Annotated in this window: 184 protein-coding genes, 5 tRNA genes and 1 other RNA gene (1 of these 190 only partly in view); 38 read left to right on the top strand and 152 right to left on the bottom strand. The window is 53.7% G+C overall.

What is annotated here, in order from left to right; genetic code table 11:
• The 5 genes from NST04_RS12195 to NST04_RS12175 form a co-directional block, all read right to left on the bottom strand.
• On the bottom strand, positions 1-702 hold the 5' portion of the coding sequence (locus NST04_RS12195; RefSeq protein WP_341184444.1) for a cysteine desulfurase family protein. 450 nt of this gene lie to the left of the window's left edge; the window shows 702 of its 1,152 coding nt (coding positions 1-702); the start codon lies at positions 700-702; its stop codon lies beyond the left edge, outside the window.
• 114 nt (positions 703-816) lie between these two features.
• Positions 817-1,527, bottom strand: coding sequence for a lytic transglycosylase domain-containing protein (locus NST04_RS12190; RefSeq protein ID WP_341184443.1), 711 nt, complete (start codon positions 1,525-1,527; stop codon positions 817-819).
• 155 nt (positions 1,528-1,682) lie between these two features.
• The gene (locus NST04_RS12185) at positions 1,683-2,093 is read right to left on the bottom strand and encodes a hypothetical protein (RefSeq protein ID WP_341184442.1); all 411 of its coding nucleotides are present in this window, start codon (positions 2,091-2,093) and stop codon (positions 1,683-1,685) included.
• Positions 2,094-2,106: 13 nt separating this feature from the next.
• Positions 2,107-2,322, bottom strand: a complete 216-nt coding sequence (locus NST04_RS12180; RefSeq protein ID WP_341184441.1) for a DUF1540 domain-containing protein — start codon at positions 2,320-2,322, stop codon at positions 2,107-2,109.
• A 151-nt stretch (positions 2,323-2,473) separates the two neighbouring features.
• The gene (locus tag NST04_RS12175; RefSeq protein WP_036724316.1) at positions 2,474-2,971 is read right to left on the bottom strand and encodes a YpuI family protein; all 498 of its coding nucleotides are present in this window, start codon (positions 2,969-2,971) and stop codon (positions 2,474-2,476) included.
• Between the two features lie 284 nt (positions 2,972-3,255).
• Between NST04_RS12175 and NST04_RS12170 the strand changes: the two genes are divergently transcribed.
• Positions 3,256-5,127, top strand: coding sequence for a S8 family peptidase (locus tag NST04_RS12170; RefSeq protein WP_341184440.1), 1,872 nt, complete (start codon positions 3,256-3,258; stop codon positions 5,125-5,127).
• A 17-nt stretch (positions 5,128-5,144) separates the two neighbouring features.
• Here NST04_RS12170 and pdxR read toward each other — a convergent pair whose 3' ends face one another.
• Complete coding sequence (gene pdxR / locus NST04_RS12165) at positions 5,145-6,578, bottom strand: MocR-like pyridoxine biosynthesis transcription factor PdxR (protein ID WP_341184439.1); 1,434 nt, start codon at positions 6,576-6,578, stop codon at positions 5,145-5,147.
• A gap of 96 nt (positions 6,579-6,674) precedes the next feature.
• On the opposite strand from pdxR, the gene NST04_RS12160 reads away from it, so the two are divergent.
• Positions 6,675-7,889, top strand: coding sequence for an aminotransferase-like domain-containing protein (locus NST04_RS12160; RefSeq protein WP_341184438.1), 1,215 nt, complete (start codon positions 6,675-6,677; stop codon positions 7,887-7,889).
• Positions 7,890-8,414: 525 nt separating this feature from the next.
• Here the strand turns inward: NST04_RS12160 and rnpB are convergent.
• The 25 genes from rnpB to NST04_RS12035 form a co-directional block, all read right to left on the bottom strand.
• Positions 8,415-8,830: RNase P RNA component class A (gene rnpB / locus NST04_RS12155), an RNA gene on the bottom strand.
• A gap of 63 nt (positions 8,831-8,893) precedes the next feature.
• Positions 8,894-10,009 (bottom strand): Nif3-like dinuclear metal center hexameric protein, encoded by a 1,116-nt coding sequence (locus tag NST04_RS12150; protein ID WP_341184437.1) that lies wholly within the window; start codon positions 10,007-10,009, stop codon positions 8,894-8,896.
• The gene (locus NST04_RS12145) at positions 9,985-10,764 is read right to left on the bottom strand and encodes a tRNA (adenine(22)-N(1))-methyltransferase (protein WP_341184436.1); all 780 of its coding nucleotides are present in this window, start codon (positions 10,762-10,764) and stop codon (positions 9,985-9,987) included. Before NST04_RS12145 ends, NST04_RS12150 begins: the two co-directional genes overlap by 25 nt.
• A complete protein-coding gene (locus tag NST04_RS12140; RefSeq protein ID WP_341184435.1) occupies positions 10,761-11,585 on the bottom strand; it encodes a hypothetical protein in 825 nt (274 codons plus the stop codon). Before NST04_RS12140 ends, NST04_RS12145 begins: the two co-directional genes overlap by 4 nt.
• 144 nt (positions 11,586-11,729) lie before the next feature.
• Positions 11,730-12,863 (bottom strand): RNA polymerase sigma factor RpoD, encoded by a 1,134-nt coding sequence (gene rpoD, locus NST04_RS12135; protein WP_036690273.1) that lies wholly within the window; start codon positions 12,861-12,863, stop codon positions 11,730-11,732.
• Between the two features lie 40 nt (positions 12,864-12,903).
• On the bottom strand, positions 12,904-14,739 hold the full coding sequence (dnaG, locus tag NST04_RS12130) for a DNA primase (RefSeq protein ID WP_341184434.1): 1,836 nt from the start codon (positions 14,737-14,739) through the stop codon (positions 12,904-12,906).
• Positions 14,740-14,763: 24 nt separating this feature from the next.
• Positions 14,764-15,213, bottom strand: a complete 450-nt coding sequence (locus NST04_RS12125) for a YaiI/YqxD family protein (RefSeq protein ID WP_340757645.1) — start codon at positions 15,211-15,213, stop codon at positions 14,764-14,766.
• A 207-nt stretch (positions 15,214-15,420) separates the two neighbouring features.
• Positions 15,421-17,502, bottom strand: a complete 2,082-nt coding sequence (gene glyS, locus NST04_RS12120) for a glycine--tRNA ligase subunit beta (protein WP_341184433.1) — start codon at positions 17,500-17,502, stop codon at positions 15,421-15,423.
• Entirely contained in the window at positions 17,495-18,382 is an 888-nt protein-coding gene (glyQ, locus tag NST04_RS12115) for a glycine--tRNA ligase subunit alpha (RefSeq protein WP_341184432.1), read from the bottom strand. The genes glyS and glyQ overlap by 8 nt, the downstream gene beginning before the upstream one ends.
• Positions 18,383-18,829: 447 nt before the next feature.
• The gene (recO, locus tag NST04_RS12110; RefSeq protein ID WP_341184431.1) at positions 18,830-19,585 is read right to left on the bottom strand and encodes a DNA repair protein RecO; all 756 of its coding nucleotides are present in this window, start codon (positions 19,583-19,585) and stop codon (positions 18,830-18,832) included.
• A 36-nt stretch (positions 19,586-19,621) separates the two neighbouring features.
• On the bottom strand, positions 19,622-19,765 hold the full coding sequence (locus NST04_RS12105) for a YqzL family protein (protein WP_076075837.1): 144 nt from the start codon (positions 19,763-19,765) through the stop codon (positions 19,622-19,624).
• 110 nt (positions 19,766-19,875) lie between these two features.
• Positions 19,876-20,766, bottom strand: a complete 891-nt coding sequence (gene era / locus NST04_RS12100) for a GTPase Era (RefSeq protein ID WP_036690285.1) — start codon at positions 20,764-20,766, stop codon at positions 19,876-19,878.
• Between the two features lie 869 nt (positions 20,767-21,635).
• Positions 21,636-22,055, bottom strand: a complete 420-nt coding sequence (locus tag NST04_RS12095; RefSeq protein WP_340993992.1) for a cytidine deaminase — start codon at positions 22,053-22,055, stop codon at positions 21,636-21,638.
• Between the two features lie 76 nt (positions 22,056-22,131).
• The gene (locus NST04_RS12090) at positions 22,132-22,527 is read right to left on the bottom strand and encodes a diacylglycerol kinase family protein (RefSeq protein ID WP_341184430.1); all 396 of its coding nucleotides are present in this window, start codon (positions 22,525-22,527) and stop codon (positions 22,132-22,134) included.
• On the bottom strand, positions 22,527-23,027 hold the full coding sequence (gene ybeY, locus NST04_RS12085; RefSeq protein WP_341184429.1) for an rRNA maturation RNase YbeY: 501 nt from the start codon (positions 23,025-23,027) through the stop codon (positions 22,527-22,529). Before ybeY ends, NST04_RS12090 begins: the two co-directional genes overlap by 1 nt.
• Positions 22,999-25,278 (bottom strand): HD family phosphohydrolase, encoded by a 2,280-nt coding sequence (locus NST04_RS12080; RefSeq protein WP_341184428.1) that lies wholly within the window; start codon positions 25,276-25,278, stop codon positions 22,999-23,001. The genes ybeY and NST04_RS12080 overlap by 29 nt, the downstream gene beginning before the upstream one ends.
• 17 nt (positions 25,279-25,295) lie before the next feature.
• Positions 25,296-26,267 (bottom strand): PhoH family protein, encoded by a 972-nt coding sequence (locus tag NST04_RS12075; protein ID WP_341017476.1) that lies wholly within the window; start codon positions 26,265-26,267, stop codon positions 25,296-25,298.
• A 15-nt stretch (positions 26,268-26,282) separates the two neighbouring features.
• Positions 26,283-27,464, bottom strand: a complete 1,182-nt coding sequence (gene yqfD / locus NST04_RS12070; RefSeq protein ID WP_341184427.1) for a sporulation protein YqfD — start codon at positions 27,462-27,464, stop codon at positions 26,283-26,285.
• Complete coding sequence (gene yqfC, locus NST04_RS12065) at positions 27,461-27,754, bottom strand: sporulation protein YqfC (RefSeq protein ID WP_209872075.1); 294 nt, start codon at positions 27,752-27,754, stop codon at positions 27,461-27,463. Before yqfC ends, yqfD begins: the two co-directional genes overlap by 4 nt.
• A gap of 180 nt (positions 27,755-27,934) precedes the next feature.
• Positions 27,935-28,531, bottom strand: a complete 597-nt coding sequence (locus NST04_RS12060) for a hypothetical protein (protein WP_341184426.1) — start codon at positions 28,529-28,531, stop codon at positions 27,935-27,937.
• A 16-nt stretch (positions 28,532-28,547) separates the two neighbouring features.
• Positions 28,548-29,549 (bottom strand): flotillin-like protein FloA, encoded by a 1,002-nt coding sequence (gene floA / locus NST04_RS12055; protein WP_209872081.1) that lies wholly within the window; start codon positions 29,547-29,549, stop codon positions 28,548-28,550.
• A gap of 36 nt (positions 29,550-29,585) precedes the next feature.
• Complete coding sequence (locus NST04_RS12050) at positions 29,586-30,923, bottom strand: NfeD family protein (protein ID WP_445667915.1); 1,338 nt, start codon at positions 30,921-30,923, stop codon at positions 29,586-29,588.
• 201 nt (positions 30,924-31,124) lie between these two features.
• The gene (locus tag NST04_RS12045; protein ID WP_036724349.1) at positions 31,125-31,568 is read right to left on the bottom strand and encodes a GatB/YqeY domain-containing protein; all 444 of its coding nucleotides are present in this window, start codon (positions 31,566-31,568) and stop codon (positions 31,125-31,127) included.
• A gap of 15 nt (positions 31,569-31,583) precedes the next feature.
• The gene (gene rpsU / locus NST04_RS12040) at positions 31,584-31,757 is read right to left on the bottom strand and encodes a 30S ribosomal protein S21 (protein ID WP_005547957.1); all 174 of its coding nucleotides are present in this window, start codon (positions 31,755-31,757) and stop codon (positions 31,584-31,586) included.
• A 141-nt stretch (positions 31,758-31,898) separates the two neighbouring features.
• The gene (locus NST04_RS12035; protein WP_341184424.1) at positions 31,899-32,258 is read right to left on the bottom strand and encodes a histidine triad nucleotide-binding protein; all 360 of its coding nucleotides are present in this window, start codon (positions 32,256-32,258) and stop codon (positions 31,899-31,901) included.
• A gap of 85 nt (positions 32,259-32,343) precedes the next feature.
• Between NST04_RS12035 and NST04_RS12030 the strand changes: the two genes are divergently transcribed.
• Positions 32,344-32,496 (top strand): hypothetical protein, encoded by a 153-nt coding sequence (locus tag NST04_RS12030; protein WP_341184423.1) that lies wholly within the window; start codon positions 32,344-32,346, stop codon positions 32,494-32,496.
• Positions 32,497-32,913: 417 nt separating this feature from the next.
• Here NST04_RS12030 and NST04_RS12025 read toward each other — a convergent pair whose 3' ends face one another.
• Entirely contained in the window at positions 32,914-36,600 is a 3,687-nt protein-coding gene (locus NST04_RS12025) for an AAA family ATPase (protein WP_341184422.1), read from the bottom strand.
• Between the two features lies 1 nt (position 36,601).
• Positions 36,602-37,783, bottom strand: coding sequence for an exonuclease SbcCD subunit D (locus NST04_RS12020; protein WP_341184421.1), 1,182 nt, complete (start codon positions 37,781-37,783; stop codon positions 36,602-36,604).
• Between the two features lie 553 nt (positions 37,784-38,336).
• Here NST04_RS12020 and NST04_RS12015 point away from each other — a divergent pair.
• On the top strand, positions 38,337-39,743 hold the full coding sequence (locus tag NST04_RS12015) for a transposase (RefSeq protein WP_341182742.1): 1,407 nt from the start codon (positions 38,337-38,339) through the stop codon (positions 39,741-39,743).
• Between the two features lie 209 nt (positions 39,744-39,952).
• On the opposite strand, the gene NST04_RS12010 is transcribed toward NST04_RS12015, so the two are convergent.
• The 3 genes from NST04_RS12010 to NST04_RS12000 form a co-directional block, all read right to left on the bottom strand.
• Positions 39,953-44,140: a UvrD-helicase domain-containing protein gene (locus NST04_RS12010; protein ID WP_341184420.1), complete on the bottom strand. Its 4,188-nt coding sequence runs from the start codon at positions 44,138-44,140 to the stop codon at positions 39,953-39,955.
• Positions 44,137-47,697 carry a helicase-exonuclease AddAB subunit AddB gene (gene addB, locus NST04_RS12005; RefSeq protein WP_341184419.1) on the bottom strand — a complete coding sequence of 1,187 codons (3,561 nt, stop codon included), beginning with the start codon at positions 47,695-47,697 and terminating at the stop codon, positions 44,137-44,139. Before addB ends, NST04_RS12010 begins: the two co-directional genes overlap by 4 nt.
• 402 nt (positions 47,698-48,099) lie before the next feature.
• Complete coding sequence (locus NST04_RS12000; RefSeq protein WP_341184418.1) at positions 48,100-49,503, bottom strand: class I SAM-dependent rRNA methyltransferase; 1,404 nt, start codon at positions 49,501-49,503, stop codon at positions 48,100-48,102.
• Between the two features lie 100 nt (positions 49,504-49,603).
• On the opposite strand from NST04_RS12000, the gene NST04_RS11995 reads away from it, so the two are divergent.
• Entirely contained in the window at positions 49,604-50,587 is a 984-nt protein-coding gene (locus NST04_RS11995; protein ID WP_341184417.1) for a Na/Pi cotransporter family protein, read from the top strand.
• A gap of 154 nt (positions 50,588-50,741) precedes the next feature.
• Positions 50,742-51,119 carry a SpoIIAA family protein gene (locus tag NST04_RS11990; protein WP_341184416.1) on the top strand — a complete coding sequence of 126 codons (378 nt, stop codon included), beginning with the start codon at positions 50,742-50,744 and terminating at the stop codon, positions 51,117-51,119.
• A 108-nt stretch (positions 51,120-51,227) separates the two neighbouring features.
• Here NST04_RS11990 and NST04_RS11985 read toward each other — a convergent pair whose 3' ends face one another.
• From NST04_RS11985 to NST04_RS11920, 14 genes are all read right to left on the bottom strand, one after another.
• Entirely contained in the window at positions 51,228-51,422 is a 195-nt protein-coding gene (locus NST04_RS11985; RefSeq protein WP_341184415.1) for a hypothetical protein, read from the bottom strand.
• Positions 51,423-51,463: 41 nt separating this feature from the next.
• The gene (locus tag NST04_RS11980) at positions 51,464-51,742 is read right to left on the bottom strand and encodes a hypothetical protein (protein ID WP_341184414.1); all 279 of its coding nucleotides are present in this window, start codon (positions 51,740-51,742) and stop codon (positions 51,464-51,466) included.
• 74 nt (positions 51,743-51,816) lie between these two features.
• Positions 51,817-54,024 carry an Ig-like domain-containing protein gene (locus tag NST04_RS11975; RefSeq protein WP_341184413.1) on the bottom strand — a complete coding sequence of 736 codons (2,208 nt, stop codon included), beginning with the start codon at positions 54,022-54,024 and terminating at the stop codon, positions 51,817-51,819.
• Between the two features lie 327 nt (positions 54,025-54,351).
• Complete coding sequence (mtaB, locus tag NST04_RS11970) at positions 54,352-55,686, bottom strand: tRNA (N(6)-L-threonylcarbamoyladenosine(37)-C(2))-methylthiotransferase MtaB (protein ID WP_341184412.1); 1,335 nt, start codon at positions 55,684-55,686, stop codon at positions 54,352-54,354.
• 3 nt (positions 55,687-55,689) lie between these two features.
• On the bottom strand, positions 55,690-56,454 hold the full coding sequence (locus NST04_RS11965; protein WP_341184411.1) for an RsmE family RNA methyltransferase: 765 nt from the start codon (positions 56,452-56,454) through the stop codon (positions 55,690-55,692).
• A gap of 163 nt (positions 56,455-56,617) precedes the next feature.
• Positions 56,618-57,301, bottom strand: a complete 684-nt coding sequence (locus NST04_RS11960; protein ID WP_341184410.1) for a site-2 protease family protein — start codon at positions 57,299-57,301, stop codon at positions 56,618-56,620.
• A gap of 2 nt (positions 57,302-57,303) precedes the next feature.
• The gene (gene prmA, locus NST04_RS11955; RefSeq protein ID WP_341184409.1) at positions 57,304-58,362 is read right to left on the bottom strand and encodes a 50S ribosomal protein L11 methyltransferase; all 1,059 of its coding nucleotides are present in this window, start codon (positions 58,360-58,362) and stop codon (positions 57,304-57,306) included.
• A 161-nt stretch (positions 58,363-58,523) separates the two neighbouring features.
• Positions 58,524-59,105 (bottom strand): DNA-3-methyladenine glycosylase I, encoded by a 582-nt coding sequence (locus NST04_RS11950; protein WP_341184408.1) that lies wholly within the window; start codon positions 59,103-59,105, stop codon positions 58,524-58,526.
• A gap of 111 nt (positions 59,106-59,216) precedes the next feature.
• A complete protein-coding gene (locus tag NST04_RS11945; RefSeq protein WP_341184407.1) occupies positions 59,217-60,878 on the bottom strand; it encodes a DUF4179 domain-containing protein in 1,662 nt (553 codons plus the stop codon).
• Positions 60,838-61,335, bottom strand: coding sequence for an RNA polymerase sigma factor (locus tag NST04_RS11940; RefSeq protein WP_445667914.1), 498 nt, complete (start codon positions 61,333-61,335; stop codon positions 60,838-60,840). Before NST04_RS11940 ends, NST04_RS11945 begins: the two co-directional genes overlap by 41 nt.
• Positions 61,336-61,809: 474 nt before the next feature.
• Entirely contained in the window at positions 61,810-62,721 is a 912-nt protein-coding gene (locus NST04_RS11935) for a methyl-accepting chemotaxis protein (protein WP_341184405.1), read from the bottom strand.
• A 112-nt stretch (positions 62,722-62,833) separates the two neighbouring features.
• Positions 62,834-63,193: a hypothetical protein gene (locus tag NST04_RS11930; protein ID WP_341184404.1), complete on the bottom strand. Its 360-nt coding sequence runs from the start codon at positions 63,191-63,193 to the stop codon at positions 62,834-62,836.
• 122 nt (positions 63,194-63,315) lie between these two features.
• The gene (locus tag NST04_RS11925) at positions 63,316-63,453 is read right to left on the bottom strand and encodes a YfhD family protein (RefSeq protein WP_445667885.1); all 138 of its coding nucleotides are present in this window, start codon (positions 63,451-63,453) and stop codon (positions 63,316-63,318) included.
• Between the two features lie 85 nt (positions 63,454-63,538).
• Positions 63,539-63,898, bottom strand: a complete 360-nt coding sequence (locus NST04_RS11920; RefSeq protein WP_076154203.1) for a hypothetical protein — start codon at positions 63,896-63,898, stop codon at positions 63,539-63,541.
• Between the two features lie 572 nt (positions 63,899-64,470).
• On the opposite strand from NST04_RS11920, the gene NST04_RS11915 reads away from it, so the two are divergent.
• Positions 64,471-68,541 (top strand): S8 family serine peptidase, encoded by a 4,071-nt coding sequence (locus NST04_RS11915; RefSeq protein ID WP_341184403.1) that lies wholly within the window; start codon positions 64,471-64,473, stop codon positions 68,539-68,541.
• A gap of 434 nt (positions 68,542-68,975) precedes the next feature.
• Positions 68,976-69,284: a hypothetical protein gene (locus NST04_RS11910; protein WP_341184402.1), complete on the top strand. Its 309-nt coding sequence runs from the start codon at positions 68,976-68,978 to the stop codon at positions 69,282-69,284.
• Position 69,285: 1 nt separating this feature from the next.
• Here the strand turns inward: NST04_RS11910 and NST04_RS11905 are convergent, their stop codons facing one another.
• The 11 genes from NST04_RS11905 to gpr all read right to left on the bottom strand — a co-directional run bounded on the left by NST04_RS11905 (position 69,286) and on the right by gpr (position 82,001).
• Positions 69,286-69,693 carry a hypothetical protein gene (locus NST04_RS11905; RefSeq protein WP_341184401.1) on the bottom strand — a complete coding sequence of 136 codons (408 nt, stop codon included), beginning with the start codon at positions 69,691-69,693 and terminating at the stop codon, positions 69,286-69,288.
• A 95-nt stretch (positions 69,694-69,788) separates the two neighbouring features.
• Positions 69,789-70,916 (bottom strand): molecular chaperone DnaJ, encoded by a 1,128-nt coding sequence (gene dnaJ / locus NST04_RS11900; RefSeq protein ID WP_341150572.1) that lies wholly within the window; start codon positions 70,914-70,916, stop codon positions 69,789-69,791.
• A 118-nt stretch (positions 70,917-71,034) separates the two neighbouring features.
• On the bottom strand, positions 71,035-72,882 hold the full coding sequence (gene dnaK / locus NST04_RS11895; protein WP_036732232.1) for a molecular chaperone DnaK: 1,848 nt from the start codon (positions 72,880-72,882) through the stop codon (positions 71,035-71,037).
• Between the two features lie 73 nt (positions 72,883-72,955).
• Positions 72,956-73,519, bottom strand: coding sequence for a nucleotide exchange factor GrpE (gene grpE / locus NST04_RS11890; protein WP_445667913.1), 564 nt, complete (start codon positions 73,517-73,519; stop codon positions 72,956-72,958).
• Between the two features lie 82 nt (positions 73,520-73,601).
• Positions 73,602-74,633 carry a heat-inducible transcriptional repressor HrcA gene (gene hrcA / locus NST04_RS11885; protein WP_340994015.1) on the bottom strand — a complete coding sequence of 344 codons (1,032 nt, stop codon included), beginning with the start codon at positions 74,631-74,633 and terminating at the stop codon, positions 73,602-73,604.
• Positions 74,634-74,922: 289 nt separating this feature from the next.
• Entirely contained in the window at positions 74,923-75,378 is a 456-nt protein-coding gene (locus NST04_RS11880; RefSeq protein ID WP_341184400.1) for an N-acetyltransferase, read from the bottom strand.
• A 128-nt stretch (positions 75,379-75,506) separates the two neighbouring features.
• On the bottom strand, positions 75,507-76,691 hold the full coding sequence (gene hemW / locus NST04_RS11875; RefSeq protein WP_341184399.1) for a radical SAM family heme chaperone HemW: 1,185 nt from the start codon (positions 76,689-76,691) through the stop codon (positions 75,507-75,509).
• Between the two features lie 143 nt (positions 76,692-76,834).
• Positions 76,835-78,646, bottom strand: coding sequence for a translation elongation factor 4 (gene lepA / locus NST04_RS11870; protein ID WP_341184398.1), 1,812 nt, complete (start codon positions 78,644-78,646; stop codon positions 76,835-76,837).
• 224 nt (positions 78,647-78,870) lie between these two features.
• The gene (locus tag NST04_RS11865; RefSeq protein ID WP_341184397.1) at positions 78,871-79,386 is read right to left on the bottom strand and encodes a hypothetical protein; all 516 of its coding nucleotides are present in this window, start codon (positions 79,384-79,386) and stop codon (positions 78,871-78,873) included.
• Between the two features lie 29 nt (positions 79,387-79,415).
• On the bottom strand, positions 79,416-80,795 hold the full coding sequence (locus NST04_RS11860) for a stage II sporulation protein P (protein ID WP_341184396.1): 1,380 nt from the start codon (positions 80,793-80,795) through the stop codon (positions 79,416-79,418).
• Positions 80,796-80,990: 195 nt separating this feature from the next.
• A complete protein-coding gene (gpr, locus tag NST04_RS11855) occupies positions 80,991-82,001 on the bottom strand; it encodes a GPR endopeptidase (RefSeq protein WP_341184395.1) in 1,011 nt (336 codons plus the stop codon).
• 179 nt (positions 82,002-82,180) lie between these two features.
• Here gpr and rpsT point away from each other — a divergent pair, with 179 nt between their 5' ends.
• Complete coding sequence (gene rpsT, locus NST04_RS11850) at positions 82,181-82,453, top strand: 30S ribosomal protein S20 (RefSeq protein ID WP_341017430.1); 273 nt, start codon at positions 82,181-82,183, stop codon at positions 82,451-82,453.
• Positions 82,454-82,635: 182 nt separating this feature from the next.
• Here rpsT and holA read toward each other — a convergent pair whose 3' ends face one another.
• From holA to NST04_RS11825, 5 genes are all read right to left on the bottom strand, one after another.
• On the bottom strand, positions 82,636-83,655 hold the full coding sequence (gene holA / locus NST04_RS11845) for a DNA polymerase III subunit delta (RefSeq protein WP_341184394.1): 1,020 nt from the start codon (positions 83,653-83,655) through the stop codon (positions 82,636-82,638).
• 296 nt (positions 83,656-83,951) lie between these two features.
• Entirely contained in the window at positions 83,952-85,208 is a 1,257-nt protein-coding gene (locus tag NST04_RS11840; protein WP_341184393.1) for an anti-sigma factor family protein, read from the bottom strand.
• Entirely contained in the window at positions 85,205-85,756 is a 552-nt protein-coding gene (locus NST04_RS11835; protein ID WP_036690462.1) for an RNA polymerase sigma factor, read from the bottom strand. Before NST04_RS11835 ends, NST04_RS11840 begins: the two co-directional genes overlap by 4 nt.
• 117 nt (positions 85,757-85,873) lie before the next feature.
• Complete coding sequence (locus NST04_RS11830) at positions 85,874-86,131, bottom strand: hypothetical protein (RefSeq protein ID WP_341184392.1); 258 nt, start codon at positions 86,129-86,131, stop codon at positions 85,874-85,876.
• 212 nt (positions 86,132-86,343) lie between these two features.
• Positions 86,344-86,985, bottom strand: coding sequence for a bifunctional 2-keto-4-hydroxyglutarate aldolase/2-keto-3-deoxy-6-phosphogluconate aldolase (locus NST04_RS11825; RefSeq protein WP_340752221.1), 642 nt, complete (start codon positions 86,983-86,985; stop codon positions 86,344-86,346).
• Between the two features lie 410 nt (positions 86,986-87,395).
• Here NST04_RS11825 and NST04_RS11820 point away from each other — a divergent pair, with 410 nt between their 5' ends.
• Positions 87,396-88,355 carry a sugar kinase gene (locus tag NST04_RS11820; protein ID WP_341184391.1) on the top strand — a complete coding sequence of 320 codons (960 nt, stop codon included), beginning with the start codon at positions 87,396-87,398 and terminating at the stop codon, positions 88,353-88,355.
• A gap of 127 nt (positions 88,356-88,482) precedes the next feature.
• On the opposite strand, the gene NST04_RS11815 is transcribed toward NST04_RS11820, so the two are convergent.
• From NST04_RS11815 to NST04_RS11770, 10 genes are all read right to left on the bottom strand, one after another.
• Positions 88,483-90,399: a carbohydrate-binding protein gene (locus NST04_RS11815; protein ID WP_341184390.1), complete on the bottom strand. Its 1,917-nt coding sequence runs from the start codon at positions 90,397-90,399 to the stop codon at positions 88,483-88,485.
• Positions 90,400-90,571: 172 nt separating this feature from the next.
• On the bottom strand, positions 90,572-91,582 hold the full coding sequence (locus tag NST04_RS11810; RefSeq protein ID WP_341184389.1) for a glycoside hydrolase family 130 protein: 1,011 nt from the start codon (positions 91,580-91,582) through the stop codon (positions 90,572-90,574).
• Positions 91,583-91,638: 56 nt separating this feature from the next.
• Positions 91,639-92,475: a carbohydrate ABC transporter permease gene (locus tag NST04_RS11805; RefSeq protein WP_341184388.1), complete on the bottom strand. Its 837-nt coding sequence runs from the start codon at positions 92,473-92,475 to the stop codon at positions 91,639-91,641.
• A 14-nt stretch (positions 92,476-92,489) separates the two neighbouring features.
• The gene (locus tag NST04_RS11800; RefSeq protein ID WP_341184387.1) at positions 92,490-93,392 is read right to left on the bottom strand and encodes a carbohydrate ABC transporter permease; all 903 of its coding nucleotides are present in this window, start codon (positions 93,390-93,392) and stop codon (positions 92,490-92,492) included.
• Between the two features lie 107 nt (positions 93,393-93,499).
• Complete coding sequence (locus NST04_RS11795; RefSeq protein ID WP_341184386.1) at positions 93,500-94,888, bottom strand: ABC transporter substrate-binding protein; 1,389 nt, start codon at positions 94,886-94,888, stop codon at positions 93,500-93,502.
• 171 nt (positions 94,889-95,059) lie between these two features.
• Positions 95,060-96,679 carry a response regulator gene (locus NST04_RS11790; RefSeq protein ID WP_341184385.1) on the bottom strand — a complete coding sequence of 540 codons (1,620 nt, stop codon included), beginning with the start codon at positions 96,677-96,679 and terminating at the stop codon, positions 95,060-95,062.
• Positions 96,680-96,682: 3 nt separating this feature from the next.
• Positions 96,683-98,491, bottom strand: a complete 1,809-nt coding sequence (locus NST04_RS11785; RefSeq protein WP_341184384.1) for a cache domain-containing sensor histidine kinase — start codon at positions 98,489-98,491, stop codon at positions 96,683-96,685.
• A 265-nt stretch (positions 98,492-98,756) separates the two neighbouring features.
• The gene (locus NST04_RS11780) at positions 98,757-99,782 is read right to left on the bottom strand and encodes a LacI family DNA-binding transcriptional regulator (protein WP_341184383.1); all 1,026 of its coding nucleotides are present in this window, start codon (positions 99,780-99,782) and stop codon (positions 98,757-98,759) included.
• A gap of 136 nt (positions 99,783-99,918) precedes the next feature.
• On the bottom strand, positions 99,919-101,070 hold the full coding sequence (locus NST04_RS11775; RefSeq protein ID WP_341184382.1) for a hypothetical protein: 1,152 nt from the start codon (positions 101,068-101,070) through the stop codon (positions 99,919-99,921).
• Positions 101,067-101,603: an RNA polymerase sigma factor gene (locus tag NST04_RS11770; protein WP_341150561.1), complete on the bottom strand. Its 537-nt coding sequence runs from the start codon at positions 101,601-101,603 to the stop codon at positions 101,067-101,069. Before NST04_RS11770 ends, NST04_RS11775 begins: the two co-directional genes overlap by 4 nt.
• A gap of 523 nt (positions 101,604-102,126) precedes the next feature.
• Here NST04_RS11770 and nrdI point away from each other — a divergent pair.
• From nrdI to NST04_RS11750, 4 genes are all read left to right on the top strand, one after another.
• Entirely contained in the window at positions 102,127-102,486 is a 360-nt protein-coding gene (nrdI, locus tag NST04_RS11765; protein WP_036732265.1) for a class Ib ribonucleoside-diphosphate reductase assembly flavoprotein NrdI, read from the top strand.
• The gene (nrdE, locus tag NST04_RS11760; protein ID WP_341184381.1) at positions 102,473-104,557 is read left to right on the top strand and encodes a class 1b ribonucleoside-diphosphate reductase subunit alpha; all 2,085 of its coding nucleotides are present in this window, start codon (positions 102,473-102,475) and stop codon (positions 104,555-104,557) included. Before nrdI ends, nrdE begins: the two co-directional genes overlap by 14 nt.
• 36 nt (positions 104,558-104,593) lie before the next feature.
• A complete protein-coding gene (gene nrdF / locus NST04_RS11755; RefSeq protein ID WP_341184380.1) occupies positions 104,594-105,553 on the top strand; it encodes a class 1b ribonucleoside-diphosphate reductase subunit beta in 960 nt (319 codons plus the stop codon).
• 818 nt (positions 105,554-106,371) lie between these two features.
• Positions 106,372-107,151 (top strand): alpha/beta fold hydrolase, encoded by a 780-nt coding sequence (locus NST04_RS11750; protein WP_341184379.1) that lies wholly within the window; start codon positions 106,372-106,374, stop codon positions 107,149-107,151.
• Between the two features lie 34 nt (positions 107,152-107,185).
• Here the strand turns inward: NST04_RS11750 and NST04_RS11745 are convergent, their stop codons facing one another.
• The 7 genes from NST04_RS11745 to NST04_RS11715 form a co-directional block, all read right to left on the bottom strand.
• Positions 107,186-107,947 (bottom strand): ABC transporter permease, encoded by a 762-nt coding sequence (locus NST04_RS11745; protein WP_341185226.1) that lies wholly within the window; start codon positions 107,945-107,947, stop codon positions 107,186-107,188.
• A complete protein-coding gene (locus NST04_RS11740; protein ID WP_341184378.1) occupies positions 107,940-108,866 on the bottom strand; it encodes an ABC transporter ATP-binding protein in 927 nt (308 codons plus the stop codon). Before NST04_RS11740 ends, NST04_RS11745 begins: the two co-directional genes overlap by 8 nt.
• Before the next feature lie 80 nt (positions 108,867-108,946).
• A complete protein-coding gene (locus tag NST04_RS11735; protein ID WP_341184377.1) occupies positions 108,947-109,654 on the bottom strand; it encodes a response regulator transcription factor in 708 nt (235 codons plus the stop codon).
• Positions 109,632-110,582 carry a sensor histidine kinase gene (locus NST04_RS11730; RefSeq protein ID WP_341184376.1) on the bottom strand — a complete coding sequence of 317 codons (951 nt, stop codon included), beginning with the start codon at positions 110,580-110,582 and terminating at the stop codon, positions 109,632-109,634. The genes NST04_RS11735 and NST04_RS11730 overlap by 23 nt, the downstream gene beginning before the upstream one ends.
• 29 nt (positions 110,583-110,611) lie before the next feature.
• The gene (locus NST04_RS11725; RefSeq protein ID WP_341184375.1) at positions 110,612-113,389 is read right to left on the bottom strand and encodes a ComEC/Rec2 family competence protein; all 2,778 of its coding nucleotides are present in this window, start codon (positions 113,387-113,389) and stop codon (positions 110,612-110,614) included.
• A gap of 153 nt (positions 113,390-113,542) precedes the next feature.
• A complete protein-coding gene (locus tag NST04_RS11720) occupies positions 113,543-114,061 on the bottom strand; it encodes a deoxycytidylate deaminase (protein WP_340752204.1) in 519 nt (172 codons plus the stop codon).
• A gap of 559 nt (positions 114,062-114,620) precedes the next feature.
• Entirely contained in the window at positions 114,621-115,247 is a 627-nt protein-coding gene (locus NST04_RS11715; protein WP_341184374.1) for a ComEA family DNA-binding protein, read from the bottom strand.
• Between the two features lie 138 nt (positions 115,248-115,385).
• Between NST04_RS11715 and comER the strand changes: the two genes are divergently transcribed.
• Entirely contained in the window at positions 115,386-116,237 is an 852-nt protein-coding gene (comER, locus tag NST04_RS11710) for a late competence protein ComER (RefSeq protein WP_341184373.1), read from the top strand.
• A gap of 139 nt (positions 116,238-116,376) precedes the next feature.
• Here the strand turns inward: comER and leuS are convergent, their stop codons facing one another.
• Positions 116,377-118,806 carry a leucine--tRNA ligase gene (gene leuS, locus NST04_RS11705; RefSeq protein WP_341184372.1) on the bottom strand — a complete coding sequence of 810 codons (2,430 nt, stop codon included), beginning with the start codon at positions 118,804-118,806 and terminating at the stop codon, positions 116,377-116,379.
• 1,206 nt (positions 118,807-120,012) lie between these two features.
• Positions 120,013-121,080, bottom strand: coding sequence for an AI-2E family transporter (locus NST04_RS11700; protein ID WP_341184371.1), 1,068 nt, complete (start codon positions 121,078-121,080; stop codon positions 120,013-120,015).
• 228 nt (positions 121,081-121,308) lie between these two features.
• On the opposite strand from NST04_RS11700, the gene bglS reads away from it, so the two are divergent.
• The gene (gene bglS / locus NST04_RS11695; RefSeq protein ID WP_445667912.1) at positions 121,309-121,998 is read left to right on the top strand and encodes a beta-glucanase; all 690 of its coding nucleotides are present in this window, start codon (positions 121,309-121,311) and stop codon (positions 121,996-121,998) included.
• A gap of 275 nt (positions 121,999-122,273) precedes the next feature.
• Here bglS and NST04_RS11690 read toward each other — a convergent pair whose 3' ends face one another.
• Positions 122,274-123,854 (bottom strand): extracellular solute-binding protein, encoded by a 1,581-nt coding sequence (locus tag NST04_RS11690; RefSeq protein ID WP_341184369.1) that lies wholly within the window; start codon positions 123,852-123,854, stop codon positions 122,274-122,276.
• Positions 123,855-123,938: 84 nt separating this feature from the next.
• Between NST04_RS11690 and NST04_RS11685 the strand changes: the two genes are divergently transcribed.
• Complete coding sequence (locus NST04_RS11685) at positions 123,939-125,687, top strand: sensor histidine kinase (RefSeq protein WP_341184368.1); 1,749 nt, start codon at positions 123,939-123,941, stop codon at positions 125,685-125,687.
• The gene (locus NST04_RS11680) at positions 125,665-127,272 is read left to right on the top strand and encodes a response regulator (protein WP_341184367.1); all 1,608 of its coding nucleotides are present in this window, start codon (positions 125,665-125,667) and stop codon (positions 127,270-127,272) included. The genes NST04_RS11685 and NST04_RS11680 overlap by 23 nt, the downstream gene beginning before the upstream one ends.
• Before the next feature lie 9 nt (positions 127,273-127,281).
• Here the strand turns inward: NST04_RS11680 and NST04_RS11675 are convergent, their stop codons facing one another.
• The 6 genes from NST04_RS11675 to NST04_RS11650 form a co-directional block, all read right to left on the bottom strand.
• Positions 127,282-130,251: a GH36-type glycosyl hydrolase domain-containing protein gene (locus tag NST04_RS11675; protein WP_341184366.1), complete on the bottom strand. Its 2,970-nt coding sequence runs from the start codon at positions 130,249-130,251 to the stop codon at positions 127,282-127,284.
• 209 nt (positions 130,252-130,460) lie between these two features.
• Positions 130,461-135,011: a carbohydrate binding domain-containing protein gene (locus tag NST04_RS11670; protein ID WP_341184365.1), complete on the bottom strand. Its 4,551-nt coding sequence runs from the start codon at positions 135,009-135,011 to the stop codon at positions 130,461-130,463.
• Positions 135,012-135,359: 348 nt separating this feature from the next.
• Positions 135,360-135,569, bottom strand: a complete 210-nt coding sequence (locus NST04_RS11665; RefSeq protein WP_036690502.1) for a hypothetical protein — start codon at positions 135,567-135,569, stop codon at positions 135,360-135,362.
• A 14-nt stretch (positions 135,570-135,583) separates the two neighbouring features.
• Positions 135,584-136,105: a PRC-barrel domain-containing protein gene (locus NST04_RS11660; protein WP_341026451.1), complete on the bottom strand. Its 522-nt coding sequence runs from the start codon at positions 136,103-136,105 to the stop codon at positions 135,584-135,586.
• A gap of 88 nt (positions 136,106-136,193) precedes the next feature.
• Positions 136,194-137,345, bottom strand: coding sequence for a cysteine desulfurase family protein (locus tag NST04_RS11655; RefSeq protein ID WP_341184364.1), 1,152 nt, complete (start codon positions 137,343-137,345; stop codon positions 136,194-136,196).
• Positions 137,346-137,476: 131 nt separating this feature from the next.
• Positions 137,477-137,947 carry a DUF523 domain-containing protein gene (locus tag NST04_RS11650; RefSeq protein ID WP_341184363.1) on the bottom strand — a complete coding sequence of 157 codons (471 nt, stop codon included), beginning with the start codon at positions 137,945-137,947 and terminating at the stop codon, positions 137,477-137,479.
• Positions 137,948-138,049: 102 nt separating this feature from the next.
• Here NST04_RS11650 and NST04_RS11645 point away from each other — a divergent pair, with 102 nt between their 5' ends.
• The 3 genes from NST04_RS11645 to NST04_RS11635 all read left to right on the top strand — a co-directional run bounded on the left by NST04_RS11645 (position 138,050) and on the right by NST04_RS11635 (position 141,254).
• Positions 138,050-138,748 carry an SOS response-associated peptidase gene (locus tag NST04_RS11645; RefSeq protein WP_341184362.1) on the top strand — a complete coding sequence of 233 codons (699 nt, stop codon included), beginning with the start codon at positions 138,050-138,052 and terminating at the stop codon, positions 138,746-138,748.
• A 112-nt stretch (positions 138,749-138,860) separates the two neighbouring features.
• A complete protein-coding gene (locus NST04_RS11640; RefSeq protein ID WP_341184361.1) occupies positions 138,861-140,675 on the top strand; it encodes an alpha-glycosidase in 1,815 nt (604 codons plus the stop codon).
• 147 nt (positions 140,676-140,822) lie between these two features.
• Positions 140,823-141,254, top strand: coding sequence for a GNAT family N-acetyltransferase (locus NST04_RS11635; protein WP_341184360.1), 432 nt, complete (start codon positions 140,823-140,825; stop codon positions 141,252-141,254).
• On the opposite strand, the gene NST04_RS11630 is transcribed toward NST04_RS11635, so the two are convergent.
• From NST04_RS11630 to NST04_RS11620, 3 genes are read right to left on the bottom strand one after another with little or no spacing between them, the layout of a single operon-like run.
• On the bottom strand, positions 141,233-141,715 hold the full coding sequence (locus NST04_RS11630; RefSeq protein ID WP_341184359.1) for a hypothetical protein: 483 nt from the start codon (positions 141,713-141,715) through the stop codon (positions 141,233-141,235). The genes NST04_RS11635 and NST04_RS11630 overlap by 22 nt on opposite strands.
• A complete protein-coding gene (locus NST04_RS11625; protein ID WP_341184358.1) occupies positions 141,712-142,971 on the bottom strand; it encodes a DNA polymerase IV in 1,260 nt (419 codons plus the stop codon). The genes NST04_RS11630 and NST04_RS11625 overlap by 4 nt, the downstream gene beginning before the upstream one ends.
• Positions 142,964-143,161 (bottom strand): hypothetical protein, encoded by a 198-nt coding sequence (locus tag NST04_RS11620; protein ID WP_340827527.1) that lies wholly within the window; start codon positions 143,159-143,161, stop codon positions 142,964-142,966. The genes NST04_RS11625 and NST04_RS11620 overlap by 8 nt, the downstream gene beginning before the upstream one ends.
• A 295-nt stretch (positions 143,162-143,456) precedes the next feature.
• Between NST04_RS11620 and NST04_RS11615 the strand changes: the two genes are divergently transcribed.
• Positions 143,457-143,837: a hypothetical protein gene (locus NST04_RS11615; RefSeq protein ID WP_341184357.1), complete on the top strand. Its 381-nt coding sequence runs from the start codon at positions 143,457-143,459 to the stop codon at positions 143,835-143,837.
• A gap of 578 nt (positions 143,838-144,415) precedes the next feature.
• The gene (locus NST04_RS11610) at positions 144,416-144,838 is read left to right on the top strand and encodes a DUF3221 domain-containing protein (protein ID WP_341184356.1); all 423 of its coding nucleotides are present in this window, start codon (positions 144,416-144,418) and stop codon (positions 144,836-144,838) included.
• A gap of 131 nt (positions 144,839-144,969) precedes the next feature.
• On the opposite strand, the gene NST04_RS11605 is transcribed toward NST04_RS11610, so the two are convergent.
• Entirely contained in the window at positions 144,970-145,377 is a 408-nt protein-coding gene (locus NST04_RS11605) for a hypothetical protein (protein ID WP_341184355.1), read from the bottom strand.
• A 235-nt stretch (positions 145,378-145,612) separates the two neighbouring features.
• On the opposite strand from NST04_RS11605, the gene NST04_RS11600 reads away from it, so the two are divergent.
• A complete protein-coding gene (locus NST04_RS11600; RefSeq protein ID WP_341184354.1) occupies positions 145,613-146,614 on the top strand; it encodes a VanZ family protein in 1,002 nt (333 codons plus the stop codon).
• Between the two features lie 85 nt (positions 146,615-146,699).
• On the opposite strand, the gene NST04_RS11595 is transcribed toward NST04_RS11600, so the two are convergent.
• From NST04_RS11595 to cymR, 7 genes are all read right to left on the bottom strand, one after another.
• Positions 146,700-147,188 carry a DUF4358 domain-containing protein gene (locus tag NST04_RS11595; protein WP_341184353.1) on the bottom strand — a complete coding sequence of 163 codons (489 nt, stop codon included), beginning with the start codon at positions 147,186-147,188 and terminating at the stop codon, positions 146,700-146,702.
• 22 nt (positions 147,189-147,210) lie between these two features.
• Positions 147,211-148,359, bottom strand: coding sequence for a DHHW family protein (locus NST04_RS11590; protein WP_341184352.1), 1,149 nt, complete (start codon positions 148,357-148,359; stop codon positions 147,211-147,213).
• Positions 148,360-148,396: 37 nt separating this feature from the next.
• Complete coding sequence (locus NST04_RS11585) at positions 148,397-149,803, bottom strand: MBOAT family O-acyltransferase (RefSeq protein WP_341184351.1); 1,407 nt, start codon at positions 149,801-149,803, stop codon at positions 148,397-148,399.
• Between the two features lie 35 nt (positions 149,804-149,838).
• A complete protein-coding gene (locus NST04_RS11580; RefSeq protein ID WP_341184350.1) occupies positions 149,839-150,525 on the bottom strand; it encodes a GDSL-type esterase/lipase family protein in 687 nt (228 codons plus the stop codon).
• A 149-nt stretch (positions 150,526-150,674) separates the two neighbouring features.
• Positions 150,675-152,492 (bottom strand): sensor histidine kinase, encoded by a 1,818-nt coding sequence (locus NST04_RS11575; protein ID WP_341184349.1) that lies wholly within the window; start codon positions 152,490-152,492, stop codon positions 150,675-150,677.
• Entirely contained in the window at positions 152,489-153,166 is a 678-nt protein-coding gene (locus tag NST04_RS11570) for a response regulator transcription factor (protein WP_341184348.1), read from the bottom strand. The genes NST04_RS11575 and NST04_RS11570 overlap by 4 nt, the downstream gene beginning before the upstream one ends.
• A 587-nt stretch (positions 153,167-153,753) precedes the next feature.
• Positions 153,754-154,173 carry a cysteine metabolism transcriptional regulator CymR gene (gene cymR / locus NST04_RS11565; RefSeq protein ID WP_173128615.1) on the bottom strand — a complete coding sequence of 140 codons (420 nt, stop codon included), beginning with the start codon at positions 154,171-154,173 and terminating at the stop codon, positions 153,754-153,756.
• 321 nt (positions 154,174-154,494) lie between these two features.
• On the opposite strand from cymR, the gene mnmA reads away from it, so the two are divergent.
• Positions 154,495-155,616 carry a tRNA 2-thiouridine(34) synthase MnmA gene (gene mnmA, locus NST04_RS11560; RefSeq protein WP_341184347.1) on the top strand — a complete coding sequence of 374 codons (1,122 nt, stop codon included), beginning with the start codon at positions 154,495-154,497 and terminating at the stop codon, positions 155,614-155,616.
• A 371-nt stretch (positions 155,617-155,987) separates the two neighbouring features.
• Here mnmA and NST04_RS11555 read toward each other — a convergent pair whose 3' ends face one another.
• From NST04_RS11555 to NST04_RS11540, 4 genes are all read right to left on the bottom strand, one after another.
• Positions 155,988-158,894, bottom strand: a complete 2,907-nt coding sequence (locus NST04_RS11555; RefSeq protein ID WP_341185225.1) for a glycoside hydrolase family 48 protein — start codon at positions 158,892-158,894, stop codon at positions 155,988-155,990.
• 36 nt (positions 158,895-158,930) lie between these two features.
• On the bottom strand, positions 158,931-161,666 hold the full coding sequence (locus tag NST04_RS11550) for a glycoside hydrolase family 9 protein (RefSeq protein WP_341184346.1): 2,736 nt from the start codon (positions 161,664-161,666) through the stop codon (positions 158,931-158,933).
• An 884-nt stretch (positions 161,667-162,550) separates the two neighbouring features.
• Entirely contained in the window at positions 162,551-163,855 is a 1,305-nt protein-coding gene (locus NST04_RS11545) for a replication-associated recombination protein A (protein WP_341184345.1), read from the bottom strand.
• Between the two features lie 178 nt (positions 163,856-164,033).
• Positions 164,034-164,324 carry a CD3324 family protein gene (locus tag NST04_RS11540; RefSeq protein ID WP_036690524.1) on the bottom strand — a complete coding sequence of 97 codons (291 nt, stop codon included), beginning with the start codon at positions 164,322-164,324 and terminating at the stop codon, positions 164,034-164,036.
• Between the two features lie 608 nt (positions 164,325-164,932).
• Between NST04_RS11540 and NST04_RS11535 the strand changes: the two genes are divergently transcribed.
• Positions 164,933-166,948, top strand: a complete 2,016-nt coding sequence (locus NST04_RS11535) for a methyl-accepting chemotaxis protein (protein WP_341184344.1) — start codon at positions 164,933-164,935, stop codon at positions 166,946-166,948.
• A 420-nt stretch (positions 166,949-167,368) separates the two neighbouring features.
• Here NST04_RS11535 and NST04_RS11530 read toward each other — a convergent pair whose 3' ends face one another.
• From NST04_RS11530 to NST04_RS11485, 10 genes are all read right to left on the bottom strand, one after another.
• A complete protein-coding gene (locus tag NST04_RS11530; protein ID WP_341184343.1) occupies positions 167,369-169,657 on the bottom strand; it encodes a HelD family protein in 2,289 nt (762 codons plus the stop codon).
• 190 nt (positions 169,658-169,847) lie between these two features.
• Positions 169,848-171,149 (bottom strand): NCS2 family permease, encoded by a 1,302-nt coding sequence (locus NST04_RS11525; protein WP_341184342.1) that lies wholly within the window; start codon positions 171,147-171,149, stop codon positions 169,848-169,850.
• A gap of 193 nt (positions 171,150-171,342) precedes the next feature.
• Entirely contained in the window at positions 171,343-172,101 is a 759-nt protein-coding gene (locus tag NST04_RS11520) for a tRNA threonylcarbamoyladenosine dehydratase (RefSeq protein ID WP_341184341.1), read from the bottom strand.
• A gap of 76 nt (positions 172,102-172,177) precedes the next feature.
• A complete protein-coding gene (aspS, locus tag NST04_RS11515) occupies positions 172,178-173,956 on the bottom strand; it encodes an aspartate--tRNA ligase (protein WP_341184340.1) in 1,779 nt (592 codons plus the stop codon).
• 51 nt (positions 173,957-174,007) lie between these two features.
• On the bottom strand, positions 174,008-175,267 hold the full coding sequence (gene hisS / locus NST04_RS11510) for a histidine--tRNA ligase (RefSeq protein ID WP_341184339.1): 1,260 nt from the start codon (positions 175,265-175,267) through the stop codon (positions 174,008-174,010).
• Positions 175,268-176,303: 1,036 nt separating this feature from the next.
• A complete protein-coding gene (locus NST04_RS11505) occupies positions 176,304-176,765 on the bottom strand; it encodes a hypothetical protein (RefSeq protein WP_341184338.1) in 462 nt (153 codons plus the stop codon).
• Positions 176,766-176,824: 59 nt separating this feature from the next.
• The gene (locus NST04_RS11500) at positions 176,825-177,331 is read right to left on the bottom strand and encodes a type 1 glutamine amidotransferase domain-containing protein (protein WP_341184337.1); all 507 of its coding nucleotides are present in this window, start codon (positions 177,329-177,331) and stop codon (positions 176,825-176,827) included.
• A gap of 158 nt (positions 177,332-177,489) precedes the next feature.
• Positions 177,490-177,645, bottom strand: a complete 156-nt coding sequence (locus tag NST04_RS11495; RefSeq protein ID WP_156949513.1) for a hypothetical protein — start codon at positions 177,643-177,645, stop codon at positions 177,490-177,492.
• Positions 177,646-177,906: 261 nt separating this feature from the next.
• Positions 177,907-178,350, bottom strand: a complete 444-nt coding sequence (dtd, locus tag NST04_RS11490) for a D-aminoacyl-tRNA deacylase (protein WP_341184336.1) — start codon at positions 178,348-178,350, stop codon at positions 177,907-177,909.
• 29 nt (positions 178,351-178,379) lie between these two features.
• The gene (locus NST04_RS11485; protein ID WP_341184335.1) at positions 178,380-180,560 is read right to left on the bottom strand and encodes a RelA/SpoT family protein; all 2,181 of its coding nucleotides are present in this window, start codon (positions 180,558-180,560) and stop codon (positions 178,380-178,382) included.
• Between the two features lie 312 nt (positions 180,561-180,872).
• Between NST04_RS11485 and uraA the strand changes: the two genes are divergently transcribed.
• A complete protein-coding gene (gene uraA, locus NST04_RS11480; RefSeq protein WP_341184334.1) occupies positions 180,873-182,183 on the top strand; it encodes a uracil permease in 1,311 nt (436 codons plus the stop codon).
• Between the two features lie 117 nt (positions 182,184-182,300).
• Here the strand turns inward: uraA and NST04_RS11475 are convergent, their stop codons facing one another.
• From NST04_RS11475 to NST04_RS11450, 6 genes are all read right to left on the bottom strand, one after another.
• On the bottom strand, positions 182,301-182,819 hold the full coding sequence (locus tag NST04_RS11475) for an adenine phosphoribosyltransferase (protein ID WP_341185224.1): 519 nt from the start codon (positions 182,817-182,819) through the stop codon (positions 182,301-182,303).
• A gap of 29 nt (positions 182,820-182,848) precedes the next feature.
• Positions 182,849-185,263, bottom strand: a complete 2,415-nt coding sequence (recJ, locus tag NST04_RS11470) for a single-stranded-DNA-specific exonuclease RecJ (protein WP_341184333.1) — start codon at positions 185,261-185,263, stop codon at positions 182,849-182,851.
• 29 nt (positions 185,264-185,292) lie between these two features.
• Positions 185,293-186,258: a cation diffusion facilitator family transporter gene (locus tag NST04_RS11465; RefSeq protein ID WP_341184332.1), complete on the bottom strand. Its 966-nt coding sequence runs from the start codon at positions 186,256-186,258 to the stop codon at positions 185,293-185,295.
• Positions 186,259-186,379: 121 nt separating this feature from the next.
• Complete coding sequence (secF, locus tag NST04_RS11460) at positions 186,380-187,276, bottom strand: protein translocase subunit SecF (protein WP_036690539.1); 897 nt, start codon at positions 187,274-187,276, stop codon at positions 186,380-186,382.
• Positions 187,266-188,519: a protein translocase subunit SecD gene (gene secD, locus NST04_RS11455; protein ID WP_341184331.1), complete on the bottom strand. Its 1,254-nt coding sequence runs from the start codon at positions 188,517-188,519 to the stop codon at positions 187,266-187,268. The genes secF and secD overlap by 11 nt, the downstream gene beginning before the upstream one ends.
• 233 nt (positions 188,520-188,752) lie before the next feature.
• Entirely contained in the window at positions 188,753-189,004 is a 252-nt protein-coding gene (locus NST04_RS11450; RefSeq protein ID WP_036690543.1) for a post-transcriptional regulator, read from the bottom strand.
• Between the two features lie 214 nt (positions 189,005-189,218).
• Here NST04_RS11450 and spoVB point away from each other — a divergent pair, with 214 nt between their 5' ends.
• Positions 189,219-190,820 (top strand): stage V sporulation protein B, encoded by a 1,602-nt coding sequence (gene spoVB / locus NST04_RS11445; RefSeq protein WP_341184330.1) that lies wholly within the window; start codon positions 189,219-189,221, stop codon positions 190,818-190,820.
• Here spoVB and NST04_RS11440 read toward each other — a convergent pair.
• A complete protein-coding gene (locus NST04_RS11440; protein ID WP_341184329.1) occupies positions 190,817-191,626 on the bottom strand; it encodes a DUF421 domain-containing protein in 810 nt (269 codons plus the stop codon). The genes spoVB and NST04_RS11440 overlap by 4 nt on opposite strands.
• A gap of 198 nt (positions 191,627-191,824) precedes the next feature.
• Here NST04_RS11440 and NST04_RS11435 point away from each other — a divergent pair, with 198 nt between their 5' ends.
• Together NST04_RS11435 and NST04_RS11430 are read left to right on the top strand one after the other, a co-directional pair.
• Entirely contained in the window at positions 191,825-192,217 is a 393-nt protein-coding gene (locus tag NST04_RS11435) for a TIGR04086 family membrane protein (protein ID WP_341184328.1), read from the top strand.
• A gap of 114 nt (positions 192,218-192,331) precedes the next feature.
• A complete protein-coding gene (locus NST04_RS11430) occupies positions 192,332-193,156 on the top strand; it encodes a phosphatase PAP2 family protein (RefSeq protein WP_341184327.1) in 825 nt (274 codons plus the stop codon).
• Between the two features lie 191 nt (positions 193,157-193,347).
• Here NST04_RS11430 and yajC read toward each other — a convergent pair whose 3' ends face one another.
• The 9 genes from yajC to NST04_RS11385 form a co-directional block, all read right to left on the bottom strand.
• Positions 193,348-193,662 (bottom strand): preprotein translocase subunit YajC, encoded by a 315-nt coding sequence (yajC, locus tag NST04_RS11425; RefSeq protein ID WP_036732365.1) that lies wholly within the window; start codon positions 193,660-193,662, stop codon positions 193,348-193,350.
• Between the two features lie 45 nt (positions 193,663-193,707).
• Positions 193,708-194,844, bottom strand: a complete 1,137-nt coding sequence (gene tgt, locus NST04_RS11420) for a tRNA guanosine(34) transglycosylase Tgt (RefSeq protein ID WP_341017307.1) — start codon at positions 194,842-194,844, stop codon at positions 193,708-193,710.
• A 21-nt stretch (positions 194,845-194,865) separates the two neighbouring features.
• Complete coding sequence (gene queA / locus NST04_RS11415) at positions 194,866-195,894, bottom strand: tRNA preQ1(34) S-adenosylmethionine ribosyltransferase-isomerase QueA (RefSeq protein WP_341184326.1); 1,029 nt, start codon at positions 195,892-195,894, stop codon at positions 194,866-194,868.
• Positions 195,895-195,911: 17 nt separating this feature from the next.
• A complete protein-coding gene (locus tag NST04_RS11410; RefSeq protein WP_341184325.1) occupies positions 195,912-198,014 on the bottom strand; it encodes a SpoIID/LytB domain-containing protein in 2,103 nt (700 codons plus the stop codon).
• Between the two features lie 176 nt (positions 198,015-198,190).
• Positions 198,191-199,198: a Holliday junction branch migration DNA helicase RuvB gene (gene ruvB, locus NST04_RS11405; RefSeq protein WP_036732369.1), complete on the bottom strand. Its 1,008-nt coding sequence runs from the start codon at positions 199,196-199,198 to the stop codon at positions 198,191-198,193.
• Between the two features lie 31 nt (positions 199,199-199,229).
• Positions 199,230-199,853 (bottom strand): Holliday junction branch migration protein RuvA, encoded by a 624-nt coding sequence (ruvA, locus tag NST04_RS11400; protein ID WP_341184324.1) that lies wholly within the window; start codon positions 199,851-199,853, stop codon positions 199,230-199,232.
• Entirely contained in the window at positions 199,850-200,353 is a 504-nt protein-coding gene (gene ruvC, locus NST04_RS11395) for a crossover junction endodeoxyribonuclease RuvC (RefSeq protein WP_036690559.1), read from the bottom strand. The genes ruvA and ruvC overlap by 4 nt, the downstream gene beginning before the upstream one ends.
• A gap of 468 nt (positions 200,354-200,821) precedes the next feature.
• Positions 200,822-201,568: a BofC C-terminal domain-containing protein gene (locus tag NST04_RS11390; protein ID WP_341184323.1), complete on the bottom strand. Its 747-nt coding sequence runs from the start codon at positions 201,566-201,568 to the stop codon at positions 200,822-200,824.
• A gap of 88 nt (positions 201,569-201,656) precedes the next feature.
• Positions 201,657-202,826 (bottom strand): serpin family protein, encoded by a 1,170-nt coding sequence (locus tag NST04_RS11385; protein WP_341184322.1) that lies wholly within the window; start codon positions 202,824-202,826, stop codon positions 201,657-201,659.
• 265 nt (positions 202,827-203,091) lie between these two features.
• Between NST04_RS11385 and fabV the strand changes: the two genes are divergently transcribed.
• Positions 203,092-204,282, top strand: coding sequence for an enoyl-ACP reductase FabV (gene fabV / locus NST04_RS11380; RefSeq protein WP_341184321.1), 1,191 nt, complete (start codon positions 203,092-203,094; stop codon positions 204,280-204,282).
• A gap of 177 nt (positions 204,283-204,459) precedes the next feature.
• On the opposite strand, the gene NST04_RS11375 is transcribed toward fabV, so the two are convergent.
• The 3 genes from NST04_RS11375 to NST04_RS11365 form a co-directional block, all read right to left on the bottom strand.
• Positions 204,460-205,170, bottom strand: coding sequence for an ABC transporter permease (locus tag NST04_RS11375; RefSeq protein ID WP_341184320.1), 711 nt, complete (start codon positions 205,168-205,170; stop codon positions 204,460-204,462).
• Positions 205,167-206,012 (bottom strand): ABC transporter ATP-binding protein, encoded by an 846-nt coding sequence (locus NST04_RS11370; protein WP_036690565.1) that lies wholly within the window; start codon positions 206,010-206,012, stop codon positions 205,167-205,169. The genes NST04_RS11375 and NST04_RS11370 overlap by 4 nt, the downstream gene beginning before the upstream one ends.
• A 105-nt stretch (positions 206,013-206,117) precedes the next feature.
• Entirely contained in the window at positions 206,118-207,053 is a 936-nt protein-coding gene (locus NST04_RS11365) for a LytTR family transcriptional regulator DNA-binding domain-containing protein (RefSeq protein WP_341184319.1), read from the bottom strand.
• Between the two features lie 111 nt (positions 207,054-207,164).
• Here NST04_RS11365 and NST04_RS11360 point away from each other — a divergent pair, with 111 nt between their 5' ends.
• The 3 genes from NST04_RS11360 (at position 207,165) to NST04_RS11350 (ending at position 209,967) form a co-directional block, all read left to right on the top strand.
• Entirely contained in the window at positions 207,165-207,623 is a 459-nt protein-coding gene (locus tag NST04_RS11360) for a hypothetical protein (protein ID WP_341184318.1), read from the top strand.
• 110 nt (positions 207,624-207,733) lie between these two features.
• Complete coding sequence (locus NST04_RS11355; RefSeq protein ID WP_445667911.1) at positions 207,734-208,888, top strand: glycoside hydrolase family 88 protein; 1,155 nt, start codon at positions 207,734-207,736, stop codon at positions 208,886-208,888.
• A gap of 113 nt (positions 208,889-209,001) precedes the next feature.
• Positions 209,002-209,967, top strand: coding sequence for an MBL fold metallo-hydrolase (locus tag NST04_RS11350; protein WP_341184316.1), 966 nt, complete (start codon positions 209,002-209,004; stop codon positions 209,965-209,967).
• 86 nt (positions 209,968-210,053) lie between these two features.
• Here NST04_RS11350 and NST04_RS11345 read toward each other — a convergent pair whose 3' ends face one another.
• From NST04_RS11345 to NST04_RS11305, 9 genes are all read right to left on the bottom strand, one after another.
• Positions 210,054-210,872, bottom strand: a complete 819-nt coding sequence (locus NST04_RS11345) for a class I SAM-dependent methyltransferase (RefSeq protein ID WP_341184315.1) — start codon at positions 210,870-210,872, stop codon at positions 210,054-210,056.
• 270 nt (positions 210,873-211,142) lie between these two features.
• On the bottom strand, positions 211,143-211,772 hold the full coding sequence (locus tag NST04_RS11340) for an HXXEE domain-containing protein (protein ID WP_341184314.1): 630 nt from the start codon (positions 211,770-211,772) through the stop codon (positions 211,143-211,145).
• A gap of 23 nt (positions 211,773-211,795) precedes the next feature.
• On the bottom strand, positions 211,796-212,377 hold the full coding sequence (locus tag NST04_RS11335; RefSeq protein ID WP_341184313.1) for a TetR/AcrR family transcriptional regulator: 582 nt from the start codon (positions 212,375-212,377) through the stop codon (positions 211,796-211,798).
• A gap of 228 nt (positions 212,378-212,605) precedes the next feature.
• Positions 212,606-216,373: an Ig-like domain-containing protein gene (locus NST04_RS11330; protein ID WP_341184312.1), complete on the bottom strand. Its 3,768-nt coding sequence runs from the start codon at positions 216,371-216,373 to the stop codon at positions 212,606-212,608.
• 136 nt (positions 216,374-216,509) lie between these two features.
• Positions 216,510-218,060: an ABC transporter substrate-binding protein gene (locus tag NST04_RS11325; RefSeq protein WP_341184311.1), complete on the bottom strand. Its 1,551-nt coding sequence runs from the start codon at positions 218,058-218,060 to the stop codon at positions 216,510-216,512.
• Positions 218,061-218,098: 38 nt separating this feature from the next.
• Positions 218,099-218,983, bottom strand: a complete 885-nt coding sequence (locus NST04_RS11320; RefSeq protein WP_341184310.1) for a carbohydrate ABC transporter permease — start codon at positions 218,981-218,983, stop codon at positions 218,099-218,101.
• Between the two features lie 15 nt (positions 218,984-218,998).
• The gene (locus tag NST04_RS11315) at positions 218,999-219,985 is read right to left on the bottom strand and encodes an ABC transporter permease (RefSeq protein ID WP_341150513.1); all 987 of its coding nucleotides are present in this window, start codon (positions 219,983-219,985) and stop codon (positions 218,999-219,001) included.
• A 270-nt stretch (positions 219,986-220,255) separates the two neighbouring features.
• On the bottom strand, positions 220,256-222,565 hold the full coding sequence (locus NST04_RS11310; protein ID WP_341184309.1) for a helix-turn-helix domain-containing protein: 2,310 nt from the start codon (positions 222,563-222,565) through the stop codon (positions 220,256-220,258).
• Positions 222,566-222,598: 33 nt separating this feature from the next.
• Entirely contained in the window at positions 222,599-223,345 is a 747-nt protein-coding gene (locus NST04_RS11305; protein ID WP_341184308.1) for an SGNH/GDSL hydrolase family protein, read from the bottom strand.
• A 134-nt stretch (positions 223,346-223,479) separates the two neighbouring features.
• Between NST04_RS11305 and NST04_RS11300 the strand changes: the two genes are divergently transcribed.
• On the top strand, positions 223,480-224,346 hold the full coding sequence (locus tag NST04_RS11300) for an AraC family transcriptional regulator (RefSeq protein ID WP_341184307.1): 867 nt from the start codon (positions 223,480-223,482) through the stop codon (positions 224,344-224,346).
• Positions 224,347-224,365: 19 nt separating this feature from the next.
• On the opposite strand, the gene NST04_RS11295 is transcribed toward NST04_RS11300, so the two are convergent.
• Positions 224,366-225,277 (bottom strand): AraC family transcriptional regulator, encoded by a 912-nt coding sequence (locus NST04_RS11295; protein ID WP_341184306.1) that lies wholly within the window; start codon positions 225,275-225,277, stop codon positions 224,366-224,368.
• 136 nt (positions 225,278-225,413) lie between these two features.
• Between NST04_RS11295 and NST04_RS11290 the strand changes: the two genes are divergently transcribed.
• A complete protein-coding gene (locus tag NST04_RS11290; protein ID WP_341184305.1) occupies positions 225,414-227,405 on the top strand; it encodes an alpha-amylase family protein in 1,992 nt (663 codons plus the stop codon).
• Positions 227,406-227,470: 65 nt separating this feature from the next.
• On the top strand, positions 227,471-227,893 hold the full coding sequence (locus NST04_RS11285; RefSeq protein ID WP_341184304.1) for a VOC family protein: 423 nt from the start codon (positions 227,471-227,473) through the stop codon (positions 227,891-227,893).
• 17 nt (positions 227,894-227,910) lie between these two features.
• On the opposite strand, the gene NST04_RS11280 is transcribed toward NST04_RS11285, so the two are convergent.
• Entirely contained in the window at positions 227,911-228,885 is a 975-nt protein-coding gene (locus NST04_RS11280) for a LysR family transcriptional regulator (RefSeq protein WP_341184303.1), read from the bottom strand.
• Between the two features lie 51 nt (positions 228,886-228,936).
• On the opposite strand from NST04_RS11280, the gene NST04_RS11275 reads away from it, so the two are divergent.
• Positions 228,937-229,884: an NAD(P)-dependent oxidoreductase gene (locus NST04_RS11275; protein WP_341184302.1), complete on the top strand. Its 948-nt coding sequence runs from the start codon at positions 228,937-228,939 to the stop codon at positions 229,882-229,884.
• Between the two features lie 71 nt (positions 229,885-229,955).
• Here the strand turns inward: NST04_RS11275 and NST04_RS11270 are convergent.
• The 5 genes from NST04_RS11270 to NST04_RS11250 form a co-directional block, all read right to left on the bottom strand.
• A tRNA-Leu gene (locus tag NST04_RS11270) sits at positions 229,956-230,034 on the bottom strand.
• Between the two features lie 187 nt (positions 230,035-230,221).
• Positions 230,222-230,298, bottom strand: a tRNA-Arg gene (locus NST04_RS11265).
• Between the two features lie 6 nt (positions 230,299-230,304).
• Positions 230,305-230,379, bottom strand: a tRNA-Gly gene (locus NST04_RS11260).
• A gap of 63 nt (positions 230,380-230,442) precedes the next feature.
• A tRNA-Asp gene (locus NST04_RS11255) sits at positions 230,443-230,520 on the bottom strand.
• Between the two features lie 76 nt (positions 230,521-230,596).
• A tRNA-Met gene (locus tag NST04_RS11250) sits at positions 230,597-230,670 on the bottom strand.
• Positions 230,671-230,686 lie beyond the last annotated feature (16 nt).

Below are 230,686 nucleotides of genomic sequence, written 5' to 3'. Positions count from 1 at the left end.
GCGCTTGCCCTGTTCCTGGGACCCGCCAGTCAACAAGGGAAACAGCGTAACTCCTTCTCTGACATAAAGAATGCCCGTCCCGCGCGGACCGCGTAATTTATGTGCGGACAGGCTGTACAGATCAGCCTGCCAGGCCTTCAGTTCGACCTCAAGCTTACCGTAGCCCTGCACGCCATCTACATGAAACAGGGTCCGGCGGTTCACCGCCTTGACCTGTTGTCCGATCTCACGCAGCGGCTGCACCGTGCCGATCTCATTATTCACGTGCATCACACTGACCAGCACGGTATCCGGCCGGACCGCAGCAGCAATCTGCGAGGGTTCAACTACTCCCTGAGAGTCAGGGGCTACGAAGGTAACCTCCCAGCCCAGCTTTTGCAGCTGAAGACAGCTCTCGTAGACCGAAGGGTGCTCCAGCTCCGTGGTCACAATATGCCGCCCTCTGCTCTGATACTGCAGCGCAGCCCCTTTGACCGCCAGATTGTTGCTCTCGGTAGCACCCGAGGTGAATATAATTTCCTGCGGCAGCACATCAAGCGCAGCTGCGCATACTTCGCGCGCACGCTTGATCAGCTTGTCCGCCTCTTCTCCCGCCCGGTGCAGGGAAGAGGGGTTGGCGAAGTGCTTCCTCATCACCTGCTCCAGCGTCTGCACTACCTCCTCATAGGGAGGGGCAGCAGCGGCATAATCCCAATACAGCATATATCGGCGTTCTCCTTTGTGGATTAGAATTCATAACTGCTTATATGTTGCAAAAAGGATCAAACGGCCTGACCCGCAAAAGAAGCAGGGTGCAGATTCCGTTTGATCCTTATATTATACCGCGAATTGGGCGCGGGCGCGTTCTATTTTGGCAATGTAGGCCTGAGTCTCCTTCGGAAGCTCTGAAAGGTTCGCCATAAGCTCAGCATCGCTGCTGACTCCAAGCTTGTTCACCCTGCCCGGTCCGGCATTATAGGCGGCCAGCGCCATCTTCTCCTGTCCGTCATACCGCTTAAGCTGGTACGAGAGGTATCGGACACCGCCGTCAATGCTCTGAGCAGGATCGAAGGGATCGGAGACACCCAGTCCGTTAGCCGTTCCGTCCATTAGCTGCATCAGTCCTTTGGCACCGGCAGAAGATACAACATTCGGATTGAAGGAGGATTCCGTATCAATAACCGCCTTGATCAGATCAACCGGAACGCCATATTTCGCGCTCGCAGTCTGAATCAGCTGTTCATAATCTGTCGGCACGGTCTGCGTTATTTCCCCGGAAATGCCGCTATTGGACTCGGCTGCTTCCCCAAGCTGCTGCCACAGCAGATTCTCCACCGAAGAGTTACCTGCAAGAGCAACATATGTGCTTTTATTGCTGCTGTCAGTGGCTTGAGAGGTCCCCGCCGCCTGCTGAAGCATCGCGGTGAACGCTGCCGCCGAGGAACCGGTCACTCTGGGGTTCGCTTTGGTATCCTCACGCTTCATGCTTGAGCTTCTTAAGTCTACCCATTTCAACTGACCGCTTGGTGCAGCGGCATTGATTGACATGCATTCATTCCCTCTTTCACACGAAGTCTTATATTTGAACTTTACTATTTATTCACAGCGATTACTATATGCCTAAGCGAAAAAACAGACCTCAGACCTGCATAGTTAGGTCTGAAAGCCTGTTTTGGAAATCGGATGTGCAGATTCAGCCGGCTCTAACGGGCAAAAGGAATTAAGACAAAATAGCTTAAAGTGGATACAATCCCCAGCCCCATCGACCAGGCCCCGGCTGATTTTTGTCCTCTGGCATACGCATAATACCCCAGAACAGCGGCAATCGGCCCCAATATAATGGACCAGACGAATAAGGACACGACACCGAAGCCCAGGCCGATGTAGCCAATGCTCCGGTTCTCTCCCTCTCTTACGCCGCCCGTCGTCCGCTCAGCTTCGCCGCTCCGTTCCATAGTGCTCTGAAGCTGCGACGGGAGCGGACTGAGCTCGGCGGCATACTCCTCATTGTGGCTTCTGTCCCGGCGGGGGTAATCGACTCTGCTGCGCGGGCGCAGGATAACCTTTCTGCGGGCGGAACGGTCCACTTTGGGTTCATCATTCGGATTATCCATAAGGGCCTCCTTCTCAAGCGTTCGGCTTGAACGTCAGACAACAGGTTGCGGACGAGGTTCCGGCATGATCATGATGATTACCCGCCGTCAGCTCCTCTGCGTATTCCTCCATGTAACGGCTGCCTGCATGCTGATCGATCTCAATGACAATTTCCTCGGCACGGCACAGGTTCTGTTCTCCCCAATAATGACAGTTGCTCACACTACATTTCACAAGCGGTTTTGTCATAATGATCACCTCGTCATGTATTATGCCCGCTCGGGAAATCAGCTATGCGGCTGACTGCTGCTCACCTGAAAACAAAAAAGACCGCCCCAGCAGCCATATCGGCAGTTGGGACAGCCTTTTACAAAAATAAGGTTATAGACCGGACAATGGATTACACCTGATTCTGCATCCGCTTCTCCGTCAAATAATCATTCTCATAATAAGTCAGATCATCACGCAGTTCCTCATAGACCTTGGTGATCTCCATAATGATATCGCGTGCCGGACGGACAGGCTTCTTGCGGAAACGGATCGCATCCTGACCGGTATAGGCATAACGTCCATCCTCCGAATAACTCTCATTCTTAGGATAGAAGAAGTTATTAACTCCGAGATGATATACATTATATAGCGCTTTTTGCGCGAAAGGTTCATCAAAGGTAGCGCGGCGCAGTGCAAGCCCAAGCTTCTCATAAGACATTTCCGAGAACACCAGCAGATGCCGGAGATCGGACAAGAACCCCCGATAGAAATGCAGCGTTTCTTCATCCTCTTCGGTAACAAGCTGCGGCAGTGCATGCTCGTTCAGGAACAGTTCCATTTTGTCGATAACGGATTTAAGCTTCTCTCTCGTCGATTCACACAACTTCTGCACACTTACTGCTGACATGGCGGTTGCTCCCCCTTATTGTTCCTTGCATTAGTAGTTGTTAATGACACTTAGACATTGTAGCTGTACTCTCTTGATAGTATCACAAAATCTCTTAAGCCTCCACCGTACGGATACCGGAGAAAAATCCTGCTTCTGAAAAGAATAGTGCAAGCCCCGGAAGGCGCTTTCTTTTTGATATTAACATAAAACCAAGGACGGCGGTAGCCTTTTCGTAAGATGCATAAAACAGGCTCTTGCTCCGAACCCTAACCGGTATATGAAACCAAGAAGGAGCGGAAATCATGTCACGTAAAAATTTAACCGTCGCCGGTATAGTCACTGCTGCGCTGACCGTACTGCTGCTCACCTTCGCCCTGCGGCCGGAAGGCAGCGGCGGTACCCTTCGGCAAGCGTCTGTGCCTAATCCCTCTGAGGAAAAAGTAATCAAGAAAACCACCCTCGTGCAGGATGTAACGGCCACTGACAAGCTGAACCGCGTCGATGTAAACAGACATCTGAGCACCCTGCTGGCCGATATGCATCACGCTTCGCCTGAAGCTATCTCAGCATATGCCGCGAGCCTTCAGCAGGGACACGGGCATATTACCATGCTGATGATGGTTGATTTCAACACCCGTAAGACAACCACCTTCAAATCTTCTCTGCCGGAAGGAACCGACCAGGAGAATAAGCAGCTGCTTCATTATCTGAACACTGCCAAAGCTGCGATCAAAGGCCACCAGTCCTATGAATCCCCCTCGTTCATCATCGGCGACAAAAAGTATTATTTCGTAGCCCAGCGTAACCGGGAGGGTCAACTGGCTGTCATCGCCCTGATTAACCAGAAGATTCTGGACCGCGTTGCACTGCATCAGCTCAAGAATCTGCGGCTCATTCCGTACCCGAAGGAAGGCAAGTACCGGATAGAATCCGTCCACGCCGATACCTTGAAGGACATTACGGTCAAGACTGGACATGACAATGAGAACGCCAGCCATTACTATGAGAATGAGATTGTTGTCCGCTTCCCGAATGGTCATCCCACGGCGGCACAGCTTCAGACCATCGCCGCCGATATCCGCTGCAAGGAGCCGCGCAAGCTGGGGTATGCTTATATTTTCCGGTCGGAGCAGATGAGTTACTCCCAGCTCAAGACTTACTTCGCCAAAAAGTGGCATCCGCTGTACGCAGAGCCTCACTATATGTACTTAACCAATGATACGGTAAGTGAAAATACGGGAGCTAATGTGATTACCCCTAACGACCTGCTCTTCTCAACTTACCAGTGGAATCTGCCGGCGATTGAAACCCCGCAGGGCTGGAATCTGTCAAAGGGCAGCAAGGAGATCGTAATCGCCGTTGTGGATACCGGTGTTCAAGCGAACCACCCGGATCTGAAAGGGCAGCTGCTTAAGGGCTACAATGCGATTACCAGCGGCAGCACGCCGGACGACGATGTCGGACATGGCACCCATGTGGCCGGTATCATCGGAGCGTTAACCAATAATGAGGAAGGGGTCGCCGGCATTAGCTGGTATAACAAGATCCTTCCGGTAAAAGCGCTGGATAATTCCGGGGCGGGCACCACCTATTCGGTGGCCGAAGGCATTATCTGGGCGGCAGATCAGGGGGCTAAGGTGATTAATCTCAGCCTGGGCAACTATGCCGACTCGCAGTTCCTGCATGATGCGATTAAGTACGCCTATGACCGGGATGTGGTGATTGTCTCCGCATCTGGCAATGACAATACAGAGCGGCCGGGATATCCCGCAGCCTACGAAGAGGTGATTGCAGTCGCCGCAACGAATGCGGCGGGAGAGCGTGCTTCCTTCTCCAATTATGGGGACTACATCGATGTAACTGCACCCGGAGAGAGCATTGCCAGCACCTATCCCGATAATCAGTATGCGGCGTTATCCGGCACCTCGATGGCCAGTCCCCATGTAGCGGCGCTGGCCGGACTGGTGCGCTCCTTGAACCCTGCGCTGACGAACAAGGAAGTGGCTGCACTCTTGACCTCTAATGCCATCGATCTGGGCACCGCCGGCCATGATAAGTATTACGGCTGGGGCCAGGTGGATATCTACCGAACCCTGCAGGCGGCAGGAGGAGGCCAGGTTCCGCTCCAGCTGTTCCCGCAGCAGGTCGGCAAACAGCTCGATTCTATACAATAAGCTGCTGCCGTTAGCTGTTAAGAGCGCAGATGCCGTTCCAGCAGCAGCAGGAACTGGCGGAGTCCGCGCTCCATCCCCTCCAGCGTCAGCTGCGAATAGCTTAAGCGGATATGCCTGGAGGGTGTATCCCCGGCATAGCAGACATCACCCGGCAGGAAGGAGATCCCTTCCTGCTCGGCCAGAGCGTGCAGCTCCTCAATCGCGGGGGATTCCGGCAGCTGCAGCCACAGATTCAGCCCGCCCCCCGGCAGCTGCCAGGTTACCCCGGCCGGAGCATACTGCTTCAGCAGCCTCGCCGCCGCCTCCTGGCGGACACGCAGCGCGGACCGCAGCTTCGCTGCGTACTCGTCATATTGGCGCCCGATGAAGGGCAGTACAGCCCGCTGGGTCAGCAGCGGACTGCCCAAATCACTGGCTGACTTGGCGGCGATCAGCCGGGAGAGAATATTGCCCTCAGCAGCAACACAGGCGATCCGGCAGCCGGGGGCGAGGACTTTGCTGAAGCTCTTCATATAGACTACATGCCCGGCGGTATCCAGCGATTTAATGGACGCCGGGGGCGGCTGATGGAAGTACAGGTCACTGAACGGATCATCCTCCACAATGAGACAGCGGTAACTGCGGGCAAGCTCCAGCAGTCGCTGTCTTCTTGGCATGCTCATGGTGACCCCGCTCGGATTCTGAAAGGTCGGATTCGTATAGATGAGCTTAGGCGGCCTCCGGTCACACATCGCTGTAAGCTGGTCCACCCGCATGCCGTCCCCGTCCATCGGAACGAAGATCATCTCAGCCCCCCGCCCGGCAAAAACATCAATCGCCCCCGTATAGCTGGGCGCCTCCAGATACACCGTATCCCCCGGCCCAACAAAGGTCCGGGCGACCAGATCGATCCCCTGCTGCGCACCGCTTGTGATCATCAAATCACCGGCGCCCAGCTGGATTCCGCGGCTCTGCAGGTGCCTGCGCATCACCTCGCGCAGCTCCGGGTCTCCCTGAAAATTACCATAAGTGGCCATTAGCTCAGGCTGGTCCTTCACCAGTGCAGCCATGGTCGTGCCAATCGGCCCAAGCGGGAGCAGACTGCTGTGAATGGAGGCCAGATGAAAGGGATATTCTACCTCAGAATAATCGAAGTTACGCCAGAGCTGGGCCCGTGGCAGATAGTCATCATATCCGTCCTGCCACCCCGCTTCTGCGTCTTGCCTGCTCCGGTCCCGTTCTGCCACATAGCAGCCCTTGCCCTGCCTGCACAGAATATGTCCGCGCAGCTCCAGGTCAGCGTAAGCCTTGCTTACCGTTACCTGGCTAACCTTCAAGGAGGAGGACAGCCCTCTGACAGACGGCAGCCGCGAACCCGGCTGGAGCAGCCCCGAGGTGATCCGCTGCGCGATCGTCTCACTGATCTGCCGGGGCAGCGGTTTGTCGCCGCTGCGGAGTAAATCAATATGCATGGCCCGTCTCCTCCCAACTGTTATATTTACCGCTTTACTGTTATACCGCTATACCGTTATGATACTACAAAATTCAGAATAGCAGGGAGCATGAATATGAAGATCAACTATGCGGATATGACGAACCACCTGGGGTCCTCCGCAGTCCGCGATATCCTTAAAATCACACAGGGTAAGGACATCATCTCGCTTGCCGGCGGGCTGCCTGCCGAAGAGCTGTTTCCGGCAGAAGCGATCCGGGAAGCTTACAGCCGCGTTCTGAGCGGCGACAGCTCTGCGCTGCAATATGGACTGACAGAAGGCTATCTTCCGCTCCGTGAACAGCTTGCCGCCAGACTGGGGCAACAGGGCATCCCTGTCTCCACAGAGGAAATGATCCTCACTACCGGCTCCCAGCAGGCCATAGATCTGCTATGCAGAATTCTGCTTGATCCGGGAGACACCGTACTTGTAGAGGCACCGACCTATCTGGCCGCCTTGCAGGTACTGGGCTCTTACCGTGCAGACATCCAGGTTGTAAAGAGCGATGAGGAAGGGCTGCTGCCGGAGCATCTCGAAGAGCAGCTTCAAATGCACCGCCCTAAGCTGTTATACGCCGTTCCCACCTTCAACAATCCTTCAGGCGCAACCTGGAGCACGGCACGCCGTGAACAAGTGGTTGCGCTATGCCGGAAATACGGCGTGCTGATACTGGAGGATAATCCTTATGGAGAGATAAGGTTCGATGAATCCCCGGAGGCCTATCCTAAGGCCCTCGCAGCCATAGACAGGAATCTGGGCGGGGATACCTGCGTGGTCTATACAGGTACATTCTCCAAGATCGTAGCTCCGGGACTGCGGACAGGCTGGATCATTGGCCCTGCGGAGCTGGTCAAGACGATTGCCAGAGCCAAGCAAGCCGCCGATTTGCACTCCAGCACTATCGATCAGCGCGCCCTGCATGAGCTGCTGCTGTCCTTCGATCTTGAAGCCCATATCCGGCAGGTCTCCCGGGAATACAACTCACGGATGAAGCTGCTCTCGGCAGAGCTGGCTTTGCAGAGCTGGCAGGACACCTCCTTCCTGGAGCCGCGCGGCGGCATGTTCCTGTGGCTGAGCCTGCCGGCCCGGATTCATACCGCCGAGCTGCTGCCGCTTGCCGTGGAGCAGGGGGTTGCCTTCGTTCCCGGCGAGGTCTTCTATTCGGAGCAGCCCATGAAGAACACGATGCGCCTGAATTTCACTCATACCCGGCCGGAGCTGTTGCCGCTTGCGGTGCAACGCTTGACCACCGCGCTGTCCCGTTATGAGGAGCGCATGCTGCGTCTTTAAGGGAATCTGCTTAAGAAACATGGGAACATGGGAACATCGGCTCTGGCGGCGTCTGCGAAATGGCTTTTTCGCAGAGTCGTCTTGTACAGGTCCTCCACTTTCAAAGCCCTCATTCGTAACGATATGAACGATATGTGGACTCAGAAGACCCTATTTTGCTAAAAGGTCTTCTTTTCTGCTCGTTGCGGACTGAGGGGCCGCTATGGGGCCAGTGGGAACGCAAAATGAAGCAAAACTTGGTTGTTAAGGGCCACTGAGTCGCATCGCTTACAAAATAGGCTCATTGTCCGAATTAATGGCTTTTGAGTCCGCGAGTGAAGAGGCTGAAGTATGATATTTACTGAATTCCGTTGTATATAATGAATGACCCGCGCGTACTTCTCCTACTCATGGCTCTCCTTCGCACTTAACATGGGGTCTAGAACTTCTTAATAACAAAAAGGCGGCCCCCATCAGGAGGCCGCTAACTCAATGTCTGTATGTGTAATAATTAATTACTGCACTGTGCTTGTTTAAGTTGTCAGTTAGGAAAGTTTGCCGTAAGCCGGGTTCTGTGCTCGTTGTGGTTCAGACGGGAACTACCCTCCCACCATAAGCGACAATCATCTATCTAGGCCATACATTACTGCACAGCTCCAGCGACCAACCTAGACGCGCCTCAGGCGAAGGCTGCGGCTTCCGTGAAGAAGACGCTGCGTCTCATTAGGTCTTGCTCCAGATGGGGTTTACCAGGAACGAAGTCACCAGCGTTCCTCGGGGTCTCTTACACCTCGGTTCCATCCTTGCCTGTGCCGCCCGAAAGCGGCCATCGGCGGTCCATTTCTGTGGCACTATCCTTCAGCTCGCGCCGACTGGACGTTATCCAGCACCCTGCCTTGTGGAGCCCGGACTTTCCTCCCGCATACGCTCTCACGCATACCGGCGATTGTCTGTCAAACTTTCCGAAACAACATTGTATATTATACAGATATGCCGCCTAGTGCACAAGTGTAAATAATGACGGCTTACAGGAATGTAAAAGGCTCGGTATCAGGCTGCGAGGCATGCACTGCCGTACCGTACTTATGCTCCGTCAGCTTGCCGGCCAGAAACTCCGCTACCTTCACCTTCATGATCTTCTCCGCATTATGGCCCGGATCGATTAAGGCGATTCCCGCGAGGTGCGCATCTTGTGCGGTATGGTAATCGATATCGCCGGTCACCAGCACATCCGCTCCCTTGAAGATAGCGCTGCTGTAATACTTGGCACCGGACCCGCCCATGACTGCCGCCTTGCGGATAGGACGGTTCAGATCTCCAACCACACGCACGCTCTTCACATCCAATCCGTGTTTGACCGTCTCGATGAACTCACCAAGCGTCGCCGGCTCCTTCAGCTTCCCTACTCTTCCGAGTCCAAGGCTGCGTCCCTTAAGGTCCATGGAGTAGAGGTCATAAGCCACCTCTTCATATGGGTGAGCCTTCAGCATGGCCTGTACCACCTTGTTACGGATCGTATGCGGTACAATGGTCTCGATGCGGACCTCCTCAGCCCGCTCCAGCTTGCCTGGCGTGCCGAGATACGGGTCCGTGCCCTCCTGCGGAATGAAGGTGCCATAGCCTTCGATATTGAAGCTGCAATGGCTGTAATTGCCGATCCAGCCCGCTCCGGCGTTCAGGATGGCATCCAGCACCTTCTGGTGATGATCCTTCGGTACGAATACAACCAGCTTGGACAGCTGCTCAGTATGAATATCCTTAATCGGCGCACCGTTCTCAATACCCAGTGCCTCGGCCATCCAGTCATTCATTCCGCCTTCGGCCACATCCAGATTCGTATGGCTGATGTACACGGCAATGTCGTTTTTGATCAGCTTCTCATATAAGCGGCCCGCCGGGGTATCCGTCAGAATCCCTTTGATCGGCCGGAAAATCACCGCATGATGGGCAATGATCAGATTACAGCCCTTCGCAACCGCTTCATCCACAATGCTCTCATTGACATCCAGCGCCACCAGCACCCCGGTGATTTCCTTCTGGAGACTGCCGATCTGAAGACCAACATTATCCCATTCCTCTGCCAAATGCTTCGGGGCAAGCTGCTCCATATATCCAATTACGGTCTGTCCTTTAGCAAACATTCCAGCACCTCCGCAATCCGTTTAATCTGAAGCTTGATTCTGCTGCGCTTCTCCTCAGCCGCCTCCAGCTCCGAACGTGCGAGCGAGGCCAGGATGCTCTCCAGCTTGGAGATTTCACCCTGCCATTTGGCAGCGAAGACTTCATTCGGCGCTTGCAGCAGCAGCGGTCCCATCTCCAGCAGCAGCGCCTGATCAAGGGCCATCTTCCCTCCGGCAAGCAGACGTTCGCTGTACAGCTCTTTATTCGTCCCCGCCGCTTCAGCACCCTCAGGGACAGCGGTCAGGATCTCATAGATTTTGCCGTCTTCCTCCAAAATATGCTCCGAGACCAGCACCCAGCTGTTAGCCAGCAGCCAGCGGCGCAGAATATCCTCGCCTACATTGGGCTGTAGCGCGAGCGTCTTCACCCCAGCCAGCTTGCCTAGCTTCTGCCCTCGTTCCAGAATCGCTGCGATCAGCGACCCGCCCATCCCGGCAATGGTAATGCAGTCTGCTTCCCCCGGCTCCAGCACCTCCAGCCCGTCTCCGCGCCGTACAGCGATCTTTGCACCGAGTCCTGCTTCCGCAACGCCGCGAAGCGCCGCTTCATAGGGTCCCGGATTGACTTCTCCGGCAATAGCCGAAGGCACACGGCCGCTCTTCACAGCGGCAACAGGCAGCAGGGCATGATCTGAGCCGATATCGGCAAGTCTGCTGCCCGCAGGGACCTGCTCCAGCAGCAGCTGAAGCCGGTCTGATAATTTTACATTGTTCATGAGGCCACCCACGTTATCCATTTTTTTCTGAAGAGGAACAGCAGCGCAAGGCCCACTGCAATCTTCAGTATTAATACAAGCGAGGTCCATTCCGGGAATCCCGCTCTGAGCCATAGCGCGTCTACCTCCGGCATCAGCCAGAGGGCAGCGCCCGCCCCCAGGTACACTCCTGAGACCCCGCTAACCTTGTGATACATCAACCAGCTCATCCAGATCATAAGCACACACAGCGGAAGCCAGAGCAGCTCCAGCTCCAGCAGAGAGGCATCCGGCCGGACATGTCCGAAGAATCCTGCATAGAGCAGAGCCCAGAAGGCATATCCGCAGAAATGGAGCAGCCCGATACGCAGAAAAAAACCAAGCACACACCACAGCAGACCGCAAGCTGCAATCAGCAGCGGTGTCCAAAAATCAGGATCCAGCTTATGCAGCTCAATCAGCCACAGTCCGAATCCCAGCGTTAAGATGCTGCCGATTCCCGCCAGCATCAGACTGATTGTCTTATTGCGGTTCAGGTAAATCGCTGAATATCCATAACAAATAATTAGGACGCTGAGCGCTGTAGCAAGTTGCAAAGGCCAGGGAAAAACGCTAAAATAAAGACTAATCAAGAAAATCAAGGAAATAATTCCAAAACCAAACAGCCAAATTTTGATGCTTCCCTGCTGGAGATTCCGTAACGATACCGGATTGCTGTCCTCCACCTCTGCCTGATCATCATACAGGTTGGTCAGGAAGTCACAGTATTGCTCCGGCAGAAGCTTGCTTCTTCTCCAGTATTGGATTTCTCTTAATATAGTATCACGTTTCTCCAGGTTCAACCGGCATCCCTCTTTTCAGAACTTGCCTTGCCTTCACTTTCATTACAACCTCCCGCACATGGCGGGGCTCCAGCATTGGTGAATCCCCTTGACAACATAATAGGACCTCCTGCCACCGTGCAGCAGAAGGTCCAGTTGTAAGGTCTATTCGAGGAAATCCTTCAGCCGCTTACTGCGGCTGGGGTGACGCAGCTTACGAAGCGCTTTGGCTTCGATCTGGCGAATCCGCTCGCGGGTTACGCCGAACACCTTGCCCACTTCCTCAAGGGTTCTCGTCCGTCCGTCATCCAGTCCGAAGCGCAGGCGGAGCACATTCTCTTCACGCTCAGTCAGCGTGTCCAGCACATCCTCCAGCTGTTCCTTCAGCAGCTCATATGCCGCTGCATCGGCAGGCGCCAGCGCCTCCTGGTCCTCAATGAAATCTCCCAGATGCGAATCATCTTCCTCACCGATCGGTGTCTCCAGCGATACCGGCTCCTGGGCAATCTTCATAATCTCTCTAACCTTCTCAACGGTAAGCTCCATCTCCGCAGCAATCTCTTCCGGCGACGGCTCGCGTCCCAGTTCCTGCAAGAGTTGGCGGGAGACCCGGATCAGCTTGTTGATGGTTTCAACCATATGCACCGGAATACGGATCGTACGCGCCTGGTCGGCAATCGCACGCGTAATCGCCTGACGAATCCACCAGGTGGCATAGGTACTGAACTTGAAGCCTTTGTTATGGTCAAACTTCTCAACCGCCTTGATCAGACCCATATTGCCTTCCTGAATCAGATCCAGGAACAGCATCCCGCGGCCGACATAACGCTTGGCGATACTGACCACGAGCCGCAGGTTCGCTTCTGCCAGTCTCCGCTTCGCTTCCTCATCACCATTCTTGATGCGCATCGCCAGTTCCACTTCATCGTCAGCCGATAACAGCGGCACGCGGCCGATTTCCTTCAAGTACATCCGGACGGGGTCGTTGATCTTGATCCCCGGAGGCAGCGACAGATCATCGTCGAAGCTGAAGTCGTCACCTTCTTTGTCCTCATTGTCTTCGCTTGGACGGAGGCTGTTCACCTCTTCATCATTTTCATTAACAACCTCGATCCCCAGATCGCTCAGCTGCTCGTAGAATTCCTCCATCTGCTCGGGGTCCTGATCAAATGGCGACAATTTCTCCATGATATCTTTGTAATTAAGTGATGATCTTTTCTTCCCGTGATCAATAAGCTGATCCTTAACCTGATCCAGAGTAAATTCCGCTTCCAGTTCAGTGTGCTGATCGTTCGCCATAATTCGACTCCCTCCTCCCTAGGTACATCCTGTCAACAGCTCATTGTCTCTCTAGGGCTAAAATTTCACTTGCTATTTGTGCTGCACGCAAAAAGTCACCGGATTTCTCCGCCTGAATCATCTCTTCACGCCTATGTTCAATTTTGCGCTGCAGAGGATACTTCCGCACTTCACGAATACAATCGTCCAGAACCTGGGTACTCCAGTCTGGAGGGGTATCCATCATGGAGATCGCCGTTGCGGTCTTCTCCAGACGGTCGTCCTGAAGCGATGATAGAAACCGGCTGATGCCGGGTGGTTTGCCTTGCGCATAATAAGCATATAGATAAGCGGCGATTGCCGCATGATCATCAATATTGAACTCTTCCCCGAGCCGTTCACCCACATAGGCCGCTGCTTCCGGGTCTTGAATCATTAAGGATAACAGCCGCCGTTCCGCAACATGGTAAGCAGGCAGCAATGTAGGTGTCTGCACTTGCCCTTTTTTATGCCTACCATTATTCCACCTATTATCGTTATTATCCCCTTCGGGATTGTTTTTTTGCATGGAGGCCCGAAGTAAATTGCAATCCTGCTTCAGACTGTCGTAGGACAGCTCAAGCTCGGAGGCGATTTCCCGCAGGTACACCTCCCGCTCCGTTGAAGAATGGAGTCCGGCGATTATCTCCAGAGCCTCCTTGACATAGGCAATTTTGCCGTCTTCCTCTAGGAGTATATGGTTTTTTTTCAGATATATAAGCTTAAATTTGATGGATGACACGGCAGAGTCAATCACTTGTTCCCTGAATCTGTCCCCGCCATGCCGGGAGATGAATTCATCCGGGTCGAGGCCGCTTGGAAGCAGTGCTACCTTGACCCGCAGACCGCTGGCTTCCAGGACAGGAATGGCCTTAAGGGCGGCAGCTTGTCCAGCCTTGTCTCCATCATAGGCAAGCACAATCTCATCTCCAAGGCTCTTCATCAAGCCCACGTGACCCTCAGTAAGCGAGGTTCCCATCGTGGCTACCCCGTTCTGCACACCTGCCTCCCAAGCCGAAATGACATCACCGTATCCCTCGAACAGGACGATTTGCCGCGTTTTGCGGATGGATGCTTTGGACTGGTGGAGATTGTACAGAATGCGGCTTTTGTTGAATAACCGGCTCTCCGGAGAGTTAAGGTACTTCGGCTGTCCCTCCCCGAGAATGCGTCCGGCGAAGGCAATCGTCTTACCCATGCGGTTCGCAATCGGAAAAATAACCCGGCCGCGGAAACGGTCCAGATATCCTTTGCCTTCCCCTCTGGCAGACAACAGTCCGCCCTTCTCCATCTCGGCGAGATCGAAGCTGCGCTTCTCCAGAAACTGCAGCAGCGTATCCCAGCGGTCCGGCGCGTAGCCGATCTGGAACTGGTCAATCATTTTGTCGCTGAACCCCCGGGTTCTTAAGTAATCCATAGCGGCAGTGCCGTATTCCGTGTTCTTCAGCAAAAAATGATAAAACTTCGCCGATAATTCATACGCCTGAATCAGCCGGTCCCGCTCTGGATCGGGGGCAGCCAGCGCCCCGCCTCTCCCCTCAGGAACAGGGATATCACTCTCTTCCGCCATGATTCTGACTGCTTCGGGGAAGGATAATCCTTCGATTTCCATCCTGAATTTGATGGCATTTCCGCCCATACCGCAGCCAAAACAATGAAAGACTCCCCGGTCAGGGGTAACAGTGAAGGAAGGGGACTTCTCCGAATGGAACGGGCAGAGGCCCCATAAATATTTACCCTGCTTGGACAAATGGACAACCTTGCTGACTGTATCGACAATATCATGCCGCGCCAGCACGTTCTCGATAACCTCTTCGGGAATAGGACCATGTCCGCTAGCCACTTCAACCACCTTCATCTCTTAACAGTTAAATATAATTCGCTATAGCTGGACATTCTCCTGCAAAATTGTTAAAAGTTTTGTCAGTTTATGTTGAAAAAGATTTTTTTCCTCTGCGGTAATCGCTTTGGGACCCTTGGAATAGTGACCGCGCCTGCGTTCAACCGCCTTGGCATGCCTGCTCTCCAGCATAAAATCCATGGTAGAATTCTCATATTCCTGGCCCCGGTTCGAAAGTGCAAGGCAGCGTTTGCCCAGCGCCAGCGCCGCCAGTCCATAATCCTGCGTAATTACGACATCTCCTGCAGAAATATGATTGGCGATATAGAGGTCGGCACTGTCAGCCCCGCGGTCCACCTGAACCACCGTAACGCCTTCTTCCGCCCGCAGCACATGATCATAGGAAGAGACCATCAGCACCGGAAGCCCGAACCTGCGCGCCACGGTAATAATTTCCTGCTTAACCGGACAAGCATCACCGTCCACAACAATCTTCCTTAGCCGGGAAGTTACCAAGCTTAGCCTCACCAAATTCCTGTGTAATATATATTACGCGCTAACCGTTCAAAAATCCTTCTTTGGTAAAGCATAAATACGGAACGAATGTCAACTTACGCATTGGCACCGTTCCGTATATTTATACCCTAAACCCTCGATCTATACCATAAAATCGTAAACATTACTTAAAACCTTCCTAAATTACCACACCAGCTTGCCGAAATCAGCAAACAATTTAGAATCCGCATGAATGCCGGCCAGCAGGGCCAGACGGTTCGAGCGGACGCCTTCGTCTTCGGCCATAACCATAACCGAATCGAAGAATCCGGTAACGGCTGCTTCAAGTCCCGACAGAATCTGCAGGGCTTCAGCGGCATGTCTGGAAGCAAGAGCTGCGAGGTAAGGCTCATGAATACTCTGCCAGGTCGAGTACAGCTTCTGTTCCGCTTCTTCCTTAAGCAGGGCAGGGTCAGTAACTGCACCTTCCGGAGCTTTAGCGGCCAGATTGCTGACACGGGTCAGTGAATCCACGGTGATTTTGAAATCAGCCTGATCGGTTACAGCATTCATCAAAGCCAGACTTCTGCTTACTACATCAACGATATCATCGAATCCCGCCGCAAGCGCTGCATCCACAACATCATAGCGTACATCATTGTCGGCTAACAGGCGTTTGACGCGCAGACCGAAGAACTCATACAGGGTTATACGCAGTTCAGGGGTGAAATGTTTCTCTGCACGGGAACTTCCATGGACTTCCAGAGCCGCTGCAAAAATCTCCTGCAGGCTCAGGCTCAGCTGATGCTCCAGCACAATCTGGACAATCCCTGCCGCCTGACGGCGCAGAGCATACGGGTCCTGGGAGCCGGTTGGAATAATTCCGATGGAGAAGCAGCCGACAATTGTATCGATTTTATCAGCAAGGCTGACTACAAGACCTGCCTGTGTAGAAGGTACGGCATCTCCGGCGAAGCGCGGCTGATAATGCTCGAAGACCGCTTTGGACACCTGCTCTGCTTCCCCAGCCTTGCGGGCATAATCCTCACCCATTGTGCCTTGCAGCTCAGGGAACTCACCCACCATTTGGGTCACCAGATCGAATTTGCAAATATCCGCTGTACGGCTCACTTCTGCAGCAGCCTCAGAAGACAGCTCAAGCTTCACAGCCAAACGGTCAGCGATGGCACGGATGCGGCGCACTTTATCACCTACACTGCCCAGCTCTTCATGGTAGACGATATTCTCCAGCTTGGCCAGTGCATCGTTAATCTGCAGCTTCTGGTCTTCTTCATAAAAGAATTTGGCATCCGACAAGCGGGCGCGCAGCACCTTCTCGTTCCCCTTGGCGATGACATCCAGCGATACCGCATTCCCGTTACGTACCGTTACGAAGAACGGCAACAGCTTGCCGTCTTCACCGAACACCGGGAAGTAACGCTGATGCTCTCGCATCGAGGTGATCAGCACTTCCTGCGGAATATTCAGGAAGGCCGGATCAAAGGTACCGAACAGTACAGTCGGCGTCTCTACCAGGAACAGCACTTCTTCCAGCAGATCCTCCTTGATCGCAATCTTCCAGTTCTTCTCTTCCGCAAGCTTATGAATACCGATTAGAATCAGCTCTTCCCGCTCCTTCACATCCACCAGCACATGCTGGCTGCGCAGAGCTTCAACGTATGCAGCAGGCTCAGCGATCACAGCTTCTTCCCCAAGGAAACGGTGGCCGCGGCTCACATTGCCCGCTTTGACTCCGGTAATCGTAAGGTCAATGATCTCTTGGCCGAAGAGAGCCACCATCCAGCGGATCGGACGGACGAACTTGAAATCATAAGCGCCCCAGCGCATATTTTTCGGGAAGGTCATGCTGCTGACAATGCCCTGCAGGCCTTCGGAAAGAAGTGAGGCTGTCTCAATGCCGGTGCTGCTCTTGGTCACATAGATGTATTCCACGCCTGCCAGTTCCTTGAACGTGAACTGCTCCGGTGAAGCACCCTGACTGCGGGCAAAGCCCAGTGCCGCCTTGCTCCATTCGCCGCTGGCATCCAGCGCAATTTTGCGTGACGGACCTTTGACCTCTTCGCTTACATCCTCTTGCCGTTCAGCGGCATCCTTCACGAGTACGGCAAGGCGGCGCGGTGTTGCATATGCGCTAACGCCCTGATGACTGATCCTTGAGGCCTCCAGCCATTTCGCCGTTCTGTCCTTCAGTTGCTCCATCGCCGCCCGGATAAAGCGTGCAGGGATTTCCTCCAGACCGATCTCGAACAGAATATCCTTAGACATGGTCAGCACCTTCTTTCTTCAGCAGCGGGAAGCCCAGCTTCTCGCGTTCCTCCAGATATGTCGCCGCTACGGTGCGGGCCAAATTACGTACTCTCGTGATGAAGCCTGTGCGTTCCGTTACGCTGATTGCGCCGCGCGCATCCAGAAGGTTGAAGGTATGCGAGCATTTCAGCACATAATCATACGCCGGGAAAACCAAATGATTCTCCATCGCCCGCCGTGCTTCCTCTTCGTAGGTGTTAAACAAGGTGAACAGCATTTTGACATCCGAGACTTCAAAGGTGTAAGTGGAATGCTCAACCTCCGGCTGATGGAATACATCTCCGTATGTCATGCCGTCTACCCACTCCAGATCAAAGACATTTTCCTTATCCTGAATATAGGAAGCCAGACGCTCCATCCCGTAAGTAATCTCCACCGCTACCGGACTTGCTTCAAGTCCGCCAACCTGCTGGAAGTACGTGAACTGGGTAATTTCCATACCGTCCAGCCACACTTCCCAGCCGAGACCCGCACAGCCCAGTGACGGATTCTCCCAGTTGTCTTCGACAAACCGCACATCATGCAGCAGGGGATCTACGCCAAGCGCCTTCAAGCTGTCCAGGTACAGCTCCTGAATATTGTCCGGGGACGGCTTGATGATCACCTGGAACTGGTGATGCTGATACAGGCGGTTCGGGTTCTCCCCGTAACGGCCGTCGGACGGACGGCGTGAAGGCTCCACATAAGCAACCTTCCACGGCTCCGGACCCAGGGAACGCAAAAAAGTCATAGGGTTCATCGTGCCCGCCCCTTTTTCCGTATCATACGGCTGGACGAGAATACAGTTCTGGGCGGCCCAGAATTGCTGCAGGGTCAGAATCATCTGCTGAAAGTTCATAACTACCGGCTCCTTCGCTATACAAGTGTGGTACTGCCTCTTGCTTATGACTGGCTCTTGCTGCTGTGCGATGGAGGCGGCACCAGCTTCTATGTACTTGCAGTCTGTGATGGAAAAAGAATCTCCCGCACAGCCACAAGCCAAAAAGCTCCCGCCCCCATGCCTGATGAACAGACATAGGGACGAGAGCTCAAATCTATTCTCCCGCGGTTCCACCCTACTTGATTACGCAAAAATCACGAAATCCACTTTTCATGCTGCCGCTTCTGTGCTCCCGGGTGCCCTGTTCATGAACGTCGTCCCGCCAGGCTTCCACTACCCCCGGCTCGCTGCTGCGACAATACCGCCCACTACTTCCCCGATCTACGCACTCTCTCCAGTTCTGGAGCAAACACGGCAAACTTATAAAAGAAACTGAACTTATAGTAACGGATAATTTGCGATTCGTCAAATATTGTATTTATCGAGCTGGTCCAGGAAGCTCTGCGACTTCAGTCGCAGCCCCAGCTGCATATCCATGAATCCCCGCATGATGGCCTTCAGCTCCGCACGGGTCTCCGGCTTCACATCGACATTTCCCAGCCTGGTCAGATCCAGCGCCGCGAAGATCCGCAGCAGCTTCAAGGCACGCGGGGAAATCTCCATGGCCGGCGGATCGTTATGCCGGCAGCTGCGGCAGAGAACTCCCCCCAGACGGGGACTGATTCTGAGCTCCTCATCCGGCTTGTACTTGCCGCAGACGATACAGGAATCGAGCTGAGGCCCGTAACCGGCAGCCTGCAGCACCTTCATTTCAAATACATTATTGATAATGCCGGGCTCTTTGTCTTCCTCCAGTGCATTCAGACAGGCGGTCAGCTGGCGGTACCAGAAGCTGCCTGTCTCTTCATCATGCAGTACCCGGTCGAGCAGCTCGCAGGCATAGGATGCATACGCCGCCTTGACCAGATCCTCCCGCAGCGGATGATGGGACTTCGTGATCTCTCCGGCATTGAGTGTTCCCAGTCCGCCATTATTGCGGAAGAACACGAACTCACCGGTTGTGAACAGCTGGATCAGGGCAGCATGACGGCTTTTGACCTTCTTGGCGCCCCGCACCAGAACCCCTACTTTACCCGCGTTCTCGGTGCAAAGCGTAATAATGGCGTTCCCTTCACCGTAGTCCATGCTGCGGATGACGATCCCTTCCACCCTGTATAGCATGCCTCTTCCCCCAACCACTCGGCAAGCAACCAGTCCTTATTGTGCTTCTTCATCGATGGCCATCTCTTCCTCCGCCGGCAGCGGTCCGCTGCCCTCGGGCGAATCCCCAGCTTCCCTGTACAGCAAATACGCATCGAGATCTCCAGTCATTGCAAAATACTTCCACGAAAAATTCCGCATTCGTATTCATCCTTTCTTCGGAAACACGATGTCTCTTCAGATGTAGGATGTGCGATGCCCCAGGATCTATCCGTGCAATTCCTGCCAAGTAGAGGCGGCGTGAGAGGTAATCATTCTTTATGGAAGCCCAAATCCCGCAGGACGCGGTCCTGGTTACGCCAGTCTTTTTTCACCTTCACCCATAATTCCAGAAAAATCTTCGAGCCCAGCAGATTCTCAATATCCGTCCGCGCACGGCGTCCGACTTCCTTCAGCAGCGCCCCCTGCTTACCAATAATAATCCCCTTCTGGGAATCGCGCTCAACAAAAATAACTGCAGAAATATGCACAACCCCATTTGGCTCCACACTCATATCCTCAATCGCCACTGCGATGGAATGCGGTACTTCTTCACGGGTCAGATGTAGAATCTTCTCGCGGATCAGCTCCGCGCAGACGAACTGCTCGGGGTGATCGGTAATCTGGTCGTCCGGGTAATACTGCGGGCCTTCCGGCAGATATTTCTGCACCTGCTCCAGCAGTGTGTTAACGTTATTACCCATCTTGGCTGAGATCGGTACGATCTCGGCGAACGTGTGCAGCTTGTTATACTCCGTAATCATCGGCAGCAGCGCTTCCGGTTCAATCTTGTCAATCTTGTTCATGACCAGAATGACCGGAGTCTTAATGCTGCCAAGCTGTTCCGCGATAAAACGGTCCCCGCCGCCCATTCCTTCAGACGCATCCACCAGGAACAACACCGCTTCCACTTCATGCAGCGTGCTCATCGCGGTCTGATTCATGTAATCGCCGAGCTTGGACTGTCTTTTATGGATACCCGGGGTGTCCAGGAATACAATCTGTGAGTTATTCGCCGTATAGACCCCGTGAATCTTGTTACGGGTGGTCTGCGGCTTGTCCGACATAATGGCAATCTTCTGGCCGATTACCTGGTTCATGAGTGTTGATTTACCTACGTTTGGTCTGCCGATAATGGCGACAAACCCTGATTTGAATTTCATATAATCTTCCTTCCTGACTACGTGGTTAATATCGTCCATGGCGTTTTAGATGAATCTAGTTCAAACTTAATATCAATTCAAAAGCCTTCACTCTTAAAGCTTTTCGATCCCCCTAAATCCCCCTTCGCCAAGGGGGACCCCAAGGGCCCCGGCCCTCTGGACACCCGGAACTGGCGTGGGCACAGCGGTTGGCGCGGGAAGAAACTTTGAAAGGGGGATCGCTTTTCGTTCCCTGCGGGAACCCGCTTAACTGCGGCTCGCAAAAAGAGACTGGTTACTTTAACAACTAACTAATGCCTTAATTGTATTTTGTACACTTATTCGGCTCCAAAACAGCGATGATTAGAGTTTAGTTGTAATTCATACATCTATTTTCCTCATTAAAGTCACTTTCGGCGATATCCGATGAATTTAGTTGTACATTTTACACGTAAATCAACTTTTAGCGGAAATAGTGGAAAGTTAGTTCTACAATATACAGTTACTCTGGAGCATGAGCGCTTACCGTTCCCTGCGGGAACACGTTTGACTGCGGGGCGGTTGGTTGGTTAGATACAAGGCCCATACGCTTCCTGCACACGCACACGCACACGCACACGCACACGCACACGCACACGCACACGCACACGCACACGACTAATTGTATTTTGTACAGCAGAATTAGCAAATCCAAGGTTTTTTAACGGTTCTATTGTATTTTGTACAGCAGATTTGCTGCAAACACGCCATAAACAGGTTATTTTCCATTTTCAATTGCATGAAATACAACAGAACCTTGTGTTGGACCAATTTTGGCTCATTCTATTGTACATTGTACAACAGAATGCCCAACAGCAATATGTTGCAGTCCACAAACTAACCTATTGCTATCACTCCGCACTCTGCCCCTGCGCCAGATCCGCCGGACCGAAAGCGCCGGGGAGCAGGTCACGCACAGTAGTCTCCACAATGTCACCCTTCAGGTTGCCGAGGATGACCGGCATATCGGGGCCGCACAGCTCGACCATCACCTGGCGGCAGACGCCGCAAGGCGATACGGGGCCATCCGTGTCCGCTACCACTGCGATGGCTTTAAAGGTACCGGGCTTATGACCGTCCGCAATGGCGCGGAACATGGCCGTCCGTTCGCCGCAGTTGGTGGGACCGTAAGCAGCATTCTCGATGTTGCAGCCGTGGTGGACCTTGCCGTCCTGATCCAGCAGCGCTGCCCCAACCCCGAAGCGGGAATAGGGTATATATGCATTGGCTCTTGCCTTGATCGCTTCCTGAAGAAGTAACGCAGAATCCATAGTTGTCCTCCTAATTAAAGATGACGGAGCGCGCAAAGCGGGTCCGCCTCTTACACCAGCTAAAGTTGTAAACTGATTATGACATAAGACCTGTGATCCAGTCCATCACGGGATGATAAAAAACATAGATTCCGGCAATCACGGCAAACACCGCCGTAAGCAGCACGGCTCCTGCGGCGGTATCTTTGGCCTTCTTAGCCAAGGGGTGAATCTCAGGCGAAACCAGATCAATCGTTGCTTCAATCGCCGTGTTCAGCAGTTCGGCTGTCAGCACCAGCGTAATGGCCAGCAGCAGTAGCATCCAGCTTGACAAAGGAAGCCTGAACACAGCGGCGGCAATCACTACGAGAACAGCAAGGCCGCTATGCACCTTCATGTTCAGCTCCGATTTGAAGGTTGCTGCAATGCCGTGCGCTGCGAAGCGAAAGGAATGCCAGAATTTTTTGTGGCCCACCGCCGTATTCTTGACCATTAGCGTGTCAACCCGACCTGAGCCAGAGCCTTCTCCTGCTTGGACATCATTTCCGCCTCCGCCTCCGGCTCCTGATGATCATAGCCCAGCAAATGCAGGAACCCGTGGACGAACAGGAAGCCCAGCTCCCGCTCCAGCGAATGGCCGTATTCCTCAGCCTGCTCCTGCGCCCGGGTAACCGAGATGATAATATCCCCAAGCACATTCGGCACTTCTTCCAGCTCTTCGTCTTCCTCTGCTAAGTCATATTTAATCTCCAGCTCGTCTTCTCCGGCCTCATTCATCGCGAAGGAGAGCACATCTGTCGGACGGTCAATACCGCGATATTCCAGATTCAGCTCGTGAATGCGTTCGTTATTGACGAAGGTCAGATCCACTTCCCCTGAGTCAATCCCTTCTGCTTCCCCCGCCGCCCGAAGAAGCCGCTCCAGCAGCTCAATCAGATCGCCGTTAATTTCATGTTCATCCTGTTCATTGTTCCAAACGACGCTCAGGCTCATTTTTGATGGCCCCTTCCTCTTTTTTGGGCTTGCGCACATCCTCGGGGTATTCAATCCGGGAATGGAAAATACCCATTACTGTCTCTTTCAGTGTCCGCGAAATAATATCCAGCTCCTTGAGCGTCAGATCGCATTCATCGAACTGATGGTCATCCAGCCGGCTTTTGATAATTTTCTCAATCATGGTCTCCACCTGCACCACGGTTGGCTTGCGGAGCGAACGGACGGCGGCCTCCACACTGTCGGCGATCCCGACGACTGCGGATTCCTTCGACTGCGCCTTCGGGCCGGGATAACGGAAATCCTCCTCCGTGAAGTCCGGCTCTACACCCTTATCCTCTGCAAGCTTCAATGCCTTATGATAAAAATAATGCAGGAACGTCGTGCCGTGATGCTGCTCCGCTATATCGCGGATCGGCTTCGGCAGCTTGTATTCCTTCTGCATCTCCACCCCGTCCCGGGCGTGGGCCACAATGATCGACTTGCTCAGCTTCGGCTCAATCGAGTCATGCGGATTCTCCATATTGTTCTGGTTCTCTATGAAATAGAACGGGCGCTTCGTCTTGCCGATGTCATGATAATACGAGCCTACCCGGCACAGCAAGCCGTCCGCACCAATCGCTTCGGCCGCAGCCTCGGACAGATTGCCTACCATTACGCTGTGGTGATAAGTCCCCGGCGTCTCAGTAAGCAGCTTGCGCAGCAGCGGATGGTTCGGGTTAGACAGTTCAACGAGCTTCAGTGCCGACAGAATACCGAACGTTACCTCGAAGAACGGCATCAGGCCAATGACCAGCACTGCGGTAAGCAGACCCCCGGCAAAGGAAAAGCCCAGAGCGTATAACGTATTCGTCTCATTCCATACGCCTCCGCTTAGCATAGTCAGTATGGCTACGGTCAAGCAGCCGAGCAGAGACACCATAATACCGCCCTTCAGCAGCGTTGAGCGCTGTCCGGCACGGTGGGTCGAGAAGATGGCAACATAACTTACGATTAGGGCAAAGAAGCCGAAGGTGAAATCAAATATCGTATTCTGCTGAACATTCAGCAGGATACTGGCCAGAATGCTGAACAGAATGGAACAGAAATAAGCTAAAGTCATGTCCAGCAGCATGGAAATCAGCATCGCGCCAAGAGCCACAGGTGCCAGATAGCCGATATATGTCCGCACATCGGTCTGCAGGAAGGCCGTCAGCTTCATCATAACAATCGTAATGATAAAGACCAGTACCAGCATAAGCAGCTGGGAGTTATTGTATTTGAAGCCTGAGGCTCCGCCATTGTAGCGGATGAAGGTCATCAGGCCAAAGGACAACAGTGCAGAGAGCAGCAGCAGGCCGAGCTGCGGCCAGTAATTAATCTCTTTGCTGAGCAGCCCGTTCTCATCCAGCAGCTTGTACAGCTCAGGGGTAATCTCCTGATTCTTGGCGACCAGCACATCCCCTTGCTCGATGAACACATCCGGCGTATTCTGACGGGCCTGCACCTTCGCTTCCTTGGTCGCATCCTCGTCATAGAATTTGTTGGCGGTGATCACCAGCCGCACCAGCTCCTGCACCACCTCGCGGGCGGTCCGCTGCCCCAGCGAACTGACGCTGACCTGCTCGGCCACCTTGGCGCGCGCGCTCTGGGCGTCGGTAATCTGGTCATTCATCAGCTTGGTGACAATATCACGGGCCACCGGCTTCATTTCGATGATATCCTGCTGAGTCAGGCGCGGGATCTTGATATAGGTCTCTTCCGGAATGACGTAGGCCTGATCCTTGATGACGGACTGCATTTCATCCAGCAGATGCTCGGAGTAAGTCCCGGCCTTCTGGCTGGCCGCCACAAAATTAAGAATAAAATCATTCGCCCGCCGCGGAATCTCTTCCCGGTAAATCTCTGTCTTCTCACTCTGTGAAATCGTATCATCCTGATTCAACCCGCCGATCCGGTCCAGCAGCAGAGTTACTAGATTCTCCGCCCGGATAGGAATAATGGCATAACGGTTGGTCACATTCTCTGCAGCAGTCTCCTGGGCCTTGAGCTTGGCGTTGGTGTCCAGGATTTGCTTGGGAGCTGTAATCTCCTTGGCACTGCGGGTTCCCTCTTTGATATCATACCTTTTGGGCAGCAGATCAGAGGACAGGCTGAGGTAGAAAACAACGGCCAGTAACAGGAAAAGAGTATAGCGCGTCACCGCGCTATACTTCCATCCGCTGCTGCTATATACAAATCCGCTTAATTTCGATGGTTGCTTTGAGGCCATGAAGACAATCCCCTTTTTTATTGGAGGTTTTCGGCAGAGCGGTCATAGGCAACGATAATTTTCTGTACAAGGGAATGACGGACAACGTCCTGCTCAGCGAAGTAGACAAAGCCAAGCTCCTCGATACCGGAAAGAATCGTTTTGGCTTCGATCAGCCCTGACTTCTTGCCGCGCGGCAAATCGATCTGGGTCACATCGCCCGTGATGACCATCTTGGAGCCGAAGCCCAGACGGGTGAGGAACATTTTCATTTGTTCGGGCGTGGTATTCTGCGCTTCATCAAGGATGATAAAAGCATCCTCCAGCGTACGTCCGCGCATATAGGCAAGCGGTGCAATCTCGATCAGCCCGCGCTCCAGCGCCTTCGCCACCTGATCAGGCCCCATAACGTCGTACAAGGCGTCGTAGAGCGGCCGCAGATACGGATCTACCTTCTCTTGCAAATCTCCCGGGAGGAAGCCCAGGTTCTCCCCGGCCTCTACAGCCGGGCGCGTAAGCACGATCCGTTTGACCGAGCCTTCCTTCAGCGCCGTCACCGCGAGGACCACAGCCAGATAAGTCTTGCCTGTGCCCGCCGGGCCGATGCCGAAGACGATATCACGCTTTTTGATGGTGCTCACATAATGCTTCTGGCCAATCGTCTTAACACGGATCGGTTTGCCGCGGAAGGTGGTTGTAATCTCGCCCTTGAACAGGTCCAGCAGCTGGTCGGCACGGAAATCCTTCGCCAGCTCCACGGCATACTGCACATCGCGTTCGCTCAATATATAACCCCCGCGTACGAGTGACAGCAGCACGTTGAAGAGCTGGCCCAGCATGTCCACTTCCCGCTCCGTACCGCGAATTGTAATTTCGGCCTCGCGTGAGTTAATAACTGCCGGAATTTCTTTCTCAATGATTTTCAGGAATCCGTCCTGCGGGCCGAACAGGGATTGCGCTTCTCCCGCATTGTGCAAAGATATTTGAATGCTTGTAGTCTGTTCTGACAAGTAGCCTCATTCTCCTCAATTGTTTACTATCGGAAGTTCTTCCGCGATTCTCTCTTCCACCTCAAACAGCACTTTCATATAAACTTTACCATTCTCTTTCTTCTCATGCAAAATTTTTTGACTTTTGATGACGCTATCAGCGCCGTAACGCGCGAAAATATCGCTCTTGGCCCGCGTTAGTCCTTCCGCTCTGGCTGCCTCTGGAGTAAGCGCTTCAGCGGTAGCTTTGATCTCCAGCTCCTTCTCGGTCATCAGGCCCAGCGGCAGCTGAAAAGAGCGCCACGACAGCATGTCGGGCTCTGAAAGCGTACGGGACTTTGCAAACCCGGAGTCCCCGTAGCCCCACAGCTGAATCGCCCATTTGCCGAGAACAAGATAGGTGCGGTCCTTGCGTTCTCCTGTATACGCACTGCCCGTTCTTTTGAGCGGTACCTCCAGATTATATTCATGCCATACAAGGCCTTTAACCATGCCTTTGGCGACTACAAACTCAGTATTCTCCTCGTCACCCAGCGCTCCGGAGATGAGGATGTCCCCTTTTTTGACCCGCGAATTCCGGCTGACCACCGGTCTGCCCTGCTCCGCATAGATTTCGGTCACCACCGCATCGGTCCGGCTGATGAGATGGCGCTGGCTGAGCAGCGGTTTATGATCCGGGCGGTCGGCTTCAACTACCTGGATGGTAATGCTCGTCCCGGTCCGGTGGAACCCGGCCCATGTCAAGCCCGGAACCAGGGTGGTCAGCTCCCGTGACAGCTCGTCCGACTCCTGCATGCGCCAAATCCACTGAAACGGATAGACGCCCTCCTTGCGTGCGGCTTCCAGAATGTCCTCGGTCGGAATACGGGTATTCCCTTCCACCTTGACGCTCCAGATCATTGAGGAGAGCAGCAGCAGGCCTACACCGAAGATCAGCATCCCTGCGGCAAAAAACTTCCGTCTCCACAAGCGCGCGAGGCGAAACGGAAGTCCGTGCCTGGCTGTAACACGCATGCGGCAGCCTGTCTTTTTGAGGAGCGGGCGGAGCCGGAAAAAGTCATCCAGCAGCAGATTCAAATAAGCGCCGTCCCCGGCAGGCCTCACATCCCAGATGATGATGCCCGCTCCGGTTACAGCATTAATGAACTTCTCCACCTGCGGTCCGCTCACATGCAGTGTAACGAACCCCCGCAGTGATGACAGAGGCGGTTCTTTCATGGATTCTCCCCACTTTCCTTATATCTGATTTCACCGATTACTCCAATGACGGCAAGCTCCTGGCCCAGAATGTTGCGGATGACCAGTCCTTCGCCGGAAATCTCCAGCACTCCTTGGGTTAATGCCAGCCTGAGCTGCTCCGAAGAAAAATGCAGCACGCCGCGGTGGTTCTCAATATACAGCTCCTTATTGCCGATCAGGGTGATCCGGGGCATCTCCTGCAGCACATCCTGCGGAAGATCCAATATCCCGTTTGTCCATCCCCGCAGCCTACGGCCGATACGGGTCATAAGTAGACGCTCCCCCTTCCTGCCTTCTGTACACCTTATGCGGCAGGGCGGCCGTTTATGAGAAGAACTCACATGCGGTCTCCTGGTACAACAGCAAAAAAGCCTGAATCCTTTCCCGCTAAGGAATAGATCCAGGCTTATGTGCAGCATACATGTTGATTAAGAAGCGAAGGCAATATCTTAACGCCGCGTGGAATGCGGCTGGCGGGCACGGGGCGGACCCAGCACCTCCGCCCACACCAGACCGCTGCGCAGCGTGTCAGGGTCGCCTGTGAGCGGATGGCTGGCGAATGCCGGTGAGGTTGCGCCAATGCCCTCTCCGCCTGCCTCAGAGCCCGCAGACGGGACGGCAGCGGCCATACCGTCGAAGGCAGCCTGCAGCGCCTCCAGCTCCCGCTGCATGCGTGCTGTGCGGGCCTCCACGCTATCCAGGTCAGCGGCCTGCTCCAGAGACACCCCTTCGCCGGTCTCATCACCGGCAGCCGGCTGCTCAGCCTCAGCCCAGGCTGGCGAAGACGGGACCTCCTGTACATCCGGCTGCGGGGCAGGCCGGTCTGTGTCTGCCCTTGTCCCGGCAGGCGCCGGGAAGCCGCTTCCCTGCTGCTCCGCACGCCCGGCCTTCCGGCGGCGGGGCAGCGTATTACCGATGTCCCCTCCGCCGCCGCCAAAGGTAGGCATTCCCCCGCGCGGAGCCTGTTTGTCTTTGCCCTTCTTTTTGTTCAGATTGGTGAGGATCGCTATAGCCGCAAGCACCAGGAAATAGATCACGCCGCTCATGGGAGCTCACATCCCTTTATTTGTGGGGCGGACGGCTGCTGTCGTCCCCATCGTTTAGTTTGCCGAGGGAGCCGCGCATCTGCGTATCTGCCTCGATATTTTTCAGATTCATATAATCCATCACGCCAAGCTTGCCGGAGCGCAGGGCTTCGGCCATCGCCAAGGGAACCTGGGATTCAGATTCAACGACCAGCGCCTTCATCTCGACCACGCGGGCTTTCATCTCCTGCTCATGGGCTACCGCCATCGCCCGGCGTTCTTCAGCCTTCGCCTGGGCGATGCGCTTATCCGCTTCTGCCTGCTCAGTCTGCAGGTACGCACCAATGTTCTTGCCTACATCCACATCCGCAATATCAATGGACAGAATTTCAAAGGCCGTCCCTGAGTCCAGACCCTTGGATAAAACAGTGCGGGAGATGGAATCCGGATTCTCCAGCACATCCTTATGCGAGTTACTGGAGCCGACTGTGGTTACAATCCCCTCGCCGACACGGGCAATAATCGTCTCTTCGCCCGCACCGCCGACCAGCCGGTCGATATTGGCCCGCACCGTTACCCGTGCTTTGACCTTAACTTCAATCCCGTTCTTGGCCACAGCCGCAACAATCGGCGTCTCTATGACACGCGGGTTAACGCTCATCTGAACCGCCAGCAGCACGTCGCGTCCGGCCAGATCGATGGCGGCGGCACGTGTGAATTCCAGCGGAATATCCGCTCTCTGGGCGGCAATCAGCGCGTTCACTACCCGGTCTACATTCCCTCCGGCCAGATAATGGCTCTCCAGCTGATTGATATTCAGCCCCAGCCCGGCCTTGGTCGCCTTAATCAGCGGATTGACAATCCGGCTCGGTGTTACCCGGCGCAGACGCATCGCTACCAGCGTGATAATGCTGATTTTGACCCCGGAGGCCCATGCAGATACCCACAGCATTACCGGGAAGAAGCTGAAGAAGACGCTTAGTACAATAATCACGGCTACCGCGATCAGCAAAAAAGTAATCATAGATGCTTCTAACATACGCTTACCAACCTCCTATATTTAGATAGACAACAATTATTTCGCAGCTTCCTTCACGACCACGCGGCCGCCCTCAACCTTCACCACGGATACGGCAGTCTGCGCCTCGATGAACCCGCCTTCTGTGACCACATCTATCCGTTCACCGTCAAAGGTGGCGGTTCCAGCCGGACGCAGCGGGGTTACGCTCATGCCGGAGGCTCCGATCAGACGCAGCTTCTCCGGGACAGGAACAAACCCTTTGTCTCTGGTAAGGCTATCCTGAAGGATGAACCGGTTCCAGATCCCGCGCTCCTTGAAGACTACGGCTACAAACACAATGACCACAGCCGCCGCCGAAAAAGCAATGCCAAGGCTGAACAGCGCATGTGTAAAGCTGTAAGCAGCCCTCACAACACCCGCCACCAGACTGATCGACCCGAGTATCCCCAGAATACCGAAGCTCGGCACAAACAGCTCCAGAATCAGCATCACCAGTCCCAGAATGAACAGGAGCAGCGTCTCCGCTCCAGCGAATCCGGCCACATAGTTACCGAAGAAGTAAAGGGCAAACGCCAGCGTACCGACAATTCCGGGCACCCCAAAGCCGGGCACCAGCAGCTCGATGAACACACCGGCGATACCCACGAAGAGCAGGATTGTCATGACCACCGGATGGGTCAGAAATTGAGACATTTTCTCCGCACCGGTATGCTCAATGCGAAAAATGTCGTCTGTTGAGTAGCCCAGCCAGGTAATCGCCTCCTGCTCCGTTCCTGCAATCCGGTCGGCGTAACCGGCCTGAAGTGCCTCATTGCTGCTCAGAGCGATAATCTCGCCCGCCTGCTTGTTCACACCCAGCTCCGGGCGGTTAACTACCAGATGAACATCCATCATGCCGGCAGCCACTTCAGGATCACGCCCGTTCAGCGAGGCAGCTCCGATCATTTTGGATTTCCAGTACGAAATCATCTTGGCGTCTTCCACGCTCTTCCCGTTCATGTCCACCAGCGAAGCAGCCCCGATCATGCTGCCCGGCTTCATGATAATGGCGTCCGCGTTCAGCGCGATATAGCTGCCTGCCGATGCGGCGTTGCCTTTGATATAGGCCACTACCGGGATCTTGCTGTCTCTGACCAGGGTGCCGATTCGTTCGGCGGAATCCACCCGTCCTCCAGGCGTATCGATCTCCAGAACAATCAGAACTGCGCCGTAATTCGCCGCTTCTTGAAAGCCCCGTTCCAAAAAGCTCTGCAGACCCCGCTGAATCTCCTGGTACACCGGAATAATGAACACGGGTCCGCTGACCACTGTACCCGAAGCCGCTCCCGGTGCGCGAACCGCTTCATTATCCGCCTGAACGGTCCCCGCCACCGGCAGGAACAGAAGAACCATTAAGGCCGCGATACAGGAAAATATGATGGTGCGTAACTTCTTCAAGCCTGCGCCCCCCTTTTGTCCATGAACCATTTGCATTCTCAACTTATCATTGTATGTAAGCCTGCATATAATTCTTAGTATACCTTATACGCAGGTCTATCCAAAAAGCTCCACATAATGAAAAACACCCCTTATAAAAGGGGTGCTAGCGTTATATTATTGCAGAAATTGCTGAACCGCCTGGTTCACAAGTTTACCATCGGCGCGACCTTTGACCTTAGGCATCAGTGCGCTCATCACCTTACCCATTTCACTTTTCGAAGAAGCACCGGTTTCCTGGATGGTCTGTTGTACAATTACTTTAATTTCTTCTTCGGTAAGCTGCTCGGGAAGATATTTAATGATAATCTCGATTTCTGCCTTAGTACTCGCGGCAAGCTCATCGCGACCCGCTGCTTCAAATTCTTGGAGGGCATCTTTGCGCTGTTTGATCTCACGACTAAGGATATCAAGCACTTCGTTGTCGTCTAATGTTCTCTTCAAATCTATTTCAAGATACTTTATTGTAGAACGAACCATTCGAATGGTGGAGAGTGTGAACTTGTCCTTACTCTTCATCGCTTGCTTCATATCTTCGTTTAATCGTTCGCTAAGATTCATGCGTGGGTAATCCTCCTAAAACTTTCTCTTACGAGCAGCCTCAGACTTCTTCTTGCGCTTTACGCTTGGCTTCTCATAATGCTTGCGTTTCTTCACCTCAGCCAAGACACCATCCTTAGCAATGGAACGTTTAAAGCGACGAAGTGCAGCATCAATTGTCTCGTTTTTGCGAACTTTCGTTTCAGACACCAGTTTTCCCTCCCTCCGACCAGACCGTCCAAGAGCATAACAACACGGTTCATCACCTTTCATTATAGGTCAAAGCTAAATAAGGTGTCAACCTTCGCGTTATTCTTTTTTCAGCCAGGCTGTATATAGTTGGATTGCTTCTTAGGCATGAGAACTGGAGTTCCCGGTAAGGGCACCAAGCTTGGCTCCGCCCAGCAGATGAAAATGCAGATGCGGCACTGCCATCCCGCTGTCCGGGCCGCAATTGTTAATCAGCCGGTAGCCGGTACCGGCAATTCCGAGCTCTGCGGCAAGCTGCTGTGCTACGGCATGAATCTCGCCAATCAGCGGCAGATCCTCAGTTGTAACCTCATTCATGGAAGCGATGTATTTCTTCGGGATAATCAGCACATGCACAGGGGCGGCAGGCTCAATATCGTGGAACGCCAGAATCCGCTCATTCTCGAACACTTTTTTGGACGGGATTACACCTTCGATTATTTTGCTGAATACAGTTTCCATACCACGCTTCCTCCCAAAAAATTTGTAATGCAGAAGCTTGCATCCGGCACTTTCCGCAGCACAAGCTGAGATAATAGACACGAACATGACTCTTATTCGTGCAACGGCCACCCGCCACTCACAGGCGATGATCCGTTATCGTTCAATCCAGCTTGAGCTCTGCGGGACGCACACGCCTGAAGATCTTCGGGCTTCCGGCCTGATCGGCTTCGCGACAAATTTCAATTTATGGAACTAATCATACAGGATGTTGAGCAATTACGAAAGGCGGAAGGCTATATTCGGTGAAATCAGATGTTGGGGGCGGCTTATGCTGGGATTGTGAGGGAAAGTGGGCGGGAAGCGATGTTATTAAGGAAATGGAGGGGGAGTAACAAGGAGCGTGAGATTAGGGAATAGGGAGAGTAGACTGTATTATAACAGATAACAGATCAGGTATGACCGCTGCTAACTTTGCGTGTGGACCCAAAAAAAAGACAAAAAAAAGGAAACACCCTTCACAGCTCATATGAGCTGCTTCGGCGGCGGACGTATGAGAAGGAGTAGATTCCCTGTCATACGTCCGCCGAGGTGTTTCAAATAATGTCGGCTTAGCTGTATTATAACAGGGGGTTGGAGGTGTATCTGTGATTCTCATCACAACCAACCCCGTCTTTCACATTTTTTCCAAAAGAATGGTTGAACCCCCGCCGCCCTGCTCTGCAGGAACCACAATCAGCTTGCGCGGCAGCCGGGCCCGAAGCTCGGGAACATGGCTGATGATGCCCACGGACAACTGGTCATTATGCAGTCTCTCCAGTGAAGTGATGACGGTGTCGAGCAGATCCGGGTCCAGCGTACCAAAGCCCTCATCCAGGAAAAAGAATTGCAGCGGATATTGTCCGCGCAGTTGAATCTGGGCTGACAGGGCAAGCGCCAGCGACAGGGAGGTCAGGAAGGTCTCTCCCCCGGATAACGTGGACACCGGACGTCTTACGCCGCCGTTCCCGTCATCCCGGATGACGAAGCCGCCGCCTGAATCCACCTCCAGCGCATAACGCTGCTTACTTAGGAACCGTAGACGCTGTGACGCAGCCTGGCACACCTGCATCAGCTGTTCTTCAGCAATATACTCCACAAAAGCATTGCCGCGCAGCACGGTCTGCAGCTTGGATAGACGCTCCTGCATCGCGGCATGTCCAGCCCGCTTGTCCTCCAGCTCTACCCAGCGGATATGGCGCTGCTGCAGATCCTCCAGATCCCGCTCTGCCCGCGCACGGGCCTGAAGCGAGGCTTCATCCTCCTCTTTGCACCTCAGCAGCGCGTCCTGGCTCTCCTGCCATTCTTCACTGCTGAGCACAGCTCCAGCCAGCTTCTCCTCAATACTCCGCAGCTGCAGCAGGCACTCCGCCTCCTCTTCGCGGTAGGACTTCACACGTTCAGCGGCCTGTGCCCGTTCTCCAGTCTCCAGAGATGAGGCTTCCACCTCTGCGGCCGAAGCAAACGGCGAAGACTGCAGACTCTCCTCCCACTGGGCGGCAGCGGCGGTATAATGCTCTTGCGCCGATTCTGCCGCCTGGCGGGCTACCGCAGCTTCGCGGGTCTGCTGCTGCGCCTTATCCGCTGCCCGGCGGTGTTCCTGCCGGCTGCGTTCCAGCGCAGTCTGCAGCTCCAGCAGCCTGCGTTCACAGGCGGCCAGCAGCTCCCTGGCAGGCTGGCCGCCGGTCCCTTCGCGCAGGCGCTGCTCTTTATCGCGGGCAAGTGCCTCCTTGCCTTCAAGCTGCGCATCCCACTGCGCCAGCTCCTTATCCAATCCGGCCAGTTGCTCGTTCAGCGTCTGCACAGCGAGGTTTTTCTCGTCCAGGAACTTGACGCTGATCTCCAGCCGGCTGCGAATCTCTTCAGCGCGTTCATCCTTGCCGAGCATCTCCTGATACGTTCTCTCCGCTTCCTCCGGGGCAAGCTCCGGGAAGAGACGGCTCCATTCTTCCCTTAGCTTGCCGGCTGAAGCAGCCAGCTCCTCTGCCTTGGCAGACAGCCCCTGCAGCCAGGTCTTCTCTGCTTCAGCACCCGCTGCCTCCTTGTGATACACCTGCTCCAGCTCCTGCAGGGAACGCTGCCAGTCCGAAGCCGCACGGCGCAGCTCTGCAGAGCGGCTTTTGAGTGCGGCCAGCTGATCATTCAAGGCAGACAACCGGCCATCCAGCACGGATAAGGCTTGTTCATCCGGAAGCTGCCCGGTTGCCTGGGAGCCGGTAGACTGCGGGGTGCTTACCGAATCAGGTTCGGCGTGGAAGCCGGAACTATTAGGAGTGTCTGATGCTGTATAAGAGCCGGAACTGCTTGAGCGCTTGGTAGCCTCAATAGACTCCGGAGTGTCTAAGGAACCGAAAGCGGTGTGGGACTCGGAATTGCTGAGAGTGACAGGTCCGGCATCCGAGCCGGAACTGCTTGAGCGCTTGGGTGCGGGTGCGGCGTGGAACGAAATGCTTGCCGTCTTGTCCGCAGCCGGCTCTGCCCCGGCGGCGCCAGCGGCGGACTGGTGCAGCGCCTCTTCAGATGCGCCTCCCGCTAGCCCAGCGAGCCACGAGCTGTCCTGCTCCAGCAGGCTGCGCAGCAGATGGCGCGTCTCCAGCGCCTGACGGGCCTGAGCGCGGACATGGCGGAGCCTATTGTCCAGCTCCTCAGAGTCCCCCTGCTCCTGCTGAAGCGCAGGGGAGGGGTGATGCTCGCTGCCGCATACCGGGCAGGGAACCCCTTCCTGGAGTTCACCGGCGAGCGCCTGTGAGAGCCGGTGAACCTCCTGCTCCTTCAGCGCAGCCTCCAGCGCGCTGATGTGCGCCTCCAGGCGGCCGGCAGCGTCTCCCGCTGCCCCTTCGGCCGTCCGCAGCTCTTCCTGGTGCAGGGCGGCGGCGGCCAGCAGCTCCCCGCGCCCGGCATCCAGCGCCTGCCGCCGGGACCCGGCGGCGGCCAGCCGCGCTTCCGCTGCCGCGAGCACCGCCGCGCGGCCCTGGCGCTCACGTTCTGCCGATTCCCGCTGGGCCTCGGCAGAACGCAGTCCCTGCAGTCTCTGCATGGCTTCCTGCAGAGACTGCCGCTCCTGGGAGCGGACCGCCAGCGGCTGCAGGCTCTGCTGCAGCTCGTGCTGTTTCTTTTGGCCGCGGGCCAAAAGCTCACGCTCCCGGGCCAGGCTCTCCCGTCCGGCGGCTAAGGACCGGGCGGCTTCCCCGCGGCGCGCCTGCAGCGCCGCCCGCTCGCTGTGCAGCGTGCTGAGCTCGGCCTCCAGCTCCAGCGCGCGCCGGTAGCGGCCCTCCTCCTCGCGGAGGGCCGGCTCGCCTGCGGACAGCGCGGCCTGGGCCGCTGCTTCCGCTTCCGCCCCGGCCGCCGCCTCCTGCACGGCGGCGGCGGCCAAGGCCTCAAGGCCCCCGGCGCGCTGCGCCCGGGCCTTCCAGGCCTCCTCCGCGCTGCGCCAAGCCTTTAGCGCGGGCAATCTGCGCTCGGCCTCGTCCGCCTTGCCGAGCTTCTGCTCCAGGAGGAGGATCTGCTCCTCCTGGGCCAGCAGACCCTGCCGCTGCGACTCGCGGCGGGTCCGTTCCTCCTGCAGCTCGCGGATGCGGACGAAGCGCTCGGCGCGCTCCGCAGCCTCCGTGAGACGCTTACGGCAGTCCGCCGCATGACGGATCGCCTCCTGCACACGGACGGCGGCCGCTTCCACATCTGCCTTGCCCGCGCTGCCCAGCCCCTGCTGCTCGGCTTCCAGAGCGCGCAGCGCCGCCTCGTTCTCCTTGACGCGGCGGCTCAGCTTCAGTGCCAGCCCGTCGCCGTACTGTTCCAGATGGAACAGACGCTGGAGCATCTGCCTGCGGTCCACGCCACGCAGCGACAGGAACTCGGCGAATTTGCCCTGCGGCAGCACAACAGCCCGGGTGAAATCGTCCATCTTCAGCCCGATGTGCTCTTCGACACAGCGCGTAACCTCGGCCAGCTTGTCAGCCATCACAAGATCGCCGTCCGCCTTGACCTCAATGAACCGGCTGATCGTATTGCTGACCGACTGCTCCCCGGTGCGTTTGAACTTCCGTTCCACGCGGTAGCGCCGCGCCCCGGAAGAGGAGTTCAGCTCGAAGGTGAAGGCCACGCTGAGCTGGTCCTCGGAATGGTTCATAATTCCCTGGGTTCCGTTCACGGCGCGCTCCACTTTGCCGTACATCGCCAGTGTAATCGCGTCCAGCAGACTGGATTTACCGCTGCCCGTCGGACCGAAGATCCCGAACAGCCCCGTCTCGGTCAGACTGGCAAAATCAATTTCCTGCTCCGCCCGGTAACTCTGCAGCCCGGATAATTTCAACAATATCGGCTTCAAATCAGTTCTCCTCCCCTTCCGCAGCTTCATGCCGCTCTTCTTCAGCCAGCTCCAGGAAAAGTGCGATCAGACTGTCATCCGGCTCCGCACCGCCGGTCTGGCGCTGATAGAACCTGCGGAACAGCTCCTGTACCGGCATGCGGGAGCGGGACATCTCTTCCAGCTCCTGCTCCATCTGCGGATAGATTGGCCGGATATGGACAATGCCTTCCCGTGACTTGCGCAGCCGCTGGATATCATTCATAGACATGGCCTCGGTTAGCCGCAGCTCCAGATCAATAAATGCCCCGGCGTCCCTGCCCTCATCCAGCCAGCCGTAGACCTCCTGCAATCCGCCTGTGGACTTCCAGTTCACCAGCGGCCGCCCGCAGGAAAGATAAATCTCCTCGAACACCGGCTCCCCGCCCGGTGCGACATCAATCATGGCCACCGACTTGGCCTGACCGGCTTCGGAGAAGCTGTAAGCCAGCGGGGAGCCGCTGTAGCGGATCATCCCGTCGCCTTTGACCCGCTGGGCGCGGTGAAGATGCCCAAGTGCCGTATATTGCGCGCCGCAAGAGAGTGCCGATGGATCAACGGTATAGGCGCCGCCGACCTGAATTGGCCGTTCGGAGTCGCTCTCCACGCCGCCCAGGACATAGATATGGCTCATTGCCAGGTTAACGGTCTCCGGGGTGAACTCGCGTCCAAGCAGATTCATCAGCCGCCCGACCCGGGCGCTGTAAGCCAGCCGCAGCTCAGCCTCTCCGCTGTCTCCGGCAAGCAGCTCGCCCAGCCGGGCTTCGGAGGGGTAAGGGAGCGCAGCGATTTTGGCAACCTCGCCAGTTCTGGCAGCATGCACCGTGACCGGTTCCGAAGTCGGCATTCCGACGAGCGTAATCCCCTGTCTGCGGACAAGCGGAGACACGGAAGCTACGCGCTCCGGCTGGTCGTGATTGCCCGAGATAACCACCAGCGGACGGCCGCCTGCCGTCAGTCTGGCCGCCGCGTCATAGAACAGTTGCTCCGCCGCAGCCGGAGGATTCACCGAATCGTAGACATCCCCCGCCATCAGAATCAGATCCGCCCCGGAGGAATCGGCAATCTCTACCAGCTCATCCACGAACTGCTCCTGCTCCTTCTGCCGGCTCCGGCCCTCCAGTGTCCGGCCCAGATGCCAGTCGCCCGTATGCAATATGCGCATTTCCGCCCTCTTTTCCCCGCCTGTCTGCGGCAATCATATATAAAAAGAACTTAAGATTTGAACTCAAAGCATGACCGTCTCTGAGGTGTACCTTTGGACTTCCATACGCTGTTGTCTCCTGATTTCGTTGATCTTTCCTTCTGTTCGAGGTTGAATTAGGTTGAATTAGGTTAACGGCGGCTGCACCTCGTCATCGGCCAATTAATCCTGCACGAAATACAACCTTCCTGCGCTAAGTAGCGTTCTTATACTGGAATTGTTGCAAGAATGGCAGCATTCCCCCTGCTTCAGGCCGATGTACAGAGCTATTCTTGTCTTTCATACAGCAATCCGATCCAACACGCAGCAATGTCTACACTCAAGCTGTAATAAGGAGACAATTTCATAATTCAAAACCCTTGCTATATCTGGTTTTTTTGAGCATAGAAAAAGGAGTACCTCCCCAAATTCTCGAAGTTATAGGCGACGAAACCAACACCCGAGAAGAAAAGAGGTAATCCCTATCTATTCTATTCGACAAGAAGAACTGTTTTCCTTTGAGGAATTGCTCCAGATGGCTCCGGAAGATAAATACAGCCAAATCTTTGAACACTTACATTTAGCTCCAGTTCTATTCGCACTGGGGAAAAAGAGCCATCGCGGACGGCCTGAAAAATTAAACGTACCTGCCATGATCTACTCGCTGCTGATTGCTAAAATGGAGAACATCGAGTTTGTCTCTGCCTTGGTCCGGCGATTGAATCATAGCAACGAATTTCGAGTCCAGTGCCGGTTTACGGGCTCGGACAACATTCCCAGCCAGGCCTCCTATTCTCGTTTGATTCATGCGCTGGAGCAAACGGGAATGCTGGAACAACTGCAGGATCGCCTAGTCACATCTGCCCTAGAAGAAGGGTTTGTGAGCGGCACCCATCTTGCTGTGGATTCCTCCATGGTCGAGGCGTGGGATTGCCAATTTAGCGAATCGGCCTCCAAGCGTCGTGCGGCTCGCCGGGAGCAAAAGAAAGGTGAAGCTCCGGTGGCTGAACAACTTCAGCTCGAACATTCCGAGCCTGAGCCGAAGACGGTGAACAAGCCGCTGAAGAAACCCAGGTATAGCAAGCCTGGTCGTCCGTCCCCGGCGGAAAAGGAACGTCGGCGCGAGGAAATGGAAGCTTATGAACAAAGTCTCGGACCGTTCCAGAAAACCATTGAAGCGATGTTGCCCTACACGTACGATGAACTGCTGACCGCGTTGCCCCGGCATGCTGCGCGTTGTGACAAGAAAAATACGAAGGGCCGAATGACCAGCTATTACGGGTTCAAGGCGAATCTGCTGGTCGACACGGACAGCCAGTATATCCTAAGCGGCCTCTGGAGTTCAGCCCATCCGAATGACCAGCGTATGGCGGTCGTCCTTCTCAAAGGCCTGCTCCTGAAGTTTCCCATGCTAAAGGTCAAGCATATCTTGGGCGACAAGGGCTACGACTGCGCGGCAATCTACCAGTTGATTCATTCGCTCGGCGCCTATCCTGCGATTTCTCTGATTCACCACAAAGACCCGCCTGCGGGAATGAATCTGGATTACACGCCGGTGTGCGCTCAAGGGCATGCGTACCGTTACGACAGTTTTGAGGCCAAATATGAGACCCTGAAGTACACCCGGCCTAGTGAATGCCAAGGCTGTGCGCTGTCCGGTACCTCTTGCCAAAAAGTGTTTAAAATTCGCATCCAAACGGATTTGCGTTTGCATACCTATCCCGCCAGAGGCAGCGAAAGTTTTACCACGCTATACAACAAGCGGACGGCCGTGGAGCGTGTATTTGCCTATCTCAAAGAGTATTTCGGGTTGAAACGCACACGCCACCGCGGTGTCCGGGCAAGTGTCGATTTCCAGCTCAGTACGCTCGCGTACAATTTGAGCAAGTTTGCGTTAGACAAGTTGAACCAACAGTTGAAAGACTCCCAGCAAGTAGCCTGATTTTTTAAAAATTGATTTTAGATTTTGGCCAAATCTTGCTATTTAGCAAACTGAATTATGAAATTGACTCATAAGTGCAACATTTCGCATCATTCTGAGGGAGAACGACTTCGCTCAGCCAACGATCGCCAGACCGCAAGCATATAATTTGTCTCAATTACCGCTCAGCACCTATCTCCACCGCAGCAAACGCAACCCTTCCCCACTACTCACAACCTAACAGCATGTCCGCCGTCGAAAAAGTACAGCCATACCTCGCTGACCGGCTCGCCCAAAATATCCAGCAGTGCCTTACTGTACAGCTCCAGCTGGAAACGGTATTTGTCCGTCAGCTGTGCAAGCCCGTCCCCGTGCGGAGGGATATGATCTGTTTTGTAATCCAGCAGAATCAGCCGTCCCTCTTCCCGGAACAGGCAGTCGATCACCCCTTGAATCAGTACTGTCTCCGCAAAATCACCGCCGCCCGGCCCATCCGCAAGTCCGGCAGCCGCTTCATCCAGATAATCAAGTCCCCGGTAGGCTTCACCAGCTGGCATCGTGTAGCTGAAGGGCTGCTCTCTGGTCTTCCAGGCAGAATGGAAGAGTCTGTGGCCCAGCTCACTCCGGCAGAACTGCTCAACTTCCTCCAGTACCACCGCATCCGCCTGTTCCCTGCTAAGGATAGCAAGCCTTTCAAGACGCGTAAGCGTGGCCTCCAGCACAGACCGGTCTACCGGCTCATCCAGCGGAATATGCTGCATCACTGTATGGTAGGCCGTTCCGCGCTCGGCAGGGGTAAGTCCCCGCTGCTCCATGAATTTCGGCCGCTGGAGATGCAGGCTGTCCCTATACCCGCGTTCGTTCCGTTCGTCCGGTCCGCCCGGGAGCTTCCGCTCCTCCAGCTGGTCGTACGACGGCTGCTCCTGCATCGACAATAACCCCTTGAGCTCGGTGACCGAGGTCTTAGCAGGGATGCTTGACGCTGCCGCATACCGGTAAGTCCAGCCCAGTCTCTCCGCAATCTGCGCAGCGGCCGGGGTCTCAGGTGTTGACACCGTCTTCCCCCTGCGGAGCGCCTCCAGAATTACCCGGCGTTGTTCGTTCTTGTCCTGATCACCATCCCCGGCAAGAAAAGCGCCCGGGCTAAGCTCCGCTGCACCAGTCACCGTAATGCTCCAGTTCGACTCATCGCCATGCAGCACAGTGGATACCGGCCCCTCACTGCCTGCCAGCTTGCGCAGAATAGCAGCGGCAGGGTGGCGGATCAGCGCCGGTCCCACCCAGTCCAGATAGCTGCGGCCCCGGGCCAGCAGGTGATCCGCCAGCAGCAGTTCCTCGCGGCCCTGCATCGCTGCCCAGCCCGAAGCCGTGCGCGGCAGATCTCTAACCGTGCCGACCAAAATCATTTTGTCGCGCGGACGGGTCAGTCCGACATAGAGCACGCGCATCTCCTCAGCGAGCAGCTCCAGCCGCGATCGGCGGTTAATCGCCAGATAGGGCAGCGTCGGGTAGCTGACCCGGGTCTCCCGCTCCACGAAGCGCGGCCCGAAGCCAAGCTCCTTGTGCATCAGGAACGGAGAATGCAGGTCCTGACGGTTGAACATTTTGGCCATGCCTGCCAGGAAGACAACAGGAAACTCCAGACCCTTGGACTTGTGGATCGTCATAATTCTGACGCCCCCGGCCTCCTCGCTGCTTCCTCCGGCAACCCCCAGATCGCCGCCGTTCTCCCTCAGCCGTGAGATGAACACCAGAAAGCGGAACAGTCCTCTGGCCGAGGTCTCGTTCTCGAATTGAACAGCCCGGTCATACAGCGCCTTCAGGTTGTTCTGGCGCTGAAAGCCTCCAGGAAGCCCCCCGACCCACTCCAGATACCCGCTCTCACGGTAGATCCTCCAGATCAGCTCGCTTAAGCTTCCTTGCCGGGCCGCATTTCTCCAGTTCTCCAGCCTGTCCAGGAAGGACTTAAGCTTACGCTGCAGCGTAAGCGGAATATCCCGCAGCGCCGCCGAAGCATCAGTTCCGTCAGTTATACCTTCCTGTACACCCTCATTTCCTGACGATGGCGTAAGCTCTGACGCGGCGGCTGTCTCTCCAGCTGTGTCACCGGTACCGGCATCCTGCCCCGCCAGCAGCGCGGCCTCCCAGAACAGATCCGGCGGATTGTCCCGCAGTGCCTCCCCTGCTTCAGAAGCCGCAACCAACGCATCGTAGAACATCCCTCTGCTGCACAGCCGCACCTTCGCCAGCTCCTCCTCCCGGAGATTCACCACCGGGGAGCGCAGTACTCCGGCTAGAGGAATGTCCTGACGGGGATTATCGACAATCTGCAGCAGGGAGAGGGCAATCTCCACCTCCGTAGCCTGAAAATACCCCTTGTTCTGGTCACCGTACGCCGGAATACCTTCACCCCGCAGCTCCTCAATCATCAGCGGCGTCCATACCCGGGCCGAACGCAGCAGAATAACAATGTCGCCGTAGACTACGGGACGCATGATCCGCAGTGCTTTATCATAGATCAGCAGCGGCTCACCGCCGGTCATTCCCGTCATCTGCGAGATGCGCCGGGCAATAGCCCGTGCTTCCAGCTGCGCAGTCTCACTCTCGGCAGCCTCCAGCTCCAGAAGAGGCAGCTCATCGCCCTCTGCTGCTTCGTCCGCCGGCCCCGGGGCAGAGCCCCCCTTGTCGATCAGCAGCAGCTCCGGCGCAAAATAAGTATCCGGCCCTTTCTCTGCGGCTTCCGGGAAATTCGCTCCGTATACCAGCTCTGCCCGCTCGTCATAACTGATCTCCGCGACATTGCTGTCCATGATCTGCCGGAAGACCATATTCACCGCATTCACCACTTCCAGCCTGCTGCGGAAATTGCGGGCCAGATCGATGACCAGGCCATCTTCCTGTTTCTCCTGTCCCGGATCAGTCCCCGCCGCCCGGCCCTCTGCCTCACCGGCATGCAGGTCGCTGCCCGCACTGTCTCTGTGGGACAGCTCATTACTGAACCTGCGGTATTTATCCAGGAACAGTCCCGGCTCCGCCAGCCGGAACCTGTATATACTCTGCTTCATATCCCCGACCATGAAGCGGTTACCGGGGGCTTCCCGGGAGATCAGCCGGACAATCTCCTCCTGTACGCTGTTGGTATCCTGATATTCATCCAGCAGCACTTCGTCAAACTGGCTGCGGTACTCTATCGCCGCATCCGACGGGAACGAATGCCCCGGCTGCGAGTCCGGATGGCGCAGAATCTGCAGGCAGTAGTGCTCCAGATCGCTGAAATCCACCAGCCCGCGGCCTGCCTTCTCCAGACGGTAGCGTTCACCGAACGCGATTACGGTTTCTGCCAGCTCCTGCATCAGCGGAGCCGCCGTATGTAGTTCACCCAGGAAGGATTCCGCCGGACGGCCGAACAGGGATTTTTGCAGCTCGAGCAGGCTCTTCTTCACCTGATCCCGGATCGCCTTCACGCTCTCCTGAAGCAGAGGGTCCGTAGCATCCTTCTTGCAGGGCTTCAGCTTCCCGAAGGAGATCTCCATGAAGATATCATATAATCCGGCCCAGGGCTGCGATTCTACCGCATCCAGCAGACCCTGCGCCATCTCCAGATCGGCTGCAAGATTCTCCGCATAAGGCGCCGGACCGGCGGGCTGAAGCGCGATCTCACGCCCCTGCTCCAGCTGGCTGATCGCCCCCTTCAGTGTAAGCCGGGCTTCGGCAAGAATGCTCTGCACCCAAGGCGTATGGCTCAGAGCCTCAGCATCCGGCAGCGCAAAGTCGGCTGCGGTATCCCGCAGCCACTGCGCAGGCCAGGGATGGCTGCGCGCAAAATCATGCAGCCGCTGGATCAGCGAATGCACCGCATCATCGCTCCGTTCACCGCTGAACCAGTCTGCGAGCTGCACGAACAGGGTATCTTCCCCGTCCCCGGCAACCTCGCCGTATTTCTCCTCCAGCAGCTCTTCCAGCAGCTCCTGGCGCATCATCTCCGCTTCATGCTCATTCAGGATACGGAAGCCGGGATCAATCGGAATCATCTGGTAATACCGGCGGATTACTTCAAGGCAGAAGGAATGCAGCGTGGTAATGGAGGCTCTGCCCAAGAGAGCAAGCTGGCGGCGCAGGTATTCATTCCCGCCTTCACTGTCCTCCGCAAGCTTACGCTCCAGCGCTTCCCGGATACGCTGGCGCATCTCGGAGGCGGCTGCCTTGGTGAAGGTTGCCACCAGCAGCCGGTCCACGCTGAAGCCTGCTTCCTCATTGCTAATCTTGCGGATAATCCGCTCGACGAGAACCGCCGTTTTGCCGGAACCGGCTGCCGCCGCCACGAGAATATCGCTGCCGCTCTCGGCAATGGCGCGCCACTGGTCGTCACTCCACAGACTGCCTTCCGGCTTCGTTTCGGGTACAGGTCTTGTGCTCACAGCTTCTCTCCTCCTTTGCGGGACAGCATATCCCAGATTACTTCTTTGCCCGGCTTACTTAGAATGTTATAACTATTGCCCTCCACCGCTTCATCGAACTGGCAGACGGGACGGAAGGAGCAGAAGGTACAGGCTGTTTCCTGCTGGATGCGGTAAGGCTGTATCGCCACATCCCCCTCCGTAATGCTGGTCCCGATCTCCGAGATCGTGCTGCGCACCGAGGACCGCAGCTGCCCCCACTGCTCTGGGGTAGCTACAGATGCGCTGCTGTAGAAGCTGCCGTCACTCTTCAGCGCTACCGGAACAATAGAGGAATACCCTTTGTCGAGTGTGGTATCCATCAGCGAGACCACCTCGCGGTCAGCGGTCAGCAGGCCCTTCATCTTGAAGCGCTTCATCAGCTCCTGCTCCGCCTGCTCCCGGTTCATTCCGTTGGCTGAGGTCAGGAGCGGGTCATGAACGTGGAAATAGAGCGCTCCGGCAGGCAGTGCTGCCTGGCCGAGCCATTGCTCGGAATAGGTCAGCAGCACATCAAGGTAAGTTAACATCTGCAGCGACAATCCATAGTAGACCTCATGCAGCTTGAGGTCCTTCTGGCTTGATTTGTAATCGATAACCCGCAGCAGAATCCCCTGCTCCCCTTCAGCCTTATCCACCCGGTCAATCCGCCCGACCACCTCCATGACACAGCCGTTCGGCAGTGTAATTCTCAGCGGAGGCAGCTCCTGTCCGGGACCGAAATCCAGCTCCAGCCCAACCGGCTCGAAGCTCCCGCGCCGCGAATGCTCCCCGAGGATGACCGAAGCGCGGCCGACAATATTCTTCAGCTTGCGCGAGATATAACCGTAGCGCTTGCTGCTCATCAGAATCTCTCCCTGTAACAGCGGAGACAGCTTGTCTACGGTCTTCCCCGCCTCCGTGCGGCATTCCTCCGCAGTCATGCTGCCCCAGCTGCGGCCTTGCTCCTGCAGCCGCTTCGCCATCTCACTGAGGGCCGCATGGAAGAGCTGCCCGATATCCGGAGCCTGGAGCTTGTAGAGCTGGCGCTCCTTCAGCCTCAGCCCGTAGGAAGCGAAATGAGAGAAGGAGCAGGCAACGAACCGCTCCATCCGTGACACGCTGCCGCGCAGCGTGGAGCCGCCATACAAGCGCAGACTGGTCTCCTTCTTCAGCCGTATGCCTTCATTACGGTAGAACAGCGAGCCGAGCAGCCGCTCCAGCTTCAGCTTCATAGACAGATCCGCATGGCGGTATTCCGCTGCCTGTTCACCTGCTGGCTTGTCTGCGCCCTGCTCCGCCGCAAACCAGTTATAGACCTCCCACCACATGCCGGGGATCTCTGCACCTTGACGCCACTGGCGGAGCTGAAGCAGCAGCATGCGGAGTGTCTGCTCAGGATGGCCGATGAAGTCCATATGGACAGCGTCGTCATCATTACCGCTCGGCGGGAAGCCGGAGAGGAAGTGTTCATCTAACTGCTGCGGGAACATTCCCTGCAGCTGGCGGATAACCTCCGAGGGCAGCAGCGCCTTCCCCTCATCATCAGCTGCAGCATAGCTGATCCACAGCTTCCTGCTGGCTGCCGTAAGCGCATTGTAGATCAGGAAACGTTCATCCAGCAGCTTCCGGGATGAGCCAGGCGCAAGCTCCATACCGGACTTCTCCAGCAGGAGGCGTTCCCCTTCGGACAGAATGCCGTCTTCCTTGAACTGCGCCGGAACCACTCCTTCATTGAAACCGAGCAGGAAGGCGTACTTCACTCCCGACACCCGGGTACGGTCCATCGTACCTACCAGCACCTGGTCAAGTGCGGGCGGGACGAGCCCCATCTTAAGCTCTGCCAGCCCGGTCTCCAGCACCCCGGCGAACAGGCTGAATTCTATCCGTTCTTTGCCCATCATTTCGGCAATCTGGTCCAGCAGACCCAGAACAGCGCCCCAGAGCTGGCTATGCTCCCGTGCGGCTTCCGGACGGCCCTGCTTCAGAGACTCCGCTCCCATCCCTTCAAGCTTACGTGCCGCTTCCGTATCCTCCAGCAGCAGATATACCGCCCGGCATAGCTCCAGGCCGCTGCGGCTGGCTTTGATTCTCTGCTCAAACGCCTGCAGCGGTTCGGTGACCGCCTTCCGGCAGGCCTCCATCCTTGCCAGCATCGCTTCATCAACAGCTTCACTGCCCTCCAGCGAGAGGCGGGGAATCCCCTTCCAGGATCGCCCGTCCGTCCAGCGGTAGCCGTGAATTCCGCAAGCCAGCACGTAGTTCTCCAGCTCATCCATATGAGCGCGGGTAATGCTTCCGTCCAGCGGCAGCAGCAGCTCTGTCTTCACGCAGCGGAACACATCCTCATAACGCCAGCGGCGGCGGACGACATCCAGGGCAGAGCGGATGAATTCCACCAGCGGATGATGCAGCTCACTAAGCTTCTGGTCCAGGAAGAACGGAACGCCGAAGTCCTGAAATAACGGGGCGATCAACGGCTCATAATCGGCCATATTGCGCATGAATACCGCCATTTCCCCATATTTGGCTCCCGATTCTCTGGCCAGGGCCTGCATCTCGCGCAGCACGCCCTCCACCTCGGTGCGGCGTGAAGCCGCAGCCCGGATGCTGATGGCTTCCTTCACCTGTTCAGCCGGTCCTGTCCAGGGATGCCGGCGCTGTAAACCGCGCTCCAGATGTGCGAGAACGGGAGCGTCCTTGAACCTTGGCAGGACGGGCGGAGCCAGCAGCTCATCCCACACGGTAAGTCCCATCTCCTCTGCTAACCCCCGCAGCTTAATATAAGTAACCGCCGCCGGATGGAACAGCTCCAGTTCATGCGGGGCAGCGCCCGGCGGATAGATCCGGTCCAGTGTAAGCGCAATGTTCATGGTGTCAGCATACTGCATCAGCTCACGTAGGACGATGAATTCCTGGTTGCTGAAGCCGTGGAAGCCGTCCACCCAGATCTCAGCGCCGCGGATATAGGCAGAGTCCGCGATATGCTCAGACAGTTCGGCCAGCCTGTCCTCTTCATCGATATAGAGCTGTGACATCTCCTGGTCCAGCTCGCTGAAGACGAGATGCAGATCATCCAGCTTCCCGGCCAGTATAGGGCTGCCCAGTGTGGCATCCCGCATTCTGCCGATCTGCTCCTCCAGGTCTCCGGCTCCAAGACAGCAGCGCTTAAGCTCCGTGTGCAGACTGCTGAGCCGCTCCACAAATCCCGGCCGGTCCGAGGAAGCGCCGAACAGCTTCAGCTCCTCCTTGCGCTTGCTGATAATCTTGTAGATCAGCATTTTCTTGCCTTCTTCACTGATGGGCAGACTCGCGCTCCCTCCGGTCTCCTGCTTCACCCGGTAGGCAAGACGCGAGAAGCTGAGCGTCTGGGCGCGCAGACTTCCCTTCACACCGCCCGCCGCCAGTAGTCCCCGTTCCGCTCCGAACGATCCCTGCTCGGGAACAAGTATAATGATCGGGGCCCCCAGCGGCTCTGCCTTCAGCCTTGCGGATACCCGCTCCCATATTGTAGTTGTCTTGCCGCTGCCCGAGCGGCCGATGATGAAGTTAACCGTCATTTCAGCAGACTCCTTCCGTTGAATTCTGGCACTCTATGCGACACCAGAATCTATGAAAACTCTCGTCTCAATAGTATAGCATACCTCCACCGCACGCTCCAGAACGTACGTTTGCCATTGTTTGCAAAACACACTAAGTGAAAACCGCTTTGCAGTCCTTTTAAAAGACGGTACCGTTTCGTCGAGAAATAGAAGGATAATGTATGGTGTGAAACCTATACGCTTATATTTAAATAAAAGACTCTCCCGTAGCCGCGCAAACGGCGGACGGAAAAGTCTGATTAAACTCATGTAAATTAGTTTCAATGCTAACAGATAGTTGTAGAATACATCAAAAAGAGCCTCTATAAAAGAGACTCTTCCCGCAAAACCGGCTGCCCCGCCGGGTCTGGCACTTCTGTTCTATTTACTGCGCACCTCAAAGATGGCGAACTTCAGATAATGCCCCTCGTCCACGCCGAGAATCTGCGGATGATCCTTGCCTGCGGCCCGCCATTCGATCAGTCTCAGCACCTTGCCGGCATCCTTGGCCGCTTCCGTGATCGTATCGAGGAACAGCTGCGGCTGCATGTGGTACGAACAGCTGGCCGTGACCAGATATCCGCCGTCATTCACCAGCTTCATGCCCTGCAGATTGATGTCCTTGTACCCGCGTACGGCACCTGCCACTGCGCTTTTGGTCTTGGCAAAAGCAGGCGGGTCCAGAATCACGACATCCCACGTGCGTCCTCCCCCGGCGGTCATCGGCTTCGCGGTATCCGCCTTGGCAGCCGGTTTGCTTCCGGTTTTCCCTTCTGCCGCTGCGCCGCCCGTAGCGCGCTCGGTGCGTTCCTCCTGACCCTTGACCTGATTGCGCAGGAAGGCAAATGCATCATCTACCACGAATTCCACCCGGTCACTGAACCCGTTGATCTCCACATTGGCCTTCGCGCTCTCGATGGCATGCGCAGACACATCCAGGCAGGTTACCTTCTTAGCGCCGTATTTGCAGGCATGCAGTGTGAAGCTTCCCGTATGCGCAAAGCATTCCAGCACAGTTGCACCATCCCAATATGGGAAGGTAACAGGCTTGCCGCTTTTGTTGACCGGCAGCGTCTGTAGTGACCCATCCTCGATTTCTACATTCTGCAGTGTAATTCCGCTGCGCCCGCCCCAGCCCTTCATCAGCGGAGCAATCGATGCTCTATTCTCCCGCTGATCGAAGAAATAGCCGGTCTTCTGCCCCTCTTCAATATCGACGATGACCTTCAGCCCGTTCTCACTTACGGTAATGTGGCGCGGGCATTCGCCGTAGAGCACACCCGTAGTCTGTTCCAGTCCCTCCAGCTCCCGTACACTGACATCGCTGCGCTCATAGATGCCGCGCGGCGCCATCACCTGCACCAGTGCCTCCACTATCTCGGAGCGGCGCTGATCCATAGCCAGTGTCAGCAGCTGCACCACAAGGACTTCACCGAAGCGGTCAATGATCAGCCCGGGCAGAAAATCCGCTTCCCCGTAGACCAGACGATAAGCGTCCGCCCCCGGCAGGAAGCGTTCCCTGTGCCGCAGACAGTCCGCGAACCGTTCTACAAAAAACGCCGTGTCCATCGCCGCCAGCTTGTGCTGCGACAGAATTCTCACCCGGATCTGTGAAGCCTGATTATAATACCCGGTAGCCAAGTACCTCCCCTGATGGGTCAGAACATCCACCAGTCCGCCTGCCTGCGGCTCTCCGTCTACAGATGCTACTTCACTGGCGAAGACCCATGGGTGGCCCTGCTCCAGTCTTTTTTTACGGTTGCGTTCCAGAATTACTGATGCCAATACCTTCAACTCCCTATTCTTGTTGCCAGATTAATATACATGTCCTATGCCTGGCGTTCATATATTGGTACAACCCCCGTTCAAAAAGGAGCCTGTCCTTATGATCCGTGAACTGTTATTCCCTGTCCTCTATGGTCTTGTCATATTCCTCGCCGGCATGAAGGTGATGGAAGCCTCGCTGTCGCGGCTGGCCGGTCCGCTGCTGAAGCGCAGCCTGCACAAGGCTACCTCCACACCGGCCAAAGGCCTGATCGTCAGCGCCCTGCTGTCGGCGCTGCTGCAGAGCAGCACCGCAGTAACGGTGCTGACCATCGGCATGGTCAATGCCGGGCTGCTGACCTATGCCCGCACGCTTGGCATTATTCTCGGCAGCAACATCGGCACCTGCCTGACAACGGAGCTGATCAGCCTGCAGATCAGCACGCTGGCCGCGCCGCTGCTGATCGCGGCGCTCTGCCTGTGGGCCGCCGCCGTGATGGCCGGCGAGCTGGCCCCCCAGTCCCGGCGGCTGCTTGATCTCTGCCGCCGGATCTCGGGACCGCTGCAGTTCATCTGCCTCGCGGTCACCGGCTTCGCGCTCGTCCTGTGGGGCATCGCGGTCATGCAGTCCATCGGCCCCGCCCTGGAAGGCAGCGCCCTGTTCCGCTGGTTTCTCGGGCATGCCGCAACCAGCGCACTCTGGGGGCTGGCCGCCGGGGCTGTGCTGACGGCGATGGTGCACAGCAGCGCCGCAGTTATTGGCATGGCGATGGGCCTCGCCGCCAGCGGCGTGATGCCCCCTGCGCTTGGCATCGCCATCGTCCTCGGCGCGAATATCGGCACCTGCGTCACTGCCGTCATTGCCGCCATCGGCAGTACGCCTTCCGGCGTATTCGTCGCCTGGTCGCATGTGGCGCTGAATATCGGCGGCGCCCTGCTCTTCCTGCCCTTCATCCAGCCGCTGCAATCCCTGTCCGCCTGGATCGGCGGCGGACCTGCCGCCCAGCTCGCCCACGCCCAGACCATTTTCAACGTCATCTGCTCGCTGGGAGTACTCCCGTTATGCTATCTGCCCGTCTGGTCCCGGCTGGAGCAGCGGCTGTAGCCCTGAGCCTTCCAAGAATCGTAATCGCAGTCCTCATTATACTTCAAATCCGCCGGACAGTACTAATTCAAAGCTTAATTACGCAAGAAATTTCCCCTCATTGATTTTGCAAGATTAATAAGCATAATTGAAACTAAGGGAGATGATTCCAAAGTTGAGTAATCAGAATATCAGTACAACAGTTTCAGGGGATTTAATCGTTACCCATCTAATTGGCAGGATTACAACAGATGATGTTAATGAATGGTTTTATGGGTTCGAGCATGCTTGCCAGCAATTCATTTCCACGAATCGGAAATACAAATTGTTGGTGGATCGAAAGGGATACACACCAGATCACTTTTCTGTCCAAAAAGCATGGAAAGATATGTTCTTTAACGAAACCTTATTGAATCACAGCAAGGCTATTGCATTTCTCCTTGAAGAAGGAGAGATCATGAATCATTTACAACAAACCAACACCAAAAAATCCGTAGAATTTTTTGATGATTATGAGCAAGCATTGATTTGGTTAAAGGAGTATCCAATATAAAATATTAAAAATTTCCAATTCATTGTGATTCGGCGATCTGTAATAGAAATTGCATCTTTAAATGAGAAGCTAAAAAAGACCTAGGGCACCATCGCCCCAGGTCTATATTTACATCAGCTTCTTAATCTTATCCAGCGGCAATTCAACAGCCTTAGAGACCACTTCGGGAGAAAATCCATTGAGCAGCAACTTACGGATGAGCTCCGCCTGACCTTCTGCTTTTCCTTCTGCTTTGCCTTCCTCAATACCTTCGGCTTTGCCCTCTTCATATCCCCAACGCTTCCAGGCTGGCATCAATTCCATGATAGCTTCTCCCTCCTCCGGGTAATGATCAAATAATTCTCTTAGAATCTCCTCATCCTGTGCCGGTCCGGCTTGAAATACAAATCCACCACTGACATAATCAGCGCCAGCCGTCCCTGATCCAATCGCGTCCTGAGCTTGATGAACATACGCAGGAACTCCCGCCGTACATCTCTCGCTTCTCTTGTAGTATACCCCGTCTTCGCTAATAACGCAGCAGCCACTGCATTGTATGAGTCGATGAAGCGCCGCCAGTTCTGCTTACGCAGCTCCACCTTAAGGAACTGGAAGCGCAGAATGGAATGCTCGGGAATAGACAAAAAACCCGCACACCGTCCACATGGACGAATGTACAGGTCTTTTGGTGGCCGCTCAAACCGCCGGCAGCACTACACTATTTCACAGTAACATATACCGTAACTGTCTTGGTTCCCAGTTTTCCTTTAATAGATGCGCTCCCCTTGCTCACTGCTGTAATCATCCCAGTAGCATTGACCTGGGCGACAGCAGGTTTGGAGCTGGTCCAGACCATGCTTCCTGTAACAACCGCAGTGCGGCCGGTATCATACAGCGCGGTTACTACTACGTTTTTGCCTGCTCCCGGTGCAAGATTCAGCCGGTTCTCACTGACCGTTAGCTTCATTAGCTTAGGAACAACTGTAATCTTAACCGTCGCCTGAATGCCCTGGTAGGAACCGGTCAGGGTTGTAGTTCCCTCAGCCAGTGCTTTGACCGAAGTCCCGTTAATGGTGGCCACAGCAGGGTTCGAGGATTGCCAGTTCATTGCACTCGAGAAGTTGGCAGATTTACCATTAGAAAAGTATCCAGTCGCCTTAATGGACTTGGAGGCCTTAATGTTCATTTCCAGCGTTGCCGGGTCCACCACCAGCTTCACGACCTTCTGTGCAATCGTCACCGGAACACTGATAGTCTTATTGGAATAAGTCCCCTTCAGGGTTGCCGTACCTTTGACCAATCCCTTGATAGTCTTCGCTGTGCTTGTCTGCTTAAGAACAGCATTGCTGCCGCTCAACTCCCACTTAATGCTTCCTGATACGTCCAGCTCGTCGCCATTCTCCAGTACAGCCTGAACAGCAGGCAGCGGCAGTTCTTCGCCCATGACTACGCCCAGCGCTTCATCAGGCCCGATTAGGACCAGAACTTTGTTCTGAACTGTTACATTAAACTGAACTGTCTTGGACCGGATGGCTGTAGCGGAAGCGGAGGTCACTTCACCAGTCTTAAGCTTCCCGGTCAGGATTGCTGTACCTGCCTTGCCGCCGACAAACTTCCCGTCCTTGATGGACACAATCTCTTCATTCGCAGAGGTCCACTCCATCTCATCGCTGATGTCGAGCTTGGTTCCGTCATACTTAGTTCCGTTCACCTTCGGCAGACTGACCGCATCCGCCGTGTATATTTCCTGCTCTGTCTTCTCCAGGCCCAGCTCAGTCAGCGTCGGATAGACGGTGATCTTGAAGCTTTTGCTGATTCCCAGATAGCTGGCCTTAATGATTGAGGTTCCTACTGTTTTACCCGTAACAGTGGCATAAGCATTGCCTGCATCTGCCGTATTGGCAATTACAGTAGCATTCATCAGGTTGTCCGAGGTCCAGACTGCGGACGCTGTTTCGTTCGAGGTTGAATTGATAGCATTACGCATTTCTGCGGTTACATTCAGACTCTCCCCCAGGAAAAGCGACTGGTCGCCGGAAGGCTTCAGCACAAGCGCTTCATAAGGCGCACGCACATAGACATCCACCGACTGGGTGACACCCAGATAGCTTGCGGTGATGACCGTTTTACCCACGCCAAGGATGGTAATCTCGCCGTCTTTAACAGTAGCTACGCTCTCGCTGGAGCTGCTCCATTCTACCTCATTGCCCAGGGTGATCTCCTGACTTGCCGAAGTAGCTTTGGTCTTGGCGGTCAGCTTGACCGGATTGTCCCCGACCAGCATTTCCATTTCCTTAACGATGGTGTCGTTCTTATCTTTCAGTACAATAGCGGCATAAGGAAGCTCTACTACCGCTTTGATCGTTTCGGTTAATCCTTTGTACTTGGCGGTAATAGTAGCCTTACCTTCACCGACCAGTGTAATCTTGCCCGCAGCAATAGTCAGCACGCCCGTATTCGAGCTGCTCCATTCTGCATCCTTGGTGACATCCTTCTCTGCAGTGGCCGAAGTTCCGCCGATGGCGGTCGCCGTAACAGACAGCAACTCATCTTTGTCGCCTAATTTATAGCTGCCCTCTGTGCTGCGGGTCAATTTCAGTTCCTTGAAGGAGTGAGTGACCGATACCTCTACAGAGGCTATGGCATTATTGTAGGTTGCTGTGATCATCGCCGTTCCAGCACTTACCGGTCTAAGCTGGCCGTTGAGTACTGTAACTACTTCAGTCTTGGAAGAAGTCCAGGTCGCGGCTGCCGTTACATCCCGTTTGGATGCGGAGCCTTCTACATTGGCATATACCTTAAGCTGCTTCGGTGACTGGCCCACGGTAAGCTCAACCTTGGCTGCGCTGTCGAATTCAATAGAGATAGTGTCTCCAGCAGCGGCAAAGACGTTTACCGGAAAAGCGGCTACAACGAGCAGTATCATAATGAGGAGCGTTTTTGTCATTTTCCTGTACACGGTCATCTGTTCTCTCCTTAGACGGTCTGATTATCGGTGGACTTTTTTCCCACTCTCTTCCACTATATCGACAAATCCGGCCCAAGTCTTTACCCCATTTTCCGTATTTCACAAATCCCGGGCAAATTCAGGTCTTTGTAACTATATAAAATGTACCTGTCAAAATTCCCCTCCGCCACTTTTCCCAATATGTTTTTTCAAGTCCAATTTAAATAGATAATTACGGCATAACGAAAAACAGGATGTCTTCCTGCCGTAGAAGGCACAGAAGACATCCTGTAGCGGTCTATCTGATCAGGTGGCCGGAACTGCCCGGCTCACACTAACAAGCTCGCCGCGGCATTCATTCACGCCGGCTTCGGTTACCTTCACCTGGCACAGCTCGCCCTGCAGCGAATCGTCGCCGTCAAACAGCACCTGGAGATAGTTGTCGCTGAAGCCGTGCTGTACGCTGCGTCCCGCTGAACCCTTGGCGGCCCGCTCCGGAATGACGGACAAAGTCTGTCCCACGAAGCGCCGGGCATACGCCAGCTGCATCTCTTCGGAGAGATCGATCAGCTCCTGCACACGCGCATTCTTGATCTCCTCATCCACCTGATTCAGCATCCGCGCAGCCGGGGTTCCCGTCCGTTTGGAATACGGGAAGACATGCATCTCCGAATAGTTGACCGCCTTCATGAAGTCATAGCCTGCCCGGAACATCTCGTCCGTCTCGCCCGGGAAGCCGACGATCACGTCAGTTGTGATCCCCACATCCGGCATGGCCTCTCGGATCAGCTGCATTTTGGCAAAATACTCTTCAGTAGTATACTTCCGGCGCATCGCCTTCAGTACCTCGTTATGGCCCGCCTGCAAGGGAATATGCAGATGGCGGCACATCTTGGTGCTGCGGTTCAGCACCTCCAGCAGCTTCTCATCAATCTGGCTCGCTTCAATGGAGCTGATGCGGACACGTTCCAGCCCGTCCACCTTATCCAGCTCCCAGAGCAGGTCGGAGAGGCGGTAGTTCTCCAGATCATCCCCGTACCCGCCGGTATGGATGCCGGTCAGCACGAATTCCTTGTATCCGGCCTCCACCAGCTGATGCGCCTGGGCGACAATCGATTTCGGATCACGGCTGCGCGAGAGCCCGCGCGACCAGGGAATGATGCAGAAGGTGCAGAAGTTGTTGCAGCCGTCCTGAATCTTCATGAATGCCCGCGTGCGGTCGGCGAAGCCGGGCACATCCATCTCCTCGAACACTCGCGTCTTCATAATGTTGCGGACGGCATTCACCGGCTGGCGGGACTCTTGAATGTTCTTCACATGGGTCATGATCTGCTCCCGGTCCTGGTTGCCTATCACCAGATCGACTCCGGGAATATCTAAGATCTCTCCGGGAGAGGTCTGCGCGTAGCAGCCGGTAACGGCTACGATGGCGTCAGGATTGCGGCGCACTGCCCGGCGGATCATCTGCCGGCTTTTTTTGTCGCCCGTATTGGTCACTGTACAGGTGTTAATCAGATAGACATCGGCGGAACCCTCGAAATCTACCTGCTCGTATCCATCATTCTTAAAGAGCTGCCAGATGGCCTCGGTATCATAGAAATTGACTTTGCAGCCCAGTGTATAAAAAGCTACAGATGGCATGGTTTAAGCTCCTCCCATTTCTCCGGATTCATATAAAATGCAGGCGGCGGCGACCATGCCTGCGGTTTCACAGCGCAAAATACGCGGCCCCAGCCCGACAGAAACTGCACCGGCTTCCTCAGCCAGCCGGCATTCCTCCGTACTGAAGCCGCCCTCCGGCCCTACAACGATCATCACTTTGGCCGCAGCCTCCTGCGGAAGCGATGCCAGCCATGGCGCGGCTGCACTGCGGAGCTGGAGACCCTCTTCCTTCTCATAGCAGAAATAGACGGCGTCATAGCTGCTGAAGCTCTGGAGCAGCTGCTTCCAGCTGAGCGGTGAATGCACCTGCGGAACAATATTCCGGTGCGCCTGTTCAGCAGCCTCCTTGCAGATTTTACGCCAGCGCTCTAGCCGCTTACTCTCCTTGCGCTCATCGTACTGCACAATGGTCCGCTCAGAGAGGAACGGCGTGAAGGCTACCGCCCCTATCTCCGTGCATTTCTGAATGACTGTCTCCAGCTTGTCCCCCTTGGGCAGACTCTGGGCGACAGTAATCTGGATGCGCGGCTCATGGGTCATGGCCAGAGGCTCCAGTATGCTCACGGTAACGAGGCCGATCTCTATGTCTGCAATCTCGGCCAGCGCCTCGCGGGACACACCATCGCTGACGATCAGCTTATCCCCGGCCTTGCCGCGCATGACCTTCGCGATATGGCGGGCGTCTTCACCGTCAATGCTAACCTTGTCTTGTCCGAACTGTGCCGGAGTTACGAAATAACGCTGCATCTCTCATCCTCATCCTGTCCGTTATTCAGCGTAAAAGCGGCGTAGTCCCCGTCAAATCAGGTCCCGGCCGCCGCTTCACACGTATCATTCATCTACTTAATAATCACATTATATTCTACAACGTTTGCCATGCACTGAAAAGTCCCTGTCCGAACTGCCGTGCTCAGACCCCGAACATTCTCAGGAACAACCGGATGAAATCCTGGCCGGTCTGGGTCGCCCAATAACTAAGCGGTTCTATCGTATAGGCGCGCAGACCCGGAATGAAGATGATCAGCAGGAAAAGGAAAACCGTCCACTGCTCATACTGCTGCAGTCTTCCCCGGATCGGACGCGGTGCGATATCCTCCACGATCCGGTAACCGTCCAGCGGCGGCAGCGGGATCAGGTTGAACACGAAGAGGAAAAAGTTAAAGTGAATGAACATGCCGAAGAACCAGATCAGCGCCCGGAGCAGCTGCTCGTTCTTGATCGAATCCATCGTACCTGTTCCCAGCAGGATCGCATAGATCAGCGCGCCCAGAATACCCAGCAGCAGATTGCTGATTGGCCCGGCGGCTGAGACGATGACACCCATCAGGCGGGGACGGCTGAAGTTGTCCCGGTTCACCGGAACCGGACGCGCCCAGCCGAAGCCCGCGATCAGCAGCAGGATGATACCGAAAAGATCGAAGTGCACCGCCGGATTCAAGGTCATACGGCCCAGCAGGCGTGCTGTAGGGTCCCCGAACTTATTGGCAAAATAGGCGTGAGCGAATTCATGCACCGTAAACGCAATAACAATCGTAATCAAAAAAAACGGAAGCTGCTGCAAAGGATATACTAAAATTTGATCCAGGGAACCCATCTCTACCTCTTTCCGGCTGTGAACGCCACCCAATCTTCTTCGCGGGTTACTTCTAAAATCTCGAAACCGGAGGACCTAAGCGTCTCCGCGACCAGTCCTTCCTTATCCTTATAAATACCGGAGGTGATATAGATCCCCTCCGGCTGAAGCGCACGATAGACATCGTCCGTGAACAGCACAATAATCTCGGCCAGAATATTCGCCACGACCACCCGGACCGGCAGAGTCACTCCCAGCCCGTCTGCCGCATGGGCAACAACAGAAACGGCCTCTTGGTCAGCCGTATTGCTCGGCCGGGCTGAAGGCCACATCTCTCCGGCTGCGGTATCCGCCGCCCCCTCCCCGCCCAGCAGCGAGAGCAGATCGCTCTCCTTCACAGTGATCGCTGACTCCAAACGGTTCAGCGCCACATTCTCGCGGGCGCTCTCCACGGCAACCGGGTCCAGATCCAGTGCCAGGACGGAGGCCGCGCCGAGCAGCATAGCCCCTACAGCAAGGATGCCGGAGCCTGTTCCTACATCGATGACTTCGTCGCCAGGGGCAATATGCTTCTCAAGCGCGCGCAGGCACAGCGCCGTTGTCGGATGCGTCCCGGTCCCGAAGGCCATGCCGGGGTCGATCTCAATAATTTTTTCATCCGCAGAGGCCGGGGTATATTCTTCCCATGTCGGCTTAATGGTCAGCCGCTCCGAGACGCGCAGCGGCTTGAAGTACTGCTTCCAGGCATGGGCCCAATCCTCCTCATCCACCGTCTTCCAGGAGATCTGTGCCAGCCCGGGGTCGATGCCGAACTCTCTCAGCTCTTCCACCCTTGGCGTCACCTCGGACACAACCGCGTCCATGTCCACCGATTCTGCATAATATCCTTTAATGACCGCTTCCCCTTCGGGGATGTCATTGAGCGGTTCATCGTATAATTCACCGTAACGTGTATCCCGGTTTTTGTTCAGTGTTCCGGATTCTTCAATGGAGACTCCGCCCGCCCCGGCCTCAACCAGCAGATTGGATATCATCTCCTGTGCTTCCTCCGTTGTATGTACCGTCAATTCTTGCCATAGCATGGTAATGAATCCTCCTAAAAGTTTGTAAGCGTTACTTCTCTCGATTCTGCTTCGAACAAACTTACTTCGGAAGCATAGACTTAAGTTTTGCGAGCATAATCTCCCTTGAAGCATGTCTTAGCTAGTATAGCATTTCTTACCCGTTCAGCGCCAAACTGCGTTCAACTCTCTATAGCAGCCGGGGTGCTGCGGCAAAAACAATCCAGCGAATGGTCATCCACCATCCCGGATGCCTGCATAAAAGCGTAACAGATCGTTGAGCCGACAAACTTCATTCCTTTGCGCTTCAGCGCCTTGCTCATCTGATCAGACTCAGGAGTGGTTGCGGGCACCTCGGCTCTATTCTTCCAGTGGTTCACCACCGACTTGCCGCCGACAAAGCTCCACAGATAACCGGCAAAGCCTCCCTCTTCCTCTTGGCAGATCTGCTGGTACACCTGTGCATTGGTAATCACTCCCTTAATCTTCAGACGGTTGCGGACAATCCCCGTATTTTGCATCAGCTCTTCGATTTTGTCCTCCCCATACAGCACGATCTTCTCCGGATCAAAGCCGTCAAAAGCCTCGCGGAAGCCCTCCCGCTTCTTAAGCACCGTATACCAGCTCAGTCCGGCCTGCATCCCCTCCAGCATCAGCAGTTCGAACAGCTTCAAGCCGTCAGTCAGCGGTTTGCCCCATTCTTCATCATGATAAGCTATGTATAGCGGGTCCGTGTTCACCCAATCGCAGCGCTTCAGTTCCACCGTGCCTCTCTCCTCTGCCTTATGATCCTTCGGCTATTCATAAGCCGTATCTACTAACTGTATACGAAAAAAAGAGAAGAACACAAGGTTCTTCCCGTTAAAATAATGTTACTATTGTCCTTGCAGCTGTACCCGTGTCTCTTTGTCCGGTTCATTGGTAGAGTAGAAGAACATGTATATTGAAGCTTCTGTGCCTTTAAAATCCTTGTATACATCCATGCTGTGATTATTTCCGTCTCCACGAAAGCTTACTGTCACTGGTTTACCTAAGATTCGATCTTTACCAGTGCCGATATGAGTCTGATTCACGCCGCCAAAATGGGGATCATCACTCTTCATCTCTACATACAGATCCGCACCCTGCATATAATAGGTCCACTGCACCGGGTAACCGCCGGTTTGCCGGATTAGCGTCTGCTTCTCGCTGGAGATGTTGGTTAATTTCAGTGGTTTCTTGTCATCCTCATGCCGGGTAACCTTATAATTACCTACAAGCGTCATGGGCGTCGTCTTTGTGATCTCAAGATCTACCGGCCGTTCGAAACGCAGTGTTCTCAGATCCTTGTCCTCCGATGTCGAATACCACAATCCGCCTTCCAGCTTCTGCCCGCCTACCTCAAGACTATAATTCACATATGGCAGCTCAGCGAATTTAGCCTTAGTCCGGATGGACACACGGATTTGTGTAGGTGTTACAACCATTTGCTCAATCCGGTTACCGGCGTCTTCCGCTTCCAGTGGCAGATCCAGAACCGTCTTCATCGTGGCGCCTGCCATCTTCTTTTTGCTTAGCTCGAAATCGAATGTCCACGGACCCTCAATATTGCGTTCAAGCTTGGTGTAGCTGAGTTTATATGCCGTCTCTGCCTGAGGGACGTCAACAGGATTGTAATACTGAAGTGAGGTATATTCCCCGTTATCTCCCGGCTTGCCCATGGCACCTGGTTGAGAGTTCTTGACAGGCTCTCCATCTCTGTATGCTATGATTTGAGGGTATGCCAAGCTCTTGGATTCCAGATCATTAAAAATCGCTGCCGTGGACAGCATCAGACGCTCATTCCCTTCTTTAAAGGGCAGAACACTGAAGGACTCCAGTCCATCCCGGTTTACCTGGAAGTTCTGCAGCTCCGGCGAGTCCGTGTCCAGCTTCAGGTCCACCTCTTGTTGGGAATAGGATTGAATTCCTGTTGCGGTCAGGCTCACCTTGACCGTCTCCTGTCCCGGACTCCAGTTCGTCTCAAAATAACCATTGTACCGTTTGTTCTTCTCATCCCACTGCTGGTAGTAGTATTCATTGTCATCGCCGTTCCCTTTTGCATCCTTAAGAGACATTCCGTTCACATTCCACATACCATTGCCCTTATCTCCTCCAACATCGAGACTATAAAGAATTACAGTCCGGTTCTCATCAGAGAGCGCTGTATGCAGTGTCAGGGTTACTCCATCCTTAGTTATCGTTTGGCCCAGCGCCTGACCCAGATTCTTGGACAGTGCAGCCTGTATACCACTTCTATGGTTGAGCAGATTACCCCAGTCGTATTGCACAGCGGCATATACAGGAACAGCCATCAGCACTACGCTGAAGGAGGCTGCGACAGTGATCTTTCGCCAGTTACGATGGCGGACCGGGCTATTTGCTCCCGCACGGCTGCCGCCCTTGGAGGAAGTATATCCGGCCTGCTCCATCCGGCCCCACATTTGCTCGAAATCAGGGTAATTCAGCTCCTGATCTTCATTTAAGCGACGCTTTAACTGCGCTTCGGTTCTGTCCATATTCTTCGTCCTCCTTCGTTATGGGCTGAACGCCCGCTTCTTCCAGAATCTTCTTCATCATACGGAGTCCCTTGTGCTGTCTGGACTTCACGGTCCCCAGCGGGATATCCAGCATCCGGCGGATTTCCTCCAGACTGAAATCATGCATATACCGCAGAGTCAGCACCGCCCTGATCTTCGCCGGGAGCCGGGACATGTACCCGGCCCATTCCAGCTTCGTTTCCTTCTGCTCCACCAGCTTGTCTACCAGCGGCTGCGGATTCTCCCTGAACATATGGAGATGGGCCGTCAGCTTCTGCTGCAGGCTGTTCCTGCGCTTCAGATGGTTCAGGCAGGTGTTGACGGTGATTTTCATAATCCACGCCTTCAGATATTCAATGCCCTGCCGCTCGCTGCGGAAGAGAGTGATGAATACCTCCTGACACAGATCCTCAGCATCGGCAGCATCATGCACCATATAGTAGCAGGTGCGGTATACCTCCTTGTTGTAGGTCTGGAATAATTCCTTGTTATCCACTTGAGCATGCCCTCCTTTCCTGTTCGTTCTGTTTCTTATAACAACTCCGGGCGGCAAAAGGTTCATTTTCAGCATGAATTCTTACTCAAAGCTTGTTCGTCGCTGCGATGAATATTTGGACTTCCGGCCGCTGTTGTCTCCAGATTTCTTGATTTTCTCCGCTGATCGCTGTTGAAATCCGGAGACTGCTAATGCTTCCGATGCTAGCTTTCCTACGGAAAGCTTTTAGGCGGACGCTATCGCTCCTACAGTTCCAAATTTCCCCTCCGCTTCTTTTTGCTTTTCGTTTATTTCTTTAGTGTTTCTTATATGTGTGTAATAAAAAAGCAGCATGTCCACCTGGTGTACACAGGCTACATACTGCTTACGATAAATTGTCCAGGAATAACTGCTCATCTTCAGAACAAGCACGTCTTAGATAATGTTCATAACCTCGCGCGCCTGGTTGTCCAGCTCCTGCGCAGAGCTTGCGATCAGCGTGAATTCATCCAGCGCCACTTGAATCTGCTGCTGGCTGAGCTGCACATTATCCTGCACCTGGTTCAGCCCAATGGATATTCTCCCGACCTCTTCTGTAATGGCCTGGACACTGTCCCGGACTTCGGTAATCTGATCCTGCACCATCGCAGACAGCTTTCTTACCTCTTTGGCCACCACATCGAATCCCCGGCCGAATTCTCCGGCATGTGCAGCCTCAATAGCTGCGTTCAGGGCAAGCAGATGGGTCTGGGAAGCAATATCCCGGATGGTCTGCACTACGCCGCGGATCGCAGCCGCCTGCTTTTGCAGACTTAGCAGGGTTTCGGTATTCTCGCTCGACACCTCGGCAATCCTGTCAATACTCAGCAGCAGCTCCTGACTCCGCTCAATTCCTTTGTCCGCACGCTGATTGAGGCTATCCGCCATTCCCTGCATCAGCTCCACGACATGGCTCATGTTATTCTGTCTCTCCGTAATGTTGGTGGCCACCTTGGATACGCCGATGACATGGGTATCTGTCTCATCGAACACCGGCATATAGGTAGCTTCCAGCCAGACCGAATTCCCCTCTGCGTCCATCCGTTCAATTTTGTCCTGGAAGCTCCGGCCAGCCATTAAATTCTGCCAGAACAACTCATAATCCGGACTGTTCACGAATGAAGGGAAGCACAGCTGGCTGTGCTGCATGCCGTACATATCCTCCGTTTTGTATTTCACCGACCGGGCAAAAATCTCATTGACATAGGCGACACGGCGGTTCAGGTCAAACCGGATCATGGCGAGATTCTTTTCCAAAGCTTTGACTACCAGTTCGTCTGTAACTACTTGGTCTGCTAGATTTTCCATGTTGACTGCTCCCTATACATCTCATTTTTTAACTATTATGCCGGACGATACTCGCTTATTTCACTTTACTCTTATTAACGGCTGTTTCGGCTTTTAAAATGATATGGTTTTTCTAATTCCCTATCTTAATCCCCCATACGCTGTCCTTCCGGTACGCAGCCGCTTCCTGCAGCTCTGGAAGTCTCGTATCCTGCGGATAATGCCGCTCCAGATACTGGACGAAGACCTGGCGCAGGCCGATCTCCTTGTCCAGCTTATTGAATTCATTGGGATGCTTTTCCATTTCGGCGATAGAGGCTTCCCAGCGTCCAAGATCTGCGGCCTCCGACTGCTCTGATTGGACCTTATCAGCGAGCATTCGCAGCTCCTGATAAGCTTGCTTTATTTTGGAGGAATAGACCTGCTTCTGGTTCAAAAAGGTTAACAACGCAACCAGCAACGCCAGCCCCACCCACATTATTACTGTATTCACTTATGTATCCTCCCGGCTTCGCATATCACTCCATTATACACGCCACAACACAAAAATACCCCACTTGCGCAGGGTATCGACAGCAACAATTCGCCTGTTCATCTCTTCTTGACTTTACTGAATTATTCCTTCTTCATAATCTCGTCCAGCTGCCGCTTGTCCGCCTCACGGGAACGGTCCATGGCCTCTATATCATCCTGGTCTGCTTCAGCCGCTGAGAATTCAACATCCTCGGCCTTCGCCTCATAGAGCATTTTCATTTTTTCGGTTTTGGAAAAGATTTTCGAGTTCTCTCTGTCCATAGCTTACCATCAGCCTCCAATGTATTATCTGATTCTCTCAGCTTCAAATCATTCCGCCGGCTTCCTCAATCAGCGACATCGCCTGACCATGGACAGACGCGTCGACAATAACTGTCAGCAAAATATTTCTGCCTGTCGGTCCGCCATCCCCGCCGTGACTCATTCCGCTCCCGCTCGTATGCGCCGCAGCTAATATGCCCGTATGGTCACTGACTGCCGTCATCGAATCCATGCTCGCCAAATTGCCGGTTACCGGATTCACTCCCGGCTCCTGCCTACTCCCCCCAAACCTGCTGAACCGGTCAATCGAAATCTCCTCTGCACGCAGTGCCTGCAGCTTACGCGAGACCCCTTCCGCTTCTTCCGGGGTTTTAAAGTAGGCCAGTATACTTTTTTCAGACATCGGAATTCCCTGCTTTCTGCCTGGTATTCACTCGTTCAAGCTTACTTGGGTATTTTGGATTTTCGGACAGGAATTTATACATTGGGGTTTGCTGTGACTCCAAAGAAAATTCAGACTTCCACCCTCTGTTTTCTACAGTTTTCATAATTCTGAAGCCACACTTCTAAATTTCCAACCCTGTTTTCCGCCCAGAAACCATGTCAGTATTTATGACGAAATTTGTTTTTTTATCTGTTTTCTTGTATTTTTTTGTCTATTAAATTATCTCCACTAGTTTAAAAAGCCTAATTGTGTCAACTAACATTCCACATAAAACGAAAATATTCTCAAAACTCTATAAATTTTGTGTGGATTTTACAAATAACCAGTGGTAAAATCTTCTTAATATTTTTCCTAGTAATCTTGACGGAAATAAACCGGATTAATAGAAAAGGAGAATCCGCTACTGTCGTGAAGCAGGAGAGATGTGAGCCAGAACCAACATCATATTGTGGAGGGGATTACATTTGGAGTGGTCAAAATTACCTCGTAAGCTATCATTACTAACATTATCCTTAGGTGTAGCTGCAAGTATGATTCCGGGCGCGGCCTTCGCCGCCAGCAGCTTGAAGACACCCGTATCAGGCAATCATCTTCCAGCCTTGATTCCAGCAAATCAGCCTTATATTTCTCCACAGATTAACACCAAATCCTCAAATCTTGTCCGGGTTATCGTTCAACTCAGCGGCCAGCCTGCTGCCGTCGGCAAGTATGCCGCCAAACAAGGGATCAGCGCGCTCGCCAGAACAGCGACCGAAGTTGCGGTGAACAGCCAGCAGGCCGATGTGCTGGACCAGGCCGAAACCAAGGGCATTGACCTGTCCGTCAATTACAAATACGACACCGTATTGAACGGCTTCGAGGTCACGGTTCCTGCAGACAAAATTCCTGATCTGGCCAAAATCCCCGGCGTAACTTCCATCTATCCGAACAGCACCTGGTATGCTCTCCCTGATCAGACAGTGACCGAAGTAACTTACAGAAACGACAATGCTCCCCTGAAGCAGATTCATGCGGACTGGGCGGCTGACCAAGGCCTCACCGGAGCCGGACTGAAGGTCGGTGTAATCGACACCGGTGTTGACTATACGCACCCGGATATTGCTGGGGCTTATAAGGGCGGATATGACTCCTTTTACCAGGATAATGATCCCTATGAAGAAGTTCCGCTTACTCCAGAAGAAGATACCGAATATGGTGTAGGCTATGCGGGAACTTACCACGGTACGCATGTAGCTGGCACCATCATTGGTCAGTATGCAGCTAAAGGCGATGTTGCGCAAAAAGGCGTAGCTCCGGGAGCGGAACTGTACGTCTACAAAGTGTTAGGCCGCAATATTGATAAACCCAACACTTCCTCCGGGTCTTCCGCTCAAGTCATTGACGGGATTGAACGTGCGGTGAAGCAGGGCATGGATGTCATCAACCTGTCGCTCGGCTCCGATTCCGAGAAGGATGTCAATTCTCCGGATTCCATCGCGATTAATAATGCTGTACTCTCTGGAGTGACTGCTGTCATTGCGAACGGGAATAACGGAGAAGCAGGTTATTTCTCTATGGGTTCCCCGGCTGCCTCCCAATTGGCCATTTCAGTAGGTTCAGTAACCAGTCCTATTGATGCGTACTCCGGCGAATTCAAGGCAGAAATTGCAAACTCAGTAACTTCTGTTACTTATGATACCTACTTTCCGTTCCATATGATGGCGTATGAGCTGGCAAATGATGATTTCGCCACTATCATTGGTACTAAGCCAGTACGCGTTGTGTATGCTGATCTTGGAGCGAAAGAAGATTACCCTGCCGAAGATATCAGCGGTTCCATCGTGTTGGTATCACGTGGTGAACTGGGCTTTGTAGACAAAATTGCGAATGCTAAAGAGCGTAAAGCTAGAGCAATCGTAATTTTCAACGGAAATGCTCACAAAGTGGATGGTAAGAGCGAAGCTATTCTAGACGAAGACTACGAAGATCGTAGTGACTTCATTGGTGTGAACCTAGGTAATAGTTACCAAAGTATACCTACGTTTGACATCGAAGGCTCCAAAGGACGCCAATTAGCCAGAGCGATTCTGAAAAATGGCGATAATCCAACCTACTTCACTTTTGGGCCAGAATATCACCATGAAATGACAACAGGTGATACAATGAGTACTTTCTCTTCATTAGGACCAAACTTTGACGGTAATCTAAGCATCAAGCCGGACATTGTTGCTCCTGGTGACGGAGTGCTGTCTACGTGGCCAGCTTATGGCAAAGGCCATCCGGAAACAGATTATTCCAAAGCATACAATCGTATTAGTGGTACAAGCATGGCAACACCACATGTGGCAGGCTTAGCGCTGCTAATCAAACAGAAACATAAGGACTATACGCCATTTGACATTCGTGCCGCTCTGGCGAACACGGCAGACCCTGTTTTCTACCAGGGTGATCCTGAAGACTTCTATCTTCAAGGTCCTGGACGCGCTAATGTAGAAAATGCCATCAACACACCGGCACTGCTGCAGGCGATTGAGCCCATCTCCATTCTGGACAAGAACTTTGTCCCTCAGAATGTGATCAACTACAATCCGTCCACAAGCTTTGGCACATTGCTGCCAGGTTCTGAAGATACGAAAGTCCTGCAGTTGAAGAATATGAGTGATAGCACGCTCACCTATTCAGCTTCCGTGGAATGGAATTATGGTGATCCTAAAGTATCTGCGGCTCTCGACAAATCATCGGTAACTGCAGCCGCGAAAGGTGCCTCCACGTTCAACCTGAAGGTTACCGTTGCTGCTGATACCGAGCCACAAATGCTGCAAGGTAATATCGTATTGAAAGCAGACGGCCAGCCAACACTTCACTTGCCATTTGCAATCAATGTAGATAAGACTACCGAACAGCCTAGCTGGGGTACAGGCATTCAGGAAGCTGCACTGAGCCAGCCGATTGTCTACACCAATTCAAGTGCTATTCTGAACTATAAGCTGAAAGCAAAAGATATTAACTACTATGAAGTGAATCTGATTGGCTTGGATGATATCAAGAAAGGCTCCTTCCAGGTATCCACTACAGGATCACCAGATGAATTCTTTGAGCCTGGAAACTATAGCACAGTGATATCATCCACCTATCACCCATATGACCACAATGGTGATCCAATCTTGGATGCTTACGGCAACCCTGCGGTGGCAGGTCTTACAGACGGGGTGTACAAGCTTGAAATTCTTGGAATCACTGCTGAGGACAATACAAAGACACCGATCAAGATTGACTACAACAATGATGAATACTACAGCACCTACACCTCATTCCGCTTTATCACTGTCTCCGACAGTGGAAACAGTGGCGGTGGCGGTGGCGGTGGCGGTGGAGGTACAGTAGTAACGCCGACTCCTGTAGTGGTTCCAGCTCCTGTAAAGTCCCTTGTTGAAGAAGGCGTTCAACAGGTAACGGTAACACCTCTAACTGCATCGAAAGATGGTGTAACAACAGTTACCGTCAGTGACAGCGATCTAAAAGCCGCTCTTGCTAAAGCTTCTACTGTCAAGACAGCCGTTGTTATCTCTCTTATCAGCATCTCAGATAAGTCTGCTGAACTGAGCCTGACTGCTGATCAGGTGAAGTCGCTGGCCGCCATTCAAGCAGGCAGCACCATTATCGTGAATGTTGGCGGATCTGCTGTAGCCTTACCGGTATCCTTGCTTGCAGCTTCCCCTGCGGACCAGAGCTTCAAGCTTGTGATCAAGCAAGAGCAGGATGCAGCCAGCAAGCTGATTGCAGGTACTCCGGGTGCCAAGGTCATCGGAACTCCGGTATCCTATGAAGCTTCATGGACTACAGCTACAGGCAGCACTTACTTGAACGTTCCAACCAACGTTTTCATCAAGCGCACCTTTACTGTACCTGGGAAGATTGAATCGAAGACTGCTGGTGTACTGTTTGAAAAAGATGGACTGGTGACCCCGGTTGCTTCTGTCTTCACACCACAGGCAGATGATACAACCCTTGTGACCGTAAGCCGTCCAGGCTTCTCCGTGTATGCAGCAGTCAGCAAACCGGCAGCAGCCTTCACAGACATCGCTAATTCTAAATCAGCTGTTGCCATCCAGACCTTGGCCGACAAGCTGATTATCCAGGGAACCTCAGCAACAACCTTCGCGCCGCAGAGCAATCTGACCCGCGCTGAGTTCACCGCATTGTTGACCCGAGCACTGGGTCTGCGTACGGATGCTTCTGGTGCCTTCTCGGATGTGAAAGCAACCGACTGGTATGCCAAGGATGTAGCTGCAGCTTCCAAGGCCGGCCTGATTCTAGGTATCGGCAATGGCAAGTTTGCTCCAACCCAGAAGGTAACCCGTCAGGAGCTGGCCGTCATTCTGGACAGAGCAGTGAAACTGACAGGCACTGAACTGAAGGCTGTTGCTAATCCTTCGTTCACAACCTACTCCGACAGCGCTAAGGTAGCCCCTTACGCCAAGGACAGTCTGCAAGCCCTGACCAAAGCCGGCATCTTCGCCAGCGAGTCGGGAATTGCCTTTAATCCAACCGCTCCGGCCACCCGTGAGACAGCAGCCACTGCACTCTATGAATTGCTGAGCAAGAGCGGATTGATTCAGTAGTAGAACCAACTTCTCTAAACGCCAAGTATAGAGAAAGTAAAACTAAATCCCCTTCGCTTCCAAGTCAGGAAGTGGAGGGGATTTAACTTGTTTTGTGTTATCTTAGGGGGATTGTCTATTTCTTTTTTACATACACAATTTCATCAATGCAACTCTCTAAATTTGTCAAGCTCTGTATTAGTTTTTCTCTATTGCATAAGTCTTACCAGACGTAAAGCGATAGGAAAAATGTATTAAACTGTCTTTTTTTGATTCAAAATTTAACATTGTTGGTTTGCAAGAGATTGATACATCTTCAAGATCAAGAATGGATACGTTCTTCATTATTGAAAAGGAACCTCCTTCGATAATTCGAGAACCATTTGCGATTACTTTGATGATTTTAATTGATCCTGATAATTATTATTTTCGGAAGGTAAAGGTGATTAAATAACATGGATAATAAAGTTGTAGCTAGGGTTAGCTGGATTCCAACGGAACAAGGTGGGAAAAAGAGGTTTCCTTTAATAAACTATTCAACAGCTGCACATTTTCATTATGATTTGGCAGATCGGGATTGGAGTGTTGTACTAAATATTATTTCAAACCATGATAACTATGAAACACTCTGTAATATAGAATTTTTGTTTCCTGAGAAGGCACCAGAAAATTTGCTTTTTGTAGGAAGTAAATTTGAACTTTATGAACATAGAAAAGTTGCAGATGGAGATATAATTGAAATCGAAAAAGAAGACTGTAGTTGAACTACTCGTATAACTTCTTAAATTCATCCATAATTTCTTGTAAGTTAGCAAAATCCGAATTATCTATAAGCTCTTGAACTGAAATCTCCTCAGTATTTTGCACCCTCTTGCCAAAAATATCTCTCATTTTTCTTCTCATTTTGCTAAGATAGACAGTGAATTCATTTTTAACTTCTTCCTCCTTAACATAACCAGCCTGTATATCCAGTTGGGTATATATGTGAAATAAGATTTCCACTAATTCTTTCTGTATCCACTTTTCATTATCAAGTAATTCCTGCAATTCACTCATTAATCCAAAAAGCTCGCTGAATGCAGTTTTATTAATAACTTTTTTTCTAAGTGGTACCACTATTTTAATGCTGATAGCTTCAAGTGAAGCAATGATTTCTTCTACTCTTTTATCCATAGCTCCTCCTTAATTCGTTATTAGCAAAAAGCCCCCAATCTCCTCTTCCAGATTGGGGGCTTGCTCTAGTTGCTACACTATATATTCCTTATCCTTCAGTCTCCCCGGAAAGCCTTCTTCACACGGTCGAAGAACGACTGCTCCTGCTCATGCGTGTTCTCTCCGTTATGGGAGGCGAACTGGCGAAGCAGGTCCTTCTGCTCTTCGCTGAGCTTGCTAGGTGTGACTACGATAACACGGACATGCTGGTCACCGACGCCATTGCCGCGAAGATGCGGAACTCCTTTGCCTTTGAGGCGGAAGAAGGTACCAGTCTGGGTGCCTGCCGGGATCTTGAGCTTCACCTTCTCGGTCAGCGTTGGGATCTCAATCTCATCACCCAGAGCCGCCTGAGCGAACGTCAAGGGAACCTCGCACATAATATCGTTGTTCTCGCGCTCGAAGAAATCATGATTCTTCACGCGGATTACAATGTACAGATCTCCGGCCGGGCCGCCGCGTGTGCCGCCTTCGCCTTCACCGGTCATGCGCAGCTGTGCGCCGTCATCGACACCGGCAGGGATACGCACATGGATCTTACGCTGTCTCTTGACCTTGCCCTGGCCTGCACAGGTGGTGCATTTCTCTTTGATGATCTTGCCTGTGCCGCTGCAATGGGAGCAGGGACGGCGGTTACGCATCTGTCCAAGCGGTGTATTCTGTACGAATTCCTGCTGCCCGCTGCCATGGCAGACGGAACAGGTCTCCGGCTTCGTACCCGGCTTGGCTCCGGAGCCAAAGCAGGTATCGCAGGTCTCCGTGCGCGGAATGGTAATATCGGTCTCTTTGCCGAACACCGCTTCCTTGAACTCAATGGTCATTGTATACTGCAAGTCGCCGCCGCGCTGTGGTGCATTCGGATCACGCCGTCCACCGCCGCCGCCGAAGAACATATCGAAGATATCACCAAGACCGCCGAAATCTCCGCCACCGCCGCCAAAGCCGCCGCCCATTCCCTGATTAGGGTCAATATGCCCGTATTGGTCATACCGCGCACGCTGTTGCCCGTCGCTCAAAACGTCATAGGCTTCCTTAACCTCTTTGAACTTGGCCTCAGCATCACTGGCCTTATTCACATCGGGATGGTACTGGCGCGCCAGCTTGCGGTAGGCCTTCTTCACTTCGTCTTCTGAAGCATCTCTCCCGAGGCCCAGAACCTCATAATAATCACGTTTATCTGCCACTGCTTTCACCTCCGTACATCGTCAATTTCCCCTGTATACATGGTAAAAGGAAAGCCAAAACACGGGATGCCCCGGTATTGACCTTCCCTCTCACCACATTAAAACTTATCGTCTAAGGTTACCCTTGATTCTTCTCATCGTCAACCACTTCGTAATCTGCATCTACCACATTATCTTTCTTGGCATTGCCTTCAGAAGCATCCTGACCCGCTTCAGCGCCCTGCTGTTCCTGTGCAGCCTGCTCATACAGCTTCACGGACAACTGCTGTACAATCTCATTCAGCGCCTCTGTAGCGGCAGTAATTTCTTCCAGGTTGTCGGTTTCAAGTGCAGCCTTAACCTTGTCCTTGGCTTCATTAGCTTTGTCGATCTCGGAAGCATCGACCTTGTCGCCCAGATCCTTGATTACTTTATCTGTGGAGTATACGAGCTGGTCAGCACCGTTCTTGGCTTCAACCAGTTCTTTACGCTTGCGGTCTTCCTCAGCGTGCAGCTCGGCATCCTTCATCATCTGTTCCACTTCTGCGTCGCTCAGACCGCTGGAAGAAGTGATGGTGATCTTCTGGCTCTTGTTGGTGCCTTTATCTGTTGCAGAGACATTAACGATACCGTTGGCATCGATGTCGAAGGTAACTTCGATCTGCGGTACGCCGCGCGGTGCCGGTGGAATCTCGTTCAGCATGAAGCGTCCCAGCGTCTTGTTGCCGTTCGCCATCTCGCGTTCACCCTGCAATACGTGGATTTCCACGCTAGGCTGGCTGTCTGCGAAAGTCGAGAAGACCTGCGATTTGCTTGTAGGGATCGTAGTGTTGCGCTCAATCATCTTCGTGAATACGCCGCCTGCAGTTTCAATACCGAGGGACAGCGGAGTTACGTCGAGCAGAACTACGTCTTTTACATCACCAGTCAGTACGCCCGCTTGAACAGCAGCACCCAGGGCTACTACTTCATCCGGGTTAACGCCCTTGTGAGGCTCTTTGCCGGTAAGTTTCTTGATCGCATCCTGTACTGCAGGAATACGGGTAGAGCCGCCGACCAGTACGATTCTGTTCAGGTCCGCAGGCGTCATACCAGCATCCTTCAGCGCTTGACGTGTAGGGCCCAGTGTACGCTCAACCAGACTTGCAGTCAGCTCGTCGAACTTGGCACGGGTCAGGTTGATCTCAAGGTGCTGAGGCACTCCGTCAACCACTGTGATGAACGGAAGCGATACTGTAGTTGTAAGTACGCCGGACAGCTCTTTCTTGGCTTTTTCCGCAGCATCCTTCAGACGTTGAACAGCCGCCTTGTCCTTGCTCAGGTCAATGCCTTGCTCTTTCTTGAATTCTGCTACGAGATAATCCATAACGAGTTGGTCAAAATCATCTCCGCCCAGACGGTTGTCACCGCTGGTAGCCTTTACTTCAAAGAAGCCGTCGCCCAGCTCAAGGATGGATACGTCGAAGGTACCGCCGCCAAGGTCATAGACCAGGATGGTGTGATCTTCGGATTTCTCCAGACCGTAAGCAAGAGCAGCTGCTGTTGGCTCGTTGACGATACGCAGTACTTCAAGGCCGGCGATTTTACCTGCATCCTTGGTAGCCTGACGCTGGCTGTCATTGAAATAAGCAGGAACTGTAATAACCGCCTGAGTTACAGGCTGGCCCAGATAAGCTTCAGCATCGGATTTCAGCTTCTGAAGGATCATAGCCGAGATTTCTTGAGCAGAATAGTCTTTGCCGTCAATGCTTTCTTTGTGGCCTGTACCCATGTGGCGCTTGATCGAAGCGATCGTACGGTCCGGGTTCGTAATAGCCTGGCGTTTCGCCGTTTCACCGACGATGCGCTCGCCGTCTTTCTTGAAGCCTACAACCGATGGGGTTGTACGCGCGCCTTCCGGATTCGGGATAACGACGGCTTCGCCGCCTTCCATAACGGCAACGCAAGAGTTCGTGGTTCCTAAGTCAATACCGATAACTTTACTCACTGTAATGTGCCTCCTCAGAAATAATGTGAAGCCCGGGGCTTCATCCATTTTTATTATCTTATATAGAACAGAACTACATGCTGACTTTGACCATGGCCGGACGAAGAACCTTATCCTTCAGGAGATAGCCCTTCTGGACCTCCTCCGTCACGATGCCTTCCCCGTACTCCTCGCTCTCCACCTGCATGATCGCCTGATGATATTCAGGGTTAAAAGGCTGTCCTACCACTTCCATAGCTGTAAGTCCTTCAGTCTTAAGGACTCCCTCCAGCTGACGGAAAATCATATTCACGCCTTTGATGAAAGCTTCAGCGTCTGCACCTGCTGCAGGAGTCGCCAGTGCGCGTTCAAAGTTATCCATTACCGGAAGCAGCTCGGTTACAAGCTTAGACGTTGCGTACTGCGCCAGCTCTTCCTTTTCTTTCTGGGTCCGGCGGCGGAAGTTATCGAAATCAGCCTGCACACGCAAGGTGCGCGCCTGATGCTCATCTGCCAGCTCCTGCAGCTTTCTGTATTCCTCATTGCCTGAAGCCGCCTCGCCGGCCTCTTCAGCCGTGAATGAGCCGCTATCTGCTGTGGTATCAGCCTCTTCAGCCGCGTGATTCTCATTCATCGAGGGATCATTCTTTTCATTCATTTCATTCATTTCCTGAACCTCTTCCTCTTTCAAGTTGTCTTCACCTCCTTAATATCATTCACGATGGACTAGTATACTCTGTTCACTTATACCAGTGTGCCAGCATCGCTGTCAAATCCCGGGACAAAATCCCCAGAATACCCATTACACGTGCGTACTCCATACGGGTCGGACCCAGGATACCAATGCTCCCCAGCGGCTTGCCGTCCAGCGAATAGGTGGCGGTAATCAGACTGCAGTTGGCAAAAGCCTCATGCTTATTCTCTGTACCGATGCGCACCTGCATTCCTGCTTCGCTGCTGGCCGGGGTGAGCATCTTGAGCAGCGTAGGCGTCTCCTCCAGCAGATCGAGAATCGTCTTGACCTTGTCGACGTCCTTGAACTCCGGCTGGGTCAGCATATTCGTAGCTCCGCTTAAGTAAATCCGCTGATCCTGGTCGCTCTCAAGCGCCTTATCCAGCACCTGCATTAATTCTTCATAATGGGAGATGTGGCGCTGCATTTCTTCGCCCAGCTCGGAATAGAGCTGACTCTTCAGCTTGTAGAGCGGTACATTGACCAGCTTGCTGTTCAGCAGATTCACGACCTTCTCCATCTCGGACACAGATATCTCCGGAGGAAGACTCACGGTTCGGTTCTCTACCTGCCCGGTGCTGGTAACAATAATCGCTACAGCGGTCTTGTCATCGAGCGGGAGCAGCTGGAAATGGCGCAATGAAGTATGAAAAACCTCCGGTCCCAGCAGGATGGAAGTATAATTCGTCATATTAGACAGGATCATTGCCGCATGTTGGATTACCTGCTCTGTAGCATTCAGCTTCTCAGCGAAAAAAGCGCGGATCGTGCCCAGTTCGGCCGTTTCGGCGGAATTCCACGGTACCAGATGATCCACATAGTAGCGGTAGCCCTTATGGGACGGGATTCTCCCTGCCGACGTATGAGGTTGCTCCAGATAACCCAGATCCTCCAGATCGGCCATTTCGTTGCGGATCGTAGCTGGACTGTAGCCCACGTCCCCGCGTTTCGAGATACTGCGCGAGCCCACCGGCTCAGCGGAAGAAATATAGTCATCGACAATAGCATTCAGTATCATTCTCTGGCGTTCAGTTAACATGTCATTCCCTCCTATCCGGCTGTGGCTCCGATTCGTTAGCACTCTAGTGAGATGAGTGCTAACCACTAATACAAAAATACCAAACTGACCTCGGCATTGTCAAGTGAGTTCAGCAACTTGATTACGCCTATTTTAGTTAAAGCAATATAACATCCATACATCCATCAGGCATCATTGTTGTACGTTGTGCTTGTATCTGCAAAAAACCACTGTTACCCAGAAAGCCCAGCTTCCAGGGGGAACAGTGGTTTCTTATTATATAGTTTACCGGGGCTATTGTCCCGCCGGATTAGTCCAGTCTCCTCAGCACGGCGATCTCATCGCAGGCATGCTGCTTCTTGCAGTTCACGCAATCGGTCCAGACCTTCTCAGGGAAAATCTCCTTCTGCACCACATCGAAGCCGTTCTTAAGGAAGAAGTCCACAGCATAGGTCAGGGCCATAATCTTCGGGATTCGCTGGCGTCTGGCTTCTTCCACCAGCTTCTCCAGGATCATTGTGCCTACGCCTTTTCCCTTGCCTGCGTCATTCAGGCCAATCGACCGGACCTCAACAAGGTCGTTTCCGAGCCGGAATAAGGAACCGCAGCCGACAAATTCGCCTCCAATCTCAGCGATCACGAACTGGTCGATCTGGCGGGTCAGTGCTTGCCTTGAACGGGGCAGCATAATCCCCTGCCTGGCATACTCCTCTATCATCAGATACAGCGGCTCTACATCCTCCACCGTAGCATTTCTGCATATCACTTGCTGCTCTCCCGCTGGAGAAGCCTTTTGGAAATGATCCGTTTTGACAAGCACCTTGACTCACCCCTTGTTGTTAATATGAATAAATATACAACACGGTGAATTACAATTCAAGGGGTATTTCAAAATTAAACCTCTGTCAAAGCACCGACAAATTCCCCGAAAACATCGTTGCCAAACAGGATTCCCTGCTTGCTCAGGCGATAGGTGTCCCCAGCCTGCTCCAGCAGCCCGGCCTTCAGCATTTTATGCAGCGGCGTTGCAAAAACAGCCTCCAGCGGTTTTCCGAATTGCGAGCGGAACGCCTGATCCGATATCCCTTCGCGCATCCGCAGGCCGACCATCATGAAATCCTCCATCGCCTCCTGCTCGGAGATCTGGTAGGCGTCCAGACGCGGCAGCCCGCTGAGCGAAGCCTCGTTATACGGGTTCACGCCCTTGATATTCATGTGCCGCTGCCGGCCCACATATCCGTGCGCTCCTGCGCCCAGACCGTAATAATCCTCGTTGCGCCAGTACGTTATATTGTGGCGGCTCTCCATTCCTGGCTTGGCAAAATTACTGATCTCATACTGCGTATACCCTGCGGCCTCCATAGTAGACATCAGCAGCAGATACATTGCCAGCTCATCCTCTTCATCCGGCAGCGGAAGCTTGTTCTTGTTGAACAGCGTGTGGAACAGCGTGTTCTCCTCCACCTTCAGGCTGTAGATGGAATAGTGCGGAAGATCCAGCGCCAGCGCCTTATCGATGCTCTCTCTGAGCATATCCACCGTCTGGTTCGGCAGTCCGAACATCAGATCCAGCGACAGGTTATTAAGGCCGACCGCACGGGCATTCTCCAGACTGCGGTATACATCATTCACATCATGAATCCGGCCGATTCCGCTCAGCAGCTCATTCTGGAATGCCTGCACCCCGAAGCTGACCCGGTTGACCCCGCCATCCTTCATGACTCTGAGCTTGTCGATATCGGTGGTGCCAGGGTTAGCCTCCATTGAGAATTCAATGTGCTCATCCCACTGCGGGAAATGCCTGCGGACGGATTCGAGGAAATAAGCCATCTCATCAGGCTTGAGTACTGTAGGCGTACCCCCGCCGACAAAAATCGTCTTGATCACACCCGGAGGCGTGTGCTGCACCGTCAGCTCCATTTCGCGGTCAAGCGCATGGAGATAGTCCATCACCGGCTGGTCCTTCAGCACGTAAGAATTGAAATCACAATAGAAGCATTTATTGGTGCAGAACGGGATGTGAATATATACGGCCTCAGGGGGACGGCCATGGTGTGCAGTGCTCGTAGCTGTATTCATTAGCTGTCTCCTTTGTTCTATTAATATACAGGCCTGCCACAGTACCTGCTGCTGAAAAGCAAGAAGAAACGGCTGCACCGCCCTGCGTAGGACGGCACCCGTTTCTGCGATAAACCGAAAGCTCCAGGAGAGCTTATATGCTGCTACTCAATCTGAAGCACGGCCATGAACGCTTCCTGCGGCACCTCAACGCTGCCGACCTGCTTCATGCGCTTCTTCCCTTCCTTCTGCTTCTCCAGCAGCTTCCGCTTACGCGAGATATCGCCGCCGTAGCATTTGGCTAATACGTTCTTGCGCATGGCCTTAACGGTCTCGCGCGCAACCACCTTCGTGCCGACGGACGCCTGAATCGGCACCTCGAACATCTGGCGCGGGATAATGCCGCGCAGCTTCTCACAGATGACCCGGCCGCGGTTGTAGGCGCGGTCGCGGTGAACGATGAAGGACAATGCATCGACCTGCTCATTGTTCAGCAGGATATCCATCTTCACGAGATTGGACTGGCGGTAACCGGAGATCTCGTAATCGTAGGATGCATAACCCTTCGTGCCGGATTTCAGCTGGTCGAAGAAGTCGTAGACGATCTCGGACAACGGAATCTCGTACGTAATGGTTACACGGTTGCTGTCCAGATACTCCATGTTGACGAATTCACCGCGTTTGTTCTGGCACAGCTCCATAACGGTACCCACGAAGTCGTTAGGCACGATAATGGCTGCTTTGACATACGGCTCTTCGATGAAGTCAATCGTTCCGATCTCCGGATAATGCGACGGATTGTCGATCTGGATGGTCTCCCCGTTCGTCAGCTTAATGCGGTAAATAACGCTCGGCGCGGTAGTAATCAGCGGCAGATTGAACTCGCGTTCGATCCGCTCTTGAATAATCTCCATATGCAGCAGTCCCAGGAAGCCGCAACGGAAGCCAAAGCCCAGGGCGCTGGAGCTCTCCGGCTCGAAGCTCAAGGAAGCGTCATTCAGCTGCAGCTTCTCCAGCGCTTCACGGAGATCATTATAATCGGAAGTCTCAATCGGATAGAGACCGCAATAGACCATCGGATTAATCCGGCGGTAGCCCGGAAGCGGCTCAGGCGTTGGATTCTTCGCATCCGTCACCGTATCCCCGACACGGGTGTCGCCTACATGCTTGATCCCGGCTACGATGAAGCCGACATCACCGATGTTCAGCTCCGGTACAATGGTCATGCGCGGCATGAAGGCTCCGACCTCGATCACCTCAAAGGTTTTGTCGGTGGCCATCATTTTAATCTTGGAACCGGCACGGATACTGCCGTCCATTACACGGACATAGACGATAACGCCCTTGTACGGGTCATAATGGGAGTCGAAGATCAGCGCCTTGAGCGGGTCTTCCGAGCTGCCTGTCGGCGCCGGAACCTGCTTCACGACCTGCTCCAGAATCTCCTTGATGCCGATGCCTGCCTTGGCGGAAGCCAGCACGGCTTCACTGGCATCCAGCCCGATGACATCTTCAATCTCCTGCTTCACGCGTTCGGCGTCAGCATTCGGAAGATCGATTTTGTTGAGTACCGGAAGAATCTCCAGATTGTTGTCGAGCGCCAGATACACGTTAGCCAGCGTCTGGGCCTCAATTCCCTGCGCCGCATCCACGACCAGCAGTGCGCCTTCACAGGCCGCCAGACTGCGGGATACCTCATAGGTGAAATCGACATGCCCCGGTGTGTCAATCAGATTCAGATAATAATCCTGTCCGTCATCGGCACGGTACGTCAGACGTACGGCCTGCAGCTTGATGGTGATGCCGCGCTCGCGCTCCAGGTCCATTTGATCCAGAACCTGCTCCTGCATTTCACGCGTAGTGAGCGCACCCGTATACTCCAGAATGCGGTCAGCCAGTGTCGATTTGCCATGGTCTATATGTGCAATAATCGAGAAATTGCGAATTTGTTGTTGTCGTTTCTGAACGTCAGTCATTCCTTACCCCCACAGACAGCCTAATGTTAATCCACTTATTATAACAGTACGGGCTCCGCCCATCAATCCCGCCGGCCGCCGGAAAAGAAAGAAACCGCCCAGACCTTCTGCAATCGCAGGCTGACTCTGCAAAAAAACACACAAACGGGTGCGGGCTTCCATCATCCGCAGCCGTTTGTGTCCTCAATCTCATTACAGCCCGGGAGATTCCGGGCACTTCCTGCTCACTCCTCCGAGGAGTCGAAGAGCGAGACCACCCAGCGGATGCCCTTCTGCGAAGCCTGCTGGAGCAGGCCGGCGGTCTTATCCGCCAGCACATCCACTGTAGGCTTCTGCTCCTCCGGGATCAGAATCTGCTCGGGACTGAGCGCAGAGTAGTCCTTCACCTCCTGCTGCGGGAGGCTGCCCGTGCCGCCTGCCGTCTGCGCCTGTGTACCTGCAGCCGGCTGCTGCATCGGCAGCATGGTGTAAGCACCCGTTACCGGATCAATAGTCACGGGTACATATACATAAGCCTGGCCGCCAGGAGCCTTGCTGGCCACCGGAACGTACGCAGTCCCGGCCGTGCCGTTCTGTCCAGCCGGAAGCTGGCTGCCTGCCACACTGCTCCCGGCCGGCTTACTCCAGTCCGGCAGGATACCTGAGACTCCCGAACCACCGCCACCGAACTGCAGTCCGACCAGCAGCCCTACGCCCGCCCATATTCCGACCATTACCAGCTTTTTACCGAACCGTGTCATAGTCTCCGCTCCTTTTCAGCTATTATCCGTCAGGAAGCCCCGCCTGCTGATGTCTCTGCCCCGGTGCCTTCAGACTGCGTACTGCCCTGATCCGGCGCAGCTGCCTTCTCCGCATCCCTGCTGCTCCAGTACACATCAGCAATCGCATCTGCCAGAATGTCCGCCGTACGCTTCAGCTCGTCGGCGCTGTTGTCAATTCCGCCCACCTCAATCAGCACACTGTTCGGGGACAACGTCTGGTTATATTCCCCATTATTCCCGTTTCCGGACGATTTCCCCCATATCCCGCGTGAAATTCCAGGATAATTTTTCTCCAGCAGCTGATGGATTTTATTAGCAAAGGCCTCGTTTTGCTTCCAGTTTTTATTCGCATGCCCCAAAATAAAATACACCTGGGCATAATTTTTCCCGTTAATCACGGCCGTTGTTTTGCCGTGCCGCTGCGAATCGCGGTGGATATCAATCAGCTCACTCATCTGCTGGTTGGAGGCCATGGCCGATTTCACAGTCATACGAGAATATTTATAAGAGAAGTTCCAGTTGTAGCCCGGCACCTCTGTAGCATAGTCCTCCTGGGCATGGACAGTACCGATCCCGCGTTCCTCCAGCCTCTTGGAAATATAAGAGCCTACCAGCATGACATTCTTGGAAGGGACGGCCGAGCTGGGGTTGTCGCTCTGTGCGCCAAGCAGCGGATTATACGCCTCCCGCGGATGGGAATGGTAGACGAGAATACGCTTGACCGAAGTATCTCCAGTGCCGTTCTCGGCATCTCCGCTTCCGGAGTAACCCTCGTCCGGCCCTGCATCAGGCGGGTCCGGAATAGGAGAAGCCTCGGGCTGTACCACGCCTTCCCCCGGATTGTCATGGCCATTATCAGCCTCCGTACCGTTCCCTGAATCTGGAGGGGCTCCAGGGTCACCCCCTGCACCGGGATTTTCCCCGGCGGCCAGCTCATCTCCCCCCGGATGATAATCCGCCGGCGCTCCTGTGCTTCCTCCTGAGCCTTGGCGCAGCAGAAAGGGATCATCGGCAGCGAGTCCAGGCATCTCACGCGAGACCAGACTCTTGGGATCACCAGGATCAACACTGGTAAGCAGCCGGAATACGAAGGAGGTCACCTTGTCTCCGGAGAAAGCTGAAGGTTCCTCGCCCTTCGGCAGATGGGGAACCTCCATGCCCAGCAGCTCCATGAAGAATCCGCTGGAGAGTGAGGCCGCCAGACCTTTCATAGAAGGAATGGGCGAAGAATTCAGCTTTTGCCCGGCCAATCCGCCGGCTCCAAGCAGCATGAATAACACAAGCGAACCTCCGGCCAGCAGCAGCATCGTCCTTCCCAGCGACAGAATATCCATCAGCCGTCCGCGCAGCCGCCCTATATTCCATAGCTGAAACCATTTTCTGTTCATGATTGTTATGTCCTCCTCTAGGCCCTCTGTAATCTCTCATACTCCAAATCTATGAGCGTAGGAGTTATGCTAGAACCACAGAATGAGAGATAGCAGGGAGCATAGATAGAGAAGTGAAGCGGCAACTCATTCAAAAAGCCCGCAACCCGTTCTGCGTTATAGCAGGGCGGTGCGGGCCAGGTGATAAGTGACAGATCAGTGAGTGTAAGCTCCGACATTGCCAGGATCTACCGCTTCATGCAGGGCGGCATTCAAGCCGCTTGCCACAATGTTCGCGATCTCTTCAATGAATTCATCGATCTCTTTGGGGGTAACAATCAGGTCGTGACCCAGCGGCTCAAGCACTTCCTTCACCAATGCAAGACGCTCCTGTTCAGAAATATCGTCAAGGAGACCCATAATCTCTTTGGTATGAGCGCCCCCGTCAGCCATCTGTCCGAAATGGGTCCGCATCATCTCCAGCACGTTGTTGACAATGGTGGAGGCATAGCAGACTGTAGGGACGCCGATGGCAATGCAAGGCACGCCCAGCACCTCCTTGGTCAGCCCTCTGCGTTTGTTCCCGATCCCTGAGCCGGGATGAATGCCGATGTCAGCAATCTGGATAGTGGTATTGATTCTCTCCAGTGAACGGGAGGCCAGCGCATCAATAGCTATAATGACATCCGGGCTGGTGCGGTCCACAATCCCCTGCACAACTTCGCTGGATTCAATCCCCGTCAGGCCGAGGACTCCGGGAGCAATAGCGCTGACATTCCGGTAACCGGGCGAGATCTGGTCGGGCACCAGCTCATAGAACTGGCGGGTAATCAGCGAATTCTCAACGACCAGCGGGCCGAGCGAGTCAGGCGTCACATTCCAGTTGCCCAAGCCCACGATAAGCACCTTGGAATCGCGGTCAATGCCGATTTCATCCAGGAAGTGCTCGAATTCCCGGGCAAACACTGTAGAGACCTTCTGCTGGAGCCCGGTATCCCCGCCGCGCAGCCCAGGCACCTCCAGGGTCACGTAATTGCCGATAGCCCGTCCAATCGCCTGCGAGCCGGCAAGGTCTGCTACAGCAAGTCTCGTGACCTTGATGCCGCCCTCTTCTTCCACTTCCTCATTGACACCCGGGATCGGCGCATTGGCGTGCCGCTCTGCCATTTCCTTCGCTTCTACCGCCAAGTCCGTACGTACCGAATACAGCTGAAGATCCAGTTCCATTCTTAGTTCAGCCTCCTTTTGCATATTGCTGATAGTGTGCGAGAGAAAGCCGCCGTTTATACAAACCGCACTGAGGAATTCTAAAGCTTTTTATCTTGCTTTTTACTACCCTTCATGCTAAACTATTTTAAGTTGTGAATCATTTGTTGATTTCGAATGTCTTTCAGGAGGTGAATGCAATGCCAAATATCAAATCCGCGGTAAAACGCGTCAAGACGATCGAGAAACGCCGTGCACTGAACGCTTCCCAGAAGTCCGCGCTTCGTACAGCTGTGAAAACTGCTGATGTAGCAGTGACTGGTACGGAAGTTGAAGTAGCTCAGGCTGCTTTCCAAGCGGCTTCCAAAAAGCTGGACAAGGCTGTATCTAAAGGCCTGGTTCATAAAAATGCGGCTGCCCGCAAAAAATCCCGCTTGGCTAAGAAATTGAACGCTCTCAAGGCTCAAGCCTAAGCCAAGGGCGACAATCATAACGAGCATTGAAGAACCTGACCGCTATGCTGCATACGGTTAGGTTTTTTTATGCTTGTTAGCTTCACTCATTGAATTCCGCTGTACAATCAAAGAGCCTGCCCGCCCGCGTGTATCACGGGATGGACAGGCTCTTTGATTCGTTCCATGAGATGCCGCTCTATTCAGGCTCCAAGGCGCAGCATGAACATCTCCAGCCCCAGCACCTTATCGACAGCTCCCGTCTTCATCTGATAGTCCAGATCCGCCAGAATACTCAGGATCTGCCGCAGCCGCTGGCTTCCGAACTTATGGGCCTGCTCTCCAGCCAGCTTCACCGCATATGGATGCAGTCCGAGCTGAGAGGCAATCTGTCCCTGCGAATAGCTCAGGGCTGACAAGTCCTTGACCTGAAGGATGATTCTGAACTGCCGGGCAATCAGCGAAGCGATCTTGATCGGCTCCTCCCGCTGCTTCAGCAGCTCATAGAGCGTATTCAGCGCCTTGTCCAGGCGCAGATTCGCAATATCCTCCACCAGCGTGAAGATGTTCTGCTCAGTTCCCCGGTGGACCAGACTCTCCACCGCTGCCGCATCGACCCGCCCGCCTGTACCGGCGAACAGGCACAGCTTGTCCATCTCCGCCGACAGGCCCTGGAGTCCGGTGCCGCTGCTTGCGATCAGAGCCTCAGCCGTCCCCGGCGCAAGTGAGCAGCCGCGTTCGCGGAAGCCCTTTTCCACCCAGCGCAGCAGCTCCTCCGCACCCAGGGGATTGAAGGCCAGTACGGTGCCGGAGGCTTTGATGCTTTTAACGATTTTTTTGCGTTCATCCAGCTTGTCGCCGTTCACCATAAATACAATCACGCTGAATTCGGCAGGGTGCTGCATATATTCGCTCAGCATTTCCACATTATGCTCCAGCTTCGCCTTCTCCTTGCCTGCCGTGAACAGAGCCGCATCCCGCACCAGCAGGAGCTTGCGTTCTACCATGAACGGAACTGTCTCCGCCTCTTCAATGACCGCTTGAACCGGAGTTTCGGAGAGATCGAACGGGATCACCGCGAAATCGCGGTCTTCTTTGGCTATCAGGTGTTCCTCCAGCATGGCCGCGAATTCATTCATCCGGAACTTCTCACTGCCGTACAGCAGGTACAGCGGGGAGACCTTTCCTTGCTTGATGTCTTTGGCCGCCGTTTTGGCATCCATCCTGCCACTTCCTTTTTTATATTCTTGATTGATACATTCGTACATTTTATCAAAAAAACGGCTGAAAACATAGGCATCTTTATCACCGCATTCTGCCCCATGGGCGCAAGCAAAAACGGAGCAACCTCGGCAGCCAGGGCCAAAGTTACTCCGTTTCAGCGGCGCATCTATATAAACGACGGAGGGAGCAGCTCTAGAAACTGTCCCGGCCGCCGGTCATACCGATGATACTCGCAAAGCTTGTAATTCATGTCCTCTTGCCTTAGCATATTCCGCAGGCTAGAAGAAGGTGCCGGTTATTTATCGGACGTTGCCGCGTCCGGGGTGATAGCCGGGCTGGGTACCGATGAAGCAGAAGCCGCCGGAGAAGCGGTTGGCGCTGGAGAGACGGCAGGCGCCTGAGAAGCAGACGGAGCAGGTGTTGCCCCCTCTGCCGGAACCGTATATACATTCGTCGTCTGCGTACCGTCCTCAAGCTGTAGCACATAAGTGAACTGGGTGCCGTCTTCCGACCACACACCGGAGACCCAGTTCCCCTCCAAAGGAAGCGAAGCCAATGTTGTGCGTTGTTGCTCTTCTCCCTCTGCGGTTAAGCTGTAGATTACCACATGCTGGCCAGTCAGCTCAGCCATATGCTGCCCGTCTGGCGAAGTCCACGAGGACTCTGCAAGCATCAGCGACATGGCTGCCTCTGTAGGGGCTGGAGTCGGTGCCGTCCGTACATCCGCCGCAGCCGGATTGTCGTCCACCGCACTCTGTTGTGTCGGTGTACTCGATTTCATGCTCTGGGTATCTGCTGACCCGCTATCCGCTTTCTTGGTGCTCTTGGGGCGGTCCGCCGGAGGCGCAGTAGCGGTGCGCTTGCTGGGCGGAGCTTCGCTTACCGCAGGCTCCGTGCCTGTATCCGAACCGCCGCCAGCTGCGGCCGGCTGATCAGCACCCTCACTGGGAGCAGGCGGTGCAGATTTCAAATTAACGTCCGCAGTTTCACCCGGCGCGGTCTGGTCCGTCTTTCGAAGCTCACTGCTGCCGCCGCTGTTATTCTGTCCATCCGCCTGCGGGGCGTCCGCACTGCTCTCCGTACTCATGCTGGAGTTCGCCGCTCCGCCGCTCATTAACTGGGATGACATATCCATATCTGCACCCGGCAGGCTCTTCGGCATATTGAATACGGCGATGAGCAGAATCACAGCTGCCGCCGCAGCGCCAATGCCTGTCCGCGCTGCCAGTGAAGGACCCTTGGGCTTCTTGCCCCGGTTATTTGAACGGGAGAAGGGAATAACCTTCGGATCTTCCGGCTCCATTACAGCAGGCTCTTCCGGGACACCACGGTCCAGTTGTTCAAGCTGAGGCAGGATAGAGTCAACCAGACTGAAGGGGGGCTTCACATCGGGAAGCTGCTCCAGCTGCTGGGAGAGCAGCGTCAGCCGGTCCAAGACTTCCGCGCAGGAAGGACAATCGTCGATATGACGGAACATTTCAAGCATTTCTTCCTGACTGAGATCATGATCTAAATAGCGGTGCATCCATTCCATCACCTCCGCGCACTTCATCCTGACACACCACCTTTCTGATACTCCTGAAGTCTATTCTGCAGCTGCTGCCGCGCCCGGAACAGGTACGATTTCACCGTGTTCAGAGGCAGATCCAGACAGTCTGCAATCTCGTTGTAAGAAAAATCCTGTAAATAGCGGAGCACGATTACCGTCCGGTGATGCTCCGGAAGCTGGTCGATGGCCTCACGGATATCCTCCGCCAGATAACCCGACATCACTTCGCGCTCTACGTTATGTTTTTTATCCTGAAACACCATTTCGTGTTCATCGATAGAAACGGTAGGCTTCGTTCTCCGGAATTTGTCTATACATATGTTGGTTACTATTCGCTGAACCCATGTTTTGAACTGCGCCTTCTCCTCATAGGAGCCGATCTTGGTGTACACCCGGATCAACGCTTCCTGGGAGGCATCCAGAGCATCCTGTTCATTATGCAGAATGTAGAAGGCCGTCTTATATACATGCCCTTCAATTTCTCGCAATAGGGTGATTAGAGCGTCGCGATCGCCCGCTTGAGCGGCTCTGATGAGTCCCTGCTCCACCACGAAGGTTCCCCCTCTCTATGCAATCTTACTGACGCGCAAGACTGCGAATTTGTTGCAAGCCTGTAATGATTATTTTATAGTCCGCAATCCCTACTAAGCATACAAGGGATGCTGCAATCATTCAAATACTCTTTTTAATGTATATAATGTAGTTGCGCACACCAGAAGCACCGCATAGTTCTCCCTGGAAGCATCATCAAGCACATATACTTCTCCATGCTCAAAAAGTTGCGGATGATTATAGTTACGATACAGCTTATAAAGCGCTCCCGCCGTTACCCTGCAGCCGTGGACTGCGGTCCGGATCTCCACGTAATCGGCTTCTTCCACTACCAGTGTCGGGTACAGCTTGCTGCGAAGATCGTCGCCAGTCATGGCATCACCTTTCAGGTATACTTCTTAATGTCCGCAGGCGCTTAGGGCACTCTGCCTCTATTATAAGTATTGCCCGAAGCAGCAGCAATTCCATCATATAGGCTTATCTACGTTCAACAAAAAAATGCCCTGCCCCTAGAGGCAAGACATTTCTGTTGTACATGTATGACCGGAGGCCCGTTCTGCGCAAACGGCTCACCCTGAATCCAAGTTTACCGGCCTTGAATCTCCTTGAACTTCGCAACATACTGTGCAGCCAGCTCTGTGATCTGGTCATAACGGCCTTCCTTGGCCGGTGCGGTCAGGTTGCCGCCGATGCCGACAGCGATGCAGCCGTTCTTGATCCATTTCTCCATATTGTTCAGATCCACGCCGCCGGTTGGCATAATGTTCACATGCGGCATCGGCCCCTTAACCGCCTTGACATAGTCCGGTCCGAACGCACTGCCCGGGAAGAGCTTCAGCACATCCACGCCCAGCTTCAGGGCTTCCTTCATCTCATTCAGCGTCATGCAGCCCGGCATATAAGGAATGCCGTACAGATTACACATCTTGGCCGTATCCTCTTCAAAAGAAGGACTGACCACAAATTCCGAACCCGCCAGAATAGCAATTCTTGCCGTCAGCGGGTCTAGCACGGTACCGGCACCAATCACGGCGCGGCCCCCGTATTCTTCCACCAAGCGTTTGATCGCTACTTCGGCTCCCGGCGTCGTGAAGGTAACTTCGATATTATTCAGCCCGCCCTCGATACAAGCCACCGACATGGCATAAGCATCATCGGCATTATCCGCACGGATAACGGCTACTACTCCAACAGAGGTGATATTCTGCAATACTTTGATTTTCTTCATGGGGGTTACTTCCTCTCTGGTTATATTCCACTTAAGAATATTTATTTAGATAAACTAATTTATCTATTTTACTAACATCAGGCTTTATCCTTCTAAGAAAATAGTAATAACATTGCCGCCAACAGTCAATATATATTTATTTAGGAAGCGGCAACATTCCTTCAAGAATCGAAGAAAAGCCTTATATATCAAGGACAAACGAATTCACCCGCCTGCTTCCTGTACAAAATAAGACCGCAGAATGAGCATTGCTATATTGTACAAAACCGTTTTATGTGATAATTTCAACTTATATTCTATCCCAAACCATAAACTAGGATCTAATTATACCCCTGCTATGCTTCCGAAGCGAGTTTTGCGAAGAAGAAGCAAGGAGTGTATGCTATCAAAACTTTTAGGAGGAACTATTCATGAATAAACAGCTGGATGCAGTCACCTTCGGGGAGCCGATGGCCATGTTCTACGCCAATGAGGCCGGCCCCCTGCATGAGGTCACTTCCTTCTCCAAGGCGCTGGCAGGTGCGGAGAGCAATGTAGCCACCGGATTATCACGCCTGGAGCATCTGACCGGTTATGTGACCAAGCTCGGCGAAGACAACTTCGGCCAGTTCATCACCTCGGCGCTGAATAAGGAGAAGATCGATACCGCGAGCATCACAACGACCAAGGAATTCTCCACGGGCATGCTGATCAAATCCAAGGTACTGACCGGAGACCCTAAGGTCGAATATTTCCGCAAAAATTCCGCCGCCTCCAAGCTGAGCCTCGCCGACTTTAATGAAGATTATTTCGCTTCCGCAGGCCATCTGCATGTGACCAGCATCTCTTCCGCACTCTCGGCTTCGTGTCACGAGTTCTCGCTGCATGCCATGGAGTTCATGAAGCAGCGCGGCAAGACTGTATCGCTCGATCCGAATCTGCGTCCGACCCTGTGGCCTGACACTGAAACTATGGTTGGTACGATCAACGACCTGGCTACCCGCTGCGACTGGTTCCTGCCCGGACACGGAGAAGGCAAGATCCTCACCGGTCTTGAGACTCCGGAGGAGATTGCCGGGTATTATCTGGAGCGCGGCGTATCCCTTGTAGTGATCAAGCTCGGTCCTGAGGGCGCTTACTACAAGACCTCCACAGGTGAAGAGGGCTATGTGGACGGCTTCAAGGTCGAGCAGGTTGTTGATACGGTCGGTGCCGGAGACGGCTTCGCGGTTGGGGTGATCAGCGCCATGCTGGAGAAGCTCAGCGTAGCGGAAGCCGTGAAGCGCGGCAATGCGATTGGCGCACTCGCCGTGATGTCGCCTGGCGATATGGACGGACTGCCCACCCGCGACGCGCTGGAAGCCTTCATGAGCACGGGCGTTAAGAAATAAACAGGCTCTCCGCAGGGACGTGACTGTAACAGAAACTGCAACTGCAACTGCAAAAAGGTGTCCCGCAAGCCGGTCGGCTTGGGACACCTTTTTGCGGACCATCAGAGATAATCAAACCGCTTCCATTCTATTTGAACTGGAACCAGGTTAAATTTGCAACGGTGGTTGAATCTGACTTCACAAAAGTAACATATACCGTATGGTTTCCTACAGCTGTGCCGGCAGTAAGCGGGATATTCTTGAGGGACCATGTCTGCCATCCGCCTGTGCTTTCTGCTGTCCAAGAACCCAGCATAGTGCCCGTTGGACTGTCCAAGTGGAATTCAATCCTTCCGCCGGAATTAGCGGATGCAACCTTCAGATCAATACTTGTTTTAGCTGTACTGCCGAAGTCAACATTTTTAAATGCGATATAGTCGCCATTACTGCCTCCACCCACATCAATCCCGCCATCAGTGCTTGACTCATAGGAAATAACACCTGAACTAAGGTTATAGCCTTCCGCTTCGAATTTCAATGTGTTGAATTTAGGATCTGCAGCATAGCTGTTCGTATCTGTTATTTTCAAATCTGCCAAATTATTCACCGCAGCTCCACCGACGCGAACATTGTTCAATGTAACTCCGGAGACAGTAGAGGTGTCACTCCAACCCTTCATGATGGAAACTTCACCCAAAGCGCGTAAATTGATATTATTATAGACCACATTTTTGATCGGACCGGTTTTTGCCGAAAGATCAAACCATCTGGAGTGAACACCGGATCTTGGCCAAAAGCCTTCTACATCTATATTGTCAAATACGATGTTTTGTGCCGCTGGAGTTCCATACAGATGACCTACCGCTAGAGCACGCCAGCACCGGTATACAAAAGAGTTTTTAACAACGATGCCATCCTGAAGCTGTTTCACTCCATCTCCAACCTTGAATGCCCCGCATCTGCTCCAGGCCAAAGCATCATCCACAACTACATTGGACTGGTTCTCAGGAGTTCCCGGCCAGTTTGCAGCGATATCCGTAGTGGCTACATCCCAGGTCTTAAAGGAATAGGTGTCATCCTCCGATACGGCTACAGTGTGCTTTATGAGTACATTCTGGCTCTCTTGAATATCGATTGCATCATTTTCATAATCAAGCTCATTGTTGTTGAAGTGCTTGGTATTCTGGAAGGTTACGTTATTAGATCTGGTAACGATTGTAGCCCATCCGCCGCTGTCTCTTAGGGTTATGCCGTCAACCGTGAAGTTGCTGCACTGCAAGGGTACAAGAATATTGTTCAAATAATTGTTTGTATTTCTCATATAATGGCCATTGCCGTCAATCGTTCCCCTGCCGTATATCTTAATATTGTTGGCATTGGTTTCGGTATAGATAAACCAGGTTCCATCCTTATTCAGTGAATTCTTATGGAAATGGGTAGTATAATCGCTTGGATTTCCTGAACCCCGTATAACCGAACCCCCCTCCAGATAAACCGAAACATTGCTTTTTAGAACAATATTTCCGCTCTTGTACACACCAGCTGGAACGTATACGATACCACCGCCTGCTGCGTTAGCAGCATTGATGGCGTTTTGTATGGCAGTTGTAGCCAAAGTGGCACCGGTACTGTCAGCACCGTACTGGGTTTTAACATTGTATATTCCTGTACCGGATGAGGCCGGAACATTGGTTTCAAGCGCATCTGCCGCAATCACCAGATCTTTCAGATTATTGATTTTGACGATAAGATAGGTTGGTGCTGAAAGGGTAAATGTAAGTGTATTTCCGCTCTTGGTTGCAGTGATTCCCAGAGCTTTGGGAGAAATATTATAGGTATTGATGGGCTCGCTTGCTGTTATTGTGATTGTAGTCGTACCTGAAAAAGAGAAATTACAATAATTATAGTTTACAAATACCGCCGAAGTGTCGATTACCGGTATATTGGTAGAGTCTGCTGTTACCGTGTATTGATTGGTCGTGGTATAGACCGACGGTAACGGATAGCTTACAACTGTACCCGCCGCGCTTGCTGTCAAAGGAAAGACTGGTAACAGGTTGGCCATACAAAAAATTAATAATGCACTTAATAATTTGAACCTTTTCAACATCATTAAACACCTCTTTCATATTTTTTTAGCAAACACCAGGTCATCAATGAATCGTGATTTCACCAGTGATGCTTTATTACTCTTTTCATAAAATCGACATCTATCAGCTCTCAGCCAGCTTCCAACCTTATTGATTCCCCGGCTCCAGACAGAGCCTGAGCAGATCGTCCACATGGGCCGTTGCCAGACATTCCACCGTATCCGCAGAGCCGTAATAGATCTTGACCTCGCCGTCATCCTCCAGAATCATCCCGCCCGGGAAAATCACATGATTGCGGAAGCCCCCGCCAATCTCATAGTCTGTCTCCGGTGCCAGCAGCGGTTGCTTACTCATGCCGATCACCTTGCGGGGGTTCTCCAGATCCAGCAGCATAATTCCCGCGGTATAGCGCTTCTTCCAGCTATCCTCCCAGCCGTGCTTGCCTCTGGCCGGGTCCACATCCACCGCATGGAAGGTGGTCAGCCAGCCTTTGTCCGTCCGGACCGGAGGTGCGGCCGGACCGACCTTGTCGTTGGCAAACGGCACCTGTTCAACGGCGAGCAGCAGGCTGGAGTTGCCCCAATGCTTGAGGTCCGGCGACTCGGAGATCCAGGCGTCGAAGCGGTCCCGGCCGCCGCGGCTGTACACCGTGAAGGGACGCTCCAGCCGGACATATTTGCCGCCGATCAGCTCGGGAAACAGCACCATATTGCGCAGGTCCGGTGTAGACAGGCTAAGCACCTCGAAGTGTTCCAGATCATCCGTAACGGCGATCCCGCCGCGGATGCCATGGCGCGTATCCACGGCAAAACACATATAACAGCGGCCGCCGATCACGGTCAGGCGCGGGTCGTAGGCGCGGATAGTCTCTTCGTCATGCATTTTGAACACCGGCTTCGGGCCGGCGGTCCAGTTCAGCCCGTCATCGCTGTAGGCAATGCCGAGATCCGTGGTGTGATGCGGCGCAAGGCTCTGATCGGCCAGTGAGCCGTAATCATTGCGGAAGATCATCACATATTTGCCGTTGAACTTCGTTACACCGGCATTGAATACCAGTGCGGTGGGGTAAGGAACCTTCGCTGCATCCAGCACCGGATTGCCCGGATACCGCCGGATGAACGGGGCGGATTGCAGAATCGCCGGAACGTGTTGAGTCATGGGGTGTACCTCCTTGAATGGTAAATATGGAATATGGGTTGCGCAGGACCGGACCGCTATCCCTTCAGGGAACCGGCCGTCATCTGCATGAAGGATTTGTTGGCGAACAGATAGGCCACGAGAATCGGCAGAATGGACAAGCAGGCGCCCGCCATCATATAGTGGGTCTGGGAAGCGGCTGAAATCCCGTACTTCAGGTTCGCCAGTCCGACAGTCAGCGTCTGCAGCTCCGGCTTTGTCATCGTGAACACGAGCGGCAGCAGATATTCATTCCACGCGCCGCGGAAGGTGAACAGGGCACCTACGCCGAGTCCGGGTCCGAGCAGCGGCAATATGATCCGCCAGAAGGTCCGGCCGGGAGAGCAGCCGTCTATTAGCGCCGCCTCGTCCAGCTCGCGGGGAATCCCCTTCATGAAGCTTGTGAGAATGAAGAAGATCGAAGCATGGGCGGAGATCAGAATCAGGATAACCCCCCACAGGCTGCTGTGCAGATGAAGCTTGACCATCAGATCGAACTGCGGACGCAGCACGACCGCCCCTACAGCTACGAACATGGTGAAGGACTGCATTCCGACATACCATTTTTTGCCTGCAAAATCCATCCGGTCCACCACATAAGCCGCCATGGATGATACCAGCAGCGTGCCGACCACCGCCGCCAGGGAGACAATCAGGCTGTTCAGGGTATACCTGGAGAAATTGGCCTGCGCCCAGGCTTCGGCATAGTTCGAGAAGTGCCAGCTCTCCGGCAGGAAGGTCGCACCCGCAGTAAGCTCGGCATTCGTCTTGAAGGAGCCCAGGATGGTGATCACAACCGGAATCAGGGTGATAAAAGCAAACGACAGCAAAAATATCCACAGGATTGTTTTGCCCAGTATGGTTCTTAGTCTCATAATAGCCTCTCTCCTCAATCGGTCTGATTCATGCGTCTGGATGCGTAGAAATAAACGAGTGATATCATCCCTACAATGACCGCAGACACAAAGGCAACCGCACTGCCGTATCCGAACTCCTGGACCTGGACCGCCGCGCTGCCCCCGCCGACAGGGAAAAATAATTTGTACAAATACAGGAACATGACCTCCGTCTTGCCTACAGGACCGCCTTCGGTCAGAACCATGATGCTCTCGTAGCCCTTCAGGGCTGTAATGATCGCCAGCATAATAACCATCTGCATGACAGGCCCCAGCATCGGCAGGGTGATATAGCGGAACTGCTGGATTTTCCCTGCCCCGTCCAGGGAAGAGGCCTCATACACATCCTCGGGAATATTCTGCAAACCGGCGAGGAAGAGCAGCATGTAATTGCCGACCGCCCCCCAGGCCGCAACCAGAATGACGGTGAGCATGGCATATTTCGGCCCCAGCCAATCCACACCGGAATCCGAGAGGCCCGAGCGGATCAGGAACTGGTTCAGAATCCCGTTATATGAGTTGAAAATCGTGAAGAAGACTACAGCCATTACGGCGGTACTGATGACGGTCGGCATGAAGAAAATCCCCCGCAGCAGCTGTCTGCCCCGCAGCCCCCGGTTCAATATGGCTGCCAGCAGCAGGGCCAGCGGAATAGTGATCAGCAGCTTGCCGCCTGCATAGACAAATGTATTCACCACCGAATCCCAGAACTGGGTGTCCTTCAGGATGCGGCTGAAATTGGCCAATCCGGTAAACCGGGCCGTTCCGAACCCTTTGTAATCATAGAACATATAGCGGAACGCCCAGGCAATCGGGTAAATTCCGAGGACCAACGTGAGCAAGGCACTTGGAAAGATAAAGCTATATGAAAATAAGGCATGTTTCGTTTTGTTCATCTGGTTTCTTCCGGCTCCTCTCCCTTGCGGCCAGAGCAGGGGGGATGGGAAAGCTGCTTCCCCATCCCCCGTTATCCTAGCCTGTATCTCTATCCCTAACCTTCCGTCTATTTGGCGAACTTGCCGCCCAGAGCAGCGGGATCGAAGCCAGCATCCGGCTCGGCCTTCACGCCGTCATTCGCAATCACACTGTCCAGTGCAGTATTATAACGCTTGTTCAGATCAGCGATAATCGCCTTCAAATCGCCGCCGTTCAGCATATATTTGAAGAAGGCGTCATCCGATTTCATTCCTTCCGGTGCTACAGACGGATAGACCGGCCACACTCCATCGTTCTTATTCGGCAGGAAGCCTTCAATGCCGTTCACATCCGGTGTCTTGGCTGCTGCGCTAATAGATGGAACCATGGAGATGCCGAAGCCTTTTTCCTGATAATCCGTCAGCACCTGATCGCCGTACATGAACTCCATGAACTTCCAGGCTGCTTCTTTGTGCTCTGATTTCGAGCTGAGCGCCAGCCACTGGCCCCCGAGGAAGCCGGAAGCACCCTTCACATTGCCGTCGATGGTAGGAACCGGAGCTGCCGCCCAGTCAATCTTGGCCGGGAATTGATTCTTATAGACGCCCGGCTCTGAGGAGTAGGACATATACATTCCGATCTTGCCTTCGGCAAACTGTGCCCGCAGCGGATCAATATCCAGCGATTCTACACCCGGCAGCATGCTGCCGTCGTCCTTGATCTGCTTAAAGGCATTGATGATCGGCTCGAAACCGCTGAAGTCGTAGCGGGCCGTCTTGAAATCATACCCGAAGCCGCCATAGCCGCTCATCTCTGCAATCACCCGTGCCGAACGCGCGAACGCACTGCCGGGGCTCTTGAAGTTAAGGGCGAAGCCGTAAGCGCCGTCCGCTTTGCCGGCTGCTGTCAATTTCTTGGCTGTATCCACCAGCTCCTGCAGGGTAACCGGCGGCTGCTCAATGCCCGCTTTGGCGAACAGATCCTTGTTGTACACCAGACGCATCGTCGTTCCATAGTTCGGCAGACTGTAACGCTTGCCGTCGAATTCGTTCAGATCCGGCATGGCCGGGAATTTCTCCTTCAGCTCATCGTTTAGGAACTCGTCAATCGGAGCGAGAAAGCCTTTTTTGTAGAAAGTCTGGATGGTATTCTCCTTCACCCGGATCACATCCGGTGCATCGGAGGTCTGGAAGGACAGATCAAGCGCAGTATCGAAGTCATCGCCCTTGACGACCAGTTCCACCTCAATCCCGTCCTTATTAGATGCGTTGAACTCGGCCACCTTCTCCTTCACGAAATCCGCATCGTGGCGGTCGCCTGTCCAGTAGCTGATTTTAGTTTTTTCCCCCGAACCAGCTTTCGCCCCGTCTCCTGTGCCTTCAGCTGCATTGCCGCCGCCACTGTTACCGTTGCCGCAGGCTGCTAAGCCAAGTGCCAGGACCAAACTCAGAGATGTCATTAGCGTACGCTTCATCATTGGTAGTTCCCCCTTATATATCCCTTCTGTATTCGCTTACAAATTGATTATAGACGGATTGGCGCATCGGGATAAGGCGGGTAAGCCCACATTAAGGGCAGATATTTGCAGGAGTTCTATACAGATAAGGGAGGTAATCTCCGCCCTGCGGAAATCCCTCCCTGCTGATTTCTATTCTTTTCCAAGATAATGCAATTTGAACTCGGACGGGGTCATGCCGGTATATTTCTTGAACACCTCGCTGAAATAGCGCCTGTGCTCATACCCGAGATCCTGGGCAATCTCCTGAACCTGCCGGCCGCTAATCAGCATCGCCTTCGCCTTCTCCATCTTCTCATGCATCACATACTGCTGGAACGAAATCCCCTGCACCTTCTTGAACAGATTGGAGAAATATCCCTGGCTAAGGTTAATCTGCTTCGCCATCTGCTCCAGCGACAGCCCCGTATCCAGATGACTATGAATATATTCGACGGCCTGGCGGATAATCCGCGTGGACTCCAGGGAACGGGCCTCCGTAACTAGTGTACAAGCCTCCCGGCACAGCCAGGACAGCAGCTCCCGGATATCCTGCAGGGAAGGATGCACCTGATTCTTCATGGCGGCAATTCTGAGTTCCAGCGGCTCCACCTGCCCGTAAGGGAACTGCTCCAGCAGGACCCGGCAGATCCTGGAGCTCAGCTCATAGCCGACACTCTCAACATAACGCGGATCAGGCAAAAGCCCGCTGTCCAGCAGCTCCGAGAACAACTGGTCCAGCACCTGCAGGCCTTTGGCAGAATTGCCGGAACGCAGGGCAAACAGCAGCTCCTGCTCGGCGGCGGCGGAATAGCTGTGGAGCGAGAGCGGTTTATTCTCGATATTGCTATAATGATAGACCCCGTTGCCCCCGGTATAGAAATGATACCCCAGCGCGCTAAGCGCCTGTCTGTACGCTGTACCCAGCTCCTGAATCGCCGCCTTGCCGAGGCCCACGCCAATTGAAAGGGTATGACGCGAGAAGCGGCTTACATTCATGCAGCAGGCCTCCGTAATCAGCGCGGCGGTCTCCGGGTTCGAGCCGTTCATGATGCAGATGTACCGGTCTGTCGCCTCCCGGATAATAACGCCGCGGGTCAGGGCGGAAATCGTCTCTTCGAGAATATTGTGCAGGCTGAACCTTAGCAGCTCGACCTCCTGCACAGGCTGGCCGCTCAGCTTCTCCGCGAAATGATCAATCTCGGCGACAAACACGAAGAAATCATGCTGGTCCAGCGGGATATCAAGGTAGGCCCAGCGGGAACGGGCATCCGCCTCTGTCGTCTGGTGGTGCAGCAGGAAGGTGAGATATTCCTGGCGGAGGATGGGCAGACTTTCTCTGATTTTGGCCTCCATCGCAGTAAGTCTGGCGGTCTCCTGACGCTCCTCCCGGCACAGCTCCCTGGCCTTCAGCACTGCATTCACAATCTCCTCCAGGGAAAAGGGCTTCTTCACAAAATCAAGCGCCCCCAGCCGGATGGCCTCCTGGGCATAAGAGAACTCCGAGTAGGCGCTGAGAATAATAATCTTACAGTCCGGCAGCACCTCCAGAATCGCCCGGGTCATCTGCAGGCCGTCCATTCTTGGCATCCGGATATCCGTCAGCACAATGTCCGGCCGGGTCTCGCGGATGAGCTGCAGTCCCGCTTCACCGTCAAGCGCCGTCCCGGTGATCTCAATACCGTGCTCCTGCCACGGCGGCTTGCGCGAGACCATGTCCACCACACTTTTAATATCGTCGATTACACATAATTTGAATCTTTCCGGCTCCATGCCTCATCGCTCCTCCCCTAACGGAATCCACAGATCCGTCCGTGATCCCTTACTTGGCTCACCGCTGACGTCCATACGGGCTTCGGCCCCGTAATACAAGGCCAGCCGGTGCCTGATGTTGAACAGGGCATAGCCTTTTCTGGACTGCGGGGCTATGTCCATCCCCTGCTTGACCTGTGCAGCATCAAGCCCCCGTCCGTTGTCGGTAATGCAAATATGCAGCAGCCCCTGCTCCCGGCTGACCGTGATGTCTATCCTGCCTCCTATTGTCCGGTCGCTGAATCCATGCTGAATGCTGTTCTCCACCACCGGCTGCAGGATAATCTTCGGCAGCAGGCAGGACAGCAGGGCTTCGTCCTCTACCGTCACCGTGTATTCAAACAGTCCTTCATAGCATTTCTGTTGAATGGCGAAATACTCCCGCATGTGGGACAGTTCATCCTCAAGTGTAATCAGATCCTTGCCTCCGCTGAGCCCGATCTGGAACATCTGCGATAAGGACAGGATCATCTCATTCACATCGTCATTCTCGCCCATGACCGATTTGCAATAGATGGTATTGAGCGTATTGTACAGAAAGTGCGGCTCCATCTGCGCCGTAAGGGCACGGATCTCTGCATGCCGCTTGCCCTCCTCCTTGGTCTTCACATCCGCAATCAGCGTCTTAATCTCCGACATCATCCGGTTGAACTGAAAGCCGACCTGGGCCACCTCGTCCTCATAACGGCTCTCATACACCACACTGAGCTGGTTCTCTTCGACTCTGCGCATCAGCCGCCGCAGCTTGAACAGCGGCTTCAGCAGCACAGATGTCAGCTGATTGGAGATCAGCCAGGTGGCCAGCAGGAAAACAACGATGACATAGAGAGTGATGCGCTGCACCCGCTGCAGCTTGCCCAGCAGCTGGTCCCGTGACTGCATACCGGAGATGATCCAGTCGGGTGATGAGGCTGAGCCTGTATAATTAACCAGATATTCCTTGCCGCCGTAGCTGTAATAGTGATCCTGCGGATCGGCTGCTGTCCCGGCTTCGGGAAGCACCGGCTTCCATGGGAACCTGCCCCGGAACGGCCAGCGGGATTCCACCACCGCCTCTCCTTCCCTGCTCACCAGATAATAATTCCTCCCTGCTTGTTCTCCGCCTGTATTCAGCAGCTCATCTATCCGGCCCTCCCTGATATTGACCACAATAAATACATTGCTGATCGGCGTGTAAGGGTATTCATAAATTCCCCGGACTACGAAGGAAACCACCCGCTGGCTGCCCGTGAACAACCGGTCATAATGTCCTTTGGCCCAGTAGCCGCCCGGCTGCTCCTTGCTCAGATCATATAATTCCGAACCGTAGAACGAGTTGTCCTGCGCCCGGATCTGCGTAGTGGAATAGAAATCGCCAATCGGGGTAACGATCAGCACATTCTCAATGATCGGCTGATTGAACGTTGCCTGGGAGAGCACATATTGCAGATCCGACAGATGCACATAATAATTCGACACATCATGGCTGAACACATCGAGCATCATCTTGCGGTACGCATCGCTCAGCATCAGGGACTGCACGGACAGCGCCACATCATTCAGGCGGGAATCCAGCAATTGTGCCGTCTTGCTTACCGTCTCCCGGCTGCCGGCGTAGGCATTGTCCTCGATCTCCTGCGCAGCAATCCAGTACGAGAAGGTACCCATTGCACCGATGGACAGCGTGATCAGCACGATGAACGAGAACAGAATCCTCTGCTTAATGGATATCCGGTAATACCTGCCGGCGATCTGCCGCCAGAGCTTGCGGCCATAGGCTGTCAATGTATTCATAGCTTTCCTTTCTGAAGCATGTACCGTATACCTCCCTTTAGTTGTCCGTTCTTGTCACTTGTACCATACGGCTGCTACGGCCCGGCGTCAAGATAACTTGCTCGTTAGATAGCAGAAGTTAAGTCCAGAAAGGGGAAATCAAAAAACCGCTAAAATCCTTGTATAATCAAGGTTTTTAGCGGTTTCCCGGTCTTTTCCAATCCCGTAAGGGTTCCCGGCATCCGGGCAAAATAAAGCCTTATGGGGACGTTCATACCGCCTGTTGCTATTCCGGCTTAGCCGGAGGCTGCACCGAATCGCCTTGCTGCAAGGAAGGCGGGAATCTGTAGGTGATGGGGATCGCGCCGTCCGTGTCGTTGATCAAAGAGAGCATGATCTTCGCTGCCTGCATCCCCATCTCGTAGGCGGGCTGGCGGATCGTAGTAATATCGGGATTATAGATCCGGGCGAATTCTGCATCGTCAATGCCGATCACTGACAATTGGCTGGGGATGGAGATAGCGTTGCGGTTCGCATATTTAAGAATCTCGCCCAGCACCAGATCATTGGCGGCAAGCAGCGCGGTCGGCGGCTGGGGCAGCTGTAACAACTCATCCATTGCGGAAGCGATATCTTCGCGCGACACACTACGCATATACGAATCTAGCAGCGGCAGACCTGCTTCCTCCATCGCTTTTTTGTAACCGCTCATCCGCTCTTTGCGCGGGGTAATCGCATGTACGCCAAGCGGCAGGGATAGAATTGCAATCGCTTCATGGCCTTGGGTGGTCAGCTCCCGGATAGCAGTCTTCACCGCCATTTCATTATCCAGCAGCAGGCTCTGGGTCGTAATGCCGTCAACCAGCCGGTCCATGAAGACCAGCGGATATTCTGCTTCAATTAATCGGGTGTAAGGCGCAGGCTGATCTCCCGCCGGGAAAATAATCAGGCCATCCACCTGACGGGCAACCAGCGTCTCTACATAGGTATTCTCCTTGTCCGCATTCTCATCCGAGTTGCAGATAATCACCTGGATGCCGTGGCGCTGCAGCTCATTCTCAATCGCCCGGATGCACTGAATGGACAGTGAATAATCTATATTGGCTACAATAATGCCAACCATATGCGTGCGGTTCTGCTTGAGGCTGCGGGCAAGCCCGTTGGGCTGGTAGTTCAGCTCATCGATAACCTCGGCAATGCGGTTTTTGGTCGCCTCACTCATATACTTGAACCGTTTATTCAAAAATTGCGAGACTGTGCTTTTCGATACGCCCGCTTTCTGGGCCACATCCTCAATAGTCAGCTTCTTCATTGATCCCGCTCCACTCTTCGATATCGCACTCCAGAAGTAAACATTAACCAAGTTTACTTAGAGAGATTATCAAAAAGTATAGCTTTTTTTTAGTAAATTATCTATAAGATCCACATAAAATAATTAGGAACTCCCGTCACTTCCCAGTCTTGGCAGGATCAATCTGCTGTCCATGTTCCTGATAAAACCAATCATAATACCACTGCTGGCCGAGGAGCAAGATGACATCCGCTTTCCGTTTCTTCCCGTTCACTTCATAAACTGCCGTCTGCTGCTGGCCTTGAACGTCGATGCCGATTTTGCTGTTTATATTCTGTACCGCTCCAGTAGCAATATTGTACAGACTGCCATGAATGTCATAACCATTCTTATTATCATCACTGTAATATACAAGCAGCATCTCGCTATTATATTTATCAATAGCAATAAAGGATCTGTACAAGGAATATTTGTCACCTAAGCTGCTTAAATCTAACAGTTCCTGCGGGGTTATTGTTTCACCTGCTGCGGCTGATTTTAAATTCAAAACGGTTAACTTTTCAGGTGTCATTCCTATCCCTTTCCCCAAGGTGATCGTCCCGATACCCAGCACTATATAGTCCCCTCCATCACAGATCCCCGTAAGCTCATAATAACGCTGCGAACCGCCTGCATACAGCGGTAAGGTGTAGATCCGTTTAGCCGTAGCTTCAGATAGCTCGGACTGGCCTTTTGGTGAAAGATACAATGTGTAAGGTTCCGTAGGATGGGTGTACTTGGGCTTGCTGTAATTGACCATCGGAGGCGGGGGCGACCAGACAATCCCGGCGTTGGTCTCAACGGCACGCGCACGCGTCTTGTCTCTGTCCAACGATAAGGGCATGTAATACTTCCTTCCGCCAAGCTCGAACTCTGCAGAACCAACCGGCGGGTTGTAAGCTTGCGGCGATGCTGGTGAAGCAGCGTTCTGCGTAGCCGAAGGTGACACCGCCGGCATAACCACAGCCGCTCCCGAGCCAGGCTTAAAGACCGCTGCCAGCCTCCCTGCCGGATCAAGCCCGGTCCCTGGGCCAAATGGCCAGACCAGCGCGCCAAGCAGCAGGATGGCTGCCAGTCCGCCGAAGGCAGCCATACGGCTGAAGCGGCGGCCGCTTGTACGATTAGAGGATTCATGGGCAGCCTCTTCAATCCGCGCCATAAGCTGTGGCGTGAATCCCGGTTCTACAAGCGGACTTCGTCCGGCTTGCTTATACCAGTCCTTCTCCCCGCTCATCACCTTCACTTGCTCATGCTCTTGTCTTGTCTTCACTGGTCTTCCTCCTTCATCGCTGCTCTCACTTTCATTCTGGCCCGTCCGAGCCTGGATTTGACCGTCCCCTGCGCGATTCCAAGCAGCGCGGACAGCTCAGCGACTGACAGATCCTGCTGAATGTCCAGCACCAGCACCTCCCGGTACTTGTCCGGCAGCTCCATAATGATCTCCCAGATGCGGTTCGCGTACTGATTGCCGATAGCCTCTTGTTCTGCGGACAAGGCGCCCCCTTTATCCTGATGGCTGCCCAGCGGAACGAACCTCCGCCAGAAGCTGCTCTTCCTTAAGCTGAACGCGGTGTTGCGGGTAATGGTGAGCAGCCAGGTTTTCAGAGTGGACTGCCCCCGGTACTTGCCGATGCTCTTGTAGGCCTTGAGGAATACCTCCTGGCTGATATCATTCGCCTGCTCCCGGCTGCGGGTTAAGAAAAAAGCATAATTCCATACATCCTGCCCGTAGGTCTCCATCATCTCGCGCAGCGATACCGATGAGGCACAGGTCATGCTATACGTTAGTTCTTTACTCTGCATGTTCTCTCCCCTCTCACCTAATAAGACTCCTGCCGACCGATATGGTTCCCTGTTATTGAAAATATTGGGGCACGCATCTGCTCAATTAGCCCCTGTTAGCTGAAATCAAGTGTACAAAATACAACAGATCTGATCCCCCAAAAAATTGGAGCAGCGTCTAATGTACGAAGTGCCATCAAAACTCCATCCGCCGACGGCAGAGCGCTTTCAAATTTTATAGCCGCCTCCCCTTCTCCAAATGCCCCATTCGGACCATTCCACAGCCCCGCAAATTGCTTAAAAAAAATACTAATTAATTATAAGAGAATAGAATGCAGGCGGGGCGTGGGATTGGCGATTTGGAGAGGCATTTTGGGCGGCTGTGAGGGCTTGTTCACCGCTTGACTTTTCAATATATGGTATATAAAATGATTAAGCATTACTAAATATAGTGTATATAAGAGCTAAGCCCATAAATCTAGTAAATCCGCTATTCTTTATTTGTCAAGTAGAATGGGCTACATGTTATAGGAGGTTAGGAGCCATGTTGATTGCTTACGATTCCAAGACCGGCAACGTTAGAAGATTCATTAATAAACTGAAGCTTCCGGCAGTTCAAATCGAAGAGCATATGACGATCGACGAGCCTTACGTGCTTGTTACATACACCACCGGATTTGGACAGATTCCAGAGAAGGTATCAACATTCCTTGAACGAAACCATTCCAGGCTGAAGGGCATCGCCGCGAGCGGCAACAAAAACTGGGGTGAGCTATACGCGCACAGCGCAGATCTGATTGCACAGCGTTACAACGTACCGGTGGTCGGCAAGTTTGAATTGTCGGGAACATTTGGTGATGTACAACGCATAAAACAGGAGGTGGACCGGGTTGCGGCATATTGAACTGAACAACATGTTGATGAAGAGAGACGAAAGCGGCTTTTTCCAATTGGATAAGGACCAGGAGGCGGTAGCTGAGTTCATGCGGGATGTGGAGCGGCGCAGCCTGACCTTCACGGATACCAAAGCCAAGATTGATTATATGATTGCCAATGATTACTACGAGGACCTGTACGACCGTTACTCCGCTGCTGAGATGGAGGATGTCTACCGGATCGCCCATGACTATAATTTCCGCTTCCCTTCCTATATGGCGGCTTCCAAGTTCTATACCGACTATGCCGTCAAAACCAATGACCGTAAGCAGTACCTGGAGCATTATCCGGACCGCGTAGCGGTAGTGGCTCTGCATTTGGGCCGGGGCAACGTGGAGACCGCCCGCACACTGGCCCGCTCGATGATGGAACAGCGCCTGCAGCCGGCGACACCAACCTTCCTCAATGCCGGTAAAAGCCGCCGCGGCGAGATGGTCTCCTGCTTCCTGCTGGAAATGGATGACTCGCTCAATTCGATCAACTATGTGCTGAATACCTGCATGCAGCTGTCAAAAATCGGGGGCGGCGTTGCCGTCAATCTGTCCAAGCTGCGCTCGCGCGGTGAGACGATTAAGGGTGTTGAGGATGCGGCCAAAGGCATCATGCCTGTCCTGAAGCTCATGGAAGACGGCTTCTCCTATGCGGACCAGATGGGCCAGCGTAAGGGTTCGGGCGCGGCTTATTATAATATTTTTGGCTGGGATGTACTGGAGTTCCTGGACAGCAAAAAGATTAACGCCGACGAACGGACACGCCTGAAGACGTTGTCTATCGGTCTGATCGTGCCTAACCGCTTCTACAAGCTCGCACAGGATAATCAGCCGCTGCATGTGTTCGCTCCTTACACGGTCTATCAGGCGTATGGTACGCACCTGGATGACATGGATCTGGACGTCATGTATGATACTCTGCTTGCCGATCCGCGCGTGAAGAAAAGAATCGCCATGAGCGCACGCGACATGCTGACCAAGATCGCCATGATCCAGCTTGAATCGGGCTATCCCTATATTATGAACAAGAGCAATGCCAACGCTGCTCATGCCCTGCGGGGTGTGGGTCAGATCAAGATGTCTAACCTGTGTACCGAGATTTTTCAATTGCAGGAGACTTCGGAGATTAATGACTACGGACAGCAGGACGAGATCCGCCGCGATATCAGCTGCAACCTGGCTTCCCTGAACATCGTGAACGTGATGGAGCACGGTAAGATCCGTGAATCCGTACATGAGGGCATGCTGGCACTGACGGCTGTCAGCGATATGACAACGGTATCCAACGCTCCAGGCGTGGCTAAGGCGAACAAGGAAATGCACTCCGTGGGTCTGGGCGTAATGAACCTGCATGGTTATTTTGCCAAGAATAAAGTCGCTTATGAGAGTGAGCAGGCCCGTGATTTCGCACGCACCTTCTTCATGACGATGAACTATCATTCGATTGAGAAAAGCATGGAGATTGCCGCCGAGACCGGCGAGACGTTCTATGGCTTCGAGCAGTCCGACTACGCCAGCGGCGTATATTTTGACCGTTATCTGACTACAGACTACCGTCCGGTTACGGCAAAAGCGCAGGAGCTGTTCGAGGGAATCTACATTCCTACTACAGAGGATTGGAAAGAGCTGCGTGACAAGGTGATGAAGCACGGCCTGTACCATGCTTACCGTCTGGCAATTGCGCCGACTGCGAGCATCTCCTATATCCAGAATGCTACCTCCAGCGTTATGCCGATTGTAGAGCAAATCGAGACCCGCACATACGCCAACTCGACCACCTACTATCCGATGCCTTACCTGCGTCCGGACAATGTGTTCTATTATAAATCCGCCTACCAGATGGACCAGTTCAAGGTCATTGATCTGATTGCGGAGATTCAGCCTCATATCGACCAGGGTATTTCAACAGTTCTGCATGTGAACAGTGATGTCACCACCCGTGAGCTGGCCCGTTCTTACCTGTATGCGGCGCACAAAGGGCTGAAATCCCTGTACTACACCCGGACCAACAAATTGTCTGTCGAGGAATGCCTGGCCTGCTCCATCTAAGAGGGGCACAGGTACAGAAAGGGAGAAGATACGATTATGAGCGCAATCCAAGCGGTGAACTGGAACCGTCCCGACGACGATTTCTCGCTGATGTTCTGGAACCAGAATATTATGCAGTTCTGGACCGATGATGAAATACCACTATCCGATGACAAAATGTCCTGGCTCACGTTGAGTGAGATTGAAAAGGACTCCTATATGAAGGTGCTGGGCGGACTGACCCTGCTGGATACGATTCAAGGCGGCGTAGGCATGCCGCAGATTATGGAGCATGTGGACGGCTTGCAGCGCAAGGCGGTCCTCGGCTTCATGGGCATGATGGAGCAGATTCATGCGAAGTCGTACAGCAGCATTTTCACCACACTGGCTTCAACGGAGGAGATTGACGGGATTTTCCGCTGGGTGGAGGACAATACGTTCCTGCAGTTCAAGGCGGAGACGATCTCGGAGTATTATCAAAAGATTGAGACGAAGAAAGACCTCTATCTGGCGATGTCCGCCTCGGTCCTGCTGGAGAGCTACCTGTTCTACAGCGGCTTCTTCTACCCGCTCTATCTGGCCGGACAGGGCAAAATGACCTGCAGCGGCGAGATCATCGACCTGATCCTGCGCGATGAGAGCATCCACGGCGTCTATGTCGGGGTGCTGGCGCAGGAGATTTTCGAGGAGCTGTCCGAAGAAGACCAGAGCGATGTCTACGAGACCCTGGTCGGCCTGCTCCGTCTGCTCCACGCGAACGAGGAGCAATACACCGAGCAGATCTACGCCCCGATTGGCCTGGTGGACGAAGTGAAGACCTTCCTGCGCTACAACGCCAACAAGGCGATGATGAACCTCGGCCATGATCCGCTGTTCGATGAGGAAGAGATCAACCCGATCGTGCAGAACGGAATCAGCACCCACACGAAGCAGCATGACTTCTTCTCGAAGAAGGGGAATGGTTATGTGCGGGCGATGAATGTGGAGCCTTTGCGGGATGAGGATTTTAATTTTTGAGATAAGCTGAATCGAAGAACCTGGCTCACAGCCCGGACGTCACTCCGGCGAATATTTGGACTTCCGGCCGCTGCCCGTATACAGATTTCCTGATTAGACCGCTGTTCGCGGTAGAAATCCGTATACAAAGGCGGGCGCTACCGCTCCTACAGTTCCAAAATTCCCCTCCGGTCCTTCTTGCTTTTCGCTATTTTCTTTGATTCAACTTATGTTAGGTTGTTGTATAGTAGAGGTAAAGCCCTGGCAGCTTGGACAAGCTGCCGGGGCTTTTTTATGAGAGGCATCCAAGCTAGTACAGCATCAGAATTATTATTGTGAATATCACCATTACCGGCTCTTAACGAACCAGCGTCTCATTCTCATAGCAGTCATTGGATGCTGTAGGCGCTGGAACGATAGCAACTGCATTTTGTACACTAGAATACTGTAAAAAAGCCTTCAAAATAGAATCTATTGTATTCGGTACAATTGAATTTTGAAAAAGGGCCAATTTTCACCCAAAACACAACATTCTACTGTATGAAATACAATAGAATCGCTTTTTACGGTCAGCTATGCGTTTTCTATTGCAGGATATACAATCACTTACTTGAATGTAGGATTAGAAGTCCGCAACAGGTGCAATATCAGCCTAATATTAGCTCGCTTGCTGAGGGTTGCCGTGCCTGATCAGGGTGCATGGGATTTGCAATGAGACCATAGGGTCAAATGTATGCGTCGAAAACCGAACCTACTAGTTTAGGTGGTTTCTATGAGACCATATTGTTACTGGGACGTAGGAGTAGGGATGATCTTTTTACAGGAATGAGGTGTGCGGAGTGGCTATACATATTCAGGAGTACGGAGACCCGAATGGGGATTATCTGGTGGTCTTCCTGCATGGCGGGGGCGTGAGCGGATGGATGTGGGAGAAGCAGATGGCGGCGTTCGCTGGTTATCATTGTCTGGTCCCGGATTTGCCGGGGCACGGGTTCAGCCGGGAGGATAAGGAGTTCACGATCCGCAGCAGTGCGGAGGAGCTTGTATCCATTATTGAGGAGCGGGCTCAGGGAAGAAAGATTGTTGTTACCGGATTCTCTCTGGGCGCACAGGTGCTGGTTCAGATGCTGGCTATGAGGCCGGAGCTGATCGATTATGCTATCATCAACAGCGCGTTGGTGCGGCCGATTCCCTCCGCCAGCAGGCTGATCAGACCGGCGGTCAGACTGTCTTTTCCGCTGATTAAGTACAGATGGTTCGCGAAGCTGCAGGCTAAGACGCTCTATCTGGGCGGGGAGTACCTGGAACGGTATGTTGAAGAGAGCCGGCAGATGGAGCTAATGACGCTGATCCGGGTGCTGGAAGAGAATATGTCGTTCCGCATTCCAGCCGGGTTCAGCGAGGCCTCAGGCAAGATACTGGTTACTGTAGGTGAACGTGAGAAATCTGTCATGAAGCAATCCGCCCGGGATCTGGTGGCCGCCAACCCCCGCTCCATGGGCGTGGCGATTCCCCGGATGGGACACGGCCTCTCTCTGGCTAATCCTGAGCTGTTCAATAAGCTCGTCGAAGCCTGGATACAGGGCGGGGAGCTGCCCGGGGAATGCAGAAAAATTTGATCCGGGTGCCGCCGAGTGATGATTACTCCACTCCCTAGTTCAGATCCTCCCTGATTTTGTAGCGGACAGCAAAATAACTTAGGAATAGAATCGCCGCAATAGCCACTCCGAACGTATGAATCAGGTCAGCCGTGCTGCCTAAATCCTTCACCCTGATAATGGTGTTGATCAGCAGATATTTTGTCAAATGAATGTCCGTAAACAGATTTTCCAGCGCCTCCAGCACCATCCCGATCACATTCAGAGCCAGAACGATGCTGGCAGTTAAGCTAACTAACAGGTTCCGTGTAACCATCGCTATACAGAGAATCAACAGCGAGAACGCCCAGTGCAGAAGGAATTGGCCCGCCAGCAATGTAATGAACGCCCCCGGTTCCCCCAGATCTGTCTGGTCCCATAACAGCTTTCTCGCGATTCCGTCTGCAACCAGCAGGGTCAAGAACATCATGGCCACGAATAGCGAGAGAATCGCCATTTTGGAGAAGACGGAGTGGCTTCTGGCCTGCCGCATGGAGATATAGTTCTTGGAGAAGCCGGAGTTCCACTCGCTCATGTAGAAATAGATCGTGAACACTGCAATATAAATCAGCATCCAGGAAGGCGGCTGCGAGATGGTATACTGGATGAATTCGCTCTCGGTTAAGCTGCTGAGCATCGGACGGCCCTCCACCGGCTGCTCGTATTGCTTCATCATGAAGATGCCAAAGAGCTGAAAGGCACAGAACAAAAGCAGCAGCAGGTACATAATCTTGTTCCGCGTGAAGCGGTACAGGTCCATTTTGAACAGGTTAATCATGGCGTTCACCTGCACTTTCCGTGCGCTCCAGGAAATATTGCTCCAGGCTCTGCTTATGCCTTGCGATGGAATCCACCATTACCCCATGCTGCGCCAGCACCTGAACGATCTGCCGGATGTGGATATGCCGGTCGTATACATAGACCGTGCGGCTATCCACCACCTTATATTGTGTAATCTTCAGCTCGCGCTCCAGCACCGGTAGAGCCTCCCGCGCTTCCTCCACGCTAATCTCGATCCGTTCCTCACAGCGCTGCTGCAATTGTTCCTTGGAGAGCACCTCGACGAATTCTCCCTGATGGATGATGGCATACTTGGTGGCGATCTTCGATAGCTCCTCCAGAATATGGCTGGAGATCAGAATGGTCAGGCCCGCTGCGTTCAGCTCCAGGATGAGCTCCCGGATCTCTACAATCCCCTGCGGATCAAGCCCGTTAATCGGCTCATCCAGAATCAGTACATCGGGGCTTCCGAGCAGAGCCACCGCGATTCCGAGCCGCTGCTTCATACCCATGGAATAGCTTTTGACTTTGGCGGTATTCTTAGGGTCCAGCCCAACAAGCTTCAGCAGCTTCCCGATCGTTAACTCCCTGTCACTTAGGCCATACGCGATGGCGAGCAGCTTCAGGTTCTCATAGGCTGAGACATTCGGGTATAATCCGGGCTGCTCAATCAGCACCCCCATCCGCTCAAAAAAAGACTGGTCCCCCGCCGCCGCACGGTTGAAGAAATGCAGCTCTCCCGAGGTCGGATACACCTGTCCGCTAATCATCTTAAGCAGTGTGGATTTGCCCGCACCGTTCTTCCCGATGATGCCGACAATCTCCCCTCTGTAGATTTTGAGATTGGCACTGCGCACCGCCGCTTTCGATTTGTACATCTTGGTCAGTCCGCTTAGTTCAATAATGCAATCTGTCATGTCTGCCACCTCCTTACCCTAAGTTAACAGGATGAAGACTAATAGTTCGCTAACAAAAGGTTAAGAAAGTTCAAAGTTCATCATGGACTCAGCCGGAAGCCGATGCCCCAGACCGTATCGATATAGGCTTCGCTGTCGTGCGCCTTGATTTTATTGCGGATATTGCTGACATGGACCGTTATCGTCTTGTCCTCGCCCAGATAGATCTCCTCCCAGGCCAGCTCATAGAGATCCTGCTTTGTGAATACGCGGGTAGGGTTCCTGACCAGCAGCTCGACAATCCGGTATTCCTGACGGGTCAGAGCAAGCACGCTGCCATGAATCCTGACACTGTAAGCCGTGCAGTCCAGCACCAGATTTTTATGCCTGAACTCCTTCACCGGCTCACCGCCAGCTGTCCGCTGGATATGGACATGGATACGGGCAATCAGCTCCTCCAGCTCAAACGGCTTGGTCACATAATCATCAGCGCCCAGCGTGAACAGATCCAGCTTATCCCCCAGTTGATCCTTGGCCGAGAGGACAATTACCGGAATCCGGGACTTCAGCTCCCCGCGCAAACGTTGCATGAACGCCTCTCCGGACAATCCGGGCAGCATCAGATCCAGGACAATCAAGTGGTAGTCCTGCTCAGCCAGATTCAGCATCCCCTCACTGCCTGAATAGGACTGGGTGCACTGATACCCTGCGGAGGTAAGCCCGTCATGCAGAATTACGTTAATATGCTCGTCATCCTCAACGATGAGAATTCTTCTGCGAAGCCCGCTATCCTTGAGATGGATGCTCATGGCTATACTCATCCTCCCTTTTTGAGAATCCGATCAGTATGCTGAAAGTATCCGCCGTACACCCGGCCTCTGCATGACCGTTCATCTTCTCCATCAGCGCCTTCACAATTGAGAGCCCCAGACCTGAGGAATGCCGGGTACGCGACGGATCTTCTTTGTAAAAGCGGGTAAATATCTTCTCCGTATCCACCCCGCTGCCTGCCTTAAGCCGGTTCGTGAAGCGTATACACAGCACCTCCTGCTTGTCCTCAACCTCTATGGCCAACGTGCCTTCGCCATGAATGAAATAGTTGCCGATGATATTGGTAAAGATTCGTTCCAGCGCATGGAGATCCCCCATCACCCGGGGAGAATGCACCGGCAGCCGTAGCTCGGGCTCACTCTCCGATCCGGCGAAGGCATCAATGAAAGTGAACAGATTCCGCTTCAGCACCTCCATAACATCCACGGGCTGCAGCTCGAGACTGTATTCGGGATTCTGCAGCTTGGTATAGAGGAACAGCTCATCCACCAGCTTGATAATCTGCTGTATTCTCGACTGGGCAAGCTCTACGTACCGCCCCTTCTCCTGCTCCACCTCTGTCCGCAGCGCCAATTGCAGATAACCGTCCAGCGAAGTAAGCGGCGTCCTTATATCATGCGACAGACTGGTAACCGCCAGATTCATCTCCTGATTCTTGCGGCTGAACTGTTCTCCCATCGCGCTCTGTCGGCTTAACAGGTTGTTGCAATCCTGTACCAGTCTGCCGATCTCCTTCGGCTTCAGTTGGGTAACTATCCGCTTACGGGAATCGTGCTCCATGATAAAAGAGAGCTGGCTGCTGATCTGCTTGACCTGTCCCCGGTAATTCAGCAGGTAGACAGTCTGGCCGATCAGCAGCAGCAGGAGTCCTGCCAGAACAATAAGGATACGATCAACTCCTCTCATATGGTTTTATTATATACGATTACAGAGTCTTAGTCCGGGGCAGGGGTGAGCTTGTGGCGTAAGGTGATGCCCTCCTTGCCCACTCTGAGCTGAATCTCCCCCTGCTGATCCGTCCGGTAGACGCGGGTTCCCGTACCGTTCAGACGCTCCAGCACAACACCGTGCGGATGTCCGTACAGGTTATTCACACCGGCTGAAATCACAGCGGCGCCGGGGGTCCAGAAGGCGAGCCAGTCTGCGCTGGTGGCGGTTTTGCTGCCGTGGTGAGCGACCTTGAGGATGTCGATGGGTCTGCCTTGCTTAATCCCGGATTGATTCGCGGAATGTAGGATGGCTTCTTCTGCCGCCTGGTCCATATCTCCTGTGAAAAGAAAGCTCCGGCCGTCCATCTCCAGCCGGAACACCACCGATTCGTGGTTCTGGTCTTCCACTTCCTCCGGCAGGGTCTGTCCATCCGCTGGGGGCTCCGGCCAGAGGAAGTTCAGCCGCGTGGCCTCGTCTGGGGCCAGCGTCATGCCCTGCTGCACCGGGTATAGCTGGACACCCGCGTCCAGCGCGGTCGCCATCAGCTTGGTGTAGGGCTCCGTTTCGGCTAATGTTCCGTTGAACAAAAGCGCCGATACCGGCATCCCTTCCAGCACCGCCTGCAATCCTCCGGCATGGTCCTGATCGCCATGCGTCAAGATAACCGCATCCAGCCGGTGAATTCCCCGCTGCTTCAGGAGCGGCAGCAGCGTCTTCGCCCCGACCTCGAACGGGCTGCGGCGGATGCGCCATTCCTCCCGGTTGCCGAAGCTTACGGTCCCGCCGCCGTCCACCAGGATATGGGCTCCGCCAGGCGTGGTAATCAGGCTGCTGTCCCCCTGGCCTATGTCCAGGTAGCTGATGGAAGCGGAGCCGTCGCGTAGAGCTTCGGCGTTATAGCCTTTGTAGAGCAGAATGGTCAGGCCTATAGCGCACAGCATGGCTACAAGATAACTCCATCGTGATAGGCCTGATTGAGGGTAGGATTGGAAAGCCAGTGCGGCTATTCTGCTGTTCGCAGCCCCTGCCGAATCCAGATCGTTATTGCGGCCAGTGCGGCCAACTCTGCCACGGAGTAGTTTACCTCTCGGTTCCGGCCTCTCCATCTCCGCCAGCGGACGGGTCTCATCATCCATGAACTGTGGAACAAGCTTAGCCTCAGTCCTCCGTTTCAACATGTGTAACAAACCATATAGCAGCCCATAGTAAAGGCAGATCCACAGGATTGACGGCGAAGCCCAAATCAGCACAACGGCGGTGAAGCTGTTCACCCACTCTACGACTGCGAAGGTAACATTATTAAGCAACTCCGCAAGCCGTGCAATGAACAAGGCTGCGTCATTCCATACCCGTCCCAGCATTAGCGCCAGCGTCCCCAGTGGCAACACCAGGAAGGTGATAAAGGGAACCAAGAGCAGATTGGCTACAACGGATAACAGCGAGAATTGGTTGAAATAATAGATCGTCAGCGGGAACGAGACCAGTTGAGCAATAATCGTTACCGAGAGGCTGCTGCCCAGCCAGCCCGGTAACCGCCTGAATAGCGGCGCAGCGAGCGGTGTATACACCATGAGTCCGGCCGTCACCAGAAAAGACAGCTGAAAGCTGACACTAAGCAGCAGATAAGGATTCCAGACCAGCATCATCAGCGCGGATGCAGCCAGAATATTCAGTCCATCCTTGAGCATGCCCAGCCTTGCCGCCAGCAGGGCAATCATGCTCATGATCCCGGCGCGGATCACAGACGGTCCGGCCCCAGACAGCAGCACATAGACCGGGACCAGCAGCAGGGTCACTGTCAGTGCGGTTTCTCTGGTTAAGCGGCAGCGGCGCAGAAGAATTAGGATTACTCCGACGTACACCGCTACATGCATCCCCGAAATGGCCAGGATATGGGTGAGCCCGAGCTGCGAGAACTGTCTGAAGGTCTCCGGGTCCAGTTCCTTTTGGATGCCGATGACAAGACCCTTCATATAACCCGCATGAGGCTCCTGAAATAAGCGGCTCATTTCTGCACCGAGCACAGATCTTGCCTTATCATTCCAGCGCAGAATCGTGGACGGCTCCCACGAGACTTGAGGGTTAACGGTTACACTGGCTGTTCCCGTTCCTTTTAGCAGCCAGTGAATCTTTTGGGTGAGCAGATAGGCACGGTAGTCGAATCCGCCGAAGTTGCGCGCTATCTGGGGCTGGATTAATTCCCCCTCAATGACCACCCGGTCTCCCCGCTGCCACTGCGCAGCCACCGCAATTTCACGCTCCTCCTGGAGCTTGATCTGTACAGTTACAAGTTCACCTTTAGCTTGCTTCTTCTCCACGGCTCCAGCTGCATCTGTCTTTGCCGCAACATTCGGATTGAATTCCTTTGCATTCTTTCCTTCTTCTCCTTCCGCTGCAGACTGTTCCCCTTGCTGATGCAATCTGATCCCGGACAGCTTCACGACAAAATCAACCCGGTCCCCGTCCCGCTCCACCGGAGAAGCAATAACGCCTGCGGCTGTTACATAAGCCTCATTTAGTTCGCTCACCGGTTGCCCCAGCACCTCAGGCAACAGACTCACATTTCGTACCTCACTATATTCCCAGTATAGGGCCGACACAATCAATCCCATAACCAGCACCGCTGCCGCCCTCCAGCGTATGCCGCCGCTCACCGCCCATACTACAGGCAGCAACAGCATCACGGCGAGGCAGAACAGCAGACTGCGGCCAGAGAACAGACAACCTGCGGCACTTCCCGCCACCCAGCAAACCGTGAGGCTTAATAACGGCCTTTTGTTCATGATTATCTCTCCTTCCTAATTAGCTCTAGACGCCAAAAAACCTCTGCATACGCATACTACATGCGTGTACAGAGGTTCTTCCCCTGGGCCAGTCCATATTCTAGCGGGATCTTGTTCACTCGAACTAACATTAAATCCTGCCGGTGTACGCCGTTACTCAGATATCGAAATCATCGTTTCCTTAGGCGGCTCGTAGTTCTCCAATTGGCGGAACACGATTCCTTTGGAGGAGAGCATCGCCTGCACCTTCTCCATATCTTTCTTGTAAGGACGCAGGTAGACAATCTCCACGATCCCGCTGTTAGCCAGCATATTGGCACAGGTCCAGCAGGGCTCATCCGTAACGTAGACCGTACTGCCTTCCCGGTCGCTCCGGTCGGTGAACAGCAGCAGATTCTGCTCGGCATGGATTGTGCGGATGCAGCGCTGCTTTTTGACCATTGTCTCTACACCGTCTATCATCTCACGCTCGTATTGCTCAGAAACCATACATCCTGCTTCCGAGCAGTCAGGAACGCCCATCGGTGCACCGTTATAGGCCGTACCCAGCAGCTTCTTCCCCTGCACCAGCACCGCACCGACATGGCGGCGGGGACAGCGCGAACGGGTGGAGACCATGCAGGCAATATCCATGAAGTATGTATCCCAGTTCTTGCGGTAAGCCACAGTCATCAGCAATCTCCACTTTCTCTAAATAGTTGTTCATTATTGTAGCATACCTGGCTGCGTTTTCACTAGGATATTGATACACTGAATCGCCGCAGAGTGGGATGTGATTGCACTTTGTACAATAGAAATTGCATTCTCAGCTCTTAAGTAATGTTCTGCTGCACTTTATACAATTGATTCTCTCATTTAGTCTCCAATGACTCTCTTTTGCAGAATTCTAATGTACGAAGTGCAGCAGATTCAGTTTTCCGACGGATTGAGGGCAAATCTAATGTACAGAGTGCAGTTGAAACTCACTATTCCTCAGCCCATGCTCTGAGAGTGAAGCCCTTTTAGTGGAAAAACTACAACTGTTGCTGGAAAAAGCGCCGAATATAAGGTTGTAATTGGAAAAATGACACTTAATTCGTTACAAATTATTGATTCTGCGCATTCGGACCAAATTAGCTGCCCTAAATCCACTTACTGTTCGTCAGGGAAACGTTAGAGATTTATTAAGAGTATAAAATCCAACTGCTTCCCACGGCAGACAGGTTGTTCGTATACAATCAGGATGGCAGCCTTAAAAAGTCACCAGCGGCTTCAGCTTCTCCAGCAGCTTGGGGCCGATGCCCTTCACCTTCCCTAGATCTTTCGCGCTGCGGAATGCGCCCTTGCTGTTGCGGTAGTCGATAATCGCCTGCGCCTTTTTCTCCCCGATGCCCGGCAGATCCATCAGGGCCTTGGCATCGGCAGTGTTCACATTGATCCGGCCGTCAGCTGCTGCCGGGGCTGCAGTGCCAGCGGCTTCGGCTCCAGCTGTTGCAGTGGCCGTTCCACTTGCCGCTCCACTCCCCGCCGTTCCGCCACCAGCAATCTCGCCACCTGTTACTCCACTCTCCGCCGTTCCGCCACCGGTGACCGCACCACCAACAACTCCACTACCGGCCGTACCGTTACCAGCTTCCTCAACGCCTGCCGCTCCACTTGCCATACTTCCACCCGCCGCCACACTCCCGCCAGCTGCCCCGTCCGCGGAACTCTCGCCATCAGTGCCTTCGTCTGCCACTCCCAGCGCCTGCGCCATTCCGGCATTCAGCGTTGACCATCCGGCAATGCCGGCGTCCTGTGCTCTGTGGTCTGCGGCCCACACCAGACCGCCGCCCAGCAGCGCGGCGGTGATGGCGCAGATGATCATTCTTTTATCCATCAGGTTGTCCTCCCTCATCGAACTGGAATTTTATTCAAAAATCCGGTTAAAACCTGTCATTGGTCCAAGTCTGGCCTGCATACACTTAACGAAGAGTATTCCTGTAAGCCAGCAGCATAAGAAAGGAGGTACCACAGGATGAAAGTGGGATTTATCGGAACAGGCAGCATGGGAAGTCTGCTGATCGACACCTTCCTTCGGTCGGGAGCCCTTGATCCATGTGACGTGATGGCCAGCAACCGCAGCCCGGGCAGGCTGATGGAGCTGAAGAAGCTTCATCCCGGAATTACGATATGCTCCGGCAACATCGAAGCCGCCTCAGAGAGCGACCTCGTGCTCCTGTGCGTCAAGCCTTTGCAGTTCAAGCGGGTAACCGATGAGATCGCCCCTTATCTGCGCAGCGACCAGATCGTTGTATCTATTACAAGCCCTGTGCAGCTCTACCATCTGGAATCGGTCCTGCCCTCCAAGGTCGCCAAAATCATTCCCAGCATCACCCATTCCGTCAGAGGCGGGAGTTCGCTGTGCATTTTCGGAAGCCGATTAAATAAAAAAGACAGGCTGCTGCTGCTCCAGCTATTCTCCTGCATTGGAGTTCCGGAGGAGATTCCTGAGGGTCATACGCGGATTGCCTCTGATTTTTCCAGCTGCGGTCCGGCCTTTCTGAGCTATTTCCTGGAGCGGTGGATTGAAGCGGCTGTAGAAGCAACCGGCATCGACGAAGCCCTGGTCACCCGGCTGGCGGGTGAGATGCTGCTGGGTACGGGTAAGCTGCTGACCGAAGGCTCGTTCACCCCGCAGGAGCTGCAGGAGCGGGTTGCCGTCCGCGGGGGCATTACCGCGCAAGCCCTGAATCACTTGCAGACCAGTCTGGAGGGGGTATTTGAACGCCTGATTACCACCACACACGACAAGTACGATGAGGATGTGGAAAAGCTCGACGAGCTGTTCGGCCTCGGCAGTATCGCGCAGAGCCGACTCGACCGCTAGCAAAATGTATCCATTAACAGGGCCATTTCCTCCATAGGGCAATCAGCGGTCCCCTCCACCTCCGTAGAGAGCGCCCCGAAACCAAGAAAGCCCGCAGCACGGATACCTCCGTTGCTGCGGGCAGAATTGCGTTCTTCGCTTAACCCACTACGATATTTACCAGCTTGCCGGGAACGGCGATGATTTTGCGTACGGTTTTGCCTTCGACAGTTGCCTTCACATTCGGCAGAGCCAGGGCGTGGTCCTGCATCTCCTGCTGGCCCATATCCGCCGGAATCAGCGCGCGCTGGACGATTTTACCGTTCACCTGAACCACGATCTCAACCTCAGCATCTACAGTCAAGGCTTCATCATAGGCCGGCCAGGCGACATAGCTGATGCTTCCTTCATGGCCCAGCAGCTCCCACAGCTCTTCGGCAATATGCGGTGCCAGCGGGGACAGCATCTGTACGAAATGTTCAGCTGCTTCCTTGGACAGACTCTCCTGCTTATAAGCGTCATTGATGAAGATCATCAGCTGGCTGATCGCCGTATTGAAGCGCAGCAGCTCGAAATCCTCAGTGACCTTCTTCAGCGTCTTATGCCAGGTGCGTTTGAATTCATCCGTGCCGCCGCCCTCAGTGATCTTGGCGCTCAGGCTGCCGTCTTCATTCACGAACAGGCGCCATACGCGGGAGAGGAAACGGTGAATGCCTTCAACGCCTTTTTCGTTCCAAGGCTTCGTTGCTTCCAGAGGCCCCATGAACATCTCATAGACGCGCAGAGTGTCTGCCCCATAAGCTTCCACGATCTCATCCGGGTTAATGACATTGCCGCGCGATTTACTCATCTTCTCATTGTTGTTCCCCAGGATCATTCCCTGGTTGACCAGCTTGTGGAACGGCTCCTTGGTATCGACTACGCCGATATCATAGAGTACCTTATGCCAGAAACGGGCATACAACAGGTGAAGCACCGCATGCTCCGCTCCGCCGATGTACAGGTCGACCGGCAGCCATTCCTTCTGCTTCTCCGGTGAGCACAGCTCCTGATCGTTATGCGGATCGATATAGCGCAGGTAGTACCAGCAGCTGCCGGCCCATTGCGGCATGGTGTTGGTCTCGCGGCGGGCCTTCATGCCGGTCTCGGGATCAACGGTCTCCACCCACTCGGTCACATTCGCCAGCGGAGATTCACCGGTGCCCGATGGCTTGATCGCATCCACATCCGGCAGAACCAGCGGCAGCTGATCCACAGGCACAGTCTTCATCGTGCCGTCTTCCAGGTGCAGAATCGGAATCGGCTCGCCCCAGTAACGCTGGCGGCTGAACAGCCAGTCGCGCAGGCGGTAGGTCACTTTGCCCTTGCCGCTGCCCTTCTCTTCCAGCCAGGCGATCATCTGAGCCATCGCTTCAGTATTGGACAGGCCGTCGAGGAATCCCGAATTGACATGCGGACCGTCACCGGAGTAGGCTTCTTCTTCGATATTGCCGCCCTGTACCACTTCGATGATGTTCAGGCCGAACTGCTTGGCGAATTCCCAGTCGCGGGCGTCATGGCCCGGAACGGCCATAATTGCTCCGGTTCCGTATCCGGCCAGCACGTAGTCGGCAATCCAGATTGGCACCTGCGCGCCGTTCACCGGATTAATCGCATACGCGCCGGTGAATACACCGCTTTTCTCCTTCGCCAGATCCGTGCGTTCCAGATCGCTCTTGCGCGAAGCCTTGTCGCGGTATTCGGCAACGGCGGCCTTCTGCTCCTCTGTGGTAATAGCATCCACCAGCTTATGCTCCGGTGCGAGTACGCAATAGCTTGCTCCGAACAGGGTATCGGGACGGGTAGTGAACACTTCAAGCACAGCGTCATGGCCTTCTATCGCAAAAGTTACCTCAGCACCGGTCGATTTGCCGATCCAGTTGCGCTGCATATCCTTGATGCTCTCTTCCCAGTCCAGCTCCTCCAGATCCTCCAGCAGGCGGTCGGCGTATTCGGTAATCTTCAGAATCCACTGGCGCATCGGTCTGCGGACGACGGGATGGCCGCCGCGCTCGCTTTTGCCGTCGATGACTTCTTCGTTCGCCAGAACGGTTCCCAGCGCCTCACACCAGTTCACCGAAACTTCGGCTACATAAGCGAGTCCGCGGTTATACAGCTGGATGAAAATCCACTGCGTCCACTTGTAGTACCCCGGATCGGTCGTGCTGATCTCACGGTCCCAGTCGTAGGAGAAGCCCAGCGACTTGATCTGGCGGCGGAAATTGTCAATATTCTTGAAGGTAATATCACGCGGATGCTGCCCGGTATCCATCGCATACTGCTCAGCCGGAAGTCCGAAGGCATCCCAGCCCATCGGGTGCAGCACGTTGTAGCCGCGCATCCGTTTGAAGCGGGACACGATGTCGGTGGCGGTATAGCCTTCCGGGTGGCCTACGTGCAGTCCTGCGCCGGAAGGATACGGGAACATATCCAGGGCGTAGAACTTCGGCTTGCCTGATTCTTCACTTGTCTTAAAGGTTTTGTTCTCGTCCCAGAACTTCTGCCATTTCGGCTCGATGGTCTGGGCGCGGTATCCAATATTGTCGCTCATCTTGTGCTCCTCCTTGGAGTGTTGCTGTAATAGGTAACTCTATTGTAAAAAACTCTGTAAATAAGGGTCACTGCAGAAAGTTTTGGGCTTCCGCCCGCTGTTATACTCGGATTTCTGATTATAAGCTTCAAGGTGGAAATCCGAGTATAAAGGCGGCCACTAACGTTGCTACAGCTCCAAAATTTCTTTCCGTTCCTTTATATTTACATAAAATCTGTAATAACCAATTCACTTGCCCAGTGCAACAGCAAAGCCCAATATCCGCCCATGATTCGCCGGGCTAACTATGCTGTTTTTCACATACATTGAGGCCGTGTGCCTGCTTTCGAGCACAATGTATGTTGTTTTTCATATACATTGAGGCCGTGTGCCTGCTTTCGAGCACAATGTATGCTGTTTTCCACACACATTCAGGCTGTGTGCCTGCTTTCGAGCACAATGTATGTTGTTTTCCACATACATTCAGGCCGTGTGCCTGCTTTCGAGCACAATGTATGCTGTTTTTCACATACATTCAGGCCGTGTGCCTGCTCGCGGGCACAATGTATGCTGTTTTTCACATACATTCAGGCCGCATGCCTGCTTTCGAGCACACTGTATGTTGTTTTCCACATGCATTCAGGCCATGTGCCGCTAAACGAGCCGATTGTATTCGGTTTTAACCAGAACTTCAGTCATATTCAGCATCATAGTCATTCTACGAAACCTTCCAAGAACTCTTATTCACAAATTCACACACACCTTTTTCACAGCAACAGGAAACTATAGTTTCCTATTACAGCAAAAAACCTCCCATCCCTAGCGTATAATCGCTAGGGACGAGAGGTTTGAATTCCCGTGGTACCACCCTAGTTAGCGGCGGACATTCTTTGTCCGGCACTCACTTTGACACCCTGTATCGGGGGTGAGCCGACGTCGGTTCACTCGCATGTCTCCCTAAGGGACCTGCGGCTCGCGCCATTACTCGGAGGTGAGTTCACTGCGGCCCGTTAACCGGCTCGCACCTTAGGTGCCGGCTCTCTGCAATAACGGTCTCACGAATTAATACTCCTCTTCATCGCACTGCTATGATAACTCTTCTTATCGTAATATTCACCACATTATAACCAAAAGATACATGTACCGTCAATCCTTTCACCCGAAGTCGCGGCGAAGAAGCCGCCATTGCCCATGTAACTGAAGCGGCGGCGGGATCGGCTGCCGCTTCTACGCCGGCCTTCTGCGGATATAATAGCCGATGATATGCTGAATGACCACCTTGGCGGCAGCGAAGAAAGGAACAGCCAGAATCAGGCCGATCATTCCGGCGATCTCCCCGCCGACCAGCAGCGCGAAGATAATCAGCAGCGGATGCAGATGCAGCTTCCGTCCTACAACCTGCGGAGAGATCACGTTGCTCTCCAGCATTTGGCACAGGGTGTTCACCACCGCCACCAGCAGAACAAGGCGCCAGGACAAGGTCGAAGCCATAACAATAGCCGGAGCCGCCCCCAGGAACGGACCCATATACGGAATAATGTTGAATACCGCAACAACACAGGCGAACAGCAGCGCATAAGGCATGCCGATAATTGCGTAGCCGATATAAGCGAGCACGCCGATGATGATGCAGACGAGAAACTGCCCGCGGATATAGTTGCCGAGCGCTTCATCAATATCTTTTAACAGCATCACAATCGACTTGCGGCGCGAACGGGGCAGGCAGGATACCACCATCCGTTCGAACACCTCGAAGTCCTTCAGAATATAGAACACGAGAAAAGGCACAATGAATGCGTTGAACAGCACGCCAATGGTCGAAGCGATATTATTAAGGAAGTGGGAGATGCCTTCGGCCAGGCGGTTCTCCAGCTGATAGAACCAGTTATTCATTCCCGTCTCCACGCCGGGCGGAATCAGCCTGGAATTCATGCCCTTCATCAGCCCCTGCGCGTGCAGCGTCATCTCCGGCAGATGCTCATTCAGCTCCTCCAGCTGTTCAATGAACATCGGGATCAGGTTGATCAGGATCACCGCAAGCGAGGTCAGGAACACCGCATAGATCAGCAGGACAGCTACGCTGCGCGGCATTTTTCTTCTGGAGAGCATAGTGACCACCGGATTCAGCACATAGGAGATAATCATGGCGGCCAGGAACGGGGCCAGGATTGCTTTTAGAAACTGGAATACCCCATTCAGCATCGGACGGAGCAGCCAGACGAAATATAGAATAATCAGTGAGAGCAGCACGCCGGTCATCCAGCGGAGCCATTTACTGCGGAACCACTCCTCCATAATCTCCCTCCTGAACGTGTACAGCCCTTAACCATCATGCCTAATAGTATGTGTGGGAGGGGAATGAAATACTCTGCTCTGCAAAAAATTGGTTTTTTGTTATTTTAGTTCGCAGGTTGGTATAGTGGCCGGGTTCAAGGTTCGCTACAATCATATTGTAAAGCGCTTACATTATTGAGGAGGGTATTGTATATGAGGAGAAAGCTACACAAGTTATTCGGTGCAGGGATGACCCTGCTGCTTGCCGGTCTGCTGACAGGAGCTCCGTCTGTTTCGGCGGCCACCGTCTTTAATGAGCCTCTGACTTACTTCAACCCCGCAACCTGGCAAAAAGCAGACGGTTACTCGAACGGCTCCATGTTCAACTGTACCTGGCGTGCGAATAATATCTCATTCACCAGCGGCGGACAGCTTCGTCTGGCCCTGACCAGTCCCAGCAATAATAAATTTGACGGCGCGGAATACCGCTCTGTCTACAAGTACGGCTACGGCAAATACGAGGTCAGCATGAAGCCGGCCAAGAACAGCGGGATCGTCTCCTCCTTCTTCACCTACACCGGGCCTTCAGATGGGACACCTTGGGATGAGATCGATATTGAGTTCCTCGGCAAGGACACCACCAAGGTCCAGTTCAACTATTACACCAATGGCGTTGGCGGCCATGAGCAGATTGTCAATCTTGGCTTTGATGCTTCCCAGAGCTATCATACGTACGCCTTCGACTGGCAGCCGGGTTATATTAAATGGTATGTAGACGGGGTCCTGAAGCATACGGCCACCAGCAACATCCCCTCCCGTCCCGGTAAAATCATGATGAACCTCTGGAACGGAACGGGGGTAGATTCCTGGCTCGGTTCCTATAATGGGGCGAACCCTCTGTACGCCTATTACGATTGGCTGAAATTCACAGGCAACTAACTTGCAGGCAGGTGATGGACCCCGGCGATGCGCAAGCGGCATCCGCCGGGGTCCTTTTGTCAATGCGGATCATTGCGGAGCATCTTCAATATTTGTTATTCCAATCGCCACATTGTTATGGCGGCTGCAGCCGCCCTTCTGTACGATATATAGAAGAATGCAGCACAGGAGGAACAGAATTGTTGGAGCCGCCGCCAGGTACGTTGGCCGGAGCCCATGTGTATCTACGACAAGAAACCGCCTTATATTGAGGCGGTTTCTTGTCCCTGCGGCATCTAGCGGCTGCTGCGGTCCCAGGCATTGACCTCCATGGTTTCAGTAAGTCCGCCGTAGGTGTTCCACTTGTGCACGAATTCGTCGAATTCTTCAAGCGGGCTGTCTGCGAAGATGATTTTGATGAAGCTTTTCTGCTCCAGCTTCTTCAGCAGTTCGCCGTCGCGCTGCATCGTCGCAGTCGGAGGTCCCGTGAACTGCTCCTTGCGGGAAGCCTCCTTCTGGCCCAGCAGCACAGGGGCAATGTCCTTCGGGATCTCCCGGATGACGCCGGAGGGAATCCGGGCCCCGTCGAAGGTTAGCGTGTACGAGGCTACGCGGATGCCGCCCAGCGGCAGCTCCGAAGACTGGGCGCTCGGCTGGCCGCCCGCCATGGTAAAGTCATAGCCCTCTGCAAGACCATGAGCGAATTCACCAGTCGAGGTAGCATATGAATCGAACAAATAATTCTGATACGTAAAAAAGATCTCAGGGTGCTTCATCTTCTTATTGATCAGAATGGCACCGTTGACAGGCAGGGTCCCTCTTCTCATGGCGAGGCCGCCCGGTCCTGAAGGGATGGGAATTGCCCGGACACGCGCATCAGCGTCACTCTTGGTCAAGGAGGACAGGGGCCAGCCACCCATCCAGTAGGGTCCGGCAATGATACCCGCCTTGCCGGAGATGAACTGGTTCGCCGCTCCCTCTTCATCCAGCCAGGCACTGTCAGCGCTCAAATACCCGCGCTGTACCCATTGCTTCATGAGCTGGACAGCCTTCCTTGCCTCGGGCTGGATGGAGCCGTACTCCAGGGTGCCGTCACTCCGGCGGTTCCACTGCTCAGGAACCGTACCATAGGCGCCGAACACCCAGCTGCTGTCTCCCATCCAGGTGCTGGGCCCGTTGCGGAATCCGGCCGACAGGCCGTAGGTATCCTTGATCCCGTTGCCATCCGGGTCCCGGTTGACGAAGGCATCCATGACCTGCTCCAGCTCATCCAGGGTCTTCGGTGCTTTCAGATGAAGCTTGTCCAGCCAATCCTGGCGGACCCAGAGCAGCGGATCGGAGTTATATTCATAATCCATAATGGGAATGGCGTACCTGTGCGCGCCGCGCACGAAGGGGTTCCATGCCGAAGCATCCTCGGCAACAGCCTTCTTCCACACCTCGGACGCATGCTGCTCGAACAGGTCGCCGACTTCCATGAATTGCCCTGAATCAATCAGCTCCTGGATAATATCGGCATCTCTGGTCGTTACGATGTCGGGCATATTGCCTTTGGCCAGCTCCAGCCTCAGCTTGTTGGCGTAGGTCTCTGAGGTGCCGGAGATCGTCCAAAGATAGCGGATTCGGATGCCAAGCCGCTTCTCGGCCCAGGCCGTATGTACGTTGTGTTCCAGGCTCTCCCCTTTGATGAAATTGAGATTGGGGTTCACGGAGCCGACCGTATACAGGTCTACAGGAGGATCATATTTGCCTTCCTTAACATCGAAGTGAGGGGCTGTACTCTGCGGTGAAGCCGGCGGCTGACTATATTCGGTGCTGTGCCAGGAGCAGCCTGCCAGAATCAGGAGCAGCAGCAACAGCGGGGAACGGACTTTCATGAAACCACCTTCTTTTCGTAGAGTTCATAATCTTATGATACACTTCTCCATATTACAGCAAATGTCTTGAAAAGGATGATCTTTATGGTGGCATGGCGTCCCAACCTGTTCATTAAAATGGTGGCAATCCTGCTCTCCCTGATTGCAGCCACACTCTTGTTCTACGGATCGTCCTACCGTAAGGATGTCGGAGTCATTACCAGTCAGATCAAAACTACCGACCTCAATCATCTGGAATTCCTGACCCAGCAGATGGATAACAACATTAACCAGCTCGCGGGCAGCATGTATGCCCTGCAGAGAGATCCCACCATCCGCGATTATGAGCAGATTACACAGCTGGGCCATCTTATTGATCCAGCCCAGACGATTATGACGGTGCTCGAGAAGCTGTCTCTCCAGACCAGCTCCAGTACCTGGGAGAACCGGATTGTCTTGTACAAGCCCTTCAGCGGGGAGACCTTAGGCTCGGATTCGTCGTTGTCCTTCGATGTCACTGTCCTGCACAAGCCGCTTCCGGCAGGCTGGGAGTATATCTCGGCGGACAGGTCCGGCGCGGAGGCAGGCTTCCGGCTGCTCTTGTCGGACCCCTCCCAGGCAGCAAGCCGGCCGCGCGAGGCGCAGCTGCTGATGTCCATGTATTTGCCGGTCTCCAATATTGAACGGATGTTCGATGCCTACCAGTCGCAGAACACGGGCGATACCTTCTTGTACCATCCGTCATTCGGGGTGATCCTCTCGCGGAGTTCGGACCGGCAGATGGCGGAGCAAGTCACTGCGGCACTGAATATCACGGCCGGGAAGAGTACCTCCGACATCTTCGACCTTACACAGGGCAGCTTCCTGGTCAGCTCGGTGCCCTCCTCGGCCATCGACTGGCAAGTCGTGCATTATTCACCGCTGAAGGAGATTCTTGAGCCGATCCGCAGCAGCCGGACTTCCTTCCTGACGGGATCGGCCATCCTGCTGGCGATGAGCCTGCTCTTCTCCTTACAGCTCTACCGTCAGGTGCAGCGTCCGGTGAGCCTTCTGCTTCGTTCGCTTAACCGGATGAAGGAAGGCCGCTGGTCTACCCGTATCCATACGCGGACCAATCCGGAGTTCACGCTGCTCAATCAGGAATTCAATGACATGGCCGAGAAAATCCAGTCGCTGATCGAGCAGGTCTATCTGGAGCAGCTCCGGGCCAAGGATGCCCATCTGAAGCAGCTTCAATCACAGATCAATCCGCATTTCCTGTACAACTGCCTGTTCTTCATCAAGAGCAAGGCCGCCATAGGAGATACAGAGTCTGTCGAGGCCATGGCGCTCAGTCTGGGCGAATATTACCGCTATATTACCAGGGTCGATCATTCCCTCACCACTCTTCAGGATGAGCTGAAGCTGCTGGAGACTTACCTGAAGATCCAGAACCTGCGGAAGCAGCGAATACGCTACGAGGTGGAGATGGAGAGCGGGCTGCTGGACCTGCATATTCCGCGGCTGCTGATTCAGCCTCTGGTAGAGAATAGTATCATTCATGGCATTGAGCGAAAAATCGGTCCGGGCTCCATCCGGATCACCGGCCGCCATACCCGGGAAGCCATTCTCATTACCGTAGAGGACAACGGTGCCGGTATGACAGAGGAGGCTATTGCAGCACTTCAGGTGCGTATCAACGAAACCACGCGTGAGGATGGAGGCTGCGGGCTATGGAATGTCCAGCAGCGTCTCAAATTACATTACGGCGAGACTTCCGGCCTAATAATTGCCCCATCACCTGAAGGCGGTCTAATCACAACTCTCCGTATGGAGAAGAAAGAGGAACCTGATGCACCAAATTCTATTGGTTGACGATGAACCCTATGTGGTCGATGATCTGTCCATTTCAATTCCCTGGGCGGAGATGGGCTTCGGACAGGTCCACAAAGCTTATTCCGGGTATGAGGCGCTGGAGCTGCTCCAGCGTCATCCCATCGATATTGTAGTCACAGATATCAATATGCCGGAGCTGTCCGGCACCGAGCTGATTGCCGCCATCCGCAAGCGCTGGAAGCATATCCGGGTGGTGATGCTGACCGGCTATGCGGAGTTTGAATATGCCCGCAAGGCTATTGAAGAGCAGGCCAGCGCCTATCTGCTTAAGCCGATAGCGAACGACCAGCTGATCGCCGTCATCGGTAAGCTGCAGGAGAAGCTGCGCAGTGACTGGGAGGCCTGGTCCTCCCACCAGCGGACGATGCAGACCTTCCGCGAGCATCTGCCGATCCTGCGGGACCGCCTGCTCGGGGAGCTGCTGCAGGGACGGAAGCTGCCCGGGCCGCAGCTCCAGGAGCGGCTGGACCAGTTCGACCTGCCGTTCAGGGCCGGACTGCCGGTTTGTCTGGCCGTAGTCCGTCCCGAGGAATTCTTCCGGCGCCAGGATATGCACAGCATGCTGCTGTTTGAATATGCGATCATTAATATCGCCCAGGAGCTGTTCCAGGACCGGTTCCTGATCTGGTCCTGCAAGGATGTGCATGACTATCTCGTATTCCTGCTGCAGCCCAGGCAGGATCTTGAACACGGCGGCAATCCCGGAAATGAGGTGGCTCAGGCTGCCTATCAGCTGCAGAATCATGTCAGCACCCTGATGGGAGGCGGCCTGTCCGTGGTGACCACCGGCTGGGGCGACTTCCCGGATCAGGTCTACACTCTCTATCAATCAGCCATTTCCGCCATCCGCCAGCATATCGGCAGCGAGACCGGCATCTATCTCGATACCACAGATAACAGCAGCTCCCAGCCCGTGGAGATTCTCCAGCCGCTGTATGAGCCTCCGCTGCTGTTCCACATGTTCGAAGCGAACAACTGGCAGGGCATTGAAGATAAGCTGAACGCTATCGTCATGGAGCTGCTCGACAGTCCCGAGCGGTCACTGGAGCATATCCAGGAAGCCCGTCTGCACCTGGAGACAGCCTTCTATTACTTCGCCCACAAGAATAACAAGCTGCTGAGCGATATTATCGGCAATCCGCTGCTGGAGCAGGCTCCCTTTCAGACGCCGGACAAGCTGCGGGAGTGGGCTATGGAGGTTATCCTTCTGCTGAGAGAGCATACGGATTCCGAACGGCGGAACAGCCGGACCGTGCTGATCCGCAAGGTTCATGAGTATATCAACCGCAATCTTCACTATGTCTCCCTACAGGCCATCGCTGACCATGTCCAGATGCATCCGGTCTATCTCTCCAAAATGTACAAGCTGGAGACCGGCAAGCGCATCAGCGACTATATCAGTCAGGTAAAGATGGAAAAAGCGGCGTATCTGCTTATCCATACGCCGCTCAAAATTTATGAAGTTTCCTCGGAGCTCGGGTACTCCAACGCCCATTATTTCATTAAGCTCTTCAAGGAGTATGCGGGGATGACCCCGCATGAATACCGTGACCGGGCGCTGTAATTCCGTCAGTTACGCGAAGATAAGCTCTACCTCATGGGCGAAGCCGTCATCTACGGCCGGTACCAAGCCGTCCTCCAGTACCCGGCCGTCCAGTGTCAGCCGGGCTGCCCCGTCCTGCATGCGGTGGAAGCCCTCCGGCTTGCGGACCTGAATCCGGTAGGAGGAGCTGCCCAGCTTCAAGGTATAGGTAAGCTCCGTCTGCTCTTCCCGCAGCACCGGACTCAGTGCTATGCCCTGCTCCGTATATTCAATACCCAGCGCTTCCATCAGCGAGAGGGTGAGCCAGGTCGAGGTGCCGCTAAGCATCGGACCGATGTTCTCACCAGTCTCGCTGTTGTTGTATTGGGTACAAAAGCGCGGATTCCCGCAGACGGCAAACGGATCATCCATCGTCTTGAACGGCATAATCCGGTCCAGCAGCCAGTAGCCCAGGCGGCAGAGCTCGGCAGCCAGATCCGGGCTGGATACTTCCTTGGCCCCCTTGAACATTGCCGCAGCAGCCATCATGCAGGCATGCTTGAATACGCCGCCGTTCTCACGGTCACCCGGGAAGTATTCATCCGATGCCGTGTGCGTGGATACCCGGCCCAGCGCTACCGGCGAGACCAGCTTCATGCCATAAGGCGTCATCAGATGCGCCTTCAGGGTGTCCAGCATTACCGCAATCTGCTCCTCATCCGCACAACCCGCCAGAATGCTCCAGCTGAACGAATTCAGGAAGTACGAGCCGTCCTTCGCCGGATCGGAGGACATCCCGTCCCCGGCAGCGCCGAGATACGTATATTCTCCGTCCGGATAGCGGTTGAACAGCACACGGGCGAAGAAATCGCCCTTCCAGGCATGCTCCTGGATGCGTCCGCGCAGCTTGACTCCGAAGCCCGTCAGCTCGTCTGCATACGCCTGCTCGCCTTTGCGGGCGGCCAGGGCGGACAATTCATCGACCGCCACCTTCAGCAGGAAGGCGTTCATGACGCTCTCGGAATAATCACTCTCCAGCGAATCCCCGAAGACGCCGCCGGCCTCCAGCTGCTTCCGGTAGAGTGCTTCCTTGGCCGGGCCGTTCAGATAGGTGTCATCGAGCTTCAGACAGTCGTTCCAGTCTGCGAAGTCGAGCAGCGGCAGGCCATGGCGTCCGATCGAGATCTGTCCGGAATAGACAATAATCGCCTTCAAGGTCTCGAATACAGGGCGTTCGGTATCCGTGCCTGCTACCGGACAAGACTCATCCAGGAACTCCGTATCTCCGGTCAGCATGACATAACGGTAGACAGCCTGGATCAGCCATAGTGCATCATCGGACCATTTGCCAGGTTCTTTGCCCACCCAGAAAAAATTGTGATACGCATACCCCAGCTCAAATACCATGCTGGTCCATTCTTTCAGCAGGCTCTTGACGAGGCCGCCCCGGCCCATCCCGACAAAATAATACATCGAGGCATACATATCCTGAATTTCACGGAAGCCGATCTCCCGGTAGCCTTTCTGGGTCTGACAGAAGGAGCGGGAGACAAAGCTCTGGTAGAGCACCTGAAAAGGCAGGTTGCGGTTCACGAACTGGTCGAAATCCGCGTCCCCGGAGGATACCTGCAGGAACCTGGAGTAATTCCGCACGAACTTCAGGGATTGTGCCAAGGCTTCTTCGGCCGCGCTGCGGCTTGTGAAGCGGGCGATCAATGCACCTACCTCTTCCTCCAGTACCGTATCGCTCCAGGTAGCACCGCTCTTGTCGGAGACAAGTCCCGTCAGCTGGTCAACCGCTGCCGAGGCTCCGGCAGCAACCTGAATCTCCCCCGCTACCGCGAAGAAGCCCGGGCCCTTACGGTGCAGAATGCTGCTCAGCTTCAGCGCGCCGGATGGCCGGTGGAGCGAGCCGGTACCGACGAACTCATTGTAGCTGACGCAATATTCGCGCGGCAGCACCGGACCGTCTTCCCCGTGGATAATCATTGTGTGGAAGCGCAGATCATGACGCCCGCCTTCCGGGTAATAGTCAGGACTAATTGCAGCTACGGCTCCATCAGCGTCCTGCAATACGCCGCCTTGCATAATAACATTGCTATACAGCACATCCTCGAACAGAGCGCCCGGTGCTGCCGAGCCGAACATGCCCGTATACACCAGACGAAGCTGGCGGCTGCTCTCTCCATGGTTCGTAATCGTAACCCGCTGCATCTCGGTCGCCAGCGGCAGACCCTCAGCATGCGGCAGAATGAAGATCGTGCGTGTAATCTCAAGTCCGCCGGACAGGCGGTACGTGATGATGGTTACATTCTGTGAATGGCGGCAGACCGCCGATTTAATGCCTTCTCCGCCCGGATCAGCGGAATAGAAGATCTGCTTCCCGTCCTCGAACAGATAGAATTGACGGTTGGCCGGGAAGCCGTTCTCCTCCTGGCGCATATCCCAACGGGTCGCCAGCACCTGGGTAGCCGCATGGGAACGGAAGCTGCCGCCGCCAAGGCGGTCTACCACGCTCTTCGGTGTAGTCTGGAGCGGATGAGGGAACTCCAGGCGGTTGCCCAGCAGCAGATTGACCGCGAAGTGCGGACCCGGAACGGGGGAGCGCAGGTCAATGACATGCTCGCCTTCAGCGTTAAGGGCACCAGCCCAGCCCGGCGCAGCCTGAAGCTGCACCAGTGCCGCGCCTGCAGCCGCCTCCGGTATAGCTATTGCCTGTTCCTGTCTTCCCGCATGGCGGATATGCAGGGATAGTGCCGTACCTGTATCATTCACGGTGAACAGCGCGGATGTGCCAGCCGCCTTCGGCAGCAGCGCTGCCACTTCCGGGAGCTTCAGCAGCTCCTGAATGGCAGGCAGCCGGAGCGGAAGGCCCGCTACACCAACAGCTCCGGTGCACTGGGAATCCGTGAAGACGGCGCTTAGCCGGCCTTTTGCGTCTATCCGGTCTGCGAATGCCTGTCTTAGAATATCCTCAGGCGAAGCAGCCGCCGCTCTTGCGGTATTGAATTTCAGCATCATGAATGATTCTCCTCTTTTCCTGTTTTCTGTTGGACGATACTCATTCCCTGTTATGTATTCGCATCGGGCTGAAGAATTGGGGGAAGTTCTGAAGCAAGCATGGAGAACGGTTGCCCGTCCTCCATGTAATAATTATAGAAGTGTCTGCGTCCAGTCTAAATACCAAATCGTAAGCCTGAATAACAAAATCCAAAGCATGTTCAAGGTGCTTAAGGTGCTGCTGTTCCGTTATTCGTGAGCACAATATCATCCACGTCCACCGTCAGATGCCCGGTGCCGCCATCCTTGATATCTCCCAGCTCGAAGGAAATGCGGCCGATGGAGGTGCTGCCTCCGGCAACATCGAATTCTACGGTATATTCCTGATATTCACTGTTCAGATCAACAATCTTGCTCGTATACCCGTGCCAGTTGTAATTGTCCGCTACATCCAGCCAGCCGATGCTGATATTCATTTTGCGTTCAGCCGAGGCCTTGGCCTTGAAGGTAAGTGTATAATGATTGCCTTCGTTATAAGCGACTCCCTCATAAAAGACCTGCCGGTCCCAGGTGTTCGTTCCGGTGGAGCCCACCTTGATCTGCAGCGCGCCATCCACATTGTCAATGGCTAACTCCCCGTTGTCGGAGGAGTAACTGCTCCAGCCCTTAAGCGGCGCCGAGAAATCGCCGTTTGGAATCAGATTCTCCCCGTAAGCCTCACCGTCCAGCACCGGGCTTACCTGAAGCAAGGAGATATTGCTCAGATTGACCGTGTGCGCTCCGAGCTCTTCGGTGATCTTGCCGAGACTAAACTGAAGCACCGCAGCGTGATCGGTTGCCGGGGCAGTGAACAGATATTCATAGTGTCCGCCGTCTTGGCTGAGTCTAAGCTCCTGTTCCAGATAAGGAGTCCAGTTGCCATCCTCAGTCCCGTCACGCTGAACCAGCGCTCTAATATCCCGGGCCAACGAAGCATCCCCATCGAAGCGCAGCAGATATTTCTTGCCCTGCTCTACCGGGATGCCCGCTTGCTTCACCTGTGCATGCCAAGCCTCCGTTCCAGTTCCACCGAGGCTAACCTGCAGTTCCCCATACACAGCCTTCATTACAGTGCTCTTCCCGGGATCATCCGGTTCCCAGTCCTTCTTGAACAGCGTCCAGTTGTCGGTGGAATCGTCCTTGAAGCTGCCGTTCACCACCAGCTCGCGGGACAGATCCAGCCAGGCCAGATTGTAGCCGCTGCCGCCAAGACGGATGTAATAGCTTCCCGCAGGCAGCGTAAGCGGGGCTCCAATGATCGCCCGGTAGGACTGAAGGCCTCCGGTATCGCCAACTGCCGTGCTGTAGACAGATTCCGTCACTACATTCTGCTTGCCGCCATCCAGTACTGACAGCGTAAGCTCCGAATCGGCGCGCACACTGGATACGCGGGTTACTGGAACAATGCTTCCTGCCTGAGGCAGTACCACCTTGTATTCCACATAGTCGCCGTTCTCCATATCCGTGATATCCTTGCCGCCTTCGCCGCTCGGAATCAGGCCGGTTCCTGAGGCTCTCCAGAACTGGTCTCCCCGCAGATGCAGGTAGTTATGGAGCACTGGCGGATCGGTCATCCGTACCAGACGCACATTGTCAATCTCGGTCTGTCCCGCAGCCGCGCCCAGAAGGAACGATAACGCAGCTTCCGTGCCGGACCCGCCGGACAGCTCAATTTCTGCTGTATAGCTCTTCCACTCCGGTGTCAGAGTGAAGGTGGTTCCGTCAGGATAGACCGTCTGACCACCGCTGCCCGCCAGCTTAATGCCAAGCGGCTGCGCCTCGGCCGATCTCGCATCGAAGGCAAGCTGGTAGACGGCTGCTGCGGACACAGGAATTCCTGCCTGGGTCAGCGTCACATCCTCCGGCGATCCTCCGGCCTTCTGCACGTCCGCCCGGAACTCCCGCTTCATCATCGGCAGTGCAAGTGTATTGGTTACACTGGCCTTCGCTGCTGCTTCCGAGCCCTGCTTAACGGCAAAGCTCCAATATCCAAGCCGTGCTTCTCCCAGATCGAAGCCTCCGTTATAGATCAGGTTGCCGTCAGCAAGCGGGGTGCGTACTACCGGCGGCGCTTCGGTCTCTACCACTCTTACATTCGCGAAGTAGGCGGAGATGTTGTTCAGACCCAGGTTGAACTCAAAGCGGGCATTATTATCCGAAGCCTTCGTCATCGTAAAGCTGTACTCATACGGCTGCCAGTCCGGTGTAAGCTGGAAATTGCGCTCCCCGGAATACGCCGTCCATCCGCCGCCGAATTCGGTCAGCTTGCTCATCAGCGGCCGGGCTGCGTCCGCTTTGGCATCGAAGGTGACCTTGTAGGCTTTGTCCCTCTCCAGCAGCAGCGGCTTCTGCGCAAGCTGAATGGAGTAGTTCTGGGTTCCGGCCTCATGGACAGCAACCTTCACCGCCTTGCCCTTATCCTGATCCTCAATGACGGAGACGGTTCCGCTTCCACCTTCATTCTCAATCAATTCCCAATATTCCGGTTGACCCTGGGCTGCTACAGTACCCTTGAAGTCCCCATTGTAGATCTGATTCCCGTCTGCCAGAACAGGACGCTGCGGGGTCGACAGTCCCGGATCGACCGGCCGCTTCCCTGTTACATCCGGCCATTGATCCAGGTCCTTGTATTTGTAGACCCGTACGTAGTCTACATACATTTTATCCGACTTGAAGTCGGCCTTCGGATCTCCCGGCCAGTCGCCGCCCACGGCCAGATTCAGAATCATATAGAACGGCCGGTCAAACGGAGCAGGGTACGTATAGTAATCCGGCTGCCCTTCGGCCTTTGTGCCCCAGTCGCTCGTCTCAAAATACATTTTACCGTCCACATAATACCGGATCAGGCCCGGAAGCCATTCCAGCGTGAAGTCATGATAATCATCTGCGAAGGTCTGGCCTTCCGGCAGTACATAGGTTTTGGTCTGGGACGCATGCGGAATGTCGTAGTGAATCGAGCCATGGACCGTTCTTGGATAGAGATCCGCCTCTGCCTTGCCGGCAACCGGTCCCGTCAATTCCATAATGTCCATCTCGCCGCTTCCCGGCCAAGGTCCATACTGCGTCTCATCATCGGTTGGCATCATCCAGATGGCCGGCCACATGCCCTGCTGAACCGGCAGCTTGGCCCGCACGGTGAATTTGCCGTAGGTCCAGTCGCCCTTCATCTTGGAGGTCAGCTTGCCTGAAGTATAATCCTTCCCGCCGTAAGCCTCCTTCCGGGCTTCCAGCTCCAGTACGCTCTGCCCGCTCTCTGTCGTAAGCGAAGCATTGTCCGGGTGATAATATTCCAATTCGTTATTGTACACCGTGCCGGTATCCTGTACATTCCATTTGCCCTCATCAATGGTCTGGCCGTCGAATTCGTCATTCCAGACGAGCTCCCATGGATTGTTCTGGGTAGGCGGAGTCGGAGCCGGCGTTGGAGTTGGTGTGACAGCAGGCGTTGCTGTCGGCACCGGCGCCGCAGGTGAAGGTGTGGAAGTTGGCGCTGGTGTGTCACCGCCTGCATTTCCGCCGCCCGCTTGGACTGGGGCAGAGGTAGCCTTCGTACTTGCCTGCGCTGTAGCTCCCGTTCCGGACAAGTCGCGAAGCGTCTCGCCGTTCTTGAGCGCCTGGCCGTTCAGCAGAGCACGGTCCGCCTGGTTCTCAAGCCGGCCGATCTGCCCCCGGCTCACGATCTCTGATCCGGCAGCATCTGCGCCGATGACCACAGTCTCTGCACGCGAGCCTGCTCCGATCTCCACCTTCGCCGGCTTAAGCAATTCGATCCGGGCTGCAGTGCTGCCATCCTCCAGTACCATTCGTACCAGGGCGGTAAGCTTGTTCAGCTTGATCTGTCCCAGAATGGATTGGCGGAATACCACGGAATGGTCGCCTCCTCCTGAGATATGTGCCGTTCCCTGCACCTTGATGTCTGAGAAGGCAACTTCCCCTTCTCCTGCCCCGGCTGTGACGTAGAGATTGCCGCTGACGGTTCCGCCATCAAGCTGCACATTCGCCCGGTTGACAATCACATTGCCGGACACCGCTCCAAGCTTCTGGCTTCCCTCGCCGGAGCTGATCCACCCGACCATCCGGCTCAGCAGCTCGGCCAGCTCGGCCCGGGTCATCTGCGCCTGCGGGTTCAGCTTGCCGCCCGCATCGCCGCGCAGGTAACCGGCGTCCAGCATCGCACTCACAGCTTCCCGGGCATAGCCGCTGACCGCTGCCGCATCAGACTGGGCAGCCAGCGTACCCGGGGAGCCCGCCTCCAGCGTGAACGCCCGGCTCAGCATGGTTACAGCTTCCTGGCGGGTAACAGCCGCTCCCGGCTGGAACCGGCCGTCCGCGTAGCCTTGAATAACACCTGCGGCATTCACGCGGCTTACATCCTTGCCATACCAGGAAGAAGCGCTTACATCACTGAATACAGTGCTGCCTGAATCTGCGTAACGGAACACGCGGCTGATAATGGCGGCCATCTCTGCCCGTGAGACCGCTTGTCCCGGTCTGAATTGTCCTGCCTCGTCCCCCTGCAGAATTCCTGCGGCTGACAGCCTGTTCACTGCGGCCGACGCCCAGTGCTGCTTCATATCGGCGAACCCTGCCGCCGGGGCTGCTTCTGCCTGTCCTGTACTTGCAGACAGCCTGTCTGCGTCTTGTCCGCTATCTGCCTGCACTATTCCTGTAGTTCCCGGAAGCTGAATTCCTGACAGCAGCAATCCGGCAATCAGAAGCTTGGATATTCCTTTGCGGTACATCTGAACATTCCCCCTCGTGTAGAACCTTGTTGAATTCTGGTCTCGCGCCAGTCGATTTCAGTATAGGGTCCGTATCCCGGAGACGACATACCAATTCCTTAGCCCGTATAACAAAGATACAACTTTGTCCGGAGCTCCCTGTAAACGCCGCTCGCGCGAGTCCAATGTAACCGGTTTTTCGATTACAGCCGGCACGCACGCCCGTTCGCCTGCCTAATATGTTCTTTTTTCAGAAGGAAGCCTTAATTCAAAAAAAGCCCAAACACCCGGGCAGCTTAAACAAGCAACCCGGGTGTTTGGGCATAGCGGAACTATGTAACTGTCGTCACATTACGAGTAAGGCAACGGTCAGGAGGAGGCGTGGATTTGCGGGAAATCCTGTGCAACCTCTTCTCCCGAGAACAGATCGTCAAGCGAGCTGAGCGTGCCATCCTCTTCAACCTGATACACCGACATTTTCTCGCCGTTGACCGTTAGTTCGATGAAACAGCCCCAGCAATAGAACTGGTGGGAGCCGATCTTGCCGATATCCTTGGAGTTGCAGTTTGGACACTTCATATAATACATTCCACCTATCCGTTAACAATATTAATGGCGTTTTGGAGCCGTTCTTCACTCATCGCGGGAACCAGTACAGAATCCTCTCCGATAGTCATCTCTCCAGAACAAGGCAGCCATTTTCGGCCTTCGATCAAATCAGTTACCAGCCCGTCACTGATTTCCAGCGCTACTATTGTGTTTCCCAACTTTTGGTCAAAATAAACATCCGATATCCGCCCAAGCACCGTTCCGGATGCTGTAAGCACCTGCCTGTCCTTCAATTTGTTCTTTCCCAAGAGGAAAGTGTAGGATATATGGTCAGCGTCGACCTTAATAATCGACTCTTTATTGCGGATCATGACAGCATCTTCGCCATAAGCGGCAATATTATCCCATGCCACAACTTTCACATGACTAGAGAAAAAAGATTTGCTCTCCAGTTCAATACCCGTAATATTCCAGTTTGAATCCAGTCCGATATCGATTATTTCACCGACTTCAGTACCCTCTTCAACTTCATACACAGTGAGGCCAATCATATCTTGCAGCTTCATGGTATCCCAAGTCCCCTCACCTTAGTATTGCATACGGGTTCCCATGGGCCGGAGTACCTCTTAAACGGCTGCCAGAATGCACGGACGCCTAGTCTCTAGTACGCAGCCGGCTCAAAATGGTTCCAACTTTCTGGGCAACAACCTGCATTTCTTCATTAGTATTACCCAAACCTGTGCTAAAGCGAATCGCAGAGTTCAAAAGTTCTTCCGGAAGCTTCATGGCCCGGAGGACATGCGAGATTTCCAGAGATCCTGATGTACAGGCCGAACCGCTGGCTGCCGCTATCCGCTCCATGTCCAGGTTCATCAGCAGCACATCTGTCCCGGCTCCGGGAAAGCTGATATTCAGAATTCCAGGCACCGTATGCTGTTCATTTCCGTTGACCACATATTTCTCTGCTCCAACCTGCTTGTCCAGCTCCTCCAGCAGCGTGCTGCGTAGCTCCAGAGCCTGCTCTTGATGCTCCGGCAGCCCTTGCACAACCAGCTCAACGGCTCTGGCGAACCCGGCGGTATGAGCCAGACTCTCCGTGCCCGCCCGCCGGCCGCGCTCCTGAAGTCCGCCATGCTGTCTTGGCGTAAGCGGCGCCCCCCGCCGGACGTACAAGCCTCCAATCCCCTGCGGACCTCCGATCTTGTGGGCCGAAAAGCTCATATAGTCGACCGGCAGGTCACGGAGCACCAAGGGCAGTGTTCCCAGAGCTTGTACAGCATCTACATGCACAAGCACACCCCGTTCCGCCGCCAATCTGCCAATCTCTTCTATAGGCTGTACAGTTCCCACTTCATTATTCACATACATTATGCTAATCAGTACTGTATCCTCGCGCATAGCCGATTCCACATCCTCCAGAGAGACACGGCCGGTAGAATCCACAGGAAGATAGGTGACCTCGAAGCCCTGTCCTTCCAGCTCCGCGCAGGTATGCAGCACTGCATGATGCTCAACCGCTGTAGTAATGATATGTCTACCCTTAGAAGCAGAAGCATAGGCTGCGCCGAACAGCGCGAGATTATCACTCTCTGTGCCGCCGCTTGTGAAGACCCACTCCTCAGGGGAACAGCCCAAAAAGCCCGCGATTCTATCGCGCGCCCCATTTATAATTCTCTTGGCAGACCGTCCGAACTGGTGCACACTGGACGCATTGCCGTACTCGTTCAACAGCATATGATACATAACCGCTGCCACCTCCGGATGAACCGGTGTTGAGGCGGCGTGGTCCAAATAGATGGGTTTCATAACGAAATTCTCCGCTTCTTGAAATTCAGGATTTTCTTACAGGACTACTAGATTATACTGCTGAACTGCCTGTATTACCACCTGTTAATAAACACAATATTGTAACATTTGTCCATGGCCCGTGCCCCGGATCAGCCCTCTATTCCCGGCAACCGCGCCGCGAGCTGCTCCTCGGAGATCACTTCAATACCATGCAGCCGCAGGAGAGCTGTGGTCACCCCTTCTCCGGGGATTTTCATGCCCGCAAATTCTCCGTTATAGATCATGGAGCTGCCGCAGGAAGGGCTATTCTCCTTAAGGGCAACAAGCGTGGCTGCTAAGCTCCGTACCTGCTCTAGTGCGGCATACGCGCCCTCTATGTACATTGCGGTTACATCCCTCCCGGTTCTATCCACCACCCGGGCCTGCCCCTCCAGCACATCTGTGCCGCTGCCGCCTATAATCTCTGCCGGTTCTCTCGGGGTAGAGAAACCGCCCAGCAGCTCGGGACATACAGCAACCGCCTGCCGGCTGTCCAGCAACTGCCGGATGCCCTGCTCCAGACAATCAGTTCCATTATATCTGACCTTCATTCCTGCCAGGCAGGAGCTTACGATAATCATTGCCAGCCGTCCCCCTTCGCAATCCTCAGTCTCATCTTATATAATGCTAAGACAAGCTGTTCGGTCTGTAAACCATTAACGATCCAGGGAGGCATAGACAACATGTGCGGAAGATACACGATCACGGTAACGCTGGAGGAGCTAATCGCCAAGTATTTCATCCGGGAGCACCCGCTCATCCAATATGCACCGAGGTATAACGCGGCTCCGATGCAGCCTATTGCCGCTGTTATTCATGACGGCACACAGAATAAGCTCGGAGAACTTCGCTGGGGACTGCTCCCTTCCTGGTCCAAGGAGGACAAGAACGCTGCCAAGCTAATCAATGCCCGCAGTGAGACTCTGCTGGAGAAGGCTTCTTTCAAAGGACTGGTGGCCTCCCGCCGCTGTGTGATTCCCGCAGACGGCTTCTATGACTGGAAGGTCCAGGAAGGCGGCAAGCAGCCGCTGCGGATCACGATGCGGGACGGGAAGCTGTTCTCCATGGCTGCACTGTATGATATCTGGACCGGCCCTGACGGCGGCAGAATCTCCACCTGCACGATCATCACCACTACCCCGAACCGTCTCATGAAAGACATCCATGACCGGATGCCGGTCATTCTGGATGCGGACGGGGAGGCGCAGTGGCTGGAGCGCAGCAACCGGAATATTCCCGCCCTGATGAAGCTGCTGCGGCCTTACGATGCGGAGCAAATGCTGGCCTATCCCGTCTCCGCAGCCGTGGGCGATGTCAGGAGTGACTACCCGGAGCTGATCCGCAGAGCCGGGCCGGAGCCGGTGCAGGGGACCCTATTTTGACTACGGCCCTGGAAGTAATATCTGCTGTTTGAAACCTCTGGTCCCAGGGTATTAACTAAGGCTTATACCTCATAATATCCATCTACAATATGTATCCCAGGAGGAATTTCATATGGCTCTCAGCAGACAAGCAGTGTCCCAACCATCATCCGCCTCCTCCATCGAGCTGGAATGTATCTATCATTCAACGCAGGGACGATGGGCGTATGCTTATAACAAGGATACCTTCCACTTAAGAATCCGCAGCAAAAAAAACAATGTAGACCGGGTATTCGCACTGACCGGCGACAAATACGACTGGGAGCAGCATCATCAGGAGCTGAGCATGCGCAAGGTGGCTACTGACAGCTTCTTCGATTATTGGGAAGCAGAGGTCTTCCCCGAGTTCAAGCGTTTCTCCTACGGCTTCCGGCTGGAAACCGGTCAGGAGACGGTATGGATGCTGGAATCCGGCTTCTTTACAGACGGGCTGCCTGCGCCTGCCGGAGGCTATTACGAAATGCCTTATCTTCACGAGGCCGACCTGCTGAAGGTTCCAGAATGGGCAAAATCTGCGGTCTTCTATCAGATCATGCCGGACCGGTTCGCTAACGGTGATCCGGCGAATGACCCTGAAGGGACACTCGAATGGGGGGCACCGCCTGCCTACGACAGCTATTTTGGCGGTGACCTGCAGGGGATGATTGATCATCTGGATTATATTGTAGAGCTTGGCGTAACGGCGCTGTATCTGACCCCCATTTTCCAGGCTCCCAGCAATCATAAATATGACACCGTTGACTACGCAACAGTCGATGCAAACTTTGGAGATCTCGATAAGCTCAAGCAACTGGTGGACCTGGCCCATTCCAAAGGACTTAAGGTGGTCCTCGATGCCGTCTTCAATCATACCAGCTCCGGGTTCGCACCGTTCAAGGATGTGCTGGAGCATGGAGCGGACTCCAAATATGCAGGCTGGTTCCATATCCATGATTATCCTGTCCAGGTGGTGGACGGCAAGGCCAACTATGATACCTTCGGCTTCTTCAGCGGAATGCCCAAGCTCAACACTGCCAACCCGGAAGCCAGAGATTATCTGCTGGATATTACCAAGTTCTGGCTCAAGGAGGTCCACATCGACGGCTGGCGGCTGGATGTCGCTAATGAGGTAGACCATGTGTTCTGGCGGGATTTCCGCAAGGCGGTCAAGGAGATCAACCCGGAAGCGTTCATCATCGGCGAGGTCTGGAGCGACTCTCTCAGCTGGCTGCAGGGCGATCAGTTCGATTCGGTGATGAACTATCCCTTCTCTGACCGGCTGCTGAAGTTCTTCGGCGCGGACAACGGCATGGATGCGGACACCTTCGCCGCGCAGATCTACGGGCTGCTTATGCGGTATCCCCGGCAGGCGAATGAAGTGCTGTTCAATCTCCTGGCGAGCCATGATACCCCGAGAGTACTCACCCGGCTGGGCGGAGACAAGCAGCGGCTGAAGCTGGCCATCGCCTTCCTCTTCACGTTCACCGGTACGCCGTGTATTTTCTATGGAGATGAGATCGGAATTACCGGCGGGGATGACCCGGATTGCCGCAAATGCATGATCTGGGAAGAGGACCGGCAGGACCGGGAGCTGCTGCGCTTTTATCAGAGCCTCATTGCCCTGCGCAAACAGCACGAGGTGCTGCGCACCGGCCAGTTCCGCTTCCTGCTGAGTGATCCGGCCAGCCCGGGTCTGGTGTATGAACGCTGGAATGAGCACACCCGCTTCACGGTCTGGATGAACAACTCTACCGAACCGCTGACGCTTACGCAATCACTGGGCGGCGGAGCTTGGCAGGATGCCTTGAACGGCGAGCCTGTAGAGCAGGAGGGGGAGAAAATCCGTATGACGCTGGAACCGCTGGAATACCGGATTTTGTATAGCGGACAAGCTGGCGGCGAAGCCTGAGAACTATATTTAGACAAAGACAAGCCCCTTCCCGGGGCTTGTTTGTTTATAGCCGTTTGTTACACCGAACCGGGCTGCCGGAGGTGATATACTTTTGTAAATAACAATCGTTCTTCACACCCTATACAATGACAGGAGAGCCGCCGCATGAACATTAGAACCGCAACCGAAGCCGATTATGATTACCTCGCAAGCCGTGACCCTCATGTCCTGAACTCACTTCTTCTCCCGAAAATAAACCAGCAGGAGATTTACATTCTGAGCGAGGGCGGGCTGGACATTGGCTGGCTGCGTTACGGCTATTTCTGGGATCAGATCCCTTTTATGAATCTGCTGTGGATTGATGAGCCTTACCGGGGTGCCGGCTTCGGCAGACAGGCGGTGCTGCACTGGGAGCAGGCGATGCAGGCCATGGGCCACAAGCAGGTCATGACCTCCTCCATGGCCAATGAAGAGGCCCAGCATTTTTACCGGAAACTCTGCTACCGCGACTCGGGCTGCCTGCTGCCGGACAATGAGCCGCTGGAGATTTTCTTCACCAAAGCGCTGGAGCCTGGTCATGACGTGGCCCCCTGCTGATTCCGCAGCAATTCCCGAAGCTCTGCCGTATACCGGGTCAGCCGCAGGCTGATCTCCGTGCGCATCACATCCCGGGTGAGTCCGAAGCGTTCCTGATAGCCCCGGCAAAAGATTTTGTAATACACCAGGAACTCCTCCTGCTCATCGGGCACTACCCGGATATTGCGTTGCTTCAGCTCCTTCTGCAGCCGGTGGGTATCATCCATAATGCGCTGCTGAATCGCCTGGCCGGCAATCATAGAGGCCCGCTGGAGGATGCTGCCGGACAGCTCAATTTCGCGCAGGCTTTTGCTGACCATGGTGTCCAGGTAAGGGAGCAGGATGAGGTCACGCACCATCGTCCGTTCCTCGACCGTAATCATTCTTCGTACCTCTCCCCCCTGCTTCTGTTCATACTGCTGAACATGCTCTGTCATAAGCATCTTGGATTTCCAGCGTTCGTTGCCATCCAGCTTGCTCATTTGTAATGTCCCCCGATCTGCTCAGCCCGCTCCAGAGCAACCGCCGATTCCAGCAATGAAGAGGCGCGGATCAAGGCCTGGCTGCCATACCGGGTCTTGATCTGGTCAATCGCCTGTTCCTTGCCCAGAGTTCGTATACGGTCATCGAACAGGGTCAGCTGCATCACGCGGTCATCCGTTAATTCGGAGATGGTGATCGCCAGACGGCTTAGCGGCATCCCCGTCCAATGGTCCACGAATAAGCGGTACGCTGCTGCCGCCACCTCATGGGTCAGCGCGGACGGCTCCGGCAGTGTCGTCTGACGGCTGTAGGAATTGGAGGTATTGCCGTCCGTCTCGACTACCGCAACAGACACCACCGAGCCCATGTACCGGTATTTCCGCGCCCGCTGGCAGACCTCAATCACCAGCTCCAGCAGCACCACCTCAATCTCCTCCAGCCGGGTATACAGATTCCAGCGCAGCGCCTTCCCGTGGCCGACAGACTTCATCTGGTGGCGTATCCCGGTCACCACCGGGCTGGGATCGATGCCGCGTGCGGTCTGCCAATAATATTCCGCCTGGATATCGCTCTGCTTGCCCATAGTCCTGCGCATCCGTTGCTTGAACTCCCCCAGCTCCATCCGGGCAATATCTCCAATCGTTGTAATCCCCATACGGTAAAAGTTCTTAGTCATCCGCCCGGCTACCATAAACATTTCGTGTACCGGACGCGGCCACAGCTCAGTGTCCAGATTATCGTAATCCAGCCGGAACGTTCCGCCGGGCTTCTTCTTGGCGAAGTTGTTGGCCATTTTGGCGAGGATTTTGGACGGCCCGATGCCCACCCGGGTCCACACTCCGGTAGATAACAGAACGTGCTGCTGGATGGAGTGAATCAGCTCCGCCAGATCTCCTCCGAACGCGCGCAAGGAGCCGGTCACATCCAGGAACTGCTCGTCGATGCTGAACGCCTCCACCAGATCGGTATATACTTGGTAGATCTCGGAGATCAGGAGGGAGACCTTAATGTAGGTTCCCATCCGCGGCCGGATGACTACGAGCTCCGGGCATTTCGTCAGGGCTTCCCCCACGCGCGAGGCGGTGGTCACCCCGCGGGATTTGGCCAGCGGGCAGGCCGCCAGCACAATCCCGTTCATCCGCGTGGGATCGCCGACCGCCACAGGCTGATCCGCATATTCGGGATGGGCCGCCTTCTCGACGCTGGCATAGAAGGACTGGCAGTCGGAGAGCAGAATTATCCGCTCTCTAGGCATACCGTTGCCCCCGTACCGGGCGCCACGACAGAATATTGGCCGTCAGGAATACACGGGGCTGGCCGGTGCTCAGACAGGTAGCCCGAATCCGGCCGTCCCGCATCCCGCGCACCTCAATTTTCCGCTGCGTAATCCGGCCTGCCTTGTCCAGATATATCATTTCTATAGTTTGGCCGATGCTCATCTTCATGATTAATCGCCTCCGGGTACAGTAAGAACATCTGTTTGTATTATAACCAGCATTAAGTTTTTTAAGCAATGGTAAAATAGAACAGGTGTTCTTGTATTGAAACAGTATATGCAGCTGAGGGGATAATTAGAACCGGGAAGGGGAATTAAAGGGTAAGAAACGCTGGAATAAACAGGGGATTCACCGTGTTTCTTAGCTGGAACTTAAACCCAAAAGGCGGTAAAATTCATATTAAAGCTAGCGGAGATTATAACTGTATCAACCGATATTTGTACAAGGAAGAGGTTCAAGCATAATGAGAAAAATCGCCGTTGGCGGACACACTTACTGGTGGAGTTATCAAACGGTCAGAGATGTGCATTGCCGTTCAAAGCTGACGCTGATCACAGAGGACAGAAAGACCAAATGGATTGTTAAGTTTACCACTGTAGACACCATTACTGCCGGAAGTCCTCTAAATGAAGGATTACGGGTCATCAAAGAGGGGCAATACTATGCTCTCAATCTAAACCAGCCCAAGTATGTTGCCGAAGTGTTGCAGTATGTACTAGGTATGGAGCTGGATACATCTGCGAAGAACGTGCATGAGCTGAACGGTAATGATCTGCTGGCTGGCATGGGGTACCGGGACACTACGGGGATGTTGATACCCGCAGCAGTCAACCGGATGCTGTAGGCGCTGGAACGATAGCAACTGCATTTTATACAATGGAATACTGAAAAAAAGGCTTTGAAATACGATCTATTGTATTCCGTACAATGGAATGCTGAAAAAAGTCCCTTTTTCACCCGAAACACAACATTCTACTGTATGAAATACAATAGAATCTAATTTTATGGGGATCTTTGCGTATTCTATTGCAGGAAATACAATCAGCTACTTGAATGTCTGGTACTGATACCCAAAAAAGGATATACATTTAAAGTCAAAACTCTGGAAGAATGCAACTGTAAAGTTCAGTATCTACACAAGAAAGAGCCCCGCTTAGTTTCAGCAGGGCTCGGTAAGAATAATATTAGTTTGTTTTAAACCAGACTCCGCCTGTTCCATCATAATTTCGGGAGAATGCAATCAGCGGGGAGGCATCGCTTGTCTTCACTTTATAGCCAACCCAACCCTCATGAGAAGATCCGGCATAGACTTTTGTACTTATAGATGGATCTGGCGCTAGAATAATCTGGGCACCATATTCAGTGCTTAATCCGTGAAACCACGGTTAAACTAATGTCTTAATCCTTCAAAGGAGCAGGGCCATGCTACTAAAAACCAGTACTATCTCTAAAAGGGCTCTTATTTTTATTTTCTTGTTATTAGTTACTGCCTGCGGTAAGGGTGACACTGTATTTAAGGGAACTGTACACTCAGTAGATGTAGACAATAAAAGGATTCTAGTCATTGCTCAATTAAAAGAAGAAGACTTGAGTAAGAGTTATAAGGAAGTTCTAGAAACTAATATGTACTCTCAAGCCATTTGGGTAAATGAAGTTTCACCTTCTAAATATAAAAAGGGTGAAGAGATTGAAGTGTTCTATCAAGCAAGTGATGATTCATTTCCGGCACAAGTTACAGCCAACAAAATTGTAAAATCACCAGCCAGCGCCTCGTTCCACAGCAGTCATCCGGATACTCTAGGCGCTGGAATAATAGTAACTGCATTTTGTACAATTGAATATTGAAAAAAGGTCATTTTTCACCGGAAACACAACATTCTACTGTATGAAATACAATAGAACCTGATGAATGAATGGATCGATCTAGTATAAAAAAATCCCGCCGGCCAATTAAGGCTGACGGGTTGTTTGCTCTTTTACCCAGTGGAAACGCCTGAAAAGGTCACGGGCCCGGTAATGCTGGCCGTATTGAGCAGAATATTGGTGCTGTTATTGGCTGCCCCCAAAGAATAGGCATGATAACCGCCTGGAACATTTAAATCCAAATAAGAGATCGTAACCGGCTGTATTGCGAGTAGAGCGAGTCCGCTTGCTCCTACATTAAAAATCGGCTGGCCATCCCGGTATAACGTAAAAACTACATTCGGGATGCCAAGCGTAGTCTGAAAGCCAATGGTTGCATTCAGCAGAACATCCCCGTTTATAACGGTAGCTATTCCAAACTCCGCCAATATTTGATTTTGACCCGGCGAGAGAATTGGAATGGACAAGGTCTGAGTGCCTGTAGATGCTGTACTCCGTCCTACATCAATAACTTGTGCCACGATCAAGCCACCTCCCTTCCTGTAATCTAGTAATAGATTATGTATGGAAGACAATTCCAGATTGGATGAATGGCAAGTACGATTAACACATTAAGGTGTGATGATAGAAGTAACTCGGTTACTGAGGACTGCACTGTTACCCCCGCCTTGCTTGGACCAACGAGGATAGCATATACTTCCTATGTTGTCCCCTGCAAGGGACACTACCATAACCGATAAAGAGAGGTCACACATCATGTTTCAAGGCAAGACGAGGACCGCCGCCTGGATCAGCTTAGGTCTCTACACGGTCCTCACCTTATTTTTCTTGTTTGTCGGCTTCAACCGCTCATCGGCTCTGCCCGAGACGGACCTCAGGTATCGCTTGGCTTTTGACGGCATTCCGTTGCATTTTCCGGGCGGGGGTTATTCGAATCTGTGGGTCTTCAATCTGGGCAACTATCTGGCCTTCGTCCCGTTCGGCCTCGTGGTTCCGCTGCTGATCCGCTGCCGCTTCCTGCCGTTCCTCTTGGTCTTCTTAGCAGCCATTACAGGAATTGAGCTGATTCAGATGGTAACACATTTGGGTTCGTTCGATATTAACGATATCGTTATTAATACGCTGGGCGCGGTTGTCGGCTACGGTGCCCAGCGGCTGATCCGCCGCGACCTTACAACCACAAAAGGTATGCTCAAGCTCCTGTCATCAGGCGCTGTCTTGACGTTAATCGTCTACTCCGCCGTGAGCGGTATCAACTATTATCTGGATCATGGCCGCGGTGAGATCAGAGCGCTGGACCAGTTGCCCATTGAGCACGGTGAAGTGCGGTGGGAACAAGGACTCCATAGTTTCACTATGGCACAGGAGCAGATTGAACCGGCTGTCAATCTCTATAGCCCTGATCATCCGGGAATCCATGAGTTCTCCCTGCGCCTGGATGGACAGTACAAGGAGTTAGCCGGGAATTTCGGCGTCCCTGACGATGCTATACCAGCTAAGGGCAGCGGTACCAGCAGCGTCATAATCAGCGCCGACGGAGAAGAGCTCTGCTCCCTCGATGTGAATATCGCAACGGGCGAGAATCAGCCGCTGTCTTTTCAGGTTTCAGTTGAAGGCACACAAGAGCTGACCCTTACAGTCAAAACCGATGCTCCCGACCCGCGCACCCATGCGGTATTGTGGGACCTTACGCTCACAGAGGCCAATGCCGGCCAAAAGCTGGCAGCACAGCTTCACCGGCTGCTGGGCGGGAAATAAAATAAATAGGTCCTCCTTTGCCCGTCCAGATGAACACCGGACGGACAAAAGGAGCCCACCACTGATCATAATTGTGTGTACGAGATTATTTTAGGGCTTCGCTAAATGCACTTTCGATTTGCTCCGCCTCCTTGGAGACTGTGAACAAAATATAGCGGCCTTTGACCTTTAATATATGCTTTTCGACGAGGTAAAATTGCTCGGGGCGGTAGTCTTTCAGCTTGACTTTTTGAGCCTCAATTCTTTCCATGATGTTCTCCTTAACGCTTTCCGCTTGATCCTCTTGCTTGACTCTAATCACGGCCAGTTCATTCGCTTCCACGTTCGATTCTGCCGTATACAGCACAAAATCCTGAACTACCTCTGCATCGAGATGATAGAGCTTCTTAAGCCTGTTCATATCCCCTTTGTCCATAGCTTCCATAGAGGCCGCTTGCTGGATGCGTTCCTCAATGGTATGGACAGGAACGTCTTTGGCGCCTTCCTTCTTACTGGAGCATCCGATCAGAATGCCGCATAAGCTCATGACGGCAGCCAGGACAACCAGGTATTTCATTTTCTTTCCCGGAAACATCGTTACTCAACCCCTTTGTGCATTATTCCACAGCATCTGCTAATGCTTTAATGGATGGATCCTCAGAAAATGTAGTCATATTATACAAAATCAGCATGTCGCGGATTTGCCGTTCTTTCATAAGCTTCAGCAGATCGCCATCATAATATCGGAGGTCTACCACATCAATTTCGCTGAAATGCGATGTTAAAAAAGGGATCAGGCTGTTTGCATATGAATCTTTAACAATAAGCAGCCTTCGCCCTTCCGTATGGCCGGTTGTTATGCGGATCAAGCCATGATTCCCATTGAAAAAAACAGTGTATTTATCCTTCTTGGCGAGGTTGCCCATAACGTACATCGAATCTGCACTTTGCTGTTCGTCAACATAATCTACGGAAAGAATCTCCGGTACCTTGGGATAGTACAGCTCAATAGAATCCGGCTGGATGTGCCGAACCCCGCTCTTCGAATACAGAGAACCATAAAACTGACCGGTGACTTGGCGGATGTTGAACTCCTCTTCGTTCTTGGGTGTAAAGCTCATGGGTGCGCCCAGCTCCCGATAGGCTAGAAAAGCACCTTTGGTCGTCCAGTGGTGATCTGTTTTGTAATAGACCGGCTGCTCCTTGTTCGCCTCCAGCACGGGGAAAACATTGATCCATCGAATGTCCCCGGGATCAGAAGCTTTTATCTTGTCCCAATAGACCCTCTCGTCACCCCCGGAAGCATAAGGCGGCAGTTTATCCTTAAGTATGGAAGCTGCGGTCGGCACCAGCATCATATATTTGCGCAGACCAGGAGTAGCCTGATCAAAGGCTTGAAGGGCTTTCAGCTTGTCCTCCAAGTCTCCATGTTCGGGAGGCGAAAATTTTTGAATCAAGTATCCATCCTTGCCGATGTAAACTCCATTGCTCTCCTTCCTCCCCACCCCCTGGTCTGCCCCGGATTTCAGTCCAATCCAAAAGTCTCTCTCTATAAACTGATCCGCTAGATACGCTTCAAATTCTGAAGCAAACTTGCCTGAGCCTAAGGCTTGAAGCGAGAAGTTCGGGAACTGCTGCAGCATCCGGTTCTCTGATTCGGAAAATACCTTTGCCGGGGTCAAAACGTTGACAACCAATACCGCTCCAGTAAACATAAGCAGTACAATGGCGAGTGCGCGGTAATAGACTTGGTCGTATTTCTTCAAAGATAATCACCTCCCCAAGTGGAAACGGCTTTTATTTTCAAAAACGAAAGTATAAAAATGGATTGTACGTTGCATTGACCAGGTATGCTGTTGAGGCCACGATGAAGATGAAGCAGATGGCAAGCGCGGCAAACGTGCCGAACCGGGCAAATCTGGTTCTGAACCGGGTCAGTGCTTTGCTTGGAAACGGCGTGGCACAAACCGCCAAGAACAGCAGCAGCAGAGCATTCGCCGACAGATCGTAGAGCGCCCGGTTGTCCGCGAATCCATGTGTCCCGGCGCCAAACATCGTTCCAATGAAGGTCAGGGCTGCAGGCAAATGTTCAAATTCGAAAAATACCCAGCCGATGATCACGATCATCAGGGTGTAGACATGGCTTACAAAGACAGGCAAGCGCTGAAGCTGTTTCAAGAGAATCAGCTTTTCAAGCGTGACAAAGAGACCGAAATACAAGCCCCAAAGGATAAAATTCCAGCTCGCTCCATGCCACAATCCGGTTATAAACCATACCACCGCCAAGTTTCGCAGCTGTTTCAGCTTCCCTACCCGATTGCCGCCAAGCGGGATGTAGATATATTCACGGAACCAGGACCCGAGCGAGATATGCCACCTCCGCCAAAATTCCGTAATACTCTTGGAGGTATAAGGATAGTGGAAGTTCTCCATAAATTCGAACCCGATCATCTTACCTAAACCGCGTGCCATATCCGAATATCCGCTGAAATCGAAATAGATTTGAAACGTAAAGGCGATAATGCCGAGCCAAGCGGACAGAACCGACAGCTCCGCCGCAGGCACCGCTTTACTGCTTGCCCACAGCAAACCGATATTGTTGGCAAGCAGTACTTTTTTGGCGAGCCCTCTGATAAACAATTCCGCCCCTTCGCCAAAACGCTCCAACGTCACTTTGCGGTTAACGAGCTGCCCCGCAATGTCTCCGTATTTAACGATCGGTCCCGCTACAAGCTGCGGAAACATCGTCACGTAGGCGCCGAAGGAGATCAGATTCTTCTGAACAGGCATCTTCCTGCGGTAAACATCGATGATGTAAGACATCGTCTGGAACGTGTAGAACGATATGCCCACCGGAAGCGGAAGATCTGCTGCCTGCAAGTGCAGGTCGAACAACGAGTTGATATTATCGAGCACGAAACCTGCGTATTTAAAAAATCCAAGAATCCCCAGGCTGCCAATCATGGACAGAATCAAAACTCCCCGTGCAATTACTTTACGATGCCTGTATCTATCGATCAGGATTCCGTTCACATAATCGAATACCGTCGAGAAGATCATGAGGAAGATGTAGATGGGCTCCCCCCATGCATAGAAGATCAGACTTGCGCCGAGCAGAACAGCATTTCTAATCCTCATAGGCGAGAGATAGTAGATCAGCATGGTGACCGGCAGAAAGAGGAATAGAAATATAAGGCTGCTAAAGACCAATCCCCGTCACCTCCAGACCTTCACCTGGCTGCATGTTATTTCACCCGGTCTTTCAGCAAATCGAGCATACGTGTATAAAATTCCGGTTTAAAATGAATGCCGTCCGAACTATAAAAAGTTGTGCTGTCCGCAAATATGGAGGATAAATCGGCAAATCCGGCCTGCTTTTTGCCCGCCAGTTCTTTTAATCCCTGGTTGTAATCGTCGATATTTTTGTAGCGTGGTTCCACTTTCTCCGCTTCCGGTGTAACCGGCGTAACCGGTAAAATCGTTATGGATGCCTGCGGAAGCTTCTCCTTGATGCTGTCGATCAATTGGTCGTAGAACTTCAGTGAATACTGCTTAGGGTTATCGGTAATTTGCGGCGGCAATAGAATATCGTCGGATCCCAGCATAATAAATACATGTTGCGGATTCCGCTCTGTCAGCTTATCAACATCTCCACGGATAAGAGCCAGCTCAACCGTCTTTCCGGCACCTGCCACTACATTGACATCGTCCAGAATGTCATGGTAAGACAGTGCCTCTGTAATCGAATCTCCCAGAAATACGCTGTTCTTAAATATTGTTTTATAGGAAATAGAGTTTGGCTGCTCCGGGGGGGCTGTTTCATTGACCTGTGGCTGAGACGTCACGTTTTGCGGATTTTGCCCACTCCCGCATGCTGCCAAGGTGAGTGCGGTACTGCCTATAACTAGCGTTAAGATGATTTTTTTAAACATGAATATTGTCCTCTCTTTATTTAGAATTAGGTTCTCTGAAAGAAAGATTAACAGGGAGAGATGCAGAACAAGTGCAGAGCAAATCAATGCTGTATCAAAAAAGAACAAAAAAAAGCGCAGAACCGGGGTCTGCACTTTTTTCCGTATTTCTACGCTTTTTTATTCAATTGAAAATAAAACATCACTCCATCGGAGGTATTGTTAACGCCGTAAGGCGCACCGTGCATCTCCAGAATTTTCTTGGAGATGGCAAGACCAAGCCCCGTCCCTCCGGTTGACCGGTGGCGGGAGGTTTCACCGCGGTAGAAACGGTCCCAAATTTTCTCCAGCTGCTCGTCCGGGATATAGGCACCTTTATTTTCGATACTAATTTGAATGGTGTCCCTCTCTTCCGAAGTGGTTACGAATATAGATTCTTGCTCCGTCGTATACGAAATCGCGTTGGTAAGGAAATTGACGAGGACCTGCTCTATACGACGCTCGTTCCCCTCGACTTGGGCAGGGATAAGCGAAGTGTGGAGAAGCAAGTGCTTGGCTGCAAAATCCGGCGTTAATTTGGCATATACCCGCTTGATGACTGCATCGATATAGAACGAACCGACGTCCATTTTATATGTACCCGATTCATATTTGGCCAATTCCAGCATATCCCCAATCAGCACATTCATCCGGCCGACTTCGTCTTCCATTGCCGCAAAATAGTGATCCCGCTTATGGCTGGCAACCCCGTCATTCAAAATGGCAAGGCAGCTCTGAATGACGCTTAACGGAGTCTTCAGCTCATGGGATACGCCGGATATAAATTCTTTCCGTGTATGCTCCAACTGCTTTTCCTTCTCGATGTCCTGTTCAAGCTGGAGGATATGGGAATGCAGGCGCTCAGAAAGCTCATTAATGCTGCCCGACAAGTCTCCGATTTCATCCTTCGTTGTGACGGGAATTTTCTCCGAAAAATCGAGGTCCGCCATTTGCCGCGTGGTACGGTTGATGCGCAGCAACGGCCGGGCAATCTGACGGGAGTAGTAGAACGATGCGAGCAGTGCGAGCAGCAAGGTCACAATAACGATATACACGTAGTAGTCTTTGATGATCCCTACGGCTTCATTTACAGGCTGCAGTGACGTCATCGCGAACAGGTAGGCCGGATTTCCGTCGCTATCTTGGGTGCGGTCCACGAAAATTTTGTAGTTCACGTGATTTTCTTCAACATCTATGATCTGTTTTGCGTTGGCGCCCTCCTTAAAGTCGCCGTACAATAGATCCGCCTGGAAAGCTTTGATGCGTTCGAGGAACAGGTGATTGGTGTAACGCGAGACTCCGGCCCCTTCCGGTATCCGAACTTTCGTAATCGTTCCTTTGACCAGAAAGGTGGAATATTGCTCCCGATATTGGACCGCGTCCGTTTGTTCGAGGACCTCGTACTCTTTGCTTACCATCTGATGATTCTCCAGCCGGCTCTCATCTCTCAGATTGGAAGGGTTCCTGCCCATCCGCTGGATCACTGGCTGGTTGTTCATGATCAAGCCTTCTATTGCGATCGCTCCCCCTTCTTCAATCCAGGGAGTGAGGAACGTTCGATTGCTGCTGAAGTCCTCCACGCTGATAAAACTGTATAAAGGTACGGTTATCGTTTTACCGGAAAGCGCCGGTTCTTCCGAAGGTTCCAGCTTAATTTCCATGAAGAAATCATCGGCATATTTTACATTTCCGCGGGTGTCCAAAGCCGTGATCCAGGTGTTATGCTTTTGAAAAAAGTCCTGCTCCAGCCTGGCCATCTCCTGCGTGTTCGAGGCATGATTCAGGTAGTCCTGTTCATAAGCCTGAACCGCCGCGTTAACGTCCTTCATTTTCTGATGAACATAGAACTGTTTAAAAAATACGGTCTGCAAGATGAAAATAACGGCGATCAGGAACAGGCACAAGCCCGCTGTCAGCAGGAACAGTTTAAGCACAATCCCCTTTTTCATAGCTCTTCCTCAAATTTATATCCTGAACGCACAACCGTAACAATCTGCTTGGCATGTTCCCCCAGCTTGGAACGCAAATTGCGCATATGGCTGTTGACCGTGCGATCATCGCCTGCGAAATCATATCCCCAAATTTTCGTAATCAGTTGCTCTCTGCTGATAATGATCCCTTTGTTTTGCAACAGATAGGCTAATATTTCGAATTCCGTATGCGTTAGACCGGAGCTGGTGCCGTCAACCGTAACGGTCCGGGATGGAAAATGGATTGAAATGCCTCCGCCGGACAACGTGTCGCTGTCATGCCCGCTGGTATGCCTGCTCTCTAGCAGCCGCTTGGCCCGTGCCAACAGAATGAGCGGGCGGTAAGGCTTCGTAACGTAGTCGTCAGCGCCAAGTTCGAACCCCAGCAACGTATCGTCCTCATCCGAACGGGCCGTCAGTATGATAATCGGCACATTTGACGTCTTACGGATTCGCCTGCACACGGACCATCCATCCAATTCCGGCAACATGATGTCCAGCAAAATCAAGTCCACCTCATGCTCCTGAAATAACGAGATCGCCTGCTTCCCGTCGATAGCTTCAATCACGCGATACCCCTCTTCAAGCAGATAATCCTTCATAATTTCACGCAAAATATCTTCATCTTCCACAATCAATATTGTTTTTGACATATCATAACCTCACACTTTTTTGTACAACCGGGAACGCAAAACTCATAGAACTACCAAAGTATACAATAAGGTTACCCTATATAGATAAAGATCATATGCAGATGGATTGGAGATTAAGTGGATAACGGCTGTCCAGAACCCCATACGATGGGGAATTTACTTTGCTGCGGGAACTTGCGCCTTAATATCAAAAGGACGGTATGAAAAAAGCTCCCCATGTTTTGTTCTTGAAGTACGAAAAAGCCCGATCAGATGACCAGACTAATTCCAATATTTAATTTATATTCGTCAAACAAAACGCTATAATTTACTCTGATCTGTTGGAGCGAAAGGAAGCGGCCAAGGCTTACCATATGAAGAAGGATAGGCCCAGTGAATAAGCTGGGCTTTTTCAACGCAAAAAAAGAGCCCTCCATAATTGAAGACTCGTGATTGAGTGCGGTGCTTGAAAAGCAGGGCTCCCCGCTAATCTTACACCGCACAGTCTGCGCCGCCCACATGTCTCATTACTAACCGCCCACATGCGGGTAATTTGCGGGTAACCCTTTTAGACAATCCCTTTGAAATCAACAGGTTTCAGTCCCCTGTTAAATATAAAACATATAATTATCCGCCTGGCTCTCTTCCTTGAAGTTAATCAGGTCAGATAGTGTGGTGGAGTCCAGAACGTCCGCGATGCTGTCGCGGATGCGCAGCCAGAGGTCGCGCTTGGCCGGGTCGTCTTCTTCGGTGAAGTCTACCGGGGAGATCGGGCCTTCCAGGACGCGGATGATATCTCCGGCGGTAATGGTGCTGGTCTCGCGGGACAGAATATAACCGCCATAGGCTCCGCGTATGCTCTTCACGAGGCCTGCATTACGCAGCGGGGCGATGAGCTGCTCCAGGTAATGCTCGGACAGTCCGTTTTTCTCGGCGATGCTCTTAAGTGATGTAGGCCCCTCGCCGAATTTCAGGGCAAGCTCCATCATAATGGTTAATCCGTAACGTCCTTTGGTTGATATTTTCAAAGGGGCACCTCTTTCGTATAGTTGCTGGTTCTGCCTGTGGCTATTCAGCGTGACTGGACATGCGATATGTCATATCAACGTATTCCGATGTCTGCTCTCAGCTTATGTTATCATATCTATAGATACATTTGGAACAGCAAACGGTAATAATTCGCGATTTTGTTCGCCACTGGTGGACAAATTGTCAATTTCGGACTGTTTTTCGCTATATTTTATAGCCCAGGTGTCCTCGTTTGGGGTAGACAGGTATGTTATAATACACAATGAGCCGGGTGTTCAGTGAGAACGCCGGTATTTTGTGTACAGAAAATGGTGATCACGATGACAAAAGCTAATCAGGATATCCGGGTCGTCGTCGGGATGTCGGGCGGTGTGGATTCCTCTGTTACAGCGCTGCTGCTGAAGCAGCAGGGGTATGACGTCATCGGCATCTTCATGAAGAATTGGGATGATACCGACGAGTTCGGCGTATGTACGGCCGAGACCGATGCCGAGGATGTCCGCCGCGTCTGCGAGCAGATCGATATTCCTTACTATACCGTTAATTTCGAGAAGGAATACTTTGATAAAGTCTTTTCCTATTTCCTTGAAGAATATAAGGCTGGCCGGACCCCGAATCCGGATGTGATGTGCAACCGTGAGATCAAGTTCGGCGAATTCCTGAACAAGGCGCTGCAGCTTGGCGCAGATTATGTCGCTACGGGGCATTACGCCCGGGTCGTGCAAGAAGACGGACTGTTCAAGCTCCTGCGCGGCGTGGACAACAACAAGGACCAGACGTATTTCCTCAATGCGCTGAACCAGTACCAGCTCTCGAAGGCCATGTTCCCGATCGGACATCTGCCGAAGCCGGAGGTACGCCGGATTGCCGAAGAAGCCGGACTCTATACCGCGAAGAAAAAAGACAGCACCGGCGTCTGTTTCATCGGCGAACGCAATTTCCGCGAGTTCCTAAGCCAGTACCTGCCAGCGCAGTCAGGCAATATGGTCGATGTCGCTACCGGCGAAGTGAAGGGCCGCCATGACGGCCTCATGTACTACACGCTGGGCCAGCGCCAGGGCCTTGGTATCGGTGGCTCCGGTACAGGCGAACCCTGGTTCGTAGCCGAGAAGGATCTGACGACTAATACCCTCTATGTGGTGCAGGGCGAGAAGCATGTCAGTCTATACTCAACCAGCCTCATCGCCTCCGGTGTTAACTGGATTGATCCGGACACCCTTGGCGATGAGCCGCTCAAATGTACGGCCAAGTTCCGCTACCGGCAGCCGGATCAGGGCGTTACCCTGACGAAGCAGCCGGACGGTACGGTGCATGTGGCCTTTGACGTTCAGCAAAAGGCGATTACGCCCGGACAAGCCGTCGTGTTCTATCTGGGCGACACCTGCCTCGGCGGCGGAACGATTGAGACGGCCGATAAGGTTGTGCCGCTGGCGCAGGTCTGATTGCGTCCATTCCAGAGAGCTACCCTAATAAAGAAAAACTTCCTAATGGGTGAACAGTGGCGTGGTGCTCAATCTAATGTGATCGGTTTTCCGTTTACATTTGGCCCACGCGCCTTCGCCCGGCACATTGTGATCGGTTTTCCGTCTACATTTGGCTCACGCGCCTTCGCTGAGCCCAATGTGATCGGTTTTCCGTCTACATTGGGCTCATGCGCCTTCGCCGAGCCCAATGTGATCGGTTTTTCGTCTACATGCTTCTTAGTACATTCAAAAAAGAACCTTCAAACCACAGCGCGTGGAATTGAAGGTTCTTCGTCGTTGATTGGTCAGGATACAGAGTCACGCCGGGGCTGACTCACAGGATGGCAGCCTTATTGCGGCTGAACGCCCCAGACCAGTACACCGTTCAGATACAGCGGCACCCGGTTCCAGTCTGTGAAAGACGTTTTGGTTGCATCATAGGAGTAATCGTCAGCCTCATTGTAATTGCTCCAGTCGGTCTTGTTAATGCGCAGTTGAATCTCGCCGGTATTCGCACCTGCTGCCAGACTGCCAGCGCCGGCGCTGAAGGAGATCTCCAGATAATGGTCTGCGCCTGTAACTGCAGAATCAAGCTTCACGAAGCTGCCCAGCACATTGCTGCCCCCGAGGGCTGCATAATCGACATTGAACTGCTGTGCCCGCTCGCCGTCAATCGTGTAGTAATACCGTACCTTAACCTTGCTGAGGTCTACCGCTGTGGTCCCGTTATTGACAATCCGCAGTTGCGGACGGAACTGCGGATCTGTGGCGTTCGTATCCGTTGTACGGTATTGAACGACCAAATTCCCTACGGCAGGCGTAGCGGTTGGTGCGACTGTCGGTGTAGCGGTTGGCGCTGTTGTCGGTGTAGCTGTTGGCGCTACTGTCGGTGTAGCGGTTGGTGCAACTGTCGGTGTAGCCGTCGGCGCTACTGTCGGTGTAGCTGTTGGCACTGTTGTCGGTGTAGCGGTTGGTGTTGCTGTCGGAGTAGCCGTTGGCGTGGTTGTAGGGGGAGCTGTCGGCATAGGGCCGCTGCCGTTATTAATCAGCCGGTCATACTCGGCATAGGCCGTAGCCATATCCACCTGAGACCAGAAGCGGTGATAGGTGAACTCAGGTGCGCCATTGTCCCAGGTTTTGGTGGTTTTATTGTAGGAAGTGTTGTATTTGTCTTCGAGATAACTCCACTTGGGATCATTTTTGATATCCGGGAGAATATCGGTGTAGCTCGCATACACTCCATTGCCGCCCTTAGCCGGGTCAGATGGAACTGTCGCGTTCCCCGGAATGGTATTGCCCTGGCCGAAGGTACCGCTCCAGCCTGCCGGGAAATAGACCTCTTTGGTGAAGAACCGGAAATAATCGGCACGCTTCTCCAGAGTGGTGATTCCAAGTCCGTCATTGTAGCCCCAGGCGGTATCCAGCATGGACTTAGCCAGCTGCGAAGCGGTTCCGCCGAGCGCAGTGTAGTTGCCGTGCTCTGCTTTGTTCCCTGCGGCGAAGAACGTGAGGGCTTTGATATAGCTGCCCAGCACGCCGGTATCCTGCCCCGGGTCTTTCGTTACTGCCTTCAGGCTGCTGTTGCCGTTAAAAGTGCTGAAGCCGTTCCAGGTATCCGGCTGGCCGTGCCATTCCACATTGCCCGGAATCCAGAATTCGCCCGGTGCAGACACGGTAGCCACCTGCGGGTTGGCTCCGCCCAGAATCCGGTTGCCCTGCTGATCCAGATAATAGCCGGCGGTATCCGATACAGGACGGCTGCCTACAAAAGCATAATCTGAAGACCAGTCTATCCAATTCTCGATGACCCGTTTGGCCATTTTGAAATTATCCGAGGTGGTATCCCCGCTGGAAGCCAGGATATAATACAGCTCTGCTACGCGTTCCATACTCCAGGACTGCATCCCGAACCAGTTGTTGGATGGCGGGTCCTGATAGACAGGCGCCTCATCGTAGAGCATGCCGTAGAACGTGCTGGCTCCGGCAGGATAAGCGCTGTACGAACCGCCATAGCTATTGGTGGCACCGCCTGCAATCGCTCCTTCAGAGGATTGCAGCCAGTTGTAGAATTCCAATTGGCGGGTCAGCGATTTGCTCCAATCCGTTCCGGCTGTTGCGGAGGATGGAACCAGCCCTGCGGTTGCTGTGGACAGCGCATAGGCTGCAACCACATTCTGGTACCCTTGGTGCGCATGGCTCGCACCGATTCTCCAGGCCCAGTCTCCGCCGCTGCCCAGACCGCCGCCCCAGGAGGTATACCAGGCCATCAGGTACTGGTTGGAATCCTTGCCGGTTCCCGGCTGAGGCGAACCGTTAGCCGCACTGCCGACCTTCTGGAAGTACTTATCATACATACCGTAACGGAGGAAGTCGCCCATTTTCTTGGCTTTGTTCAGATAGACCGTATTGGTATAACCGAGATCCTTGGCCCAGTACATAGCCTGCACAGCGCGTGCATCGGCGTCCGTAGCATTCGTGTAACGCCACTGCGCGGAAGGCGCACTATTTTCCTTGGTGAACAGGCTCATGAAGCCTTCATTCGGCTTGCCGAAGGTCTTGTTATCCTGTGAAGGATGGGAGACCGCCTCCCACACCGATTCCTGCACGCCTCGCTGGAAGGTGTTCACATAGCTGGCGGTATGATTAGGATTCAGCAGGTTGCCGAACCCATACCAGTTGTCCACATCCACCAGCCAGTGCATCAGATAAGTCTGGTTATTGCCGTAGGTGGCCTTCAGCTCTGCATCGAGCGGGTCCTTACCCGGCGTGTACTTGCCGTTCAGTGCGCTTGGATACTGATCCGGCTGAGGAAGCTCCGAGGCGTAGGTGGCCGGGCTGTTCGGGTTGTAGCTGCTCATCGTCGGCTGCTCCTGCACACCGTCGCCTTCATTAATCGGAATGATGTATTTCTCCATGTTGTCCCAGGCGGATTCGAGCTTGCTCCAGTCCCCGGTGTTATGGCCGTACAGCACTTCAAGCCACATCCAGTAGCTATAGGCTTCGGAGGTAGTCATATGCCCATAGTTGGGCGCCTCGCTGAGCAGGGTCTCTACCGCATGATACGGGATACCTTCAGCCGAGAAATACCCGCTGGCCGGGTCCTTCAGCTGGTCATACAATTGCAGGAATCGGGTCTTCTCCACCGATGCCGCCTTGGCGGTTCCCGGGCTGAAGTTTAAGATTCCGCTGGTGAGGGAAAGGGTCAGAACAGCAGTCATGACTATGGAGGCCGGTTTCTTGAATGAACGTAGCTTCATCTTCATCATTTCGGCATACTTCCTCTCTGGTATGGTTTAGGGTTCGAGGCCCCAGACAAGTGTTCCTCCACGGTACAGGGTGACTTTGTTCCAATCCGCGAAGGTCTGCTGGGTACCGCCATAGGAATAGTCATTGCTCTCATTGTAGGCCGTCCAATCGGACTTGTTGAAGCGCACTTGAATTTCCCCGCTGTCTGCCCCTGGCGCCAGGCTTCCTGCTCCTGCCGCAAAAGAAATCTCCAAATACGAATCAGCCAGTGCCGTAGGCGCACTCAGCTTCCCGAAGGTTCCGCTCACGTTGCCGCTGCCGACCTGGGCGTAATCACAGTGGAATTCCTGCGGCTTGTCCCCGTCAACAGTATAATAGTAACGCAGCTTCAGACCGCTGAGCGGAATGGCCTCGGTTCCTGTATTGATAATCCGGAACTGGCTGCGGATCTGCGAATCCCCGGGACTGGTATCATTGGTGCGGTACTGCACACGCAGAGCGCCGGCAGGCACTGTAATCTCGCGCGGCTTGGCGCTCACCTGTACAGACGCTGTACTCTCCCCTACGCTGTTTGAAGCGGTTACCACATAATAATAGTCCACTCCGTTCGTTAGTCCGCTGTCGCTGTAGACTGCTGAAGTAGACGTACCCACTGTAGTGTACGGTCCGCCGCTCACCAGAGAGCGTTTGACGGTATACGACGTTGCACCGCTGACTGCATTCCAGCTCAAAGCTACGCTGGCGTTGCCGGGCTCAGCCTGGAGGCCCGACGGACGTCCCGGAACCTGCGGTTCACCTGGCGTTCCGCCGCCGGAAGGCAGCTCCCCGTACACTTTGACACCTGCATCGTATACCGGGATATAAGGGTTCTTCGTTGCCGCTGAAGCATTCGCGGCCACTCCCTTGAAGGAGAAGTCATTGCTGTTGTCCCAGAACGTGGTGTTCAGCGGTCCGGCAATGCGGAACTGAACCTCTTTGCGGTAAGCAGACTGTCCTCCCGGATAGATCGGGGTGCCGGAGAAATCTACTTTGGTGTAGTAGATATGGTTCGCTTCATCGTAAGGCAGCAGCTGCGAGACAGTGGCTCCCTGGTTATAGCCTCCGGCCTTAACCGTGATATCGCCGGGACCATATCCCGCAGCAACAGCCTCGCTGATGTCCAGATAATAGTTGAAGGACAGCTGGCTGCTCGAGCGGGCAGGCCATGCGGAACGGTTATTGAGGACCGCGCGGATCTCCACAAAATTGCTGCCGCTGGCATTCACGGAAGTCTCCGTGAACATCTCATCCTCACGCGTTTCGGCCGGCGGGAAGTTCGCAAGCGGGCTCTGCCCCTGTCCGTGAAGCATCATCATCCGGGCCAGAGCGCCGGTAAAGGCCGAATTGTAATCGGTTGCAACTTCATTCGAGACATAATCGCTGATCGCATCGGTGTAAGCATCGGTCTTGGAGGGTCCGCCAACAAGTGCGCCGTAGAGCACATGCCGGTGGTTGGCCGGAGTAGTCTGGCTGTCGCTCCAGGAGCCGTGTGAGGTGCGGTGGTGAGGATGCTCAGGTGCATTCGCGCCGAAGCCGATGACATAGCTGCTATTTCGCGGATTGTCCCCCAGCATATAGTTAATCTGGCGCTCTGCGAAGGCTTGGGCGGTATTCTTTTTCACCGGATCAGTAACCCAGTCTGCATAGACAAAAGCAAGGAAAGCATGGTTGGCTGCATACCGCAGCGCCCCCCATTGATCCAGATGGGCCAGCCCGCCTGGAGTATACGTTACCCGGTCAGAGGTGCCGTTAACTCCAGTCGTCCAAAACTGCATATTGCGTTCCGTGGACTGGATGAACTTGGGGTCCTCAGTGATGCGGGACAGCAGCAGTTGTGCCCCATAATGCTTGTCATCCCAGGATTGGGTCCATTGGTAGCCCCAGTCACCGGCCTGGTTGGTGCCCCACAGATCACTGGCGGCAACCGCCTTGTCCAGATAGGTCTGCTCACCGGTCGCCAGGTATAGCCAGACACCGCCCCAGCTTAATTCATCGGCATAGCTGCTCCATGAATTGTAATACTGCTTGGCGTCAGTGATGGTATCGGAGTAAGCCCCCCGGTACGTATCGGCAAAATTGTATAATTGCTTGGCATGCAGCAGGAGCTTGTCCGCATAAACGGGATCTGAATCCCTGAAAATAATGGAAGCCGAGGCAAGGGCGGCGGCAGTCTCACCAGCCAGATCCGAGCCGGGATGTGCAGCATCAATTTTGTAGGCCGGGCGCGCCATAGGCATGACCTCCGCCGGTCCCCACCAGTTATGGTCCGCCGTGCCGTTACCTACCTGTCCCCACAGCTCATTCGGCGCAGTATGCGCTTTCACAAAATAGTCTGTAGCCCAGCGGATATTGTCCAGAATCTCATCAAGCTGCCCGGACTGCACGTAACCATCCTTGTATTCATAGACCGACCATGCCAGCATGGTCGCAGTATACGCCATAGGAAAACCGAATTTGACATGATCCCCTGCGTCGTACCAGCCTCCCGTCAGGTCATGGCCGACATCGGCACCATCCTGCAGCCCCGAGTCGCCTCTCCATTCCACGCGGTTATCCGCCGGCAGCTCACCCGAACGCTGGGCCTCGTAGAAATAGATCGATTTCTGCAGTGCCTCTGCATAATTAAATCCGGCGCTTGCCGCTTCGGCGACAGACGGGCGGACAGCCGTCCCTGAACCAATGGTGAAGGCCAACATCAGGCTTAGTGAAGCGATACAGCCGGTCTTCCGTTTACTTTGACTCATTCTTGCTCATCTCCCTTCGTTTTCTTGCTTTTTCAGTCCGTCAAGACTCTGACACGCACAAATACCTCCCCAGTGTCCATAATTAGACATCATATTTAGGCACGTTCCATATACCACCTCCATCTTACAAATTAAGGTAAAATACCCCTACCTACACATATACCACATACAGTAAATTAATTCTATATATTTACATTAAATTTTTCTGAGGATACCGGTTTTTTGTCAAATTATTTCCATTTTCATCATATTTACCGTTCCAGCGTCAGCCATTGGTGGTGGAATGCACAGTTGACGCCGCCTAACGGAGTCCATTCAACTACATATAAGGCCACCAGTAGTGAGGCGCACTAGTGCTCCTCATTCGCTCGTTTAGCTCGTGTTTGTTGAATTCAGGGGCATTAGTACTCCTCATTGCTCAGCTTGCCACCTTCGGCTGGACCAAAGGGATTTATCCCTTTCATTTACTCATACAGCCCACTTCCAGCCGATTCAGAGGGATTTATCCCTTTCATTTACTCATACAGCCCACTTCCAGCTGATTCAGAGGGATTTATCCCTTTCATTTACTCATACAGCCTACTTCCAGCCGATTCAGAGGGATTTATCCCTTTCATTTGCTCATACAGCCCACTTCCAGCCGATTCAGAGGGATTTATCCCTTTCATTTTTGACCTCCACCTTCCAGCCGACATTCGGCAAGGTAAATCATCCAGCGAAGCCTGAACATTCAGCAAACGCAGCCCAAACGAGCAAGCCCGCCATTTACTCAGAAGCCTACAACGTCAAAAAGAGCAGCCTCCTCCGGTTAGGGAGAATGGCTGCTCTCTGTTTGTAAAATGTGTAGTTGGCTGGAGCAGACGGAGCGGGCTCTCACCGAAGCCCTACTGCCCGCGCCGCAGCTGCTGGTTATGGCGGATCTTGGCCTCGTTGCCCTGCTCGGTGGCCTGATAGAAGACCTTGCGGGCGATTGCCTTCGGCAAATAGTCCTGCTTCACATAATGGCCAGGAAAATTATGCGGGTACTGGTAGCCCTCATGGCCCAATTGGGCCGCGCCTTTATAGTGCGTATCCCGCAAATGCAGCGGCACCTCGGCCGACTTCAGATCCTCCAGACTGTTCATGACGTTCGCGATAGCGGTCACTACCCCGTCTGATTTGGGGCTCTCTACGGCGAACAGAATCGCCTGCGCAATATTCAGCTTCGCCTCCGGCCAGCCGTTATTACGGTAGGCATCCAGCGCACTGACCGCCTGGACCATCGCCTGCGGGTTCGCCAGGCCAATATCCTCACTGCTGGCTGCGATCAGGCGGCGGATGAAGGTCATCGGGTCCATTCCCAGCTTCTCCACCGCGTAGAGGAACCAGAACAGGGCGGCGTCACTGGAGCCGCGGATGCTTTTGTGAAAAGCGGATAGCACATCGTACTGCGTCGACTCGTCCGCTTTGACAATCGGGCGGCGGATCGACTCCTCCGCCACCGCAAGCGTAATATGCACGCTGCCGTCACGCTCCGGCGCCGTAGTCATCGCCGCCAGCTCCAGAGCATTCAAGGCCCGGCGGATATCGCCGTTCGCCATGGCGGCGATATGCAGCAGCGCGTCTTCATCAGCCTTCAGGTCCATGAAGCCGAGCCCCCGCTGATCGTCAGCAAGCGCCCGCTTCATCGCAATCAGGCTATGTTCGCTGGTCAGGGACTCCAGCTGGAATAAGGTCGAGCGGCTCATCAGGGCTCCATTCACATAATGGAACGGATTCTCCGTTGTCGCACCGATGAAGGTAATCGTCCCCTTCTCCACGGCCGGCAGCAGCGCATCCTGGCGGGAGCTGTTGAAGCGGTGCACCTCGTCCAGGAACAGAATCGTCTTCGAGCCGTACAGCGCCTTATTGCTCTGTGCGCGTTCAATGACCTCACGCACATCCTTCACCGAAGCCTCCACCGCATTCAGCCGTACGAATTCACCTTGGGTGTGATGCGATATGATATGGGCCAGAGTGGTTTTGCCGCAGCCCGGAGGCCCGTAGAGCAGGATAGAAGAGACCTGATCCGCTTCAATCGCTCTGCGGAGCAGCTTGCCCTTGCCTACAATATGCTCCTGTCCGATATATTCATCCAGATTGCCGGGCCGCATCCGGTCTGCAAGCAGCCGTCCGCTTCCCTGATCTTCACCCTGCGAGAATAAATCCATTCCTACACTTCCTTGCTATCATCTAAGATTTCGATAGAATACATACACTTCTCCTATCATACCATACCTGCACCGGCCGTTAAAAAGAGCATGACCCCGCCGCCACCGGCGGGAGCCATGCTCTTTGTTCTATAATTAGAACTCATATACGTTAATTAGAACTCATATACGTTCCAGACTAGCGGTTCATCGCCAGCCGCGTTTGCCGCATTTTTGAAATGATCTTGCGGATGCTTTCTTCGGATAAATGATATCTCTTCTGCAGCTCGTTCACCGAGCAGCCGCTGCTGTGACTACAGAAGATCTCTTCGTTGCGGGCAGCAATCTCTTGCCGGGAGCCGCTGTTCTCGCCCCATCTTACCCGTTCTTCCGCTTTCTTCGGGATGTATAACAGCTCACCCTGTATGTAACCCTGCAGCTCTTCGAGCAGCCCCGGGGGGAGCACATCCTTTCCATTGACGTAACTCACGTTCAATTTCCTCCTTCAACAGGTGTGTTCCGTTCAGTCCGATCACTGTGCTGTTCAGAATAATCATTCCACCTGCCTCCTTTCTTCTCCTCAAATTTGGTAAATCACCTAAATACATTATATTAAACCCTACGGTTATCGTCTACATTCATTATGGATCAGCGATCTGTCAGTACTTGGTCAGTGTCATTCTATATATTGTAGGAACCGGAATTACATATGCTCGTGTCCGCTCGTTATACATAAGGAGGCCTCGCGGCCTCCCCTTAAACAGGTCTCCGTCTTAGACGGAAACCACCTCGTATTCTGAAAACATATCTTCAGCCTCCTTCCAGAAGTAATCTTGCCCGGCCGGACACTTATTATTAAGCCACAGGCCGCCCGGGGTTACAAGTTCAAGAATAGTTATAATCGTTCTCCACCTGAAAAGCTGGCGCGCGTACTACCTGGAACGGGGAGTAGTTTGAGAAGAATTCGAGTTATTTTTTTGACGAAATACTAATTATTTAGTCGATTCCTGTCGAAATATATATTAAAATATCTAGTTACTTCGAGATATGGAAATAAATTTTAACCGCCATCCATTCAGAAATTCAGGAGGAACTTCCATGCCAACACCGAAAAAAACCCGAAAGCACCTATTCCGTATCACGAAGCTCAGAACTGAACTGATGCTGCTTATCATTACAGCTATTGTGCTGCCCTCGCTGGCTCTGGTGGCCATATCGACACAAACTTCAGAATCGGCGCTGCGCTCCAAAATGGAAGACACGACACGTTCAAGCATCCACCTCCTGGATAAAACATTGTCGCAGCTGATCCTGCTGGAGAGTGCCGCAGTGAATGAGCTGGCGTACGAGATGAGCAGCACCGGGCTTACGAACCATTCTCCACAGCTGCGCAAGCTGATCGACAACTTCAAACTCGAGCATCCTGAAGTAGATATCGTGGCAATAGGCAACGAGGACGGGAAATACATGTTCGCGCCGGATTCCAAGCTGGACAATTATGATCCCCGGATTCGCGACTGGTATATAGATGCACTTAAGACCCCGGAGACAACATCGGTGATCGATCCTATTTTCTCCAAAGTCACGAACAGCTACATTCTGCCGGTCTCCAAGGCTTTTCCGGACGGTAAGGGTGTGGTTACGATCAGCATCAGTATGAAGGAGCTTATGGAGCTGGCGAAGAATGTCAGCCTGGGCGATAGCGGATATGTCTTCATCCTGGACGGCAATAACAAGGTGATCTACCACCCTGCCCTAGAGATTGCTTCAGAAGCCACAGGCGCAATGACGGCTGGAACCAAGCAAGGTCCGGCGGGTAAAATCTCCTACAAGGATGCGGCAGCCGATACGCAAATGGACGGGTACTACATTACCAATGAGCTGACCGGCTTCACCTTGGCCGGAGTGCTTCCGGAGAGTGAATATACGAAGGCGGTCTACCCGATTCTGTACAAATCAGCTATCGTTCTCGTGATCGCGCTGCTGCTTGCTGCAGTGATTACCTTCCTCATTATCCGCCGGATTACCGGGCCGGTAGAACGCCTGAACCGTTCGGCCAAGCGGGTAAGCGAAGGACATCTGGATGAATTCGTCCAGACCAGCCGCAGGGATGAGATCGGTCAGCTTGCCGGCAATTACAATGAAATGGTCTCTTCACTGCGCACCATGGTACAGGAGGTTGCCGAGACCTCCGGCCAGCTCGCCGCTGCCAGTGAACAGCTCACAGCCAGTACGGCTGAGAACAGCAAAGCAGTCGAGTATGTGACGGAGCTGGTGGAGGAATCCACCAGGGGCGTGGAGACCCAGGCGTATGCTTCCGCCGAAGTCGCTACAACGATGGAGGAGATGTCCACTGGTATCCAGAAAATCGCTTCCGCTTCAGAAGCAATTGTGAGTGCCGCTATACTTACGGAAACGGATGTCGCAACCGGCAGCTCCAGAATGCAGGAGGCGCTACAGCAGATGAAAACGATCCGCGAATCGGTGCAGCAGTCCGGCACCCTGATCGCTGAGCTTAACGGCTTAAGCACCCGGGTGGCAGAGACCAGCACGGCGATCTCCGCCATTGCCAAGCAGACCAACCTCCTGTCGCTGAATGCCGGCATCGAAGCGGCCCGGGCCGGAGAACACGGCAGAGGCTTCGCCGTGGTTGCCGGTGAAGTGCGCAAGCTATCGGAGGCCACGAATAGCAGTGCCGGACAGATTCAGGAGACCATCTCTGAGATGGTAGGCCTGATCGCCAGCGCTTATGATGTGATGAAGCATAAGGTGGTAGAGGATGTGGAGCAGGGCATGGCGCTTACCGTGGAGGCGAGCGAAGCCTTCCGGCAGATTGAGCAGTCCACCCGGCAGGTCGGCGAGCAGATCCATGAGGTCTCGGCCATTACAGAGCAAATGTCGGCCAGCAGCTCCGAAGTAGCCGCCTCCGTCCAGGAGATGGCCACCATCGCCCGGGCAGCGCTCGACTCCTTCCAGAGCGTAACCGCAGCTACTGAGGAGCAGCTTGCTTCGATGGAGGAAATCACATCCTCCTCTGCGGCGCTCTCCGGCATGGCTGCGGATATGCAGGGACAGGTGGAGCGGTTCCAGTTCGATGCGAAGGGTAAGGCTTAATAATACAGAAGCGCCCCAAAATGCAAAGCAGCGATCCTCCAATAAAGGAGAATCGCTGCTTTTTGTCTTCAATCAGGGAAACTCCGCCGATCGTTACGGACTGAGGAGCGCTTATTTGAGATGAAGGTCATGATTGGGCAAAGTTACGGACACCATGGACCTTATCAGCCGATATTCCGCTCATAAGCATCGATTACAGAGACAATAAAGGCGCTACGGTCCGTTACAGCTCCAAAAGTGGCGTTTTCCTGAAAATAAGGGCGCTACAGTCCGCAAGGAGCCGAACTTTCCTTTGCGCTCATTGGCGCATCGGCGCTTTGGCGGATCTGTTTCGCCAAAGCGCCGAATCCGTTTTACCGGATCGTAACCGGATCGCCGCTGGTTGGGTTTCCCGCGACCGCTTGACGCTGTCTATTTTGACTATTGCACCTCTGCCTCCGGCCAGCCGGAGACGGTCTCCTCTGCGTTCAGTTGAACGTAAGGCGGTAATTCGCCGCCCCGCAGCAGCCACAGCTCATGCAGGGCACGCGTACAGCCCACATACATCAGCTTCGCATCCCAGGCCGCCGCTCCATAATGGTCACTGTCGGCATCCGCCAGAATGACGGCATCGAACTCCAGTCCCTTGGACAAGTAGACGGGCAGAATCGACAATCCGCCGCGATATTCCGTGATGCTGCCGTCAATCAGATGAAGATCCTCGAACTGCGTGGCGAGCTCGGCGTACAGCTCAGACGCTTCCCGCAGGCTGCGGGTCAATACCGCCACCGTACGGTATTCGCGCCCGGAGAGCTGCGCCAGCGCGCTCTTAACCGCGCTGAGCCGCTCGTCCCTGCCCACAGAAGCATCCGTATACCATACCGCTTCCTTACCCGCAGCCGCATCCGTGTACCCTGCCGCTTCCTTACCCGCCGGAGCAGCCGCAGCCGTTCCCGGCAGCACATCCGCCTCATAGGAGATTAGCCGCACAGGATTTCCGCTGCGGAAGACCGGAACGGCCAGCAGCTCACTGCCCACGCCCGCAGACAGAATGCCGTTAGCGAACTCAATAATCTCCATCGTCGAGCGGTAGCTTCGGGTAAGTGCATGATATGCCGTGTGTTCTTCAGCGAACAGCGTCTGCATCTCTCTCCACGCATGCACTCCCTTGTAGGCGTGAATGCCCTGCGACAGGTCACCCAGAATGGTGAAGGAATGTCCTTTCACATACAGATCCAGTACAGCAATCTGGAACGGGGAGAAATCCTGCGCTTCATCGATCACGATATGGTCAAACCGTTCGGTACCCTCATTGCCGTTCAAAAGAAAATGGATATACAGCAGCGGAGGAAGATCCTCCTCGCGCAGAATGCCCTTCTTCAGCTCCTTGACGGTCTCCTTCAGCACGGCAGGCGGAATCTCTTCCGGCGCTGCTGCCGGCCAGTCCTCCGGCACTTTCGCCGCCCGGAAGATCTGCTTATAGATGGCGAGCGGCTCGTACTTCGGCCACTTGGCGCTGTAAGCCTTCTCGCGTGCCGTGCCCTTCTTCTTGCGCTCCTTCAGCGCAGCCGCTGATGGACTCTTCTTAAGCTCCATCTCGATCCAGCGGTGAAGCCGCGCCATCACCCGCTCCTTGCGCTTCGCCGGAGGATACGGCGCATATTCCTCATTGTGCCAGCGCAGAATCACCTGGCGGCTCAGCACCGCCCCGTCCCAAGGGATGAAATCGCCCTCCGGCACAGCGCTGGTCTCCAGCAGCTTGACGCTGGATTCAATGACGCTCATCAGCACCGTTGATCCCTTGAAGCGCCCGGGGGTCTCTTCCGTGATGACCGGCATTGCTCCCGCCGTCTCGAACCAGCGGCTCATGACCTCCGAAGCATCCTGCTCCGGCAAGTCCACACCCAGTACCTCGGCCGCCCAGTCCGGGAACGTGCTCTGGGCAATATTGCCGACGCCCAGCTCCGGCAGCACATCTGAAATATAGTCCAGGAACATGCGGTTTGGGGCGAAAATGATCATTTTCTCCGCCGAGACCTGCTCCTTGTATTGATACAATAAGAACGCCAGCCGGTGCAGCGCAACGGTGGTCTTACCGCTTCCCGCGACCCCCTGGATGATCAGCGCCGTGTTCTTGGCCGCCCGGATAATCTTGTCCTGCTCCTCCTGGATCGTGGAGACGATATCCCGCAGCCGGTTATCCTTGTTCTCCCCCAGCCGGTAGACCAGGAATTCATCCGATACCGCCGGTGCGTCGCTGTCACGGTTATAGGTATCCGCCACCCGCTCCAGGATCTGCTTGCGGATCACCACGTTGCGCTTGAGATAGACGAGCCCTTCGATAAGCCCCTCCGGCGCTTCATACGAGGCAGCCTCCGTTCCTCCGGTAAAAGAATAAAACAGGCTCGCCACCGGTGCCCGCCAGTCAATGACAAGCGGACGGTCGCTTACCTGCTCGCGGTCTACGCCGATTTTGCCGATATAAAGTGCCTTGCGGTCCTGCTCGTCATTGCCCTGAAAATCAAGCCGTCCGAAATAAGGCTCCTGCCTAAGCTTGGCAAGATCTTTGCGCTTCTGTTCCCTCGAATCCTCCAGCACCTGCTCGGTATAATCGTGTCCCGTGTACACCGGTGTTGAGCGCAGCCGCTCAAGGGTGGAGTCAATCTCTGTCAGCACGTGGTTCAGCCTGTCTTCTTCCTCTTGATAGGCACTTTGAAAGTTGTCTTCCAATTTCAGTTACCTCCTAAAAGTTATGCGGGCATTCGCTTCCTGAATCACTACGAGCATAACTCGCTTCGGAAGCATGCACCTTAAGTGATGTGAGCAGTCCATCTTATCACAACAGGACAGGGAAAGCCATATATTTCTATCTGCGGACCAGTGGAAGGGAAAAGCGCCGCTCCCACCTTCCGCTTTGCCGTTAGCCCATCAGCGCATGGAGCACGAAGTTCGCAATGAACAGTCCGGCAATGCCGTACAATGCCGGAGGAACCTCCTTGCCTTTGCCGGTTGCCAGCTTCACCAGCGGGTAGGTGATGAAGCCAAACGCCATGCCGTCCACGATGCTGTAGGTGAAGGGAATCATCACCATGACCAGGAAGGCCGGGAACAGCTCCGTCATGTCGCCGAGATCCATTTCGCGCACACTCTGCACCATCAACCCGCCGATTACGATCAGAATCGGCGCAATCGCGCTGTCCGGCACATAAGCCAGCAGCGGGATGAACAGAAAGGTCGCGCCGAACAGCAGGCCGGTGACGAGTGAGGTTAAGCCGGAGCGGCCCCCTGCCGCAATTCCGGCCGTGGATTCAGCAGCGGCGACCACCGGGCTGCTGCCGAACAGACCTGCCGCGATGTTGGCGAGCGACAGCGCCCGCAGACTGCTTTTGAAGCGTTCCGGACGTCCTGCCATCAGCGTCTGGGAAGAGATCAGGCCGATATTCTCGAAGACTACAATCAGCAGCAGCAGGAAGACGGCAATCCAGAAGACAAGGCTGACGAATCCGCTCCAGTCCATACTGGCGAACACGCTGCCGTAACCAGTGAACACATGTCCCGGCTCGGTATTCTTCGGCGCATGGGCGGCTCCCAGCAGATAGGCAAGCCCTGTGCCCGCGAGCATACTGATCAGCAGCCCGCCGCGTGTGCCGCGGATGAACAGCACCAGCGCCAGCAGCAGCGTCACCACTGAGGTAATGACCGCAGGATCACTGAAATGCCCGATGGCAACGAAGGTGGTGGCGTGGGCAATGACAATCCCGCTTTTTTGCAGGCCGATGAAGGTCAGGAACAGCCCGATGCCGACGGTGATCGCATGCTGCAGATTATGGGGAATCGCGTCGCTGAGAATGCGGTAGAGCGAGGTGAAGGCCACAATGGCGAACAGCACCCCGGTTACCACCACCACCGCCAGCGCCTCACGCCAGTCCAGCTTCATAGAATGCACCAGCGTATAAGTGAAAAAGGCGTTGATCCCCATGCCCGGGACGACGATAATCGGGGTTTTGCCGCCAAAAGCCATCAGCAGGCAGCCCGTCACCGCTGTCAGCAGCGTGGCAACCATCCCGGCCCGCAGCGGCATGCCTGCATCTGCCAGGATCGCCGCGTTAACCATTACAATATATACCGAAGCGAAATACGACAGGATACCGGCCGCCCATTCCTGCTTCCAGTTGTCGCCCGGTTCCATTCCCACGCTATTCCGCCAAATATTCGATTTCATGTAACAACCTCCACTTCAGTTCATCTCATGTGATGTTAAGTATCTCCCCACAATACATACCGTAAAATAACCCCACAAAGTGCGGCTTTAGCTCCGAAGCCTATTCAGGTACTTTGCGGGGGGCCCCAATACATACCGTAATAAAAGGGCATATAGCCGGAAACCGGCTACACACCCTTTTACCTGATAGAATTCATTCAAATGTAATGCCGCCCGTTGCGAGCAAATCCCGTACCGTTACACTGACCATAATCAGGCCGACTACAGGGGGTACAAAAGAAGTGCTGGCCGGAGGCTGCTTCGCCTTGCGCCGGTCCGGCGCATTCGCAGGCACGATCTGCTCCGTCACATCTTCGCGCGGCTTCACAGGCTTCTCGGTGGAGAAGACCACCTTCACGCCCTTCTTGATGCCTTCCTTGCGCAGTCTGGTGCGGATCACCCGGGCAATCGGGTCCATGGTGGTCTTGGAGATGTCGGCGACCTGGAAGCGGGTCGGGTCCATCTTGTTGGCCGCTCCCATGCTGGAGATCATTGGGATCTTCCGGGCCAGACACTCCTTGATCAGGTGAATCTTATAGATAATCGTATCCGAAGCGTCAATTACATAGTCCAGCTTGTATTTGAACAGTTCCTCATACGTCTCTTCGGTGTAGAACATATTCAGCGCAATCGCTTCGCAGTCCGGGTTGATCAGCTTGATGCGGTCCACCATCAGATCGGTTTTGTTCTGGCCGATGGTCGTGGTCAGCGCATGAAGCTGGCGGTTGATGTTGGTAATATCCACCGAATCCTTATCAATCAGGATAATCCGGCCGATGCCGGTCCGGGCCAGCGCTTCCGCCGCCATGGCGCCGACTCCGCCGATCCCCAGCACAGCCACTGTGCTGTTTTTCATAATCTCCAGGCCCTCCGGCCCGATCGCCAGCTCCGTACGCGAGAACTGATTCAGCATGATGTCAGCCTCCTTGGGCAAGGCTTCCGGGACGTCACTCTGCTCTCCTGGTGCGCCCCGTCAGTCCATAGTTGATTTATTTCTTTTCTTTTTCCGGTTTCGGTGCCAGCTTGATATGCAGCTGCTCCAGCTGTCCGGCATCCACCGGAGACGGGGCATCCATCAGCAGGTCCGTTGCACTTGCCGTCTTAGGGAAGGCAATCGTCTCACGCAGATTCGTGCGGCCTGCCAGCAGCATAATCAGACGGTCGAAGCCGAACGCGATGCCGCCATGCGGAGGCGTGCCGTATTCAAAGGCATCCATCAGATAGCCGAACTTCTCATAAGCCAGCTCCTGCGAGAAGCCTAGGGCATCGAACATTTTCTCCTGAACATCACGCTTGTAGATACGCTGGGAACCGCCGCCCACCTCGTATCCGTTAAGCACGATATCATAGGCTTGAGCACGGATTGCACCGGGATCAGTATCGAAGAGATGCAGGTCTTCATCCATCGGGCGGGTGAACGGGTGATGCTCGGCCACATAACGCTTCTGGTCTTCATCGTAGCCGAGCAGCGGGAATTCCGTTACCCAAGCGAATTTGAACACACTATCATCGATCAGACCAAGCTGACGGCCGATCTTCAGACGCAGGGCGCCAAGTACATCGGCTACCACCTTCTTGGTATCAGCGGAGAAGAGCAGCAGGTCGCCATCCTCGGCACCTGTGCGCTCCTTCACGGCAGCGATTTCTTCCTCGGAGAAGAACTTCACAATCGGTCCCTTGAACTCGCCGTCTTTGACCTGAATCCAGGCCAGACCCTTGGCGCCGTAACGGGCCGCGTATGGTCCAAGATCATCAATCTCCTTACGGGTCCATGTGCCGCAGCCCTTAGCGTTCAGACATTTCACTTCTCCGCCCTTCTCAATCACGGAAGCGAACACCTTCACGCCGCTCTCAGCAACGATATCATTCATCTCTACCAGCTCCAGGCCAAACCGCAGGTCCGGCTTGTCGGAGCCGTATTTGCCGATCGCTTCGGCATACGTCAGACGCTGGAACGGAACAGCAACCTCAACACCGATCGTTTCCTTCAGCAGGCGCTGCATGAGCTTCTCCATCATCGCCAGCAGCTCATCCTGCGGCATGAACGAGGTCTCAATATCGAACTGCGTGAATTCCGGCTGGCGGTCAGCGCGCAGGTCTTCATCGCGGAAGCAACGGGCCATCTGGTAATAACGCTCGATGCCGCCAACCATCAGCAGCTGCTTGTAGATCTGCGGCGATTGCGGAAGCGCGAAGAATTCGCCTTCATGCACACGGCTGGGCACGAGGTAGTCACGTGCGCCTTCCGGCGAGCTTTTGGTCAGGATCGGCGTCTCTACATCGATGAAGCCTTCATTGTCCAGGAAGTCACGGAAAATCTTCGCTGCCTTGGAACGGAGCAGCAGCGTCTTGTGCATCTCCGGACGGCGCAGGTCCAGGTAACGGTATTTCATGCGCAGAGATTCGTCTACTTCCACCCCGTCTTCGATGAAGAATGGAGGCGTCTTGGCCGCATTCAGCACTTCAATATCTGTAATCTGCACTTCGATCTCACCAGTCGGCAGGTTGCGGTTAATGGTCTCCTCATCACGCTTCACCACGGTACCTGTCACGGACAGTACGTATTCACTGCGCACCTTATCGGCAATCTGCAGCGCTTCGCCGGAATAGTCAGGGTTGAAGACAATCTGTACAATCCCTGTACGGTCGCGCAGATCAATGAACAGCACGCCTCCGAGGTCACGGCGGGTCTGTACCCAGCCGTTCAATGTTACGGTCTCACCGATGCTCGCTGTTGTTAATTGTCCACAGTTATGGCTTCTGGTCATCTTTTATCCTACCCCTTCATGATTGAAATTACCTATACTCGCTAAAGTTGCTTAATTCTGAATCAGCGCCTGGGCCAGCTCGTCCAGCTTGACGGTCCGCTGCTCGCCGGTCTCCATCGACTTCAGTGCGATGACGCCGCTATTCAGCTCGTCTTCACCGAGAATCGCCGTATACCGGGCTGACATGCGGTCCGCCGACTTCATCTGCGCCTTCATCTTGCGCCCCAGGTAATCGCGCTCCGCAGAGAAGCCCAGGCTGCGCAGACGGAACAGCTGCTTCGTAATCTCCAGATCTGCTGCTTCGCCAAGTGCAACGAAGTACACATCCAGCGGCTTCGCCGCTTCCAGCTCGACACCCTGATTCTCCAGAATCAGCAGAATCCGCTCCAGGCCAATCCCGAACCCGATACCCGGCTGATCTGGTCCGCCGATCTCCTCGACCAGACCGTTATACCGGCCGCCGCCGCCCACCGTGTCAATGGAGCCAATGCCTGCCGCTTTATACTCAAACGCCGTATGCGTGTAATAATCAAGGCCGCGTACCAGACGGGGGTTGATGCTGTACTCCACACCCATCACATCCAGGTGACCCTTCACCTTCGCAAAATGCTCTGTACACTCTTCATCCAGACTGTCCAGAATAGAAGGCGCTCCGCCGAACTTGTCCTGATCTACCTTGCAGTCCAGCACGCGCAGCGGGTTGCGTTCCATCCGGCGCTGGCAGTCGCTGCACAGGCTCTCTCTCATCGGTCTCAGGAAATCCAGCAGCTTCTCGCGGTAAGCCGCACGGCTCGGCGCATTGCCGACCGAGTTCAGCTCTACCCGCACATCCTTCAGCCCCAGATCAATGTAGAACTGGTACCCCAGCGAGATGACTTCAGCATCAATCGCCGGGTCCACCGCGCCGAAGGCTTCGATGCCGAACTGATGGAACTGGCGGTATCTGCCGGCCTGCGGACGTTCATAACGGAACATCGGTCCGATGTAATACAGCTTGCTGACATCCGGCTCCCCGTATAGCTTGTTCTGGACATACGCGCGTACCACGCCTGCTGTCCCTTCGGGACGAAGCGCCAGATCGCGGTCGCCCTTGTCCTTGAAGGTATACATCTCACCTTCTACAATATCCGTTGTCTCCCCGACTCCGCGCTCGAACAGCCCGGTGTGCTCGAACAGCGGGGTACGGATCTCCCGGTAATTGAAGCGGCGGCACAGCTCTCTTGCCTTGGCCTCCACTACCTGCCATTTCTCTACTGCACCCGGAAGTACATCCTGCGTACCTGTAGGTTTCTCGAATCTTTCTTTAGCCACAGTCTATCCCTCCTGAAAATAACCCCTAAAAACAGCAAAAAATCCCTCATCCCTGTTCAATTACAAACAGGGACGAGGGATTATCATAACCAATAATTCACCCGTGGTACCACCCACATTCCGGGCTCCATGCAACTTGCTCTGCATAAGCTCCGCTCTAAGCGGTTAACGCCCGCCTACGCGCATTCGGCTACTGACTGAAGGCTCTAATGCTGCCTGCGTTCGCCGTGCGTTCTCGGGGAGGTCATTCGTCCGTTCATCAACAGAATCCTTACAGCCGTGCGGATCAGCGGGTGGTGGTCCTCCTTAACTGGACGACAGCCATGATCTGCGGGATTCCTCTCTGGGGTTGTGGGTTACGGATTACTTGGTCCCGTCATCAAAACAATATAAACTTACCTATACTGTTAGATTCTACTGAACCACTGCGCTAAAGTCAAGGATTGAATAAAATAAGCTGCCACGAGCCAGCGTTCCTTCAGCCAAGTGGACTGAAATACCGCTATTAGGGCAAAAACTCCTCATTCTCAGCTTAAGAGCACTCAGATTCCGCTATGCACCTACATATGCCTCGTTATCCGCTCAAATCAGCCTAATAACGGAATGTCAGTCCGCGTCTGCCGCAAAAAAACAGTTTGTGGACAAATAGGCGCTTCTCAGTCCGCTTCACTACTTCACTCTAATGACGCTCCATGTTGCTTGAAATCTCCCCAAAAATAAAAAAGTGACCTGCAGCCGATTGCTGCAGGTCCATCATCATATATTATAAAAAAGGGGGTCATGCTTCTATTATAAACACGCTATATTAAGGAATCATGAATGTAGTGTTACAGTTGCATTACAGAAAAGAAAGCGTTTCACCAAGCCAGCCAAATCCCTGCTGTCATGCTAATCCATAGGTTACACCATCCCCCTGCTCCTGTCTACATCTATCCCGCTGTTTTTCCTTTTATGCTGCATATAAAAACAGCTCCAGCCTCTCCATAACGGAGGGCTGGAGCTGAAATGTATACCGGCAGCGATGCCGCAGTCCTTTTTAATCAAAAATCTCCACATAGGCCTGCTTACCGCGCAGAACCTCTACAACCTCGTTGTAATGATTCTCGGCTACCTTGAGATCCATGACATAATGAAGGTGCTCCAAGTCGCTGCTTGTGAGCGCTTCCCCTCTATGCACTTCGCCCTCCGTACGTACTTCATCCGCACGCACTTCATCCGTACGTTTCAGATCATCATCGGTAACAACGGCCGGGACAATGGCCGCACCGGATCCCATGCCGCTTGCACCTCCGGCAGCGTACACGCCCCCGGCACCGGTTGAAGCGGTATTGGTGGACCCCAGCGGGATCAGAATATTGCGCCGGTTATTTACTCCATTATCCAATGGGTCAGTCAAAGCGGATACCTCAATCCCCTCTACACCGTACGGAATCAATGCTGTCTTGGCGCCTTCCGCTGCACTTTCTGTACTGAAATAGGCCTGGATTCTTTTACTCATTGTAAATCCCTCCCATAAAGTTGTATTATGCCTAACGGGTTATGCATGTATTTCATGTATTACAACACCTTAAGCAGCTCACGCACAAAAGCGGGCTCATCCTTGGGTGTGCGTGAAGTAATGTAATTGCCGTCTACGACGACCTCTTCATCCTTGAACTCCGCGCCGGCATTGATCAGATCATCCTTCAGCGGCGGGTAGGAGGTAAGGGTGCGGCCTTGCAGCAGTTCAGCGCTGATCAGAATCTGCGGGCCGTGGCAGATAGCGGCAATCGGCTTGCCTGCACGGTCAGCATCCTTCACGAATTGCAGAACATCCGGGTCGAGACGAAGATTCTCCGGCGAAGATCCGCCTGGAATGACTATCGCATCATACTCTCCGGCTGTAACCTCGCTGATCGCTTTATCAGCGGTATAAGATACGCTTCCTTGTTTGCCGAGCAGGGTCTCATTTTTCTTCAGACCGATGATTTCTGCCTGATGTCCTGCCTGTAAAACTTCTTCGTAAGGAACCTTCATTTCAGAATCTTCAAAGTCATTGGCGAGCAGAAAAGCTACTTTACTCATGAGATCCATATCTCCTCTCTTGGGTGCTGTCGTCTCGTCAATCTATTACCCTCATTCCCCCGCTTTATAACGAAGCCTAAGCAGTTCCCGTAAATTCTGTTCCGTACCTGCTGCCTCCGCGCTCAAAAAACTCCACTCCCCGTGTACCTTCACTGCGTTCAGGTACGCGGCAAAAGACCTCGGCCCCTCCGCTGAAGCCCCTGCGGCTCCTTCGGGTCCCCGGCTTCCTTGGCTGTCGCTGAAGCTTCGGCCATCGACCCGGCCACATGGGCCTGAATCGTGTTCCACATCCATGCTTTTGGTGCTTGTCTCATTCTGCTTGCTCCCCGCACTTATGAATAATGGTGCATCATTCATAGTCTATCCAGTCAGAGCTGCTGCTATCCCGCTTGGTTAACTCACAGCAAAAAGACCCCACCATGTGGAGTCCCGTGATGTATCTTATCAAGTGGAAACGGCTTTGCCGTCCTTTTAAAGAACGGTACCGTTTCGGCGAGAAATAGAAGGATAAATTATCGTGTGAAACCTATAAATTCTTATATTTACAGTTAAGGCGGCGTCTGCCGCCTGCATTCCTAACCCTTGCTGTCCAGCAGCAGCGTAACCGGTCCCCAGTTGGTCAGGGCGACATCCATCATCGCTCCGAACACGCCGGTCTCTACCTTCAGCCCTCCGGCACGCAGTTCCTGATTGAAGTAGTCGTAGAGCCGCTCTGCCTCCGCAGGAGCCGCTGCCGCCATGAAGTTGGGACGTCTGCCCTTGCGGCAGTCCCCGTACAGCGTGAACTGGGAGACGGACAGGATGGCACCGCCGGCCTCCGTCACACTATGGTTCATTTTACCGGCTGCATCCTCAAAAATCCGTAGTCCGGCAACCTTGTCCGCCAAATACTTGGCATCCTTCTCTGTATCCTCATGGGTGACGCCGACCAGCAGCAGCAGACCCTCTCCAATCGCTCCGGTCACTGTGCCGTCCACCGTCACACTGGAGTTCTTGCAGCGCTGCACAACGACTCTCATCTCATTCTTCAACTCCTTGCCTTAGCCCTCTATTGCATAATGCGGTTAACGGTATATACATCCTTGACCCGCTTCACTTTGTCGACCACAGACTGCAGGTGATCGGTATTGCGGATCAGAATCGTCATATGGATCATCGCCATCTTGTTCTTGTCGGAGCGCCCGGTGACCGCTGAAATATTGGTCTTGCTCTCCGATACCGCCTGCAGCACCTCATTCAGCAGCCCGTTGCGGTCATGGCCGGTAATCTCAATATCGACGCTGTAATTAGCCTCCATACTGCCTTCCCACTCCACTTCGATCACGCGGGCTGCTTCCTCTCCGTCCATCTCATTCGGAAGGTTCGGACAATCCTCACGGTGTACCGATACGCCCCGTCCGCGGGTCACATAGCCGATGATATCGTCACCCGGCACGGGATTACAACATCGTGCGAAGCGCACCAGCAGATTGTCGATCCCCTTGACACGGACCCCGTTGGTCGGCTGGTTGCGCTTCTCTCCGCTGGATTTGATCGCCTTCATCTCGGAGGTAAGCTCCAGATGGCCTGCGGCCTCCTCCTGTTCCTTACGCAGCTTCTCGGTCAGCTTGGAAGCGATCTGAGCGGCGGTAATCCCGCCGAAGCCGACCGCCGACAGCATATCCTCCACATCGTTGAAGGCAAACTTCTTCGCTGCCTCCGACAATTTGTCCTCCGTCAGCCAGTCAGAGACCTCTACGTTCAGGCGCTTCAGCTCGCGTTCGATGGCCTCCCGGCCCTTCTCCACGTTCTCTTCGCGCTTCTCCTTCTTGAACCACTGCTTGATCTTGCTCCGCGCATGCGAGGACTGGGCAATCTTCAGCCAATCGCGGCTCGGACCGTATGAATTCTTCGAGGTCAGAATCTCCACGATATCCCCGGTCTTCAGCTTATGGTCAAGCGGAACAATACGCCCGTTCACTTTGGAGCCGATCGTCCGGTTCCCGACCTCGGTATGGATGCGGAATGCGAAATCCAGCGGCACCGAGCCTGCAGGCAGCTCCACTACCTCACCCTTAGGCGTGAATACGAAGACGAGATCGGAGAAGAAGTCCATTTTGAGCGATTCCACGAACTCTTCGGCATCCTTGGCTTCATGCTGCAGCTCCAGAATCTCGCGGAAGAACGGCATCCGGTTCTCGGGATTGACGTTGTTGCTGCTGCCTTCCTTATACGCCCAGTGGGCGGCGATCCCGAATTCGGCCGTACGGTGCATCTCCCAGGTGCGGATCTGTACCTCCGTGGGCTCTCCTCCCGGACCAACAACGGTTGTATGCAAAGACTGATACATGTTCGCTTTGGGCATAGCAATATAGTCCTTGAAACGGCCAGGCATCGGCTTCCAAAGTGTATGAATAATACCCAAAGTGGCATAACAATCCTTAATATTGTCGACGATAATGCGGATAGCCAGCAGATCATAGATCTCGTTGAACTGCTTGTTCTTCGTGTTCATCTTGTTATAGACACTGTAGATATGCTTCGGGCGTCCCGAGAGATCGCCTTCAATGCCCATTTCATCCAGCTTGGCGCGGATGCGGCCGATTACACTGTCAATGAACTGCTCACGTTCTGCCCGTTTCTTGTGTACAAGATTGGCAATCCGGTAATACTGCTGCGGATTCAGATAACGGAGCGCAATATCCTCCATCTCCCACTTGATCGCAGAGATCCCCAGCCGGTCCGCAATGGGACAAAAGATCTCCAGCGTCTCATAAGAAATCCGGCGCTGACTCTCTTCAGACTGGTATTTGAGCGTACGCATATTGTGCAGACGGTCCGCCAGCTTAATCACGATTACCCGGATATCCTGGGCCATAGCGATGAACATCTTGCGGTAGTTCTCGTTCTGCTGCTCCTCCTTGGACCGGAAGCGGATGCGTTCCAGCTTGGTCAGGCCGTCCACCAGCATGGCGCAGGTATCGCCGAATTGCGTGCGGATCTGCTCCAGGGACACCGTCGTATCTTCCACAACATCATGCAGCAGCGCAGCAATAATGGATATGACATCCATTTGCATATTGACGACAATATCTGCGACCGCGAGCGGATGTAGAATGTATGGCTCCCCCGACTTCCGGACCTGCCCGTGATGAGCCTGATCGGCGAATTCATAAGCTTCACGGATGCGGAGAAGATCTTTTTCTTTTATATAGGCGCCAGCCTTCTCGGTTAATTGCTCTATGCCCATTCTCGTCGTATCCGTTTCCCTTCTATAATAAAATGAACCTGCAAGCATGCAGAATTTGCAGGTTCCATACGTTCCCGGCTGCATTGCGCTCAGGTTAAAGTTGTCTATAATTATGACGCTTACGAGGGATTCCGTCAACACTTGCCATAGCGTGGTATTCTTGTAAGGGAAAGGGGCAAGAAAAGACAATTTTGTGGCACGGGTAAAAATGTTGTTGTAAAAACCCGCCGATCTATTTAATCTAGTAAAGGCGGTTTTTTAAAAGATAAGAATTGTCAAATCAAATTAGATCAGAAAGAGAAGTGAACTCCATTGCAACGCGAAATTCAAATTAACGAAAGACTCCCTTGGGGCCCGGGCTTCCTCCTGAGTCTTCAGCATCTGTTCGCCATGTTCGGCAGCACTGTGCTTGTTCCCAACCTGTTCGGGGTAGATCCCGGCATGATCCTGCTGATGAACGGTATCGGCACCTTGCTCTACATTCTGATCTGCCGCGGCAAAATCCCCGCCTATTTGGGTTCAAGCTTTGCCTTCATCTCTCCGGTGCTGCTTGTGTTGAAAGATCATGCCGGCGATCATGAGCGCGGATATTCGCTTGCACTGGGTGCTTTTATCGTGACTGGTGTTATATTCATTCTTGTGGCCTTAATTGTACGTTATGCCGGTACCGGTTGGATTGATATTGTATTCCCTCCTGCAGTCATGGGAGCAATCGTTGCCACAATCGGACTGGAGCTTGTGCCTGTAGCCGCACGGATGGCCGGACTGATTGCTCCTGATGGTGTGGCTACCGCAGACTGGACGCCTGACGGCAAAGCGATAACCCTGTCGCTCGTCACGCTCGGTGTTACCGTGCTCGGCTCCGTGCTGTTCCGCGGCTTCCCCAAAATCATTCACATTCTCATCGGTATCGTGACCGGTTATGTACTCGCTTATATAATGGGTGAGGTGAACACTGGTGCTATCTCTCAAGCAAGCTTCCTCTCGCATCCAACAATCATTACCCCATCCTTCAACTGGCAGGTCATTCTGACTATTATTCCTGTATCGCTTGTGGTCATTGTTGAGCATATCGGCCATTTGCTGGTGACCAGCAATATCGTCGGCAAGGATCTGACTAAGGACCCGGGACTGGACCGCTCACTGATGGGTAACGGGATTTCAACTGTTCTCTCAGGGTTCCTCGGGTCTACACCTAATACCACTTATGGTGAGAATATCGGCGTAATGGCTCTGACCAAGGTGTACTCGGTATATGTTATCGCGGGGGCTGCTGTAATCGCCATTGTACTGTCGTTCTCCGGAACGTTCTCCTCAGTCATTGCTAACATTCCGCTGCCGGTCATGGGCGGTGTCTCCCTGCTGCTGTTCGGGGTTATTGCGGCGTCAGGCCTGCGTATCTTCGTTGAACAGAAGGTCGATTTCTCCAAAGCCACCAACATGATTCTGGCGACGCTCGTCCTGGTTGTCGGCATCAGCGGCATTTCGCTGAAGCTCGGCGGTGTAGAGCTGAAAGGGATGGCACTGGCGACTATCGTCGGTATGGTCCTCGCCCTGCTCTTCAAGCTGATCGAGGTTCTGGGCCTGTCCAATGAACAGGAAGCTGACAAATCGGCACATTAAGTGACTCACATCTTTTATTGTCCACCCACTTCAACCTGTAACAAAAAAACGGACTGCTGTCTTCATTCGACAGCAGTCCGCTTTTTATTTCCCGGGAAAAGTTGCCGGGCACGGAGATTAATCCTCGTAAGTCAACAAGGTAACTACTTCAATATCCGACAGCTTGTCCCGTCCGGACAGGGCTGTCAATTCGATCAGGAATGCAGCGCCGACCACCTGGCCGCCAAGCTGCTCTACCAGGTTAACAGAAGTAGCAATCGTTCCGCCTGTAGCCAGCAGATCATCTGCAATGAGCACCTTCTGGCCGGGCTTGATCGCATCGGTATGCACAGCGAGGGTATCCTTGCCGTATTCCAGATCATAGCCTACTTCGATTGTCTCATAAGGAAGCTTGCCGCTTTTACGGATTGGCACGAAGCCAACCCCAAGCGCGTAGGCCAGCGGCGCGCCCACTACAAAGCCGCGCGCCTCCGGTCCGGCAATGACGTCGATCTCCAGGTGGGCCACCAGAGCCTTAAGCTCATCGATGGCTGCACGGTACGCAGCGCCGTCCTTGAGCAGCGTGGTAATATCTTTGAAGCTGATTCCCGCCTGGGGGAAATCCGGAATTACGCGAATATTGTCTTTGAAATCCAACATCATCATCTCCTAAAAGTAAGCGGGAATCACCCCGCTGAAGTTACTTGAACCAATGACCGTGACAGCATGAACTCCTGCAATTCACTGCGGCTGCCTTCCATGAAATACTGCTCCATCTCCGCCGTCTTGCCCAGTCTGACGAAATGCTCTGATGAGCTCAGACTCTTGGCGGCAGGCTGCGGGACAAAGGTGATTGTGCCGCCGCTGCGCTCAATGAAGTCAAGCTCATCGAACACATCCAGCATTCTGCTCACCATACGCACACCAAGCGCCGACTGGCGGCTAAGCCGCAGCAGCACTTCATGCTCAGGAGTTGGAGATGCAGCGATTGCGGCGATCCATTTATATAACGATTTGAAATGATCACGGGTCGGCACCTGCAGCCGGTCACGCCCGTCACGGATCGAATGCAGCAGGGCAATGTTCTCCGCTCGGGGAAAAGCAGTAAACAGCGCTTCCAGCTGTTCCGGGGACTCGGGCATATCCAGCACACAGAGCAGCGACAGTCCCTCTTCATCATGCGCGCCTTCCGGCTGATGTACAGCAGAGATCCCGGCAGACTCATCGTATACCCAGAGGGACATGCCCTTAAGATCACGCAGCGGCGTCGTCCGGCTGTTCTGGAAGACCGCAGCACTCCGGCCCGGATGGCTGCCGCTATAGGTGCGGAGCAGCTCCTGAATATGCGCCGCCTGCTTGACAGCATCAGCTGCGCCGCGCAGATCGAACAGTTGCGCCTTCGGCACCGCCAGATCCTGCAGCATCAGCTGGGGCTTGCGCGAGCCGTTCCATTCATTGACGGACAGCTCTGCCAGTACATCCACGACTGTTCCGTCCGGAAGCAGCTCTGCCAGCGGACCCTTGCCGAAGGCTACAGCTTCAATCGTCAGCTTGTCCTGCTGGAGCACAAGCTTCAGGTGCTTGCCCTCCTGGCCCATCTTCCGGGTCTCCTTCACAACCGCTTCGCGCAGAATGAATCTCGGCAGCGGATTGGCCATGCCAAACGGGGCAAGCCGCTCCAGCTCAAGCGCAGCCTGGAGAGTCAGATCGGCAATGGAGACCTCGCCGTCCGCAGCTGTAACAGCTACGAAGTCCTCCGGTGTCAGAATAGACGCAGCATAGCTGTTCAGCGCCGCATCGAAGGCTTCCAGCTTATCCTGCGGCAGACTCATCCCCGCCGCAGCCGGATGTCCTCCGAAGTGGTCCATCAGTCCGGCGCATGAGGATAAGGCTGCATAGATATCCAGGCCCGGAATAGAGCGGGCAGAGCCCTTGCACATCCCGGTCTCCGGATGAATGTCCAGAATAATGACCGGACGGTAATACCGCTCCAGCAGCTTGGAGGCCACAATGCCGACTACGCCGACATTCCAGCCCTGGTCCGCCAGCACAATAATATCCGGCAGTCCGCTCCGGCTGATTCTCTCCTCCAGCTTGGCGGTGGCTTCAGTGACAATTCGCTCCACAACCAGCTGGCGTTCCTTGTTCAGCAGATCCAGCTCACCGGCAAATTGCTCAGCTTCTGCCGAATCTTCCGTGGTCAGCAGTGTAACCGCCCGGCCAGCATGATCCAGTCTTCCGCTGGCATTAATACGCGGAGCCATCCCGAAGGCGATATTCACCGCACTGACGGTGTTCATCGCAATACCGCCCACCGAGAGCAGCGCCCGGATGCCCGGGAAGGATGAATTCCGCATGCTGCTGAGGCCTCTGCGCACCAGACTGCGGTTCTCGCCCAGCAGCGGCATCAGGTCAGCTACGGTGCCGATGGCGGCAATCTCACACCATTCCTCCGGCACTTCGCTGCCCAGGAGCGCTTCAGCCAGTTTGTAAGCCACCCCCACTCCAGCCAGACCCTTGAACGGATACGGGCAGTCAGGCAGCTTCGGGTTAATCAGGGCATACGCCTCCGGCAGCAGCTCAGGCGGCTCATGATGGTCCGTGACAATAACATCAATGCCCAGCTCCGAGGCATAGGCAATCTGATGATAGGCACTGATACCAGTATCAACCGTAATGACGAGAGATACACCCTGCTGGACCGCCCAGTCCAGCGCATGATTATGCAGTCCATAGCCTTCATTGGACCGATGGGGAATATAAATGTCAAAGGAGGCGCCGAGATGACGCAGCAGGTAGATCATCAGCGCTGTGCTGGATACCCCGTCTGCGTCATAATCACCGTACACCAGAATATGCTCTTCCTCCTGCAGTGCCTTCTGTATCCGCGGCACCGCTTCAGCCATTCCTTTAAGCAGGAATGGATCATGTCTATCTTCCGCTCCTGAATCCATGAATACGCGCGCCTTGTCAGCGGTATCCATACCTCTTTGCACCAGCAGTGAAGAAAGGAGCGGAGAAATAGAAAGGCTCCGGGCCAGTTCCTGAATACGCTCGGAATCGGCTGCCGGAGATTGCCAGCTTGTTTTTGAATGAAGCAATACAGCTCACCTTTCTCTCACCTTGCAGACTACTGAAGCAGCGTGGGAATATCGTTGTCCACGAGCTCGTGATTGCTTTTATAAGGATAACCCGGATCATACGGCACAACATCCATATGAACCTCACCAACATGAACGAACCGGTGCTGAAGCAGCTTCCTTGCACATTCCGAAATATCCTGTGCTTCCATCACGCTGATCCGCGGATTCACACTAATCTTTACATGCAGATTCACATAGTCGCCTTCCTCAAGCGCCCGGAGCTGCTCCACCCGGATGACTCCGTGTACCCGCTGAACCGTCTCAATGAAGCTGGCTGCTTCCTCGGAAGGAAGCTCCTGAATCTTCTTACTGTACACAGAGGAAGCAATTAATGAATAGCCTTTGCGGAGAATCAGACATCCGGTCAGCAGAGCTGCAATGGGGTCCATGTAGAGCAGAGGATGCCAGTTCAAGTATCCTCCAGTTATGGCCAGGGCAATTCCGATAAATACAGTTATAGACGTATAGAGGCTGAACCGGTGGCTATCGGCATAAGCTGCATGACTGCCGTCACCCTTTTTTTTGAAATAACGGTACTGGTATTGAAATACAGCCTCTTTGAACACAATGCACAGCAGGACAGCAACAAGCGCTGACTCCTCCGGTGCCGACAGATGTCCCCTTGTCAAATCACGGATAGCCGAGAAAGCAACCTGCAGCCCGCCCATAATAATCAGCACAGAGAACAGAATAGCCGCCATGGGCTCCTTGCTTCCTTGTACAGTACGGCCACGTTCGGCTGCGCCTGTAGTCTTGTGACTCTGCTTCAGGTTCCACGGAATCACCCCCGCCAGTCTGGCAGCGGCATCTGCTCCCGAATAAATTGCATCCCCCAACAATGCTTTGCTGCCTGACAGATAACCGATACTTCCCTTGGCTACAGCAAGCAGAACATCACTAAGGATTCCGGTCCAGGCAACAGTTTGTTTCCGGGGTAATGGTTTGTCATTCATAACGAGGCCCTCCTTACCACTAGCAGGTAAACTCATGATGATGAAATCAAGCAAGACGCCCTAACCCGAAGATTCCGAAAAGCCGCGTCGCTACAGACGCGGCTTACAGAACAAGCGGGTGTTAGACTTTGGCCGGGGTCTTAGCCGGCTTCTGGCGCTTCTTCAGGAGCAGCCAGAGCGGACTTGCGATGAAGATCGATGAATAGGCTCCGAAGAGCAGACCGATAACCATGGCCAGCGAGAACATGCGGATCGACTCGCCGCCCATAATCAGCAGGAAGAACGCGGCGATAAATACGGTGAAGGCTGTATAAAGAGAACGCATGAGTGTCTGCATTACACTTTTGTTAACCAGGTGCTTCAGGTCCTCATACGACTTCTGTTTACCGAAGCGCAGATTCTCGCGTATCCGGTCAAAGATAACGATCGTATCGTTAATCGAGTAACCGATAATGGTCAGCACCGCGACAATGAAGGTAATGTCAACCTCCAGACGGAAGATCGAGAAGATCGCCACTACCATGAATGCGTCATGGAGCAGCGCCACAATGGAAGCCAACGCGAAACGCCATTCAAACCGGATACTAACATAAATGATAATCCCGATACTGGCAAGCAGCACAGAATAAATCGCATTCCGGGCCAGCTCCTTGGCCATTTCGGTATCTACGGTGTTGATCTCAAAAGACGCCTTCTCATCAATCTTGTTGATTGACTTCTTGAGGGTCTCGCTCTGTGTATCACTCAGCTCTTGATCATAACGGATGTTGACCCGCTTGTCGCCGATGGTAATCGTCGGCTCATGCCCAATGCCTGCATCCTTTAGAGCCGGCTGAAGCTCAGCCAGCGTGACACTCTTCGAGAGCGACACGTCCACATTGGAACCAGCCTTGAAGTCAACGCTGTAATTCAGGCCGAAGGTCGCCAGAAAGATCAGACCAGCTACAGTAATGGCGATCGAGAAGATATAGAAAAATTTACTTAAATGTACGAAGTCAAGCTCTTTCTTAAAGCGCACTGATGTCACTCTCCTTTACCCCAAATTGCTTCGGCTTCTTGAGTGCGCCGGCTTTAACCAGCACAGTCAGCATCCAGTGGGCAAAATAAAGGTTTGTTACGATACTTAGTACAATTTCCACGATCAGAATCAGTGCGAAGCCTTTGACCGCACCAGTACCGAAGGCGAACATGACAGCCGCTACGATAATAGTGGTTACATTCGCATCCATAACTGTACGGAAGGAGGTCTTGTTCCCTGCTTTGACGGAAGACATAATGCCCTTCCCGCTGCGCATCTCTTCCCTGATCCGTTCATTGGTAATGATATTGGCATCGACGGCCATCCCTATACCGAGAATGAACGCGGCGATCCCGGGAAGGGTCAGCGTAAAGTCCGCCAGGACAAATACCAGAATCAGCAGCCAGGTGTGCAGGATCAGCGCGAAGCTGGCCAGTACGCCCGGAAGACGGTACATAAGCAGCATGAAAATCAAAATAATCACAGAACCGACAATACCGGCTCTGACAGTCTCATCCAGGGATTGCTTACCCAGTGTAGCCCCTACGCTCTGGGAATATTTCTCTGTCAGCTTCAGCGGCAAAGCACCGAGGTTGATCGTATCGGCAATCTCACGGGCTTCATCCAGCGTATATCCTCCGGAGATCGAAGCCTTACCATCGGTCAGCACAGCTCGTACCGTCGGAGGCGCAGATAACAGGTTCTCATCCAGATAGATAGCAAGTTCCTTACCCAGCAGACGCTCGGTAATCTCTGCGAATTTCTTCTTGTCTTTGATCGAGATGCTGATTTCGGGACGGTTCAGACTGTCGCGTTGAACCTCTGCCGCACCTTCCACGAAGTCACTGCCTACAAGCTCAATCTTACTGAATACTCCGGGAGCATCCCCTTCCTTGGCACTGCGGAAGGTGAGAACTGCGGGTTCTTTCATTTTCTTGCGGACCTCTGCTTCGTCGGTAACACCTGCGATCTTCAGACGGATGCGGTCCGTACCTTCGGTGGTCACCTCAGGCTCGCTGGTTCCGAGTGCATTCGCCCGCTTCTCCAGGCTCTCTGCAGTCTTCTGCAGCGAAGCGCGGGTCAGAGTTCCTCCCGTATCCATTGGCTCGGCGTGGTACAGAATTTCGAATCCGCCCTTAAGGTCAAGACCCAGACGGACTCTGTCCAGCAGCCCGGGAGTAGTAAATACCATGACGCCGGTTAGAACGACCACGGTAATGATAAAGCTCAACATTCTCTTCATGCTCTAGCTAGTTCCCCTTTCATTACTTCAATATTCCTATTATAGCTACGTGCGAAATGACCGTCAATTCATAAGGAATGACGGTGTCTTGATTCACACAAAGAAACGGCAGGTTCTGCTGCACAGCGAGGATACCTCCGTTTGATAGGACAAGTCTGAACACTCTGTACTTACTTTACTGCTTCGCGTACCCGTTTGCAAAAGAAAATCGTTCCTTTTGACAAATCCCCCCGTTAATTCAATCCCCGGTAGGCCGCCAAGGTCAGATAAGTCATATAACTGCCTGACTTGAGCGAATAGATGTCATTGACCAGCCTGTGCAGGGGAGGTCTCCCCTCCTTGGCATAATTGCGGCTGATGCAATCCCAAATATCCTTACCGGTCACATATTCATAGCCGAGGAGCCGGAATTCCTCCGCTTTGCTGATGCACATGGCTTCGATATCTTCACTAAGCTCGTCATATCTCCATTGTTCCGATTCCACGTGCAGGCACCTCCAAAGATTCCTCAATTACGTATGCTCAGTGGTACGTATTCGACCCTGCGCTCATACTTTCCTGCTTTCGGCCAAAAAACTTGTCTATGGAATGCTTGTCATGCAGCGCACCTGTACCGGCATATCCTTATACAAGCCTTGCTTGATTATGGCGGTAATTCACTTGCAGTTTCATCTCATATGTAGGAAGAAGGAGTGCCCTGTGAGGAAACAGACCTTTATACAAGGAACGATCATCCTGCTGCTCGCCGGTATCATTAACCGGATGCTTGGCTTCATTCCCCGGATTGCCCTGCCCCGGATCATCGGCGCTGAAGGGGTGGGTCTGTATCAGCTTGGATACCCGTTTTTCATTGTGCTTATTACGGTAATTACGGGAGGAATCCCGCTGGCCATTGCCAAACTGGTTGCAGAAGCCGAAGGGGAGAACCGCCCGGAGCAGTCCCGCAAAATTCTGCAAACCGGCCTTGCCCTCAGCCTGTCGCTGGGCATTGTGTTCACCTTCGTCGCCCTGTTCAGCGCCTCCTGGGTATCCAGCGTTCTCCTGACGGACCGGCGTGTCTATTACACCTTCGTCAGCATGACCCCCATGATCGCCATCGTCGCCGTCTCATCCATCTACCGGGGATACTTTCAAGGCAGACAGAACATGATTCCCTCGGCCTTCTCCTCCGTGCTGGAATCGGTCATCCGGATCTTCTTCATGCTGTGGTTCTCCTGGATGCTGCTGCCGAAGGGAATCGCCTTTGCCGCTGCGGGTGCGATGCTGGGTGTAACCGTGGGGGAGATCGCCGGAATGCTGGCCCTGCTGGGGCAATATTATTTTAACGACAAAAAAGACAGGTCTGAACCCCCGCCTTCCGTAGATGTGACTGTTCAGAATACACAAGGCAATGCCGGACGCGAGCCTGGGCAGACAACTACACCTGTATTTAAGCGTCTGATCGGTATTTCAATACCGGTTACCGCCGGACGACTGATCGGCTCATTCTCTTACCTTCTGGAATCCATTATTACCGTGCGCAGCCTCGCGCTTGCCGGAATCGCAGCCGCCGCCGCAACCGCACAATATGGTTCCTTGCAGGGAATGGTGATTCCGCTGCTGCTGCTGCCGGGTGTGCTAAGCTCCTCGCTGGCCGTCTCCCTCGTCCCTTCCTTATCCGAGGCCGCCGCCCGCAACGATTTGCCCACGATTCACAAAAGAATGCACCAGGCCCTGCGGCTCGCCATGGTGACCGGTGCCCCGTTTGCTGCCGTTATGTATATTCTTGCCGTACCGCTCTGTACACTAATGTACGGCAATGCGGCGGATACAGCCCCTATGCTTAGAATGATGGCTCCGTTCGCAGTATTCCTCTACGTGCAGGCCCCGCTGCAAGCAGCCCTTCAGGCTATGGACCGGCCGGGCAAGGCACTGATCAATACGCTGATAGGAGCTATAGTCAAAATCCTGCTGATTCTCCTGCTGGCCTCCCGCCCCGAATACGGCATTCTGGGCGCTATCATCGCCATTATGGTTAACAGCCTGCTTGTCACGCTTCTGCACGGCTACAGTGTGGTCAAGCTGACCGCCATGTCCCTACGCTGGTCGGACCCGCTCAAAATCCTGGCCGCTACGGTCATCATGGCCGCCGGAATGTCGTATGTCTATACGTCTGTTCCAATCTCACAGTCGCAGTGGATACAATTCCTGGCCGCTGGTACTTGTGGTATGGCCATCTATCTAAGCATCTGCCTGTTATCCGGGCTGATCTCCAGACGCGACCTGGAACGGGTGCCCTTTTTCAGACGCTGGCGCAGTTAGGTCTGCTTCCCTTTATCCGGATTGATCGGGGCAATATAGAGCTCCCCCTTATGGTCCACGGAGCACAGGAAGACATCCCGGAAATCAGAGACCCCCTTCTGCCGGATCTGCGTTCTTAGCCAGAAGCGGTTCTTGCCGATCATCTCCAGATTGCTGTCCTGCACCTTCCCGTCCATAATCAGGGGAATCGGCAGCCCTTCATAACGGATCTTATGCTTCGGCAGCTTCACGGAAGCAGAGTCACCGCCGGATGATTCAGCATCGCCGGATTCCTTCTGGCTATCTCCGTTCTTCTCCTTCCGCTCTGCGCCGGAGCTGCTGTTGCCCGACTGATTGGATGAAGTGACGTTGGCATTCTTCTCAATTACGGTTAACTGCCCGCTTGTCTCCAGGATCGCGAACTCCACATCAGCCGGACTGACAATATTCTGCCCGCGGAGCTGCAATAGCAAATCATCAATATTATACCGCTGCCTGCGCATCTCGCCCCGGTGAATCTTCCCGTCCGAAATCAGGATGCTGGGTCTGCCATCCACCAATAAACGCAGCTTCCGGCTCTTCAGACTGAGCTGTGCGACGATAACCTGAATCAGCACCAGGGTCGCCATAGGCACAATACCATCATAGATGGGGCGCTCGATATCCTCAATTACAAAGACACCGATTTCGGCAATCATGATGGAAATGGTCAGGTCAAATACAGACAGCTTGCCGATTTCACGTTTGCCCATGATGCGCATGCTCAGGAAAATGAAGATATACATCAGCACGGTCAGAAAGACATGGGTCGTAATATGCTGGAACATATTCTCTTCGCTCCCCTTCCGCTACTCCCCCGAAGAGGGATTAATGTACCCCTATTCTGACCTGACCGTAAGGGGAACATTCGGAAAACGGCTGCTTAATTACTGGTAAAAGTCATACCGCCTATTCTTGTACTATTGGGGCAAGCCTCCCCATACAATAATTAGTATCCGGTTAACAAACTTTTAGGGGGTTTTACCATGTCTCTGATCAGGCGTCTATTCTCATGGAAAATATCTAGTCCGGTATTATCGGGTTTAATCCGCTCGTTCCTGTGGATGATGCTGGGTGCGTTCATCCTCTCCCTCCTGCTCTGGGGCAGCGGACTGCAGGAACAGGACCTCACTATGTACACCTATATTGTGCACGGCGTCGCTGCCGCATTCGGAGGCCTGACCGCAGGCAGCAGAGCCGTCCGCAGAGGCTGGTACCAAGGAGGACTCACAGGCATGTTATACGGACTGGCTGTGCTCCTGATCGGATTTCTCGCGCTTGACAGTTCACCCGGAGGAATGGACTTCCTGTGGGTTCTGGCGGCTGCAGGCATCAGCGCACTCGGAGGAATGTTTGGAGTTAATTTACAGAAATCCTAATTAATATAATTTTCGAAAATTGAAACCTTCCCTTGAAAATATGGTACACTACCTATGTCTGACTTCATATGAGCGATTATCAAGGAGGCTTCGAATGCTTTGCTGTATCAGTCCATGAATCTTGTAGTTGTATATACCGTTGCCATTGTTGTGATCTTAATCTGGATCGGCGCACGGCGCAATCCGCTGATGGCCTTAGTTGAAATCGGGAGAGAGCTGCTGAGGTCCTATAAATTCGCTCTCATTATTATAGGAATGTTCAGCATTCTTGCCCTGAATAAATATGAGCTGCAGATCGAAGAGAAGATGCGGTTGACCGCAGATTACACAGGTTTTGTATTTGGCCTGGAGGGGCATTTCGTCCGGATGGTTCAAGAGCTGTTCTACGCACCTTGGCTGACCCCGGTTATTGTCTTCTTCTATATCTTCATGCTGCAAGCCGTGCTGGCGGCCTCGCTCGGGATCTATCTGCTGGACAAAAACCGTGTGATCCTCTATGCGACCTGCTACACCATTATTTTAACCTATGCTATCGCTATTCCGTTCTATCTGTACTTTCCGGTTAACGAGGTATGGTCCTATGCGCCTGCCGGGGTCCGATTCATCATGCTCGACGTTTTCCCGAAGTTTGAACAGGAATACCGGCCGCTATCCGGCCTCAATAACTGCTTCCCGAGCCTGCATACCGCTATCTCCGTATCCATGGCTCTGCTCGCTTACCGTTCCGGCAACCGCCGCTGGATGGTGATCAGTACAATCTCAGCCGTTATTATCGTATTTGGAATCTTCTATCTCGGCATTCACTGGCTGACCGACATGATTGGCGGCACCTTGCTGGCTGTGCTGTCTACGGCTATCGCCGTACCGCTTGCCAAGCTCACCCTGCGCAGCGGGGAACAAGGCTTGAGAGTGCGGGGCCGGGTTACCAACACACGGTAATGCAATCATTTCAGCACTTGAAAAGCATACAAGTAGAAACGGCTTTGCCATCCTTTTAAAGGATGGTACCGTTTCAGCGAGAAATAGAAGGATAATGTACAGTGTGAACCATAAAAATTCATGTATTTAAAAAAAATCGGCGTATCTCCTAAGAGATACGCCGATTTTTATGTAAGTTAGCAGAGAGACTATTACATCTTGTCTTCTACTTCCACAACCGCGTGACTGATCGAACCCCGGTCAAATGTCAATCGGGTCACATCATTAACCCGCAGAATAACGATGTCATCCGAAATCTCCATGATCGTTCCGTGCAGACCGCCGATGGTAACTACCTTATCGCCCTTCTTCAGCGCTTTGAGCATTCCGTTGCGTGCCTTGGTCTTCTTCTGCTGCGGACGAATCAACAGGAAGTAGAACACGACAAACATCAGTACAAAAGGACCTACAAGACCCAGAATACTGCCTCCGCCGCCTGTACCTGCTGCCATATAAAACTGTGACATATCATTTCCCCCCTTTCAAGAATAAACATGAACACTCCGTACGCTCTAGAAGCCTTTTAGATTATCATATAATCCGTATTGTGCAAAAAACTCATCGCGAAAATCAAGCAGCCGATCTTCCATGATGGCTTCACGCACTTTACGCATCAATTCCAGCAGGAAGTGTAAGTTATGGTACGTTGTCAGCCGCAAGCCGAAGGTTTCATCGGCCTTAATCAGATGACGCAGATAAGCACGGGAATAGTTCCGGCAGGTGTAGCAGGTACACTCCGGGTCCAGCGGCCCGAAATCACGGGCATACTGGGCGTTACGCACGACGAGTCTCCCCTGACTGGTCATGGTTGTTCCATTACGGGCAATACGGGTAGGCAGAACACAGTCGAACATGTCTATTCCGCGGATTGACCCTTCCAGCAGCGCATCCGGTGAACCAACGCCCATCAAATAGCGCGGTTTCCCTTGCGGCAGCAGCGGAACCGTGTAATCCAGCACTTCATACATAAGCTGCTTGGACTCTCCGACGCTGAGTCCCCCAATAGCATACCCCGGGAAATCCATGGAAGTCAAATCAGCCGCGCTCTGCCGGCGGAGATCCTCATGCATGCCTCCCTGTACGATAGCGAACAGTCCCTGGTCATTCGGACGGGCATGACTTTTGAGGCAGCGTTCGGCCCAGCGAGTAGTGCGTTCAAGCGATTTCTTCACATACTCATATTCTGCCGGATAAGGCGGGCATTCATCGAAGGCCATCATAATATCGGAACCGAGCGCATTCTGGACCTCCATAGCGACTTCGGGAGACAGAAACTTCTTGTCCCCGTTCAGATGGGAGCGGAAATGAACCCCTTCTTCGGTGATCTTACGCATATCGCTCAGGGAGAATACCTGAAAGCCGCCGCTGTCAGTCAGGATCGGGCGGTCCCAGTTCATGAACTTATGCAGGCCGCCCGCTTCGCCGATAATCTCATGACCCGGACGAAGGAACAGATGGTACGTATTGCTCAGAATAATCTGCGCTTCCATCTGCTTAAGCTCTTCAGGACTCATCGTCTTGACAGTAGCCTGGGTGCCCACCGGCATGAAGGTTGGTGTCTCAATAATTCCGTGCGGGGTATGGACTCTTCCGAGCCGTGCTCCGGATTGCTTACATGTCTTAATGTGTTCGTAAGTGATGGCTGCCATTAGTTTAACCCTTCCTCTTGCTTAATAAATGAACATTGCATCGCCGAAGCTAAAGAACCGGTACTGTTGCTTAATCGCTTCTTCATACGCAGCGAGAATCAGCTCCCGGCCAGCCAAAGCGCTTACCAGCATGACCAAGGTTGACTTGGGCAGATGGAAATTGGTGATCAGTGCATTAACAATAGTGAATTCATAACCCGGATAGATAAAAATATCCGTCCAGCCGCTGCAGGCCTCAATCGGCCCGTCCTGGCATTGTCTGCCTACGGTCTCCAGGGTCCGGCAGGAGGTTGTGCCTACAGCTATTATTCTTCCGCCCCTTGCTCTGGCTTCATTAAGCGCATCCGCCGCTGCCTGGGACAGCTCGAAATATTCGGCATGCATGACATGCTCTTCTACGGTCTCGACAGACATCGGACGGAATGTCCCCAGACCGACATGGAGTGTGATATAGACGATATTCACACCGATGGCTGCAATCTGCTCCAGCAGCTCTGTGGTGAAATGCAGTCCGGCTGTCGGCGCTGCCGCCGATCCTTCATGCCGGGCATACACGGTCTGATAGCGCTCACGGTCATCCAGGGTTTCCTTGATATAAGGAGGGAGCGGCATCGAGCCGAGCCTGTCCAGAATCTCCTGGAAAATCCCCTGATAGATGAAGCGGAGTGTCCGCCCGCCCATATCCGCCTCATCTTCAATCACGGCACGAAGCTCTTCGCTGAAGACGATGACCGCTCCGGGCTTCAGCTTCTTGCCGGGCTTCACCAGCGCCTCCCAGCGGTCGCCCTCCAGATTCTTAAGCAGCAGGACCTCGGCCTTGGCTCCGGTATCTTCCTTGACTCCGAATAGTCTGGCGGGAATAACCCGTGTATCATTAAGTACAAGCGTATCGCCCGGGCGGAACTGCCCCAGTATATCCGTGAAATGACCGTGGTCCAGTTGCCCGTTCTCCTTGTCTACCAGCAGCAGTCTGGATGAACTGCGGTCGGCAAGCGGAGTCTGGGCAATCAGCTCCTCCGGCAAATTGAAATCATAAAGTTCAACATTCATAATAGGATCTTCATTCCTTAATTCTTAATTATAGTAACGTTATTAAAATAGTGTTGCAATATTTGCTTATAATCATACCCTTTGTCGGCCATTCCCTTCACGCCCCATTGGGACATGCCGAGTCCGTGCCCGTATCCCCAGCCGATGAAATAGAAGCCCGGACTGCCGGTCACGACTCTTGCGGTCTGATCCGCGCCCATCACAACCGTTCCGCTGCCGCTGGACGTCACTTGTCCCGAAGCAGACAGCACTCCGGCCGAGCTTGCGCTGCCGATAGCAGCTGTAGAGCCGTCAGCGCCTAATACAGTATAACTTCCGGCAGGTACAATATCAAACAAGGTGCTGGGCAATCCGCCGAAGGAGGAACGGAACAGATCCGGGTACTTCACCTGCAGGATCTGGCCGTTCGCCTTGACCTCCACTGCTCTTCCCGATGGCCCGCGCCGGGTAACCTCCAGAGTGGTTATGGAAGAGGGCAGAGTGCCGCTGGTCTTGCCAGCCAGGCTCTTCAGCAGCTCGGCCGAAGAATAGGGACCCTTGATCCAGCTGTAACTACCGGATTCATAGACCTGATTCAGCACTACGGCGTTCTGGCCGGGATTCAGCTTGCCTGCCGAAGCAGCACTGCTGTCAATGACAGGCAGCGGCCGGATATTCACATCCTTGGCTGTGGCTGTAGCAATGGGGAGCCCTGCGGCTGTCTTCTCGCCTGTTAATTTGATGTTATCTTCCCGGGCATAGCCGGAGACGCCGCTGTCCAGCAGTACATAGTACCACTTCTTGGCTGAACCCACCGCAGCCACATCCTCTGCGCTGGCCACACTGGCATAGTTGCCGCCGCTGTTCCATACTTCCGACGGGTCAGCCGTAACGCCGCCGCTGTTCGAGGAGAATACCGCCTCTACGACCTTGCCGCCGCTCTGCAGCACTTCACCTGCGGTTGCATCAACCGCCTTGATGATTGTGGGGGCTTCTGCACCGATGCCGTTATAGACCTGGCTGAGCGTTGTATCCACCACATTGGCAACATCGAAGCGGTTCCCTTGGGACAACGCGTAGCTGCGTGCCGCTACAGCCTGGGCCTTCAGCGCCTCCTCCGGCCAGCCGGAGGATACCTCTCCCCCCACTACCGCATACAGATATTGCTCCAGCGGAACCACGTTAATGACAGACAATGAACCATTCAGATTGCCAAGCTCCATATCGCCGCGGTAGATCCGCTTGGACCTTTCTGTAAGCATAATTCCCTTATCATTGCCGGACAAAATGAACTTTGCATTACTTCCGGATAACAGATAATGAAAGGCTTGGACTTCGCTGTTGAAATCAAGCCCTGCGTCCATGCGGATCATTACTCCGGGTGCACCCGGAGCCACAGGCGTCAGAGAAAGCTGAGGAAGCAGCGCAGCAGCCGAAGCAGAGACCGCCGCAAGCTCGCTGTCACTTGACGCCTCGCCTACCCATACCTCGGTCCGCGCACTGCCGCCCTCACCGGATATGAATACCGGCCAGGCATCTAAGCCGGCTGTGGTCAGACTGCTCACTACCGCCTGGGCTTCCTCAAGTGTAGCGTAGGAGCCCGCAGACAGATGCTTGGTTCCGGCCACCGCCGGGGTCTGCCCGTCTGGAATCGCCAGACCGGCTTTGAGGACTGAACTCAGCCCGTTGTTGGCTGCACCCTCACTGGCATAGCCTCCGGTATATAGCTGATATACCTTAGCTCCGCCTCTTGCAGCCATAAAGATCTGCGGCTTATTGGAGCCAGCCTGGAGCTTCTTCGCTGCATCCGCAGCGGTCTGCCAGCTTGGCGTCTCCAGCACCTTCACCCGGAACCCGTCCAGACTGACACGGACCTTGTTCTGGGCCGGAACCGACAATAACGGGCTGCCGCCGGCTGCCGGAAGCAAGCTGAAGCTCTGCTCGGACTGCAGGGTTACCAGCGGTACGGTAGATTTATATTTGCTGCCAATGTCAGCATACAGTGCAACCCGGATGGGCCCGCCGGAATCGGCGCGGGCGTGATCTGCCGGAATGAGCAGACTGCCTGCTGCAAGCAATGCAGCCAGCGCCCCACGGCCCAGCAGCCCGATTCCTGTTGTTGTCCACTTCGCAAGTTTCATTGTAGGCCTCCTATAAATATTAATGTTATGAACACGCACTTAAGATTTGAATTGCAGCTTGGTTGTCGCTGTGGTGAACATTTGAACCTTTTATAGGCTAAATATAAGCTGAATATCGGCTAAATGTAGCCCAGATCATACGCAAGATATTGCACTACGGGCAGGATTCTCAGCAATCAATTCTGCTGCGGAGGAAGCGGAAGGCCAAGATGATGATATGCCGCAGGCGTAACAATGCGGCCGCGCGGCGTACGCTGCAAGAAACCGATCTGCAGCAGATAAGGCTCGTATACATCCTCAATGGTCTGGCTCTCTTCGCCTATCGTAGCGGCGATGGTATCCAGTCCAACAGGCCCGCCTCGGAAGGAGCTGATCATGGATTGCAGCATCTTATGGTCGATGCTGTCCAGTCCCCGGGGGTCCACCTGGAGCATCTTCAGCGATTCGGCAGCAATCTCCGGGGTGATAATCCCGTCGCCCCGGACCTGAGCGTAATCGCGTACCCGCTTCAGAAGACGGTTGGCAATCCGGGGTGTTCCCCGGGCCCGCAGGGCAATCTCTTCCGCTGCATCGCCCAGAATCTCGATGCCCAGCAGTTCAGCGTTGCGAGCCACGATGAAGCTTAGTTCATCAATGGTGTAATACTCCAGCCGGCTGACCACTCCGAAGCGGTCACGCAGCGGAGCAGACAGCAGTCCCGCGCGTGTCGTCGCCCCAATGAGCGTGAAGGGCGGCAGATCGAGCCGGACCGACCGTGCGCTCGGCCCCTTGCCGATCATAATATCCAGCGCGAAATCCTCCATCGCCGGATACATGACCTCCTCCACCGTCCGGTGCAGACGGTGAATCTCGTCAATGAACAGCACATCGCCTTCCTGAAGGTTCGTCAGCAGCGCCGCCAGATCGCCGGGCCGTTCAATTGCCGGGCCGGAGGTGGTCCGCAGATTGACTCCCAGCTCGTTGGCAATAATATTGGCCAGCGTCGTTTTGCCGAGACCCGGAGGTCCGTAGAGCAGAACATGATCCAGTGCTTCACTGCGCATCTTGGCCGCTTCTATATATATTTTCAGGTTCTCTTTCACCTGGTTCTGGCCGATATATTCACCCAGATAACGGGGGCGCAGACTTAATTCCACCGCCTGCTCGTCCATCATCAGATTAGCCGATATAATCCGGTCATCCATTCTTCCTCACTCCGTTCTTCAGGGACCTATCCTATTTGGCGATATACAGCAGCCCCAGCGCCTTCTTCATCAGCACATCTACCGGTCCGGTATCCGTGCCTTCCTGCTTCATCTTCAAGTACACCCGGTCCAGCTCGGCATCAGTGTAACCAAGCGCCTTCAGCGCATCCCGGGCTTCTTCCCACGGGAGCGCCTCTGCCTTACTCTGTGCTTCAGCAGCCACTGCGAACAATCCCGTCTGCAAGGCTGCCCCGCCGAAGCCGTCCAGCTTGTCCTTCAGATCCAGAATCATCCGCTGCGCCGTCTTCTTGCCGATCCCCGGCAGCTTCGTCAGGAAAGTAATATTCTCCTGATAGATGGCTGCGATCAGCTGGTCCGGCGTTCCGCCCGTCAGAATGCCCAGCGCTACACGCGGGCCGATGCCCGACACCTCAATCAGCTTGCGGAACAGCCTCTGCTCCTCACGTGACGGGAATCCGAATAAAAGCGTAGCATCCTCGCGGGTCTGATAATGAATGAACACAGTCACCGGACCCTCAGTCTTGGCAAAAGCATACGGGTTCGGGCAAAATACCCGGTACCCCACGCCCTGCACATCCAGCACAACATATTCCGGCTCCAAATGTGCAACCGGCCCTCTAAGAAAATCTATCATTTTCGCAATACCTCATTTAATTTGGAATTAAGACTCACGGAATGGGCATGGCATACCGCCACCGCCAGCGCATCCGCCACATCATCGGGCTTCGGCACAGCCGTCAGCTTCAAGAGCAGCTTGACCATCTCCTGCACCTGCTTCTTCTCCGCCTTGCCGTAACCGACTACAGCCTGCTTCACCATCATTGGGGTGTATTCTGCCACCGGAAGCCCGCGCTGCACGGCTGCCAGAATCAGCACCCCGCGTGCCTGCGCCACCGGCAGAGCCGTGGTCACATTGCGGCTGAAGAACAGCTTCTCTACCGCTACCGCATCCGGCTTATATTTATCTATCAGCTGTACCATGCCTTCATAGACATGCAGCAGACGCTCTTCTTCCGGGGTATGTGCCTCGGTCTGGATACAGCCGTATTGGACCGGTGTTAATTTGTTGCCAACCTTATCTACGAAGCCAAAGCCGACAATCGCCAGCCCCGGATCAATCCCCAAAATGCGCAAGATCCTTCTCTCTCCCCTATGCCCGGGCGGATAATCCGGCCCTAAAGCGAACATATGTATTCCTTCCACCCATTATAGCAAAAAAAATTCCCCGGGAGACAAAAAGTTTGTCCCTGGGGATTTGAAACGCTATTGTTTGTCTACATGTCAGGGCTCAGGAGATAGAGGTGCACTAATGCTCCTCATTTGCTCATTTAGCCAACATTCCCGGGATTCAGGTGCACTAATGCTCCTCATTTGCTCATTTAGCCAACATTCCCAGGATTCAGGTGCACTTGTGCTCCTCATTTGCTCATTTAGCTAACATTCCCGGGATTCAGGTGCACTTGTGCTCTTCACTACGCTCCTTTAGCCGCACTTGGCGCTACCTCTCTAGGATTTATCCCTTTCATTCCACGCACAAAAAGACCCGCAGGCCACTTCGCGCCGCGAGTCTTCATGCTACTGCTGCAAATTCTATAGTCTCCCTCACTCTGCATGCATCACCTGTTCCGAGGAGTCCCTCGCATAGTCGCTGAAGGTAGAGAGCACGCTGTTGTACTCCTCCAGATCCTGTACCCGGATGCCCTGATGAAGCTGCTCCCAGATTCCCTTGGGCAGAGAGGATTTGATCGAGCCCATATCCATCTGGAAAAAAGTCTTCATGACCCGCTCCGCCTCGGGCGGTCCTTGGAACAAGGTCAGGTTGCCCTGCTCGTCCACTCCGAAGTAGGCTTCTTTCTTGGTCAGCGGCGACAGGTCATTAACCCGCTGCTCCAGCCACAGGTCCCCCTCCCGGCTAATCCAGCCGCTCCAGCCCGCATGCCGGACAATCAGCTCGTTAAGCTGGGCCGGAGTCTGCTTGCCGGGCAGGGTCTGCACTTCTTCTCCGGCTACATAGAGGGTCTTGAGATGCACCGTTCTGCTGATGGCTTCCTTGCCCACAGCCTTCAGCAGCTCTTGACTGTTCATCATGGCGGCATCATCTTCGGTATCATCGTCTGTATGGATATATACGGCGGCTACAGCCGGTAAGCTGCTTCCGGGCTCCAGGTTCTGCCCTGCGCTGCCGCTCAGGAATGACGAAGAATTAAGCAGCGTGCTGATCTCTTCCGGAACCTGCATGCCGCGCCAGGCGAGCAGCGTCAGCACCAGGCAGGCCGCCCCTACCCAGGGAGCTTTTTTCCAGCGTCTCCACCGCCGCCACAGTTGTTTTTTCAGGTGAAAAGCATTCACGTTAATCCCTTCATTCTGGTTTTTTCCTATTGTGACCTGTGAAGGGATCATTTATGCGTTAATGCTTGAAATTCATCCCAGCTTGAATTCAACCCGCACTCTGCGGATTCTCAATCGCCCCCAGGAACAGCACCACTCCGGTCTGCCTGTCCCGGATCATGAACAGGAACGGCCGGTTGACATTCATTTCGAAGGGCGCGTCTACAGGCGGTGCTGATCCGGCACGCAAACCAACTACAGTGGAAGCCGCCGCCTCCGTTCCCCGCTCGTTCACATCAATATAGGTTTTGTGGATGACCTGTTCCACATAAATCGGGCTGTCCAGATCCGCCATAAGGGAGAAATCCCCCCGTTCTGGATCAAAGGCAAGCATAGCGCCCAGCGCCTGCAGCGCCTTGGAGAGCTCTGTCCCATAGCTGGCCGTGAACCTTGGCAGCAGCAGCGTCCCCCGGGAACTGGAGAAATCCTCATTCCGTAGCAGAGCCCCCTGCTCCAGATGACTAACAAGCTCCGCGAGCGAAGATTGCTCACCTGGGAGGACCACTACCATCTCCATCTGTCCCTCTCCGTAAGGAAGCTTCACCGCCTGCCAATCCTCATGAGCTGCATACCCGAACATACCGCTCCGCTTCATCATCATCACCTGCACTGCCGGTCCGTCCGTTGGATAAAAGTCCGCCTGCTTCGTAGCCTCTTCCTCGAACACATCCTTCCAGACGGCTTTGAAATACAGCGCGTTGACCAAAACGGCCACAGCCTGCGGTCCGGGCGGCTTCGTGAGCATCTCCTGAATCTTGTCCCCCGTATGGTCTGCCACCCATCCGTTAATCTCCTTCACAGACTTCTCTGCAGCCAGATCCGTAGTCTTAATCTGTGCATCATAGAAATCCTTACCGGTCCCCAGGTAGTCCTTGCGCAGCGGCAGCCCCTTCATACCCCAGACTGAATTCGCTATCTCCACCTCTACGCCCGGTCCTCCATGAATCAAGAGCTTCATTAATGACTGATGGCCGGTATTCAGCTTCTTTCTTTCGTCCGGCACGTAGCCCAGCAGCTTCCCCAGTTCCTCTGCCGTCTCGCCGGCACTGCCGTTATAAGCCAGGGCCAGAGCGGCAGCGACACTGTAAGGGGATATCGTCAGGTTCCCGCTCCCCTGCTTCCATAATTGGCTGAACAGCTTCACGCCCAATTGGTTGCTGCTCTCAGCCAGCCCCGAATCGACCGCTGCTGCGGCAGCCTGTCTTTCCGCGTAATTCATGTCCGAACCTCCTTCGCTACAGCCGCCCAAGAGCAGCACGGTTAGTATAAGTGCGGATAATCTTTTGCGCATGCCAAGCCCTCCCTGAATTCTCCGTAGCCTCTCTACCCACTGACGCTGCGGATTGGGAAATGTTGCAAATTCTTACCGGCAGGCATACAAAATTGCTATTCATTATATTGAAGGCTTATCTTTCTATGCCATCATTTGCTATACTCTATATTAACGAAAAAAGTTAAAAACTAAAACAAAGGGGATATCCTTGATGATTATTCAGCCAAAAACACGCGGCTTTATCTGTACAACAGCTCACCCGGAGGGATGTGCCGGACAAATACAGGAACAGATCGATTATGTACGGTCGCAAAAGAAGCTTACCGGCCCGGTGAACGTGCTGGTCATCGGCGCTTCCACAGGCTATGGACTGGCTTCGCGGATTGCCGCTGCCTTTGGCGCGGGCGCGAACACCATCGGCGTCTTCTTCGACAAGGCTGCTGAAGGCACCCGCACCGCCTCCGCAGGCTGGTACAATTCTGTTGCCTTTGAACGGGAAGCGGCCAAGCAGGGGCTGAAATCCTTCAGCATCGTCGGCGATGCCTTCTCTGACGCCATCAAGACCACAACAATCGAGCTGATCAAAGCCGAATTCGGCACCGTTGATCTGGTCGTGTACAGCGTAGCCTCCCCGCGCCGCACCCATCCTGTAACCGGAGAAGTGTTCTCCTCGGTGATTAAGCCGGTAGGCCAAGCCTATTCGAATAAGACGATGAACTTCCACACCGGAGAGGTCTCCACCGTTACCATTGAACCGGCTACAGAGGATGAAGTCCGCCAGACCATCGCCGTGATGGGCGGAGAAGACTGGGGCATGTGGATCAGCCAGATGCAGGAGGCCGGTGTGCTTGCAGACGGAGCAACTACCGTAGCGTACTCTTATATCGGACCCAAGATTACGCATCCTATCTACAAGGACGGAACCATCGGCCAGGCGAAGAACCATCTGGAGCAGACCGCCATTGCCTTGAACGAGCAGCTCTCCGCCACCGGAGGCCGGGCCTTCGTATCCGTGAATAAAGCACTGGTTACCCAGTCCAGCTCGGCTATCCCGGTAGTGCCGCTGTATATCTCCGCCCTGTACAGAGTTATGAAGGAGAAGGATCTGCACGAGAACTGCATCCAGCAGATGTACCGTCTGTTCGCAGACCATCTGTATAACGGCGGTGAAGCCGCTGCGGACGGCAGCCACCTGATCCGCATTGACGACTGGGAGATGCGCGAGGATGTACAGATCGAGGTCATGAGACGCTGGAATGAGCTGGAGACCGCTAATGTGCCGGAGCTGGCGGATCTGGCAGGCTATCAGGACGACTTCTTCCATCTGTTCGGCTTCCGTACCGAGGGTGTAGACTATGAAGCTGAGACAGACCCTGCCGTAGAGATTCCTAATATGGTGTAAAAGCCTGATGCTTGCTGGCCGCAAGTGGAACAAAATCACCATGCGATTGTCTAAGATTACCTGCGCGCCTGCACAATTCCCATACACCAAGAAGCCGCTCCTCCCCGGAGCGGCTTTCTTGGCGTTCTATCCGGCCTATGACGCGGCCTGCGCCACAATCCGCACAGCACCGCCATTCTATTCGTCCCGGAGCCGCTTCTGGTACAGCACCACAGACACAAGCGTCAGCACGGCTGTCCACGCTGCAATAATCAGCAGAGGCGGCCACACCTCTGCCGCCGAATAACCGGCAGGGCTCAGGTTCAGCAAATGTATTAATTGGCTGCTTGGCATGTAGTCCAGCAATCCTAATACTGGATAATTCTTCGCCAATACAGCCCCCCACGGTGCGCCCATGAAGATGAAGGCTACCGGGATGATGGATAAGGAAGCATCAAGTAAGGTTTTGGAATAGAGACCGCAGATCGTCCCGGCTGCCGTGTAGAGAACAATGGAAAGAACAATCGCGGCTACAAATGCCCCTATACTTACTGGTTCATAGCCATACAATAGTGTAGAAACGGTAAGTACCACCGCTGACATGACAAAGACCAGACTGCTTTTTCCCATCAGTACATCCATTGTAGTAGCCGGAGTCATCATAAGGGACCGCAGCGTGTTACGCTCCTTCTCTTCCGCAATCAGGCAGGCTTGAGCGAAGCAGGTCAGCAGCACAAACGAACTGTTGAACAGAAGTCCGGCGGCTCCCGGCAAGGGTGTACCTGCGCTTTTAAACAGCAGCGCAAACAGAATCGGAAACAGCAGCATAATGGACAGCGCATAATTGCGCGAGAATTCCTTGTAATCCTTCACAAAGATCGCGCTGGCCCGCTTATAGGAGATGTTCATAGCAGCTCACTTCCCGTCATTTTGATAAAAATATCACCCAGGCTCGGTTCCTTCGTCTCTACCCGTTCAATAAGTCCCCGCTTCATCCAATCCGCGATCCGGTCCGCCGTGTCCCCATCCACCGGAAGCTCATGAGCCTCTCCGCTGGTCAGCTCCACCCGGATCACATTCTCGCGGTGCTGACGCTTCAGCTCCCGCGGAGAGCCGATGGTCTGGATACGTCCCTGATAGAGAATCGCCACACGGTTACAGAGCAGCTCCGCCTCCGCCATATCATGCGTTGTGATGAAGATAGTCGTACCCTTCTCGTTCAGATAACGTAAGCCTTTATAGATATGCGCTGAATTCACAGGGTCCAGGGCCGAGGTCGGCTCATCCAGAAACAACAGCTCCGGCTCATGGATAATGGCGCAGGCCAGCATCACCCGCTGACGCATGCCTTTGGACAGCGTGTTTGTTTTCTTCTTGCGCTCACTGCTCAAATTAACGAACTGCAGCACCTGATCCACCGCAGAGCGGGGAAGATCGTACAGCTTCCGGTACAGCTCCAGATTCTCCTCTATGGACAACCGCTCGTACAGGCCGCTGTTATCGGTCAGAATACCAAAACGCATCTTCTGGGCCGACTGCTGCATCGCCTCTGCCGGCTGATCGAAGACTTTGGCCGCTCCGCCAGTCGGCTTCAGCTGTGCAGTCAGAATCTTAATTAAGGTGGTTTTGCCTGCACCGCTCGGACCGAGGAACCCGAAAATCTCCCCCTTTGGAATACTGAAGGACACCTCTGTCAGCGCATCTCTAGCCCCGAAGGTCTTGCGGACCTGCTCTACCTGAATAACCGCCATCTCGCCACATCCTTTAGTTGTTGATGGCTTAACGTTATCCGGATTCCAGCCTTTCAGCCACCAAAACCGGGTGAATTGTACCCATTCCGGCCTGAACGGTACCTTTTACAGCTTAAGCAGCGCCTTAAGTTCCTGCAGCTTGGAGCGGGATAACGGAACCACGGCCTCCTTGCCGGTGTTCAGCCGCAGACTGTAGCTGTTCTTCGTCCAGGTAATAATCTCCCGCACCTTTTGCAGATTGACGATGTAAGACCGATGACACCGGAAGAAGCCGAAATTCAGCAGCCGCGCTTCGAGCTGGGTCAAGGTCAGGGCACAGTCATAATGCTCACCGCCGACATGCACCAGGATAGAGCCTTCTACACTTTCAATAAAATCAATCTCGGGCGGGTCAAATAAAATCACCTTATCCTCCCGTTTGGTCGAGACCTTCTGTAAGGTGATGTTGGCCTCATCCTGCTTCTGCGCTTCCTGCCTGTCCTCTTCCGAATCGCGGATATCCAGCTGATGAAGCCCGGACCCGCTCAACCGGTAGATGACATCACAGGAGATCAGCGCATCCTCCAGATTCGAGGTCAGAATGAGTATTCTTTTCTGCTGCGACAGATCATCCAGTATCCGCTTCAGCTGGCGGCGGTCCTGCTCCTCCAGATAGAAATATGGCTCCTCCAATACGAGCGTGGATTGATGGGCGAAAAAAGCCCGCAGCAGGGTCACATACACCCTTTTCGAAGAGCTGAGCTGCATCAATCTGACCTTACGTTCCTCCTTCAGCGCAAAATAATCAGTTAACACAGCCGCACGCTCTTCGCGTCCCGACATCCGGATCAGAAACGAGATTAGCTCCTCTACCGTCAACCGCAGATACTCGTTCTGCCCGGCCCATGACAAATAATTGCCGGAATCCCGGGACAATTGCTCCATTAACAGTTGCTTGCGTCTCAAATCCGTGATAATACCAACCGAAGGGTTCGCTGACAGATCAAGCTCGAGCTTCGGCATCATTAATTCTCCGTCTTCATATATAGGTTGAAATTGCATGTCTTCCTCCCGCTCCAGGCTCTCTAGGATATATAATGCAATTATAGAGATATGCTATGTATTTGTCAGGTATGGCCACTATCATTGCACAGAGGAAGGCGGATTTCTGCGATGGGACTACATGCTCTGGGTTTTATCATCTCTTTACTCGTATTACTGCCGAATCTTATATTCCTATTCTTCCCGCCCCGGAGTGTTCCTGACTCCTTGAACTCCGCCCCGCTGGTCTTCACGCTCCTGGAGCGGGCAGGGCAGATTACCTGCTTCATGCTACCCATTCTTTTCGGCCGATTGATTTCTGCTCAGACCCTGGGAGTATCCGCTGTACTGATGGCACTCTGCCTGCTGGTTTACTACGGCGGCTGGGTGCGCTATTTCCGGAGCGGGAGAGCTTTTACGGCGCTGTTCAAGCCCTGGCTGGGCATCCCCGTTCCTATGGCCGTCTTCCCGGCCCTCTATTTCCTGCTGCTTGGCGTTTGGCTCCAATCCTGGTTGTTCATTGTTCCAGCCTGTCTGTTCGCCGCCGGTCATTTAGTCAACAGCTGGAGCGTCTACGGGCAGCTCCGTTGATAGCAGATCCGCAATATAACTATAGTTTTGCGCAACAAACCTACAGCTTAATCGGCTTATAATGTAGTTAAGCACACTATAGCGATATTATGGAGGTTATGGCGGGTATGATGAACTGGGAGCAGGCGATTGAGCAGACGCTTACGACTACGCGGCTTAATGTGAAGCGATTTGGTGAGAGGTTTCCGATTGTAAGTATAGGGGACGGCAAATATCATCTGACAGACCACACCAACTGGACGGAGGGCTTCTGGCCCGGCATTCTTTGGCTAAGCTATGAATACAGCCGGGACCCGGAGATTCATGCCGCCGCCATCCAGGCGACTGACTCCTTCCGCCAGCGCATGCTGGACGGGCAGGCGCTGGATCACCACGATATCGGCTTCCTGTACTCACTGTCGGCCAAGGCCCGCTGGATTGCAGACAAGGATGAAGCCTCGCGCCTGCTCGCCTTGCAGGCAGCGGACCAGCTAATGAAGCGCTGGCGCCCCGGTCCGCAGCTCTTTCAGGCTTGGGGAGCCGAGGGGGATGAAGACAACGGCGGACGGATCATCATCGACTGCCTGATGAATCTGCCGCTCCTCTGTTGGGCCAGTGAACAGACCGGCGACCCGGTCTATGCCAGGGCTGCCCGTATCCACGCCGAGACAAGCCGCCGCTTCCTGGTGAGGGGCGACGACTCTTCTTACCATACCTTTTATTTCGACCAGCAGACGGGGGATGCCCTTCGTGGAGGTACGGCACAAGGGTATCAGGACGGCTCCACCTGGACGAGGGGACAAGCCTGGGGTGTCTACGGCTTCGCTCTCGCCTACCGCAGCTTCCAGGAGCCTCATTACCTCGAAGCCTCCAAAAGAATGGCCCGCTACTTCGTGGAGCATCTCCCCGCCGACCATGTGGCCTATTGGGATTTCGATGCCCCGCAGCAGGAAGGCACCCCGCGCGACAGCTCCGCTTCCGCCATCACCGTATGCGGTCTCTTAGAGCTGCTGGAGCATCTGCCGGAGAATGATCCCGACCGGGACTATTTCTGTGACGCCGTGAACAAATCCATGGACTCGCTGATCAATCGCTACTTCACCGCAGGCCACCCGTCAGAAGAGGGATTTCTGCGGCACGGCTCCTATTCGGTCAGAGGCAACGCCTCCCCGGATGATTTCATGATCTGGGGCGACTACTTCTTCCTGGAGGCGCTGCTACGTCTGGAACGGGGTGTTCCGGGGTATTGGTATGAGCGGGGGACGGCACAAAATACAACGATCTGACCTTTGATCCCAGATTGGTGGAGCATTACACATCCTACTTTATGGAAAAAAATATTGTCTAGCGGACTCTTGTAGCGTATAGTATATTCCCATGTTGGAAGGGAGAGATTACTATGCTGAACAGGATTGAATCATTTCAAGGCTCCAGGCATTTCCGGCTGCAATATATTGCAGATAGCACCGTTGCAGCGGTTGCCGTTCCAGGCACAGGCTCACTCGCAAACGCGGCCATTATTGACCTGGGGGGACTCACTTTGGTGGTGGACACATTCGCGACGCTGGAAGCCGCACAGGATTTGAAGGCTGCTGCTGAGCATCTCACAGGGAACCCTGTATCCTATGTAATCAACACACACTGGCACAGCGATCATACTACTGGCAATCAGGTATTTGTGCCTGACGCTCAGCTGATTGCAACATCAGGCACCCGTGAGACGATGAATACATTCGCCAGAGACCGGGTAGCCCAGTACCAGAACAACAGAGAGAAGATGCTAGAGGCGATCCGGGAAGCGGAATTGCAAGGCGAGCAGGAGACAGATAGCAAGCTGAAGCAGGAAATGGCTTGGGAGAATGCAACGGACCGTGAGTTCGTGAACATGCTGCCGCAGTTGGTTCATACAGTACCGAGCGTGACTTTTGACCGGCATATGACCATTCATGGCAGCAACCGCAGCGCGCAGCTCATTACATATGGCGGAGGACACACGCAGAGCGATGCTATTGTGTACCTACCAGAAGATAAAATTGTCATTATCGGGGACCTCGTACTCTCGAACCACCACCCTGTTCTAGCCAATGCCAATCCTCAGGAATGGCTGTATATTCTGGAGCAGGTTGAATCGCTGGACGTGGAGACGATTGTACCGGGGCATGGTGAGGTCTGCTCCCTGCAACAGCTTCATGCGGTGAAGGGATACATAAGCAGAATGATCGCCATCGTGACCGAAGCCGCTCAGAATCAGCAGAGTATTGAAGAGATCGAAATACCCGAAGAATACCGGGCTTGGTACTTCACAACCTATTTCAAGACGAATTTGAATAAGGTGTATGACCTGATTACTGCTTTAGGGGAGTAACCGAGAGCATTCGGCGTATATCGTATAACCAGACGAGGCAAGAAAAGAAGAGCATATCCCTTCTTTTCTTGCTTTTTCTATGCATACTATCCTTTCCTAAGTACAAAACATAGCGTGTCTGCTCCTCCCGTATACGGACTGCCGCAACTATCATCGTAAACACTGTCCAGTTGGAATCCCCAAGGCAACACTTCATCCGCAAGGGTCTCCTGTGTAAACACCGTATTCCAGATCAAATAATGATGCAGCTCATGATCGGCAAGTATCAGAGTCTGACGGGCCTCCACGGTATGCCCCTCAAAGAAATAAGATGCTTCGAGACATACATGTGGTTCAGCATTCCAAAAACCTCCGTATGGATACACCCTCCACGAGGTACTGTCCTGCTTACTCCAATTCGTCTTCTGCGTGAACACATCGAAGATAAACAGGCCGCCTGGCTTTAAGGCACGGTATACCTTAGACAGCAGGGTGTTTCGCTCACTTAGTGTAAGCGCGCCGTAATCACAATAAATCAAGGTGATGCTATCGAACACTCCGGTATAATCCAGCTCCAAATAATTCTGATAGATATACCGGCTCCGCGTATCCTGCTCTTGGGCATAGGCGATGGAACGTCTTGAGAAATCAAGTCCCGTTACGTTATACCCCTGTTCAGAGAGACGCTTGGTATATAGTCCCGGTCCACAGCCAAGGTCAAGAATACGGCTCCCCGGCGGGATCAGACGGCTAAGCCACTTCACTGAACGATCAATATCTCTGTGCCTGCGGCTCGCCGCTTCCCAGTCCGGATTCAGATGAGCCTCCAGCATATTTTTGGAGATATGCTCATCATCCCAGAACGGTTCATTACTGCGCTGCCAAAGCACAGGATTGCGTACAAGGGAGAATAGTTGAGTTAACATCGGCCTTCCTTTCACGATTCAGAAGTTTGGTGATACATAAAATGGTAAGGGTTCACTCATACCGGTAGCAAGGCACAGAACGATTAAAAGAAAAATGGATAGCCCGCTGACACTCCGCTGGGGGAACCACACAAGGCTATCAGGACGGGTCGACCTTGTTTCCTGGAGCACCCCCCTAGAGAAGTACAGGGAGAGCATACATTGAGGTAGAAATGAAAACAGCGACAGCAAAGGACGCGATAAGAATGTTCCTGACTGCCGCTACTTTATTTATTTATGAGTATGAGAATACCTTAATTGTTTTTGCGAAAATTTGTGAATGGAGTTTTTGTTTTTCAGCCATGTATTTCCTTTCACTATAAAAAGATAAACAGCTATGCAAAAATAAATTACACCCCAAATCCAGTCTGACCGAGTTATTAAATGATGCTCATATACGTAGTTGATGTACCAGATGCCCACCGGTAAATGTACAACAATTGCGGAGACTAAGCCTGGATTATACATGCTTTTTGCTCTTATATTAACGACGACTCCATGAAAAATGATTTGGAAAAAGCCCATTAAAACAGGTGCCATTCCCAGCCATACTACAGACGGGAAAAATACAGGAAGCAAGTAAAACACATAGGCGATAACCACATTAATAATCATTGCCGACTGTTTATTTAATGGATAGTTGTCAGGGGATTCACTTTTAAACAAAGCTTTATTGAATATGCCTGGAAAATATCCCGGCCAGCGGTATTCCTCAAACTGGTGAAGAAGGATCGCCACCAAGCTTAACCATAATATGCTGTTTATCCGTGGTATTTCTCCCCAGTTCAATAAGAGATAAACGCATATTAAAATACCCAAGAATAGTCCGATGTCCTGCCAGTTCTTTCTTAAAATGTTCATTAACTCACCTCAATCTGAGTTTATTAATGAAAGTATCTCGCAAAGAGCAGGTCAATCTGCTCCTCTACAGGTGCTATCTTCACGGAAGCTCCTGTTTCAAGTATAGGACTCATAAGGGCCGGTAGAAAAAGCGCTCCAAAAATCTGCGTCGTCATGGTCATCAGGTGCTCTGGCTGCTGTTCACCGGTTATCTCTCTTAAAGTATTTTGTATCTTAGCAAACCCCAGCAGATTCAAAAATGATCCATATTCATACTGGGAGGTGAAAATGGTAGTGCCCATCAAGATGATTCTGGAGAGCAATTCGGGATATTGTCGGATCACCTGCAAATAATCGAGTAAAAATCGCCTCAATCTGTCCCGTGAGGATATAGAGAAGTCGTCAAGTATGGCAAACGTATCCTGAAAGCTGTTCAATATCAATTTCGTAGATTCGCTAAACAAGTTTTCTTTGGACCCAAAATAATAGTTCACCAGAGCGACATTCGTGTTTGAGGCTTCTGCAATTTTTTTGATAGTGATCCTTTCAAAGCCTTCTTGTTTAATCAACTCCAGGGTGGCATGCATAATCTTCTCTTTTGTTTCCAGCTTTTTGTCTGGCTCCATCTGCTACCTCCAAGTATATTCCCTGAGTTTAAATACAATTTTAAATGACATTTAAAATCGTATTTAAACTCAGTATAGCTATATTTTTCCTTTTTGCAAAGTTTATTTATCGGGAATTTCATTTGTGATCGGTTTTCCGATTACATTTGGCCTACGTAGCGCCCATTGTATTTAGTCCTAAACAACATAAAAAACGCCCTCCCCAGAAAGGAAAGGCGTTATCCCGCATTATGGCATCACCGAGAAGACAATATCGTCGAACAGCATGTAAGCGAAGCCGCTGGTGTAGAAGCCGACCTTGCCGGACGGGCGGTGGCCCGGATCGGTGCCGGAGAGTCTTGGCGCGCCGTCAACGGATACAGCGATGTCCCCGCCCATCGCCGTTACCTTCACCGCATACTCCGTATCCGGCTGCAGGTCATGTCCAGGCAGCACACTCTCGGTCAGCTTCTGCCACGCTGTATCATACAGAATCCAGGAGGAAGATCCGTCTGCCCGGGTCCGGTACCCGATCCGGGTAGAGCCGCTGCTGTCCTGGCGGTCGAAGATGTATAGGATGCCGTTATCCGGCATCACGGCGGGCGTCTTCAGCTTGAACTCCAGCTGATAGGCGGTGAAGCTGCGGTCCAGCAGGCCGCTGGCCCCGTTCAGCAGCTTATAGCGGCGGTTGCCGTCCGGATCGGCGGCGATGCTGCGGTTCGGGTCCACCGGCCAGCCGTTGCCTCCGTTCTCGAAGTTGGTCTCATGCATAATATTCGAGACGGTGACTGTAATATCCGCTTTAATCAGCGGATTCACCGTTGACACAGCCGAGATGACCGTCTGCCCCTCGTATACGGCATGCACCACACCAGTACTGTTCACCGTAGCGACCGCCGGGTTAGCCGACTGCCAGGTCAGGCCTGTATCCGGCGTATCCGCAGGGTCGAAGGCTACCTGTAACGCCTTATCTTCACCTGCGGCCAGACGCACGTTATTCTCTGCCGGAATAATCCCGGCCAGCGTTGTCGTCAGCTCCCTGAACTGAATGTCATCGAAGTGCATCTGGCTGACATTGCTGACATAGAAGCCGACCTTCCCTTCCGCATTATGCCCCGGGTCAGTGCCCTTCAGGCGGAACGCTCCGTCCAGATAGACGCTGATATCGCCGCCCTTCACCAGCATGCGGACCGTATATTCCGTATCCGGCTGCAGGTCATGCCCCGGCAGCTTGACTTCCTTCAGCACCGTCCAGGCTGAATTATACAGCAGCCAGGCGGAGCTTCCGTCCGCCCGGGTCCTATAGCCGATCCGGCTGGAGCCGCTTCCGGCCTGGCGGTCGAAGATATACAGTGTCGCGTTATCGCCCATCACCGCCGGGGTCTTCACCTTGAAGCTCAGCTCATAGTCCGAGAAGGATTTGGGGCTAAGGGCGGAGGCCCCGTTCAGGATCTTGTACCAGCGGTTCGTGCCGATCTTCTCGATGCTGCGGTTGGCATCCTGCAGCCAGCCGTTCGCGCCGGATTCAAAGTCCGTGAAGTCCATCACGCCGTCGCCCGCCTCCACGTGAACCGTAACCGTGGCAGTCAGCAGCGGATTCTCCACTGAAGCTACCGTGATCACCGTGGTCCCAACCGTCCGGCCGGTTACGGTTCCTGCCCCGTCCACTGCCGCGATAGCCGGATCAGCCGAAGTGAAGGCCAAAGCCGGATTGTCCGCGTTCCAGGGGAGGACCGCCGTGCGCAGCTTCACCGTTTTCCAGCGGTCTACGTTAATCTCGCTGTCATAGACACTCACGCCCTGCACGGGATAGCTGTCCGCACCGGCTGTCGTGCCTGCCTTACCGGCAACGCCGATCTCGCCGAACGGAATCTCCGGGAAGCCGGGAATCACATCATATACATCCGCATCCGGCCGCAGCGACAGATCGCCTCCCGCCAGATCGGTGAACCCGGGATCTCCTGCGGTTACCCAGTTATTCGCATACTGGACCAGCCCGAACTTGTCATAGGCCCCGTACACATTGGTTGTTACACTGCGCGGAACGGACGGGTTATAGATAACATTGCCCTGGAACGTATTCGTATCAGGATAATAACGGTTCTCCGTGAAGAAATCCGCCAGCTCGGGATACTTCGTCAGATAAGGCGTTCCGGTGAAATTATTGTTCGCTGCGAACAAGGCCTGCCACTTCGGCATGTAATTCAGCGGCACCTGATCATCCGGCTCATCGCCCAGGAACATATCCGCATAGTCATACGGAATTTTGCTGTCAATGAAGATATTGTTGCGGGTCAGGATATGGGCGCCACCGTTATTTTTAATAGCGGAATTACCCATCTTGTAAAAGATATTCTCGTCAATAGTCAGACCCATCGTGAAATTGTCCGGGTATACGCCCTCTACACCCGCTTTGCTCTCCCCGATGTTATGGAAGTAATTACGGCGGATTACCGTTCCCCGCTCATGGGGCTGTTCCCCCGCGTTCATATAGATCGCGCCGAGATCCGAGAAGGTCGTGCATACATCATAGATCTCGTTATATTCCACGGTATGATCATTGCCGAAGATCAGCACACCGGGATGCGGCGCGTCATGCAACTCATTGTGCGACATGCGGTTGCCCACGCCGGACAGCAGCACCCCGGGATTATAGGCTTTGTGATAGTAGGCAAAATCGTGAATATGCGAATTCTCCACCCTGTTGTTCCCCGGGGCAAGCGTCGTTTTGTTGCCCCCAGTCAGCGTGACGGCAGTGCCGCCGATATGATGAATATGCGTGCTGACAATGGCGTGATCTGTTCCCGGTGCCCCTTCGAAGTTATTGTAGTAGAACCGGCTCTGAGTATTGACCAGCACCCCGCTGTTGGTGAAATTGCGGATCTCGCTGTTCAGAATACGCATTTGCTTGCCGCCCATGAACACCGCTGCGGAATCGCGGCCGTTCTCCAGCACCAGCTCCGAGAAGTCGATGTACGAGGCGTTCAAGGCGTTGATCATCGGACTCTTCAGCATCGTGACTTCAATATCCGGGTTCCCGGCAGTAAATTCCGCGTTCGGCAGAAAATAGAGCTTGCCGGCCTGGCGGTCGATATAATATTCGCCGGGCATGTCGATCTCCTCCAGCAGATTCTGCGCGAAGTGGAAATCCGGGTACCAGTTCTTGAAGATCCCGCTCATCTCTCCGTAGCGGAGGGTGATGCTTTTGGCGGCCGTATCAATGGAAGCAATCTTGTTGTACGACCATTCCCAGCTATAACCGAAGATCCCGTCCAGCCAGATGTCGTCCGCCTGCGTCCAGTACTGGGGACGGTCATACGTGTAGGTGAAGGTTCCGCCGCGCGTATGCACTTCGCCGTTCGGGTCCTTCCGGGTCGGGCCGGGATCAAGAATCTCATCCATCTGGACCGTGCCTTCATTCGGCCAGCGGGCCAGTGTCATGCCCTGCCCGGCCACGTACAGCTCCATCGGCGGCACCTCGCTCAGATCATTCGCCAGATAATAGCCGTGGCGGCTGAGCTGGCCGTAATCGGTAATGCCCAGCGCTCCCAGATCGGCGGCCAGCACCTTCGTTCGCGCCTCCGGGCTGATGATCCGGCTGAGAATGGCCGTGTCGGTAACCGGAACGAAGGCTGATTTGGCGAGTTGGCGGGAGCCGGACAGCGTGACCTCCTCTCCCGGATAAGCCGTATACGTGATGGGCTTGTCGGCCTCACCGGAGTCCTGTTCACGCAGCTCGAAGCTGGAGGTCCGCTCATACCTTCCTTCCCGCAGATACACGGTGACTCCGCCATCCGGCAGTCCTTCCTCCGTCTTCAGCGTACGAATCGTATCGCGCGCCTTCTCAAGCGTCTGGAACGGGGCATTTAGCGTCCCAGCATTGGAATCGCTTCCATTATTGGCCACATAAAAGGCCGTCCCGGACGTTCCTCCCTCCGCATATGCAGGGGCTTCAAACGGCAGAGAGGGCATCAACAACAGACTGGCTGCAAGTGCCGCAAGCAAACGTTTTTTCACCAAGGCTCCTCTTCCTTTCAACGTGGGATGTAGGGGCTTACGCCAACTTCAGTCTGGCGAAGCCCCCCATGAGCAGCAGGTTTCTCCGGTTCTCCTCAGCCGTGCAGATCTATTCTGTTTCCTTACACCTTACGCCTTATTTCTTCAGACCTTTATCCTTCAGGAATTGTTCGAATTGTTTGGTGACTTCCGCCACATATTTCTCTTCGCCGGCTTCCTTCAGCTTGCCATAGAGCGCAGGCCAGGTTTCATCAAAATCAAGCGTACCGGTAACCAGCCCCCGTTTGTATTCTCCCCACACGGCGTTCAGGTTGGCAATTTCGGTATTCACCGGCTCGGAATTGAACTTGAAGGCACCAACCGGATTCACCTCAGAACCGGAATTGATCTTCTTGGTCTCTTCCCACACATTCTCCGGCTGACCTTCTTTCAGATAGGAGTTGAATACGCTACCGAACACCCAGTCCATATTCGGCAGATAGCGGGAATCCGCTTTGGCCTTGATGTACTCCCCGTCTGCCTTATCATAATGCTCCCCGGCAATTCCGTTACAGAGCAGATTGTACAGCTCCTTGTCGGTATTCACCAGATTCAGGAACATCATCGCGCGCTCCGGATTAGGGGCCGTACGGCTGATCGATTGGTTGGTTGTGGCCGAATAACCGTTGGAGAACCAGTCGCTGAGCGGTACCGTGATGACGTCATTGCCGCCGTTTTTGGCCTTCACCTCAGCCTCAACGCCCGGCTTCAGCGTCACGTTGAAATCGACGGCAATCTGGCCTTTGGCGAGGTAATCATTCGCTTTTTCGGTAGCAGCATCCTTGTAAATATAGCCATCCTTATACCACTTGCTGGCCAGCCGGAAATTGTCCAGTTCTTCTTCCGAGTACCGCTGGAGCGTATACGAGGGATCATCTGTCTTGATATAGAAATGGTCATCCAGACCCGGAACTACCCAGTACTTGTCGTCATGCGCCTGCGGATTGATGAAGGAAGTGCCGAATACGCCAAACGGAATGATATCCTTCTCGTTCTGCTTAATCTGGGCCAGGAACGGCTCGATGTCCGCAATTTTTTTGATGGAAGCGGTATCAAGTTTGTACTTGTCAGCGAAGCGCTTCTGGATGATGAAGCCGTACCGGGAGCCGTTGATCTGCTGGTTCGGAATACCGTAGATCTCCCCGTCCACCGAGAGGCCATCCCACATCACCTGCGGCACCTCCTTCTTCAGCTCCGGCGCATACTCGTCAAGCAGCTTATCCATCGGCTGAATCGCTCCCTTGCGCACCAGCTCCTCCGGCTTCAGCATATAACCGGTCCAGAGAATGTCGAACTTCTCGCCTGCCGCAAGCACGGTGTTCATCTTCTGCACATAGTCCCCGATTGCTACAGGCATCAGCTTCACGGTGGCGTTGATCTTCGCCTTCGTAATCTTGTTCACTTCCTCCTGCACCTTATCCTGGTCTGCCTGCAGCTGCGACAGCGGATAATACCAGGTCAGTTCGACCGGCTTCAGCTCGCCGTCCTTCCCGGATTCCGGTGCCGCGCTCTGCGCAGCCCCCGTTCCGCTTCCTTCCGTACCTGTAGCAGCACTGCCATTGCCGCCGTTATTGTTCCCTCCGCAGCCTGACAGCACGGATGCAAGCAGCATTACGGATGCCAATACGCCAACCAGCCCTTTTTTCATGTGAGTGACCTCCTGTACTTAGTACATGTAATTGTATGTTAACCCTTTAGGGAGCCAACCGTAAGCCCTTTGACGAAAAACCGCTGAAAAAACGGGAAGATGACCAGCATCGGTCCGCCGGCCAGTACGGCAATAGCCATCCGCGCGGAGCTGTTCGGGAAGCTGCTCAGGTCAATGCCAAGCTGCCCGGTAAATTCGGAGTTCGTCGTGAGAAACTCAATGCTGTTGAGCGTCCGCACCAGCAGGAGCTGCAGCGGCACCTTGTTTGGATCATCAATATAGAGCATCGCGTTGAACCATTCGTTCCAGTAGGTGAAGGAGATCAGCAGACCCAGCGTCGCCAGCGCCGGAGTGGACAGCGGCAGGATGATCCGGAAGAAAATGCGGAATTCCCACGCCCCGTCGATTTTGGCGGATTCAATGATCTCCAGCGGAATCTTGGACATGAAGCCCTTCATGACCATAATGTTGAACGGCGACAGCAGAATCGGCAGAATCAGCGCCAGCAGGCTATCCTTCAGATGCAGGTACTGAGTAATGAGAATGTAGGAGGGAACGAGTCCCCCGCTGAACAGCATGGTGAAAAATACATAGAACGTCGTCGCCCGGTTATACCGGTAATCCTGCCTTGAAATCACGTAGGCGGTCATCGCGGTCAGCAGCAGTCCAGCCAGCGCGCCGATGATCGTCACCGTGAACGTAACTCCATAAGCCCGGAGCAGGATGTCGGGAGCGTCCAGCAGATAGCGGTAGGCATCCAGACTGAAGGATGAAGGAATGAACTGGTACCCGTTCTCGGTCAATGATTTCTCATCCGTCAGCGAGACCACGATGACCAGCAGGAATGGCAGAATCACCACCAGCGACAGCACGATAAACAGCAGATTAATGAACAGCTTCGAGAATTCAAATTTTTTGCCCACGCTTAGGGCACCTCCTTACCACAGGGAATTATCGGGATCGACCTTGCGCACAATTCCGTTAGCCGTCAGTACCAGCACCAGACCGACAACCGACTGATAGAACCCGGTAGCCGCAGACATGCTCACATTGCCGACCTCACGCAGCGCACGGTACACATAAGTATCAATGATATCCGTAGAGCCATAGAGAAAACCGGAGTTATTCGGGATGAAATAATGCAGGCCGAAATCCCCGCGGAACATATTACCGATGGATAGAATCAGCATAATAATGATGATTGGGGCCATCAGCGGAATCGTGATTTTGAAGGCCATTTGCCGCTTGGTTGCCCCGTCGATCCGTGCCGCCTCGTAATATTCACTGTTAATGCCAATAATGCCGGCAAAATAAATCAGCGTGTTGAACCCCACCACTTTCCACAATTGAACCAGAATCAGAATGACCGGCCAGGGTCCGGGGTTCTGATACCAGCTCACCGGATTCAGCCCGAAGGATTCCAGCGTGCGGTTGATGAAGCCGTCCGAATGGTTCAAGAAGGCATAAGCCACGTAACCCACAAGCACCCATGACAGAAAATGGGGCAGAAACAAGGCCGTCTGATAGAACTTGCTCCACTTAGCCTTAATCTCATTCATCAGAATAGCCAGCAGCAGCGCCGCTGAGGTGCCAATCAGAATATAGGCGGTGTTATACAGAACCGTATTCCTTGTAATCCGCCACGCCGTGTCCGTAGTGAACAAATAACGGAAGTTATCCAGCCCGACCCATTTACTGCCGAAGATGCCGAGATCATACCGGTAATTCTTGAAGGCGATAATCAGACCAATCATCGGAATATACGCGAAAATCAATTTGTACAGCAATCCCGGCAGCGAGAGCAGGAACAGCTCCCGGTTGCTTTTGAAATGGGTCAGCTCCCTTCGGAGCCAGGATTTTCTGCGCGTGGCCGGCAGCGCTCCTGAACTTGCCTGCTGTTCCGCCAGCGGAACCTTATTCAACATAACCTTGAGCCCCTTCCTTTCCTTCCTTAGCTGCAGCTGTTTGCCTGTGTCCCAGGCTTTGCACGACTAACAATAGCGCAGAATCAGGCCGCTGCGTTACTGTACAATTGCAAGAATGCTGTAAAGCCGGGCTGTATTGTTGCCAGATTACTATCTAGCGGGGAACGAATTCCTGCGCGGCACAGCAAAAAGCCCGCCGCATGAACATTGCTCATGTAACGGACCCTGCCTTACGTATTGGACGCTGCTTGACCCATTTGGGTAAAGGAATCATCTGCTGCGGTCAATGGCTGATTTCAGGCGGTACTCCTTCGGCGTGGTGCCATAGCAGCGCTTGAACAGGCGGTAAAAATAACTCTCGTTCCCGAACCCGACCTTCTCCATAATCTCTGTTACGGTGAAGTCCTCTTGCTCCAGGTACTTCTTGGCACTGGCCAGCCGGACGGCGTTGATCTGATCCACCACGCTCGTGCCTTCCTGCGCCTTGAACACCTGGCCCAGATAGACCGGACTCATCTTAAGCATATCGGCAATCCGCTGCACATTCAGGTCAGGATCGGCGTAATGCCTGTCAATAATCTCCTTCACCGTGTCCGCGAGCAGCCGGTTCTTGTCCTCGCGCCCGCTCCGGCGCTGCCCGGCGACTTCCCGCACCACCTCCAGCAGGACCGTCTCCATCTCATCCAGCGTCTCCTTCTCCAGAATCCGGCGGTTGATCGCCTGCAGGTTAAGCGAGACCGGATTGACACTCCGGCTGTTCATCTCGGCTAGCGTCTGGCTCAGAGTCACGGCCAGATGAAGCACCGCAGAATACATATTCTCGTAGCTGAAGCCGCCAAGCAGCGCTCTCCACTTGCGGATCGTCTGCTCAGTCTCTGCCAGATCCCCGCCCTTCAATCCTTCCGTCAGCTGCCGCTCCAGCTCCTGCGGAATGCGCAGCGCTTCATTCGCCTCATTCGCCCGGAGCATTTCAGGCTCCAGCACTGCTCCTTTGCCGTAGATCATCCGGTAATTGGCATGGCGCTGCGCCAGATTATAATGCGCCGTGATGCTGCGGTAATCCGTGAAGACCTCGCTTAGCGTGACTGTAAAAGTAATATGATAATAGTTGCCGATCGTCTGCTGGAGCTCCCTGAACCGCTCCTCCAGCTTCGCCAGCTCCCCGTCCGCACTCCCGGCAATGAAGACCAGATGCCCGCTCTTCATATCTGCAGCTTCACAGGAGCCCTGAAGGCGCAATAATTCCTGTCCGATGTTGGAGATGGCGAAGTACAGCAGCGATTCCATTGGCAGTCCCGGCTCTGCCGCCAGCCCCTGCAGGTTGTCGATCTGCACGAGCGCCAGCCGGAGCGGAGACGGATAGGCAATATCGATGCCGTGCTGCTCTCTGAGCTGCAGGAAGGACTGCTCATCCAGACTGTGGCTTGAAGCGATCAGGCTGCGGAGCTGATAGAGCTTGGCAATATTGGACTGCGAGGCCCGCTCCAGCTCCAGCCCCTTCAGCTTGCTGATCATCTCCGTAAGGTTGGCTGCAATTAGTGACAGCTCATCCTTAGCCTGAGGCGCGCCCCGCACATCGCCTGGAACCAGAGTCAGCAGCTGGCCTACCGGCTTATACAGCCGCACCGCGAAGAACACGGACAACAGCACGGCCAGCAGAACAACAGACAGCGTGACCGCGATCTCCGTCCATTTCATCTGCCGGACACTGCCCAGCACCACATCATAATCCTGCATGCTGATAATCTGCCAGTTGTTCAGGGCTTTGCTCAGATAAGTCACTTTATATTTCCTGCCGTCATGACTGTAGTTGAAGGAATCCAGCGGCCTGCCCGAAGCGCTGATCCGCGGCAGCAGCTCTCCCTTCAGGTTAAGCCCTTCAGGAACCTGCCCGCCGGTTGCGATCAGCACCTCACCGTCGGTATCGGTCACGAATAACACATCATTCTGCCGTTCCGCCACTTGGTTAAGCGCTTTCATATTATCAAGCATCCATCCCGGCTTGACCGTGAGGATCAGCACATTGTCATTGATTGAACCCAAGGTATCCCCGTCATACAGGAAGAAGGCAAAGACATCAATCCCCCCGCCCTTGCCGTCCAGGTCGAGCGGAATGAGCTGGAGCTTCGGCAGATCTGCCCGGGAATCCATATAGTTCTGCAAGGAGCTGTACAGAAGACTATTGTTAATCTCATGATTCAGCGACGAGAAGAACCGGTGCTGGGCCCCATTATAAAAGACGGCCGCATGCAGATACGGTGAGGCTGCAACCGTATGATTCAACCGCTCAATCTTGAGGATGCTCTGCCTGTAATCAGCGCCGGACTTCAGCGCCAGCATCTCCTCGTCATTGTACAGGGAGACCGCCAGATCTTTTACAATTCCGTTCATGTTCTCGATATTGTAATTGATCTGGGTCAGCAGCTTGCGGTCCGCTTCATTCTGGAGGCTGAGCACCTTGCTGCGGGCACCCGAGTTCATCAGCAGCGAAGCTACAGCCAGAATGGCAACAACAAGCATAAAGCTGAGTAGGATCCGCTGCAAGTATTTACGCGAACGGATCGTCTGCAGTACGTTCATGTGATCCCTCTCCCGGCTCTTAAGGTGTCCTTACTATAATCCCGCGCCAAAATACTTGTCAATCTGCAGTTCCGGCTCCCCGCCGTACAATTCCCGAAGCAGCGTCCGTGCGATCACCCGGTGCCCCGTGGTGTCCGGATGGATACCGTCGCCATATCTGTAAGCGGTGTTCTGCGAGCGCTCATGCCGGATCAGCTCCAGCAGCGGCGTACGCAGATCAATTACTTTGTCCGCAGGGCAGCCCCCGGACAGCAGCCAGTCCGCATAACGTTTCAGCACCTGATCGTAGTCCTTGTATGGCGCCAGATAACTGAAGTCCGCCGCGTCTGCGGGCTGTAGCTCCCCCGTCATGGATAGGGCATCGAACGGTGGAGGTGTCATGAGTACGATCCCGGCTCCAGCTTCACCGACCCGGCTGCTGAGTGCCAGCATACCTGCCTGATAAGCGGCGAACCGCTCTTCCGAGAAGGGATGATAGATCCCGTCATTCATGCCATAGCAGGCTATAACCACATCAGGAGCAGCCTCCGCCATCTCTCTGGCCAGCCGCTCATGCACGCAAGGGCGCGGATTGGGATGCGCTGCTTCGCTCAGACCCGAGACCGTCTCGCTGGGTACTCCGGATGGAATCAGCTCGGCGGTCCACTCCGGCCGGTGCGTGTTCAGCCATTCCCGGATCAACCGGATATATTGTCCGTCAGCAGTAATGCTGTCCCCGAGGAACAGTATCCGAGGATTTCTGTTAGTCAGTGTAATTCTATCTTTAAGTATATTCCGCATTCTTTGCCCTCCTGACCTTGGCACAGGTCTCACTCCCCGGCCGCAGCCGGGCCGGTTCACCCGCCACCCTAATGGTAGCGCCACCTGCGTCTTTGCGCCTTGACGATCCCGACCTTCTTTAGCATAATATGGCCATGACTACCAAAATCCTAGCGCGGGATATCGGCCTTGAGCCGGGTTTTACCTTTAGAATCCAGAAATGCCCGCTGACCCATGATTACTACGTCCACAGCCATGATTTCTCGGAGCTTGTCGTTATTCTGTCGGGACACGCCATACACATCATTGAAGGGAGAGAGGTGCCGGTTAAGGCCGGACAGGTTTTTCTAATCCACAGCAACGTTTCCCATGGCTACAAGAATGTTGACGGAATTGAATACGTGAACGTGATGTTCCAGCCGGAGCAACTGCTCCAGCAGTCCGAGCTGAGGCTCCTGCCCGGCTTCCAGGCCTTATTCTATATTGAGCCGTTCTACCGGAAGGAGATGCATTTCAAGGGGATGCTCTCGCTGGATGCGGGACAGCTCCAGGAAGCTACCCGGCTGCTGGATCAGATTCTCGAGGAGCATGACCGGCAGCCTGAGGGCTACCGGCTGATGATCCGTACCTATTTCACCGCTCTGGTAGGCATGCTCTCCCGCTATTATCAGAACAGCAGCAGTCATGAGGATAACAAGGCGCTGCGGATCGGGGAGACCGTCACCTACATCGAAGAACACTTCCTGCAGCCGATCACGCTGCAATCGATGGCAGACCGGGCCTATATGTCCACCCGCCAGTTCCTGCGGGTCTTCACCCGCAACTACCAGACTACCCCTATGGATTATGTCATCCGTAAGCGGCTGGATTATTCCTGCACCCTGCTGCGCAGCCCGGGCCTGAGCATCTCGCAGGTGGCGATGGACAGCGGCTTCCATGACCAGAATTATTACTCCCGCCAGTTCCGCAAGGTATTTAACTGTAGTCCCAGCCAATACCGCGAGCGGATGCTGGGCTCCTGACCGCTGCCCGGGCAGGCGCTCAGCCCTCCCCCGGACCGGTCACAGCAGCAGCCTCATCCCGCTGGCGCAGCCGCTGCCGGTAGGCTCCCGGAGTCACACCGAACCTGGCGCTGAACAGCCGGGTCATATAGTTAGGGTCCTGAATGCCTACCCGTTCGGCAATTTCCGAGATGCCCAGCACCGTACCCCCCAGCAGCTTCTTCGCTTCTTCCAGACGCAGGTGCAGCACATACTGCAGCGGCGTGGTGCCGATATGCTGCTTCATGCATCTGGTAATATAATCAGCCTGGAAATGCAGTTCCTCCGCAAGTCCCGCCAGATGAAACGGCTCCCGCCAATGTTCCGCCAGATAGGCTGCGGCAGCACGGGCCAGCCGGACCGCCGGCTCCGGCGGCTGAGCCGTATGCTCACATTCCGCCTGAAGCGCCGCCAGCAGACCAGCCAGCAGCAGATGAAGCCGCATGGCATTCTCTGCGCTAAGCCGGTTATGAAGCTCGTTCATCTCCTGCAGGATCGGCTCCAGTCCCTCCAGATCAACAGCTGCGAACTTCGGCAGATACAGCCGCTGCTGCACCGAAGGCTCCTCGTCTTCTACCGTCCCCTTTGCCAGTAGTGTAGACCAGGGGATATCCCCGCGCTGGATATACGCCGGTTCAGGTGGATGAATGAAATGCACCCAGTAGATCTCCGTGTCCTCCCCGCAGGCACGGTATCCGTCATGCGGCAATCCAGCCTCAAGCAGCAGCACCATCCCCGGCCCCACCGCATATTCCTTATCCGCTTCCATCATATAGAGCGTCCCCCGCTTGACCAGCAGCAGATCATATACACCGAAGGTGCGGGCGAAATGCCGGTCCCCCGGCGACCAGACGGCATGTCCCACCGTGACAAACTGCGGCAGCGGCGGAATCGGAAACTCCAGGCATAGCATGATGTCCCCTCCTCTCCTCTTCAAAGTCGGTTTTGTGCTATTTCAAGTCTATATTAACACTGGCTGATCCCGCAATAAAGAGGTACAGTGACTGGGAATCTTCTTTTCATTCCATTCCATAAGGGGTTGTGTATCCATGCGTTTTCGTCAGGTTCATCTTGATTTCCATACCTCAGAAGCCATTCCCGGCATTGGCCGGGACTTCTCCAGAGCCCAGTTCCAGTCCATGCTGCGTACAGGTCATGTAGACTCTGTCACCGTGTTCTCCAAATGCCATCACGGCTGGGCCTATCATCCCAGTGAAGCCAATGAGATGCACCCTGAGCTTACCTTCGACTTGCTGGGTGAAATGATTGAGGCTGCCCATGAGATCGGTGTCCGTACACCGGTGTATTTATCGGCCGGCCTGGACGAGAAACTGGCCCGCCGCCACCCGGAGTGGCTGATCCGTGATGCCGAGGACCGGACCCGGTGGGTGAAGGATTTCATGACACCCGGTTACCATGAATTCTGTATGAACACGCCTTATCTGGACATCCTGCTGGCCCAAATTCATGAGGCGGCTTCCCGCTACGATGCTGACGGCATCTTCCTGGACATCGTTGGTTGCCGTAAATGCCGCTGCCAATATTGCGTCGCCGCTCTGCGGGCCGCGGGACAGGACCCCCGGGATGAAGCCGCCGTCATCGCCCTCGGGGAGCAGACTTACCTCCACTATGCCCGCCGTGTGCGGGAGACTCTGGATGCCGTGAAGCCCGGACTTCCCGTCTACCACAACAACGGTCATCAGCAGCGGGGACGCCGTGACCTTGTGCAGGTCAACACTCATCTGGAGCTGGAGTCCCTGCCCACCGGGGGCTGGGGTTATGATCATTTCCCGCTGTCTGCGCGGTACGTCCAGACGCTGGGCATGGAATTCCTCGGCATGACCGGCAAATTCCATACCTCCTGGGGGGAGTTCGGAGGCTATAAGCATCCGAACGCGCTACGGTTCGAGACCGCGCTTAGCCTCGCCCATGGCGCCAGATGCTCGATCGGTGACCAGCTCCATCCCTCCGGTCTGATGGATGAGGCGACCTACGCCTTAATCGGCGCTGCCTATAGTGAGGTAGAAGCAAAAGAGGAATGGTGCAGCGGGGTCACTGCTGTGGCCGATATTGCCGTCCTATCGCTGGAAGCGGCACGGGAGGCCTGTCCCGGCGGGCAAGCACGCAAGGGAGAGCGCAATCTGGCTGACGCCGGAGCGGTGCGGATGCTGACCGAAGGGCATTACCTTTATGATATCGTAGATACATTCAGCGATTTTAGCGCCTACAAGGTGCTGATTCTCCCGGATGAGGTATCTGTATGGCCTGAGCTGGCCGATGCCATAGAGAGCTTCACAGCTGGCGGCGGCAAGGTGCTGGCTACCGGACGCTCGGGATTGAATCTGGCCGGGGATGCCTTTGCCCTGGACCTGGGAATCAGCTGGCTTGGAGAGAACCCCTACCAGCCCGCGTATTTCAAGCCCTATTTCACTCCTGGTGCGCTATTGCCCGCTTCCTTTGTCATGTATGGCGAAGGCCAGCTAATTGAATTACAGGAAGGTCAAGGAGAGGCGCTCGGACATCTGGAGAACCCCTATTTTAACCGTGACGTCTTCACCTTCTGTTCCCACCAGCACACACCGGGCACCATGGAGAACAATGGTCCGGGGATGGCCGAGAGCAGGAGCGGAATCTATCTCGCCTGGAAGGTATTCAGCGAGTACGCCGAAGCCGGCTCTCTTATCCTGAAGGAGCTGGTGCTGCATGCACTGTCGCGGCTGCTGCCTGAGCCGTCACTGCGTACGGATCTGCCGGCCCGCGGCATAACGACCCTGCAGTATCAGCAGGCAGAGCAGCGTTATGTGAATCATCTGCTCTATGCCGCGCCTGCCCTGAAGGGCCGGATTGAAGTCATCGAGGACCTCGTGCCGCTCCATGATATTACCGTCAGCCTGCGGCTCCCGTCTCCCGGCCCCGTCCACCGGGTCTATCTGGCCCCCTCCATGGCAGAACTGCCGTTCACGTTCAGCCCGGATGGCGAGATTGCCTATACCCTTCCTTACCTGGAGAATCACCAGATGGTCGTGATTGAGCTGGTGTAGATTAGGTCCATTTATAGTAGAATAATAAGAACTATACCATTGCCTAGAATGAGAGGATGACCGGGATGCCTCAGTCCATTGTACACATTGCTCTAGTCGTTAAGGATTATGACGAAGCCATAGAATTTTATACCAACAAGCTGAATTTCACATTAGTTGAAGATCTTTATCAGCCCGAGCAGGATAAAAGATGGGTCGTAGTCTCCCCTCCCGGGTCAGCAGGCACCACCCTTCTGCTGGCCCGGGCGTCGAAGCCTGAACAGGAGCCCTTTATCGGCAATCAGGCAGGCGGACGGGTATTCCTTTTTCTGAACACCGATAACTTCTGGCGAGATTATCATGAAATGGTCTCCAGGGGGATTGAATTCGTCAGAGAACCCAAAGAAGAAGCATATGGAATCGTTGCGGTATTCAAGGATTTGTACGGCAACCTGTGGGACCTGCTGCAGATGAACGCAGACCACCCGATTTCCAAGCGGATACAATGATTGCACAGCAGGCCAACTCATTGAACTCCAAATGTATCTCGCAGATAATTATCAAGAATCTGAAGGGGCTCGTGTAACGCCTGGTTGGGAAACTTATGAGTTACTTTATAGCCTACTCTGGGTGGCACTGACACCGCCAGCTTCTGAAGAACAAATTCTCCTATCCCCATCATATGGACGCCAATCGAAGCGGGTACAATCGTCCATTGTCTGGCATTCGTCAAAAAAGTAGTGATGAGTCCCGCTGAGTCCAGATGTACACGGGACGGACACAGCGGGTCCCACCACTGGTCATGCCTGAATTGAAACTCCCGATTCCAATTGACCAGAACCTCATGCTCTGCCGCCAATTCTTCCATTTCTACCGTATCTCCAGCCTGCCGCCCTGGTACAGCCAAGCGCAACAGCACCATTTCTTCAGTGAAAAACGGTTGAACAGTAACGCTAGGCGACACAATTTCCCGTACCACAAACGCCACATCCATCTCACGCCGCTCAATACTGTCAAAAGCCTCCTGAGTATGCTGCGTACGAATTTGCAATCGGATGGACGGACTGTGCTGATTAAGCATTCTATATACCGGAGGCAAGACGAAGTGGCTTATACTTTCGGCAGCGCTTATGGCCAGACTTAACTGCGAACCATTCGCCTTTAAAATTTGAGTTTCCCTCCAGAGCGCCTCCCACCTTTCCGCAATACTAAAAAAGTTCTCCCCTTTTGGGGTCAGGCTGATTTTGGCTGCCCCTTTTCTCCGCTCCACCAACAGGCCGCCCATCCCTTGCTCTAATGTCTTTAAACGGTAGCTTACCGTTGCTTGTGACAGGTGCAGCAGATCGGCCGCTTTACTTATACTCCCAGTCCGTACGATAGCTAAAAACGCTTCTATCCCAGGAAAATACATCAAATACCTCCTCAATATATAGAAAATATTAATATAGTTCACAAAATATTTGCGTTTTACAACATTATTCTTTATGTCTAAAATTATCATTAACACAGACAAAGGGTCAAATAGTCCAGGTTATGAAAAGGTGGTTTAGCCATGAAGGTTCTCATCGTTGGTCATTTTAACGAAACTGCGCAATCAAAGATTTCCGGGTATTTTCCGCAAGACTGGAACGTTGTCATTGTCCCGCCCGGACAAGATATGCTGCATCACATTGAAGATTGCCAGGTTCTCATTCCTGAGCATATCAAAGTAGACTCTAGCCTGCTCGCCAGTGCCAAAAAATTAAAATTGGTACAGACGGGTGCAGGCTACGATAATGTCGATATCCCTGCCTGTACACAGCTCGGCATTTGGGTGGCCAATGCGGCAGGAGTAAATGCACAGGCCGTGGCCGAGCACGTAATGGCCCTAATGCTGGCTTATTATAAAAACATACCGTTTCTTGATCATTTCATGAAAACCCGGATGGATGAACATCAGTTGGAGTACACAGGGAGTGAACTAGAGGGCAAAACCATTGGGATTATCGGGCTGGGTGCTATCGGAAAAAAAGTGGCTGCGTTTTGCAGCGCTTTTGATATGAATGTGCTGGCTTATGCGAGAAAGACCGTAGTACAGGCTGATGGTTTGATGACAATGACGGATCTCGATAATCTTCTAAGCACATCGGACATCGTCAGTGTACATGTACCCTTGACTGAGCAGACCAAGCACCTGATCAACCAGACGGCACTTCAGAAAATGAAGAGTAGCGCTCTGTTCATCAACACGGCCCGCGGCGGGATTGTTAACCAGACAGATTTGATAGATGCCTTAAAAACCGGGGTTATTTCCGGCGCCTGCCTGGATGTGTATGAATCTGAACCGCTTCCCCTAGACAGTGAGCTCCGCACTCTAAGTAATGTGGTCCTTACTCCCCATACCGCAGGAATGCCTGACGGCCGGAAATTTCACAAAAAAAGATATGATTTCTTCATTAAGAATATACAACGTGTACAAAAAGGGGAAGAACCTGAAAGCAGGCTAAATCAGTTAGTATAGTTTCGGTGCAATAAAAATACAAAAAAAGCTTTATGACATTGTACAAAATACAATGTCATAAAGCTTTTTAATACCGGCGAGAGGACTCGAACCTCCACGGTTTCCCACTCGATTTTGAGTCGAGCGCGTCTGCCATTCCGCCACGCCGGCTTAATATTATGTATATCCACTATGGATAATTAAATTTTAGATGAAATACTCTCAATAAAATAATAATGGCGCGCCCTGAGAGATACGGATGCTACGCATCCGATTGCGAAGTTGTGCTATCGAAGCGTAGGCTCCAACGAACTCGTTCGAATCTGAAGGACACTTTGTTAAATCAGAGAAGTATTAATGGCGCGCCCTGAGAGATTCGAACTCCCGACCTTTTGATTCGTAGTCAAACGCTCTATCCAGCTGAGCTAAGGGCGCAAAATATGGAGCGGACGACGGGAATCGAACCCGCGACCCTCGCCTTGGCAAGGCGATGCTCTACCGCTGAGCCACGTCCGCACACGGTATGTATTCAACTGCTTCAATAAATCCAGGGACTTCTCATCCCTTGCACCAGTAAAATGGCGGAACCGACGGGATTCGAACCCGCGATCTCCTGCGTGACAGGCAGGCATGTTAGGCCAACTACACCACGGTTCCAAGATAAAAGGTTTTAGAGCCCCCGGAAAGTATTCGGAATATGCTACAGAGCATCTCTTCACTTTGTGGGGATTAATTGCGGGGGCAGGATTTGAACCTGCGGCCTTCGGGTTATGAGCCCGACGAGCTACCGGGCTGCTCCACCCCGCGTCAGTAATAAAATATT

The sequence above is a fragment of the Paenibacillus sp. FSL H7-0756 genome, from assembly GCF_038006765.1.
Lineage (GTDB): Bacteria > Bacillota > Bacilli > Paenibacillales > Paenibacillaceae > Paenibacillus_AQ.
Note: the sequence above shows the minus strand (reverse complement) of the source record. Positions and strands in the feature narration are given on the sequence as shown.

What these genes read in the sequence shown, in the direction of transcription:
- NST04_RS12190 (WP_341184443.1), bottom strand. Translation starts at nt 1,527, where the DNA reads ATGTCAATCAATGCCGCTGCACCAAGCGGTCAGTTGAAATGGGTAGAC.
- NST04_RS12185 (WP_341184442.1), bottom strand. Translation starts at nt 2,093, where the DNA reads ATGGATAATCCGAATGATGAACCCAAAGTGGACCGTTCCGCCCGCAGA.
- NST04_RS12180 (WP_341184441.1), bottom strand. Translation starts at nt 2,322, where the DNA reads ATGACAAAACCGCTTGTGAAATGTAGTGTGAGCAACTGTCATTATTGG.
- NST04_RS12175 (WP_036724316.1), bottom strand. Translation starts at nt 2,971, where the DNA reads ATGTCAGCAGTAAGTGTGCAGAAGTTGTGTGAATCGACGAGAGAGAAG.
- NST04_RS12170 (WP_341184440.1), top strand. Translation starts at nt 3,256, where the DNA reads ATGTCACGTAAAAATTTAACCGTCGCCGGTATAGTCACTGCTGCGCTG.
- pdxR (WP_341184439.1), bottom strand. Translation starts at nt 6,578, where the DNA reads ATGCATATTGATTTACTCCGCAGCGGCGACAAACCGCTGCCCCGGCAG.
- NST04_RS12160 (WP_341184438.1), top strand. Translation starts at nt 6,675, where the DNA reads ATGAAGATCAACTATGCGGATATGACGAACCACCTGGGGTCCTCCGCA.
- NST04_RS12150 (WP_341184437.1), bottom strand. Translation starts at nt 10,009, where the DNA reads ATGTTTGCTAAAGGACAGACCGTAATTGGATATATGGAGCAGCTTGCC.
- NST04_RS12145 (WP_341184436.1), bottom strand. Translation starts at nt 10,764, where the DNA reads ATGAACAATGTAAAATTATCAGACCGGCTTCAGCTGCTGCTGGAGCAG.
- rpoD (WP_036690273.1), bottom strand. Translation starts at nt 12,863, where the DNA reads ATGGCGAACGATCAGCACACTGAACTGGAAGCGGAATTTACTCTGGAT.
- dnaG (WP_341184434.1), bottom strand. Translation starts at nt 14,739, where the DNA reads ATGAAGGTGGTTGAAGTGGCTAGCGGACATGGTCCTATTCCCGAAGAG.
- glyS (WP_341184433.1), bottom strand. Translation starts at nt 17,502, where the DNA reads ATGTCTAAGGATATTCTGTTCGAGATCGGTCTGGAGGAAATCCCTGCA.
- glyQ (WP_341184432.1), bottom strand. Translation starts at nt 18,382, where the DNA reads ATGAACTTTCAGCAGATGATTCTGACCCTGCAGCAATTCTGGGCCGCC.
- recO (WP_341184431.1), bottom strand. Translation starts at nt 19,585, where the DNA reads ATGCTATACAGGGTGGAAGGGATCGTCATCCGCAGCATGGACTACGGT.
- NST04_RS12105 (WP_076075837.1), bottom strand. Translation starts at nt 19,765, where the DNA reads ATGCGGAATTTTTCGTGGAAGTATTTTGCAATGACTGGAGATCTCGAT.
- era (WP_036690285.1), bottom strand. Translation starts at nt 20,766, where the DNA reads ATGAAATTCAAATCAGGGTTTGTCGCCATTATCGGCAGACCAAACGTA.
- NST04_RS12095 (WP_340993992.1), bottom strand. Translation starts at nt 22,055, where the DNA reads ATGGATTCTGCGTTACTTCTTCAGGAAGCGATCAAGGCAAGAGCCAAT.
- NST04_RS12090 (WP_341184430.1), bottom strand. Translation starts at nt 22,527, where the DNA reads ATGGTCAAGAATACGGCGGTGGGCCACAAAAAATTCTGGCATTCCTTT.
- ybeY (WP_341184429.1), bottom strand. Translation starts at nt 23,027, where the DNA reads ATGAGCCTGAGCGTCGTTTGGAACAATGAACAGGATGAACATGAAATT.
- NST04_RS12080 (WP_341184428.1), bottom strand. Translation starts at nt 25,278, where the DNA reads ATGGCCTCAAAGCAACCATCGAAATTAAGCGGATTTGTATATAGCAGC.
- yqfD (WP_341184427.1), bottom strand. Translation starts at nt 27,464, where the DNA reads ATGAAAGAACCGCCTCTGTCATCACTGCGGGGGTTCGTTACACTGCAT.
- yqfC (WP_209872075.1), bottom strand. Translation starts at nt 27,754, where the DNA reads ATGACCCGTATCGGCCGTAGGCTGCGGGGATGGACAAACGGGATATTG.
- NST04_RS12060 (WP_341184426.1), bottom strand. Translation starts at nt 28,531, where the DNA reads ATGAGCGGCGTGATCTATTTCCTGGTGCTTGCGGCTATAGCGATCCTC.
- floA (WP_209872081.1), bottom strand. Translation starts at nt 29,549, where the DNA reads ATGTTAGAAGCATCTATGATTACTTTTTTGCTGATCGCGGTAGCCGTG.
- NST04_RS12050 (WP_445667915.1), bottom strand. Translation starts at nt 30,923, where the DNA reads ATGGTTCTTCTGTTCCTGCCGGTGGCGGGGACCGTTCAGGCGGATAAT.
- NST04_RS12045 (WP_036724349.1), bottom strand. Translation starts at nt 31,568, where the DNA reads ATGAATCTTAGCGAACGATTAAACGAAGATATGAAGCAAGCGATGAAG.
- NST04_RS12035 (WP_341184424.1), bottom strand. Translation starts at nt 32,258, where the DNA reads ATGGAAACTGTATTCAGCAAAATAATCGAAGGTGTAATCCCGTCCAAA.
- NST04_RS12030 (WP_341184423.1), top strand. Translation starts at nt 32,344, where the DNA reads ATGACTCTTATTCGTGCAACGGCCACCCGCCACTCACAGGCGATGATC.
- NST04_RS12020 (WP_341184421.1), bottom strand. Translation starts at nt 37,783, where the DNA reads ATGCGCATATTGCATACGGGCGACTGGCATCTGGGCCGGACACTGGAG.
- NST04_RS12015 (WP_341182742.1), top strand. Translation starts at nt 38,337, where the DNA reads ATGGCTCCGGAAGATAAATACAGCCAAATCTTTGAACACTTACATTTA.
- addB (WP_341184419.1), bottom strand. Translation starts at nt 47,697, where the DNA reads ATGACGGTTAACTTCATCATCGGCCGCTCGGGCAGCGGCAAGACAACT.
- NST04_RS11995 (WP_341184417.1), top strand. Translation starts at nt 49,604, where the DNA reads ATGATCCGTGAACTGTTATTCCCTGTCCTCTATGGTCTTGTCATATTC.
- NST04_RS11985 (WP_341184415.1), bottom strand. Translation starts at nt 51,422, where the DNA reads ATGGAATTGATGCCAGCCTGGAAGCGTTGGGGATATGAAGAGGGCAAA.
- NST04_RS11975 (WP_341184413.1), bottom strand. Translation starts at nt 54,024, where the DNA reads ATGATACTGCTCGTTGTAGCCGCTTTTCCGGTAAACGTCTTTGCCGCT.
- mtaB (WP_341184412.1), bottom strand. Translation starts at nt 55,686, where the DNA reads ATGCCATCTGTAGCTTTTTATACACTGGGCTGCAAAGTCAATTTCTAT.
- NST04_RS11965 (WP_341184411.1), bottom strand. Translation starts at nt 56,454, where the DNA reads ATGCAGCGTTATTTCGTAACTCCGGCACAGTTCGGACAAGACAAGGTT.
- NST04_RS11960 (WP_341184410.1), bottom strand. Translation starts at nt 57,301, where the DNA reads ATGGGTTCCCTGGATCAAATTTTAGTATATCCTTTGCAGCAGCTTCCG.
- prmA (WP_341184409.1), bottom strand. Translation starts at nt 58,362, where the DNA reads ATGCTATGGCAAGAATTGACGGTACATACAACGGAGGAAGCACAGGAG.
- NST04_RS11945 (WP_341184407.1), bottom strand. Translation starts at nt 60,878, where the DNA reads ATGGACAGAACCGAAGCGCAGTTAAAGCGTCGCTTAAATGAAGATCAG.
- NST04_RS11940 (WP_445667914.1), bottom strand. Translation starts at nt 61,335, where the DNA reads ATGGTGCATGATGCTGCCGATGCTGAGGATCTGTGTCAGGAGGTATTC.
- NST04_RS11935 (WP_341184405.1), bottom strand. Translation starts at nt 62,721, where the DNA reads ATGGAAAATCTAGCAGACCAAGTAGTTACAGACGAACTGGTAGTCAAA.
- NST04_RS11925 (WP_445667885.1), bottom strand. Translation starts at nt 63,453, where the DNA reads ATGAAAATGCTCTATGAGGCGAAGGCCGAGGATGTTGAATTCTCAGCG.
- NST04_RS11920 (WP_076154203.1), bottom strand. Translation starts at nt 63,898, where the DNA reads ATGTCTGAAAAAAGTATACTGGCCTACTTTAAAACCCCGGAAGAAGCG.
- NST04_RS11915 (WP_341184403.1), top strand. Translation starts at nt 64,471, where the DNA reads ATGATTCCGGGCGCGGCCTTCGCCGCCAGCAGCTTGAAGACACCCGTA.
- NST04_RS11910 (WP_341184402.1), top strand. Translation starts at nt 68,976, where the DNA reads ATGGATAATAAAGTTGTAGCTAGGGTTAGCTGGATTCCAACGGAACAA.
- NST04_RS11905 (WP_341184401.1), bottom strand. Translation starts at nt 69,693, where the DNA reads ATGGATAAAAGAGTAGAAGAAATCATTGCTTCACTTGAAGCTATCAGC.
- grpE (WP_445667913.1), bottom strand. Translation starts at nt 73,519, where the DNA reads ATGAATGAAAAGAATGATCCCTCGATGAATGAGAATCACGCGGCTGAA.
- hrcA (WP_340994015.1), bottom strand. Translation starts at nt 74,633, where the DNA reads ATGTTAACTGAACGCCAGAGAATGATACTGAATGCTATTGTCGATGAC.
- hemW (WP_341184399.1), bottom strand. Translation starts at nt 76,691, where the DNA reads ATGAATACAGCTACGAGCACTGCACACCATGGCCGTCCCCCTGAGGCC.
- lepA (WP_341184398.1), bottom strand. Translation starts at nt 78,646, where the DNA reads ATGACTGACGTTCAGAAACGACAACAACAAATTCGCAATTTCTCGATT.
- NST04_RS11865 (WP_341184397.1), bottom strand. Translation starts at nt 79,386, where the DNA reads ATGACACGGTTCGGTAAAAAGCTGGTAATGGTCGGAATATGGGCGGGC.
- NST04_RS11860 (WP_341184396.1), bottom strand. Translation starts at nt 80,795, where the DNA reads ATGAACAGAAAATGGTTTCAGCTATGGAATATAGGGCGGCTGCGCGGA.
- gpr (WP_341184395.1), bottom strand. Translation starts at nt 82,001, where the DNA reads ATGGAACTGGATCTTCAGCTGTATTCGGTACGTACGGACTTGGCGGTA.
- rpsT (WP_341017430.1), top strand. Translation starts at nt 82,181, where the DNA reads ATGCCAAATATCAAATCCGCGGTAAAACGCGTCAAGACGATCGAGAAA.
- holA (WP_341184394.1), bottom strand. Translation starts at nt 83,655, where the DNA reads ATGGATGCCAAAACGGCGGCCAAAGACATCAAGCAAGGAAAGGTCTCC.
- NST04_RS11840 (WP_341184393.1), bottom strand. Translation starts at nt 85,208, where the DNA reads ATGAAGTGCGCGGAGGTGATGGAATGGATGCACCGCTATTTAGATCAT.
- NST04_RS11830 (WP_341184392.1), bottom strand. Translation starts at nt 86,131, where the DNA reads ATGACTGGCGACGATCTTCGCAGCAAGCTGTACCCGACACTGGTAGTG.
- NST04_RS11825 (WP_340752221.1), bottom strand. Translation starts at nt 86,985, where the DNA reads ATGAAGAAAATCAAAGTATTGCAGAATATCACCTCTGTTGGAGTAGTA.
- NST04_RS11820 (WP_341184391.1), top strand. Translation starts at nt 87,396, where the DNA reads ATGAATAAACAGCTGGATGCAGTCACCTTCGGGGAGCCGATGGCCATG.
- NST04_RS11815 (WP_341184390.1), bottom strand. Translation starts at nt 90,399, where the DNA reads ATGGCCAACCTGTTACCAGTCTTTCCTTTGACAGCAAGCGCGGCGGGT.
- NST04_RS11810 (WP_341184389.1), bottom strand. Translation starts at nt 91,582, where the DNA reads ATGACTCAACACGTTCCGGCGATTCTGCAATCCGCCCCGTTCATCCGG.
- NST04_RS11805 (WP_341184388.1), bottom strand. Translation starts at nt 92,475, where the DNA reads ATGAGACTAAGAACCATACTGGGCAAAACAATCCTGTGGATATTTTTG.
- NST04_RS11800 (WP_341184387.1), bottom strand. Translation starts at nt 93,392, where the DNA reads ATGAACAAAACGAAACATGCCTTATTTTCATATAGCTTTATCTTTCCA.
- NST04_RS11795 (WP_341184386.1), bottom strand. Translation starts at nt 94,888, where the DNA reads ATGATGAAGCGTACGCTAATGACATCTCTGAGTTTGGTCCTGGCACTT.
- NST04_RS11790 (WP_341184385.1), bottom strand. Translation starts at nt 96,679, where the DNA reads ATGGAGCCGGAAAGATTCAAATTATGTGTAATCGACGATATTAAAAGT.
- NST04_RS11785 (WP_341184384.1), bottom strand. Translation starts at nt 98,491, where the DNA reads ATGAATACATTGACAGCCTATGGCCGCAAGCTCTGGCGGCAGATCGCC.
- NST04_RS11780 (WP_341184383.1), bottom strand. Translation starts at nt 99,782, where the DNA reads ATGAAGAAGCTGACTATTGAGGATGTGGCCCAGAAAGCGGGCGTATCG.
- NST04_RS11770 (WP_341150561.1), bottom strand. Translation starts at nt 101,603, where the DNA reads ATGCAGAGTAAAGAACTAACGTATAGCATGACCTGTGCCTCATCGGTA.
- nrdI (WP_036732265.1), top strand. Translation starts at nt 102,127, where the DNA reads ATGTTGATTGCTTACGATTCCAAGACCGGCAACGTTAGAAGATTCATT.
- nrdF (WP_341184380.1), top strand. Translation starts at nt 104,594, where the DNA reads ATGAGCGCAATCCAAGCGGTGAACTGGAACCGTCCCGACGACGATTTC.
- NST04_RS11745 (WP_341185226.1), bottom strand. Translation starts at nt 107,947, where the DNA reads ATGATTAACCTGTTCAAAATGGACCTGTACCGCTTCACGCGGAACAAG.
- NST04_RS11740 (WP_341184378.1), bottom strand. Translation starts at nt 108,866, where the DNA reads ATGACAGATTGCATTATTGAACTAAGCGGACTGACCAAGATGTACAAA.
- NST04_RS11735 (WP_341184377.1), bottom strand. Translation starts at nt 109,654, where the DNA reads ATGAGCATCCATCTCAAGGATAGCGGGCTTCGCAGAAGAATTCTCATC.
- NST04_RS11730 (WP_341184376.1), bottom strand. Translation starts at nt 110,582, where the DNA reads ATGAGAGGAGTTGATCGTATCCTTATTGTTCTGGCAGGACTCCTGCTG.
- NST04_RS11725 (WP_341184375.1), bottom strand. Translation starts at nt 113,389, where the DNA reads ATGAACAAAAGGCCGTTATTAAGCCTCACGGTTTGCTGGGTGGCGGGA.
- NST04_RS11720 (WP_340752204.1), bottom strand. Translation starts at nt 114,061, where the DNA reads ATGACTGTGGCTTACCGCAAGAACTGGGATACATACTTCATGGATATT.
- NST04_RS11715 (WP_341184374.1), bottom strand. Translation starts at nt 115,247, where the DNA reads ATGGATAAAAGAATGATCATCTGCGCCATCACCGCCGCGCTGCTGGGC.
- comER (WP_341184373.1), top strand. Translation starts at nt 115,386, where the DNA reads ATGAAAGTGGGATTTATCGGAACAGGCAGCATGGGAAGTCTGCTGATC.
- leuS (WP_341184372.1), bottom strand. Translation starts at nt 118,806, where the DNA reads ATGAGCGACAATATTGGATACCGCGCCCAGACCATCGAGCCGAAATGG.
- NST04_RS11700 (WP_341184371.1), bottom strand. Translation starts at nt 121,080, where the DNA reads ATGGAGGAGTGGTTCCGCAGTAAATGGCTCCGCTGGATGACCGGCGTG.
- bglS (WP_445667912.1), top strand. Translation starts at nt 121,309, where the DNA reads ATGACCCTGCTGCTTGCCGGTCTGCTGACAGGAGCTCCGTCTGTTTCG.
- NST04_RS11690 (WP_341184369.1), bottom strand. Translation starts at nt 123,854, where the DNA reads ATGAAAGTCCGTTCCCCGCTGTTGCTGCTGCTCCTGATTCTGGCAGGC.
- NST04_RS11685 (WP_341184368.1), top strand. Translation starts at nt 123,939, where the DNA reads ATGGTGGCATGGCGTCCCAACCTGTTCATTAAAATGGTGGCAATCCTG.
- NST04_RS11680 (WP_341184367.1), top strand. Translation starts at nt 125,665, where the DNA reads ATGCACCAAATTCTATTGGTTGACGATGAACCCTATGTGGTCGATGAT.
- NST04_RS11675 (WP_341184366.1), bottom strand. Translation starts at nt 130,251, where the DNA reads ATGATGCTGAAATTCAATACCGCAAGAGCGGCGGCTGCTTCGCCTGAG.
- NST04_RS11670 (WP_341184365.1), bottom strand. Translation starts at nt 135,011, where the DNA reads ATGTACCGCAAAGGAATATCCAAGCTTCTGATTGCCGGATTGCTGCTG.
- NST04_RS11665 (WP_036690502.1), bottom strand. Translation starts at nt 135,569, where the DNA reads ATGAAGTGTCCAAACTGCAACTCCAAGGATATCGGCAAGATCGGCTCC.
- NST04_RS11660 (WP_341026451.1), bottom strand. Translation starts at nt 136,105, where the DNA reads ATGAAGCTGCAAGATATGATTGGCCTCACTGTGTATGAAGTTGAAGAG.
- NST04_RS11655 (WP_341184364.1), bottom strand. Translation starts at nt 137,345, where the DNA reads ATGAAACCCATCTATTTGGACCACGCCGCCTCAACACCGGTTCATCCG.
- NST04_RS11650 (WP_341184363.1), bottom strand. Translation starts at nt 137,947, where the DNA reads ATGATTATCGTAAGCTCCTGCCTGGCAGGAATGAAGGTCAGATATAAT.
- NST04_RS11645 (WP_341184362.1), top strand. Translation starts at nt 138,050, where the DNA reads ATGTGCGGAAGATACACGATCACGGTAACGCTGGAGGAGCTAATCGCC.
- NST04_RS11640 (WP_341184361.1), top strand. Translation starts at nt 138,861, where the DNA reads ATGGCTCTCAGCAGACAAGCAGTGTCCCAACCATCATCCGCCTCCTCC.
- NST04_RS11635 (WP_341184360.1), top strand. Translation starts at nt 140,823, where the DNA reads ATGAACATTAGAACCGCAACCGAAGCCGATTATGATTACCTCGCAAGC.
- NST04_RS11630 (WP_341184359.1), bottom strand. Translation starts at nt 141,715, where the DNA reads ATGAGCAAGCTGGATGGCAACGAACGCTGGAAATCCAAGATGCTTATG.
- NST04_RS11625 (WP_341184358.1), bottom strand. Translation starts at nt 142,971, where the DNA reads ATGCCTAGAGAGCGGATAATTCTGCTCTCCGACTGCCAGTCCTTCTAT.
- NST04_RS11620 (WP_340827527.1), bottom strand. Translation starts at nt 143,161, where the DNA reads ATGAAGATGAGCATCGGCCAAACTATAGAAATGATATATCTGGACAAG.
- NST04_RS11615 (WP_341184357.1), top strand. Translation starts at nt 143,457, where the DNA reads ATGAGAAAAATCGCCGTTGGCGGACACACTTACTGGTGGAGTTATCAA.
- NST04_RS11610 (WP_341184356.1), top strand. Translation starts at nt 144,416, where the DNA reads ATGCTACTAAAAACCAGTACTATCTCTAAAAGGGCTCTTATTTTTATT.
- NST04_RS11600 (WP_341184354.1), top strand. Translation starts at nt 145,613, where the DNA reads ATGTTTCAAGGCAAGACGAGGACCGCCGCCTGGATCAGCTTAGGTCTC.
- NST04_RS11595 (WP_341184353.1), bottom strand. Translation starts at nt 147,188, where the DNA reads ATGTTTCCGGGAAAGAAAATGAAATACCTGGTTGTCCTGGCTGCCGTC.
- NST04_RS11580 (WP_341184350.1), bottom strand. Translation starts at nt 150,525, where the DNA reads ATGTTTAAAAAAATCATCTTAACGCTAGTTATAGGCAGTACCGCACTC.
- NST04_RS11575 (WP_341184349.1), bottom strand. Translation starts at nt 152,492, where the DNA reads ATGAAAAAGGGGATTGTGCTTAAACTGTTCCTGCTGACAGCGGGCTTG.
- NST04_RS11570 (WP_341184348.1), bottom strand. Translation starts at nt 153,166, where the DNA reads ATGTCAAAAACAATATTGATTGTGGAAGATGAAGATATTTTGCGTGAA.
- mnmA (WP_341184347.1), top strand. Translation starts at nt 154,495, where the DNA reads ATGACAAAAGCTAATCAGGATATCCGGGTCGTCGTCGGGATGTCGGGC.
- NST04_RS11555 (WP_341185225.1), bottom strand. Translation starts at nt 158,894, where the DNA reads ATGAAGCTACGTTCATTCAAGAAACCGGCCTCCATAGTCATGACTGCT.
- NST04_RS11550 (WP_341184346.1), bottom strand. Translation starts at nt 161,666, where the DNA reads ATGAGTCAAAGTAAACGGAAGACCGGCTGTATCGCTTCACTAAGCCTG.
- NST04_RS11545 (WP_341184345.1), bottom strand. Translation starts at nt 163,855, where the DNA reads ATGGATTTATTCTCGCAGGGTGAAGATCAGGGAAGCGGACGGCTGCTT.
- NST04_RS11535 (WP_341184344.1), top strand. Translation starts at nt 164,933, where the DNA reads ATGCCAACACCGAAAAAAACCCGAAAGCACCTATTCCGTATCACGAAG.
- NST04_RS11525 (WP_341184342.1), bottom strand. Translation starts at nt 171,149, where the DNA reads ATGAAATCGAATATTTGGCGGAATAGCGTGGGAATGGAACCGGGCGAC.
- NST04_RS11520 (WP_341184341.1), bottom strand. Translation starts at nt 172,101, where the DNA reads ATGCTGAATCAGTTCTCGCGTACGGAGCTGGCGATCGGGCCGGAGGGC.
- aspS (WP_341184340.1), bottom strand. Translation starts at nt 173,956, where the DNA reads ATGACCAGAAGCCATAACTGTGGACAATTAACAACAGCGAGCATCGGT.
- NST04_RS11505 (WP_341184338.1), bottom strand. Translation starts at nt 176,765, where the DNA reads ATGAGTAAAAGAATCCAGGCCTATTTCAGTACAGAAAGTGCAGCGGAA.
- NST04_RS11500 (WP_341184337.1), bottom strand. Translation starts at nt 177,331, where the DNA reads ATGAGTAAAGTAGCTTTTCTGCTCGCCAATGACTTTGAAGATTCTGAA.
- NST04_RS11495 (WP_156949513.1), bottom strand. Translation starts at nt 177,645, where the DNA reads ATGAGACAAGCACCAAAAGCATGGATGTGGAACACGATTCAGGCCCAT.
- dtd (WP_341184336.1), bottom strand. Translation starts at nt 178,350, where the DNA reads ATGAGAGTCGTTGTGCAGCGCTGCAAGAACTCCAGTGTGACGGTGGAC.
- NST04_RS11485 (WP_341184335.1), bottom strand. Translation starts at nt 180,560, where the DNA reads ATGGGCATAGAGCAATTAACCGAGAAGGCTGGCGCCTATATAAAAGAA.
- NST04_RS11465 (WP_341184332.1), bottom strand. Translation starts at nt 186,258, where the DNA reads ATGAATGACAAACCATTACCCCGGAAACAAACTGTTGCCTGGACCGGA.
- secD (WP_341184331.1), bottom strand. Translation starts at nt 188,519, where the DNA reads ATGAAGAGAATGTTGAGCTTTATCATTACCGTGGTCGTTCTAACCGGC.
- NST04_RS11440 (WP_341184329.1), bottom strand. Translation starts at nt 191,626, where the DNA reads ATGTTCCAGCATATTACGACCCATGTCTTTCTGACCGTGCTGATGTAT.
- NST04_RS11435 (WP_341184328.1), top strand. Translation starts at nt 191,825, where the DNA reads ATGTCTCTGATCAGGCGTCTATTCTCATGGAAAATATCTAGTCCGGTA.
- NST04_RS11430 (WP_341184327.1), top strand. Translation starts at nt 192,332, where the DNA reads ATGAATCTTGTAGTTGTATATACCGTTGCCATTGTTGTGATCTTAATC.
- yajC (WP_036732365.1), bottom strand. Translation starts at nt 193,662, where the DNA reads ATGTCACAGTTTTATATGGCAGCAGGTACAGGCGGCGGAGGCAGTATT.
- tgt (WP_341017307.1), bottom strand. Translation starts at nt 194,844, where the DNA reads ATGGCAGCCATCACTTACGAACACATTAAGACATGTAAGCAATCCGGA.
- queA (WP_341184326.1), bottom strand. Translation starts at nt 195,894, where the DNA reads ATGAATGTTGAACTTTATGATTTCAATTTGCCGGAGGAGCTGATTGCC.
- NST04_RS11410 (WP_341184325.1), bottom strand. Translation starts at nt 198,014, where the DNA reads ATGAAACTTGCGAAGTGGACAACAACAGGAATCGGGCTGCTGGGCCGT.
- ruvB (WP_036732369.1), bottom strand. Translation starts at nt 199,198, where the DNA reads ATGGATGACCGGATTATATCGGCTAATCTGATGATGGACGAGCAGGCG.
- ruvA (WP_341184324.1), bottom strand. Translation starts at nt 199,853, where the DNA reads ATGATAGATTTTCTTAGAGGGCCGGTTGCACATTTGGAGCCGGAATAT.
- NST04_RS11385 (WP_341184322.1), bottom strand. Translation starts at nt 202,826, where the DNA reads ATGAATTACGCGGAAAGACAGGCTGCCGCAGCAGCGGTCGATTCGGGG.
- fabV (WP_341184321.1), top strand. Translation starts at nt 203,092, where the DNA reads ATGATTATTCAGCCAAAAACACGCGGCTTTATCTGTACAACAGCTCAC.
- NST04_RS11375 (WP_341184320.1), bottom strand. Translation starts at nt 205,170, where the DNA reads ATGAACATCTCCTATAAGCGGGCCAGCGCGATCTTTGTGAAGGATTAC.
- NST04_RS11370 (WP_036690565.1), bottom strand. Translation starts at nt 206,012, where the DNA reads ATGGCGGTTATTCAGGTAGAGCAGGTCCGCAAGACCTTCGGGGCTAGA.
- NST04_RS11365 (WP_341184319.1), bottom strand. Translation starts at nt 207,053, where the DNA reads ATGCAATTTCAACCTATATATGAAGACGGAGAATTAATGATGCCGAAG.
- NST04_RS11360 (WP_341184318.1), top strand. Translation starts at nt 207,165, where the DNA reads ATGGGACTACATGCTCTGGGTTTTATCATCTCTTTACTCGTATTACTG.
- NST04_RS11355 (WP_445667911.1), top strand. Translation starts at nt 207,734, where the DNA reads ATGAACTGGGAGCAGGCGATTGAGCAGACGCTTACGACTACGCGGCTT.
- NST04_RS11350 (WP_341184316.1), top strand. Translation starts at nt 209,002, where the DNA reads ATGCTGAACAGGATTGAATCATTTCAAGGCTCCAGGCATTTCCGGCTG.
- NST04_RS11345 (WP_341184315.1), bottom strand. Translation starts at nt 210,872, where the DNA reads ATGTTAACTCAACTATTCTCCCTTGTACGCAATCCTGTGCTTTGGCAG.
- NST04_RS11340 (WP_341184314.1), bottom strand. Translation starts at nt 211,772, where the DNA reads ATGAACATTTTAAGAAAGAACTGGCAGGACATCGGACTATTCTTGGGT.
- NST04_RS11335 (WP_341184313.1), bottom strand. Translation starts at nt 212,377, where the DNA reads ATGGAGCCAGACAAAAAGCTGGAAACAAAAGAGAAGATTATGCATGCC.
- NST04_RS11325 (WP_341184311.1), bottom strand. Translation starts at nt 218,060, where the DNA reads ATGAAAAAAGGGCTGGTTGGCGTATTGGCATCCGTAATGCTGCTTGCA.
- NST04_RS11315 (WP_341150513.1), bottom strand. Translation starts at nt 219,985, where the DNA reads ATGTTGAATAAGGTTCCGCTGGCGGAACAGCAGGCAAGTTCAGGAGCG.
- NST04_RS11310 (WP_341184309.1), bottom strand. Translation starts at nt 222,565, where the DNA reads ATGAACGTACTGCAGACGATCCGTTCGCGTAAATACTTGCAGCGGATC.
- NST04_RS11305 (WP_341184308.1), bottom strand. Translation starts at nt 223,345, where the DNA reads ATGCGGAATATACTTAAAGATAGAATTACACTGACTAACAGAAATCCT.
- NST04_RS11300 (WP_341184307.1), top strand. Translation starts at nt 223,480, where the DNA reads ATGACTACCAAAATCCTAGCGCGGGATATCGGCCTTGAGCCGGGTTTT.
- NST04_RS11295 (WP_341184306.1), bottom strand. Translation starts at nt 225,277, where the DNA reads ATGCTATGCCTGGAGTTTCCGATTCCGCCGCTGCCGCAGTTTGTCACG.
- NST04_RS11290 (WP_341184305.1), top strand. Translation starts at nt 225,414, where the DNA reads ATGCGTTTTCGTCAGGTTCATCTTGATTTCCATACCTCAGAAGCCATT.
- NST04_RS11285 (WP_341184304.1), top strand. Translation starts at nt 227,471, where the DNA reads ATGCCTCAGTCCATTGTACACATTGCTCTAGTCGTTAAGGATTATGAC.
- NST04_RS11280 (WP_341184303.1), bottom strand. Translation starts at nt 228,885, where the DNA reads ATGATAATTTTAGACATAAAGAATAATGTTGTAAAACGCAAATATTTT.
- NST04_RS11275 (WP_341184302.1), top strand. Translation starts at nt 228,937, where the DNA reads ATGAAGGTTCTCATCGTTGGTCATTTTAACGAAACTGCGCAATCAAAG.